Origin of the sequence: Hymenobacter perfusus, from assembly GCF_003944765.1 — a bacterium.
GTDB classification, from domain to species: domain Bacteria; phylum Bacteroidota; class Bacteroidia; order Cytophagales; family Hymenobacteraceae; genus Hymenobacter; species Hymenobacter perfusus.
The window spans coordinates 230687-461372 of the sequence record NZ_RWIU01000003.1 but is presented as its reverse complement, the minus strand read 5'-3'; the positions used below and the strand labels follow the sequence as shown (position 1 = coordinate 461372).

Annotated in this window: 180 protein-coding genes, 1 tRNA gene, 1 other RNA gene and 2 riboswitches (2 of these 184 cut by a window edge); of the genes, 109 read left to right on the top strand and 73 right to left on the bottom strand. The window is 61.7% G+C overall.

Annotated features, from left to right (window positions below; genetic code table 11):
* On the top strand, positions 1-92 hold the end of the coding sequence (locus EI293_RS11825; protein ID WP_125437848.1) for a glutamate synthase subunit beta. It extends 1384 nt beyond the left edge of the window; the window shows 92 of its 1476 coding nt (coding positions 1385-1476); its start codon lies off the left edge, out of view; the stop codon is at positions 90-92.
* A 206-nt stretch (positions 93-298) separates the two neighbouring features.
* Here EI293_RS11825 and dnaB read toward each other — a convergent pair whose 3' ends face one another.
* Complete coding sequence (dnaB, locus tag EI293_RS11820) at positions 299-2860, bottom strand: replicative DNA helicase (protein ID WP_125438066.1); 2562 nt, start codon at positions 2858-2860, stop codon at positions 299-301.
* A gap of 359 nt (positions 2861-3219) precedes the next feature.
* Between dnaB and EI293_RS11815 the strand changes: the two genes are divergently transcribed.
* Together EI293_RS11815 and EI293_RS11810 are read left to right on the top strand one after the other, a co-directional pair.
* A complete protein-coding gene (locus EI293_RS11815; RefSeq protein ID WP_125437846.1) occupies positions 3220-4605 on the top strand; it encodes a UDP-N-acetylmuramate--L-alanine ligase in 1386 nt (461 codons plus the stop codon).
* Positions 4606-4669: 64 nt separating this feature from the next.
* Entirely contained in the window at positions 4670-5377 is a 708-nt protein-coding gene (locus EI293_RS11810; RefSeq protein WP_125437844.1) for an alpha/beta fold hydrolase, read from the top strand.
* Between the two features lie 104 nt (positions 5378-5481).
* Here EI293_RS11810 and EI293_RS11805 read toward each other — a convergent pair whose 3' ends face one another.
* From EI293_RS11805 to EI293_RS11795, 3 genes are all read right to left on the bottom strand, one after another.
* Positions 5482-5733, bottom strand: coding sequence for a hypothetical protein (locus EI293_RS11805; RefSeq protein ID WP_125437842.1), 252 nt, complete (start codon positions 5731-5733; stop codon positions 5482-5484).
* A gap of 196 nt (positions 5734-5929) precedes the next feature.
* The gene (locus EI293_RS11800) at positions 5930-6493 is read right to left on the bottom strand and encodes a hypothetical protein (RefSeq protein WP_125437840.1); all 564 of its coding nucleotides are present in this window, start codon (positions 6491-6493) and stop codon (positions 5930-5932) included.
* A 24-nt stretch (positions 6494-6517) separates the two neighbouring features.
* Positions 6518-7312 carry a M48 family metallopeptidase gene (locus tag EI293_RS11795; protein ID WP_125437838.1) on the bottom strand — a complete coding sequence of 265 codons (795 nt, stop codon included), beginning with the start codon at positions 7310-7312 and terminating at the stop codon, positions 6518-6520.
* A gap of 253 nt (positions 7313-7565) precedes the next feature.
* On the opposite strand from EI293_RS11795, the gene EI293_RS11790 reads away from it, so the two are divergent.
* The 8 genes from EI293_RS11790 (at position 7566) to EI293_RS11755 (ending at position 16446) form a co-directional block, all read left to right on the top strand.
* The gene (locus EI293_RS11790) at positions 7566-8180 is read left to right on the top strand and encodes a fumarylacetoacetate hydrolase family protein (protein ID WP_125437836.1); all 615 of its coding nucleotides are present in this window, start codon (positions 7566-7568) and stop codon (positions 8178-8180) included.
* Between the two features lie 267 nt (positions 8181-8447).
* Positions 8448-10457: a M23 family metallopeptidase gene (locus EI293_RS11785; protein ID WP_125437834.1), complete on the top strand. Its 2010-nt coding sequence runs from the start codon at positions 8448-8450 to the stop codon at positions 10455-10457.
* Between the two features lie 209 nt (positions 10458-10666).
* Positions 10667-11032 (top strand): hypothetical protein, encoded by a 366-nt coding sequence (locus EI293_RS11780; RefSeq protein ID WP_125437832.1) that lies wholly within the window; start codon positions 10667-10669, stop codon positions 11030-11032.
* Between the two features lie 306 nt (positions 11033-11338).
* The gene (locus EI293_RS11775; RefSeq protein ID WP_170170352.1) at positions 11339-11917 is read left to right on the top strand and encodes a lipocalin family protein; all 579 of its coding nucleotides are present in this window, start codon (positions 11339-11341) and stop codon (positions 11915-11917) included.
* A gap of 163 nt (positions 11918-12080) precedes the next feature.
* The gene (gene bcp, locus EI293_RS11770; RefSeq protein WP_125437828.1) at positions 12081-12530 is read left to right on the top strand and encodes a thioredoxin-dependent thiol peroxidase; all 450 of its coding nucleotides are present in this window, start codon (positions 12081-12083) and stop codon (positions 12528-12530) included.
* A 246-nt stretch (positions 12531-12776) separates the two neighbouring features.
* Entirely contained in the window at positions 12777-13679 is a 903-nt protein-coding gene (locus tag EI293_RS11765; protein WP_125437826.1) for a transketolase, read from the top strand.
* 183 nt (positions 13680-13862) lie between these two features.
* On the top strand, positions 13863-15257 hold the full coding sequence (locus EI293_RS11760; RefSeq protein WP_125438064.1) for a vWA domain-containing protein: 1395 nt from the start codon (positions 13863-13865) through the stop codon (positions 15255-15257).
* 232 nt (positions 15258-15489) lie between these two features.
* Positions 15490-16446 carry a transketolase family protein gene (locus EI293_RS11755; RefSeq protein WP_125437824.1) on the top strand — a complete coding sequence of 319 codons (957 nt, stop codon included), beginning with the start codon at positions 15490-15492 and terminating at the stop codon, positions 16444-16446.
* Positions 16447-16508: 62 nt separating this feature from the next.
* Here the strand turns inward: EI293_RS11755 and EI293_RS11750 are convergent, their stop codons facing one another.
* From EI293_RS11750 to EI293_RS11740, 3 genes are all read right to left on the bottom strand, one after another.
* Complete coding sequence (locus tag EI293_RS11750; RefSeq protein ID WP_125437822.1) at positions 16509-17087, bottom strand: hypothetical protein; 579 nt, start codon at positions 17085-17087, stop codon at positions 16509-16511.
* Complete coding sequence (locus EI293_RS11745) at positions 17077-17376, bottom strand: hypothetical protein (protein ID WP_125437820.1); 300 nt, start codon at positions 17374-17376, stop codon at positions 17077-17079. Before EI293_RS11745 ends, EI293_RS11750 begins: the two co-directional genes overlap by 11 nt.
* Before the next feature lie 98 nt (positions 17377-17474).
* Entirely contained in the window at positions 17475-18842 is a 1368-nt protein-coding gene (locus tag EI293_RS11740) for a chloride channel protein (RefSeq protein ID WP_125437818.1), read from the bottom strand.
* 188 nt (positions 18843-19030) lie between these two features.
* On the opposite strand from EI293_RS11740, the gene EI293_RS11735 reads away from it, so the two are divergent.
* Complete coding sequence (locus EI293_RS11735) at positions 19031-19741, top strand: DUF481 domain-containing protein (RefSeq protein ID WP_170170351.1); 711 nt, start codon at positions 19031-19033, stop codon at positions 19739-19741.
* Between the two features lie 89 nt (positions 19742-19830).
* Here EI293_RS11735 and EI293_RS11730 read toward each other — a convergent pair whose 3' ends face one another.
* Positions 19831-20481 carry a zinc ribbon domain-containing protein gene (locus EI293_RS11730; protein ID WP_211339564.1) on the bottom strand — a complete coding sequence of 217 codons (651 nt, stop codon included), beginning with the start codon at positions 20479-20481 and terminating at the stop codon, positions 19831-19833.
* A 66-nt stretch (positions 20482-20547) separates the two neighbouring features.
* The gene (locus EI293_RS11725; protein WP_125437814.1) at positions 20548-21060 is read right to left on the bottom strand and encodes a DUF2628 domain-containing protein; all 513 of its coding nucleotides are present in this window, start codon (positions 21058-21060) and stop codon (positions 20548-20550) included.
* A 166-nt stretch (positions 21061-21226) separates the two neighbouring features.
* Here EI293_RS11725 and EI293_RS11720 point away from each other — a divergent pair, with 166 nt between their 5' ends.
* From EI293_RS11720 to EI293_RS11705, 4 genes are all read left to right on the top strand, one after another.
* On the top strand, positions 21227-21778 hold the full coding sequence (locus tag EI293_RS11720) for an RNA polymerase sigma factor (RefSeq protein ID WP_044001754.1): 552 nt from the start codon (positions 21227-21229) through the stop codon (positions 21776-21778).
* 30 nt (positions 21779-21808) lie between these two features.
* A complete protein-coding gene (locus tag EI293_RS11715) occupies positions 21809-22261 on the top strand; it encodes a hypothetical protein (RefSeq protein ID WP_125437812.1) in 453 nt (150 codons plus the stop codon).
* 35 nt (positions 22262-22296) lie between these two features.
* On the top strand, positions 22297-22782 hold the full coding sequence (locus EI293_RS11710; RefSeq protein ID WP_125437810.1) for a hypothetical protein: 486 nt from the start codon (positions 22297-22299) through the stop codon (positions 22780-22782).
* Between the two features lie 182 nt (positions 22783-22964).
* Positions 22965-24155, top strand: coding sequence for an aspartate aminotransferase family protein (locus EI293_RS11705; protein ID WP_125437808.1), 1191 nt, complete (start codon positions 22965-22967; stop codon positions 24153-24155).
* 135 nt (positions 24156-24290) lie between these two features.
* Here the strand turns inward: EI293_RS11705 and EI293_RS11700 are convergent, their stop codons facing one another.
* Positions 24291-24719 carry a tellurite resistance TerB family protein gene (locus EI293_RS11700; RefSeq protein WP_125437806.1) on the bottom strand — a complete coding sequence of 143 codons (429 nt, stop codon included), beginning with the start codon at positions 24717-24719 and terminating at the stop codon, positions 24291-24293.
* A gap of 264 nt (positions 24720-24983) precedes the next feature.
* Here EI293_RS11700 and pfkA point away from each other — a divergent pair, with 264 nt between their 5' ends.
* Together pfkA and EI293_RS11690 are read left to right on the top strand one after the other, a co-directional pair.
* Positions 24984-25955 carry a 6-phosphofructokinase gene (pfkA, locus tag EI293_RS11695; protein ID WP_125437804.1) on the top strand — a complete coding sequence of 324 codons (972 nt, stop codon included), beginning with the start codon at positions 24984-24986 and terminating at the stop codon, positions 25953-25955.
* A gap of 118 nt (positions 25956-26073) precedes the next feature.
* On the top strand, positions 26074-26682 hold the full coding sequence (locus tag EI293_RS11690) for a hypothetical protein (RefSeq protein WP_125437802.1): 609 nt from the start codon (positions 26074-26076) through the stop codon (positions 26680-26682).
* 4 nt (positions 26683-26686) lie between these two features.
* On the opposite strand, the gene miaA is transcribed toward EI293_RS11690, so the two are convergent.
* Entirely contained in the window at positions 26687-27598 is a 912-nt protein-coding gene (gene miaA, locus EI293_RS11685; RefSeq protein ID WP_125437800.1) for a tRNA (adenosine(37)-N6)-dimethylallyltransferase MiaA, read from the bottom strand.
* Positions 27595-28731: a glycosyltransferase gene (locus tag EI293_RS11680; RefSeq protein ID WP_125437798.1), complete on the bottom strand. Its 1137-nt coding sequence runs from the start codon at positions 28729-28731 to the stop codon at positions 27595-27597. Before EI293_RS11680 ends, miaA begins: the two co-directional genes overlap by 4 nt.
* A gap of 119 nt (positions 28732-28850) precedes the next feature.
* On the opposite strand from EI293_RS11680, the gene EI293_RS11675 reads away from it, so the two are divergent.
* From EI293_RS11675 to EI293_RS11665, 3 genes are all read left to right on the top strand, one after another.
* Complete coding sequence (locus EI293_RS11675; protein ID WP_125437796.1) at positions 28851-32936, top strand: PAS domain S-box protein; 4086 nt, start codon at positions 28851-28853, stop codon at positions 32934-32936.
* An 85-nt stretch (positions 32937-33021) separates the two neighbouring features.
* Positions 33022-33399, top strand: a complete 378-nt coding sequence (locus tag EI293_RS11670) for a response regulator (protein ID WP_044001748.1) — start codon at positions 33022-33024, stop codon at positions 33397-33399.
* A 106-nt stretch (positions 33400-33505) separates the two neighbouring features.
* Positions 33506-34273 carry an MBL fold metallo-hydrolase gene (locus EI293_RS11665; RefSeq protein WP_125437794.1) on the top strand — a complete coding sequence of 256 codons (768 nt, stop codon included), beginning with the start codon at positions 33506-33508 and terminating at the stop codon, positions 34271-34273.
* Positions 34274-34287: 14 nt separating this feature from the next.
* Here the strand turns inward: EI293_RS11665 and EI293_RS11660 are convergent, their stop codons facing one another.
* Positions 34288-34770: a hypothetical protein gene (locus tag EI293_RS11660; RefSeq protein ID WP_125437792.1), complete on the bottom strand. Its 483-nt coding sequence runs from the start codon at positions 34768-34770 to the stop codon at positions 34288-34290.
* 165 nt (positions 34771-34935) lie between these two features.
* Between EI293_RS11660 and EI293_RS11655 the strand changes: the two genes are divergently transcribed.
* The 3 genes from EI293_RS11655 to EI293_RS11645 all read left to right on the top strand — a co-directional run bounded on the left by EI293_RS11655 (position 34936) and on the right by EI293_RS11645 (position 42349).
* On the top strand, positions 34936-36501 hold the full coding sequence (locus EI293_RS11655; protein ID WP_125437790.1) for an NFACT RNA binding domain-containing protein: 1566 nt from the start codon (positions 34936-34938) through the stop codon (positions 36499-36501).
* A 540-nt stretch (positions 36502-37041) separates the two neighbouring features.
* Positions 37042-41175 carry a T9SS type A sorting domain-containing protein gene (locus EI293_RS11650; RefSeq protein ID WP_125437788.1) on the top strand — a complete coding sequence of 1378 codons (4134 nt, stop codon included), beginning with the start codon at positions 37042-37044 and terminating at the stop codon, positions 41173-41175.
* Between the two features lie 124 nt (positions 41176-41299).
* Positions 41300-42349 carry a cytidylyltransferase family protein gene (locus EI293_RS11645; protein ID WP_125437786.1) on the top strand — a complete coding sequence of 350 codons (1050 nt, stop codon included), beginning with the start codon at positions 41300-41302 and terminating at the stop codon, positions 42347-42349.
* A 114-nt stretch (positions 42350-42463) separates the two neighbouring features.
* On the opposite strand, the gene ffh is transcribed toward EI293_RS11645, so the two are convergent.
* Positions 42464-43813, bottom strand: a complete 1350-nt coding sequence (gene ffh / locus EI293_RS11640) for a signal recognition particle protein (protein WP_125437784.1) — start codon at positions 43811-43813, stop codon at positions 42464-42466.
* 326 nt (positions 43814-44139) lie between these two features.
* On the opposite strand from ffh, the gene EI293_RS11635 reads away from it, so the two are divergent.
* On the top strand, positions 44140-45456 hold the full coding sequence (locus tag EI293_RS11635) for a glycosyltransferase family 4 protein (protein WP_246010620.1): 1317 nt from the start codon (positions 44140-44142) through the stop codon (positions 45454-45456).
* Positions 45457-45606: 150 nt separating this feature from the next.
* Positions 45607-46047, top strand: coding sequence for a hypothetical protein (locus EI293_RS11630; protein ID WP_148103278.1), 441 nt, complete (start codon positions 45607-45609; stop codon positions 46045-46047).
* A 6-nt stretch (positions 46048-46053) separates the two neighbouring features.
* Here EI293_RS11630 and EI293_RS11625 read toward each other — a convergent pair whose 3' ends face one another.
* Positions 46054-47910: a hypothetical protein gene (locus tag EI293_RS11625; protein ID WP_125437780.1), complete on the bottom strand. Its 1857-nt coding sequence runs from the start codon at positions 47908-47910 to the stop codon at positions 46054-46056.
* A 198-nt stretch (positions 47911-48108) separates the two neighbouring features.
* On the opposite strand from EI293_RS11625, the gene pseB reads away from it, so the two are divergent.
* Complete coding sequence (pseB, locus tag EI293_RS11620) at positions 48109-49128, top strand: UDP-N-acetylglucosamine 4,6-dehydratase (inverting) (RefSeq protein ID WP_125437778.1); 1020 nt, start codon at positions 48109-48111, stop codon at positions 49126-49128.
* A 177-nt stretch (positions 49129-49305) separates the two neighbouring features.
* Here pseB and EI293_RS11615 read toward each other — a convergent pair whose 3' ends face one another.
* Positions 49306-50760 carry a T9SS type A sorting domain-containing protein gene (locus EI293_RS11615; RefSeq protein WP_125437776.1) on the bottom strand — a complete coding sequence of 485 codons (1455 nt, stop codon included), beginning with the start codon at positions 50758-50760 and terminating at the stop codon, positions 49306-49308.
* Positions 50761-50890: 130 nt separating this feature from the next.
* Between EI293_RS11615 and pseC the strand changes: the two genes are divergently transcribed.
* The 17 genes from pseC to EI293_RS22570 all read left to right on the top strand — a co-directional run bounded on the left by pseC (position 50891) and on the right by EI293_RS22570 (position 75214).
* Positions 50891-52042, top strand: a complete 1152-nt coding sequence (gene pseC / locus EI293_RS11610; protein WP_125437774.1) for a UDP-4-amino-4,6-dideoxy-N-acetyl-beta-L-altrosamine transaminase — start codon at positions 50891-50893, stop codon at positions 52040-52042.
* A 54-nt stretch (positions 52043-52096) separates the two neighbouring features.
* The gene (locus EI293_RS11605; protein WP_125437772.1) at positions 52097-52822 is read left to right on the top strand and encodes a cytidylyltransferase domain-containing protein; all 726 of its coding nucleotides are present in this window, start codon (positions 52097-52099) and stop codon (positions 52820-52822) included.
* A 4-nt stretch (positions 52823-52826) separates the two neighbouring features.
* On the top strand, positions 52827-54302 hold the full coding sequence (gene pseG / locus EI293_RS11600; protein WP_170170350.1) for a UDP-2,4-diacetamido-2,4,6-trideoxy-beta-L-altropyranose hydrolase: 1476 nt from the start codon (positions 52827-52829) through the stop codon (positions 54300-54302).
* A 16-nt stretch (positions 54303-54318) separates the two neighbouring features.
* Entirely contained in the window at positions 54319-55368 is a 1050-nt protein-coding gene (gene pseI, locus EI293_RS11595; RefSeq protein ID WP_125437768.1) for a pseudaminic acid synthase, read from the top strand.
* Positions 55369-55399: 31 nt separating this feature from the next.
* Positions 55400-56347, top strand: a complete 948-nt coding sequence (locus EI293_RS11590; RefSeq protein WP_170170349.1) for an acyltransferase — start codon at positions 55400-55402, stop codon at positions 56345-56347.
* Positions 56334-57038 carry a PIG-L deacetylase family protein gene (locus EI293_RS11585; protein WP_125437764.1) on the top strand — a complete coding sequence of 235 codons (705 nt, stop codon included), beginning with the start codon at positions 56334-56336 and terminating at the stop codon, positions 57036-57038. Before EI293_RS11590 ends, EI293_RS11585 begins: the two co-directional genes overlap by 14 nt.
* Positions 57039-57053: 15 nt before the next feature.
* Positions 57054-58358: a hypothetical protein gene (locus EI293_RS11580; RefSeq protein WP_125437762.1), complete on the top strand. Its 1305-nt coding sequence runs from the start codon at positions 57054-57056 to the stop codon at positions 58356-58358.
* Positions 58359-58421: 63 nt separating this feature from the next.
* Positions 58422-59810: a DUF7033 domain-containing protein gene (locus EI293_RS11575; protein WP_125437760.1), complete on the top strand. Its 1389-nt coding sequence runs from the start codon at positions 58422-58424 to the stop codon at positions 59808-59810.
* A 122-nt stretch (positions 59811-59932) separates the two neighbouring features.
* Complete coding sequence (locus EI293_RS11570; protein WP_170170348.1) at positions 59933-61411, top strand: lipopolysaccharide biosynthesis protein; 1479 nt, start codon at positions 59933-59935, stop codon at positions 61409-61411.
* Between the two features lie 182 nt (positions 61412-61593).
* Positions 61594-61685: riboswitch (SAM riboswitch) on the top strand.
* A gap of 317 nt (positions 61686-62002) precedes the next feature.
* On the top strand, positions 62003-62785 hold the full coding sequence (locus tag EI293_RS11565) for a phosphoadenylyl-sulfate reductase (protein WP_125437756.1): 783 nt from the start codon (positions 62003-62005) through the stop codon (positions 62783-62785).
* 134 nt (positions 62786-62919) lie between these two features.
* Positions 62920-63828, top strand: coding sequence for a sulfate adenylyltransferase subunit CysD (cysD, locus tag EI293_RS11560; RefSeq protein WP_125437754.1), 909 nt, complete (start codon positions 62920-62922; stop codon positions 63826-63828).
* Positions 63829-63967: 139 nt separating this feature from the next.
* Positions 63968-65257, top strand: coding sequence for a sulfate adenylyltransferase subunit 1 (locus EI293_RS11555; RefSeq protein ID WP_125437752.1), 1290 nt, complete (start codon positions 63968-63970; stop codon positions 65255-65257).
* 153 nt (positions 65258-65410) lie between these two features.
* Complete coding sequence (gene cobA, locus EI293_RS11550) at positions 65411-66214, top strand: uroporphyrinogen-III C-methyltransferase (protein WP_246010619.1); 804 nt, start codon at positions 65411-65413, stop codon at positions 66212-66214.
* Between the two features lie 201 nt (positions 66215-66415).
* The gene (locus tag EI293_RS11545) at positions 66416-68266 is read left to right on the top strand and encodes an assimilatory sulfite reductase (NADPH) flavoprotein subunit (protein ID WP_125437750.1); all 1851 of its coding nucleotides are present in this window, start codon (positions 66416-66418) and stop codon (positions 68264-68266) included.
* A 426-nt stretch (positions 68267-68692) separates the two neighbouring features.
* Complete coding sequence (locus tag EI293_RS11540; RefSeq protein ID WP_125437748.1) at positions 68693-71596, top strand: TonB-dependent receptor; 2904 nt, start codon at positions 68693-68695, stop codon at positions 71594-71596.
* A 191-nt stretch (positions 71597-71787) separates the two neighbouring features.
* On the top strand, positions 71788-73503 hold the full coding sequence (locus tag EI293_RS11535) for an NADPH-dependent assimilatory sulfite reductase hemoprotein subunit (RefSeq protein WP_125437746.1): 1716 nt from the start codon (positions 71788-71790) through the stop codon (positions 73501-73503).
* A 196-nt stretch (positions 73504-73699) separates the two neighbouring features.
* Positions 73700-75214: a TSUP family transporter gene (locus EI293_RS22570; RefSeq protein WP_125437744.1), complete on the top strand. Its 1515-nt coding sequence runs from the start codon at positions 73700-73702 to the stop codon at positions 75212-75214.
* Positions 75215-75377: 163 nt separating this feature from the next.
* On the opposite strand, the gene EI293_RS11525 is transcribed toward EI293_RS22570, so the two are convergent.
* Both EI293_RS11525 and EI293_RS11520 read right to left on the bottom strand, forming a co-directional pair.
* A complete protein-coding gene (locus EI293_RS11525) occupies positions 75378-76136 on the bottom strand; it encodes a haloacid dehalogenase type II (RefSeq protein WP_246010618.1) in 759 nt (252 codons plus the stop codon).
* Positions 76137-76264: 128 nt separating this feature from the next.
* Positions 76265-77716 carry an amino acid permease gene (locus EI293_RS11520; protein WP_125437742.1) on the bottom strand — a complete coding sequence of 484 codons (1452 nt, stop codon included), beginning with the start codon at positions 77714-77716 and terminating at the stop codon, positions 76265-76267.
* Between the two features lie 295 nt (positions 77717-78011).
* A riboswitch (SAM riboswitch) is annotated at positions 78012-78104 on the bottom strand.
* A 349-nt stretch (positions 78105-78453) separates the two neighbouring features.
* Between EI293_RS11520 and EI293_RS11515 the strand changes: the two genes are divergently transcribed.
* A complete protein-coding gene (locus EI293_RS11515) occupies positions 78454-78918 on the top strand; it encodes a guided entry of tail-anchored proteins factor 1 (protein ID WP_125437740.1) in 465 nt (154 codons plus the stop codon).
* Between the two features lie 67 nt (positions 78919-78985).
* Here the strand turns inward: EI293_RS11515 and EI293_RS11510 are convergent, their stop codons facing one another.
* Entirely contained in the window at positions 78986-79726 is a 741-nt protein-coding gene (locus EI293_RS11510) for an EcsC family protein (RefSeq protein ID WP_125437738.1), read from the bottom strand.
* 79 nt (positions 79727-79805) lie between these two features.
* Here EI293_RS11510 and EI293_RS11505 point away from each other — a divergent pair, with 79 nt between their 5' ends.
* On the top strand, positions 79806-80222 hold the full coding sequence (locus EI293_RS11505; RefSeq protein WP_125437736.1) for a nuclear transport factor 2 family protein: 417 nt from the start codon (positions 79806-79808) through the stop codon (positions 80220-80222).
* Here EI293_RS11505 and EI293_RS11500 read toward each other — a convergent pair.
* A complete protein-coding gene (locus EI293_RS11500) occupies positions 80219-81256 on the bottom strand; it encodes a Gfo/Idh/MocA family protein (protein ID WP_125437734.1) in 1038 nt (345 codons plus the stop codon). The genes EI293_RS11505 and EI293_RS11500 overlap by 4 nt on opposite strands.
* A gap of 241 nt (positions 81257-81497) precedes the next feature.
* Here EI293_RS11500 and EI293_RS11495 point away from each other — a divergent pair, with 241 nt between their 5' ends.
* The gene (locus EI293_RS11495) at positions 81498-82214 is read left to right on the top strand and encodes a M48 family metallopeptidase (RefSeq protein ID WP_125437732.1); all 717 of its coding nucleotides are present in this window, start codon (positions 81498-81500) and stop codon (positions 82212-82214) included.
* A 9-nt stretch (positions 82215-82223) separates the two neighbouring features.
* Here EI293_RS11495 and EI293_RS11490 read toward each other — a convergent pair whose 3' ends face one another.
* Together EI293_RS11490 and EI293_RS11485 are read right to left on the bottom strand one after the other, a co-directional pair.
* The gene (locus EI293_RS11490) at positions 82224-83033 is read right to left on the bottom strand and encodes a M48 family metalloprotease (RefSeq protein WP_125437730.1); all 810 of its coding nucleotides are present in this window, start codon (positions 83031-83033) and stop codon (positions 82224-82226) included.
* Between the two features lie 90 nt (positions 83034-83123).
* On the bottom strand, positions 83124-84281 hold the full coding sequence (locus EI293_RS11485) for a DegT/DnrJ/EryC1/StrS family aminotransferase (RefSeq protein ID WP_246010617.1): 1158 nt from the start codon (positions 84279-84281) through the stop codon (positions 83124-83126).
* 147 nt (positions 84282-84428) lie between these two features.
* Here EI293_RS11485 and EI293_RS11480 point away from each other — a divergent pair, with 147 nt between their 5' ends.
* The gene (locus tag EI293_RS11480) at positions 84429-85307 is read left to right on the top strand and encodes a hypothetical protein (RefSeq protein WP_125437726.1); all 879 of its coding nucleotides are present in this window, start codon (positions 84429-84431) and stop codon (positions 85305-85307) included.
* 67 nt (positions 85308-85374) lie between these two features.
* On the opposite strand, the gene EI293_RS11475 is transcribed toward EI293_RS11480, so the two are convergent.
* The 6 genes from EI293_RS11475 to EI293_RS11450 form a co-directional block, all read right to left on the bottom strand.
* Positions 85375-86265, bottom strand: coding sequence for a glycosyltransferase family 2 protein (locus EI293_RS11475; RefSeq protein WP_125437724.1), 891 nt, complete (start codon positions 86263-86265; stop codon positions 85375-85377).
* A 129-nt stretch (positions 86266-86394) separates the two neighbouring features.
* Positions 86395-87084: a cell division ATP-binding protein FtsE gene (locus EI293_RS11470; protein WP_125437722.1), complete on the bottom strand. Its 690-nt coding sequence runs from the start codon at positions 87082-87084 to the stop codon at positions 86395-86397.
* Positions 87085-87146: 62 nt separating this feature from the next.
* A complete protein-coding gene (locus EI293_RS11465) occupies positions 87147-87350 on the bottom strand; it encodes a fructose-6-phosphate aldolase (protein WP_125437720.1) in 204 nt (67 codons plus the stop codon).
* Positions 87351-87439: 89 nt separating this feature from the next.
* The gene (gene fsa / locus EI293_RS11460) at positions 87440-88096 is read right to left on the bottom strand and encodes a fructose-6-phosphate aldolase (RefSeq protein ID WP_044001720.1); all 657 of its coding nucleotides are present in this window, start codon (positions 88094-88096) and stop codon (positions 87440-87442) included.
* 215 nt (positions 88097-88311) lie between these two features.
* Positions 88312-88408: signal recognition particle sRNA small type (ffs, locus tag EI293_RS11455), an RNA gene on the bottom strand.
* 126 nt (positions 88409-88534) lie between these two features.
* Positions 88535-89011: a carboxypeptidase-like regulatory domain-containing protein gene (locus EI293_RS11450; protein ID WP_170170347.1), complete on the bottom strand. Its 477-nt coding sequence runs from the start codon at positions 89009-89011 to the stop codon at positions 88535-88537.
* 329 nt (positions 89012-89340) lie between these two features.
* Here EI293_RS11450 and guaA point away from each other — a divergent pair, with 329 nt between their 5' ends.
* Positions 89341-90873, top strand: coding sequence for a glutamine-hydrolyzing GMP synthase (gene guaA / locus EI293_RS11445; RefSeq protein ID WP_125437716.1), 1533 nt, complete (start codon positions 89341-89343; stop codon positions 90871-90873).
* Between the two features lie 81 nt (positions 90874-90954).
* On the opposite strand, the gene EI293_RS11440 is transcribed toward guaA, so the two are convergent.
* Positions 90955-92832, bottom strand: a complete 1878-nt coding sequence (locus tag EI293_RS11440; protein WP_125437714.1) for a DUF4153 domain-containing protein — start codon at positions 92830-92832, stop codon at positions 90955-90957.
* Positions 92833-92985: 153 nt separating this feature from the next.
* Positions 92986-93067, bottom strand: a tRNA-Leu gene (locus EI293_RS11435).
* Positions 93068-93327: 260 nt separating this feature from the next.
* Between EI293_RS11435 and EI293_RS11430 the strand changes: the two genes are divergently transcribed.
* A complete protein-coding gene (locus tag EI293_RS11430; RefSeq protein WP_125437712.1) occupies positions 93328-93798 on the top strand; it encodes a low affinity iron permease family protein in 471 nt (156 codons plus the stop codon).
* 122 nt (positions 93799-93920) lie between these two features.
* Here the strand turns inward: EI293_RS11430 and EI293_RS11425 are convergent, their stop codons facing one another.
* A complete protein-coding gene (locus EI293_RS11425) occupies positions 93921-94580 on the bottom strand; it encodes a Dps family protein (protein ID WP_125437711.1) in 660 nt (219 codons plus the stop codon).
* 115 nt (positions 94581-94695) lie between these two features.
* Here EI293_RS11425 and EI293_RS11420 point away from each other — a divergent pair, with 115 nt between their 5' ends.
* The 4 genes from EI293_RS11420 to EI293_RS11405 all read left to right on the top strand — a co-directional run bounded on the left by EI293_RS11420 (position 94696) and on the right by EI293_RS11405 (position 100946).
* Positions 94696-95394 carry a VIT1/CCC1 transporter family protein gene (locus tag EI293_RS11420; protein ID WP_125437709.1) on the top strand — a complete coding sequence of 233 codons (699 nt, stop codon included), beginning with the start codon at positions 94696-94698 and terminating at the stop codon, positions 95392-95394.
* 149 nt (positions 95395-95543) lie between these two features.
* Complete coding sequence (locus EI293_RS11415) at positions 95544-96095, top strand: MOSC domain-containing protein (RefSeq protein ID WP_125437707.1); 552 nt, start codon at positions 95544-95546, stop codon at positions 96093-96095.
* Between the two features lie 221 nt (positions 96096-96316).
* Positions 96317-100651 carry a DUF4394 domain-containing protein gene (locus EI293_RS11410; RefSeq protein ID WP_125437705.1) on the top strand — a complete coding sequence of 1445 codons (4335 nt, stop codon included), beginning with the start codon at positions 96317-96319 and terminating at the stop codon, positions 100649-100651.
* 79 nt (positions 100652-100730) lie between these two features.
* Positions 100731-100946, top strand: coding sequence for a PID-CTERM protein-sorting domain-containing protein (locus tag EI293_RS11405; protein WP_125437703.1), 216 nt, complete (start codon positions 100731-100733; stop codon positions 100944-100946).
* A 551-nt stretch (positions 100947-101497) separates the two neighbouring features.
* On the opposite strand, the gene EI293_RS11400 is transcribed toward EI293_RS11405, so the two are convergent.
* On the bottom strand, positions 101498-102901 hold the full coding sequence (locus EI293_RS11400; protein WP_125437701.1) for an RtcB family protein: 1404 nt from the start codon (positions 102899-102901) through the stop codon (positions 101498-101500).
* 1410 nt (positions 102902-104311) lie between these two features.
* Between EI293_RS11400 and EI293_RS11395 the strand changes: the two genes are divergently transcribed.
* The 3 genes from EI293_RS11395 (at position 104312) to EI293_RS11385 (ending at position 106652) form a co-directional block, all read left to right on the top strand.
* Positions 104312-104764 (top strand): hypothetical protein, encoded by a 453-nt coding sequence (locus EI293_RS11395; protein WP_125437699.1) that lies wholly within the window; start codon positions 104312-104314, stop codon positions 104762-104764.
* Positions 104765-104869: 105 nt separating this feature from the next.
* Positions 104870-105940 (top strand): sensor histidine kinase, encoded by a 1071-nt coding sequence (locus tag EI293_RS11390; protein ID WP_125437697.1) that lies wholly within the window; start codon positions 104870-104872, stop codon positions 105938-105940.
* Positions 105915-106652, top strand: a complete 738-nt coding sequence (locus EI293_RS11385; RefSeq protein WP_125437695.1) for a LytR/AlgR family response regulator transcription factor — start codon at positions 105915-105917, stop codon at positions 106650-106652. Before EI293_RS11390 ends, EI293_RS11385 begins: the two co-directional genes overlap by 26 nt.
* A 73-nt stretch (positions 106653-106725) precedes the next feature.
* Here the strand turns inward: EI293_RS11385 and EI293_RS11380 are convergent, their stop codons facing one another.
* The 4 genes from EI293_RS11380 to EI293_RS11365 form a co-directional block, all read right to left on the bottom strand.
* Positions 106726-107136, bottom strand: a complete 411-nt coding sequence (locus tag EI293_RS11380; RefSeq protein ID WP_125437693.1) for a response regulator — start codon at positions 107134-107136, stop codon at positions 106726-106728.
* A 24-nt stretch (positions 107137-107160) separates the two neighbouring features.
* Positions 107161-110151, bottom strand: a complete 2991-nt coding sequence (locus EI293_RS11375) for a PAS domain-containing protein (RefSeq protein ID WP_125437691.1) — start codon at positions 110149-110151, stop codon at positions 107161-107163.
* A 100-nt stretch (positions 110152-110251) separates the two neighbouring features.
* Complete coding sequence (locus tag EI293_RS11370) at positions 110252-111583, bottom strand: DUF4270 family protein (protein WP_170170346.1); 1332 nt, start codon at positions 111581-111583, stop codon at positions 110252-110254.
* The gene (locus tag EI293_RS11365; RefSeq protein WP_125437687.1) at positions 111573-112580 is read right to left on the bottom strand and encodes a Kelch repeat-containing protein; all 1008 of its coding nucleotides are present in this window, start codon (positions 112578-112580) and stop codon (positions 111573-111575) included. Before EI293_RS11365 ends, EI293_RS11370 begins: the two co-directional genes overlap by 11 nt.
* Before the next feature lie 361 nt (positions 112581-112941).
* Between EI293_RS11365 and EI293_RS11360 the strand changes: the two genes are divergently transcribed.
* On the top strand, positions 112942-113736 hold the full coding sequence (locus EI293_RS11360) for a histone deacetylase family protein (RefSeq protein ID WP_317127213.1): 795 nt from the start codon (positions 112942-112944) through the stop codon (positions 113734-113736).
* Between the two features lie 211 nt (positions 113737-113947).
* A complete protein-coding gene (locus EI293_RS11355) occupies positions 113948-114979 on the top strand; it encodes a J domain-containing protein (RefSeq protein ID WP_125437685.1) in 1032 nt (343 codons plus the stop codon).
* A 79-nt stretch (positions 114980-115058) separates the two neighbouring features.
* On the opposite strand, the gene EI293_RS11350 is transcribed toward EI293_RS11355, so the two are convergent.
* Both EI293_RS11350 and EI293_RS11345 read right to left on the bottom strand, forming a co-directional pair.
* Positions 115059-115427, bottom strand: coding sequence for a DoxX family protein (locus EI293_RS11350; RefSeq protein WP_125437683.1), 369 nt, complete (start codon positions 115425-115427; stop codon positions 115059-115061).
* A 96-nt stretch (positions 115428-115523) separates the two neighbouring features.
* Positions 115524-116402: an alpha/beta fold hydrolase gene (locus tag EI293_RS11345; RefSeq protein WP_125437681.1), complete on the bottom strand. Its 879-nt coding sequence runs from the start codon at positions 116400-116402 to the stop codon at positions 115524-115526.
* A 303-nt stretch (positions 116403-116705) separates the two neighbouring features.
* Here EI293_RS11345 and EI293_RS11340 point away from each other — a divergent pair, with 303 nt between their 5' ends.
* The 3 genes from EI293_RS11340 (at position 116706) to EI293_RS11330 (ending at position 120460) form a co-directional block, all read left to right on the top strand.
* A complete protein-coding gene (locus EI293_RS11340) occupies positions 116706-117179 on the top strand; it encodes a hypothetical protein (protein WP_125437679.1) in 474 nt (157 codons plus the stop codon).
* Between the two features lie 212 nt (positions 117180-117391).
* The gene (locus EI293_RS11335; protein ID WP_170170345.1) at positions 117392-119122 is read left to right on the top strand and encodes a glucose-6-phosphate isomerase; all 1731 of its coding nucleotides are present in this window, start codon (positions 117392-117394) and stop codon (positions 119120-119122) included.
* A 210-nt stretch (positions 119123-119332) separates the two neighbouring features.
* Positions 119333-120460, top strand: a complete 1128-nt coding sequence (locus EI293_RS11330) for an acyltransferase family protein (RefSeq protein ID WP_125437675.1) — start codon at positions 119333-119335, stop codon at positions 120458-120460.
* A gap of 65 nt (positions 120461-120525) precedes the next feature.
* Here EI293_RS11330 and EI293_RS11325 read toward each other — a convergent pair whose 3' ends face one another.
* Positions 120526-121029, bottom strand: a complete 504-nt coding sequence (locus EI293_RS11325; protein WP_125437673.1) for a cupin domain-containing protein — start codon at positions 121027-121029, stop codon at positions 120526-120528.
* Between the two features lie 172 nt (positions 121030-121201).
* On the opposite strand from EI293_RS11325, the gene EI293_RS11320 reads away from it, so the two are divergent.
* Positions 121202-122191 carry an MBL fold metallo-hydrolase gene (locus tag EI293_RS11320; protein ID WP_170170344.1) on the top strand — a complete coding sequence of 330 codons (990 nt, stop codon included), beginning with the start codon at positions 121202-121204 and terminating at the stop codon, positions 122189-122191.
* A 177-nt stretch (positions 122192-122368) separates the two neighbouring features.
* Here EI293_RS11320 and EI293_RS11315 read toward each other — a convergent pair whose 3' ends face one another.
* Both EI293_RS11315 and EI293_RS11310 read right to left on the bottom strand, forming a co-directional pair.
* Positions 122369-123250 carry a DUF4097 family beta strand repeat-containing protein gene (locus EI293_RS11315; RefSeq protein WP_125437669.1) on the bottom strand — a complete coding sequence of 294 codons (882 nt, stop codon included), beginning with the start codon at positions 123248-123250 and terminating at the stop codon, positions 122369-122371.
* A gap of 36 nt (positions 123251-123286) precedes the next feature.
* Entirely contained in the window at positions 123287-124198 is a 912-nt protein-coding gene (locus tag EI293_RS11310; protein ID WP_125437667.1) for an arginase family protein, read from the bottom strand.
* A 174-nt stretch (positions 124199-124372) separates the two neighbouring features.
* Here EI293_RS11310 and EI293_RS11305 point away from each other — a divergent pair, with 174 nt between their 5' ends.
* The 3 genes from EI293_RS11305 to EI293_RS11295 all read left to right on the top strand — a co-directional run bounded on the left by EI293_RS11305 (position 124373) and on the right by EI293_RS11295 (position 126145).
* Positions 124373-124798, top strand: a complete 426-nt coding sequence (locus EI293_RS11305; RefSeq protein WP_125437665.1) for a SpoIIAA family protein — start codon at positions 124373-124375, stop codon at positions 124796-124798.
* 59 nt (positions 124799-124857) lie between these two features.
* The gene (locus EI293_RS11300; RefSeq protein WP_125437663.1) at positions 124858-125301 is read left to right on the top strand and encodes a hypothetical protein; all 444 of its coding nucleotides are present in this window, start codon (positions 124858-124860) and stop codon (positions 125299-125301) included.
* Between the two features lie 109 nt (positions 125302-125410).
* On the top strand, positions 125411-126145 hold the full coding sequence (locus EI293_RS11295) for a YebC/PmpR family DNA-binding transcriptional regulator (protein WP_125437661.1): 735 nt from the start codon (positions 125411-125413) through the stop codon (positions 126143-126145).
* 142 nt (positions 126146-126287) lie between these two features.
* Here EI293_RS11295 and EI293_RS11290 read toward each other — a convergent pair whose 3' ends face one another.
* On the bottom strand, positions 126288-127241 hold the full coding sequence (locus EI293_RS11290; RefSeq protein ID WP_170170343.1) for a UbiA family prenyltransferase: 954 nt from the start codon (positions 127239-127241) through the stop codon (positions 126288-126290).
* Positions 127242-127414: 173 nt separating this feature from the next.
* Here EI293_RS11290 and EI293_RS11285 point away from each other — a divergent pair, with 173 nt between their 5' ends.
* A complete protein-coding gene (locus tag EI293_RS11285; protein WP_125437657.1) occupies positions 127415-128245 on the top strand; it encodes an ABC transporter permease in 831 nt (276 codons plus the stop codon).
* Between the two features lie 38 nt (positions 128246-128283).
* Positions 128284-129528 carry an ABC transporter ATP-binding protein gene (locus EI293_RS11280; protein WP_125437655.1) on the top strand — a complete coding sequence of 415 codons (1245 nt, stop codon included), beginning with the start codon at positions 128284-128286 and terminating at the stop codon, positions 129526-129528.
* Positions 129529-129555: 27 nt separating this feature from the next.
* Here the strand turns inward: EI293_RS11280 and EI293_RS11275 are convergent, their stop codons facing one another.
* Positions 129556-130428, bottom strand: coding sequence for a class I SAM-dependent methyltransferase (locus EI293_RS11275; protein ID WP_125437653.1), 873 nt, complete (start codon positions 130426-130428; stop codon positions 129556-129558).
* A 304-nt stretch (positions 130429-130732) separates the two neighbouring features.
* On the opposite strand from EI293_RS11275, the gene EI293_RS11270 reads away from it, so the two are divergent.
* The 29 genes from EI293_RS11270 to EI293_RS11125 all read left to right on the top strand — a co-directional run bounded on the left by EI293_RS11270 (position 130733) and on the right by EI293_RS11125 (position 166956).
* Positions 130733-131803 carry a proline iminopeptidase-family hydrolase gene (locus EI293_RS11270; RefSeq protein ID WP_125437651.1) on the top strand — a complete coding sequence of 357 codons (1071 nt, stop codon included), beginning with the start codon at positions 130733-130735 and terminating at the stop codon, positions 131801-131803.
* 58 nt (positions 131804-131861) lie between these two features.
* The gene (locus EI293_RS11265) at positions 131862-132458 is read left to right on the top strand and encodes a hypothetical protein (RefSeq protein WP_125437649.1); all 597 of its coding nucleotides are present in this window, start codon (positions 131862-131864) and stop codon (positions 132456-132458) included.
* A complete protein-coding gene (locus tag EI293_RS11260; protein ID WP_125437647.1) occupies positions 132455-132793 on the top strand; it encodes a hypothetical protein in 339 nt (112 codons plus the stop codon). The genes EI293_RS11265 and EI293_RS11260 overlap by 4 nt, the downstream gene beginning before the upstream one ends.
* 141 nt (positions 132794-132934) lie before the next feature.
* Positions 132935-134062: a 23S rRNA pseudouridine(2604) synthase RluF gene (rluF, locus tag EI293_RS11255; RefSeq protein WP_211339562.1), complete on the top strand. Its 1128-nt coding sequence runs from the start codon at positions 132935-132937 to the stop codon at positions 134060-134062.
* 392 nt (positions 134063-134454) lie between these two features.
* Positions 134455-134877 carry an inner membrane protein YiaA gene (gene yiaA, locus EI293_RS11245; RefSeq protein ID WP_125437643.1) on the top strand — a complete coding sequence of 141 codons (423 nt, stop codon included), beginning with the start codon at positions 134455-134457 and terminating at the stop codon, positions 134875-134877.
* A 96-nt stretch (positions 134878-134973) separates the two neighbouring features.
* Entirely contained in the window at positions 134974-135519 is a 546-nt protein-coding gene (locus EI293_RS11240) for a sugar O-acetyltransferase (protein ID WP_125437641.1), read from the top strand.
* A gap of 143 nt (positions 135520-135662) precedes the next feature.
* Positions 135663-136259 carry a hypothetical protein gene (locus EI293_RS11235; protein ID WP_170170342.1) on the top strand — a complete coding sequence of 199 codons (597 nt, stop codon included), beginning with the start codon at positions 135663-135665 and terminating at the stop codon, positions 136257-136259.
* Positions 136260-136378: 119 nt separating this feature from the next.
* On the top strand, positions 136379-137389 hold the full coding sequence (gene bioB, locus EI293_RS11230; RefSeq protein WP_125437637.1) for a biotin synthase BioB: 1011 nt from the start codon (positions 136379-136381) through the stop codon (positions 137387-137389).
* Between the two features lie 35 nt (positions 137390-137424).
* Positions 137425-137688, top strand: a complete 264-nt coding sequence (locus EI293_RS11225; RefSeq protein ID WP_125437635.1) for a hypothetical protein — start codon at positions 137425-137427, stop codon at positions 137686-137688.
* A gap of 77 nt (positions 137689-137765) precedes the next feature.
* The gene (locus EI293_RS11220; RefSeq protein WP_125437633.1) at positions 137766-138905 is read left to right on the top strand and encodes an aminotransferase class I/II-fold pyridoxal phosphate-dependent enzyme; all 1140 of its coding nucleotides are present in this window, start codon (positions 137766-137768) and stop codon (positions 138903-138905) included.
* A gap of 281 nt (positions 138906-139186) precedes the next feature.
* A complete protein-coding gene (locus EI293_RS11215) occupies positions 139187-139888 on the top strand; it encodes a class I SAM-dependent methyltransferase (protein WP_125437631.1) in 702 nt (233 codons plus the stop codon).
* 227 nt (positions 139889-140115) lie between these two features.
* On the top strand, positions 140116-140736 hold the full coding sequence (gene bioD, locus EI293_RS11210) for a dethiobiotin synthase (RefSeq protein WP_125437629.1): 621 nt from the start codon (positions 140116-140118) through the stop codon (positions 140734-140736).
* Between the two features lie 304 nt (positions 140737-141040).
* The gene (bioA, locus tag EI293_RS11205) at positions 141041-142372 is read left to right on the top strand and encodes an adenosylmethionine--8-amino-7-oxononanoate transaminase (RefSeq protein ID WP_125437627.1); all 1332 of its coding nucleotides are present in this window, start codon (positions 141041-141043) and stop codon (positions 142370-142372) included.
* Positions 142365-143618, top strand: coding sequence for a beta-ketoacyl synthase N-terminal-like domain-containing protein (locus EI293_RS11200; RefSeq protein ID WP_125437625.1), 1254 nt, complete (start codon positions 142365-142367; stop codon positions 143616-143618). The genes bioA and EI293_RS11200 overlap by 8 nt, the downstream gene beginning before the upstream one ends.
* 146 nt (positions 143619-143764) lie before the next feature.
* Positions 143765-145123, top strand: coding sequence for a M20/M25/M40 family metallo-hydrolase (locus EI293_RS11195; protein ID WP_125437623.1), 1359 nt, complete (start codon positions 143765-143767; stop codon positions 145121-145123).
* A 686-nt stretch (positions 145124-145809) separates the two neighbouring features.
* Entirely contained in the window at positions 145810-146391 is a 582-nt protein-coding gene (locus EI293_RS11190; protein WP_170170341.1) for a DUF4255 domain-containing protein, read from the top strand.
* A 2-nt stretch (positions 146392-146393) separates the two neighbouring features.
* Complete coding sequence (locus EI293_RS11185; RefSeq protein WP_125437619.1) at positions 146394-147479, top strand: hypothetical protein; 1086 nt, start codon at positions 146394-146396, stop codon at positions 147477-147479.
* 36 nt (positions 147480-147515) lie between these two features.
* On the top strand, positions 147516-149330 hold the full coding sequence (locus EI293_RS11180; protein WP_125437617.1) for a phage tail sheath family protein: 1815 nt from the start codon (positions 147516-147518) through the stop codon (positions 149328-149330).
* 50 nt (positions 149331-149380) lie between these two features.
* Positions 149381-149839, top strand: coding sequence for a phage tail protein (locus tag EI293_RS11175; protein ID WP_125437615.1), 459 nt, complete (start codon positions 149381-149383; stop codon positions 149837-149839).
* Between the two features lie 10 nt (positions 149840-149849).
* Positions 149850-150311 (top strand): phage tail protein, encoded by a 462-nt coding sequence (locus EI293_RS11170; protein ID WP_125437613.1) that lies wholly within the window; start codon positions 149850-149852, stop codon positions 150309-150311.
* Between the two features lie 35 nt (positions 150312-150346).
* Positions 150347-150526, top strand: a complete 180-nt coding sequence (locus EI293_RS11165) for a DUF5908 family protein (protein WP_125437612.1) — start codon at positions 150347-150349, stop codon at positions 150524-150526.
* 65 nt (positions 150527-150591) lie between these two features.
* Positions 150592-151248: a CIS tube protein gene (locus tag EI293_RS11160; RefSeq protein ID WP_125437610.1), complete on the top strand. Its 657-nt coding sequence runs from the start codon at positions 150592-150594 to the stop codon at positions 151246-151248.
* 39 nt (positions 151249-151287) lie between these two features.
* Positions 151288-153072: a type VI secretion system tip protein VgrG gene (gene vgrG, locus EI293_RS11155; RefSeq protein ID WP_125437608.1), complete on the top strand. Its 1785-nt coding sequence runs from the start codon at positions 151288-151290 to the stop codon at positions 153070-153072.
* A 194-nt stretch (positions 153073-153266) separates the two neighbouring features.
* Entirely contained in the window at positions 153267-153539 is a 273-nt protein-coding gene (locus tag EI293_RS11150; RefSeq protein WP_211339572.1) for a PAAR domain-containing protein, read from the top strand.
* Between the two features lie 2 nt (positions 153540-153541).
* Complete coding sequence (locus tag EI293_RS11145) at positions 153542-153991, top strand: GPW/gp25 family protein (RefSeq protein WP_125437604.1); 450 nt, start codon at positions 153542-153544, stop codon at positions 153989-153991.
* A gap of 3 nt (positions 153992-153994) precedes the next feature.
* Complete coding sequence (locus EI293_RS11140) at positions 153995-157831, top strand: baseplate J/gp47 family protein (protein WP_125437602.1); 3837 nt, start codon at positions 153995-153997, stop codon at positions 157829-157831.
* Between the two features lie 18 nt (positions 157832-157849).
* Positions 157850-158752, top strand: coding sequence for a hypothetical protein (locus tag EI293_RS11135; RefSeq protein WP_125437600.1), 903 nt, complete (start codon positions 157850-157852; stop codon positions 158750-158752).
* Positions 158753-158896: 144 nt separating this feature from the next.
* Complete coding sequence (locus EI293_RS11130; protein WP_125437598.1) at positions 158897-161479, top strand: hypothetical protein; 2583 nt, start codon at positions 158897-158899, stop codon at positions 161477-161479.
* Between the two features lie 5 nt (positions 161480-161484).
* Positions 161485-166956 carry a contractile injection system tape measure protein gene (locus EI293_RS11125; RefSeq protein WP_125437596.1) on the top strand — a complete coding sequence of 1824 codons (5472 nt, stop codon included), beginning with the start codon at positions 161485-161487 and terminating at the stop codon, positions 166954-166956.
* A 42-nt stretch (positions 166957-166998) separates the two neighbouring features.
* Here the strand turns inward: EI293_RS11125 and EI293_RS22375 are convergent, their stop codons facing one another.
* Entirely contained in the window at positions 166999-167388 is a 390-nt protein-coding gene (locus EI293_RS22375; protein ID WP_246010616.1) for a hypothetical protein, read from the bottom strand.
* On the opposite strand from EI293_RS22375, the gene EI293_RS22250 reads away from it, so the two are divergent.
* Positions 167269-168843 carry an eCIS core domain-containing protein gene (locus tag EI293_RS22250; protein WP_394343400.1) on the top strand — a complete coding sequence of 525 codons (1575 nt, stop codon included), beginning with the start codon at positions 167269-167271 and terminating at the stop codon, positions 168841-168843. The genes EI293_RS22375 and EI293_RS22250 overlap by 120 nt on opposite strands.
* 88 nt (positions 168844-168931) lie before the next feature.
* Here the strand turns inward: EI293_RS22250 and EI293_RS11115 are convergent, their stop codons facing one another.
* Positions 168932-170293: an ATP-binding protein gene (locus tag EI293_RS11115; protein WP_125437594.1), complete on the bottom strand. Its 1362-nt coding sequence runs from the start codon at positions 170291-170293 to the stop codon at positions 168932-168934.
* Between the two features lie 280 nt (positions 170294-170573).
* Here EI293_RS11115 and EI293_RS11110 point away from each other — a divergent pair, with 280 nt between their 5' ends.
* Complete coding sequence (locus EI293_RS11110; RefSeq protein WP_125437592.1) at positions 170574-172817, top strand: glycosyl hydrolase family 18 protein; 2244 nt, start codon at positions 170574-170576, stop codon at positions 172815-172817.
* Here the strand turns inward: EI293_RS11110 and EI293_RS11105 are convergent.
* Complete coding sequence (locus tag EI293_RS11105; protein WP_125437580.1) at positions 172814-173071, bottom strand: hypothetical protein; 258 nt, start codon at positions 173069-173071, stop codon at positions 172814-172816. The genes EI293_RS11110 and EI293_RS11105 overlap by 4 nt on opposite strands.
* Before the next feature lie 260 nt (positions 173072-173331).
* Between EI293_RS11105 and EI293_RS11100 the strand changes: the two genes are divergently transcribed.
* The 6 genes from EI293_RS11100 (at position 173332) to lysA (ending at position 180319) form a co-directional block, all read left to right on the top strand.
* Positions 173332-175266 carry an RICIN domain-containing protein gene (locus EI293_RS11100; protein WP_125437578.1) on the top strand — a complete coding sequence of 645 codons (1935 nt, stop codon included), beginning with the start codon at positions 173332-173334 and terminating at the stop codon, positions 175264-175266.
* A gap of 464 nt (positions 175267-175730) precedes the next feature.
* Positions 175731-176498 (top strand): slipin family protein, encoded by a 768-nt coding sequence (locus tag EI293_RS11095; protein WP_125437576.1) that lies wholly within the window; start codon positions 175731-175733, stop codon positions 176496-176498.
* Between the two features lie 155 nt (positions 176499-176653).
* A complete protein-coding gene (locus EI293_RS11090; RefSeq protein ID WP_125437574.1) occupies positions 176654-177157 on the top strand; it encodes a hypothetical protein in 504 nt (167 codons plus the stop codon).
* Between the two features lie 215 nt (positions 177158-177372).
* Positions 177373-177531, top strand: a complete 159-nt coding sequence (locus EI293_RS22100) for a hypothetical protein (RefSeq protein WP_170170340.1) — start codon at positions 177373-177375, stop codon at positions 177529-177531.
* A gap of 154 nt (positions 177532-177685) precedes the next feature.
* Complete coding sequence (locus EI293_RS11085) at positions 177686-179011, top strand: aspartate kinase (RefSeq protein ID WP_125437572.1); 1326 nt, start codon at positions 177686-177688, stop codon at positions 179009-179011.
* Between the two features lie 165 nt (positions 179012-179176).
* Entirely contained in the window at positions 179177-180319 is a 1143-nt protein-coding gene (lysA, locus tag EI293_RS11080; RefSeq protein WP_125437570.1) for a diaminopimelate decarboxylase, read from the top strand.
* 335 nt (positions 180320-180654) lie between these two features.
* Here lysA and EI293_RS11075 read toward each other — a convergent pair whose 3' ends face one another.
* The 6 genes from EI293_RS11075 to EI293_RS11050 form a co-directional block, all read right to left on the bottom strand.
* Complete coding sequence (locus EI293_RS11075; protein ID WP_125437568.1) at positions 180655-182097, bottom strand: T9SS type A sorting domain-containing protein; 1443 nt, start codon at positions 182095-182097, stop codon at positions 180655-180657.
* Positions 182098-182143: 46 nt separating this feature from the next.
* Positions 182144-183775 (bottom strand): tail fiber domain-containing protein, encoded by a 1632-nt coding sequence (locus EI293_RS11070; RefSeq protein WP_125437566.1) that lies wholly within the window; start codon positions 183773-183775, stop codon positions 182144-182146.
* A gap of 115 nt (positions 183776-183890) precedes the next feature.
* A complete protein-coding gene (locus EI293_RS11065) occupies positions 183891-185621 on the bottom strand; it encodes a tail fiber domain-containing protein (protein WP_125437564.1) in 1731 nt (576 codons plus the stop codon).
* Between the two features lie 580 nt (positions 185622-186201).
* Positions 186202-188049: a 7TM diverse intracellular signaling domain-containing protein gene (locus EI293_RS11060; protein ID WP_125437562.1), complete on the bottom strand. Its 1848-nt coding sequence runs from the start codon at positions 188047-188049 to the stop codon at positions 186202-186204.
* A gap of 111 nt (positions 188050-188160) precedes the next feature.
* Positions 188161-189813, bottom strand: a complete 1653-nt coding sequence (locus tag EI293_RS11055; RefSeq protein ID WP_125437560.1) for an ArnT family glycosyltransferase — start codon at positions 189811-189813, stop codon at positions 188161-188163.
* Positions 189814-189870: 57 nt separating this feature from the next.
* Positions 189871-190089, bottom strand: coding sequence for a hypothetical protein (locus EI293_RS11050; RefSeq protein ID WP_125437558.1), 219 nt, complete (start codon positions 190087-190089; stop codon positions 189871-189873).
* A gap of 80 nt (positions 190090-190169) precedes the next feature.
* Here EI293_RS11050 and EI293_RS11045 point away from each other — a divergent pair, with 80 nt between their 5' ends.
* From EI293_RS11045 to EI293_RS11035, 3 genes are all read left to right on the top strand, one after another.
* Positions 190170-190769, top strand: coding sequence for a sce7726 family protein (locus EI293_RS11045; protein WP_125437556.1), 600 nt, complete (start codon positions 190170-190172; stop codon positions 190767-190769).
* 149 nt (positions 190770-190918) lie between these two features.
* Positions 190919-192427: an SDR family oxidoreductase gene (locus EI293_RS11040; protein ID WP_125437554.1), complete on the top strand. Its 1509-nt coding sequence runs from the start codon at positions 190919-190921 to the stop codon at positions 192425-192427.
* Between the two features lie 481 nt (positions 192428-192908).
* Positions 192909-194771, top strand: a complete 1863-nt coding sequence (locus EI293_RS11035; RefSeq protein WP_125437552.1) for a prolipoprotein diacylglyceryl transferase family protein — start codon at positions 192909-192911, stop codon at positions 194769-194771.
* 114 nt (positions 194772-194885) lie between these two features.
* On the opposite strand, the gene EI293_RS11030 is transcribed toward EI293_RS11035, so the two are convergent.
* The 15 genes from EI293_RS11030 to kduD all read right to left on the bottom strand — a co-directional run bounded on the left by EI293_RS11030 (position 194886) and on the right by kduD (position 216112).
* A complete protein-coding gene (locus tag EI293_RS11030; protein WP_125437550.1) occupies positions 194886-196427 on the bottom strand; it encodes an aldehyde dehydrogenase family protein in 1542 nt (513 codons plus the stop codon).
* A 123-nt stretch (positions 196428-196550) separates the two neighbouring features.
* Positions 196551-197570: a class 1 fructose-bisphosphatase gene (gene fbp / locus EI293_RS11025; protein WP_125437548.1), complete on the bottom strand. Its 1020-nt coding sequence runs from the start codon at positions 197568-197570 to the stop codon at positions 196551-196553.
* Positions 197571-197719: 149 nt separating this feature from the next.
* Positions 197720-198196, bottom strand: coding sequence for a nuclear transport factor 2 family protein (locus tag EI293_RS11020; RefSeq protein ID WP_125437546.1), 477 nt, complete (start codon positions 198194-198196; stop codon positions 197720-197722).
* Positions 198197-198217: 21 nt separating this feature from the next.
* Positions 198218-199576, bottom strand: a complete 1359-nt coding sequence (locus EI293_RS11015) for an MFS transporter (RefSeq protein WP_125437544.1) — start codon at positions 199574-199576, stop codon at positions 198218-198220.
* Positions 199577-199656: 80 nt separating this feature from the next.
* Positions 199657-200325, bottom strand: a complete 669-nt coding sequence (locus tag EI293_RS11010) for a beta/alpha barrel domain-containing protein (RefSeq protein WP_125437542.1) — start codon at positions 200323-200325, stop codon at positions 199657-199659.
* A gap of 188 nt (positions 200326-200513) precedes the next feature.
* Positions 200514-201524, bottom strand: a complete 1011-nt coding sequence (locus EI293_RS11005) for a sugar kinase (RefSeq protein WP_125437540.1) — start codon at positions 201522-201524, stop codon at positions 200514-200516.
* Positions 201525-201678: 154 nt separating this feature from the next.
* Entirely contained in the window at positions 201679-203109 is a 1431-nt protein-coding gene (uxaC, locus tag EI293_RS11000; protein ID WP_125437538.1) for a glucuronate isomerase, read from the bottom strand.
* Between the two features lie 238 nt (positions 203110-203347).
* Complete coding sequence (locus tag EI293_RS10995) at positions 203348-205003, bottom strand: UxaA family hydrolase (protein ID WP_125437536.1); 1656 nt, start codon at positions 205001-205003, stop codon at positions 203348-203350.
* A 115-nt stretch (positions 205004-205118) separates the two neighbouring features.
* The gene (locus tag EI293_RS10990; protein WP_125437534.1) at positions 205119-206642 is read right to left on the bottom strand and encodes a tagaturonate reductase; all 1524 of its coding nucleotides are present in this window, start codon (positions 206640-206642) and stop codon (positions 205119-205121) included.
* 10 nt (positions 206643-206652) lie between these two features.
* A complete protein-coding gene (gene pelA / locus EI293_RS22370) occupies positions 206653-208821 on the bottom strand; it encodes a pectate lyase (protein WP_246010614.1) in 2169 nt (722 codons plus the stop codon).
* A 25-nt stretch (positions 208822-208846) separates the two neighbouring features.
* Positions 208847-209155 (bottom strand): cupin domain-containing protein, encoded by a 309-nt coding sequence (locus EI293_RS10975; protein ID WP_125437532.1) that lies wholly within the window; start codon positions 209153-209155, stop codon positions 208847-208849.
* 62 nt (positions 209156-209217) lie between these two features.
* Positions 209218-211062: a RagB/SusD family nutrient uptake outer membrane protein gene (locus EI293_RS10970; RefSeq protein ID WP_125437530.1), complete on the bottom strand. Its 1845-nt coding sequence runs from the start codon at positions 211060-211062 to the stop codon at positions 209218-209220.
* A 28-nt stretch (positions 211063-211090) separates the two neighbouring features.
* Positions 211091-214342 carry a SusC/RagA family TonB-linked outer membrane protein gene (locus tag EI293_RS10965; RefSeq protein ID WP_125437528.1) on the bottom strand — a complete coding sequence of 1084 codons (3252 nt, stop codon included), beginning with the start codon at positions 214340-214342 and terminating at the stop codon, positions 211091-211093.
* Between the two features lie 54 nt (positions 214343-214396).
* Complete coding sequence (gene kduI / locus EI293_RS10960; RefSeq protein ID WP_125437526.1) at positions 214397-215227, bottom strand: 5-dehydro-4-deoxy-D-glucuronate isomerase; 831 nt, start codon at positions 215225-215227, stop codon at positions 214397-214399.
* A 114-nt stretch (positions 215228-215341) separates the two neighbouring features.
* Positions 215342-216112 carry a 2-dehydro-3-deoxy-D-gluconate 5-dehydrogenase KduD gene (gene kduD / locus EI293_RS10955; protein ID WP_125437524.1) on the bottom strand — a complete coding sequence of 257 codons (771 nt, stop codon included), beginning with the start codon at positions 216110-216112 and terminating at the stop codon, positions 215342-215344.
* A 317-nt stretch (positions 216113-216429) separates the two neighbouring features.
* On the opposite strand from kduD, the gene EI293_RS10950 reads away from it, so the two are divergent.
* The gene (locus EI293_RS10950; protein WP_125437522.1) at positions 216430-217458 is read left to right on the top strand and encodes a LacI family DNA-binding transcriptional regulator; all 1029 of its coding nucleotides are present in this window, start codon (positions 216430-216432) and stop codon (positions 217456-217458) included.
* A 123-nt stretch (positions 217459-217581) separates the two neighbouring features.
* On the opposite strand, the gene EI293_RS10945 is transcribed toward EI293_RS10950, so the two are convergent.
* The 6 genes from EI293_RS10945 to EI293_RS10920 all read right to left on the bottom strand — a co-directional run.
* Positions 217582-219207 (bottom strand): glycoside hydrolase family 43 protein, encoded by a 1626-nt coding sequence (locus EI293_RS10945; RefSeq protein ID WP_125437520.1) that lies wholly within the window; start codon positions 219205-219207, stop codon positions 217582-217584.
* Positions 219208-219370: 163 nt separating this feature from the next.
* A complete protein-coding gene (locus EI293_RS10940; RefSeq protein WP_394343398.1) occupies positions 219371-221299 on the bottom strand; it encodes a glycoside hydrolase family 88 protein in 1929 nt (642 codons plus the stop codon).
* A 183-nt stretch (positions 221300-221482) separates the two neighbouring features.
* A complete protein-coding gene (locus EI293_RS10935) occupies positions 221483-223819 on the bottom strand; it encodes a glycosyl hydrolase family 28 protein (protein ID WP_125437518.1) in 2337 nt (778 codons plus the stop codon).
* Between the two features lie 62 nt (positions 223820-223881).
* Positions 223882-225537 carry a RagB/SusD family nutrient uptake outer membrane protein gene (locus tag EI293_RS10930; RefSeq protein ID WP_125437516.1) on the bottom strand — a complete coding sequence of 552 codons (1656 nt, stop codon included), beginning with the start codon at positions 225535-225537 and terminating at the stop codon, positions 223882-223884.
* Positions 225538-225570: 33 nt separating this feature from the next.
* Positions 225571-228537 carry a SusC/RagA family TonB-linked outer membrane protein gene (locus tag EI293_RS10925; RefSeq protein WP_125437514.1) on the bottom strand — a complete coding sequence of 989 codons (2967 nt, stop codon included), beginning with the start codon at positions 228535-228537 and terminating at the stop codon, positions 225571-225573.
* 822 nt (positions 228538-229359) lie between these two features.
* Positions 229360-230686: the 3' portion of a type IA DNA topoisomerase gene (locus EI293_RS10920; RefSeq protein ID WP_125437505.1), read on the bottom strand. 1217 nt of this gene lie beyond the right edge of the window; 1327 of the gene's 2544 nt are visible here — the last part of the coding sequence; its start codon lies beyond the right edge, outside the window; it ends in the stop codon at positions 229360-229362.

Genomic DNA, 230686 nt, shown 5'->3' with positions numbered 1-230686 from the left:
CCGAAGGCCGCGAAGCCGCCCGCCAGGTAGATCTGTTCCTGATGGGCAAAACCGCCCTGCCCAGCAAGGACGCCGTAGGCATGTTCGGGTAGGATCGTTTGAACTGAAGTAACAGACCGTCATGCTGAGCATGTGGCGCATCGAGCCAGGGTCCGGAGGCGTAGTCGAAGCATCTCTACCGTTTCATTGGGTCAGTATTACAACGAAGCGGTAGAGATGCTTCGGCAAGCTCAGCATGACGTTCTGGAAACCCGAACCGCCCGCTGTTTCCAGCGGGCGGTTCGGGTTTCTTGCCAGATTAAAACGGCGGCGGGCCGTCGTCGAAGTTGCTGCGGGGGAAGGGCTGCGCGGGTGGCGGGCCGTCGTTGTTGATGCGCGAGCCGAGGCGGATGGTGTTCGGGGCGAAGCCGGACTGGTCGTCGTCGAAGGTGCTGGTGGGGAAAGCGCCGGGGTTGAAGCCCGCGTCGCCGAAGCCGCCACCGGCCCCATCAAGGTCAGCAAACTTGGTGAACTTACCGATGAACTTGAGCTGCACGCTTTCCAGGGAGCCGTTCCGGTGCTTGGCAATGATGACCTCGCCGGTGCCCTGGGTCGGGTTGCCCATCTCGTCCTCCGTAATCTTGTAGTACTCGGGGCGATACAGGAAGATTACCATGTCGGCGTCCTGCTCGATGGAACCCGATTCCCGAAGGTCGCTCAGTTGCGGCTTCTTATCGCCACCGCGGGTTTCCACGGAACGACTTAGCTGCGACAGCGCCAGCACGGGCACGTTCAGCTCTTTGGCAATGCCTTTGAGGGCCCGCGAAATCGAGGCAATTTCCTGTTCGCGGTTACCGCCGCCCTTACCGTCGGTGTTGCCGGTCATCAACTGCAGGTAGTCGATGATGATCATCTGGATATCGTGGTGGGCCTTGAGGCGGCGGCACTTGGTGCGTAGCTCCCGGATGCTGAGGCCCGGCGTATCGTCGATGTAGATGGGGGCCGACGACAGACTGGAAATCTTGTGGTTGAGCTGCGCCCACTCGTAATCGGCCAGGTTGCCCTTCTTGATCTTCTCCGAATCCAGCTCTGCCTCCGCCGAAATCAGACGATTCACGAGCTGCAGCGACGACATTTCCAGGGAGAAAATGGCCACCGGCTTCTTGAACTCTACCGCCGCATTGCGCATGGCAGATACCACGAAAGCCGTGTTGTGCGTCACGGTCATGTCCTGGAGCAGAAACAGCCGGTTACCGTCGATACTGAAGCCGTAATAATCATCCTCGCCGTCGAATTCCACCGTAATGCCGGTCATGCGCCAGTCCACGGGGCTGCGCCAGGGCTGGGCCTGCTTGCGGGCCACGCGCACCGGCACTTGGTTGATGTCGCCGTAGATGCGCACCCGGTACACCTCGCTTTCGTAGCCGATGGCACTGATGGCGGCCCGCTTCTTCTTGAGCGAAGTGCGGAAGCCCAGCGAGTCGGCCAGAAACTTGATCTGGCGGGCCAGCCGATGGTTCTTCTGGGTGATTTCGTAGCCGTTGGACACCGGGTCAAGGTGGCCGTCGGAGTCAATCAGGCCCGCCAGCAGGCGCAGGCGGTTGTCGGCGCTGTTGCTCAGGTACTGCTGCGGAATATGCTTGTCGCCGAGCACGCCCAGCTGGCGCAGCTCGTCCTGCAACGAGTATTGCGCCACGCTGCCGCCCTGCCGGCCACGCGTGATGCCGTAGCTGTTGCAACGATTTTCCACTACGCCTACCGTGACCTGCATGTCCAGTTCGGCAGCGTACTGGTGCAAATACTCGATGATTTCCTGGTCCTGGCCCGTGATGCGGCAATTATCGGAAGCACCATCCCCGAGCCACACGCCCAGGAAATACGGATCAACCGATACTGGCTGCGCGGCAAACTCCACCGGCACTTTGTAGCCCTTGTAATTGGAACGGAACTTGGCCGACTTGCCGAGCCAGTCCTTTACCGTGATATTGAGTACGTCGCCGTGGCGGTGCAGGCCCTCGGTACGGCTGCGCTTGAGCGAGAGGATGTGGCTTTCGTTGACGCGGTATGCTTCGCCCTTATTCTGACGCACCCAGTACATGTTCTCGCGGCCCCGGGCAATATTAAGCACCCGGCGCGGCGTGGAGTCGTCGCCCATCAGCAGCTCGCCGGCCTGCACGTCTTCCACGTTGCGCAGTGTGCCATCGAACATCAGCACTTTGGTGCCTTTACCGAGACACTTACCCATGCCTGGCCGAGCTGCAATAATCACTAAGTCAGATGGCTGCCAGCCGGACGTGACGCGGTCCAGGGCCGAGAAGCCGGAGGGCACGCCAGTGAGGCCGTCCTTCTGGTCCTTCTTTTCTTCCAGCTCTTTGATGGCCTTGCCCATCAGGCTGCGCATGTCGTCAAAGTTCTTGCGGATGTTGGATTCCGACACCTCGAACAATGACTGCTCGGTGGTATCAAGCAGGTTAAACACGTCGGTGGTGTCCTCGAAGGCGTCGCGCTGGATATCGGAGGCAATGCGGATCAGCTCCCGCTTGATGGCGTTTTCGGTGATGATGCGGGCGTGATACTCGATGTTGGCCGCCGAGTTGACCTTGAACGTGAGGTTGGCCACGTAATGCGCGCCGCCGGCCACTTCCAGCTCGCCCATCTCCCGCAGTTCGTGCGTAACGGTCAGAATATCAATGGGCTCCGACTTGTCAAACAGGTTCAGGATGGCCTTGAAGATGCGCTGATGACCGTCCTTGTAAAAGCTCTGGGGCTTGAGAATGTCGATAACCGTGGTGAGGGCATCCTTTTCCAGCATGAGCGCGCCCAGCACAGCCGCCTCCAGCTCGGGGGCCTGGGGCGGCAGCTTGCCCGACGCGCCGCCCATGGGCAGCTGCGCGGGGCGGCTGTTCCAGGCCGCTTTGGCGCGGGTCCCAGCTTGTTTCAGGCGGTCATCCATCGAGTCGTTCATCACTTAGGTAAGCACTACAAGGTAAGCAGGTTGGGCCGGTTCCGGCCGGAATTTCTTCCGCCAGTCCGTGTTTTTGCCCAAAGGGGCACAAAGTTAACGGCTGGGCCTTACAATCCCGGGGCCGCGCAAAAGGTTTCTTTTCCGTGAAGACGCGGCAGGCTGAGAGGATTAAACCGCGTACTTTTTGCTGTTACACAGGATAGGATTACCAGGCCATTTTCCCACCCCAAAAAAACACCCCGTACCTTTGCGGCCCTATTCCTCTTTGTTACCGAATGGCTGCTACTCCTTCTTCCCTCCAACGCCTGCACCTGATTGCCACCGGGGGCAGTATCATGCACAACCTGGCCCTGGCCCTGCACCAGCGCGGCGCCCACGTCACCGGCTCCGACGACGAAATCTTTGAGCCGGCCAAGAGCCGCCTGGCCAAGGCCGGGCTGCTGCCGGCCCAGGAGGGCTGGTTTCCAGAGAAGATAACGGCCGACCTCGACGCGGTGATTGTGGGCATGCACGCCCGCCCTGATAACCCCGAGCTGTTGCGGGCCCAGGAGTTGGGTCTGCGGGTGTACTCCTTTCCCGAATTCATCTACGAAGCCTCCCGCGACAAGCAGCGCATCGTCATCGGCGGCTCGCACGGCAAAACCAGCATTACCTCCCTCATTCTGCACGTACTGCGCCACCACGGCCGTAAGTTCGATTACGCCGTGGGCGCGCAGCTGGAGGGTTTCGAGCTGATGGTGCAGCTGACCGACGACGCGCCCATCATCATCATTGAGGGCGACGAGTATCTCTCTTCGCCGATTGACCGGCGGCCCAAGTTTCACTTGTACCAGCACCACATCGGGGTTATTTCCGGCATCAGCTGGGACCACATCAACGTATTCCCGACCGAAGAAATCTACCGGGAGCAGTTCCGCATCTTCGCCGAGATGACGCCCAAGGCCGGCGTGCTCATCTACGACCAGGACGACGAGCAGGTGCAGCTGGTGACGGTGCCCAGCTCGCCCGCCGTGAAGTATATCGGCTACGGCCCGCACGAGCACGTCATCCGGGACGGTAAAACCTTCCTGCTCAATAAGAAAGATGAGGAAGTGCCCGTGCAGGTGTTCGGCGAGCATAACCTGCGCAACATTTCGGCGGCCAAGGAAGTGTGCAAGCAGCTGGGTATCAAGGGCAAGGAGTTCTACGAAGCCCTGGCCACTTTTAAAGGCGCGGCGCGCCGGCTAGAGCTGGTGAAGGAAGGTGCTACCTCAGTGGTGTACAAGGATTTCGCCCACGCACCCAGCAAGCTCAAGGCTACCGCCACGGCCTTCAAAAAGCAGTTTCCGCAGCGCAAACTGGTGGCCTGCCTGGAGCTGCACACCTTCAGCTCCCTCAACCCGGCCTTTTTGCCCCAGTACGCCCACACCTTCGACGCGCCCGACGTGGCGGTGGTGTACTTCAACCCGCAGGTGCTGGCCCACAAGCGCCTGCCCGCTTTGCCGCCCGAAGCGGTGCAGCAGGCTTTCCAGCGCCCCGACCTGCGCGTGTTTACCGATAGCCGGGAACTGGCAGCCTTCCTGCACGAGCAAAGTTGGCAGAACGCTAACCTGCTGATGATGACCTCGGGCACCTTCGACGGATTGGACCTGAACAAGCTGGCAGCCGAGGTGACCCACTAACTTACGCTTGGCTGCCGGCGGCCTTTCACCCAGAAACGCCGGCCGTCAGTTGAGCTGTCAACGCATGAAACACACTATTCTGCTCCTGCACGGAGCCCTCGGCTCGGAAGCGCAGCTGAAGTTTCTGAAGCGGGAGCTGCCGCCGTTCTACGATATCCACTCGTTTTCCTTTGCCGGGCACGGCGGCCGGCCGCTGGCGGCTGGCCTCTCCATGAAGGAGCTGGCCCAGGAAGTCCGGCAGTTCCTCCTAGATCAGAACCTGCCACCGGTGCACGTATTCGGGTACAGCATGGGCGGCTACGCGGCCCTGACGGCCGCCGTGGCGTGGCCGGAGCTGTTCAGCAGCATCACCACGCTGGGCACCAAGTTCGATTGGACGCCGGCCACCGCCGCTCAGGCGACGCGCTTTCTGGACGCGGATGGCATGCGGGAAAAAGTACCGCAGTTTGCCAGTCAGCTGGAGCAGCTGCACGCTCCCACCCCGCTACCCGAGTTGCTGACGGCCACTACTACCCTGCTGCGGGGCCTTGGCGACGCTCCGTTGCTGAACGCGCACAATCTGGCCGAGCTGGAGATTCCGGTGCAAGTACTGGTGGGCGAGCTGGATAAAACGGCCGGCGTAGATGCCTCCCGCTCCTACGCCGACCACATGCCCCGCGCCACGTTCGAAATCGTCATGAACACTCCCCACCCGCTGGATAAAATCAACCCCGATTTGCTGGTGAACCGTATTGCGCGGTTTGTGGAGTTGGTGGAAGAAGGCATGATGTAGCCACTCAGAAAGCATATAATCAGGTGCTAAATCACTAAAAACCTAACAGGCCCCGCCAGATTGGCGGAGCCTGTTAGGTTTTTGACTCATGTAATACGGTTCGTTTACCCGGCGGTGGTGATGTGGGCAATGGCACTGCCCAATTGTTGAAATCCTTCGCGTACGGGCTGCCAGTCGGGGTCAGTGCCCTGCGTAGAGGCTACTACTACTTCATCGGGCGTGAGTTGGTCTACCACGAAGCCGTGTTCGGTGAGCAGCGTGCGGGCCGCTATCAGGTGCGGCTCCTCTAACGCCGGCGACAGTTGCAACTGATAGCGAACTAACTGGGTGCTATTGGCGGTGGAATCGTTGTGCATGGCTGGGAGCAAAAATGGTATTCCGTGGTGTACGAAAGATTCAGGGTCGGTGCCGAAGTACGCACCCCGAAGTTCCCCGGGCGCTACGGATTATCCGGTTTGCCCACTGCTGGTTTTGGCCGCCGCTTATCCGTAGTCAGCAGCAGCGCCAGGGCTGTGAGCGAGAGGCGCAGAATCCATTTGCGGCTGAGCATGGCTATTTGCGCACGAAGAAGGTGTTATTGGACTCCACGCGCAGGTCGCAGCGGCTGCCGCCGGTATTTTCCTCGCAGGTGGTGCCCACAATTTCGTTTTTCTCGAAGTTGAAGAAGCAGAACGTGCAGCCCACGCCCGTAATGATGTAGCGGGCCGAGTTGGAAGGCAGGTACAAGCTGTTATCGGACGAGGTTTGCAGCGGCAGCGCCATGGCCCGGTACATGCCGTTGCGCAGGCCCATGCCCACAATGTAATACACCGCCTTATCCTTGGGCGTTTCCTGCACTTTGCGGATAACGGTTTTGTCGATGGCCGTGCCGTCGCCGAACTCCCGGGTAAAGGCGGCCGAAAGCTGCTCCCGGGGCATCAAATAGCGGATTTTCCCCTCAGCTACCTCGGCTATCTGCTTGCTGACTACTTCGCGCTTACGGCGCATTTCGTCGGTGTCGGTAGTGGGGGTGCTCATCTCCGGAAAGCCCCGTTTGGAGGTTTCGCAGGCACTCAGGCCCGCCAGCAACACCGTTACCGTTACAGGGGAAAGCGCAAAACGCAGAATACGATTCATCAGGATAGATTCAACCAGCCGCGCTTAGCGGGCTTTGTAGTAGGTACGGGCTTCCGGCAGCTCCTTCTGGATACCGGCAATGCGGGTGCCGTTGGATGGGTGCGTAGACAGGAACTCGGGGGGCGAGGCAGAATTTTCGCGGGCATCCATGCGCTGCCAGAACTGCACGGCGGTATCGGGGTTGTAGCCGGCCATAGCCATGAAAATCAGCCCCAGGTGGTCGGCCTCCGACTCCTGGCTGCGGCCGTATTTCAGCAAACCCAGCGAGGAACCCACGCCCACGGCCTGCAAAAACACGTTTTGGGTAACCGTTGGGGTTTGCCCTACGGCTGCCGAGGCAATGCCGCCAAGTCCCTGAGCGGCCATCTGCTGACTCATCCGCTCCGAGCTGTGGCGGGCCACGGCGTGGGCTATTTCATGGCCCATTACTACGGCCAGGCCGGTTTCATCTGCGGTGATGGGCAGAATGCCGGTGTACACGGCCACCTTGCCGCCAGGCATGCACCAGGCGTTTTCCTGCTTATCGTCGATGAGGTTGAACTCCCACTGGTAGCCTTCCAGCTGTGCCTGCTCGCCACGCTGGCTGAAATACTGCTCCACGGCCTGCTGAATGCGCAGGCCCACCCGCTTCACCATGGCCGCCTGCTCGCCGCTGCTAACTACCCGACTGCTGCTGAGCACCTTCTGGTATTCCGTGGCGGCCATCGTATTCATTTCGGTGTCGGAAACGAGGCTGAGCTGCCGGCGGCCGGTGATAGGAACCGTGGCGCAACCTGCGGCAACGAGCAGGCAGCTGGCGAGGGCAAATTTCTTGAGCATGAGAGTAGGCGGTTGAGAGAAAGGAAGGCAGTAGCTGAATCGGGCCGCAAACAGACACTTGCTCGCCCGGGCTACTATACGTGCGGCAGTGGGCAAAATGTTTACGCGGCGGCTTGCGGCCGGAAAAAGGAGCCCGGTTGAGGTTTCCAGCCCGCGAATTAAACGCTATTTTTGACCGTCTGCCCGCCTTTCCGGCCGGCCGCACGCTTTTTGGTCGTCTTCGGATGGCCGTTACGCTTCCAACTCCCTGAGCATGAAAATCCTCTGCATCGGCCGCAACTACGCCGACCATATTGCCGAACTCCAGAACGAAACGCCCGCTGACCCCGTCATCTTCGCCAAGCCAGATACGGCTTTGCTCCAGCGCAACCAGCCCTTCTTTCTGCCCGATTTCTCCCAGGACATCCACTACGAGGTTGAACTGGTGCTGCGCATCTGCAAGAATGGCAAGAACATCGAGGAGAAGTTTGCGCCCACTTATTTCGACGCCATCGGCTTGGGCATCGACTTCACGGCCCGCGACCTGCAGAGCCAGCTTAAAAGCAAGGGCCTGCCCTGGGAGCTGGCCAAGGGCTTCGACGGCTCGGCCCCGATTTCCCAGGAGTTCAAACCGGTTGCGGAGTTTGCCGACCTCAAAAACATCGACTTCCGCTTGGAAGTAAACGGCGAGGTGCGCCAGCAGGGCAACTCCAGCCTCATGCTGCACGATTTCTCGAAAATCATCAGCTACATCTCCCGGTTCATCACCCTCAAAATGGGCGACCTGATCTTCACCGGCACGCCCAGCGGCGTCGGCCCCGTCAAAATCGGGGACCAGCTGGTGGGCTTCATCGGCGAGGACAAGATGTTTGACCTGGCCGTGAAGTAGGCCGCTCTAGCTCGTGGTGGCCCGCATGCGGTGTAGAGACGCGTATCCGCGTCTCGTCGTTGCTGATGTTGCGACGCTGCCACCGTCTGGCACGGCACCGACCGTTCAACGATGAGACGCGTATCCGCGTCTCTACATTCGATGCCTTGCTTGCATCAACACGCTCCTATTTCTTGTTTTCCCGTCCGGCCGGGCACGATTGTGCCGGCCGGCGGCGTTGCTGCGGCACCGTTTTCCTTTCCTTCTGCTGCCGAATTCCTTTTCTGAATGCCCGATTCTTTGTTTACCCGGCCGCCACGTCTGCTGAGCGTGGCGTGGCCGTTTTTGCTGTTGCTGGGGTTGCAACCCGCTGCCTGCGGCGGCCAGGAGCCCGATTCGGCCGCCAAGCCTAAGCCGGCCCCGGTTGCCGCTCCTGGTCGGCCCGTAGTGCCCAAAGGCTATTTCCTGTTCCCGATTAAACCCGGCCAGCAGAACTTTCTGGCGGGCAGCATGGGTGAGCTGCGGCCCAACCATTTCCACGGCGGCCTCGACATCAAGACCGACGGCCGGGTGGACTTGCCCGTGTATGCCTCGGCCGACGGCTACATCTCGCGCATGAAGCAGAGCAGCTACGGCTACGGCAACGTGCTCTACATCACCCACCCCAACGGCCTGACCACCGTGTACGGTCACCTCAACCGCTTCAAAGGCCCCGTGGCCGAGGAGCTGCGCCGCCGCCAGTACGAAAAGCAGACCTACGACCTGGAGCTATTCTTCAAGCCCGACCAGTTTCCGGTGAAGCGCGGCGAGGTAGTGGCGCTTTCGGGCAATACCGGTGGCTCAGCCGGGCCACACCTGCACTGGGAGGTGCGCACGGCCCAGGATGAGCAGTTGAACCCGCTGCAATGGGGCGGCTTTTCCGAAATTCAGGACCACGTGGCTCCTACGCTGCTGGCGTTTGGAGTAGAGGCCCTGAGCATTGATGCCCGGGTGCAGGGCAAGTTTGGCAAGTCGATTTTCCTGCCCAAGGCCCCGCCCCTGCCCAACGGCGGCGGCTACGTGTGGGCCGATACCATTGCGGCCAACGGCACGGTGGGTCTGCTCATGCAGGGCTTCGATAGGTTCGACCAGGTGTGGAACAAGAACGGCATTCAGAAGGTGGAGGTGCTGGTGAACGGGCAGCCGCACTACCAGCACGTCATCGATGATATTCCGTTTCCGGAAGGCTCCCGGCAAATCAACCGCCACCTGGATTACGAGTGGCGCGCCACCCAGGGCCGGCAGCTGGAGCGCCTGTTCGTGGACGATGGCAACGACTTGAGCATGTACACCACCGGTCCCGGCAAAGGCCGTCTGCGAGTGGAACCGGGCCAGCTCTACGCTGTGGAAGTACGTCTGAGCGACTCCTACGGCAACCTCACGCCGCTACGGTTCGTGTTGCGCGGCGTGGCCGACAGCTACCACAAAACCCGTTCGGCGGCCGTGAAAACGCAGAATCTGCGCTACGACATCAGCCGCAACCTGCTGGTGGCCACCGCCCAGGACCCCGACACGGCCGCCGTGGGTGGCAACCTGACCTTGTTCAAAGGCAACCGCCGCCTCACCATCAGGCCCAGCTACACCGAGCAAAGCCAGAATGTGTATCTCTACGACCTGCGCGCCGGCCGCCCCGACTCCTTGCAGTTCGGCCGCATCACCAAGCGGTTCGACCGGCAGGCCCTGATTCCTTCGGGCCGGGAGTTTGGGTTCAGCACGGCCAACCTAGCCCTGGGTTTCGGGCCGAAAACGCTGTTCGACACGCTGTATGTGCAGACCAGCTACAAGCAGGGCCTCTGGACGGTGCATTTGCCCCGCACGCCGCTCTACGAAACCCTGGCCCTCACACTCAAGCCCGAAACCCCGGCCGCCGACCCGCGCCGCACGGCCATCTACGGCGTTACGGCCAAGGGCGGCCGGGCCTACGTGGGCGGCAAGTGGAGCCCCGACGGCCGCAGCATCACAGCCCCCATCAAAACCTTCGGCCAGTTCCGGCTGCTCACCGATACCATTCCGCCCTCGGCTCGCCTCATCAGCCGCGGCCCCGGCGGCGTGGTGTTCAAAGTCGGCGACGACCTCTCGGGCCTGGCCAGCTACAAGCTGGAAGTGAACGGGCAGTTCCGCCTGCTGCGCTTCGAGCACAAGAACGCCACCATCTACTCCGAGCGCGACGATACGTTGGGGCCGCCCCTGCGCGGCCCCGCCACTCTGCGCCTCACCGACCAAGCCGGCAACGAGAAGGTGATTAATCTGGTGCTGTAAAGCGGATTTTTGAGCAGTTTGCAGGAGCGTATTCGCGTTGCTGAGGTTGAGCGGAATCATAACCGCTCAACCTCAGCAACCACGAGGTTCCAACAATTGCATCTATACCTCTTAGAAAGCGGGAAATATCGCACGTTCAGGAATCCGACCCTTTGAATGAACGGCTACTTAGTAGATTGCCGGGCAGAATACTGCCCTTAAAGCGTCATATGGACTATTCAGTCGTATTCACCTCTGGTTATGACGACGACATCGAGTCGTTAACTCGTGGCATCAAAAGTGATGTGCTGTTAGGCACTTCCCAAGGGGATTTCTACCAGATGAACCTGCTGACCCTTGCGCGGATAAGCGGCGAGTTTGATGCCGATAAATCCTGCTTTCTCGAAGAAAACCTGGTTATCCTCCACGAGATAACGAAGGAACGCATCCTGCACTGCGTGGAGGCGTTGCACAAGTGGGGCTTTGAACAACAGTGGAAACCGTTGACCCGACAGCAGCTAGAAAAGTATTTCTACCCAAAGGAAGACTGGGTTGTGTTTACCGTTGAGGTTTCCGACGGACACAAAAAATCTTAACGCTCTTTCTCGTAAACCGCTCTAATAGGGCGCTGACATTAGCTACAAACCCGCGTTACGGGCCAGTTTGTGTTTAGTAAACTGGTTTAATGCGCTAAGTATAAGAAACCCTTTGGGGGGATGAGTTTCGTGAACTCCTTTGCAGACGTGGTTCTGCTAGCTTACCCGTTTGTTTCTGATTTTGCGGTTCAGGCAAAGTATGGTTTATGAACCTACTAGATGTCCCAGTTTCTGAACGCCCCTACAATTCCCCGGGCCGCAACCGTTGGCTTTGCGTATACGGCGGCGACTCCTAACCTCAACCCGATGTCCAAGAACCTGCTCAAGCGCCGCCAACCCGTACTGCTTGGGGCCGCCGCTGCCGCCATTGCTACCGGCGTAGCTGCCTATGCCTACGCCCGCCGCAAAGCCTACCCGGCCCTGCCCACCGTGGCCCACGTGGATCTGCACAAGTACGCCGGGCTCTGGTACGAGGTGGCCCGGCTGCCAACCCGCTTCGAGAAAGGCTGCCAGCACGTAACGGCCGAGTACAAGCTGCGGCCCGACGGCAAGGTGAGCGTGCGCAACACCTGCCACAAGGAAGGCCTCAACGGCCCCGTGGAAACCGCCACCGCCGTAGCCCGCGCCATGGATGCCACCAACGCCCGCCTCAAAGTGCAGTTCTTCTGGCCCTTCGAGGGCGACTACTGGATTCTGGACCTCGACCATTCCGACTACCAATATGCCCTGGTGGGTGAGCCGGAGCGCAAAAACCTCTGGATTCTGAGCCGCAAGCCTCACCTGGAACGCAACCTCCGCGACATGCTGGTAGCCAAAGGCCGCGAACTGGGCTTCCCGGTGGATGATTTGATCTACACGCCCCAGCCCATCGACGGCAAACCGTAGGGAGAATGTTAATAAAACGTCTGTCATCCTGAGCGCAGCGAAGGACCTTATCACGTTTGGGTGCGATGTTCGAGCGTAATAAGGTCCTTCGCTGCGCTCAGGATGACAGACAAATCGATATTTCATCCCTGTAATCACCAAAAAACCCTTCTATCTTCGCGGCATGGCAGTACCTCAAGCTGGCGAGCAGGCCCCGGCCTTCGAAGCCAAAGACCAGAACGGCACCCTCCACCGCCTCCAGGACTACGCGGGCCGCAAAGTGGCCCTCTACTTCTATCCCAAAGACGACACCTCGGGCTGCACCGCCCAGGCCTGCAACCTGCGTGACAACTACGCGCAGCTCCAGGCCGCCGGCGTGCAGGTACTGGGCGTGAGCATCGACTCGGAGAAGTCGCACCAGAAGTTTGCCACCAAGCACGAGCTGCCTTTCCCGCTGCTCGTGGATGAGGACAAGAAGCTGGTGCAGGACTACGGCGTGTGGCAGGAGAAGTCGATGTACGGCCGCAAGTACATGGGCACCATGCGCTACACCTTCCTCATTGATGCGCAGGGCCTGATCGAGAAAGTCATTACCAAAGTCGATACCAAGAACCACGCGGCTCAGCTGCTGTAGTTTTCCCCCGAAAGCCTCGCCCCTCCGGCGGGGCTTTTTACTTATGGCTTCATCTGTCATCCTACATCTGGCGTCCGCTTGCGAAGGACCTTATCACGCAGGAACGAGTCATTGTACAGCTGTCGTGCTGATGTAATAAGGTCCTTCGCAAGCGGACGCCAGATGTAGGATGACAGAAACCGCCACGCCGGTTCCTCTGCCAACTTCCTACCTTTGCCTCACCAAACCCATTCTCAACCCGAACCCATGTCGCAGGACACGTCATTCGCCGCCTCATCCGAAACCCACACGCCCGCAGCTACCAAATCGGTAGCCGAGCTGAAACAGATTGCCGCCCAGGTGCGGCGCGACATCGTGCGCATGGTACACGCCGTCAACTCGGGTCACCCCGGCGGCTCGCTGGGCTGCACCGATCTGCTGGTGGCCCTCTATTTCAAGGTGATGAAGCACACGCCCCAGCCCTTCGATATGGACGGCATCGGGCAGGATCTGTTTTTCCTTTCCAACGGCCACATTTCGCCGGTTTTCTACTCGGTGCTGGCCCGCTCGGGCTATTTCCCGGTAAGTGAGCTGGCCACGTTCCGCAAGCTGAACTCCCGCCTCCAGGGTCACCCCGCCACGCATGAGCACCTGCCCGGCATCCGGGTAGCCTCGGGCTCCTTGGGCCAGGGCCTGAGCGTGGCCACCGGGGCCGCCCAGGCCAAAAAGCTCAACGGCGACAACAGCACGGTGTATGTGCTGATGGGCGACGGCGAGTTGCAGGAAGGTCAGGTATGGGAAGCGGCCCTGTACGCCCCCCATCACAAAGTCAATAACCTCATTGCCTTCGTGGACCGCAACGGCCAGCAGATTGATGGTCCCACCGAGAAAATCGGTGGCCTCGGCGACCTACGCGCCAAGTTCGAATCCTTCAACTGGCAGGTTCTGGAAACCGATGGCAACGACCTGGAAAAGCTGCTGCCCACCATCGAGGAAGCGCAGGGCCTGCTCAGCAACGGCCGCCCCGTGATGGTGCTGATGGATACCCAGATGGGCTTCGGCGTGGACTTCATGATGGGCTCGCACAAGTGGCACGGCGTGGCTCCGAACAACGAGCAGCTGGAAATTGCCCTCCAGCAACTGGCCGTAGAAAAAGCCGGCGACTACTAAATCACCCGGTTCGGTCATGTTGAGCTTGCCGAAGCATCTCTCCCGCTGATTATCTCAAATTAGTCAACAGAAACTGCTGCTGAATAGCCCAGGGTTTAAACCCTGGGCTAAGGAGGGCTACCGAAGCGGTAGAGATGCTTCGGCAAGCTCAGCATGACGTTCTTTTTTCCGGCTATACCCGAGATGCGCCATCTGGTTTTGGTTACGTGCTTGCTTGCGGGGCTACTGGCCCCCGGGCTGAGTCGTGCCCAGAACGCAGCGCCTGCCCAGCCCAAAACCACGCGTATTCTGTTCGTGCTGGATGCGTCCGGCTCGATGCGGGCACCGTGGGAAGGCGAGCAACGCTGGGACGTAGCCAAGCGGCTGCTGTCGAAAATGGTGGACTCGCTCAACGCCTACCCCAACCTGGAGCTGGCGCTGCGGGCCTACGGGCACCAGCACGAAAACAAGGAGAACAACTGCGAGGATTCGAAGCTGGAAGTGGCCTTCGCGCCCAAAAACGCGGGGGCTATCAAGGCGCGGCTGAAGACGATTGAGCCCAAGGGCAACACGCCCATCACCTACTCCTTGCTGCAGTCGGCCCAGGACTTTCCGGTGGATAAATCGACCCGCAACGTGCTCATCCTGATTACCGACGGCCTGGAATCCTGCAAGGGCGACCCGTGCGCCACGGCCGTAGCCCTGCAACGGAAGCGGGTGTTTCTGAAGCCGTTTGTGATTGGCATTGGGGCCGAGCGGGAGTTTGGCAAGCAGCTGGAATGCCTGGGCCAGTACTACAACGCGGCCGATGTGAAGACCTTTCGCAGCATCCTCAACGACGTAGTGACCCAGACGCTGGCCAAAACCACCGTCAGCGTAAACCTCACCGACGAGCAGGGCCGCCCCGTGGAATCGAACGTGAATATGACGTTTGTGAATAACGTGACGGACCTGCCCGAGTACAACTACGTGCACTACCGCGACGCCCAAAGCAAGTCCGACGTACTCGACATCGACGCTTTGCAGAGCTACGACCTGGTGATTAACACGGTGCCCCCGGTGCGGCAAAGCAACCTGCCCATCCGGCCGGGCCGGGCCAACGTGCTGACCTACAAAACGCCCCAGGGCACGCTGTGGCTGCAAGGGCCGGGCATTTCGCCTAACCCTTACGGCACGGTGCAGGCCGTGGTGCGGGCGGCCGGCAACCCGGCTACGGTGGTGGCTTTGCCCTTCGGGGCGCGGCAGAAACTGCTGGCCGGCACCTACGAGGTGGAGTTGCTGACGCTGCCCCGGCAGCTGCGGCGCATCACGGTGAAGCAGGGCCAGGAAACCGCCGTAACCTACGAAGCGCCCGGCATCCTCAACATCGTGTCGGATCTGAAAGGCTACGGCAGCATCTACCGCCTCGGTCAGGACGAGCAGCAGCAGTGGGTGTACAACCTACCCGAAACCAGCAGCAAAGTCAACCTGCCGATGCAGCCCGGGGCCTACCGCCTCGTGTTCCGCACCAAAACCGCCACCGGCAGCCAGTTCACCGACGTGCGCACCTTCACCATCCGGCCGGGTCAAACCTCGTCGGTCAGCATTTTTGGCCGATGAGCAACATAGCAAACCAGAACGTCATGCTGAGCATGTGGCGAATCGAGCCAGGGCACGGAGCCGTAGTCGAAGCATCTCTACCGCTGGCTAACCCCAATCGTGAGGACAGCCCCCACTCCATAGCCCAGGGTTTAAACCCTGGGCTAGTGACCCAGACAGACGAAGCGGTTGAGATGCTTCGACTGCGCTCAGCATGACACCCGAATAAACTCCAAAACATACCCCCCCACGCATGAAAGACTTTCCCTACACCGAATCGAAGGATACCCGCAGTGGCTTTGGCGCTGGTTTGCAGGAGCTGGGCCGCACCAACCCCAACGTGGTAGCCCTCTGCGCCGACCTCATCGGCTCGCTCAAGATGGATGCCTTCATCAAGGACAACCCCGAGCGGTTTTTCCAGGTGGGCATTGCTGAGGCCAACATGATGGGCCTGGCCGCCGGCCTCACCATTGGCGGTAAGATTCCCTTCACGGGCACCTTCGCCAACTTCAGCACCGGCCGCGTGTACGACCAGATCCGTCAGAGCATTGCGTATTCCAACAAGAACGTGAAGATCTGTGCCTCCCACGCTGGCCTCACCCTGGGCGAAGACGGTGCCACCCACCAGATTCTGGAGGACATCGGGCTGATGAAAATGCTGCCCCACATGACCGTCATCAACCCCTGCGACTACAACCAGACCAAAGCCGCCACCATTGCCATTGCCGACTACGAGGGCCCCGTGTACCTGCGCTTCGGCCGGCCCGTGGTGCCCAACTTCACCCCCGCCGATCAGCCGTTTGAAGTTGGCAAGGGCATCGTGCTGAACGAGGGTGCCGACGTGAGCATCTTCGCCACCGGCCATTTGGTGTGGAAGGCCATCCTGGCCGGCAAGCTGCTGGCTGAGAAAGGCATCAACGCCGAAATCATCAACATCCACACCATCAAGCCCCTGGATGCCCGACTAATTCTGGAGTCGGCCCGCAAAACGCGCTGCGTGGTAACGGCTGAGGAGCACCAGATGAACGGCGGCCTCGGCGACTCCATCGCCCAGCTGCTGGCCCGCGAGGAGCCCCTGCCCCTGGAAATGGTAGCCGTCAACGACTCCTTCGGCGAATCCGGCACCCCCGACCAGCTGATGGAGAAATACGGCCTCAACGAGCAGGCTATTGTGGCCGCCGTGGAGAAAGTAATGGCCCGCCGGAAGTAGGGTTTGGGTTGATTTACCTATACAACGCCCCGGTTGCACTTGCTGCAACCGGGGCGTTGTGTTTACTCACTAGCCAAACGAATAACCTCTATCCTACGCAGCAAGATATTTTCGCCGGGCTGACGCTTGCCGACACTTCGAAAGCTGACGTTCGGGAATACGATGCTGGTCATCCACTGCTCACCATCATCGGAGGATTCCTCAAGCCTGGGTTCCTCGTTGTCCTTCTTGTCAAAATCAACAGGCCCGTAGTGAGCAATTACGTCAGCAAACGTATGGTGGCCGGGGGTAATACCTTGGGAGGACTGCACAGTAGCGCTGGAACTGAAGTCAATTCCTGCTAACCATTCTCGCTTAGGATTACTCCGGATGTAAAATATAACTCCCTGTTTACGGTAGTAGACCTTTTGTCCGATTACCCGCCTTATAATAACACACCTCCCATCCCGCAGCAGTGCGTTACTTTCCCCTATTATCTCTTCAGCTTTGTAGCCGCTGCCCATTACTCGCCTAATGTCATCAAAGGTTGACTTGCCTACCTGTAACCCTCGGTACAGCGAGTCACCCTGAAGGACCGTTTGGCCGTTAGCCGTTGTTGCAAAAGCAGTAAATAGAAGCAATAGTAGAATTTTACGCATCATATTCAGCATAATGGATAATCCGTTTTACCTGCTGATCTAATGTTTGATAATCGGCCATACCTCTCAGATCATCCACCATATCCTGTATAATAAACACTTCTAAAAAGTATTCGAGCCCGGGACAGTATTTGCTTGCCATTTGATCTGTTTTCCAGTCTTCCTCTTCTTCAGGCAGCTTTACCAGCACTACCTCAGAGTCAGGCAGAACCTTTCCATTCACCTTTTTAACGAATACAATTGCGGCTTCAGGTTGCTCGTCAATTGCAGCTATAACTTCACTCAGCTTCATATTCGTCTTGCTGATTTATCCTTAAAAATGGGCGCGGTAGTGCGCTAAACGAGCTTGAATATACCGATACCCATCCGCAATTATTTCTGAACGCACGGCTATCTACTTGTTTCCGCCTGCAACTCCGCGCGGTGGATTTCCTGGATGTATTGCACCTTGAGCTGGTCGTAAAAGGAGTGGCGGGTGACGAGGTTGGACACCAGGTTGGCCAGCAGCGCCGTGAGCATCAGGTAGAAGATGATGTTGTGGCTGTTGGTCATTTCAATCACCAGGATGGACGAGGTGAACGGGCTGCGCGTGACACCCGTCAGGAAGCCGGCCATGCCGCAGAGTACCAGTAGGTTGGTGGCCGTATCGGGCAGGTACATCCACTCGGCCACCACGGCCCCTATGCTGGCACCGGCACTCAGAGCGGGCGCGAAAATGCCGCCGGCCGCGCCCGTGGAGAAGGAAATAATCGGCCCGATGATGCGCAGCAGCGGCAGGTACCAGGCCACGTGCTTGTCGGCGGTAAACAGGGTGCTCACCATAATTTCCTTGCCCGAGCCGAACACCTGCTCCCCGAAGGCCACGCCCAGTCCGGCAATCAGCAGGCCGCAGGCTACCGGGTACAGGGCCCGCTGCACGGGGCTGGTCAGGCGGGCTTTCTGGCGCAGCAGCCACAGGATAGCCTCGGCCATGCTGCTGGCGGCAAACCCGGTGAGCACCGCCACCAGCATCACCACGAAGATAATCCAGATGGGCAGGTGGTCGAGCTTGGGGTAGCCCAGGTACAGGTAAGGCCCCAGCAGGTTGAGGGCCGTGAGGCCGGCAATGATAACGCCCGTGAGCAGGGCCGACTTGAAGTAGTTGAAGTGCGTTTTGGTCAGCTCCTCAATGGCAAACACGATACCACCCAGCGGCGTATTGAAGGCTGAAGCCAGTCCCGCCGCCGCCCCGGTGATGACCATGTTACGCCGCGACACCTTCGGGTACCAGGCCGGCAGCCAGTCGTTTATCTTCTTAAAGATGGAAGCCGCAATCTGGATGGTGGGTCCTTCGCGCCCGATAACGGCCCCGCCCACCACCATCACCAGACTCGACACGATTTTGACTACTACAATGCGCAGGCTGAGCAGACGGCTCACTTTGTAGCGGTGGCGCGGGTTGCTCAGGTCGATGGCGGCGCTGACCTGCGGGATGCCGCTGCCCCGGGAGTAGGGCGCGTACCGCTGCACCAGCCACCACCCCACCAGAAAGCACAGCGGCGTAATGGCCAGAAACAGCCACGGCGACAGGTGGTAGATATAGCGCGTACCGGCTTCGGCCCACCCGAACAGCTTGGCGTACAGCACCGCCACCAGCCCGGTCACCACGGCTCCTACCCAAAACGGCAACGCGTTCAGCAGGTCGCGCTTGATGTGGTGGTTGGCAATGGCATCGTAGCGGGCTTTTAGCTGACGGCGGAGCGAATCGGGTAGCTGCATGCAGGCGGGAACAGGTGGGGAAAAGCGGCTGACTGGCAGGCATGTTGAGCGCCCACGCCCCAAAGGTAGCCCGCTTTGATGAGGGCAACGTGAGGCACGGCGGCCGTTTACTCCCGGCCCCGAGGACTACCTTTGCCCGGTAGCAGCCTTTTTGCGGCCTAAGCCTTATGCGTTTTCTTCAGCTTCTCTTGCTCCTCCTACTACTCGGCGGCGCGGCCCTGCCGGCCCGGGCCCAAAAGTCCGATACCACCATCATCCGCTACTCGGGGCAGCTTTCCGGGCAGTACACGTCGGGCGGCGTCAACCGGACGCTGTTTGCCACCGCCCATTCGGTTACGCTGCTGCGGGGGCTGCACTTTGGGGCGCCGGTAACGGGCAGCTTCACGTTTGGCAAGCAGGACGGGCGGCTGCGGGAGCGGGAATGGCTGCTCAACGCCACGCCCTACTACTGGAAAGGCCACTTCCGCTTCTACGGCATCGGGGGCTACGAGCGGAGCAATTTGCGCGGCATCGATAACCGTTACCAAGTGGGCGCGGGGCCGGGCTGGGCGTTTTACCAGGACTCATTGGGGCGCGAGGTGGCCGTGAGCAACCTGTTGCTGCGGGAGGCCACGTATTTTCAGGATGGCAGCTCCCGCACCGTGGCCCGCAGCTCTGCCCGCCTCAAGGTGGCCTACTCCTACCGCGTGTTCACGTTCAACTCCATCACCTTCTACCAGCCTAACCTCCAGGATTTTTCGGATTACCGCGTTACGCATACTTCGTCGCTGGCCCTGCGCTTTACCCCGCGCTTCGCCATCACCAGCACCTACGCCTACACCTTCGAGAACCGCATTCCGGAAGGCAAGCCCCGCGACAATACCAACGTCACCATCGGGGTAACTTACAACACGAAGTAGGCGACGTGTCTATCTATCACGGACAGTCATTCCGAGCATGCGGCGCATAAGGCCACATGCTCGGAGTGACTGTCTGAGTTATCGGCTATTTACTGCTTGCTGCCGCACTCGGCGCAGAAGCGCTGCCCGGGCTTCACGGAGGCCCCACAGTCGCCGCAGAATTTCTCCTTGGGCTCAACGGCGGCGCTGGGCTGACCACACTCGGGGCAAAACTTCTGACCGGGGTTGAGTTTGGCCTGGCAACTGCCGCACTGGCTTATTTGGGCCTGCCCCAGAAAATCGAGGTTCTGGGTGTAGTCCTGGGCGCGGGTTTTCGTTTGGATCTGCTCCCGGGCGGCCTGGCGCTGCTGGGCTGCCAGTTCTTCGTGCTCATCGGGGGCGCAGTCTTCGCAGAGGCCGGCGGTGTGGTTCCAGCATACATCGGGGCACACCCAGTGGCCGCAGCGGGTGCACTGCTTGAAATAGGTTTTGCCTTCCTGCACGGCCGTTTCCAACGCATCATCGTGGGCCTTGCCCCCGATGGCGCGCTGCACGTGGTAGGCGGCCGTACCGGCATCGTAAAAATGCCCGCCGAACAGGCTACCAGCGGCCCGCATCAACTCCCCGGCAATACCGATTTTGTTGGGCAGAAAGCGTGACATGTGGCCGTTGCGGCATTTGTCGCAGTAAAACTTGAACTGGAAACCTTTGTCGGTGCTAAGGTCGTCGTGGTTAGCAACGAACTGGATCATGTTGCTCATAGCTGGTGGCGGGGATGGAACGAGGGTAAAAGTAGGAGTTTACACTATATAGGTTTCAACTGCTATTTATCGGCCGGCCAGTTCTGCGTGCTGACTCAGCCATAAGTTAGCCCATACTACAAGCAACGCGAAAAGCAACACGACCAGTATAGCCCACCAACTGTTGCCTCCAGCCCGGCGCAGCCGTGCCAGCAGTTCCTCCCGGGGCAGGCCCAAGGCCAGCAGTTTGCGCATCTTTCGCTCGGCGTGCCACAGGTATAGGCTATTAGCAAAAAAACCTAACAAGGATGCGTTGACAAGACTTATCAGTACCGTAGCCCCGATTCCTCGCTGAACCCCAGTAACCTGCTTCTCGATTTCCGCTTCCAATGTCAGTAAAGCAACAATGAGCACCGATACTAGGTACATACGGCGGTACAGAAACCAGAATAAACCCAGAAAAAAGGCAGCGGCATTGAAAGTTATGTACTTGCCCTGTTGCCGCAGCCGCCACGTTTGCAAGTAGTATTCAGCATTGCGTCCGAAGAAATTCCAGACATACTCCTCCTCAATTTCCTGCGGTGTAAAAGTGGAACTCATGTAATGGCGGATTAAGAACTATCTGGCCAAATTACCGGATAGTTTCATACGCCACATGTGGTGCAGGCTGAGCTGGCGCTTTTTTTAGACCGCTCGTTAAACCCTCACCCACCCGGCCGCTCTAACCACCCGCAACCCGCCGCCCTAACCCCCGCTCCCCTGCGCCTTGGAAGACCAGGAGATACTCGCCAAGTTCCGTGACCCCGCCGCCCGCAACGTGGCCTTCAACCAGCTCGTGCGCAAGTACCAGAGCAAGGTGTATTGGCACGTGCGCAAAATGGTAGTCGACCACGATGACGCCGACGACCTGACCCAGGACGTGTTCATCAAGGTGTGGAATCATCTGGAGAACTTCCGCCAGGATGCCTCTTTGTTCACCTGGATTTACCGCATTGCCACCAACGAGTGTCTGAGCTTCCTGGGCAGCAAGCGGCGCAAGTTCTTCCTACCCCTCAACGATGTAGGGGCCGAGCTGACCGCCAAAATCGAGGCCGATGAAAGCTTGGCCGGCGACGAGGTGGAGCTGAAGCTGCAGAAAGCCATCCTGCGCCTGCCCGATAAGCAACGGCTGGTATTCAACCTGCGCTATTACGACGAGATGCCCTACGAGCAGATGGCCGAGGTAACCGGCACCAGCGTGGGCGCCCTGAAGGCCTCCTACCACCACGCGGCCAAAAAAATTGAGCAATACATCAACGACCACGCCCAGAACGATTAAACCCGGCGGCTCCGGCCGCTTCTAACTGCCATGAACACTCCTTTTCGTCTGGATGAACACCGCCGCCGGCCCCAGCCGCCGCTGTCCTTACCCCCGGACCGATACTTTGAGCAGCTGCCTACCCGCATTATGCAGCGCGTACCAACTGCGGCCCCGAGCCCGTTGGCCGGCGGGTGGCTCACGGCCCTGTCGGCCCCGCTACGGACGGCCCTGGCCTCGGCGGCTGTGCTGGGGGGCTTCGCGGCCGCCTTCCTGCTGAGCCCCGGCGCCACCGTGCAGCCCCTGGCTACCGCCTCCCTGGCGCAGGTGCCCCGCGCAGAGCTGGTGCAGTACCTGCTGGCCAGTGAGCAGCGGGTAACGCTTGCCGATCTGGCCGAGCTGCCTGGGGCCGCGCAGAACGCCCCTACTGGCACCTTACAGGCCTCGCCCGAGGAGTTGCAGGAATTGCTGGACGCTCAATCCGCCGAAGAAGCCTATCTGTAAGCTGTACTTTCACCGCCTGCTTTATTTCGTTCCCGATGAACTATTTCCTCCGTACCCTATTACTGTTCTGCTGCTTAGCGGCGCTGCCGCTGGCTGAAACGCACGCCCAGGGCGGCCAGCGCCGACAGGAGCGCCTGAGTCAGCTCGAAAACGCCCGCATTGCCTACCTCACCGAGCAGGTTGCCCTCACCCCCGACCAGGCCCAGAAATTCTGGCCCCTCTACAACGAATTCACGGCCAAGCGCCGCGACCTGAGCCGCCGCCTCCGCCAGCTGCGCCCCGCCAATACCGACGGCCTCAGCGACCAGCAGATCCGGGAAAGTCTCAACCAGTCGTTTGTGCTGCGCCAGCAGGAAATAACGCTGGAGAAAGAGTACTTCGAGCGGTTCCAACGCGTAATCAGCGTGCGGCAGGTGGGCCGGCTGGCCCTGGCCGAACGACAGTTTACCAAGGAAGTACTCAAGCGCGTAGCCGGCCGCCCCGGTATGCCTGCCGGTGCCGCCGACGGCTTGGACGATTGACAACGGCTCCTGCTTCCTGAATCCGTAGAAAAAGGCTGCTTCGGCGGCCGTTTTTTTGTTGATAGGGCAGTAAGCAGACCAAGCACCCGTACCTTTGCGGCCCGTTTTTGTTGTTCCGGTACCGCCGCCGTTTCCTTCGTCTCAGCTCACCAACCGAACGGACCGGCCGAACCATTCTGCGTATGCTCACTCCCCGCCAGCTTTTCCTGCGCCATCAGGCCCAAACCTCCGATTTTCCCTTGCTGCTGGAAATTGAGCGGGCCGAAGGCGTCTACATGTACGGTCCCGAAGGCCAGCGTTACCTCGACTTGATTTCGGGCATCGGCGTGAGCAACGTGGGCCACCGCCACCCGCGCGTACTCCAGGCCATTCACGACCAGCTCGATAAATACCTGCACCTGATGGTGTACGGCGAGGTGGTGCAGGCCCCGCCGGCCCGACTGGCCCAGGCCCTCACCGCCACCCTGCCCGCCCACCTCGACAACGTATTCTTCACCAACTCCGGCACCGAGGCCGTGGAGGGCGCGCTTAAGCTGGCCAAGCGCCATACCGGCCGCACCAGATTGCTCAGCAGCTTCAACGCCTACCACGGCTCCACCCACGGCGCCCTCAGCATCACCGGCTCCGAAGGATTTAAGAATGCCTTCCGGCCGCTGCTGTCTGATGTCCACCACTTCCGCCACAACCACTTCGAGGATCTGCAACTCATTGACGAGCACACTGCCGCCGTAGTCATCGAGACGGTACAGGGCGAGGCCGGTGTGCGGCTGCCCGCCCCCGGCTACCTGCCGGCCTTGCGCCAGCGCTGCACCGAGGTGGGCGCCCTGCTGATTCTAGATGAAATTCAGTGCGGTTTCGGGCGCACGGGCACGTTCTGGGCCTTCGAACAATTTGGCATCGAGCCCGATATTCTGCTCACGGCCAAGGGCATGGGCGGCGGCATGCCCATCGGGGCCTTTATTGCGCCGCAGCACATCATGGCCGGCTTCAAAACCGACCCTATTCTGGGCCACTGCACTACGTTTGGGGGCCACCCGGTTTCCTGTGCAGCTTCTTTGGCCACGTTACAGGTTATTCAGGAGGAAAACCTGCTGGCCGGCGTAGCCGAAAAAGCCGCCCGCTTCCGGGAGCGGCTGGTACATCCGGCCATCCGGGACGTGCGCAACTGCGGGCTGCTGATGGCCGTGGAGTTCGACTCCTTCGAGGTGCTCAAGCCCATCATCGACCAGGCCCTCTGGCAGGAGCACGTACTCACCGACTGGTTCCTGTTCTGCGACAACTCCCTGCGCATCGCCCCACCCCTCACCATCACCTTCGAGCAGATTGACGACGCCTGCGCCGCTTTGTTGCGGGCGGTGGAAGCAGTAAGTTAGAAGTGAGATGTTAGAACTGAGAACCCAGAAAGCAATAACTGAGAAGTGAGTTGCCGAACACGCCCTTAAACGGACCTTTCAGCAACTCACTTCTCAGTTCTCACCTATCAGTTTTAGATTCTAGGTTCTAACTTATCAGCTCTCCAGAAACGCCTGGGTGTCTTCCTTGATCTGGTCGCGGGGGAAGCCATCTTTCACGCCTTGCGAGATGCGTCGTACCAACACCTGCACCACATCTTTGCGGAAACCGAGCTTTTCGGCCATATCGATGCAGAAATTCATTTCGGTATCGTCCACTACGCCGTCGGCCAGCATCATGTCCACGAGGTCGAATATCTGGTCGAACCGCTCCGAGTCGTTTTCGGGGATGATAAGCCGGATGGCCCCGGAATTGCCGATGATGGAGCGCACTTCGTCGGCCCGCATGCCATTTTTGCGACCTACGGCCACAATAAAACTCATTTCCCGCTCGTCGAGGTGGCCATCGGCTTTAGCCAGGGCGGCCAGGTTCATCAGGTGGCTTTTAACTTTTCTGGTTTGCTCGTTTTCAAAAAAACCAAACATACGGGCGGGCATTAGGCAGTTGCGGATGGGAGGAACGGGCCGGACAGCAGCACTGAGCACGCGAGGCGGCAGTGGCACTTAGTAAGGTAGCTTTTTGACAGAAGCAGTGCAATAGGAAGCATACGCAGCCCGGCAAAAAACAGCCGCCCACCGAGGCTATTTTATCTTTTACGGAGTCAGAGGCTGAACATTCCCCCGGGATTTGCCACCTTTGCCCGGCCCGGCTCCGTCGGGTATTTGTTTGAGTCCCCAAGAGGAAGTACAATGAAGCGTATTGCAGTTTTCACCAGTGGGGGCGACGCGCCCGGCATGAACGCCTGCATCCGGGCCGTGGTTCGCACGGCCGTGTATCACGGCATCGAAGTATATGGCATCATGCGCGGCTACAGCGGCATGATTAAAGGGGAGTTCGTGAAGCTGGACTCCGCTTCCGTTTCTAATACCATTCAGAAAGGCGGCACCATTCTGAAATCGGCCCGCAGCCAGAAATTCATGACCAAGGAAGGCCGTCAGCAGGCCTTCGACCAACTGGTAAACCACGGTATTGATGGACTGGTGGCCATTGGGGGCAACGGCACCTTCACGGGTGCTACCCTGTTTGAGCAGGAGTTTGGCATTCCGACCGTAGGCGCGCCCGGCACCATCGACAACGACCTGTATGGCACCGACTACACTATCGGCTACGACACGGCCGTAAACACGGCCCTCGAAGCCATTGACAAGATCCGGGATACGGCCGACTCGCATGACCGGTGCTTCTTCGTGGAGGTAATGGGCCGCGACTCGGGTTACATTGCCATTCCCTGCGCCATTGGCGGCGGGGCCGAAATTGTGATGATTCCGGAAACCCAGATGTCGACGGATGCTGTGATTGACAGCCTGAAATCCAGCTGGCAGCGTTCCAAAACCTCCTTTTTGGTAGTGGTAGCCGAGGGCGAGGAAGAAGGTAACGCCCACCAGGTGGCCCAGCGCGTGAAAGCCGCCATTCCGGAGCTGGACACGCGCGTGACCATCATCGGCCACATTCAGCGCGGGGGGGCACCGTCCGCTGCCGACCGGATGCTGGCCTCACAGATTGGTATTGCCGCCGTGGAAGGCCTGATGAACGGCATGCGCAACGTAATGGCCGGCATCGTGGACCGGAAACTGGTGTACACGCCCTTCTCCGATACTATTCACAAGAAGAAGCTCATCAACCAGAGCTTTATGCGAATGGTGGAAATCCTGAGCGTGTAAAAACTTATTGGCTCCGCCATTCAATTCCCTGCCGGATACGCTGTATCTGGCAGGGAATTTGTCTTTTACTGTATCTGTAAAAAAGTTCCTTTTCCTCTACTTATTTCTTTTCCTGATCATGCATAACCTCTATTCATGTTTCACAGCGCTGGCTACCTGCGCCCTGTTTCCTGTTACTGCCTACTCGCAGCAACCCGCCGCTGAGCAGCCTACTCACCGACCCGCGCTGCTGCGGGCAGGCGTGGGCCAGTCGCTTAATGGTACCGGTGACTATAAAGTACTAAAGGCCCATCTGGAATACGCGCCGCAGCTGGGCCAGCATTGGCGGCTGGGCTCCCGAGTGGCGTACATCGGGGGTAATGAGCCGTATGATTTCGGCGGTGGCTTCACCATTCCGCAATCTTACCGAGCCGTTAATCTGGAGCAGGAAATCTACTGGCTGCCGTTCGGTAATAATAAGACGGTAGAATTCAGCCTCGGGGCGGGCGTAACGGGCGGTTACGCTAAGCTCACGAGCTTTTCCTCAGCCTGGGTACATGATGGTGAATTTGGCTACTCGGCGCGCTACGAGCGAGGATTTCAGGTGGGCTACATCGTTTCTACCGGCCTGGACGTAGCCCTCAACCCAGACCGCACCTGGCGACTGGGCGGGCGCTTGGCTCTGCAAAACGATACGCGCGGCAACATTCTGCCCGGCGCACAGCTCCAGATCAGCCGGGCACTATAACCTACTACGCCTTTATCCATCCGCCTTCTTTATGCGCCAGCCACTGGTATTCCGCGTCGCGGCGGAGCCAGGTGAGCTGGCGCTTGGCGTAACGGCGGGAGTTGCGTTTGAGCAGGCGTACGGCCTCGGCGTACTCATACTGGCCCTCGAAGTAGGCGAACAGCTCTTGGTAGCCTACCGTCTGGAGGGCGTTGTGGTGGCGGTAGGGATAGAGGGCGCGGGCTTCGGCTTCGAGGCCCTGGGCCAGCATCTGGTCCATGCGCGCGTCAATACGCTGATACAATTCCTCCCGCTCCCGGGTCAGGGCAATTTTGATGATCCGGAAGGGCCGGTCGGCGGCTTTGGCGGCGTGGAAGGAGCTGAATGGCTGCCCCGTACCCCGGCAGATTTCTAGGGCCCGCACCACCCGTTGCGGATTCTGGCGGTCGATGCGGGCGTGGGTTACCGCATCAAGGTGAGCCAGCTCTGCCACCAGCGGCTCCAGGCCGTGGGCTTCCAGCTCGGCCTTGATTTGCTCCCGCACGGCCGGCTCCACGGCGGGCAAAGCGTCAAACCCCTCCGTCACGGCCTGCAGGTACAGTCCGGAACCGCCCGTGAGGATAACCACTTGGTGGCGCTGAAACAGGTCGGCCAGTACGGCCAGCGCGTCCTGCTCGAAGCGGCCGGCGTTATATTCCTCTGTAATGCTGTGGGAGTTGATAAAATGGTGCGGCACGCCCTGCATTTCCGCCACCGTCGGCTTGGCCGTACCAATGTTCAGTTCCCGAAAAAACTGCCGCGAGTCGGCCGACACGATTTCGGTACCGAGCTGCTGGGCCAGTTGTACGCACAGGTCGGTTTTGCCCACGGCAGTAGGGCCGGTAATGACCAGCAGCGTGGGACTGGTAATGGCGGCGAGGTCGGAAAACGGGTTCATAGGGAGGAATCAGAAGAAGAAAACAGGCCCGTGTACAGGCGCAGCAACTGCTGCTCTTCATGCTGCCAGCTGAGTAAGGCACGAGCCTGACGGCAGTTTTCGGCCAACTGGTGGTAGCGGGCCGCGTCGCCGCCGGGCAGCAGGCGGTTAAGGGCGGCGGCCAGCGTGGCCGGCAGCACATCGGGCACGAGGTCGGCTACATCGTACTGGTCGTTGAGGGCCCGGTACTCGGGGAAGTCGATAACTACCTGGGGCACGCCGGCGTGGAGGTAATCGAAAAATTTATTCGCCAGGGAGTAGTAGTAACTCAGACCCATATTTTCGAGCAGGTTGAGCCCTACGGTGGCGTGGCGCGTCAGTTCCCGCAGCTCCTTCGGCAGCACGTAACCCCGGAACTCCACCTGCCCGCTTTGCAGCAGCCCCAGCCGGGCGGCCTGCTCCCGCAATTCCTCTGACAGGTCGCCTTCGCCGCAGATAACCAGCCGGCCGCGCACCTGTGGCATGGCCTCCAGCAGCGGCTCCAGTCCCCGCCCGGCGTTCAGCGCCCCTTGGTACAGAATAAAGCCATCGGCCGGGGCAGCAGCCGGAGCCGGGGGCAGTGCATCGGCCATAAGCCAGCTGATGTTGCGTACCACGGCCACCGGCCGGCCGTGGCGCTGCTCAAATACCCGGGCCAGGGCCGGCCCTACGGTATATACCAGAGCAGCCCGAGGCACAATGAAATTTTCAATTTTGCGCCAGACGCGCTGCACGGCCGGGCGGGCTACCACTTCGGGCACTTCCGTGAATAGCTCGTGCGCATCGTAGATGAAGGGCTGCCGGGCCAGCCGGGCCCGCAGCCACACCGGCAAGGCCGTATCCAGGTCGATGGCGCACCAGGCGGCGGCGCGCTGCCCCAGCAGCCGCCCCAGCAGCCTCAGGTTGTATTCCAGGTAAAACAGCTTGCCTCGCGTGAAATGGCAGCGCAGCCGCTGCTGGCGGTATGGCTGCGGGGTGAGCGGCTGCGAGGCGGGCCACTCCCGGCCAATCAGCAGCACCTCATAGCCGGCCCGGGCCAGCGAGCCACAGATGCGCTGCATCCGCTGGTCGTAGTTAAGGTCGGTGGTGACGGTGAAAACCAGGCGTGGCGGCACAGTGAGCAGAGAAATTCCCGGAGCGGGAAAAGCGGTAGTTTCAGGAATTGTCGCAAATTTAAGAACTTCATTCGGTGCCTCTCTCAAAAAGAGCCGGCCCGGCGCAGCCCGCTATACCCATGTCTACCTTTCCGAGTACATCGGCCGCCGTGCCCTCCCACGGCTCCAGCCTGGCCCCCGAGGTGTACCGGGCCCTGTTCGAAGACTCGTTCGATGGCCTGTTACTCTACGATTCTACCGGCACGCTCATCGACTGTAACCACCGCGTGGTGCAATACCTGGGCACTACCCGCCCGATGCTGCTGGGTACGGGCCTGATGGCATTCGCCCTTGTTCCCGAACCCGCTTCCCCCATCCAAATTACTTCCGAGCTGCACCTGCGCGAGCAGCTGATGGAATGCAGCCGCATAGGCGACAAAAAATCCATGCGCTGGAGCGGGCACCGCTCCGACGGGCTGGGCCTGGAAGCCTGGGCCACCATCAACCGGCTCAGCACCGGCCACAGCCCCTTGATTCTGCTAACCCTGCGCGACATTGTGCAGTACGTTCCCGCCACCCCGGCTCCCAGCGCCTCGCTTCCGCCCGAAGTTTCCGCCAACCTGAGCAATTTTTCGCGTGGCCAGTTCCGCGACGTCCTCAGCCGGGCCGGCATGTGCTACCTGCTGCTGGACCGGAACGCCCGGATTCAGGACGTGAATGAGTATTTCAGCGAAGTAACCGGCCGGCCGGCCGCGACGCTTATCGGGCGCGATTATTTTACCCTGTTCGCCCCCCCGGCCGAGCAGGAGCCGCGCCGGTTTGCTTTTCACCACGCCATCGAGCAGGAGCAACTGCAGGATTTCTTTGAACGCTCCCTGCTCACGGTTTCCGGCCAGGGCCGCACCTTCTTCTGGCATTCGGAGTTTGAGCGTGACGCGGCGGGCCTCATCAACGGCATCCTGTTCGTGGGGCGCGACATCACCGATAAGCAGGTGGCCGTGCGGGCCCTCACCGACAACCGCAACCGCCTCCAGGACTTCCTCGACAACGCCCACGACCTGATTCAGAACCTGAGTGTGGACAACCGCTTTCTGTTCGTGAACAAGGCCTGGAAGGAAAAGCTGGGTTACGAGGACACCGACCTGCCCCACCTCACCCTCTCCGACGTGGTGCACCCGTACTACAAGGCCAAGCTGCTCTACCAGTTGCGCAACCTGTACAAGGGCGAGAAGGTGAATAAGCTGGAAACCGTATTCCTGACCAAATCGGGCAAGCCGATTCACCTGATCGGCTCCATTTCGTGCTCCTGGCAGGACAACGAACCGGTGAGCACCCGCGCCATTCTGCACGATATTACGGACCGCATCAAGGCGGAGCGGCTGCAGAAGGTATATTACAGCATTGCCAACTTGGCCATCAGCTCCAAGGACCTGCATTCCCTCTACGGGGCCATTCACCGGGAGCTGAGCAAAATCATTGAAACCAATAACTTCTACATTGCCCTCTGCGACGAGGCCCGCACCCAACTCCAGTTCGCCTACTTCGTGGACCAAAACTCCCAGGGCGACCAGAGCATCATGGCGCGGCCGTTTTCCTCGGGCGTGTCGGAGTACATTATCCGCACGGGCCGGCCGCAGTACCTACTGCGCGAGGAGTTGCAGGAGCTCATCGGCAACGGCACCATTACGGCTTACGGGCTGATGCCGGAGGTGATGCTCTGCTCGCCGCTGAGTATCGGGGAGCGGATTATCGGGGTTATTGCGGTGCAGGACTACCAGAAGGCCGATGCCTACGCGCCCACCGATATTGAGATTCTGCACTTCATCTCCAACCAGGTGGCCCTGGCCATTGAGCGCAAGCGCAACGAAGTGCAGATTCAGAAGCAGAACGCCCGCCTGAACGCCATTTTCGAGAGCGGCTCCCACCTGATGTGGTCCGTGGATACCCACTCCCGCCTCTCGTCGTTCAACCGCAACTACGCGGCGTACTTCCTGCGACGCAACGGCGTGTACCCGGCCCTCAACATCAACCTCTGGCAGGCCGATGTAGCCCTGATGGAAGAGGACGCCCGCGAGGCCTTCATCGACAATTACCGCAAAGCTTTCCAGGGCCACCCGCAGCGGTTTGAGGTGCGCCTGCGCGACGCTCGGGGCCTTGATACGTGGCGCGAAATTTACCTTAACCCCATTTACCTCGACGACGGCTCGTTCGAGGAAATTTCGGGCATTGCCCACGACATCACCGATCAGAAGCGCAGCCAGCTGGAACTGGTGGCACAGGAGGAGAAGTTCCGGGCCATTTTCGAGTCGTTCCAGGATGTGTACTACCGCACCGATGGGCGTGGCATCATCACGCTGCTCAGCCCCTCGGTGCTGGATATGCTCGGCTACGCGCCCGAAGAGGCCATTGGCCACTACATCGGCGACTACTACATGTACCCCTTAGAACGGGCTACGCTGCTGGAAGAAGTGCGTCAGAACGGGGAGGCCCGCAACTTCGAAATAGCCATGCGCCACAAGGACGGCCACTCGGTGAGCGTGCTGGTGAATGCCCGCCAGGTGCCCGGCAACGGCGAAGGCGGCACCGAAGGCATTGCCCGTGACATTACCGGCCTCAAGCAGATGCAAAGCGACCTGCGCCGGGCCAAGGAAGCCGCCGAGCAGGCGCTGGAGGCCAAAACGCTGTTCCTGGCCAATATGAGCCACGAGCTCCGCACGCCCATGAACGGTATCATCGGCATGATTGACCTGCTGCACCAGACGGTTTCCTCGGAGGAGCAGGAGGAGTACGTGGACACGCTACGCAAATCGTCGGATGCGCTGATGGCCATTCTGAACGATATTCTGGATCTGTCCAAAATTCAGGCCGGCAAGCTCCAGCTCAGCGAGTCGGGCATCGATCTGCACTACACGCTCGACAAGATTCACTCCCTGTTCGCCAACCGGGCCAACCAGAAGCACCTCACCTTCACCTACCACATTGCATCCCACACGCCACGCTTCATTATTACCGACGAAACCCGGCTGTTGCAGATTCTGAGCAACCTCACTTCCAACGCCATCAAATTCACAGCCCAGGGCACCGTCAGCATCGTGGTTTCGTCCACAGTGACGGATGGGGAGGAGCACTTGCTGCGTTTTGCCGTACAAGATTCGGGCATTGGCATCTCCGAAGACAACGAAAAACTGCTGTTCACCAACTTCACCCAGCTCGATACGACCCCCACCAAAGCCTTCGGCGGCACAGGGTTGGGCCTGGCCATCAGCAAGCAGTTGGCCGAGCTATTGGGCGGCGAAATCGGGGTGTATTCCAATGTGGGCGAAGGCTCCACGTTCTGGTTTACGATGCAGTGCCGGGTAGCACTCAACGAGGCCGAAATTGTACAGGAGCGCCTTACTGCCCGGGAGCGGCCGCAGGAGGTGGTCCGCTTCGAATCAATGCCCCGCATCCTACTCGTTGATGATAACCCTATCAACCAGAAGGTGGCCACCCGCCTGCTCGATAAGCTGGGCTGCGACATTGTTATTGCCTCCGATGGGTTTGAAGCCATCAGCCGGGCCACTGCTCCCGCGGCGCGCTATGACCTGATTTTCATGGATATCCAGATGCCGGAAATGGACGGCGTGACGGCCATGAAGGAAATCCGGCAGCGCCTCGGTTCGGCCTGTCCGCCCATCGTGGCCATGACGGCCTACTCCATGAAAGAGGATGCCGAGCGGTTTGTGCAGCAGGGCATGGATGACTACGTTTCGAAGCCCGTGAAGAGCCAGGACCTGTACACCATTCTGCGCCGCTGGATGGCCGGCCCGCCCCTCGCCGACTCACTCAAAAACACTGCCGGCGCCCCCGCTACCACCACCCCGGAACCGGCCCCCGCCCCGGCCGATTGCATTGACCTGGATGTGGTGGAGCAGTTGCGCCAGCTGGGCGGTGGCGAGTTTGCGGCCCAGCTCTATGCCGATTTCGAGCAGGAAGCCGCCGACGTGCTGGCCGAAGCCGCCGCGCTGGTGGCCGCTGGGCAGTACGAACAGATTTTACCACATTTGCACCAGCTAAAAGGCACCGGATTTACACTGGGCATTCGGAACGTGGCGGAAAGTGCGAAAGACCTGGAACATGAGTTGAAAAACGGCCGTACGGAAACTACTCCGGAATCATTTCAACAATTACTTGGTTTTTTTGCACAATTTAAGGCTGCATATCCCGTCCTTACGCAGGCTCCTTAACGTTACCAGTGCGTGAGCCCCGCATATTGCCTCTCTTCATCTACCCACAACCCTCACCTCCCCCTCCCCCATACTCTCCCTCCCCATGGCCGATTCTAAAACGATTCTGATTGCTGAGGACAGCTCCGTTATCCTGAACCTGACAAAGAAGATTCTTGAACTCCAGAAGTACCGCATCGTGTCGGCCAAAAATGGCGGCGAGGTTATCAAGCAGATTGAGAGCCAGCCCATTGACTGCGTACTAATGGATATCAATATTCCGGTGAAGGATGGCATGGAATGTACCCGCGAGATTCGCCGCAACGCCGATCCGCGCATTGCCAAAATTCCGGTTATTGCCATTACCGGCAATGCCAACAACTACTCTATGGAGCAGTTCCGCGAGGCCGGCGTAACCGATTACCTGCCCAAGCCGCTGGATTTCGACGCGTTGGTGCGCGTGGTAAAGCAGTACGTAGGCTAGTCTGGAAATGAGACTATGAGGGGTGAGAAGTGAGACTATATTCTGACGTTCGCGCCATACGAACATGGTCTCATTTCTCAGCTATCATAGTCTCCCTTCTCTTCATATGGAAGTTACTTTCCTCGGTACGGGCACGTCGCAGGGCGTGCCTGTGATTGGCTGTAGCTGTGTCGTGTGCCGCTCCGTGGACTACCGCGACAAGCGGCTGCGGGTGTCGGTGCATTTGCAGGTGCAGGGCAAGAGCATTATCATCGACTCGGGGCCCGATTTTCGCCAACAGGCCCTGCGGGAGCACATCAACCACCTTGATGCGCTGGTATTCACCCACGAGCACAAGGACCATACCGGCGGCCTCGACGACATTCGGGCCTATAATTTCCGCCAACAGCGCGATATGCCGGTGCATGCTGAGCCGCGCGTGCTGGAACAATTAAAGCGCGAGTACGAGTACATTTTTGCCGAGCGCAAATACCCGGGCATTCCGCAGGTAGAGCTGCACCCGATCCTCAGCGACACCGACAGTTTCCGGGTGGAAGGCGTGGAATTCCAGCCGATTCGGGCCCTGCACTACAAGCTACCGGTATTGGGCTTCCGGGTGGAAGGCTTTACGTACGTGACGGACGCGAATCACCTCGGTGCGGAGGCCCTGGAGCAGATGCGCGGCTCGGAGGTAATTGTGCTCAACGCCCTGCGCCACGAGAAGCACATTTCGCACTTTACGCTGCAGGAAGCCGTGGATATTCTGGAAGACTTAGCCCCGCGCCGCGCTTATCTCACCCACATCAGCCACCAGCTAGGCCGCCAGCGCGAAATAGAAGCTACCCTCCCGGACTTTATCCGGCTGGCTTACGATGGGCTGCGAGTAACAGTATAAGGCAGAACCGGACACTAATTCCCTGTGCGGTTGATGCGGAACCACAGCGTGAAATCCGATTTGCCCGGATACACGCCCCGGCCCAGCGGCTTCACAATTTCCCAACGTTGGTAGGTAAATACGTAGCGCCGGTTATTGGCTCGCACGCTCATGGTATCCAGCCAAGTCGGATTAGGTACCCGCTGGGCATTAAATGGGGGAAACACTACCCGTTGCTCCTGGCCCCGGGCATCGGTTACGTTGAGCTCCGGCCATGCGGAAGGACCTACGAAGCACATCATTCCTTCCGGGCAAAAAGTGTATTTCAACTCTTCCAGCCGCACCGTCAGTTCAGGCTGGGCCAGGCTGGGCAGGAATGCCTGTTGTTGATGTTGCAGCGAGAAATCGGCCTCAAAAGCCGCCTCAGTGTCAGCTAGAGCCAGTTCGGGCTCTACGCTTGCTTTCTGGCAGCCAGCCAGGTTTAGCACGGCCAGCATCGGGAGTACTACTTTTTTCATGCGTAATAAGGAATAAGGTGGTATAGATGCGCATAGATGATACCGAAGCAGAGTGCTACGGTTGCATGCGGGAGTGGTAGTTTTACCGCTTGCCGCTGGTAACGTATCCGACGGCAGGCTGCGCTGTTCCGGTTTATTTTTCTTTTCTGCTCTTTCCGCCTTCCCGTGCATACCAACCACTATTTCCTGCGCCAACTGGCTCCGGCGCTTACCCAACAGTTGCAGGGCTACCGCGTAGCCACCTGCTTTTCACAGGAAAAGGATGAGCTGGTAATTGGCCTGACGAACGGCCTCGCCGAGTGCTGGCTGAAACTAACGCTGGCGGCGGCCGGCACCCTGATTGCGTTGCCTGAATCGTTTCACCGCGCCCGGCAGAACTCGGTGGATCTGCTGCCGGAGCTGCTGGGCCAGCAAGTAAGCACCATAACGGCCTGGCCCCAGGACCGGGTGCTGCAGATTACGTTTCGGAGCGGAGCCACGCTGGTGCTGAAGCTGTATAGTACCCGGCCCAACGCCATTTTCCGGACGGCCCCCAACGCCCCGGCCCAGCTTTTCCACCAACGCTACCTGCCCGATGCAGAACTTGCCCCGGCGCCACCAATGTCTGGTTCCGAACTGCCAGCCAACCCGCTCAAAGCTTATCCCAGCCTCGGCGACCTGCCGGTGGCCTACCTGCGCAAGCAGGACTACGACGCAGCCCCACTCGAAACCAGGTGGGAACTGATGCGCCAGGTAGTTCGGGAACTGGAGCACCCCGCCGCATTCTATATTGTTCGGCTGGCCGGGCGCACCCGCCTGAGTTTGCTGCCGGTAGGTGATATTGAGCAGACGTTGCCCGCGACGGACCCTATCGGGGCACTGCGCAGCTTCGGGCCGCTGCTGCTGAACCGCCGTGCTTACGAAGCGGAGTTGCACCAAGTACGGCAGCTGCTGGAAAGGCGGGCCGACGAAGCCGCTACCGCCGCCCAACACGTGCGTCGGCGCTTGTACGCGCTGGAAAACACGGTGGGCTACCGCCAGACGGCCGATCTGATTATGGCCCACCTCAGCCAGATTCCAGCCGGGGCCGCGCAGGTGGAGGTGCTGGATTTTTACCAGAACGACCAGCCGCGCCTCATCAAGCTGAAGCCCACTGAAACGCCCCAGCGCACGGCCCAGAACCTGTACCGCAAAGCCAAGAACCAGCAGCGCGAAACCCAGGAGCTCAGTGCCCGGGCCGAGCGGCGCGAAACCGAAGCCTTGACGGCTCTGGAGCGCCTGGAAGAGCTGGCGGCCCTACCCGCCGGCGAGTTACGGCCGCTCCGGCAGTGGCGCAAGCAGCACGCCCTCGACCCCGCCACGGCCGCCAAAGCCAATCCGCAGGAGTTACCTTTCAAGGTATTCGAGGACAGTGGCTTCACGATTCTGGTGGGCCGCAACGCCGAAAATAACGACCTGCTCACGCAACGCTACGCCCACAAAGACGACCTGTGGCTGCACGCCAAGGACGTGACCGGCTCCCACGTTGTTATCCGGCAGCGGGCCGGCCAAACTATTCCAACCCCGGTGCTGGAACGGGCTGCCCAGCTGGCCGCTTGGTACTCACGCCGCAAAAATGATTCACTCTGTCCCGTTACCTACACGCCCAAAAAGTTTGTGCGCAAGCCCCGCGGAGCCAAGCCCGGACAGGTGCTGGTAGAGCGCGAAAAGGTAGTGCTCGTCGTGCCCGCCAATCCTTTTGAGCGAGAGTAGCAGGCTCCACTATGCCAGGCTGCCAAAGGCCAAACTTTATTCAGAAGATAAAGGCGGCAGCAACTCTCTAACAGCATAAAGGCCGGCCCCGAAACTGACTATTGATAGTCAGTTTCGGGGCCGGCCTTTATGCTGTTATTGGCTCGTTTTCTTCCCGCAGCAGGTTACAGCCTGCGACCTACCTATGTAGCTACCTTTATTTATTGCTATTACGCATCTCCTTATTGTTATAGCTAATTCGATATAGGGAACAATCCTATTTGATAGTGAAATAGCAGAAAGCAGGCTAAACCGTATGGTCATTCACAATTTACCTTTGTAAATCAAGCAATTACTCAACACTACTAGACTTTTTGGAAGCAGTGACGAGCTTAACGCAAAATCGTTTTTACTATTTATATAGAATATATAACTTATATAAGAAATGTCCAAATTATTAGAAACGTTCTATATCATTGCACTGAATCGGCTTACTGTCTGGTTCATTCTTCTGCTTCGGCTGAACCTGTTCTTCTGCTTCACCATCCTCTTCCAAACGCTATGTTAACACCTTTCCCCTCCTCGTTGCCACCCCGACAACGCGGCCGGTCTTTGCGCCGGCTGCTCACCTGCTGGGGCATTTTTCTGGCCTGTTCTACCACCGCGCTGGCACAGTTTCCCCGGGTAGAGTCGTTTAAAAATACCGCTACCTCTGGCTCCGGCTTTCGGCTGGGTGGCAACCCCAACACGGCCGTGCTGACGGCCGCCAGTGGCCTCGACGCCAACGGCTCCGGCTACCTGCGCCTGACCAGCGACGCTGACAATCAGGCAGGCTTTGCCATTGATAACGCCTCCTTTCCGGCCCCATCGGGTTTCAGCATTTCGTTCGAGTTCTTCTCGTACGGAGGCACCGGGGCCGATGGCTTTTCGGTATTCCTGATTGATGCCGATAAAACCTCGGCCGCCGCGTTTACCAGCGGCGCCTCGGGCGGCTCCCTGGGCTACGCCCAGAAAACGGAGTCACCCATCAGCGACGGGGTGCCCAACGGTTACGTGGGCATCGGCATTGATGAATTCGGCAATTTTGCCAACCCCACCGAAGGCCGCGTGGGCGGCCCCGGCTCCCGGCCCGATGCCGTGTCGCTGCGCGGCGCGGGCAACGGCCGCAGCGCCACCGATTATCCCTACCTGGCCGGGAGCGGCAGCCTGCCGTTCAGCCTCGACGTAGCCACCGTGCGCGCCCAGCAGGGTACGGCCGATTTCCGGCGGGCCTACATTGATGTAATTCCGCAATCCAACGGCACCTACCAGATTACGGTGCGTATTCAGCACGGCAACGCCGTAGCTACGGCCGTCAACCGCGTCACGATTTCGACGCCACCTTCCAACCTGCGGATTGGGTTTTCGGGCTCGACGGGCGGCAGCAACAACTTCCACGAAATCCGGAACCTGGCCATCGTGCGCGCCCCGTTTGCCAACGACGATGTGGCCGGCACCGTGTTCAACGTGCCGGTTTCGCTGAACATCCTCAGCAACGACGTGGCCCAGGGCAGCAACCTCAACACCAGCTCGGTTGACCTTGACCCCAGCACCACCACCCTCGACAACACCTTCACGGTAGCGGGCCAGGGCACGTTCACAATGGGCACCAACGGAGTAGTAACGTTTACACCCGTTGCTACCTTTGCCGGCGTGGTAACGGTACCCTACACCGTAGCCTCCGTGCTGGGCGACCGGTCGAGCCCGGCTAACATCACCATCATTGTGAAGGGAGCCGACCTGATTTCCAGCATCAGCGGACCCACCTCGGCCAGCCCAGGCGCGCAGATTACGTACAGCGTTAACACCAGTAACCTGGGCACCGAAACGGCCACTAACGTGGTACCCACCGTGCAACTGCCCACCGGCCTGACGGGCGTGACTGTATCCAGCGGTAGCTACAATGGTACCAGCGGTCTGGTTACGTTTGCCACCACGGCCAGCCTGCCCAGCGGCGCGGCTCCGGTAGTCAACACCGTTCGGTTTACGGCTCCCGCCTCGGGCTCCGTCACGGCCACTACCGGCGTCAGCTCCCCCACCCCCGATCCGGTCACGACCAACAACACGGCCACCATCACAACCGTGATAGAAGGCGTTACGAATGCTGCTACGGCCTGCGCCACGCCCGGCAAGGATGGCCCCGGCGCCCTCACCGGCAGCACGGTGCCCAACACGTATTTCCCGGGCGGGGCTACCACCGCCGCCAATGCCACCAGCCTGACGCTGGGCGCAGCCGTGGGCGGCACCACGCCCATCAGTGCCGGCGACCTGGTGATGATTCTGCAAACCCAGGGCGCTGACCTCAACACCGACAATGCCGATACCTACGGCAACGGTACGGCCGGTGGCAACGCAAGCGGCAACGTGGGCGGCAACACGTTCACGGCCGGCTATTACGAGTACGCCATTGCCACGAACTCGGTACCGCTTTCGGGGGGTACGCTCACGCTGGCAAAGGCCCTGGGCCGGGTGTACCAGCGGGTTGATTACAACGATGCCTCCAACCCCACCGGGCAGCGACGCTTCCAGGTGGTGCGGGTGCCGCAGTATTCATCCCTGACGGTAACTGGCACCGTAACCGGTACGGCCTGGAACGGCGAAGCCGGGGGCCTGCTGGTGCTGGATGTAGCCGGGCAAACCACGTTTGCCGGCACCGGCAGCCGCCTCGACATGAGCGGCAAAGGATTCCGGGGCGGAGCCTCCCGCCAGTACACCGGCAGCGCCGGCTACGCCGATGCGGACTTCCGCAACCTGGCCGGCACCACCACCGCCGGGGCGCATGGCTCGAAGGGGGAAGGCCGGGCCGGTACCCCACGCTACGTATTCAATGGCACCTCCGTGGTTGATACGGGCGTGGAAGGCTACCGCGGCGGCAGCGTGGGGCGCGGAGCTCCCGGCAACGCCGGCGGCGGCGCGGCCGACCTGCTGGCTACTACCACCAACGCCGGCGGAGCCGGGGGCGGCGGCGGCAGCAACGACGCGGCCGGTGGCCTCGGGGGCCGTAACAACGGCTCGGCCGACGGCACCATCCGGGCGGCGGGCGGAGCGAACTTCGCAGGTAGCCTGGGCCGGTGGTTTCTGGGCGGCGGCGGCGGGGCCGGCTCTATGGAAGAAGCCGGCACCCTCAGCAGCGGCGGCAACGGCGGCGGCGTGGTTGTGCTGCGCACCGGCTACCTCAGCGGTAGCGGCGAGCTGCGGGCCAACGGCGGCAACGCGCCTACCGCTGGTCTGACCACCAACTACACCAACGGCGGCGGCGGCGGCGGCGCGGGCGGCACTGTGGTGCTGCTGGCCACTAACACCGGCGGCGTACCCAATATCACCCTCACGGCCACGGGCGGTAGCGGCGGCAACGCCATTACCGGTTCCAATACCAACTACGGCCCCGGCGGCGGCGGCAGCGGCGGCTTTATCTTCAGCAACAGCAGCCTGGGCACCGAGGTAAATACCGGCGGCGCCCGGGGTAACACCGGCACCGGCACGGCGGCCTTCGGGGCTACCAGTGGCGGCGACGGTGCTCCCGTACTCAACGTCACCGATGCGGGCTCTACCATCATTGGCGGGTCCGGGCCTTGTCTGCCTTCGCTGTCGGTGGCCATGGCTACTTCTACTCCCAGCGTGCAGCGCACGGGCGGCGCGGGTAGCAGCGTACAGCCGGCCACGTTCACCATCACGGTTTCCAACACGGGTGGTCAGGCTACCGGGGTAAGTGTACTGGCCGCGCTGGCCAACAACATTGTCCGCTATGATGGCGGCTTCACCCCGGTTATTACCCTGCGCGACGCCAACGGCACCATTACGCCGGTAACCGGAGCCACGCTACCCAACAACAACGTGAGCCAGGCCGAGTTTGGCAACCTCACTATTCCGGGCGGGGCCACCCTTACCCTCACGTTCCGGGCCACGCTGGTGGCATCGGCCCAGGATAACTTTGCGTACCAGGCCAACGCCACGGTAACGTATGCCGACCCGTTCCGTACCACTGCCCCCGCCACGGTAACGCCCGGCGCCAACTACGCCGGCACCACCGATGGCAGCCTGGGCGCGGCCGGCGGCAGCAACTACTCGGCCTCTACCTCCACCAACGAGGACGTCACCATCAGCCGCCCCCTGCCCGTTACGCTGACCAGCTTCGAGGCCAAAGCTGCCGGCCAGGATGCCCTTCTGACCTGGACCACGGCCCAGGAGCTGAACAACGACCGGTTTGAAATAGAGCGCAGCCTCAACGGGGTTGACTTCGAGAAGGTAGGCACTGTGCAGGGCAAAGGCACTACCACCGTGGCCTCCACCTACCGCTTCCTCGATGCCGGGGCGGGTCGTCGGACCAGCAAGCTCCTCTACTACCGTTTGCGGCAGGTAGATCTGGACGGTCCCGGCACGTACTCCATGGTGCGCACCCTCCGCTTCGAGCGGGCGCAGGGTTCGGTTACGCTGTACCCTAACCCCCACCAGGGCCGCTTCACGCTGGACCTGCAGGCTTTGCCCGCTGGCACCTATCAGGTTGACGTGCTGGATCTGGCGGGCCGCCGCGTGTACCAGACGCAGCTGGGCGGCGGTCAGGAGCATCCGCTGCTGCCCGCGCTGCCGATGGGCTCATACATCGTGCGCGTGACCGGGCAGGCGGTGAACATCAACCTGCCGATGGTGAAGAACTAAAATTTTTCACCTTTCAGATAAAAACGGCCACTGCTCCCGGAGCGGTGGCCGTTTTTGTCTGCGGAATATTCTTGCATTAACCCGTTCCTCCTACCTTGGCGAGCCTATCCGTTTTCCACTGCACATGTCCGCTCTCAGTCCTTCCGCCCCCACTTATCTGACGCAGGAAATCCGGGCGGCTTTGCAGGAGCCGGAACCGGTGCTGGCCAACCTGAAAATCACACGTTGCCACTACTTACTGGCTCAGGAACTGGAACAGGTTTTGGGGCCAGAGGCCGGAGCAAACTTTCATTCCTGGGCCGTATGGGGCTCGCGCAAGGCCGGGGTCACGATCCGGCAGGAAGACCTGGACCAGGCCCGGCGCGACGGCACGGTGGTGGGCGGAATTGTCGGGAGCCTGGTGGGATTAGGGTGCGGCTGGCTGCTGAATTTTCCGTTGGTATGGCAACCCGCCGCCGCACTGCTGGGAGCCGTGTGCGGGGCCGCTGTGGGCCGCTTCATCATCCGACGCAGCCGCCGGGTATCGGCCCGGCTGATTCTGGCCGGCAACCGCACAGTGCTTGAGGATATCGGGCTGCAGTCGGCCCGCTTTATTGAGCTACTCCAGCGCGATGCTCCGGCCGGACCAACGGAAATAGAGGCGTTTCTACAGACGCTGCAGCCCGCGCCAGGCTCCACTCACAATCTGTTGCAACAAGCGTTTAGCCACTATTATCAGGCTCACCAAACGCCTGATACGGCCCGGAAACAGGAGGCAACGTACCTGGGCAATTGCTTTGCCGTGTGGCACGAGCACGTCCGGCTGGAACCGTACATTCAGGGAGCTATACCGCTCATTATTCGCCGGTGCGTGACGCAGCGGCTGCTACAGTTTACTATTGGTGATACTCACCTGGCAGTGGCGCATGACGTACCCTCACAGGTGCATCTACCGCTGACCGCCGCTACGCCGGCCCTGGTACTGCTGGCAACCGTCGGCGGCTCCTCGGTAGCACCCGGGCCGGCCTCTGCTGGCACCGCCGCCCACGACTGGACCCGGATTCAGCAGCGGATGCGCTACGTTTTTGCGCTGTTTCGCGCTTTTCACACCGATGTTCAGGTGCGTACCGCTCCGTACTCGGCTCCGCAGTTAGCCGCCATCAACGCTGGCCATTATCCAACCGGAGCGTTATAAGCAGGAGTGTATCCCTCCCCTAAACGCCAACGCGCCCGGCAGCTGTAGCTACCGGGCGCGTTGGCGTTGGGGCCCATACCGAATCCGTGTAACGAATCCGGTTACATTCGGGGGTTAGCGGAGCGGACCTTTCATGCCCATCATGCGGGCCATTTGCTGCATACCGCCTTTGGTCTGGCTCATTTTGTTCATGGTGCGCATCACTTTGCGCATGTCCTCGAACTGCTTCATCAGGTTGTTCACCTGCTGAATATCGGTGCCGGAACCCTTGGCGAGGCGGCGGCGGCGGGAGCCGTTCAGCAGCTCGGGCTGGGCACGCTCTTTGGCAGTCATACTTTTGATGATGGCCTCAATCGGCTTAAACGCGTCGTCGTCGATTTCCACGTCCTTCATGGCCTTGCCCATGCCGGGAATCATACCCACCAGGTCCTTCAGGTTGCCCATCTTCTTGATCTGCTCCAGCTGGGAGAGGAAGTCATCGAAGTTGAACTGGTTTTTGCGGATCTTCTGGTTGATGCGCTTGGCTTCTTCCTCATCGAACTGCTGCTGGGCGCGCTCAACCAGGGAAATCACGTCGCCCATGCCCAGGATGCGCTGGGCCATCCGGTCGGGGTAGAACATGTCCAGGGCCTCCATCTTCTCGCCCGTGGAGATGAACTTGATGGGTTTCTCCACCACGGCCCGGATGCTGAGGGCCGCCCCGCCGCGCGAGTCGCCGTCGAGCTTGGTGAGTACCACGCCGTCAAAGTTCAGCCGGTCGTTGAAGGTTTTGGCCGTATTCACGGCGTCCTGGCCCGTCATCGAGTCCACCACGAACAGCGTTTCGCTCGGGTTGATGGCGCGTTTCACGGCCTCAATCTCACTCATCATCTGCTCGTCCACGGCCAAACGGCCGGCGGTGTCGATGATGACGACTTTCTTGTTGTTTTTCTTCGCGTACTCGATGGCATTGCGCGAAATGTCCACCGGGTTCTTGTTCTCCTCCTCCGAGTACACTTCCACGCCCACCTGTTCGCCCAGCACTTTCAGCTGGTTGATGGCGGCCGGGCGGTACACGTCGCAGGCCACCAGCAGCACCGTGCGATTCTGCTTTTTGAGGTAGGCGGCCAGCTTACCGGCGAAGGTGGTTTTACCCGAACCCTGCAGACCCGACAGCAGAATCACGGCCGGCTCGCCTTTGATGACGATGTCCTGCTTTTCGCCGCCCATGAGCTCGGTGAGCTCATCGTACACGATTTTGGTCATCAGCTGGCCCGGCGACACGCTGATGAGCACGTCGCGGCCCATGGCCTCCTCCTTTATTTTGTCGGTTACTTCCTTGGCAACCTTGTAGTTCACGTCGGCATCCACCAGGGCCCGGCGGATTTCCTTGACGGTGGCCGCAACGTTGATTTCGGTGATGGAGCCCTGGCCCTTGAGGGTTTTAAAGGCGCGGTCGAGCTTGGTACTGAGGTTATCGAACATGAATCACAGATGGTGCAGATGGTACAGATTTCGCTGATTTCGGTTAGGCTGTCTTTGGCAGTACGATTTCCTCCAACCCCCGCAGCCGCCGATCCACATCGACCCAGAAAGCTGTTGCCTCCTGTAGCTGTTGAGGTAATAGCGCCGCCAAATTGTTTACGACCGGTTGCTGTGCCGGACCAGTGGCCGCCGCCGAAGTAGAAAGTACAACAGATTCCATAGTCTGACGGGAAACAAGAAACCGGGTTCAGCCTCCAAAAGTAACCAGAAAACCCCGAAAGGCCACGGGTGCGTACCTTCGCGGCTTCACTGATGCCTTTTCTGCCGTGCCCGAGTCTGCTGCCCGCCCGTTACGTTTGCTGGTGATTACCTACTACTGGCCGCCCTCAGGTGGGGCCGGGGTGCAGCGCTGCCTCAAGTGGGTGAAGCACTTGCCGGCCCTGGGTGTGCAGCCTACCGTCATCACCGTGGACCCCGCCCAGGCCGCTTACCCCGTGCTGGATGCCTCCCTGGAAGCCGACGTACCACCGGGCGTACGGGTGCTGCGCACGGGCACGCTGGAGCCTTTCGGCACCTATCAGAAACTCACCAGCCGCCCTATTCCGCACGGCGGATTTGCCAACGAAGGCCGGGTATCGGTGGCCCAGCGAGTGGCCCGCTTCGTGCGCGGCAACCTGTTTCTGCCCGACCCGCGCCGGGGCTGGAACAGCTTCGCCCTGCGGCAGGTGGCCGCTCTGGTGGCCGCCGGCGAGCAGTTTGATGCGGTGCTGACTTCTTCCCCGCCCCACTCTACCCAGCTGATCGGGCTGGCGCTGAAGCGGCGCTACGGCTGGCGCTGGCTGGCCGATCTGCGCGACCCATGGACCGATATCTATTACACCCAGACGCTGATGCGCACCGCCGTGGCCCGTTGGCTCGATGCGCGCTACGAGCGGCAAGTGTTGCAAGCCGCCGACGTGGTTATTACCACCAGTGCCGATACCGGCCGGCTGCTGCAGAGCAAAGTTCCCGGGCTGCCCGCCGGCAAGTTCGCGGTATTACCTAACGGCTACGATGAGTCGGATTTTCAGCAGATAGAGGCCGCCCCGGCCGATAAGCTGCTGCTCACGTATGTGGGCACCATCACGGGGCAGTACCACGTGGAGCCGTTTTTTGAGGAGATGGCGGCCTGCGCGGCCCGGCACCCGCAGGTGCCGCTGCGCCTGCGTTTCGTGGGGCGGGTGGCCAAAGAAGTGGAGCAGCAGCTGGCCGCGGCGGGCCTCACGGCGCGCACCGAGCTGGTGGAGTTTGTGCCGCACGATGAGGCCGTGGTGTACATGCAGCGGTGCACGGTCCTGCTGCTGGGCATCCCCGACGTGGCCCACAACCGGGGCATCCTGCCGGGCAAAGTATTCGAATACCTGGCCGCCGGTCGCCCGGTCATCTGCATCGGCCCCGCCGGTTCCGACGCGGCCCAGGTGCTGGAAGAGTGCCAGGCCGGCCGCAGCTTCGAGTACGAAGACCGCGCCGCCATGCGCATGTATCTGGAGGAGCTGGTAACGGCCTGGCAGCAGAACCCCACCATCCCAGTGCCCGCCGCCGGCCGCCGCCGCTACTCCCGCCGCAGCCTGACGGAGCAACTGGTGGAGCTGATTCGGCAGTAGACTTACCAATCAGTGAAGCTGTTTAGGAAGTATGCAACATCGACAAGCTCAGCATAACCGTCGAACGACTTCCTAAACAGCTTCCTTCGGTATTGCTCACCCACTAGTGCTGATGCCATGCGTTTTTACTCCGGTTGTTATAGGCTCCTCTTGTGCATTCTTGCCACAGCTTGTGGCTCCCAAAAGCAGGATTTGCAGGAGCATCGCCTGCGGGAGTTTGTGGATGTGCGGTCAATTGAATCGGTAGAAGCGCACAACTACTCCGGCCACCACTGGCTGACAGCTGCGGAGCTGCAGGATTTTAAAAGTCGATTGGGAAGCATGCAATACGCTCCTGGTGGCAGTGGTCAGGTTAAGTCGGTGGATATGGGCACTACGGTTTTTGTGCTCCATACCCACGGCCATGCTTATCAGTTGATCGGGCGACCAACCAGTCAATACCTGGGCGTGCCCAACAAACTAGTGACGCAAACCCGGGACGGGCTGGCAGCGGAAGACCAGCAAGCGGATGCGTTACTGCTCTTCAAATTCGCCCGACCAACCAACCTCAATAACTACCGTAAAGGCCCCAGCATACCTGATCTACCCTGACAAGCGCTACTGCGTGAGCCGGTCCCACACTTTGCGCACGGGCTTCGGCAGAGCATCCAGCAGCACAGCACGTACCTGGCCCAGAGTGGAGCGTTTCAACGCTCCGCCCTGGGCCAGCTCGACGGCCAGCTGATCGGCCAGGGCTTTATAGAGGGGGCGCTGATAGTGGCGCAGATTGTTGGTCACGTCGGCGCGGGTGCGCACAATGTCGCGCACGTCCACCACGGCCACGTTCGGGGTGCGGGCGGCGAAATCGAGTAGGGCCGCATTCATCTGCTGGTGGCGCGCTACGGCCCCTACTTCCGCCGAGCCGGGCACTTCGACTTCGGCCCCGGTGAGCAGGATGAGCGGCACGGTGGCCGGTAGCTGCTGGCGCAGCCACGCCAGGTTTTCCTGGAATCGGGCGGGCGTGAGCGGGCCGGCGTAGGTGTATTCCTGCCGAAAGCGGCGTAGAAAGGCCTCATCCATGCCCCGGAATTTGCGCCGGGCGTAGTGTTGGGCCTGCTCGGCGGGGTCGGCCTGCGTCAGGTCGTGGTAGCCGCCGAAGGGAATCAGAAGGCCGGTGGCGTTTTCCCGGTACAGGTCCTGGGTGTAATCCATCAGCGGGCTGTACACCAGCGCATCATAGCCGGGCTGCCAGAGGCGGGGCCGGAAAGCTTCGGCATCCAGAAACGGCAGGCGGGCGGCCAGGCGCTGCTGCTCCTCGGGCGGCAGCGTGCGGCTCAGGCGCAGCAGCTCGGTGTGCTCGGTGTGCACGGGCACCTGGTTGTCGTTCACGTAGTTGAAATCCTCCACTACCTCCACCTGGTACGTTTGCAGGTAGGGCGTGAGCTGGCCCAGGTCGCAGCCGCCCTTGAGCAGGATGCGCAGGCGCTTGGTTGGGTCTGTGGGTGCAGCAGCAGCTTTCGTTGCGGCCTCGGCGGGAGTTTCCAGCTGAATCCAGTCTGGAATTTCGGTCTGATTAAGCTCGGTAGCCACGTCGCCCTGTACCTGTAACTTCGGGAAGTCGAGGTGGGCGTAGATGAACTGCTCCACGCCCAGGTGCAGGATGCGGCAGCTGAAAGTAAACTGTTCCAGCTCGTTGGTGAAGGTATTCAGGGCGTACACGCCCACCAGGCCATAGTCGCCGAATCGGTCCCGCACGCGCACGGTGCCCCAGCGCAGGCGCGTGGCCTCCAGCCGGGCTTCCAGCTCCTGCAGCACCACGCGCTTCTTGGTGTAGTTGAGCTGGTTAGAGCGGTTAATCAGCTCCTCGATGCGTTTGAAGTCGGGCCACACGGCGTCTTTGCCCTCGCGCAGCTCCACGCGCACCTGGGCGTCACGCAGGAAGGCCAAGTTGTCGTCGTACTGGGTGCGGGCCTGCTGCTGACGCTCCAGCAGGCGGTACTGTTCCAGGCGCGAAAACGTGGGGTCAGGCTTGCCGCTGGCGCGCAGCAGCGGGGCCAGTTGGGGCAGTTCCCGGGGGTCGGCGGTTTGCAGGCCGGGGTTGTAGTACTGGGCCTCGGCCAAGTTGATGGGGTTATCGTCGAGAAACAGGGCGTTGGGGGCACGCAGCTGCATCTGTTCCAGCAGCTGTTTGATAATCGGTCCTTTGGGCTGCCAGCTGATCTGCGGAAACACGAACAGGTCGCGGATGCCTAGCTCCTGCAATTTAGCCTCCGCCGGCGCGAAGTCGTTTTTGCTCACGATGGTGTGCACAATGCCCCGGGCGGCCGTGTCGCGCACCAATTGCAGATTTTCTTCCAGCGCCTCCACCGCACCCTCCGAGAGCGTGCCCCGCCAGAACGTATCATCCAGGTCCCAGATGAGGAGTTTGACGGGTTGAGGAAAAGCGGGAGCAGATGGGGCTGAAATGGTCGTCATGCTGAGCGAAGTCGAAGCATCTCTACCGCTTCGGTGGGGTACGGCTGCAACGAAGCGGTAGAGATGCTTCGACTTCGCTCAGCATGACAGCAAGCAGGCTTTCTGTCTGTACGACAAAACTACGGAAGCTCCGGCCGGAATGTCTACTTTTGCCCTCCTTACCCCGGCCGGCCTAGTGGCCGGCCCTGTTCCCATAGCATGGCCCTCGACCTCAACCATAAATCCATCCTGGTAACCGGCGGCACCGGTTCGTTCGGCAAAAAGTTCGTGCAAACGGTATTTGAGCTGTTTCCCGACGTAAAACGCTTGGTGGTGTACTCCCGCGACGAGCTGAAGCAGTACGAAATGTCGCAGCAGTTTCCGCACGCCAAATACCCCGCCATCCGCTACTTCATCGGCGACGTGCGCGACGGGGAGCGGCTGAAACGGGCCTGCGAGGGCATCGACATCATTGTGCACGCCGCCGCCCTCAAGCAGGTACCCGCCGCCGAGTACAACCCGATGGAGTGCATCAAAACCAACATTTTCGGGGCCGAAAACGTGATTAACGCCGCCCTCGACTGCGGGGTGAAGGACGTGGTAGCGCTGAGTACCGACAAGGCTGCCGCCCCTATCAACCTCTACGGGGCCACCAAGCTCTGCTCCGATAAGCTGTTCGTGGCTGCCAACAACATGAAGGGCAGCCGGGATTTACGTTTCTCGGTGGTGCGCTACGGCAACGTAATTGGCTCCCGGGGCTCGGTGGTGCCGTTTTTCCTGCAACGCCGCGAGTCCGGCGTGCTGCCCATCACCCACCCCGACATGACGCGCTTCCACATTTCGCTGGAGCAAGGCGTGGACCTGGTACTGTACGCGCTGGAGCACAGCTGGGGCGGTGAAATCTTCGTGCCCAAGATTCCGAGCTACGTGATTACCGAAGTGGCCAAGGCCATCGCCCCCGACTGTCGCCAGGAAATTGTGGGCATCCGGCCGGGTGAGAAGCTGCACGAGGAAATGATTACCGAAACCGACGCCCTGAGCACGGTGGAGCTGGCTAAATACTACGTGATTCTGCCCTTCACCCCGCGCTGGGACGTGGATGACTTTATTCGCCACTTCGGGGGCCGCCGTGTAGAGCCTGGCTTCCATTACAACTCCAGCAACAACACCGAGTGGCTGAACGCGGAGCAGATTCGCGAAGAAATCCGGTTGCATGTGGATGCGGATTTTGCCATTTGATATAGCTGTTTCGTAAACGCTGTACGTGTGCTGTAGAGATGCGACACTTCGCGTCTCTACACCGTTCGCGAAACTGCTATAAGTGGCAGGCAAAAAGCAACGGCCGACATACTAGTGGTATGTCGGCCGTTGCTTTTTGCCTGCCACTTATCAAATGTACTTATTCAAGCACTACACTTATTCAAGCACTACTAGTTTGGTGACACTCTCATTAGGACTAATAGCTTTAACAATATATTCTCCTCGAGCTATTGCATTTACCGGAATAATAAATTCACCTTTTATAACCGTAAGCTCAGCTACTTTATACTCTGCAACTGTTTTCCCTGCCATGTCTATGAGAGATATTTTATCCATATTCCTTATCTCACTATCAGAAATAGATAGCACTATAAACTCTTTAGTAGGATTTGGATAAATTTTTAAACGACTCATAGCAGATGGTGCTATGTTTTTCATAATTACACTTGCAACATTTGGCTGATTTGGCAAACCGTTCTGTCCAAGTTTAATCCCCAGCGCTACAGAATTTTGTTGAAATCCACACGCATTACCCAAGTTATTGGGATACTCAATGGAATTCAAGTAAGACTTATTGAGGGCTGATAAATACAACTTGCCATCAGAAGCCGCTTGTATTGCGCTTGACAAACCCGGGATACTAGCTACTATCTGCCGGGAATTTTGTATGGCAGTTCCAGAACCAGCTTGCAGATTATACTGATACACATTGGTATCAAATCCGCCGTCTGAGTACATAGTTGTGTACAAGCGAGAGTTATCGGGAGAAAACTCTACCCCATAATGAAAGCTGCTCGTTCCACGCAAACTGAGGTAGTTTGATACCTGTCCGGAATTGTTATTGTAGTCATAGAGTTCAAATTGACTATCACGCTGAGCTAATGCCAGTTTAGCACCGTTAGGAGATATCTTCATATAGCCAACGGCATTTGCTGCCCCAAAGAAACTTCCTCCACCCTGATGAACTGGCCCTACTGCACTAACTACCGGAACAGAATTAATTCCGGTTGACGTTAGAAGAAAACTGAAAAAATTATTGCTTTCCCATCCGTGCACTACAACCCAATAGTCCCGGCCATTCGCATGTAGTGCTGCTGTAAGCTTTTCTGTCACTTTACCAGTAGTTGTAGGTGTAGGAAGCCGAACTGCTTTGGTAGCTGTTACGTCACCTAGGCCGCCTCGCAACGACATATCTACCACTGAATACCGCAACCCTCCAGCTAAATTATTATCAATAGCATCAACTGTAAAAACATAATATATCGTGCTACTACCGGGAGCACGCAGAATTACAACTCCTTGGGAGGCAGAATTATGCGAACCTAAGGAATTACCATTAGGCATCACCTGATGGTTTGCATCCCATATAGCTTCCCCATTGCTATACATTAAAAGCTGGCCTTGAGGATTAGATATGGAAGAACAGCCCTCGTAGGTAGTCATAGCACTACCTGTAATAGTCTGTGGGTTTCCGGATGTGAAGGAAACGCCAGCTTGGTTGCCGAAATACCAGTTACTATACTCCTTTTGAGCTTGAGCATCTGTAATTGACATCACACCGCAAAACAATTGTCCTGCAAAGAATAAAGTTGTTTTGAAAAATTTCTTCATAAAAAGAAAAAAGAAGGTACCAAGAATAAAGGGCTTGATTCTGTTGAGACGAAGCTACTACTTTCCTTCCTGATGTTTGTTCATCATTAATCATTTCTAACCTTTGCATTCTTTGACTCAGCAAGCGTATATGGAACCTATTCCTTACGGCCGCCAGCATATCACCTCCGAGGATATTCAGGCTGTTACCGAAACCTTACTCTCTGACTACCTGACCCAAGGGCCTAAAGTAGCCGAGTTTGAGCAGCAGTTTGCTGCTTATACAGGAGCCAAATACGCCGTGGCCGTCAGCAACGGTACAGCAGCCTTGCATCTGTGTGCCTTGGCGTTACATGTACAGCCGGGGCAGCGCGTCATCACTACGCCCATTACGTTTGCGGCTTCGGCCAACTGCGTGCGTTACTGTGGCGGCGAAGTATATTTTGCTGATATAGACCCTGCTACCGCTCTGCTGGATTTGAGAGCCGTACGCCGGTTGCTGGAAAGTTACCCTAAAGGCCATTTTCACGGCCTGATTCCGGTAGACTTTGCCGGATTGGCCGTGGACCTGGAGGAAGCCCGCAAGCTGGCCAATGAGTTTGGCCTCTGGATTATTGAAGATGCGTGTCATGCGCCGGGTGGCTCTTTTGTCGATTCGCAGAACCGGGAACAGCGTTGTGGCAACGGGCAGTTAGCAGATCTGGCCATTTTCAGTTTCCACCCGGTAAAGCATATTGCCACCGGTGAAGGCGGCATGATTACGACTAATCGGCATGACCTGTATGAGCGGCTCCTGAAGTTACGTACGCACGGCATTACCAAGGACCCTGTCCAAATGGCCCGAAACGATGGTGGCTGGTATATGGAAATGCAGGAGCTAGGCTACAATTACCGCATGCCGGATATGCTTTGCGCCCTCGGTATCAGCCAGCTACGTCGCGCCGATGAAGGACTGATGCGCCGCCGTGTATTGGCAGCGCGCTATGATGCCGCCTTTGCTAACGTGGCTGCCGTGCGCCCCCTGGCAGGTGCACCGGGCCATGCATATCATCTTTACGTTATTCAAGTGCCTGACCGCAAACGACTCTATGATGCGCTCCGTGAAAGGCAGATTTTTGCACAGGTACATTATATTCCGGTGCATACCATGCCGTATTACCAGCGTTTAGGTTGGAACCCCGGCGACTTCCCGCTGGCTGAAGCGTACTACGCGCACTGCCTGAGCATTCCACTGTTTCCAAGCCTTACCGACGAAGAGCAGCAGTATGTGATTGATAGTATTCTGGAAATAGTGCGAACGTAGCATCGGTCAATCGGATTTCTAATTCCCTTAATTCCGCTCCAACTTACTCCGCTTTTGAAAAACGTTGGCATCATTTCGCAGGCCCGCATGACGAGTACCCGCCTACCGGGTAAGGTGCTGCGTCCTATTGCCGGCCGCCCCATGCTACACTATCATGTGCAGCGTCTACAGGCCAGCCACTTGCCTATATACATGGCCATCACTACAAACCAGACTGATGACGTGCTGGCCGATTTTGCCCAGGCACACAAGTTGCCTTACCTGCGAGGCAGCGAAGACAATGTACTGAGTCGCTATTGGCACTGTGCCGAAGCCAATGAGCTTGATGTGATAGTACGTGTTACGTCTGATTGCCCGCTACTGGATGGGGAACTCATTGCGAGGAGCGTACAAGAATATCTGCGGGCAGATGACAATCGGCTGTACCTTTCCAATGTGCTGGAACGCACTTTCCCCAGGGGTCTGGACTTCGAGATTTTTTCCCGGGAACTATTAGCCGAAGCAATGCAGCACGCTACGTTAGCCCCCGATCTGGAGCATGTAACACCCTACATGCATCAGAACCGATCCGGTACCGTTCGGTTCTGGCACATCGGCCGCCAGCCTGACCGCAGCAGTTACCGACTAACCGTAGATACCGCCGACGATTTCACCCTTATTAGCACCCTTATTGAAGAGTACAACGCCCATCAGCTGACAACTAACGAGCTTATCGCCCTACTGGATGCACATCCAGAACTGGTAGCACTTAATGCGCACATCGAGCAGAAAAAGGTCTAGAGGCATGACAGCTTCCCGTATTCTATTTCGCACGGATGGCAATTCCCTCATTGGCTTAGGGCATCTGACCCGCTGCCTGGCTCTGGCAGATATGCTGGCGTCGGATTTTGTCTGCACGTTTGCTTTGCGTGAACCGTCAGCAACGGTGGAAGCCCAGGTGCAGCAGGCTGGCTTTACCGTCTTACACGTGCCTCTTGGGCTTACTCTGACTGATGAACCTGACTGGCTGCGCGCGCAAATTTCTACCCCCGACATACTGGTGCTGGATGGCTATCATTTCACGCCCTCCTATCAGCAGCAGTTGAAGCAACACCGCCAGGCCGTAGTCTACCTTGATGATCTGGTCAGTCATTATATGTGGGCCGATGTGGTTCTGAATCAGGCAGGCGGCATCTCAGCCAGCAGTTATCGGCACGAACCTGGTACGCAGCTTTGCCTGGGGCCTGCATACGCTCTACTTCGGCGGCCCTTTCGCGAGTCTGCTACCCTGCCCCGTAATGCTCCCGATACCAACCGGGTGTTCCTGAATATGGGCGGCGCCGACCCCGAAAACCATACCCTGGCAGCACTGAAGCAGGTACTTCAATGGTTGCCGCAGCACCGGTTTGAGGTAGTTACTGGTAGTGCCTACCCTCACCAAGCAACCTTGCAGGCAGCCACGCAGGACTGGCCGAATGTGCAGCTCCACCACAACCTGACGGCTGAGCAGATGGCTGTTATGTTGCAGCGTTGCGGCATATATATCTGCCCACCCAGTGGTATTGCATATGAATGTTGCGCAGTTGGTGGCCTCGTACTGCTGCATCTCATTGCCGACAACCAGCAGCACCTATTTACCTACCTGACGGAAAACGGGCTGGCCCTGCCTGTTTCACAACTGGCTACTCTGCCGACAGCGGAGTTGCCCGCTACCGCTCACCGTTTACAGCAGCGTCAACAGGCCGTTTTCGATGGGCTGGCGGCGGAACGTCTGCGTCAGGTATTTCGAACATTAGCCCTCTCCTACGCTTTAACAGCCCGGCGCGCTACTGCTGCCGATAGCAAGCAATATTTGCTGTGGGCCAATGATCCGGCTGTACGCAGCAATGCTATCAGGCAGGAAACTATTGCGTGGGAGCAGCATCAAAGGTGGTTTTCCCGTCGCTTGGACGATGCTGAAACCTATCTGTACTACTTTGAACAGCAAGGCCAACCCGTAGGACAAGTGCGGTTGGAATTTACCGGTTCAGAAGCACTCATCGACTATTCGGTGGCGGCAACGGCACGAGGCCAGGGACTGGGGCTGGCGGTATTGCTACGAGCTATTCTGGAACTGCGCCGTGAGCGGCCTGGGCCCTGGACGCTGGTAGCCCAGGTAAAAGCCGGTAACTTGCCGTCCCGTCGGGTGTTTGAGCGGGTAGGCTTTGCGCTACAACCGGCCGTGCAACTGCATGGCAGCACCTTTGACGTATTTCGGCTGCCCTTTTTGCCTCCGAACTAGCTTCTATCTCCACAGCATGCAAGACATCCTTCTGGGCACCCACCGCATTGGTACCGGCCACGCCCCTTTTATCATTGCCGAAATGTCGGGCAACCACGGCCAGTCGCTGGAAAAAGCCCTGGAGATTGTGGATGCCGCCGCCGCCGCTGGCTGCCAGGGCCTGAAAATTCAGACCAGCACACCCGATATGCTCACGCTGGACAGCCGGGAACCGGATTTTGTAGTGCGAGGGGCCAACTCTGACTGGGAAGGTCAGTCGCTTTATGAACTCTACACCACTAATCATACTCCCTTCGAGTGGCACGCGCCCATTTTTGAGCGGGCCGCTGCGCATGGAATGATTGGCTTCAGCTCTCCGTTTTCGGTGGAGGCCATTAACTTCCTGGAAACCCTTAACTGCCCGGCGTATAAGATTGCCTCTTTCGAAAACAACTGGCCTGATTTGATTCGCCGGGCAGCCCGCACGGGCAAGCCGGTTATTATTTCCACTGGCATGGCTGATCTGGCCGACCTGGAACGGATGGTGCAGATTATGCGGGAAGAAGGTAACGAGCAAGTCGTTCTGCTTAAATGCACCAGCACGTATCCGGCCTTACCACTTAACACCAACCTGCGCACCATCCCGCACATGCGTGATATGCTAGGCTGCCACGTAGGACTCTCTGACCACACTATGGGCACGGGGGTAAGCGTAGCAGCCACCGTACTGGGGGCCGCCGTCATTGAAAAACATCTGACAATTCGGCGCGCCGATGGAGGACCGGACTCCTCGTTTTCAATGGAACCTGACGAGATGCGCCGCTTGGTGGAAGAATGCACGCAGGCGCAACAGGCGTTGGGCAACGTGTTTTACGGGCCTACCGCCGCCGAGCAGAAGTCGTTAGGCTTCCGCCGCTCTTTGTACGTGGTGCAGGATATTGCCGCTGGCGAAGTGCTGACCACAGACAATATCCGAGTAATTCGGCCTGGTCACGGCTTAGCGCCGGCCCACCTGCCGGAGTTGCTAGGCCGGCAGGTGCGCAAGCCGCTCCGGCGTGGTACGGCGCTTACCTGGGATGCCCTCTAGGCCCCACCCTCCAACCCAGAATTCTAGCGCAATGGAAATCCGGAAATTTGACAACGGCAGCTTTATCATTGCCGAACGCCTCAGCATCGGCCGTAACTTCCGCATCGGCCCGAATACAACCATTCGGGCCACTGAGTGTGTGATTGGCGACGACGTGACACTGGGAGCTGATAACACCTTTCTAGTTGGACAACAACTGACTATTGGCGACTTAACCATCTTCGGCAGCCAGAATAATATCACGGCCCGCACGGTGCGGGTGGGCCGGTACGTGTACTGGGATTCGAACGTAGTGGTGGGCCACGGCGGCAAGTTCAGCGAGGATGCCCATTTAGAGGTTGGCTCCTATTCCATGATTTGTGCGCGCATCACCCTGAATGTTAACCACGCCATTACCATTGGTGAGTATGTAGGCATTGGCGAAGACGTAGCTGTGTGGACCCACGGCTCGTATTTGCCCATTCTGGAAGGTTTCCCGGCCGATTTTGGGCCAGTACACATTGGTGATAAAGTGTGGCTGCCGGCCAAGTCCACCGTACTTCCCAACCGCCGTATCGGCAACAATGTAGTCATTGGCACCAATTCCCTGATCAACAAGGACCTGCCCGACGGCTGCTTGGCCGGTGGTATTCCCGTACGCATCATCAGGGAGAATGTGTACCCTCGCCCCGATACTGGCCGCAACGAGGCCGCCGTACACGGCATCCTGACCGATTATAACAAGTTGGCGGCCTACAAAGAGTTGGACGTGCGCGTATCATACGATGCCGCAACTCAGCGCATTCATTGCAACGGTGTGGTTTTCGACTTAAGCACTATGCAGGCTAGCGGCAGCTTCTCGGCTCCGGAAGAGGATTTCCGGGATTTTCTGCGCCGCCGCGGCATCAAGTTTTACACCGGCCAGCCCTTTTCTTCTGTGCTGCCCCCCGAATATCAGCGCCTGCTGGCTATATCTCCTGACACCGATGGAATTGCATAACAAGCGCATATTGGTGGTAGTAGCCCACCCCGACGACGAACTTCTGGGCCTAGGTGCTACTATTCACCGGCTGGTCCACCAACAGGGCTGCACTGCCCGAGCCGTTATCCTGGGTGAAGGCCTGACGTCGCGCGCTGACATGCGCAAGCCCGAGCAATGGACTACCGAACTAGCCGTACACCGGGCTAATATTGCCCGGGCGGCGGCAGCCATCGGTTACCACTCTACCGGCATCTACGATTTTGCCGACAACCGCTTCGATTCAGTTGACTTACTGGACCTAGTAAAGGTGGTAGAGCAGGAAAAAGAGTCCTTTCAGCCCGACGTCATTTTTACTCACCACGGCGGCGACACGAACATCGACCACCGCCGTACCTTTGAGGCGGTAGTTACGGGTACGCGCCCAGTTCCGGGAGAACCGATGCTCACTATTCTAGCCTGCGAAACCCCTTCCAGCACAGAGTGGCAAGCGGCTAACTATCCTAACCCCTTTCTGCCTAATTTTTTCCTGGCGATACGTGAAGAGGATATAGCCGCCAAAATTGCGGGTATGGAGGCTTATGAGTTCGAGAAGCGCGCATATCCTCACCCCCGCTCTCCGGAAGCTCTCCGGATTCTGGCCCAGCGTTGGGGTATTGTTATTGGCCAGCCGCTGGCGGAAGCGTTCATGCTGATCCGGCACATTGGATAATGGTCACCGGAGCATATGAATGAGCAGGCCACCCGCCTCTACGACATCCTGTACGTTCGTTTTACGGACCATTTTCTGTCGTTCCCAGACCACACCCTAGAGCCAATTTCGCCGCGCAGCCCCTGGAAACGGCTGCTGAAGGTAGCCGGCTACGCGGCTTTGCGGCTGGTGGGCAATATGTTCCGGAAAGTGCGCAACCCCGAGGATCTGCGCGGTAAGGTGTGGCTATACGTGGTCAGTCAGAACAACTACGACTCACTCCACTTTCTGCGCGACGCCCGCCCCGATGCCGTGCTGGTGGCTGGTCAGAGCAAGCAGATTGGCCGCTACAACCGGCAAGTGAACCGGCTTTCCCTGCGCCGCAAGCTGTTGTACTACGGTCAGCTGCCAAGCGTATACCGTGCCCTGCGCCGCACGGAAGGCGGGCGGGCCTGGCGGTTTTTCGACCTGGTTTTCAACGCCATCGGATACTACGAGGTATACCGGCGCGCCCTGCGCCACTATCGGCCCCGGGCGATAGTATTTGCCAACGACCACAACGACGACGCCCGAGCCCTGCTGCTGGCCTGCCAGGCCGAAGGCGTACCCACGGCCTACATCCAGCACGCCAGCGTGAGCACCAACTTCCCGCCGCTGGGCTTCGACCTAAGCCTGTTGGAAGGCCAGGACGCGCTGGACAAATACCGACAGTGCGGGCCGGTACGGGGCCGTGTGGAACTGGTGGGCATGCCCAAGGCCGATGCATTTCTGGCGCAGCGCAATCTGCAGCCTACTGTGCAGCGGGTGGCCATAGCCTGCAACACGCTCGACGACCTGCCCGTTCTTGCCGAGACGCTGGCTTACCTGCTACGGGAGTTTCCGCACCTCACGTTCACTTTTCGCCCCCACCCCGGCGATACGCGCGACTTTCGCTTCCTGCAGCAACTGCACCCTACCCTGCAATTTTCCGACGCCCGGCAGCAGGGTATTTTCGAGTTTCTGGCCGCCCATGATGCCCTCATTGCCGCCGATACCAGCTCCCATCTGGAGGCTACATTGCTCAACCTAGCGAGCCTATACTATCGTTTCGGCACGCATGCTATAGCCGACGATTATTACGGCTATGTGGCCCACGGCCTCATCGAGCGGGCTTCCACTTTGCCGGAGCTGGGGGCCTGGCTCCAGCGTTACCAGCAGCACAAGCCGCTGGACCTCTACCAACGTGCGGCCTACTACAATGCCACCCTGGGCACTGCCGATGAAGGCCACAGCCAGGCCCGGGCCGCGCGGTTGCTGGATGAGTGGCTGCCAGCTGAAGGGCAGCAGCCCAAACGAGATTAGCCCGCAGAAGACGCCGAGGATTGCGCGGAGGGCGCAGAGCTGTTCTGAATAGTACCTTGCGGCATGTTACCGCCGCTGCCTTCCGTGCCCGCCACCACTGCCGATACCCGACTGTTCTACGTACTGCAACACTTTTGGCAGGCATTTGACATGGTCCCGAAGGTCAGCATCGGGTACGCTGATGTGCAGCCGCAGGTGGAAGTGGCAGCCCTGGGCCACGACTTTTTTGCGGGTACGAACCCCTACCCGACCGCACCCACCTACCGTGAGTGGCAGGGGCAACAGCTACCGTTCTTTTTCGACGACCAGCCCGCCCAGCCTCTGCTGGAACTGCTGCCCGGAGGCCAGGCGCGCATCAACGCCGATGTAATTTCGGCAGCCTTCTATCTGCTCAGCGGCTGGCAGGAATTCTACTCCGACGAGCGGGACCAGCACGGGCGCTTCCCCTACGCGGCCAGTGTGCAGAAGCGCTACGGCTTTGTAACAGTGCCGGTAGTGAATTACTACTTCGAGGTGCTGCGGGTGGCCGTGGAACACGCAGGCGGCCAGCCCCTGCATCCGCGCCGCTGGGCCGATGGCCGCGCCTGGGCCGCCTTCATCACCCACGACATCGACAACCTCTACAGTGCCTGGAAAGAGCCCGTTAAAGCGGCTTTGCGGCGGGGCAAAGCACTAGAAGTCGGCCGGCTGTTGTGGCAGCACTTCACTCAGAAAGACGCCTGGGACAATCTAGCCCAAGTACAGCAAGTTGTGGCCGAATACGACGCCAAAAGCACATTCTTCTTCCTGCCCGAGCACCGAAAAGCTGCTAACGGCACGCCCAACGCGGATTATTCTCTGTCTGCTATAAGAAAGGATTGGCCGCTTCTGCACAGCAGGGAAGCAGCAATAGGATTACACGGAAGCATTGGTACAGCAGCTTGTATTCAACAGCTTACCGAGGAAAGGCAACGTCTAATGTCTGCTATCAGCCGCTCTAGTGAATATGTGGCCGGGCTCCGGTATCACTATCTCTACTGGGAGTCACGCATGACGCCTCAACTCCTCGATAATAGCCCGTTTGCATACGACACAACGCTGGGTTTTGCCGAGCGTTATGGTTTCCGCAACAGTTACTGTTTGCCATTCCAACCGTTTCTATTCCAACGTGGCGAAGCAGTTGACTTCCTCGAAATACCGCTCAACGTAATGGACGCCACGCTCCACCACCCGCGCTACCTGCAGCTGGCTCCCGAGGAAATCCTACCGGCCCTACTACCCATGTTCCGGGAAATTGAGCGGTTCGGGGGCGTGTGCACGGTGCTCTGGCACAACGAGAACTTCGACCCCGCCAACACTCGTAACGGCCCCCGCGAGTTCCGTGCTATCATGGAGTACCTTCGCAGCCGTCATGTAGCATTTGTCAACGGTCAGGATATTTGCCAGTGGATTTACTTCCGCCCGGACTTTTGAGCGGAGCAAAGCCCCCCTATTACGCAAGAACAAAATCGTTCTGACGTGATAAGGTCCTTCGCAAGCTCAGGATGACAGGCAGGCCGCCAACCCACTTATTCACTAAATCACCACTTCACCTCTTGGGCATCGTTCAGCGGCAGGGGCTGCGTAACACCATCATTTCCTACCTGGGGCTGGCGCTGGGGTTTGTGAGTACCACACTGGTGCTGCCCCGGTTCCTGGAGCCGCAGCAGCTGGGGCTGACCACTACCCTCTCGGCGGTGGCGACGCTGTTTGCACAGGTAGCCGCATTTGGGTTTGCCAGCGTGGGCATCCGGTTTTTTCCCTACTTCCGCAACCGAGAGAACGGTCACCACGGGTTTCTGCCGCTGCTGGTGGGCGTGCCGCTGCTGGGCTTTGTGGTGGTGCTGGCTCTGTACCTCATGGGCCGGCCGGTGCTGATGGCCGTGTACGAAAAGGAGGCCGCTGTACTGGCACCCTACTACCTCTGGGCGGCCGTTTTTGCACTGTTCACGCTACTGTATTCCCTGCTCGATGCGTATCTGAAGGCACTCTACCACACGGCGTTTTCCTCGTTTCTGCAGGATATTCTGCTGCGCCTGCTCATTTTGGGCGGGGCAGTGCTGTTTGCCCAGGGCTGGCTGTCGTTTCACGGGTACGTGCTGTGGTATGTGAGCGTTAATGCGGTGCTAGTGCTGCTGCTAACTGGTTATCTGCTGCATATCGGGGAGCTGCACTGGCGGCCCCGGCGAGCGGTGCTGGCGGTTCGGCCGGTGCAGGAGTTGCTAAGCGTGGGCGCCTTTACGCTCCTGAGCTCCCTGGCCGGCAGCATCATCATGTACATCGATAACCTGATGGTTGGGGCGCAGGTGAACCTGGCGGCGGCCGGCATTTATGGCATTGCCTTCAACATCAGTACGGCCCTGGCTATTCCGGCCCGCTCCCTCAACAAGATTGCCTTCCCGCTGCTGGCTGACTACTGGAAGCAGCAGAACTTAGTGGGCATGGCCGATTTTTACCGGCGCACCACCCGTCTCAACACCCTCATCGGCTGCTTCCTGGCCCTGGGCATCGGGCTGAACCTGGACTTTATCTACTCCCTGATGCGCGCCGACTACGCGCAGGGCACCGTGGTAGTGCTGCTGCTGCTAAGCAGTCGCCTGTTCGATGGCATTACCGGCGTGAACGGCCTCATCCTAATCACCTCCCCCCGCTACCGCTCCGACCTGATTTTCAACAGTTCCCTGGCCCTACTCACCATCGGCCTCAACGTAGTGCTGATTCCGCGCCTGGGGATACGAGGAGCAGCCCTGGCCGCAGTGGTCGCCCAGATGAGCATTAACCTGGCCCGCACCTGGTTTGTGTGGCATAGCTTTGGCATGCAGCCGTTTACGTGGCGCATTCCGCTGATTCTGTTCATCACGGCGGTGGCGGGTGGGTTGGCGTGGCTGGTGCCAGCGCTTGGCTCGCCGCTGCTTACTATGCTGCTCCGTTCAACGGTAATAACCGCTGTGTACGGCGGCCTGATTCTGGTTACCGGCACCGCCCCCGAGGTAATAACACTGTTCCGGAGCCTGAAAAAGCGGCTTGATGCCTAATCTATTTCCGAAGGCTCTCCGCCCTCGTTAACGCTTGATTTACCTGGTATTTGCACAGACCAGATGTTGGCTTTTGCGGGCTATCAACTGCTACAATTTCTTTCTCAGAAAAGAAAAATTTGCAAGTGTAAAATTTCGTCCCTTACCTTTGGGACATCAATTCTTTACCCCACAAAGGATTGTTTTTATACAGAGGCGTGGAGAGACAGGCTCGACGAAACGCCGGCAACCAGCGGAACTTCCGAAACGGTGCCAAGTCCTGACCATATAAAAACAACAAGCCGTGAAATCCTTGTTCAACCCCGCCGCCGTTTCCGCTACCTTCTGTGCCGTACAGCATGGATGTTGTGGTATGCGAGGCATGGGCTGTTGTCGGGGCTAGGCACGCTTTCGTTTTCCTGGTTTGTGCACAGTCCGCTACTGAGCTGATTTGCGCGTTTGTGCTGTCGGCCAGGAGAGTTGCACACCCGTTTTTGTTTTGGCAAAAACCGCGCTGCGCCGCTGCGTAGGCCGTTTTTATCGAAGCCATCTGCTGGCCGGAACGCCTTTGCCCTTCGTGGCGGGCTGCTTCCTCCTCCCCTCTTCCTGCTCATGCCTGTAGCTGATGCTGCGCCGGCCGCCCACGCCTTGCTGGACCGCCTGCGCCCTCACCTGGTGGCCGCCTCCGCTGCGGAGCGCCTGCGTCTGGTAGCCGAAACCTTTCCCGGTCAGGCCGTTTTTTCCACCTCCTTCGGGCTGGAAGACCAGATCCTCAGTCACCTGATTTTCGCCCACGACCTGCCCATTGAGGTGTTCACCCTCGATACGGGCCGCAACTTCCAGGAAACCTATTCCACCTGGAACAAGACGCTGATCAAGTATCAGAAGCCCATTGCGGTATACGCCCCACATCGGGAGGCCCTGGAAAACCTGCTCCTGCAGAAAGGCCCCAACTCCTTCTACGAGAGCGTGGACAACCGCAAGGAGTGCTGCCACCTCCGCAAAGTGGAGCCCCTGAACCGGGCCCTGGCCGGCCGCGGGGCCTGGGTGACCGGCATCCGGGCCGAACAATCCCAGAACCGCCAAACCATGGACCCGGTGGAGTGGGACGCGGCGCATAACCTGGTCAAGATCCACCCGCTCTTCGACTGGACCTGGGAGCAGGCGCTGGCTTTCGTGCAGCAGGAGGGCATTCCGGTGAACCCGCTGCATCAGCAGGGCTTCGTGAGCATCGGCTGCGCGCCCTGCACCCGCGCCATCAGGCCCGGCGAGGATTTCCGGGCCGGCCGCTGGTGGTGGGAAGACCTCGCGGCCAAGGAATGTGGCCTCCACGCCACCGCCGCCCCGCATCACGACGGGCCCGACCCGGTGGTGGAGCCGGTACCGGCTGGATAGCACGAGGTAGAGACGCAACATTTTGCGTCTCGTCGTTGAACGGCCGGCACCGCGCCGCCTATCCAACATCAGCACGAGGGAGACGCGAAGTGTCTCTACAACCGCCCTACATCGAACTGAAATCCAGACCTCATATGAGTACCACTTTCGATTACCTCGACCGGCTGGAAGCCGAAGCCATCCACATCCTGCGGGAGGTGGCGGGGCAGTTTGAGCGGCCGGCCCTGCTGTTTTCGGGCGGCAAGGATTCCATTGTGCTCACGCGCCTGGCCGAAAAAGCCTTCCGCCCCGGCCGCTTCCCCTTCCCGCTGGTGCACGTGGATACCGGCCACAACTTCCCCGAAGTGCTGGCCTACCGCGACCTGCTGGCCGCCCAGCTGGGCGAAAAGCTCATCGTGCGCAAAGTGGAGGACACCATCAAGCGGCAGCGCCTGCGCGAGCCGGGTGGCAAGTTCCCCAGCCGCAACCCGCTGCAGACCTACACGCTGCTGGAGGTGATTGAGGAGTTCGAGTTCGACGCCTGCATCGGCGGGGCGCGGCGCGACGAGGAGAAGGCCCGGGCCAAGGAGCGCATCTTCTCGGTGCGCGACGAGTTTGGCCAGTGGGACCCCAAGCGCCAGCGCCCCGAGCTCTGGAACATCTACAACGGCCGCATCCAGAAGGGCGAAAACGTGCGCGTCTTCCCCATTTCCAACTGGACGGAACTGGACGTGTGGCGCTACATCCAGCGCGAAAACATTCCGCTGCCCGACATCTACTTCGGCCACGAGCGCACTTGCGTGGTGCTGCCTTCGGGCCAGCTGCTGGGCCTCTCCGAGCACCTGCAGCTCGATGCCGAAGACGAAATCGTGACCCGGCAGGTGCGCTTCCGCACCGTGGGCGACTCCACCTGCACGGCCGCCGTGGAAAGCGACGCGGCCACCGTGGAGGACATCATCCAGGACCTGCTGCTGGCCAAAGTGAGCGAGCGGGGCGCCACTCGCCTCGACGACAACATCTCCGAAGCCGGCATGGAAGACCGCAAACGCAACGGGTATTTCTGAGTGGTGAAATAGTGAGTTGGTGAAATGGTGAGTTTGATGTTCGCACGGCGCGGATTGCGCCAATAAATCAATCAACCCAGCTTCCCCCAACTCGCTAAAACGTCAAACTCACCATTTCACCATTTCACCAACTCACCTCATGGACCTTCTTCGATTTATTACCTGCGGCAGCGTGGATGACGGCAAGAGCACCCTGATCGGGCGGCTGCTGTACGATTCGGAATCCGTGTCGCTGGACGTGCTGGCGGCGCTGGAGAAGCGGCAGGCCTCGGGCGGCGTGGTGGACCTGGCGTTGCTGACCGACGGCCTGCGGGCCGAGCGCGAGCAGGGCATCACCATCGACGTGGCCTACAAGTACTTCACCACCCCGCGCCGCAAGTTCATCATTACGGATGCGCCCGGCCACGTGCAGTACACCCGCAACATGGTGACGGGCGCCAGCAACGCTGACCTGGCCATTGTGCTGGTGGATGCCCGCCAGGGTGTGATTGAGCAGACCCGCCGCCATACCCTCATTGCCGCGCTGCTGGGCATCCGGCACTTCGTGCTGGCCGTGAACAAGATGGACTTGGTGAATTACGACGAGGCCGTTTTCGCCCGCATTGCCACTGATTACGCCGAGCTCACCAACCACTTCCACCTGCCCGCCGCCACGGCCATTCCGCTCAGCGCGTTGCAGGGCGACAACGTGGTGAAGCCCAGCCAGCACCTGCCTTGGTACACCGGCCCCAGCCTGCTGGAACACCTGGAAAGCGTGCCCGGCGCGGTAGAAACGGCCGCCGCACCCCGCTTTCAGGTGCAGTACGTGATTCGCCCCCAGACGCCCGAGCTGCCCGACTACCGCGGCTATGCCGGCCAGGTGCTGAGCGGCAGCTACCGCCGCGGCCAGCGCGTGCGGGTGCTGCCTTCGGGCCTGGAATCGGAAATCGAGGCTATTGAGGTGAATCAGCAGGAGGTGGAAACGGCTACCGCCCCGCAGGCCGTGGTCATCCGGCTGCGCGACGACGTGGACGTGAGCCGCGGCGACGCCCTGGTGCCCGCCGGCCCCGAGGAGCCCACCCTCACCCGCGAGCTGGAAGCCACCCTGTGCTGGATGAGCGAGCAGCCCCTGTGGCCCGGCCGCAAGCTGCTGATCCAGCACCACTCGGCCCTGACGAAGGCGGCGGTGCCCAGCATCCTCTACAAGGTGAACGTGCAAACCTTCGGCCGCATCCACACCGAGCAGGCCCAGCTCAACGACATCGTGCGGGTGCGCCTCAAAACCGCCCTGCCCCTGGCCCTCGACCTCTACCAGGAAAACCACGCCACCGGCTCCTTCATCCTAGTCGACGAGCTGACCGGCGACACTCTAGCCGCCGGCCTCGTGGAAGCCGCCAACTCCTACTACTTCACCGCCCCAATAGCGCCGCCAGTAGCGTTTTCGATTTAGGCTGCTGACGAACGTCATGCCGAGCTTACCGAAGCATCTTTACCTCTGGCTGATCAGATGGCAGCACCGATAACCGCTCCATAGCCCAGGGTTTAAACCCTGGGCTACTGAACCGCCACAACGAAGCGGTAGAGATGCTTCGACAGGCTCAGCATGACGGACAATTCACTCATTCACCACTTCACCATTCCACCGATGCAAACGCCCCGCCTTACGGTACTCGGTGCCGGCCCCGGCGACCCGGAGCTGCTCACGCTCAAAGGGGCGCGGGTGCTGTCGGAAGCCGATGTAATTTTGTACGACGCGCTGGCCAACCGCGCCCTGCTCGGGCACGCCCGCCCCGAGACCGTGCTGGTGCCGGTGGGCAAGCGGCGCGGCATGCGCAGCCACTCGCAGGACGACATCAATGCCCTGATTGTGGACTACGCCCGCCGCTACGGCCACGTGGTGCGCCTCAAGGGCGGCGACCCGTTCGTGTTCGGGCGCGGCCGGGAGGAAATGCTCTACGCCGAAGCCCACGGCCTGCTCACGGACTACGTGCCCGGCATCAGCAGCGCGGTGGCTGCGGCCGGGGCCGCCGGGATTCCCGTCACGCACCGGGGCCTGAGCGAAGGATTTCGGGTGATTACGGCCACCACTGCCACCGGCGAGCTGGCCGGCAGCATTCGGGAAGCCGCCCGCGACGCCCGTGGCACCACTGTCATTCTGATGGGCCTGGGCGAGCTGCCGCGCATCGTGCAGGCCTTCTGCGAGCAGGGCCACGCCGGAATGCCGGCTGCCATCATCCAGAATGGCACCCTCCCCCACGCCCGCCTGGTCACCGGCCCGGTAGCCGAGCTGCCCGCCCGCGCCGCCGCCGCCGAAATCGGCGCGCCGGCCATCATCATCATCGGCGAAGTCACCCGCCTGGCCACCCCGGAGAAGCTGGCGCTGCTGCCGGAACTGTACGCGGCATAGTTGCCTGATCAGAACGCCACAATCAGCGCGTCATGCTGAGCTTGCCGAAGCATCTCTACCGCTGGCTAATCAGATGACAGCACCACTAGCCGCTTCATAGCCTGAACCGCCACAACGAAGCGGTAGAGATGCTTCGGCAAGCTCAGCATGACTTCTTACTTCTCTGACGCGCCTAACCCACTGCCCCAACCACCACGTCCTATGTCTCTTCTTTCAGCTTCCCCCACGCTTCCCATCGGCCTCGACGACCAGGCGCTGCAGCAGTTGGCGGCGGGCCTCACTTCCCAGCAGCTCGTGTGGCTGAGCGGCTACCTCTACGGCCGCGCCGGGGCTGCAGCCCCCATTGCGGCCGTAGCCCCGGCTCCGGCCGCAACGGGGGCTGCAGCCAGTCAGCTCACCATCCTGTTTGGCTCCCAGACCGGTAACAGCAAGAAAGCCGCCGGCTTGGTGGCCGAAGCGGCCCGCCGCCTTGGTCTGCAGCCGCAGGTGCGCGACATGAACGACTACCCCACCAAAGACCTCAAAACCGAGCAGTTGCTACTGGTGATGGTGAGCACCCAGGGGGAAGGCGACCCGCCCATTGCGGCCGAGGAGCTGCACCAGTTCCTGCTCAGCAGCCGCGCCCCCAAGCTGCCCGACTTGCAGTACGCCGTGCTGGCCCTGGGCGACAAAAGCTACCTGCAATTCTGCCAGACCGGCTTCGAGTTCGACCAGCGCCTAGCCGAGTTGGGTGGCCGCCGCCTGGCTGAACGGCTTGACTGCGACGTAACCTTCGAAGACGAAACCCGCCAGTGGGCCGAACAGGTGCTCAGCCGCATTGCCGAATTGCAGCCTGCCCCGGCCCCCGTAATGGCGGGCGCAGCCGTGGCCGCGCCGGTGGTAGCCTCAGTAGGTGCGGACTACGCGCCGGAAGTGGCCCCACTGCCCGCCGCCGTGGAGTACAACGCCCGCAACCCCTTCGGGACGGAGCTGCTGGAAAAGATTCAGCTCAACGGCCGGGGCTCCACCAAGGAAACCTACCACCTGGAGTTTTCTTTGGCTGACTCGGGCCTGACCTATGAGCCCGGCGACGCCCTGATGGTACAGCCCCGCAACCGCCCCGCGCTGGTGCAGGAGGTGCTGCAGGCCGCCCGCCTGCCCGAAGCTGCCCCGGTACGCCTCGAAGCCGAGGAGCTGGATCTGACTACCGCCCTGACCGAGCGCCTGGAACTGTCGGTGCTCACGCGCGACGTGCTGGAGCGCTACGCCGCCGTGGCCCCGCAGCACGCCGGAATCCGCGAAATCCTGGCCGACAAGCCGAACCTGGGGGCCTACCTCTACGGCCGCGACGTGGCCGATTTGCTGACCGAGTTTCCGGTGGATCTGTCGGGGCAGCAGCTGGCGGCGGTGCTGCGGCCGTTGCCGGCCCGGGCGTATTCCATTTCGTCATCGTTGCTGGCGCACCCCGAGGAAGTGCATCTGACGGTGGGGGCCGTGCGCTACGAAACGAACGGCCGCGCTAAACACGGCGCCTGCTCCGGCTACCAGGCCGACCACCTCAGCCTCGGCGACACGGCCCGGGTGTGGGTGGACCGCAACGAGTACTTCAAGCTGCCACAGGATACCGCTACCGATATTATCATGGTCGGCCCCGGCACCGGCGTGGCGCCCTTCCGGGCCTTTGTGGAGGAGCGGGCCGAAACCGGCGCTACCGGCCGCAACTGGCTGCTGTTCGGCAACCCCCACTTCACCACCGACTTCCTGTACCAGACCGAGTGGCAGCAGCACCTCAAGCGCGGCACCCTCGACCGCCTCGACCTGGCCTTCTCCCGCGACCAGGCCCAGAAGCTCTACGTGCAGCACCGCCTCCTGGAACAAAGCCGCCGCGTGTATGAGCAGCTCGAAAACGGCGCCTACTTCTACGTGTGCGGCGACAAATCCCGCATGGCCCACGACGTGCAGCAGGCCCTGCGCCAGATCATCCAGCAGGAAAGCGGCCACGACGCCGACTACGCCGCCGAGTACCTGCGCCAGCTCAAGAAGGCCCGCCGGTTTTTGGAGGATGTGTATTAGGCGCCTCACCCCCCGGCCCCCTCTCCAGGGGGAGAGGGGGAGCCAGACGGCTTTGGCGGTTGTAGAGACGCAACATCTTGCGTCTCCCGCCAGAACGGCCGGCACTGCACGAATCACCGACCACTGTAGAGACGCGGCACTTCGCGTCTCCCGCCAGAACGGCTGGTACCGGGACAGTCAAAACAACCTCAGCAACCACAAGACGCGAAGTGTCGCGTCTCTACAACCCTGCCCAGCCCGTCAGGCTCCCCCTCTCCCCCTGGAGAGGGGGCCGGGGGGGTGAGGCAAACCGCCAGAACGACCCATGCCTGCAGTTTTTCCAAGACGATGTTGTAGCCGGTAACGGCCGCTGCGCCCCGGGCGCGGGGGCTGCGCCGGCCTGCCGTCTGCCCCGCCCCGGGTCCTTTCTTCTCTTGCAAAAACTTGATGAAACATCTTCTTTCCTCTTCCTTACTAATACCGGCGTTGGTTGCAGCCAGCGCCACCGGCCTGCACGCCCAGGAGGCCCTGATTTCGGTGAGCGGCACCGTGCGCGAAAAAGCCACCGGCGAGCCGCTGCCGGGCGTGAGCATCATTGTGAAGGGCGGCACCACCGGCACGCTCAGCGACGGTAACGGCCAGTTTGCCCTGAAAGCCAAGCTGCGGTTTCCGTTTACGCTGGTGTTCAATACGCTGGGCTACGAGTCGCGGGAGCTGGAAATTGCCAGCGGCAGCCAGCCCATCAGCGTGCAACTGGAGTCGAAGGCCGTGTCGATGAACGAGGTGGTGGTGTCGGCGTCGCGGGTGGAGGAAAGCCGGCTGACCTCGCCGGTGGCCATTGAAAAGCTCGACATCCGGGCCATCAAGGAAACGCCTGCCCCCAGCTTTTATGATGCGCTGGAGAACGTGAAGGGCGTGCAGATGACTACCTCCTCGCTCACGTTCAAAGTGCCCAACACCCGCGGCTTCAACATCCCCAACAACTTCCGCTTTATGCAACTAGTGGACGGCGTGGACATGCAGGCGGCCACTTTGGGCGTGCCGCTGGGCAACGCCATCGGGCCGACGGAACTGGACGTGGCCTCGGTGGAAATTACGCCCGGCGCGGCCTCGGCCCTCTACGGCATGAACGCCATCAACGGCATGGCCAACCTCACCACCAAGAGCCCCTTCAGCTACCAAGGCCTGAGCGTGTACCAAAAGGTGGGCGTCAACCACGTGGACGGCACCGACCGCAACCCGAGCGTGCTCACCGAAACGGCCGTGCGCTGGGCGCAAGGCCTGGGCGCTTCGGGCCGCTGGGCCTACAAGGTGAACGGCAGCTTTCTGCGCGGCACCGACTGGCTCTCGAACACTCAGAACGACCAGAACCCCCAGAACCTGGCGTCGGCCAACCCGCGCTTCCCGGAGCTGAACGGCGCCAGCAACCCCGCCGCCGACCTCTGGAACCGCTACGGCGACGACAACGCCGGCAACGTGAGCATCACCATCCCTTACCAGGGCCGCAACGAAACCTTCAACGTGCGCCGCACGGGCTACTACGAGCGGGACCTCACCAACCCCATCGTGCGCAACATCAAGGCCGATGCCAGCCTGCACTACAAGCTCACCGATAAGCTGGAGCTGAGCTACGGCTACCGGTTCGGGCTGATGGACGGCGTATTTCAGCGCGGCAACAAGATTCAGCTCGACGGCGTGACGGTGCAGAACCACAAGGTGGAGCTGAAGGGCGAGAACTTCACGGCCCGCGCCTACATGCTGGTGGAAAACACCGGCAACTCCTACAACCTCAACCCGCTGGCCCTCAACCTGGACCTGCAAAACGGCTCCAACGCCGCCTGGGGCACGAAGTTCCGGACGGAGCTGCAAAGCCAGCTGAGCGGCGGGGCCACCCTGGCCCAGGCCATGCAGCAGGCCCGCACCGTGGCCGATGCCGGCCGCGCCGTGCCCGGTACACCAGAATTTGAGGCCCTCAAAAACCAGATTACCCGCACCAACAACTGGGACAGCGGCGTGAACGTGCCCGGCGCGCCCATCCCCGGCGGGGCCGCCCTCACCCAGCGCAGTCGCACCTACCACTCCGACGCCATCTGGAACCTGGGCCAACGGGTGAAATTTGCCGATGTGCTGCTGGGCGCCGATGCCCGCCTCTACGAGGTGATTCCGGACGGCAACAACTTCGTGGATTTCAGCCGCCCGCTCACCGAGCGCACCCAGCCCGGCGGCCAGAACCAGTACTACAAGAAAATCGGGGGCTTCGGGCAGGCCACCAAACGCCTGCTCCAGGACCGCCTGAAGCTCACCGCTTCGTTGCGCTTGGACTACAACCCTGAGTTTTCGCCCAAGCTGAACCCGCGGGTGGCGGCGGTGTACACAGCCGGCGGCCTGCACAACTTCCGGGCTTCGTACCAGAACGGCTGGCGCTTCCCGTCGCTGTTTGAGGCGCTGTCGTTCGTAAACAACGGCAACGTGCGCCGGGTGGGCGGGCTGGCCCGCGTGAACGAGGGCCTGAATTACCTCGACAACTCCTACACGCTGGCGTCCATTTCGCAGTTCAACGCCGCCGTGAATGCCTATGTGGCCGCCAACGCCGGCACCACCGCCAGTCAGGCCGCTTTGCGCCCCGAAATCCGGGGCGTGCTGCAGGTGGGCAACCTACCCACCGAGCAGCCCGAGCAGATCAACGCCTACGAGGTGGGCTACCGCAGCGTGTTGCTCGATAACCGCCTCTCCCTCGACGCCGACGCCTACGTGAACATCTACTCCGGCTTCCTGGGCCAGGTGGAGGTGAGCGTGCCCAAAAACGCCGCCGGCCAGCAGGTGCAGGTGGGCTCCGACGATGCCGTGCTGGCCGCCCTCAACAGCAACCGTGCCGCCCGCCAGGACCGGTACCGGGTGTACACCAATGCCCGCAATAACTACCGCAGCTACGGCTCCACGCTGGGCGTCACCTACAACTTCTACCAAAAATACACCCTGGGCGGCAACGTCAGCTACAATGCCCTGTCGGCCAACAACGCCCCCGACATCTTCGTGACCGGCTTCAACACCCCGCACTGGGTAACCAACGTGAGCTTCGGCAACCGCGAAATTGTGCGCAATGTGGGCTTCAACCTAGTGTGGCGGCACCAGAGTTCCTTCGTCTGGGAAAGCCCCCTGGCCAACGGCCGCGTGCCCGCCTACCAGAACCTCGATGCCCAAGTGAACGTGCGCGTGCCCGCCCTCAAATCGACGATAAAAGTGGGCGGCACCAACCTGCTCAACAACCGCTACATCCAGTACGCCGCCGGCCCCACCATCGGCGGCCTGTACTACGTGGCTTTGACGTTTGATAATACCGTGTTGCGGTAGTTCGCCTCACCCCCTAACCCCCTCTCCGAAAAGGAGAGGAGGAACTAGCCTAAAATAAAAACCTTCTAGAAACTACAACTAGAGCCCCTCTCCCCCTGGAGAGGGGTTGGGGTGAGGCAACCAGCACTCCGCAACCCGCTACCACGCCCAGGGCTTCCGCCCTGGGACCACCGAAACCCAGCACCACCACCATGTCCGATACCCGCAAACTTTCCGAAGTCGAGCACGTCAAGCAGGCCAGCAACTACCTGCGCGGCACCCTGGCCGAAAGCCTCGTCAACCCGCTCACCGGCGCCCTCTATCCCGACGATACCCACCTGATCAAGTTCCACGGCTCCTACCAGCAAACCGACCGGGACCTGGACTCGGAGCGCAAGCGCCAGAAGCTAGAGCCGCTCTACTCGCTCATGATTCGGGTGCGGGTGCCGGGCGGCATTGCCTCGCCCGCGCAGTGGCTGCGCATGGATGAGCTGGCCGACGAGTACGGCAACCACACGCTCAAGCTCACCACACGCCAGGCATTCCAACTGCACGGCGTGCTCAAGCGCGACCTGAAAAAGACCATCCGGGGCTTCAATGAGGCTTTGCTGGACAGCATTGCGGGCTGCGGCGACGTGAACCGCAACGTGATGTGCAACCCCAACCCGCACGAAAGCCCCCTACACGCGGCGGTGTACGAGGTGTCGAAGCAGATCAGCGCCCACCTCACACCCCATACCTCGGCGTATTGGGAACTGTGGCTCGACGGGGAGTCGCAATTCACCAGCGAGCCTAATGAAGGCGAAGAGGATTTCGAGCCCATCTACGGCAAAACCTACCTGCCCCGCAAGTTCAAGATTGCCCTGGCTATTCCGCCCTACAACGATACCGACCTCTTCGCCAACGACCTGGGCCTCATTGCCATTGAGGAGCGGGGCCAGCTGGTGGGCTTCAACGTGGCCGTGGGCGGCGGCATGGGCATGACGTTTGGCATGCCCGACACCTACCCGCGCCTGGCCGACGTCATCGGCTTCGTGCCCACCGACAAGGTGGTAGACGCCTGCGAGAAAATCGTGACGATTCAGCGCGACTGGGGCAACCGTGAAAACCGCAAGTTCTCCCGCCTCAAGTACACCCTGGACCGCGTGGGCCTCGACGTGTTCAAAGCCGAGCTGGACCAGCGCCTGGGCTACCCGCTGGAGCCCGCCCGCCCCTACCAGTTCCGCAGCTCCGGCGACGCCTACGGCTGGTCCATCCAGGCCGATGGCCGGGCCCACCTCACGCTGTTCGTGGAAGGCGGCCGCATCCTTGACCGGGACGGCTACACGCTCAAAACCGCCCTGCGCGAAATTGCCGGCTTCCACACCGGCGACTTCCGCCTCACTGGCAACCAGAACCTCATCATCGCCAACATTGCCCCCGAGCACCGGCTGAGCGTGCAGGCTACCTTGCAGCAGCACGGCGTGGCGGTGGAAGCCGGCAAAGAATACACGGCCCTGCGGCGCGGGGCGCTGGCCTGCGTGGCCCTGCCCACCTGCACGCTGGCCTTCGCGGAGGCCGAGCGGTATCTTCCGGAATTATTGGATAGATTGGACCGGGTGATTCGCCAACAGGGTCTGGCTCAGGACGATATTCTGCTGCGGATGACGGGCTGCCCCAACGGCTGCGCCCGCCCCTACCTCGGCGAAATCGGGCTGGTGGGCCGGGCCGTGGGCCGCTACAACCTCTACCTCGGTGCCGCTTTCAACGGGGAGCGGATGAACAAGCTCTACAAGGAAATGTTGGACGAAGACGGCATCGTGCGGGAACTCACGCCCCTGCTCGCCGATTACGCCCAGAACCGCCAGCCCCAGGAGCGGTTCGGTGATTTCGCCATCCGCCAGGGCTACGTGCAACCCACCCAAAGCGGCCTGACGTTTCACGAGTAACCGATAGAACGTCATGCTGAGCGAAGCCGGAGGCGTAGTCGAAGCATCTCGCGTGCTGACTTTGCCAGAGTAATCATAACGACAGGATTACCATTGCACGCGAGATTCCTCGACTTCGCTCCGCTGCGCTCGGAATGACGTTCTGTTAGTGCTGTTCTACCTTGCTTCCATCCGACCCCAACCAACACCGCCAACCATGTCCCTTTCCTCCAACAAAGCCCTGCCCCAGCCTGAGCCGCCCCCGGCGGTACCCGATGGCAACCGGCTGTTTCCGGTGTTTCTGAAGCTGGAGCAGCTGCACGTGCTGCTGGTGGGCGGCGGGGCCGTGGGCCATGAAAAGCTCTCGGCCATGCTGGCCAACAGCCCCAACGCGGCCATTACGGTAGTGGCCACCTGGTTTGGGGCCGAGTTGCGGGCACTGGCCGCCCGCCACCCCGCCGTGCAGCTCCGCGAGCATCCCTACGACCCCACCACCCTGGTCGGCCACGACCTGGTGATTGTGGCCACCGACGACAAGGCCCTCAACCTCCAGATCAAGGCCGATGCCAACCGTCAGCGTCTGCTCTGCAACGTGGCCGACACACCCGCCGCCTGCGACTTCTACCTGGGCTCCATCGTGCAGAAGGGCGACCTGAAAATTGCCATCAGCACCAACGGCAAGTCGCCCACCATTGCCAAGCGCCTGCGCGAAATGCTTACTCACAGTCTCCCCGATGAGCTGCACGACGTGCTCCAGCGCATGGCCCAAATTCGGGAGAAGGTAGGCGGCGACTTCGCCCACAAAGTAAAATCCCTGAACGCCGTGACGGCCGAGCTGACCGGCGGGCCAGCCTACGAATCACCAGCCGCGGCGCGGTGGCGCAAAATTGCCACCGGGGCGCTGCTGGCGTTTGCGGCCATGCTGGTGTTCAACATCCTGAGCTATTACTTCACCCTGGAGCAAGTCTGGAACGCGGCTTCCAACGCCGAAACGTTCTGGTTGTTCGTGGCCATCGGCTTCGGCGCGCAGCTCATTGACGGGCTGCTGGGCATGGGCTACGGTGTGGTGACAGCCATCAGTCTGATGAGCCTGAACATTGCCCCGGCGGCCGTGAGTGCCAGCATCCACACCGCCGAAATGTTTGCCAGCGGCGCCTCGGGCTACCACCACTACCGCTTCGGCAACGTAAACAAGCGCCTGTTCAAAGCCCTGCTGATTCCGGGCGTGCTGGGCGCCATTGCGGGGGCCTACCTGCTGTCGAAATTCGGGGAGACGTATGCCGGCTACGTGAAGCCGTTTCTGGCGGCTTACCTGCTGCTGCTGGGTATCCGCATCATTTCCAAAGCATTTGCCAAGCCCGGCCCGCGCAAAAAGCACAAGAAGCTGGGCATCCTGGCCGCGGCCGGTGGCTTCCTAGATTCGTTTGGCGGGGGCGGCTGGGGGCCGCTAGTGACTAGCACGCTCATTGCCGGGGGCCGCACGCCGCAGTACGTTATCGGCTCGGTGAGCGTCACGGAGTTCTTTGTCACGTTTGCCAGCGCCGTCACGTTCTTCGCCACGCTGGGCATCTCGCACTGGCAGATTATCCTGGGCCTCATCATCGGGGGCGTGGCCGCCGCGCCGCTGGCCGCCCGCCTAGCCGGCCGCCTGCCCGTGCGCTGGATGTTCGTGGGCGTGGGCCTGATGGTGATTGTGTGGAGCCTGTGGGCGCTGCGCAAGGTGTTTATGTAGCACACGCTTTAGCTTGTAATTTAACGCAAAACTGCCCCACCGGAACATACTGGTGGGGCAGTTTTCGTTTTCACGTGCCAGCCAATCTAACCTGACCATATCTTTCCAGCATCGGCCCATAAGGTATAGCCCACACGTCCTGACTGGCAGTTTCTATGATATTTTACGCACCCAGCTGCCGAGCAATATCGGTGATGGTGGGGCCAGTGTAGACGGGGGCAGCGGCTAGCGGGTATAGGGCCTGACCGGAGCGCGCCACAAAAGCCGCCTGCAGGCCGGCTCGCACGGCACCGGCCGTATCCCAGCCGTGGGCCGCAATCAGCAGCGTATCGGCGGGGGCGGTTTGCAGCTTCTGGCAGGCCATGCGGTAGGTATCGGGGTGGGGCTTGTAGCGCTGCACGGCATCCACGCTCAGCAGCTGCTCGAAGAAGCTGCCAAGGCCGGCGTAGGCTATCTGCTTCTGCACGGCCGGGCCCGAGGAATTGGTGAGCGTAGCCATCCGAAACCCGGCTTTCTGCAGCCGCGTGAGGGCCGGCACCACGTCGGGGTGCGGCGGCAGCTCGGTGATGAGGGCTAGCATCTCCTTTTTGCGCGCCTCGGGACGGGCAGACTGGCCCAGTGACTGCGCCAGCATATCGAGGGCGGCGGCCCCAATCTGCCCAAAATCATGGTAAGCGGCCGTGGTGGTGTCCACCAACGAGTATTGCAGCAACAACGAAAACCACTGCTTGAAGGCGAATTCTGACTTGAACTCCTGGTTGATGACCGTCTGGAGCTTGCTCAGATCCAGCAGGGTTTCGTTGACGTCGAACAGCAGCAATTTGGGGCGGGCAGCAAGGGGAGTGGCCATAAGCGAGGAAGGCAGCGCCGCCGCCGTGGCAGCCAGCGCGAGTGAGGAAAGAAACGTGCGACGATTAGACATGACTGGGGTATACGAAAAAACCCGGCACCGACCAGGTTTTCCTGGCCCCCCCCGCAACGCAAACAGCCGGAACCTCCCGGCCCCGGCTGCTACAGTGGGCCACACGCCCGACTTTTACTTCTTAATTCTCAACTCTCAATTTTTACTTGATTCCCCAGCTTGCTGTGCTTGCGGCCGTAGCCGAAGTAGATGGCCAGGCCGATGGCCAGCCACACGGCCAGCCGCAGCCACGTTTCCCAGGGAAGGGCCAGCATCATCACCACGCAGGTCAGGATGCCGAGGATGGGCACCAGCGGCACCCAGGGCGTGCGAAAACCGCGCGGCGCATCCGGCTCCCGCTTGCGCATAATCAGGATGCCCACGCACACCATCACGAAGGCCAGCAGCGTGCCGATGCTCGTCATCTCGCCCACCACCGAAATCGGTACGAAGCCCGCAAACAGCGCAATGAACAGCCCCAGCAGCAGGTTCGACTGCAGCGGCGTGCGGAACCGCTCGTGAATCCGGGCGAAAACCGGGGGCAGCAGGCCATCCTTGGCCATGCTGAAAAACACCCGGCTCTGGCCCAGCAAATCCACCAGAATCACGGAAGTGTAGCCGATGATGATGGCCAGAATCACGGCCGACGACAGCCAGGCGTAGGGCGTTTTTTCGATGGCAATGGCTACCGGCGCGGCACTGTTTTTGAACTCGGTATAGTTGGCCAGCCCGGTCATCACGTGCCCGAACAGCACGAACAGCACGGTGCAGATCAGCAAAGAGCCGATGATACCGATGGGCATGTTGCGCTGCGGGTTCTTGGTTTCCTGGGCCATGGTGGCCACAATATCAAACCCGATAAACACGAAGAACACCACGCCCGCTCCGCGCAGAATACCGCTCCACCCAAACTCGCCGAAGGTGCCGGTATTAGTGGGGATGTAGGGATGATAGTTAGCCGGGTCGATGTACTGCCAGCCCAGGGCAATGAACACCAGCACCACGGCCACTTTCAGCGTGACGACCAGCGCGTTAAACCACGCCGAGCCCGACGTACCGCGAATGATAATCATGGTGATGGCCAGCACGATGAGCATGGCCGGTACATTCACGAAGCCGTGCACCACGCTGCCATCGGCCAGCGTGGCCGTTTCAAACGGCGACATCACCAACTGCGGCGGCACGATGATGCCGTATTTACTCAGGAACTTGAGCAGGTACTGCGACCAGCTGATGGCCACCGTGGCGGCACCCACCGAGTATTCCAGCACCAAGTCCCAGCCGATAATCCAGGCGAAAAGCTCGCCCATAGTGGCGTAGGCGTAGGTGTAGGCCGAGCCGGCCACGGGCACCATGGAGGCAAACTCGGCGTAGCACAGCGCCGAAAAGGCACAGCCCACCGCCGCCACCACAAACGAAAGCGTAACGGCCGGGCCGGCGTTGTTGGCGGCGGCAATGCCGGTGAGCGAGAACAAACCCGCCCCGATAATTACGCCGATGCCGATGGTGATGAGATTGAAGCCGTTCAGACTTCGTTTGAGCGTTCCGGCGCCGGTTTCGGCCGCCTCCTGCCGCAGCAGTTCCAGTGATTTTCTGAGCATAAAAAGGTACGCCGGACCCCAGCCCGGCAAATCGTAAAAAGAGGGAAGCAAACAGATGAACCCGTCGGAAACCCATCGGGCCCGACGCGGCAACAGGCCCGGCAGCCGACGAGGCTACCAAATGGCAAAAGCAAAAAAATGGCCGGGCGGCCCGGACGGGCTCACTCCGGGCGGTTACCGGTTAGCTACAACAACCCGGGCTACAACAGGCCGCGGCCGTGCCCAACGAGCACAAAGCGGCGGCAGAAACGGTAACACGGGCTGGTAAGCAGGGCAGGAAGCGCACGGCAACTTGTTTTTATATGGTCAGGAATTGGCACCGTTCCGCAGCTTGCGGGTGGTTGCCGACGCTTCATCGAGCCTGTCTCTCAGCGCCTCTGTATAAAAACAATCCTTTGGCTAGAAAGAATTGATGGGGCAAAGGTAAAGCCGGATTGCTGCCCCCGCAACCGGGCGCGGCCGTAACCGCGCGGATTCGTTTTCAAGTCCGGCTGAAGGCAGACAGTTGGCGCGTTTTTCGAGGCCCTTGCCTGGACGCGCCCGGCGCTACTTCACTCTTTAAAATCCCACGACGCAGGCCGTAAACGAAGGTTTAATCGAAAAATTTAAATTTTTCCGAAGGCCAGTTTTGGTCCTTCAATGCCAAAACTGGCACCGGTCTTGCAAATACCCTTGCAACCGCCCCGCAACACCCGGCGGCTTTCACCGAGCTTACAACAACTCACTGACATAGCAACATGAAAAAGCTCCTCGTTCTCCTCGCCGCCTTTTCCCTTTCTGCCGCTGCCGCCTCGGCCCAGACGACTCAGACCACGCCCGTGAAAGCCGCCCACGGCCAGCACACGAAAGGCGGAAAAATGCACGGCGATAAAGCCGCTAAAACGCCCGAGCAGCGTGCCGACCACGCCGCCCAGGCCCTCACCAAGCAGCTCGGTCTGTCATCTGCCCAAACCGCCCAGGTTCGCCAGCTCCACCTCGACCGCGCCCGCCAGATGCAGGCCCACAAGGCCCAGGCCGGCACTGCCACCGCCGCCGATAAAAAGCAGCACCACGAGGCCATGAAGGCCGAAAAAGCGCAGTATGAAGCCCAGCTCAAGCAAATCCTGAGCGCCGACCAATACGCCAAATACGCGCAGCTGCGGTCCGATAAAATGGCCAAGCACAAAAACCAGCGCCAGGGCATGAAACAAAGCAAAAGCTAAGCATCTCTCCCACTTACCAAAAAGCCCCGACGAACTTCGTCGGGGCTTTTTTAGTGCTGATTTATGGCTACTGTGGTTCAGGAAGCGGCGGGTTTTCAGCAAACCACCGCAGACGGTAGCACATAATGGCCGTTTCGCCGAGTTGGGCCAGCAGGCGGTAGTTGGCTACGGCCCCCACCGCCGCCCCGATAACCGGCACCAGCTGGGCCAGCTTGGCCAGATCAATGTAGTCGCGGTACTCCTGCTGGAAGGTGCGCCAGTCGAAGGTTTCTGCCGTGACGGTGGTGGCAGTGGTGGGCCAGTCGGCGAGCTGGTGGTAGGTTTCGCGGCGGGTGTGCTGGCTGCTGAAGGCCAGCTGGAAGATGTGCAACAGGTAAAGCCGCTCCGGAAAGCTGCGTACATCGTGGCCGTAGAGGGCGGCAATATCAAACAGCAGTTTGAGCTTGATGCCCAGCAGCAGCGGAAAATCGGCAAGGCCCAGCAGGAAGCCGCCGGCCCCGGTCACGCCGCCTTCCAGGGCCGCCGTGTTGCGGTACGCCCGGATGCGGGCCCGCACTCTTTCTTCCCGCTCGTGCAGCGTGCCCTCCGAAACCGGCCGCTGAGTACTGTGCGTGGAGCCGAACAGTACGCCCTGCACCATTTTCTGAATGGCCGTGGTAATGGCCACGTGCACTTTCTCGGGCAGCAACGCATTCAGCCGCGCCTGCACCCGTCGCGTGACGCGGTTCAGCAGCGTAGGCTTCTGCTGCATCCGGCGCTGCCAGTCGCGCAGCTCGGTCAGGGCTTGTTGGTCGGAGGTGTTGGTCATAAAAACTATCTTTCCCTGGCAAATATCCGCACGGCGCAAAACGCCTTCTACCGCTTTACGTCCCTCTGGTTTGAAAAATATGAAGAAGCTGTTACTCCTCACCTCACTAACCGTTATGGGCTACACCGCGCAGGCCCAAACGCCCGCTGCCACGCCTGCTCCCGAAACACCAACGCAGCTGGTGCAGCGCCAGCTCGAAGCCTACAACGCCCACGATGTTACGCGTTTCGCAGCCACTTACGCCGAAAACGCAGAGGTGCTGCAGTTTCCAGCCAAGGTGCAGCTTACGGGCCGGACCAAGCTACAGGAAGTATACGGACGCATGTTCAGCGCCACTCCTGCATTGCACTGTGAGCTGGTGCACCGCACGGTGCTGGGCAACCGGATTCTCGACCACGAGCGGATAACGGGGCTACCGAATGGGAAAGTACTGGAAGCCGTGGTTATTTACGAGGTAGAAAACGGACTGATCCGCCGGGCGACGGTTATCCCTTAGAAAGTCTGAAGCGCATAAATCCGCTCAATCATCTCCACCACTTTCAGGCCTTCCAGGGCATTGGTGGTGGCTTGGCCGCGCTGGTGGAGAGTGTCCACCACGTTATCGATGACGTGGACGTGGTTGGCGGCGGAGCCCTGGTAGGTGCCGTACTGGTTGGCGGGGTTGGTGGGCGCGAGTTCGGGCAGCTGATAATTGCGCAGGTGGCAGTATTCCACTTTGTCCATGTATTGGCCGCCGAGGCGCAGGCTGCCGTGCTCGGCCACCACGGTGAGGGAGCTTTCCAGGTTCTGGTCCCAGACGGCGGTGCTGTATTGCAGGGTGCCGCTGCCGCCGCGTACCAGGTCGAACGTAACGAGGCCGCTGTCCTCAAATTCGGTGAGGTGCTGGTGGTTGAAGTCGCGGAAGCGGGCCGAGATGTTGGCAATGTCGCCGAACACCCAGTACAGCAAATCCACGAAATGGCTGAACTGGGTGAAGAGCGTGCCGCCGTCGAGGGTGTGGGTACCGTGCCAGCTGCCGGGCGTGTAGTACCGCTCGTCGCGGTTCCAGAAGCAGTTGAGCTGCACCAGATGCACCTGCCCCAACCGGCCCTCATCCACTATCTGCTTGAGCCAGGCGGCCGGGGGCGAGTAGCGGTTCTGCATCACCCCGAACACCAACCGGCCGGTCTGCCGGGCCACCTCCACTACCGCCTGCGCATCGGCGGTGCGCAAGGCCATGGGCTTTTCAATAACGACGTGCAAACCCGCCCGGAGCCCCTGCTGGGCCTGGGCCGCGTGCAGACCGTTGGGCGTGGCCACCGTCAGCACCTCGGCGGCGGGGCCGTGGGCGAGGTAGTCATCGAGAGAAGCGTAAAACGGCACCGCCGGAAACTCCCGGGCCAGCTCGGCGGCCAGCTCGGGCCGGTTATCTACCAGGGCCACCAGCTGCGCCTCCGGGTGCTGGGCTACCAGCGCGGCGTGGCGGCGGCCGATGTGGCCCACTCCACAAATAACAAAACGGACCGGAAAAGAAGCAGCAGAAACGGGCACTGGAAGCGGATTGGACAATTCAGCCCGCAAACTGCGAAAAAACGGCCGGTTCTGCGCCCGTAAGCTTATTGATCGGTCATCCTGAAGCAGCGCGAATGATCTGCTGCCAACAGAACGGCAACCGCATTAACGACTTGCTGAAACGGGGTAAGGTCCTTCGCGATGCTCAGGATGACAGGGCAACACCCCAGTCGGTAAACAAGCCGACAGGCGCAGAACCGGCCGTATCTTTGACGCCGTTATGCCCCTTACTACCATTGCCGGCCTCGAAATCGACCTTGTGCGCAAACGCATGCGCAGCCTGCGCCTGACGGTGTACGCCGGCGGCCGGATTCGGGTAGCCGTACCGCTGAACACGCCAGTGGCAGCCGTAGAACAGTTTATAGCCGCCCGCCACGCCTGGATTGAGAAGCACCAGCAGCAGTTTGCCACCCGGGAGCCCCAGCCCAGCCTGCAATACACCTCCGGCGAGCAGCACCCGTACCAGAGCCGCAGCTATGAACTAGTAGTGGAAACCGGCCGTGCCCACGTAACGCTGGACGAAGCCGCCCGCCAGATCCGCTTGCGCGTGCCCACCGACAGTACCCTAGCGCAACGGGAAGCAGTAATGGCGGCCTTCTACCGACAACAGCTGAAACAGCTGGTGCCAGAATTACTGCTGAAATGGGAACCGGTAGTGGGCCGGCAGGCCGCCACCTGGGGCGTGAAGCAGATGCGCACCCGCTGGGGCACCTGCAACATCGGGGCGCGGCGCATCTGGCTGAATCTGGAGCTGATGAAACGCCCGCTGCCCTGCCTGGAATACGTGGTGGTCCACGAGTTGACGCACCTGCACGAGCGGCTGCACAACGCCCGCTTCTGGAGCCTGATGGACCAATTTATGCCCGACTGGCGCACGCACAAGGCCGAGTTGAACCGCATCCACCTCGCCCCCGGCACCCCAGCAGATGCAGACTGAAAACGCGGATTACAGGATTCGCTTCAGCTCGGTGAAGTTGGTGTTGCTAACGTTGCGGTTGGTGCAGCCCAGTTGCTGGGCGCTTTTCTGGATGCTGCTGATGCGGGAGCCGGGGTTAGGGTGGGTGCTCAGGAACTCCGGCGTACCGCCGCTGCCCTGCTTTTCGGCTTTGATAAAGAAGCCCGCTGCCCCGTCGCAAGCGTAGTAGCGGGTGCCGTTGAGGTAGATGGTGGAGTACTTATCGGCTTCCACTTCATAAGCGCGGCTGAACTTGAGCTGACCCAGGCCGGACGCAATCTGCACCAGCTGGCCCGAGGAGCGGTTGCCCAGCAGCAACCCCAGCAACAGACTGGTACCGTATTGCTTTTGCAGCATCTGGGTGCTGTGCCGACGGTCGGCGTGGGCAATTTCGTGGCCCAGAATGCCGGCCAACTGGCTTTCATTATCCAGGAACTTTACCAGGCCCGTAAACACGTAAATGTGGCCGCCAGGCGTGGCAAAAGCGTTTTGGGTGGCGTCGTCCTTGATGAGCTTTACGTCCCACGGGAACTGGGTGCGGTACTTCACGTTGCCATTGTCCAGCACGCGTTTTACCACGCCATCCAGCAGCTGGTAGGCACGAGCGTTGCCGGCGCGGGTCATCAGCTGGCCCTTGGCTTGATACAAGGAGTCGGTCTGGCGCGCTACCTGCGCCCCCAGGGCAATATCCTGGTCGATGGAAAACAGGCTGAAGCCCTGAGCCGGCTTGTTGATGGCAGCGGTGGTCAGGGCCGCTACACCGGCCAGCGGTAACAGCAGCGCGAGAGAAGAACGGCGCATGAGGGAGGAAACTAAGGTCAGAAATGAAGTATGCATACGGGCAAAAGAAAAAACGGTGCCAATTCCGGCCCCGGGGTCGGTCCAACCGGCTTACTGTCCCCCAGCCCAGCCGCCAATTACCTCCCCGATGTACTGCACCTGCGCCTCAGTCAGCGTAGGATGAATGGGCAACGACAGCACCGTGCGGCACAGCTGCTCCGCCACCGGAAACTGCCCCTCCCGGTATCCCAGATACGCATAGGCCGGCTGCAGGTGGTTAGGCAACGGGTAGTATACCGCACTAGGCACGCCATGCCGGGCCAGGTGCTGCTGCAGCGCGTCGCGGCGGCCGGGCACATCATCTACCGTGAGCGTGTACTGATGGAAAACGTGGGTGCTGCGCAAGTCCCGAGCGGGCACCTGCAGGCCCGGCACTTCGGCCAGCAGCGCATCGTAGCGGGCGGCTACGTGCTGGCGGGCGGCCGTCCAGGCGGGCAGGTGGGGCAGCTTCACCCGGAGTAGGGCGGCCTGCACGGTATCGAGGCGGGAGTTGAGGCCGATGTGCTGGTGATGGTACTTGCGCGTCTGGCCGTGGTTGGCCAGTTGGCGCAGGTAGGCGGCGCGTTCCGTATCCCGCGTAAACAAGGCCCCACCGTCGCCGAAACCGCCCAGATTTTTGCTGGGAAAAAACGAGGTAGTACCCACCTCCCCCACCGTACCGGCCTGCCAGACATCGCCGGAACCGGTCGTAAACGTGGCCCCGATAGCCTGCGCGTTATCCTCGATGAGGGCCACGCCCCGCTGGTCGGCCAACAGGCATAAAGCTTCCAGATCGGCGCATTGTCCGAACAGGTGCACCGCCACGATGGCGCCGGTGCGGGGCGTTATGGCAGCCGCCACGGCGACGGGGTCGAGGTTGAAGGTATCGGGCCGCACCTCCACGGGCACCGGCACCAGCCCCAGCACAGCCGCCGCTTCCAGCGTAGCTACGTAGGTGAAGGCCGGCACAATCACCTCCGAGCCGGCCGGCAGCTGCAGGCTCATCAGGGCCAGTTGCAGCGCATCGGTACCATTGGCGCAGGGAATAACGTGCGGGCCGCCCAGAAACCGGCTCAGCTCCTGCGCAAACTCTCCCACCGCCGGCCCCTGAATAAAAGCTCCTTCGGCCAGCGTGGCGCGCAGGGCGGCTTCCAGCTCCGCCTGCAAAGGCGCGTGCTGAGCCGCCAAATCGAGCAGCTGAATAGGCAAGGGCGGAATGGAGGTAAGCACGGCAGTAGCGGTAAGTTGAAGCAGGCAACAGGAACTCAAAGATAGGCCTCCGGCCCGGCCGTAACCGCAGAGGCCGGGCTTTCGTTAAGCGCAACAGGCTGCCGCAATGGCCGCCGCAGTTTCTCTCTCCCATTCTACCCCGCTACCATGCTCCGCAAAACCCTCACCCTCCAGGCACTTGCCGCGGCCCTGCTCCTGGGCGGCGCTACCTTCACCAGCTGCAACCAAGCCCAAAAGCAGGAAGTATCTGCCGAAAGTGACCAGGCGTACAACGACTTCAAAACCTTCGTAGCCGATACTGAAACCAAAGTGGATGCCGTAGCCAACGAGGCAGAGGCCGATTACGAGCAGGAAACCACCCAGCTCAAATCTGACTTCGATGCTAAAGTAGCCGCCGTTGACCGCTACGCCGACCAGTACGACGACGCCCGCCGCCAGGAAATTGAATTGCTGCGTACTCGCTACACTACCGCTTACGATAAGCGTGAAATGGCTTGGCAGAACCGCCCCGGCGCTACCGCCGCCATGAGTGGCAGCGCTGCTACCGGCGCCACCACCATGGGCAAATACTATAAGCCCAGCTCCCCGGCCAGCCGCATCACGGCCGCCAATGCCCGCCAGACCTACGAGTCCTTCGTGAACGACATCAAGGTGAACGAGGACAAGTACGATATCAATGACTGGCGCAACATCAACGCCGAGTGGCGCGCGTTGGATGAAGCCTATGACAAAGTAAAGAAGGATATTCCAGCCCGCGACCTGGCTGAAATCCAGAAGGAAAAGCTGAAATACGCCGCCTTCAAATCCTACGACAAGGCCGAAGCCCGCGCCGCTCAGGGCGCCGACGCCACGGAGCGCACTGCGGAAAACGTAGCCGCCGAAACCCAGGATGAGCGCTCGGCCGTGGGCCGCGCCGCCAGCAACACTGCTTCCGATGTGAAGGATGCAGGCAAGAAAGTGGGCGGTGCCGTAAAAGGCGCGTTCAAGGAAGCGAAGTCGGAAGTAAAGAACACCGACAACGACTAACCTCAATTGCCACCGCCTAAAAAAGCGGGTGCCTTTCGGCACCCGCTTTTTTTGTTTCGGGCTACTGCTACCGCAGCTCGTCCAGCAGCCAGTACAGCTTCAGGGCATCCAGTTGGCGCAGGCTGGGCCGGCTGGAAAGCAGGTTGCGACGTACCTGCTCCCGGCGCAGGCCAAAGGCCGTGCGAACCGCCTCGCTCAGGCCCCACCGCTTTAGGCGCAGGGCCGCCTGCAACAGCTTGGTATCGGCTCCCAGCCCTTCGGCGCGGTAGAGCTGCACCAGGTTGCGCACGGCGTCGTGGGTCTTTTGCAGGAATACCGGAGCCGGCTCCAGACCGTCGTGCAGCACAGGGTTATCAAGGTGAAAAACTTTGGTGCCCGAGTGGCGCAGCAGCCAGCCAAACTTGGTGTCCTCGTGACCGTAGCGCGTCAGGTTTTCATCCAGTCCCAGTCGTCGGAACACCTCCGCCTTAATCAGCAGGTTATTGAGCGTGAGCTGACCGTGAGGGCTTTGCTGGCGCACGGCGGCAGGACGAGCCTCGCGGTGGCGGCCATACAGCCACCGCAGCCGTAAATCTGCCTCCCTCGGTGGTGCCGACTCATACGCAGTGCCGCCCGATAGTACCGGCGCCTGGTGGCAGGCCGCCGCGTACCGGGCCAGAAACTTGTCATCGGGCAGTAGACTGTCGTTATCCAGCAGCAGCAGCCACTCGTGGCGGGCAGCAGCGGCCAACTGGTTGCGGATGGCGGCCCGCCCAACGTTCAGGGCCAGTTCTTGGTAGGTGACGCCGGGCAACCGGCCCAGCTCCTGGTTCTGCAGCCGGAACTCCGCGCGGGAACCGTCGTCCAGACACCGGATTTCTACGGGCCCGGGCCAGTCCTGCGCCTGTGCCAGCAAGGTGCACACCAACGGCCGCACATCACAATTAAACACCGGAATCAGTACTGAAAGCCCTGTCATGTGTAACCAGAAAGGATGTTTTGTCGACGACAACCTGCCGTCTGGCTTTCAGCCAGGAGCCTGATACGAGCCGAAAGGTTGTCAAGAGGCCGAATTTTATCGTACCCTGCTGCGCCGGCGAGGCCCGGGTTAGCTTAGCGTGAAGGGCGTCACGGCGGAATCGATCAGCTGGCCCTGCTCGCACTTGAGCACCCGGCGCGGATATTGCTGAATCAGCTGGTAGTTATGGGTGGCCATGAGCACGGCCGTGCCGGCGTTATTGATTTCCACGAACAGGCGCATGATGCTGTCGGCCACATCGGGGTCGAGGTTGCCGGTGGGCTCGTCGGCCAGCAGCAGCAGCGGCTCGTTGAGCAGCGCCCGGGCAATAACCACGCGCTGCTGCTCGCCCCCGGAAAGCTGGTGGGGCATCTTGCTGGCTACGTTGGCCAGCCCCACGCGCATGAGCACCTCCGAAATGCGCTGCTGCTTGCGGGCCTTGCCTTTCCAGCCGGTAGCATTGAGCACAAACAGCAGGTTGTCGGCCACCGACCGATCAAAGAGCAGCTGGAAATCCTGGAAGATGATGCCCAGCTTCCGGCGCAGGAACGGCACTTTATCGGTCACGCCCTTCTTGGGCAGCGCGAAACCGGCCACGGCACCGGTACCGGCCGGCAGGGGCAAATCGGCGTACAGTGTTTTCAGCAACGAGCTTTTGCCCGAGCCTGTACGCCCCACCAAGTAGACAAATTCGCCCTTTTCCAGTGCAAACGTCACCTTCTGCAGCACCGTATTCACGTCCTGCATAATGTAGGCGTCGTGCAGCTCTAATACGGTCATGGCTCAGGGAACTTGGGAAAACAGCAAAAAAACGGGCGCGCCGCAAGGCCGCCAGATACAACCTACACCTCCAGTTTCTGCAGCTTCCCGAACGCCAGGTCGGCAATGACGGCCGCCAGTGGCTCCTCTTTGCCTTCCAGCCCGTAGCGGTGCAGATCCTTCAGGGGCCGGTCGGCGCGGAAGTAGGCAATGAGTACGAACTGCTCGTCCCGAAGTTGGATGTAGTCCGGAATCTTGGCCTTGCCTTTTACTTTGATGATGTACATCGGCGTAATATGGGAAATGTGAAAATGTGAAAAATGTGAAGACGGCCGAAGCACATTCAACACATTTTTCACATCTCACACATTATAAATTACCCGTTTACCTTCTTGTGGTCGGCCAGGAAGGTGGCGAGGCCTTTGTCGGTGAGGGGGTGGTTGAGCAGGCCGGTAATGACGTTCAGCGGGCAGGTAACCACGTCGGCACCCAGCTCGGCGCACTGAATCAGGTGGGGTACGTGGCGCACCGAGGCGGCCAGCACCTGCGTGGGGTAGCCGTAGTTCGAGAAGATGTCCACAATCTGCTGCACCAGCTGCAAACCGTCGTGTCCAATATCATCGAGGCGGCCCACGAAAGGCGATACGTAGGTAGCCCCGGCTTTGGCAGCCAGCAGGGCCTGACCGGCCGAGAAAATCAGCGTGCAGTTGGTTTTGATGCCTTTATCGGAGAAGTAGCGGATGGCTTTCACCCCGTCCCGGATCATGGGCACCTTCACCACGATATTAGGGTGCAGATCGGCCAGCGCCTCCCCTTCCCGGATCATGCCCTCAAAATCGGTGGCAATTACTTCGGCCGACACGTCGCCGTCCACGATTTCGCAGATCTGGCGGTAGTGCGACAGCACGGCATCGGTGCCTTTGATGCCTTCTTTAGCCATCAGCGAAGGATTGGTGGTCACGCCGTCGAGCACACCAAGCTCTACGGCTTCCTGAATTTCCTTCAGGTTGGCGGTATCAATGAAAAATTTCATGCGGGTAGGTTGGGAAACAACAATGCGCGCAAAGCTACTCACTGATTGCACGGATTACACGGATTTTGTGAACGGCGCAGTTTCAACTCAGCTGTTGCACGGCTGGATAAACGCAAAAAGCGGCCCAGAAGGCCGCTTTTCTATCGATGTTGCCGGAGGCTGATCATCCACAAAATCTGTGGAATCCGCGAAAAACCCGTGCAATTAATGGTCAAAAAAAAGCGAGCCAAAATCGCACCGCTCAACCGTCTACCCTTGCTACCTTCCGGTCCTGGGGGAGTTCAACAGGAGCTGGTCGTTCTGACTCGCCGAGTGCAAAGATACGCACGCCCCGTACCCGTTTGGTGCGCCGCGCCCAATCTTTTTTCCGGCTAGGCGGGTATCAGCAAGAGTATCAGCGGCTTTTTTTTCACGCAGCCCCGTTTCACCACGTTCCAGCTACCGTTTCCAGGCTTTGGTGGCGGCTTTGCTGCGCTTTTTCAGGTTGCGCTTATAGTCTTCGATGGGCTCCAGCTTGAATAGTAAGTCGGCTGGGCCACGGGCCACGCGCTCCGCATCCTGGTAGCCGGCGAAGCTTACCCGCACTACCGGCGCGGCTCCGGTAGTCGGCAGCAAGTAGTCGCCGGCCGAGTTGGTACTGACGGAGTGCAGCTGGTCGCCGAGCACCATCACGGTAGCGCCCATCAGCGGTTTGCCCCATTCGTCCACCACGTTGCCAGCCAGCGTTTTTTTGACGGGCTTGGCGGTTGTTTCAACGGGCGCAGGTACTGGCACTGCCTCGGCCAGCAGCTCGGTGGTTTTGGCCGTTGGGGCCATTGGCTCCGGGGTAGCAGCCGTTTGTTGGGCCTGGGCTGGAACCGGCAGCGCCAATGCTCCTAACAACGACAAAGCGAGTAGCGGTAGATATGAACGCATGGGAGGAGAACAGGTAAAAGTCACGTACACTAAGCATTCCAAAGTTCCTATGTTTGCCGGCCATATGAAAGGCAATTTGCCCGCCATTTGTGACTAGCACTAACCTTAGAAATCAGTAGGATAATAGAGCAGCAGGTTCGCCGCTGAGCCCTGCTCCTCCCATGTAGTCTGTGTATCAGCTCTGCCTTTTTTGCACTTTGTGTGACTTTCACAAGAGCGTCTTTTTGCTTGTCTCTATTCCCTACTGCCAGACACCGACAAAGAGCAGTTAGCACGAGAAAAAACCAGTTTGGTGCTTCAGGTCTGAAATCTGCGCGCTACTTTTGCCCATGCCACAACAAATTCTGATTCTCGATTTTGGGTCGCAGTACACCCAACTCATTGCCCGGCGCATCCGGGAACTGAATGTTTACTGCGAAATTCATCCGTATACCCACGCCCCGGCCCTCACTGAGGATATCCGGGGCGTTGTGCTTTCGGGCTCCCCGTGCTCCGTGCGCGAAGCCGATTCGCCCAACCCCGACCTGAGCGCTTACCTGGGCCAAGTGCCGGTGCTGGGCGTGTGCTACGGCGCGCAGCTGCTGGCCCACCAGCAGGGCGGCGAGGTGCTGCCCGCCACCATCCGGGAGTACGGCCGCGCCCGCCTCAGCCGCGTCCACCACGAAAGCCCGCTGCTGCACGGTGTGCCCACCGAGTCGCAGGTCTGGATGTCGCACGGTGACACCATCAAGACGCTGCCCCAGGGCTTTGACATTGTGGCCAGCACGCCGGAAGTGGCCGTGGCCGCCTTCAAAATCCAGGGCCAGGAAACCTACGGCATCCAATTTCACCCCGAAGTCACGCACTCGACAGACGGCAAAACGCTGCTCCAGAACTTTGTGGTGAACATCTGCGGCCTCGACCAGAGCTGGACGCCGGAGCACTTCGTGGACTCAATGGTGGAAACCCTGCAGCGTACCATCGGCGAGCAGGACCAAGTGATTCTGGGCCTTTCGGGCGGCGTGGATTCGTCGGTGGCGGCGCTGCTGCTGCACAAGGCCATCGGCACGCGCCTGCACGGCATCTTCGTGAACAACGGGCTGCTGCGCAAGGATGAGTACGAGCAGGTGCTCCACTCCTACCAGGGCCTGGGCCTGAACGTGCAGGGCGTGGATGCTTCCCAGGAGTTCTACGACGCTCTGGCGGGCCTGACGGACCCGGAATTGAAGCGCAAAGCCATCGGCCGCACCTTTATTGAGGTGTTCGACCGGGAAGCGCAGAAGGTGGAAGGTGCCCGTTGGCTGGCCCAGGGCACCATCTACCCCGACGTGATTGAGTCGGTATCGGTGCATGGCTCATCCGTGACCATCAAGAGCCATCACAACGTGGGCGGTTTGCCCGAGAAGATGAACCTGCGGATTGTGGAGCCGCTGCGGGCCTTATTCAAGGATGAAGTGCGCGAAGTGGGCCACACCCTGGAGCTACCCGCGCACATTCTGCACCGCCACCCCTTCCCCGGTCCCGGCCTGGGCATCCGCATCCTCGGCGACATTACGCCCGAGAAAGTGGATTTGCTGCAACGCGCCGACGCCATCTTCATCAACGGCCTGAAAGAGCACGGTCTCTACGAGAAAGTATGGCAGGCCGGCGTGATGCTGCTGCCGGTGCAAAGCGTGGGCGTGATGGGCGACGAGCGGACCTACGAGCGGGTAGTAGCCCTGCGCGCCGTAACCAGCGTGGACGGCATGACGGCCGACTGGGCCCACCTGCCCTACGAGTTCCTGGCCGACGTCAGCAACAAAATTATCAACCAAGTGCGCGGCATCAACCGCGTGGTGTACGACATCAGCTCGAAGCCACCAGCAACCATTGAGTGGGAATAACTTCTGCTGCACTATCTGTTTCCAACAAACAAGGGTTCTAGGTTACTGGAACCCTTGTTTGCTGGTAAATGGTGTCTGAGTTTACTTCTTTATTTCTAGCATAGCTTGACCGGAATAAATATACTCTACAGTATCCTTCCGATCCTCTCTGTAAAGGCGATTCAGAAAAAATTGCAACTGCATGTTGCGGTCAATTGCTCGAAGGGTCATATGGGAAGCAGGAATTGCTACATTCCTGTTGGGATCTTCACCGTGTATTTTCACTAATGAATCAGCTAACACACTCGTGTGTAAAGTGAGCCGAGTTTGCCAAGTATTATCCGTCTGCTGCTGTAAATAGAGTTGCCGGCCGTGTTTTGCTGCTTGAATCCGAAAGGAGCCCTCGGGTATTATAAACTCAAGTATATTTTCCTCAGATGATCTATTGTAGCGGGCTATTTCAATTTCACCTAAAAAGTAGCAGCCTAGCCCGCAAGGGCGAATCTGAGGATTCTCAGGCTGGAAACTGGCCGTTTTCACCTGCGCTATTTCATCGGCGTATCGATTGCGTTCTGCAATACCGGTAACCTCTTCCAGGCGGTTGCGCAACCAGTCCCGCTGTACCCAGTTCGATGTATGCCGGATGGAGTCTGGCGGTTGAATACTGGCCATGAAAAATGGTTGCAGCTTATCCAGCGTCTGCCGCTCGGAGAAGAAGTCGAAGATGGAGCTGATGCGCTTGCGGGCCTCTTCGGGCAGCTTCTGCACACGCTTCCCAGCCCCGTCCAGCTTGCCAGCCTTCAGCAGCCCGTACTGCACACTGATTTCGCGGAGCTGGTTGAGTTGGCTGCGCTGGGCCACGGCAAAGGCGCCCCAGGGCCCACCGGCCGCCACAAAGGCCACCACCGCCAGCGAAGCCGGAATCCAGATGAGGCCCTGCCCGCGCCGCGCCAGGAAGTAGAGGGCAATACCGAACAGCCAAGCGGCCAGCACCAGCACGAAATACCGCTCCTCGGTGATGCCGTAGGCCCGAATGCGGGTGCCAATGGCTACGGCCAACAGCCCCAGTAACGGAAACAGCGCCCGGTAAAACCACCGCCCAAACGTGCGAATCCAGGTGTTTTCGGCGGCGTGGCGGATGGGGTGAATCAGGAGCAGCGCGAAGATGCCGGCCACTGAAAAGGCCAGAATCAGGATGGACACCCACCCTTCGGGCAGCTCCCAGGTCACCATAATCCGGGCCAGGTAGGCGTACAGAATGCCCAGGTACAGCACCACCAGCGGCAGCAGCACAAACTGGGTAAACACTTTCAGCCCTTTGGGGTAGCTGGTTTCCTGCTCCAGCGCCGCGAAGTTGTGCGGTATGCCGGCCAGGAAAAACCACGTGTTGAAAATGGAGCCGAGCACCACAAACAAATCGGCGTAAATCCGCGGCTTGATATCCACGAAAAACAGGTTTTCGACGGCTACCAAAGCCAGCGCGCAGCCCGCAAACAGCACCCCGGAATACAGGGCAGCGGAAAGAATCCGCAGAAACAGCGTTTCGTTGTAGCGCCAGAAGCCCGGCGTATCGGCTTGGCGGCGCAGCTCGGAAAGATAGGGGCCAGCGGCTACGGCCAGGTGCGTACCTAGCAGCAGTAGTGCCAGTCGCGCGCCCCACTCCGGGGTGGGCTCGGCGGGAGCTACGGCGTACCACACTGCCAGCAGCCCCAGCATCGCCGCCAACGCCCCCCACCGCAGCACTGGCCGCCAGCGGTACCTCTCAGCCGTGAGGGCCACCGCCAATGTGCCCGACAAGCCTAGCCCCGCCCCCGACAGCAGCGGAAACAGCCACTCTAGGTGCTCCCGCTGCTGGTAGCTGAGATGATTGTAGTACAGGCCAGCTCCGCACAACACAAGGGCGCATAGCAACGTGAGGGGAAAGCGCCGCACCACGCGGGCCGTTTCGGCAGCTAGCTGCTGCAAAGAGGGTAGTTTCATGAAAGCACCGGAATAGGCCTCCAAGAAACGAAAAGCACGGCAGCTTCCCCATACTTCGGCCGGACGGGCAGCGGCTCTTTCGGGGCGGGGTGACGGGGAAAACGGACACAAAAAAGCCGCTTCGGATATCCGAAGCGGCTTTTTCAGTTGGAGTGCGCGCGGGGAGATTCGAACTCCCACACCCGAAGGCACCACCCCCTCAAGATGGCGTGTCTACCAGTTTCACCACGTGCGCAGATGCTGATGGCACTCCTGTTACTCTGGCGGAAGCCGTTGCTTCCGGATTCACTGAGGCGGCGAATCGATGACAAAAGTAGAGGGTTGCCGGCAAGGGTGCAAGGCCGGGGCTCTTTTTCACCGTAGATTTTATGTTTCGCAGTGGTTTCACGCTCAGTGTCAGCCCGAAAAATTTCATCTACTCCTCACCTGTCAGCCGTAATTTTCACCTTTCTCACCTACACAGGCGGCTCCGGCCTGCTTTTTTCTGCGCTGTTTATGGCTGTTGATTTCACTCCCCCCACCGCTGCCCGGTCCAACTTCTTTGCCCGCTTTGCCGGGGCAGTTACGGCCTGGTCGGGCACCACGCAGGCGTTTTGCTTGGCGTTGGGCACAGTACTGGTGTGGGCCGTCACGGGGCCGTTGTTTCACTACTCGGAAACCTGGCAGCTGGTCATCAACACCGGCACCACCATCATCACCTTTTTGATGGTATTCCTCATTCAGCGGGCCCAGAACAAGGATTCACTGGTATTGCACCTGAAGCTGAACGAGCTGATTGCCGCCCACAAAGGAGCCAGCAACCGCCTCATCAACGCCCAGGACTTCTCGGAGCAGGAAATCAACCTGCTGCACGGCTACTTCAGCCTCCTAGCCGAGAAGGCCCGGCAGGACCACGACCTGGGCCGCACGCATTCGGTGGAGGAAGCCGAGGAAAATCACCAGGAAAAACAGAAGGCGCACCGGTAAACAGCGCAGTAGCTTCCGGTCAATGATTGCGGGCTGGAATTGAATCCGCTCAAAAGTCAGCAACCAAAAACGGCTTCCTTCCGCAATGGAAGGAAGCCGTTTTTGGTTGCTGACTTTTGAGCTTACTCGGCGCGGGCCAGCGGCGTATCCACCACGTGCTCCGACACGAACCACACCTGCAGCTCGTTGAGGCGCATTACGTCGCTCACCGCCAGGTCGTTGGTGCCATCGTCGCCGGCTTCATCGGCCTGCTTGGCGAAGTCGTGGCAGTTTTTGAGGATAATCTGGTGGGCTTCCAGCAGACGACCTACCTGGATAGGAGCTTCTTCCCGGTCTTTGGGCGGGCGCGGAATACTGGTCAGCTCGGCCACGTCGTGGGCCATAGCCACGGCCACGCCGCCCAGAATCTGGATACGCTCGGCAATGGTATCTACTAGGGCGCTTTGCTCCTCGTAGTGCTTATCGTAGAGCAGATGCAGTTGGTAGAACGTGGGGCCTACTACCTGCCAGTGGTGTTTTTTGTACAGGTCGCGCAGCGTGATGGTGTCGGCCAGCAGCTGGTTGAGGTTGGTTACGCTCTGCTGACGGGTTTTCTCATCGAGGCCGATGGGCAGGCGCTGCGACACGGTGCCGTACTTCTGGAGCGGCGCGGGGGCGTTGAACTGCTGGTTCAGGATGGGCTGCACGCTGGGCGCGGCCTGACCGTTGGAAGCGGATTTGGCAGCCGAAGCTTTAGAGGCAGCTTTGGGGGCAGCCGCTGGTTTGGCGGTGGTTTTGGCCATGATTCTAGGGAGGGAAAAGATATCGGTTGGAAGGAAAGCAGCCGTAATGGCTACCATCTGGCCTACATACGCGTAAAAGCTCATCAGGTTAACCATACGCGTACATTTAGCCACCATGCAGCACCAGCATCCGCACCCCGAAAATCACCTGACCAGCTCGGCCATGCTGCAGGACATTGTAATCGGCTTATCGGATGGGCTGACGGTGCCGTTTGCACTGGCAGCCGGGCTGAGCGGAGCCGTGCAATCCTCGGGGCTGGTGATTACGGCCGGGCTGGCCGAAGTAGTGGCCGGTTCCATTGCCATGGGCCTGGGCGGCTACCTGGCCGGGCGCACCGAAGTAGAGCATTACGCGGCCGAATTGCAGCGCGAATACCAGGAAATTGAGGAGGTGCCGCACGTAGAACGGGCCGAAGTAGACGAATTGCTCCAGGAAATGGGCCTTTCGGCGGCTACCCGGGAGCAGGCCGTGCGGGAACTCACCGCCGACCCCGACCAGTGGGTGCGCTTCATGATGAAATACGAGCTGGGCCTGGAAAAACCCGACCCTCGCCAAGCACCTAAAAGTGCTTTCACCATCAGCGCGGCCTACGCCGTGGGCGGCCTTATTCCGCTTAGTGCCTATTTCCTGACCGAAACGCCTACCGAAGGTCTGCTGCTTTCGGCCGTGATGACGCTGGTGTGCCTGCTCATTTTCGGCTACCTCAAAAGCCGCATGACCGGCCAGCCGCCCGTGTGGGGAGCCCTTAAAATGGCCGGAACCGGGGCCTTGGCCGCCGGCGCGGCCTTCCTAGTGGCCCGGCAGTTCACCTAATAGGAGCTGAAGCACTGGCCCAAAGGCAGGCAGCCATCGGGCCGATAACTGCCTGCCGACTTTGTGCTGACGAATCATACGACAACCGGCCCGACGGTTTGCAGCCACCGGACCGGAAATACTACCTCACTTTTCCACCGAAATTTCCTATGCCTTTCCCCTTTTTCGGCGACGACAAATCAACTATTGCCCGCCTGCTCAGCACGTTGCCCCAAGAGGGCCGGGTGGAGTGGATTGGTCTGCGCCCGGCCCGCCGCCAACCACTGCTGAGCGTGCCCGAAGCCGAGGCCGAAACCGACCGGCACCTGGTAGGTGACCACGCCCGGCCCAAAGCCGGCGGCAAGCGGCAGATCACGCTCATTCAGCACGAGCATTTGGGGGCAGTGGCCGGATTTCTGGGGATGCCGGAGCCGGTGGCGCCGGAGCGGCTGCGCCGCAACCTGGTAATAAGTGGCCTGAACCTGCTTGCCCTGAAAAACAGACAGGTACGCATCGGTCCTGAAGTGATACTGGAAATAACAGGTGAGTGTCACCCCTGCTCCCGCATGGAAGAGGAACTGGGCCACGGCGGCTACAACGCCATGCGCGGCCACGGCGGCCTCACGGCTCGCATTGTACAGGGTGGCCAGTTTGCCGTAGGCGACGCAGTACGGGTAGTGCAATCAGAACAGAAACCAGCTGCGCCCCCGATTACAGGGTGATCCGACTGAACAGAACGGCTGAAACCGTAATGCTACCCAGGTTGTTTACACTGAAACACAATTATATACACCAAATATTTTTAATGAAAGTCATCAATCCATAATAGTTCCTCCTGGCGTAAGCTTTTTAGTCAAAGCTCAGCGTGAGGCAGCTATAGTGCAATAGAAAGCTGAGGTTGACGGACGTGTATTTTTCCATCCTTACCCCCCTTTCTATCCGCATGAAGACACCCATACTGCCCACCTTCAACCGTCGTTTGATGGGGCTCACGCTGGGCATTTCGCTGCTGGCCGCACCGGCAGCCTTTGCCCAAACTACCACGGTGTACGGCCTCGCACAGGGCGGCACTACCCTCGTTGCCCTGCCTTCCAACGGTACGGGCACGCCCGCTTTTTTACCAATTTCGGGTATTGCCGGCGGCCAGACGCTGGTCGGGCTCGACTCGCGGCCGGCCACCGGCCAGCTATTTGCCCTAGGCTACAACGGCGCGGGCACGGCCCAACTCTACAGCATTAATGCCGCTAACGGCGCGGCTACGGCCGTAGGCAGCACCGTTGCCCTGGCCCTGGGTGCCAGCACAGAGCGGATCGGGTTTGATTTCAACCCGACCGTGGACCGCATTCGGGTGACGAGCAGCAACCTCGCTAACTTCCGCCTCAACCCTAACAACGGGGCTCTGGCTGCCACCGATACCAACCTGAATGGCGCTCCGGGCGCGGTAATCGATGCCGTGGCCTACACCAACAGCTTCATCGGGGCCGCCACTACGGTGCTCTACGATGTGGACGTGGCCAACTCCCAGCTTTACATCCAGACCAACCCCAACGGCGGCGTGCTGGGCTCCCCGGTCCCGATTACCCGCAACAGCATGCCCTTGCTGACCGGCACCGAAGTCACCGACCTCGACATTTACACCGACCCCGCCAGCGGTACGCAGCAGGCCGTGCTGTCGGTTATTTCCGGGACCAGCACGACCTTCTATAACCTCGATTTGATTACCGGCAACGCTTCGCTGCTGGTGAATGGCACGCCCGGCGTCCTGGTGTCGGATATTGCGTTTGGCATTGACCGCACCGCGCCCGCCGTGAGCGGCCAGTTGCTGTACGCGGTGAGCACCAACGCCAACCTGCTTTCCTTCTACTCGGGCACGCCGGGCTTCATCAACTCGGCGGTGGCAATTACCGGTATTACGGCCGGCCAGACGCTGGTGGGTACCGACTTCCGGCCCAACACCGGGGAGCTGTTCGGCATGGGCTACAACCCCGCCAATGGCGAGGCACGGCTTTACGTCATCAACCTGAGTACGGCCGTAGCCACGCCCGTAGGCCCCGGCCCGGTAACCCTGGACCTGGGCAACTCGGCGGAGGCGGTGAACGGGGTTGGATTTGATTTCAACCCGACCGTGGACCGCATCCGGGTGACGGGCCTGAACGCGCGTAACTACCGCCTCAACCCCAACAACGGCGCCATTGCGGCCCCCGATGGCAACCTCAATTTCGTGAGCGGAGCTACCGGTACGCCCACCATCGGCTCGGTGGCCTACACCAACTCCTTCCCCGGCAGCACCAGCACCGTGCTGTATGACGTGGACGACGTGCGCAACCAGCTTTTCATCCAGAGCAACCCCAACGCCGGCCAGCTGACCTCGGCCAGCGGCACCACGCTGCTACCTGGCACCGGCGGCGTCAGCGACCTGGACTTTTACTATGATGCCGCCGCCCAGCTGAACCGAGGCTTCCTGGTATCGAATGCCGAAAGCAACACCACCACGGCCACTTTCAGCTCCCTGTACGCGCTGGACGTAACGGCCGGCACCACGACGGCCGTGGGCCGCATCGGGCTGGGCATTCCGGTGCGTGACGTGGCAGCGGTGCTGAACGGGGCTAATGCTTCGGCGGCACTTACCGGGCAGTTGCTCTACGGCGTAGCCGGTGGCAACCTGGTTTCCTTCGATTCGGGCAACCCCGGCGTTATCCGCACGGCCGTGAACATTACGGGTCTGGCGGCGACGCAGGTGCTGGTGGGCACCGATTTCCGGCCCGCTACCGGCGAGCTATTTGCACTGGGCTACGATGCGGCCAACCAGCAGGGCCAGCTCTACACATTAAACCTGAGCACCGGTGCCCTCACGGCCGTGGGCAACGCGGGCAGCTTGCCGCTGGGTACTACGGCGTCGGCCATTGGGTTTGATTTCAACCCGACCGTGGACCGCATCCGCATCACCTCGGCCACCAACCAGGCCAACCTGCGCATGAACCCGGCCGATGGCACCTACCTCACCGACACGGCCCTGACCAACCCCAGCGGTACCCCGGCCATGTCGGGCGCGGCCTATACCAACAACGACAACAACGCCAACACCGGCACCACGCTCTACGGCTACGACCAGGTACGCAACCAGCTGCTGCGCTCCACCAACGCCAACGCCGGCACCTACGTGGACCAGGGCAGCACCGGCCTCACGGTGAACCCGGGGGTTGATTTCGACGTGTTTTCGGACTTGAGTAACCCTTCGGCTCCGGTGAACTCAGCATTCCTGGTGGCTTCGCCCACGGGCTCGACGGCCGATAACCTGTACACCGTGGACCTGACCAGCGGCAGTGCCACATTGGTCGGCCGCATCGGCAACGGCTCGAACCTGACCGGCCTGGCGGCTTTCCTGACGCCCGCGCCAGTTATTGCGGCCGGCCTCACCTGGACCGGCGCCGTGAGCACCGACTGGGGCGTACCCGGCAACTGGAGCCCGGCCCAGGTGCCCACCGCCACCGATAACGTGACCATCCCGAACGTGGCCAACGACCCGGTGGTAGGATTCAGCTTTGCCAACAACGTTACGCTGCTGAGCGGGGCTCAACTGACGTTTGGCCAAAGCTCTTTCCTGCAGATCAACGGCGACTTTACCAACAACGGCGGCACTACCACTGGCACCGGGTTCGGTGAAATCCGCTTTGTAAGCAGCTCGGCTACGCAGCGCGTTAGTGGCACTACCTCCGTCTTCAACATTCTAACTACCAACAACAGCACCCTGCAGCTGGATGCGCCCGTGCAGGTGCAGCGCAGCCTCAACGTGACCGGAGCCGTCGTATCGAACGGCAACCTGACGCTGCTCTCCACTGCTGACCGCACTGCGCAGGTGCTCAACACGGGTAGCAACGTCATCTTCGGTAACGTAACGGTGCAACGCTACATCGACCCGAGCCTGAATGCCGGCGCGGGCTACCGCCACTTCTCGGCTCCTGTCAGCAACACTACGGTGGCTGATCTGACTACCACCAATTTCACCCCGGTGGTGAACCCGGCCTATAACTCGGCCCCGAACCCAGGAGCCGTGACGCCTTTCCCCACGGTGTTTGGCTACGATGAAACCCGGGTGAATACCAGCGGGAATCCCGCACCGCAAGATTTCGACAAGGGCTTCTTCTCGCCCAACGCCTTGTCGGATGGCATGACAGTTGGCCGGGGCTACACCGTAAATATTCCGGCTTCGCAGACGGTAGATTTCGTAGGCATTCTGAATAACGGGACCATTAACGTAGGGGGGCTGAGCCGCGGCATCCAAGCAGAATCGGGCTGGCAGCTGCTGGGCAACCCCTACCCTTCGCCTATTGACTGGGACCTGGTAGGCCGCACCAACGTGGATAATGCGGTGTACGTATCCCGTTCTTCGGGCCAGTACAGCGGCTCTTACTCCAGCTACGTAAACGGCGTGGGCAACAACGGTGGCACGAATGTTATCGGGTTGGGCCAGGGCTTCTTTACCCGGGTGAGTACCCCCGGCACCACCAACGGCCAGGTGGCATTCACCAACGCCGCCCGCCTGTTGACGGTGGACAGCCCCGTATTCCAGCGCACCCAGGAAACCCGGCCGCTGGCCCAGTTGGAGCTGCGCGCCGCCGCCGGTGGCCCGGGCGACCAGACCACGGTGTACTTTGAAAACGGCGCTACCGCCGCCTTCGATGTAGCCTTCGACGCCGCCAAGCTGCAAACGGCCACGGCCACGCTGGCCTCGCAGGCCGGCAATGAGAAACTGGCCATCAACGGCCTGCCGGCCCTGGGTACTACCGAGGTAGCCGTGCCGCTGCTGGTAACGGCCCCGACGGCCGGCACCTACACGCTGCGGGCCGCGCAGCTGCTGAACTTGCCCGCCGGCATGCTGGTGTACCTGCGCGATGCGCAGACCGGCGCGGTGGTGGATCTGGCGGCTCAGGCCAGCTACTCGTTTGCGCTGACGCTGGGCGCAGGCACGGGCCGCTTCAGTCTGCTCTTTACTCAGCAGCGCGTACTAGCCAATGCTCCGGCCGCCCTCAGCCGGCAGGTAGACGTATTCCCCAACCCGGCCCGCGACGTTGCTTCGGTAAGCCTCACGGCTGCTTTCACCCGGCAGGCCGTAGAGGCTTCGGTGGTGAACTCCTTAGGCCAGGTGGTACGCCACATGGTGCTGCCCGCCGGCAACGAGGTACGCACGTTGCCTCTCACCGGCGTGACGCCGGGCGTATACATGGTGCGGCTGCAAACCAGCCAGGGTACCATCAACAAGCGCCTCGTTATCGAATAGCCTGATGTTTCGGTCTGCTCCCCGGCCCGCATTGGCGGGGAGCAGCCTGATTTTCTCCCTGCTTTTGCTTTTCCTTCTTATGAAAAACCTTGCTACTGCGTGCCGGCTGGCCTTTGCCGCCGGGAGCCTACTGTTACTTACCGGTGCTTTCTCCTCCGCCCAGGCTCAGGGGCCGGGTTCTACCGGCCCCGTTCCTGACCCCACGGCCGTACCCATTGATGGGGGGGCCTCCCTGCTGCTGGCGGCTGGCGTAGGTTTCGGCCTGAAGAAGCTACGAGACCGACGCCGGGCATAATCCTATTCTGTTTTTGTTGTAAAACAGCCCGCTCCGGCAGTGTCCGGGACGGGCTGTTGCCGTTTTCAACGAGCCCAATGCCCTGTTCGTCGGCCTGTAGCCTACCATTGACCTAGAAAAAAGTTTCCGACGCTAAATCCGACTCTATCTTTACTGCCGTAAGTACCACCAACTCGCCACTGTCCGGGTATTTCTTTTTTGCAACAACGACAGTATTGCCCCGCCTCTATCCTATTGCCTCGTACCCACACACCGGTTGCAGGCCCTGAACAGTTCCTCGTGTATGTTTTATTCCGCTCAGCATGGACACCTCTGTTTCCACCCCCAATCTGGCAGCAACTGCTTTAGCTCTGTTGCTATTCGCTGATCTGCTCCCCACGTACCCCATTGATAACGGAAGCGTTTTCCGGCACAACCAGTCCATTTCAGCAGCAGCCCCCTGCCGCCACCGGCGGCACCGGCCGTAGCCAGCTGTTCTGGCCGTAAAAACAGCAACCCTGCCCCACTGCTACATGGGACGGGGTTGCTGTTTTTTTCATGAATGGCCGGAGCTATACGCCGCCTTCCATCCGCACAATGCGCGGGGTGAAGGAACCCAGTACGTCTACCAGTTCCGTCTGACTCTGCATTACTTGGCGGATGTCTTTGTAGGCCTGCGGGGCCTCGTCAAGCCCACCACCAATAAGCACTACGCCGTGCTGCTGCAGGTAGCGACGCATTTCGGCTTCGCCCAATTCCTGCTTGGCGCGGGTACGCGACATTTGCCGACCTGCGCCGTGCGAAGCCGAACTCAGGGAACTGGCCTCGCCCCGACCGCGCACAATGAAGCCGGGAGCCGTCATGGAGCCGGGAATAATACCCAGTACGCCCGCGCCGGCCGGCGTAGCCCCTTTGCGGTGTACTACCACTTCCTGCCCCGTGGCAAGGTGTTCCTTCCAGGCGAAATTATGGTGGTTTTCCACCTTCCCCAACGGCCGTTCACCCAGAGCCTTGGCCAAACGATGATGAATCTGGTGGTGGCAGGCCGAGGCGTAGTCACCGGCCAAGTTCATAGCGGCCCAGTATTCCTGCCCTGCTTCAGTATCGAGGTCCAGCCAGGCCAGGTGACGGGCTTCGGCGGGCAGCTGGCAGGTATCCTGGGCGAGTTTGGTGTAATGGTTGGCAATACTGGCCCCCAGTCCCCGGGAACCGGAGTGTGAAAGCAGGCCCAGGTATTGCCCAACCGGTACGCCCAGTTCGTTGGTAGGGTCGGTGATATCGACCACGCCCCACTCCACGAAGTGGTTGCCACCGCCCGAAGAGCCGATTTGGGAAGCAGCCGTATCCAGCTTGTTGCGCAGAAACGGAATGTCCCGGAACTCGTCCCGGCTCAATACCGCGTGGTCCAGGTGTTGCCCGCGGCGGAACACGTCACGGCCGCCAAATTTGGTGTACTCCAGCAACAGTTTGCGGAACTCCTGCACCCGCTGCTCCAGGTGCCTGGGTGGCAGCGCGAATACCGACAGAGCCATCCGACAGCCGATATCCACGCCCACGGCGTAGGGAATCACAGCATTATCAGTAGCCAACACCCCACCGATGGGCAGGCCGTAGCCGTGGTGAGCATCGGGCATGAGGGCGCCGGCAACAGTTACGGGCAGTTTCATGGCGGTTTCCATTTGGTGGATAGCCCCCTGCTCAATGTGCTCGGCCCCAAAAACGCTGTACTCTTTACGCTCGGCCAGGGCAATGTGGCGGCTGGGCGCGGGCAGCAGCGCGGCGGCCGTGTGGCTCCAGTCGAGGTGCGTGAGGTAGGTTTGGGGGTTGGCCAGCAGGTCCTTCAACAAAGTCAGCTGGTGGGTTTGGGAAAGCTTTTTGAGATGTTTGCGCTGGAGCTGGGCCAGTGCCAGCCCAATGGCCCGACCTTCCGGGAAACCCAGTTGACGAAGGTCGTTGCCGCGTAGTTGAGAGGCCATAATACGGGTTGTTACACAAAGCGAGGGCCGGTTTCGGCACCTAGCTGCGAGGAAATGAAGACAGAAGAAAACGCCGGGAAGATGGAACAGCTGGCCGCCCCGGCGGGGCGGCCGGGCTGCTCCGGCGGGCGGCAGCCCTGGTGGGTCAGCCGCCTTCCCAATGCGAGTTAGATGACAGGTAGGCAAAAAGCAGTTTGGCCGGTACTAAACCAGACCGCAACTCGGGAGTGGCGGAGCGTGTGAAGGATTTCAAAAAGCCACTCCCGGGGTTTCATATGGTCACGTAGAATAGGGCGGAAAGGGATAAAACACGTACTATATACACTTGGCGCGGCGCATCAACAAGCCCGCAGAAACGGCTGGTTATATAGGGTTACGAATGGTATTTCGGGCATGTATCAAAGCCGTGTGTTCATGTCTGGTTAGCCGCGTCGGCCACAGCAATGCTGTTCAACGACGAGACACAAATTCACGTCTTTACCCCATTCAAAAACCCACTACATTGTTAACTAAGCACCCGAATAGCGCATAAGTATTTCGACCAATCATTTAAATAAACAATCTATTTTCTTCAGTGATAAAAATCAAAATATTGAAGCAATATTCTTCCCTTAACACTCTTTCAAGCATCTTAAATCGGGGCGCAATATATTTCCAGCTTGTCTACTGCGAAATCAAACGAGCGAAGACAGAAGTTTTTCTCGTGCTACTTACCGCGCGGGAATTTGAGCTTAGCTAGTGAATTTCTGTGCGTATAGTCTGAAGCACTATGGACGGGCAGACTAAACAGGGAAGAGTGAAAGCATGGTAATTGATCAGGAATAACTAACGGATGAAGACAAAAGAAAAACGCCCGAATCTGGCTGGATTCGGGCGTTTGCAGTAAGATGATGTCAGGAGTAGAACCTCATCTGCGAGCTTGCGCGCCGAACCCCGGCTGAATCTTCCGATCCAGGCCGCTGAGCATTGGCTGATACTGAGTAAAGTGGCGACGCATGGCAGTGATGGATAAAGTCGTTGAGCGGCTTGGTGCTTTTGAACGTGACAAAGGTAGAGCATTTATTTTCTCATGCCAATACCAGGTAATTATTTTTTAAAAATTTAATAATTATTTATTTTCAACAGTAAAGCAACCAGCCAACACGCGCATATGGCTAATCAACGCACCCTATTGAATACCCCCAAAACACCCGACCTGAACAACACAATTACTATGCAGGCGGGTCGTGGCAGAATGCGCCGGAGCGTAATAACACCAACGGCTGCTGGCGTACCTAATCGGCAGGAGCGTCGAGAAAAATGAGAGGTTGGCAGATGTTTTTCGTGCGCCGCAGTGCGGGTTGCTAGGTTTGGGAACTGCTTTGAACGCGTGAAGCGGCTATGTTTCCTTCCTCTCAATTCCTGTTTCCTATGAAAAAGCTACTGGTGGCTCCCCTGCTGCTGGGCCTGTTGGCTGGCGCCGCTACTCCCGCGGCCCACGCCCAGACTACCCCTACTAAGGTGAAAGCCAAAAAAGATAAAGTAAAAGCCAAAACCGACGGCGACGAAAAGCCCGGCGCTGGACGGGGAGGCCGCGGCCCGGGTAACCGCATGGCCGAAATGACCAAAGACCTCAACCTCACCGCCGACCAGCAAACCAGAATAGCCGCCATTCAGCAGGAGCAACTGCAGCAGATGCAGGCGCAACGCGGTACCGGCGGCCCCGAGGACCGCACGGCCCGGATGCAGCAGATGCGGGTGCAGGAAGAAAGCACCGATGCCAAGCTCAAAGGCATCCTCACGCCGGAGCAGTACCAGCAATACCAGGCCAAAAAACAGGAGCGCATGAAACGGCAGGGGCCGCCATCGGGCACCAACCGCTAACGGCGCCGAACAGGCTTTCTTTGCGGTGCGAGGAATCTGGGCTCTTCCTGGCGGTGCGCCCGGGTTCCTCGTACTGCTTTTCCATCTGCTTCCCACCCTGCGCTTATGCTACTGCCCCGAATAACCCGTCAGCAAGTGTTGCGCGTGATTGTACACGTAGCCGCGTGGATGGCCGTGGCCACGCTGCCGCGCCTGCTCTCGGAGAATCCACCGCCGTTCCAGCTCCGGAACGTGCTGCTGCCCCTGACGCTGGCGGGGTATTTCTACCTGAATTACTATGTACTGATTCCACGGCTTTTTGCCCGGAAGAAGTTTTTCCTGTACTTCCTGCTGGCTGCCGGGCTGTTGGCCCTGGTGTATCTGCCCATGCTGCTACGCATCACGGGGCTGCTGCCGCACCACCCGCCGCACCCGCACTATCTGTTACCGCCGGGTGCCATTCACTACTCTCGCCCACCCCAGGGCCTGTGGCTGATGGGGGTGCTGGCCTGGATTATCAGCAGCGGCATGCGCATTACAAGCGAGTGGTTTGAGACGGAACGCGCCCGGCAGGACCTGGCCAACAAGCAGCTCACGGCCGAGCTGGCGTTTCTGAAGTCCCAGGTGAGCCCGCATTTTCTGTTCAATACGCTCAACAACATCTACTCGCTGGCTCACCTGAAATCCGACGATACGCCGGAGGCCATTCTTAAACTTTCCCAGCTCATGCGGTATATGCTGTACGAGTCAGAGGCGGCGCGGGTACCGCTGGGGCGCGAGGTGGAATACCTGCGCAACTACATGGATCTGCAGCGGCTGCGCCTCGATCCGGAGCAGGTGGACATCCGCTTTACGGTGGACGGGCAGCTGGACGGGGCGCTGATTGAACCCATGCTACTGATTCCGTTCGTGGAAAATGCCTTTAAGCATGGCGTCAGTGCCCGGCATTCTTCCCGGATTGCCGTAGACCTGATTATGCGGCAGGACCAACTGTTGTTTACGGTGCAGAACTCGCGCTTTCCGGCCGTGGGCGGCCACGACCCGAACTCGGGCATCGGGCTGCCCAACGTGCGCCAGCGCCTCAGCCTGCTGTATCCCAACGGCCGCCACCAGCTGCTGTTGGAAGAAACCAGCGACGAATTTATTGTGGAACTAACCCTGACCCTTGCCCATGCTCCGTTGCCTGCTCGTGGATGATGAACCCCTGGCCCTGCGCCTGCTGACCTCCTATGTGGAACGCGTACCCTTTCTGGAGCTGGTGGGCACCTGCCGGAGTGCGCTGGAAGCCATGACGGTACTTCAGCGGGAAGCCGTGGATGTGCTGTTCTTGGATGTGCAGATGCCGGACCTTACGGGGGTGGAATTTGTGCGCAGCATGCAGCCCCAGGCCCTGGTAATTTTCACTACCGCTTACGAGGCCTACGCCCTGGAAGGCTTCAACCTGAATGCCGTGGATTACCTGGTGAAGCCCATTGCCTTCGAGCGGTTTGTGCAGGCGGCCCAGAAGGCCCAGGACCGCCTGGCCCCGCGCCCGGCCGAACCCGCTCCGGCTCCCGTGCCGGCCCTGCCCCCGCCCGCCGGCCCCACCGACGACTACATCTTCGTGAAGGCCGATTACCACACCCAGCGGCTTAACCTGCGGGATATCCGCTACCTGGAGGGCTTGAAAGACTACATCAAGATTTACGCCGGAGCCAAGCCGATTCTGACGCTCAACTCGCTCAAGGCCTTCGAGGACCGCCTTCCCAGCCCCGATTTTGTGCGCGTACACCGCTCCTACATCGTGGCCCTGGCCCACATTGATTCCATTCGAAAAAACCGCATTTACATGGGCCCCGATATCATTCCCATCGGCGAGTCCTACGCGGAGGCGTTTTTCAAGCTTATTGAGGAGCGCAACATGCACTAGCGGCCAGCACATGACCAACAAAAAAAGGCCTTCCGCTACGTGCGAAAGGCCTTTTGCGTAAACTGTTTTGTGGTTACTCGCCGGGCAGCTGGCGCTGGAAATGCAGCTGAAGCAAGGTATCTATTTTCTCCCGGCTGAGCGGCTTGCTGACTAGGCCTTTGATGGGCAATTCGTCGATGCGGGCCAGATCGGAGGAATCCATGGAGGTAGTGAGCATCACGATGACGGTGGCATCCTGCTGGGCTTGGGGCAGGCGCAGGTAGGCTTCCAGAAACTCAATGCCATCCATGCCGGGCATGCTCACGTCCAGCAGCATCAGGGTGGGCATGTACGGTGGCGGCTGGGTGAGCAGGGCCAGCGCCTCGCGGCCGTCGCGGGCTATCTGCACCTGGTCGGTCACGTTGAGTTTGCGGAGCATGTGCTCGTTGAGAAAATTCGTCGTGTCGTCGTCGTCAACCAGCAGGATATGGGGAAGCTTTTCCATGTACCGAAAAAAATAAGAAGAGAATTATGAGCGGGGCAGCGTTACCAGAAAGCTGGAACCCCTGCCGGCCTGGCTTTGCACCGTAACAGTGCCGCCGGCGTTTTCCACGATGCGCTTTACCATGTACAGACCTACGCCCGAGCCCTCGACGTGGTTATGCAGCCGCCGGAACAGCATAAACAGCTTGCGTTGCTGCTGCTCATCCAGCCCCAGTCCGTTGTCGGTTACTTCCAGGAACACCTGGCTATCCGAGCAGTGGGCTCGTACCTGCACAATGGGCTCCCGCTCGGGTGCATGGTATTTGAGCGCATTACTGAGCAGGTTGTACACAATGCTGCGCAGATCTTTCGGGGTAAAGTAGACGGTTGGACAGGTTTCAAGATCGAGCAGCACTCGGGCGCGGGTAGCGGCTACCAGTGGGGCCAGGTCCAGGCGCACATCCTCTATCATAGCCCTCAGGTCCACGGCTTCGATGGGCTGCGAGTTGCCGTATTGCAGGCGCGATACATCGGTGAGGTGACCTACGGTTTGCTGGAAGCGGGCCACGGCCCCCTGCATCATCTCCAGCAGGCGCGGTATCATGGGCTCGGAGCTGCCGGCGGGCAGATAGTCGCGCAGGGTATCGAGCAGGCCCTCAATGTTGGCAATGGGCGCTTTTAAATCGTGCGAGGCCGTGTACACGAACGTATCCAGATCGGTATTGGTACGGACAAGGCGGGCGTTGGTGGTGTTGAGTTCTTCGTTGGTGGCCTGCATTTCCGCGTTGATGGCGGCCAGTTCCTCATTGAGAGTCTGCACCTGCTGGCGGGCCGCAACTTTATCGGTCACATCCACAATAAAGGCCAGAATGCCCTGAGGCTGCCCCGCTTTATCAAACAACGGCTGGTACACGAAATCCACGTACCGCTGCTGCGGCTGACCGGTTTCGGGGTTGAAGAGCAGGAGTGGCGCATCTGAGCCGACGAATGGTTCGCCCGTGTTGTACACCTTATCCAGCAGCCCAACAAAGCCCTGCTCCACTACCTCCGGAAATACTTCCGCCACAGTGTTTCCCAGCACCGTGCGCCCGCCGGATAGCTCCTGGTACGGCTCGTTGAAGAAGGTGTAGCGGTGGTCGGGGCCGGTGAGCGTGGCAATGGAAGCCGGCACCTGGCCCAGAATCTGGCGCAGCAGCCCCTGCTGCTGCTGCAACTGCCGGGTGCGTTCCTGCACGCGGGTTTCCAGCTGCTGGTTCAGCTGCTCTACTTCCCGGCGCGCCCGCACCTGTTCGGTTACCTCAGTGGCCACTACCATAGCCCCGTAAATGCTGCCATCGGCCTCATACATGGGCACGTACACGAAGTCCCAGTACACGGTGTCGCGGCGGCCTTCCCGCTCGTGCACGGCCTCCATGGCGTGCGCCACGTAGGGCACGCCGGTGGCCATTACGCCGTCCAGCAGCTCCTCGTAGCCCATGCCGGCCACTTCGGGCAGCGCCTCAAACAGGCCCCGGCCCACAATCTGCTCCTGGGTGCGGCCCCACAGCCGACACACGGTGGGGTTGGCCAGCTCGATAATGTAGTTGGGACCACGGTATACGGCAATGGCGGTGGGGGCCTGTTCAAACACCCGCTGCAACTCGCCGCGCTGCCGCTCGGCCTCGGTGCGGGCAGCCTGGGCCTCACGAGTGCGTTCCTGCACCCGGGCTTCCAGCTCCTCATTCAGCTGCTGCACCTGCTGGCGGGCTACCACCTGGTCGGTTACGTCCACGGCAAACACCAGCATGCTCGCCTCGTCGGCAGGAGTGCCGTGTAGAGGCTGGTACACGAAATTCACGTACCGCTGCCGCAGCTCGCCTACCGTATCGTCGTAGAGCTGGAGGGCAATTTCCTGGCCGATAAACGGCTGGCCCGTAACGTACACCTTATCCAGCAGTTCAATGATGCCCTGGGCCACCACTTCCGGCAACGATTCGGCTACCGTCTGGCCCAGCACGGCCCGCTGCCCAATTAAGCTTTGGTACAAGTCGTTGGCGAAGGAGAACCGATGGTCGGGGCCGGTGAGCGTGGCAATGGCGGCCGGCACCTGGCCCAGAATCTGGCTGAGCAGCAGCTGCTGCTGCTGCAACTGCCGAGTACGCTCCTGCACGCGGGTTTCCAGCTGCTGGTTCAGCTGCTCTACTTCCCGGCGTGCCCGCACCTGCTCGGTCACTTCCACCGAGACGTTGATAACGCCCAGCACCTCGCCCCGGGTATCGTAGAGGGGCTGGTACACAAAGTTGTAGTAGGTGGTCTGCAACTGCCCGTCGCGCAGCATGGTAGCCGGGGTTTCGGTGCCCTCCACCGGCACATGGGTCTGCAATACCTGGCGCAGCAGATCGTCGAACCCCTGTCCCTGCAACTCGGGCAGCGCTTCCAATAGCGGCAGCCCCACCGTTTGCTCCGGTACGCGGCCCCACATGCTGGCCAAATGGGCATTGGCGGCCGTAATGCGTAGTTCCTCTCCCTGAAACAGGCCAATAGCTACCGGAGCCTGCGAGAGCAGGGCCTGCAGCAGCTGCCGCTCCTGCTCCACCTCGGCGCGGGCCGCCTGTTCGCGGGCCTGGCTTTCGCGCAAGGCCTGCTCCACAGCGCTCCGGTCTTGGTCGGCGGTATCGGTGAAGCTCACCAACAGCAGCTCTCCACTCCGCCGGGCCGAGAGGTGGAAGTAGTTATCCAGGCCGTCGTGCTGGTAATAGAATTGGTCCTGACGCGGCTCATTGGCCAGAAACGCGTCATGGTAAAAGGTGAAGATACCGGCCTCAACAGCGTGCGGATAGCGCGTCAGAAACGTTTCGGGAGGGTGGGCCGGCAGATTCAGCATCCGCTGAGCGGCCAGGTTCAGCTCCAGGTAGGCAAAGTCGACCAGCTCGGAAGTAGTAGGCGCGTATACCGGCTGGAACAGGATAATCCCCGTCAATGATACGTCCAGCAGCTTCTGCAGCAGATCATGACTGGCCGCCAGCGTAGGCGCGAGTGAGGAAACCGAGGAAGTCATGCGGGCACAGGAAGTAAGGCGGAAAGCGAAGGTAAGCACTTTGCTCTCCGCCTTACGCAACCCGGCCGGAAGCAGCTAACGCCATTAAAGGGGCGGGCCGCTACCGCACCCGCGTCAGATAGATGCCCAGCCGGGGCGGGTTGGAGCTGCCAGCAGCCCCCAGCACTACCCGTTCCGGGGTATCGGGAGAGGCAGGAGCCAGCAGGATGCCCGTATTGGAAACGGTATGTTTCAGCACTGCCTCAGCGTACTGCTGCAGCAGCAACGTGTAGCTCCCCTGCTCCAGATTGGTGTGCGCCGATACGCCGGTCTGGTAGGTACCCAGCAGCTGCGTGCCAGCCACAGACGCCAGAAACGCCCCGGATTGGTTGCCCCGGTTAGTGGCCTGGGCCGTGAGGGTAGCTGGAGCCGGCAGAAGCCGGTTTTCGCTGCCCGCTACCGTTTCCAGCGTAAGCGTGGCCGCGTTCAGCACCCAGGTTCCCCCCAGCTCATTCAGGTTGAGCAGATACGGAATTTCCAGCTTGGTCTGCAGGCCCAGGGCGCCTTCGATATAGGTTTCGGCGGCGGTACGGGTGCTGGAAAGGGCCTGCCGGGTAGTGGTAAGGGTGCTGAGCAGCGTACTTCGCCGATCAGCCTGTACCTGGTAGAAATGCCGGCTGCCGGCCACGGCCGTAAAGTCGAACACCTGTCCGTTATCGGGAGCGGAGGGATAATGGTAGAACAGCTGCAGCACCATGCTTTCGGAGGTGGCGGCCAGCCGGAGCAGGGCTCCGTTGTCGGCGGCGGCCGGCGTAAGGGCCAGCCCCGGCAGGCGCTCCGCCAGCTCATCCGTGGAAGACAGCTGCCGACTCAAACCGGCCTGCAGCAGCTCTTGGCCCAGCGCATCGGCGAGCCGGAGCCGGATGGAGCGGAGGTTGGGCCGGGCCCGGAACGTACGCGTTGCCAGCGGCACGGCCTCATAGGCCCGGGAATTGAAGGCGTAGTACGTAGTAGTGGGCCGCAACGCTTCCGTGAGCCGATGGACCTGCAGATGCTGCACCTGCGTGGTGTCGCCGTAGCAGTAACTGTCGGTGGGCAGCACCAGCACCAAGGAGTCGAACTGCGCGCCGGCCTCGGGCGTGAACCCGCCGGCCAGCCCCAGACGCAGGTAGCTGCGGGCCGTGATGGTGCCCAGGCGCGCATCCTGGTACTGGCCCACCAGCAGGTAGCTGCTGGAGGAAGTCGGCACCGAATCGATGAGTACCGTGGACATGCGCACCGTGAGCGTGTCGATATACACCGTGCCTGTTACGGTTGCGGTGGGTACGTCGCCCACCACATCTTCGGTCAACTCACAGCCGCTGAGCAGCACGGGCAGCCCAATCAGCAGGGCCAGCCGGCGGGCAGCTCCCCGGAGCCACCCGCCTGATGAATACGGCCGCTTAGTCTGCATCTTCCGTGTCGGGAGCCAGCTGCCAGAAATCATCCAGGCGGGTAGTGCCGGTGGTGCCCAGGCCCAGGTAGCCATAGTCGCCCAGCCCGAAACCCACGGCCTGAATCCGGGCCGAGCCCTCGAATACCGTTTTCACCTTCCACGTATCCTCATCGGGGTTGTATTCCCAGCAGGAAGTCAGGTAGCCGCCATTGGTGCCTAGGGCCACAAAGCCCCGGTTGTTCACCACAAACGCCGAGGCCGAGCTGCGCGGCACGTTGCTGTAATCGTAGTCTTCATCGGTATTGCTGACGAGGGCGCGGCGTTCCGTCCATTGCTCGGTGGCAGGGCTGTACGACCACATATCCGTCAGCATGAGGTCATTATCGGTACCGGCCAGAATGTAGCCGCTTTCGTGCAGCGTAAAGGCCACCGCGCCCACCCGCTTGTTGCCCCCGAAGCTGGGCTTCTGCGTCCATTGGTCGGCCGTGGGGTCGTACTGCCAGAAGTCCTTCTTGAAGTTACCATCGTAGCCGGTGCCCACGTAGCCTTTATCCTCCATGCTGAGAGCCACCGCGCCGTAGCGGGCCGTGCCGCCGAAATCGGCCTTCCGGGTCCAGCTGTTGGTAGTGGGGTCGTACTGCCAGAAGTCGCGCAGCTTGTTTACGCCATCGTAGCCGGTACCCACGTAGCCTTTGCCGCCGGCCGCAAACGCCACGGCCTGAATACGGCCCACGCCGGGAAAATCGGCCAGCTGCCGCCAGGTGTTGGTAGCGGGCGTGTATTCCCAGAAGTCTTTGAACCGGTCCACGCCATCGGTGCCGAGGCCCACGTAGGCCTTTCCGTTGAGCGTGAAGCTGACGGCCGCGTTCCGGGCCAGGCCCTCGAACTGGGAGCGGGTAGTCCAGTCGCCCAGCACTTCCTCCGTGGTGTCGTCGTCGTCGTTGGAGCAGGAAGTCAGGGCGAAATTGCAAGTGAGCAGCAGCAGCAGCCAGAGTAGTACCCGAGTGTGTTTCATGGGGAAAGAATAGGTTGGTTTTGCCAGGGAGAGCCCGCGCCGGCTGCAGTAGGTTGCAATCGAAAAAGGCCTGTGTGCGCGGCAGAAGTGGTTTTACTCACTCCCAAACCCGACTTATACTCTACCAACGGCCCGATACCACAGACCACTTCCGGCTTTTTATCGGCAGTTTGCCCACGTGTTTATTTTCGCGGGGGGGCTGAAAAAAAACAAAAAAACTTCCGGCCCCGGCCCTGCGTTCTGCCTCTGTTCTATGCCCTGCCTCGCCTCCTCCGCCCGTTACAGCATCAGCCTGCCCAACGGCCACCGCTTCCCCATTGCCAAGTACGCCCTCATCCAGGAGCAGCTGCTGTAGCAGGGTATTGCCGATCCCGAGGATTTCTACGACCCCGGCTTTGCGGTGGAAGAGGATATTCTGCGCGTACATTCCGCCGAATATTGGCAGCGGGTGCGCGACCTGCAGCTCTCGGCCGCCGAGGTGCGCCGCCTGGGGTTGCCCCAAAGTCCCGAGCTGGTGCGCCGCTCCCTGAGCAGCGTGGCCGGCACCGTGGAATCGGCCCGGCGGGCGCTGCGGGACGGTATCGGGCTGAGCCTGGCCGGGGGCACCCACCACGCCTTCCGGGACCGGGGCGAAGAATTCTGCGTGCTCAACGACATTGCCGTGGCCGCCGCCCACCTGCTCCACCACGACTTAGTCCGGCAGGTGCTGGTAGTGGACCTTGATGTACACCAAGGCGACGGTACGGCCAGCATTTTCCGGCAAGAGCCCCGCGTGTTCACCTTCAGCATGCACGCCGGGGCCAACTACCCGCTGCGGAAGGAGCAGTCGGACCTGGATGTGCCGCTGGAGCTGGCCACCGACGACGCAACGTATCTGCAGATTCTGCGCGATACGCTGCCCCGGCTGCTGGCGCAGGTACGACCCGATTTCATCTTCTACCAAGCCGGCGTGGATGTATTGGCTACCGATAAGCTCGGCAAGCTGGCCCTCACCCAAACCGGCTGCCGCCAGCGCGACGAGTACGTGCTGAACCTGTGCCGCACGGCCGGCCTACCCGTGGCCGTGAGCATGGGCGGCGGCTACTCCGAAAAGCTCCGCGACATTGTGGATGCGCACTGCAACACGTTCCGGGTGGCCTATGAGCTGTTTGGGTGAAGTAACAGCCTGTTATTGCGAGCCGGAAGCGAAGCAATTTATCCTTCCCATAGGCCAAAGCGCTGACCTACTTTAAAAGCCTTCGGCATTCTCGCGGTACAAGGTTTGCGCGTACCAGAACTCAGAGCCGCGTGAAGGACAGATTGCTTCGCCTCCGGCTCGCAACGACGTGCTGCTTATCCACCCATCCAACCCTCCTACCTTTGTGCCCATGAACCTGCACAACCCGCTCACCGACCTGCCCGCCGCCAACCAACTCCCCACGCCGGCCCCGGCCGAAGCCCCGGGCACGCCGGCCCAGCAGGCGTTTCGGGAGGCGGTGGCGCAGGTGGAAGGGCTGCGGCAGCGGCTGCGGGAACTGCGCCAGGAGCAGGCCGAGGCGCGCCGCCGCTACTGGCAGCAGGTGGGCCCCGCCGCCGAAACCGTGGTACGCGCCCGGCAGGCCCTGTTTCCGCCGCTGGAAGAAGCCTTGCTGCTGGGCTATTTCAGTCGGCTGGAGGAACAGCAGATTACCGCCCTCATCGTGGGCAATGCCCATTCCCTGCAAAACCGCTTCGGGGAAGATGCGGCCGAGGTGCTGCGTAAGTACGCGCCCCGCCGCCGGGCCGCCGACGACGACGAGCCCGCGGTGACGGCCGCCGAACCTGCCGCCGCTGCTGAGCCTCTCGACCCCACGTTGCCGCCCCACGAACAGGCGGCCCAGGCGGCCCAGGCGGCCCGGGCCCGGCGCAAAACCAAGCAGCAAAAAGCCGAGGAAGCCACCGCCCAGGCCGCCCGCGACCAGGAACAGCAGCTGCTCAGCAACACCAAAACCCTTTACCGCCAGCTGGCCCGCGCCCATCACCCCGACCTGGTGCAGGATGAAACCACCCAACAGCACCGCACCCAGCTGATGCAGCGCATCACGGAGGCCTACGAAACCAACGACCTCTACACGCTGCTCCAGCTACTCTCCGAAACCGCCCCCACCTCCGCCGCCGATGATACCGTGCTCATTCGCTACACCCAGGCGTTGCAGCAACAGCAACAGGAGCTCAAGCAGCAGCTCAACGAGCTGAAATACGGCGAGAACGGCTTCAGCGGCAGCACCGGCAAAAAGCGCGAGCAGGAAATCCGCCAGCTCAAGCGCCACCTCCGCGCCGAGGCCGAGTACCTGCTGCACGTTACCCAACTGGTGCAGGAGCCGGCCGACCTTCGGCAGCTGCTGCGGGAACTGGCCGCCGAAGGGCACGTTACGGTGTAAATTGTGAATAGAGTACAGCAGAAAGGCCGGAAAGCACGCTGCTTTCCGGCCTTTCTGGTACCGCAATTCTGACCGGACGCTACGCCACCATCGGGCCCGGACGACGCAGCCACAGTACCATCAGCAAGAGCACCAGCAATACAATGGCGGGCAGGCCACCAGCCAGGCCGCCCGGAATTTTGGTGGTGTGCATTACCACGGCTCCAAGCATAATAATGATCAGGCCCAGCGCGGCCGGGCGCACGAAGCGCGGCACCAGCAGCCCGATACCGCCCAGCACTTCACCGGCAGCTACCACGTAGGCCAGCGCGCCGGGCAGGCCCAGCTGTTCGAACATGCCCACGGTGCCGGGTAAGTCCAGAAGTTTTTTACCGCCAGAGGCAATGAACGCCAAGGCCAGCAGCCCTTGCAGAATCCAGGCAATGATGTTGCGGGTAGAGGTTGACATACGCAGCAAGTAAGGGAGTGAGGTGAGCCGGTGAATGTACGATTCCTCCCGAAATAGTCCCACCTCAGTACTCAACCGGCCCCACACGGGCACCCCTTACCCCAGAAATGCCACCAACTGCCGCAGCACGGCCGGGTCGCGCATGATCTGGTTGTGGCCCAGGCCGGTGGTGGCCCGAAAATCGAGGCCGGGCCAATTGGCGGCAATTTCGGCGGCTTCGGCGAAGGGAATACTCGCGTCCTCGTGGTCGTGGAGCAGCAGGGCGCGGTCGGCCGGAAACTGGTGGCCCACCTGAATCAGGCTGAAGCTCTCGGCGTCGCGGCCATGCTGCTCCCGCACGTAGCGGTTGAGGCGCGCCACCACGGCCGGCGGCAGCTGCAGCAGCTCGGCAAAGCGCTGCGCCACGGCGGCCGTGCTGCCCGGCACCGCCAGCAGCACCAGTCGCGGCAGCCGGCCGGTGCGAGTCTGGTTGAACTGCACTGGCACGCCCACCGTGGCCGCTCCGCCCAGGGAGTGGGCCACCACGGCGTAAACCTCGCCCAGCGCATCGGCCACGGCCTGCACGGCCCGGGCGAAGTTGGGCAGCGTGGTGCGGCGGCCCTCGGAAGCCCCGTGCGCCGGCCCGTCCAGGGCCACCACCCGGAAGCCCGCCGCCACCAGTTCCCGGGCCAGCACGCCCCAGAAACTGGCCCGGTGCTCCCAGCCGTGTACCAGCAGCACCGTGCGCGCGCCGGCCGGGTTCCACTCGTAGGCGGTTACCGCGCCGGTTTTGGTAACGACAGTGAACGGCCGGGCCGAGGCCAGCGCGGCGGCTTCCCATTGCTTTTCGGGCAGCTGCCGGGGCGTGGTAAACAGCCTCCAGGCCGCCCCGAAGGCCCATTCCGTGGAAACCGCCGCCAGCAGCCGGAACTTGAGCCGCAGCAGCGTAATAGCCGGGGGCAACGTGAAAACCGGAGGCGAAGAAACAGTAGGCATGCCGCAAATATCCGTCGCCACGCGGGAAATCCGGCGGCGCGGCGGCCAGCCGGCCCCGGTCAGACAATAACGCAGTTGCTTACGGAGCCGTGCAGAAAACTACCGGAACAGCGAACCTCACCCCCCGGCTGGGTCTTCACAGCAACAAGTCAATCTTATAAATACACTACCTATCAATGCGTTAATACTACAAATACGTGCTTCTTCCTTCGTTTTACACATTTTTTATCGGCATGAAAATCCGCCCAAACATGGCCGCCGTACGTGGGTCCCGCCCCTGCCCCACGCCGGCCAGCAATACGCATGCTTCTTACTCTTTGCAACATCCGGGCTCAGTTTGCGCCGGAGCTTGGCTTACTTCGTTTTCAGTGGTCGGCGGCCCCCACGGGCCGGCCCCGGTTTCAGCGCAGCATGAGCAGCGTGGCCCAGTTGGTGGAACAGGGCGACGTTGCGGCCGTAATTCTGGACTTGCACGGCCTGCCAAGCCTGGGGCTCGATGAGCAGCTGTGGCTGGCCGCCAACTGGCTGAGCCGCGTTTCGGTGCGCGCCATTGAGCAGGTGGCCCTGGTGATTCCTACCGACAACATGTACAACCAGATGGTAGTGGAAAGCCTCATTCGGGCCGGCCGCCACTTCATACACTACGAAATCCAGTTTTTCAGCAATGCCGCCGGCGCCCTCGACTGGCTGGTGGGCGAGCAGAACCCGGCCGCCCAGCTGGCCCTGGAGCAGGAGTGGCAGCCGTGCCCCGCCGCCCTGCCGCAGCTGCACGACTGACCCGCCACGGCCGCCGCCGGCCCGGCGGGGCCACGGAAAAACGAACAATGTGCGGGATAGGGCGCGTATGTGCCTACTTCTCTACCTTTGCCCGGCCGCCCGGCGTTGGCCGGCTCAGGCACAGCGCGGCTTTCCGCGGAGCGCTCCTGCGGGAGTACTCCGCGGAAAGCCGCCTGTTCAACCGCCATTCTTCTGACTTCTTAAGAACCCGTATGGACGCTTCTTCCTTCTCTATTCCCGCCATGACCGTGCAGCTGGGCCAGTACCAGGCTGCCGTAGCGGCTAAACTCCAGAATTTCAACGCCCGCAACTTCACCGCCGGTTTCTGGCAGAAACAGGCCGACCTGTGGGTGCAGGACGCCGAGGCCCAGCAGAGCCTGCGCAGCTTTATGGGCTGGCTGCGCGTGGCCGAAACCATGCTGCCCCGCGTGGGCGAGATTGAAGAATTTGCCCGCGAAATCAAGGCCGCCGGCTTCCAGCACGTGGTGGTGATGGGCATGGGCGGCAGCACCATGACGCCCATCGTGTTCCGGCAGGCGTTCGAGAAGAGTGCCGACGGCCTGCCCCTGCTGGTACTCGACACTACCAACCCCGGCTCGGTGCGCGAGATTGAGGAAGCCGTTTCTCTGCCCGAAACCCTGTTTGTGGTAGCCAGCAAATCGGGCACTACGGCCGAGCCCCTGGCTTTCGGCGACTATTTCTACGCCCGCCTCAAGGAGCTGAAGGGCGATAAGGCCGGCGAGAACTTCGTGGCCATTACCGACCCTGGCTCCAAATTCGTGACCCAGGCCACCAAAGAAGGCTACCGCCGCATCTTCCTGAACTTTGCCGAGGTGGGCGGCCGTTTTTCGGCCCTCTCCTACTTCGGGCTGGTACCCGCCGCGCTGTACGGCATCGATATCAAGACTCTGCTGGAACGCGCTCTTGAGATGATGCGCGCCACCGGCTCAGCAGGCGACGTGGCCGACAACCCCGGCTTGGAGCTGGGCGTGGCCCTGGGCGTACTGGCCCAGCAGGGCCGCGACAAGCTCACGCTGGTAGTACCCGAGAACCTCACCGACCTGGGCCTGTGGCTGGAGCAGCTTATTGCTGAAAGCACCGGCAAAGAAGACAAAGGAATCCTGCCCGTGGCCGGCGACCCGCTGGGCACGCCCGAGGTGTACGGCCCGGACCGCGTGTTCGTGTACGTGGGCTTCGAAAACCAGCCCGACGAGGAAAACCGCCGCAAAGTAGCCGCCCTGGAAGCCGCCGGCCACCCCGTGGTAACCATTCTGCTGCGCGACGCGCTGGATCTGGGGGCCGAGTTTTTCCGCTGGGAAGTAGCCACGGCCGTAGCCAGCGCCGTGCTCGAAATTAATCCCTTCGACCAGCCCAACGTGCAGGCCGCCAAAACCGCCACCGACCAGCTGATGAAGGTGGTGGTGGAGCGCGGCTCTTTGCCCCAGACCAGCGCCCCGGTGCTGGAGGAAAACGGTCTGAGCTACTACACCAGCGTAGCCGGCTCTACGGCCACGGCCGCCGAGGTGCTGAAAGCCTTCTTCGGGCAGGCCGGCGCCGATAACTTCCTGTGCATTCAGGCCTACCTGATGGAGACGCCGGCCCTGAACACCGAGCTGGACGAGCTGCGCCAGCTGGTGCAGCAGCGCCTGCACATTGCCACGGCCTCGGGCTACGGCCCGCGCTTTTTGCACTCCACCGGCCAGTACCACAAAGGCGGCCCCAACACCGGCCTGTTCCTGCAGCTCACCACCGACCACGCCCAGGACCTGCCCCTGCCCGGCCGCCCCTACACCTTCGGCACGTTTCAGAACGCCCAGGCCGCCGGCGACTTGGAAGCTCTGCACAACTACAACCGCCGTACCCTGCGCTTGCACCTCGGCTCCGTGGGCGAAGAAGCGGGCGTGGCTCAGCTGCTGAAAGACCTGAAAAAGGCTCTGGCGTAACTGGCTGGCCTCACATAAAAACAGCTCTGCCGTGTAGGGCTTGTTCCTGCTCAAAACCAAAACGCCCCTCCGGTCACATAACCGGAAGGGCGTTTTTGTGTGGTGACCTACTCACTTATGCATTTCACAGACAAAATAGGCCGGCCCGGGAGGATATGAGCCTTGTCTCAGGCAAGGCGGGCAGGCGGGATATCTATATTTGTTTAATCCATGAATCTACCTTCTATCCTTCGCCTGCCCGAAAGCGGTAACCGCGTCTTCGGCCTGGATGCGTTGCGGGCAACTGCTATTTGCTCAGTTGTCCTGGTACACGGCTCGAACTGGATTTCACCCCGTTTCACCTTCTTCCATCAGCACATCCTGCGCGTTGACGGCGTAACCATTTTTTTCGTTTTGTCGGGGTTCCTGATTGGGGGTATCCTGATTAAGACGATGGAAAGCAAGACCGCCGGTTTTCGCACGCTGTGGGACTTTTGGCTGCGGCGCTGGATCCGGACGGTGCCGCCCTATTACCTGGCGCTGCTCATTGCCATTCCCCTGGAAATCCGCTTCGCTATTTATCCGATTCAGGCGTATCCGGCCTATTTTGTTTTTCTGCAGAATTTCAACTGGGTACACCCGCTTAATTATCGGGAAGCATGGTCGCTGGCCGTGGAGGAATGGTTTTACCTGTTGTCGGCCCCGGCTATTATAGGGCTGTGTGCGGCGCGGGTTTCCCCCAAAGCCGCCGTTATGGCAACCGCCATTACATTGCTGGTGGCAACTACCCTGTACCGCTATAGCTACTACACGCATTTCCAGCCTACCACTTTAGCGGAGTGGGCAGACCATTTTCGCACAATTGTGTTGCTCCGGCTGGATTCGCTGATGTACGGGGTGCTGGCTGCGTGGTGGGCCCACTACCATCCGGCGAGCTGGCGCAAGGGGCGTCTGGCCAAGTTTATTGTAGCCGTTGGGGCACTGTCCCTGCTTACAGGCCCTTCCTCCGCTGCTGATTTCAACCTGTTTCATTGCGTTATCTACTTCGGCTGCTACCCTTTGGCCGTTGCATGCAGCCTGCCGCTGTTAAGCACATGGAGACGGGCCAATGGCGTAGTGGCAGCAGCTACAACGCACGTCAGCTTGATTTCCTACTCCATGTATCTGCTGCATAGCTCGCTGATCCATAACCAGCTGGTTACCCCGCTCGTGCAATCCCTGGCACTACCATCACCGATAAAATCCCTCCTGGGCATGGGCCTGCTTTGGGTGCTCACATTGTTGCTGGCTACCCTGATGTACAAATACGTGGAGGTGCCGGTGATGAATCTACGCAGACGGCTCAAGCACGACCGTTGAGTGTTCCTCCAGCTTCTATATGGAGGTTTTCTGACGCGTTAAGTCAGGCGGCTGCTGTACCCAGCCTAGCGGCCAAAATCATCCTGTACGCGTACAATGTCGTCTTCGTCGGAGGGATGAGCGGCGTTGGTGTGCTGCCAGATTTCGGCAATCTGGCCCCAACCGTCGAGGCCGATGAGGCGGTGCCGCTCACCTTGTTGCAGCGTGATTTGCTCGCCGGGGGCATAGGTTTTCAGGGAGCCTTCTTCGTCGGTGGGGCTGGTGATGACGCCCACGGTGCCGCTCACCACGCGCCAGATTTCGGCGCGGCGGTGGTGGTACTGCCAGCTCAGGCGCTGGTGCGGAGCCACCAGCAGAATCTTAGGGCTGAGCTTGCCCGAAATCCGCAAAGCATCCACCGCCAGCCCATCGAAATACTGGTTGGCGAATTGCTGGGCCTGGGTTTCATCGAGCACGAAAAAGCCGCCCCAGGGCCGGGCATCGTCCTTGCGCTCCAGGCGAAACCCCTGCTGCTGCAATTGCTGCTCAGTGTGGGCGAAGATGGCCGATTTGGTAAGGTCAACGGGCATGGAGAGAGGGGAAATAAGTGCGGGACAGGAACGAGTAGCTTTCTTCGGACAACGGCAAAATAGTAATTCATCTCATTGCAGCGGCATTTCTGAAAGAAAATCTGGACCCCTCCAATATCTAAGTCCGGTTGGTTCGCGTACTGACAATATCCGTTCACCTACTCCCGAACCCATGGAACAAGTAGCCGCTGGGGTCCACCAGCTCTCAATTCAGCGCTTTGTTAATGTATATTTCGTAGAAACCGGCACGCCCGGCGAGTGGGTACTAGTCGATACCGGCCTACCCGGCTCCGAAAAGGCCATCATTGCCGCCGCCGATAAGCTGTTCTACCCCGGCACTCATCCGGAGGCCATCATCCTGACCCACGGCCACATGGACCACTCGGGCTCGGCCCAGGCCCTGGCCGAGCACTGGAAGGTGCCCGTGCTGGCGCACCCACTGGAACTGCCGTTTCTCACCGCCAAAGCTGTATATCCGCCCGCCGACCCCACGGTAGCCGGGGGCGGCTCGCTGGCTTTTGTGGCCCGGTTCTTCCCGCCCCAGTCGTTTCAGCTCAGCGACTACGTGCAGCAGCTGCCGGCCAATGACGTGGACCCGCCCTTCCTGCCCGACTGGCAGTGGATTCACGTACCCGGCCACGCGCCCGGCCAGGTAGCCCTGTTCCGCGAGAAAGACCGGACGCTGCTGGGGGCCGATGCGTTTGCCACCGCCAACCACGAATCGGTACCAGAATTGCTGCTGCAACTCCCGAAAATCAGCGTGGCGGGCGCGCCGTTCAACTACAACTGGCAGCAGGTGGGCGAGTCCATCCGGACGCTGGCGGCGTTGCGGCCCGAGGCCATCGGCTGCGGCCATGGCCCGGTTATTCGCGGGGCGCAAGCGGCCGAGGGCCTGCAGAAACTGGCCGACGAGTTCCAGGTTCCGGCCCGGGGCCGCTACGTGCAGCACCCCGCCCGTACTGATGAAAACGGCGTGGCCTACCTGCCCCCGGCCCCGCACGACCCCATCCGCACCAAGTTTGCCATCACCGCCGCCGGCCTCGGGGCCTTGGTGGGAGCGGCCCTGTTGGTGAAGCGGTACCAGAAGCACAAGCAGAACGAATACCCGCGCCCCGTGGCCGCCGAACCCAAGCGGGAACGGACCGAAGAAGTAGTGCGGTAAATCAACCACTCAGATCAATAAAAAGCCTCCCAACTAGCAATTGAGAGGCTTTTTTTGCATGTATTCAGTCCATCTTCCGATCAACAGGCAGCAGCACAGACATTACTTATCACGCTTTAGAGCTGATTGCATTGGCGCAGGACCGCTCCCCCCAGAAGCGCGTGACTGCCTGTTGAGCTACTCCGTATCTGTTGAGTCGGTAGCAACGACGGGGACGATTTCAGCTGGTTGCGTAACGGTTATGCTGCCGTGTACGGTGTTGGCTTTCAACTGGGCGCCGCCTTTGCCCAGCGTGGCGACCAGGCTATGGGGCAGCACGCTTTTACGCTTGGTATTCAGCGCGGCCGATACTTTGCCGTGGGTGGTTCGGGCCAGCACCGTGGCGGCATACGTGGCGGGCAGTTGCCAGCTTACGCTGCCGTTAACGGTATTTACCTCAAGCCCTGGCCCCACCCAGGCCGGGCCGGTCAAGACAATGGTTACGCTGCCGTTGGTGGTCTGGCCGCGGGCTTCACCGTTGATGCCGGTGAGCACCAGCCCGCCGTTGGTCGTATCGAAACGCAGCTTTCCTTCCACGTTTTCCAGCGTGATGCCGCCATTCACCGCCTTCAGCACCAGATCGGTCCGAAAGGGTACGAACACCTCATAATCCACTGCCCACCCATCCAGCGACTCATTGGCCCGGCCGGCGCGCACGAGGCTGTTCTCCGACGTGATGCGCACGGCGGCGGCCAGGGCTTTGGCCGATTCGGGCGTAGCCGCCCGGCCCGTTATCCGGGCCCGCACGCGCACGGTGTTGCCCGCGTAGCCGCGCACCGTAAGGCCGCCATTCACGCGGGCATCCACCATGAGGGCCGTGCCGACGGGTGGGGCCGGCAGCGTCAGCTCCCGGGTTTCACAGTGCAGCTTTTGCAGCGCGCTGGCTGGCTGCTGGTCGGCGCAGGTGATGGTAAAGGCGGGGCCGGCGGTGGTTTTGGGCGGGGCCGAACGAACGGGCGTTTTCTGGGCGGCAACTGGCAAGGTCCCGATCAGCAGCAAAAACAGTAGGGGTGTTTTCATAAAATGAAAGCCAGGGCAGGCGCTGATGCCCCGTTATCAGGTATCGAGGGAAGCGGCCACGCCGGTGAAGTAGGCCGTAAGGATGGTGGCGGCCAGACGCGCCGTTTGGTTATCCCGGTCGAACAGCGGGTTCAGCTCCATCAGCTCAAACAGCAGAATTTCGGGCTCTTTGCCAGCCATAAAGGCAGCCTGGGTGGCCTGGCGCGGCGTCAGGCCGTCGGCGCTGGGCGCACTCACGCCGGGCGCGTAGGCTTCGGCGCAGCTGTCAATATCAAAGCTCACGAAAGCCGGCCCGGCGGCCGTGGCGTGGCGCAGGGCCCGGGCCATATACTCGGGCAGGCCGTCCTGCTGCACATGGGCCAGCGGCACCAGCCGGGCTTGCTGCTGGTGCAGAAAGTCGATATCCTCCCAGGTATTGAGGTTGGAGTGCAGCCCTATTTCGGTGAACCGTTCTCCGGCCAGCACTCCCTCGCGTAGCAGCCGCCCAAACGGCGTACCGCTGCTGATAACGGCGCGGTCCTTCACGTCGGCGTGGGCATCGAGGTTGATGCCGCCCACGCTGGGGCTGCCGGTGGCGTCGCGCAGGCCGCGCACGGTGCTGTAGGTGCCATCGTGGGAGCCGCCCAGCACCACCACGCGCGGATACTGGTTGAGCAGGCGCGTCAGCTCACTCCGAATGGTCTGGTGGTTGGTAGCGTGGTCAGGATGGCGCAGGTCCAGGTTGCCGGCATCAGCAACGCGCAGGCCGTCGAGGCGCACGTTGTGCTCCAGATTGTAGGTTTTATGGTAGCGGCGCAGCTCCCGGCGGATGGCCTCGGGGGCAGTGGCGGCCCCGGCCCGGCCACCTTCCAGCACCGTCCCGAAATCCAGCGGCAGACCCACCAGACACACGTCAGCTTCGGGCAGCGCGGCGGCGGGTCGGATCAGGTCACGAATGAAAGTGGGCATGCCCAAATGTAGGATGAAATCCGACTAGGCCGGTCAGGCACTTACCGGCCTAGTCGGCCAACAGCCATACTATAGTTTATTCAGGCATTCCAAATACATTTATAGTCGAGCCTCGACAACTTTCCACAGTGCAACCAGTACTTAAGATACTGCAGTTACACTTTACTCATTACTATGCCGGTTTTTGATACAGTTCTGCTTGACACCCCCACTCTGACTGTCCTCCACGAACCCTCAATTCAGCTGCTGCGGGTCGTCTGGCGGGGCCAGTATGACGCTGAATTGGCAAAAGCCGGCTGCGAGCAAATCCTGGATCATATCTGCCACACCCGCTGCTCCCTGATGCTCAATGACAGCAGCGAAGTGTATGGTGACTGGTGGAAAGCCAGCGAATGGGTAGGGCAGGTTTTTGTTGCCGAACTAGGCAAGCGTGGCATCCGGGCGGCGGCCTGGATCAACGCCATGGATTGGCCCTCGCGGCACTCCGTAGCCTCTACCCTGCCGCACGTACAGGGCGTGGAAGTCCGGATATTTGATTTCGATGAGCAGGAGGCTGCCCACGCCTGGCTGCTGTCGAAAGTGCCGCCCGCCACTGCTTAGTACCGGGCCGATTGCCGGGCCAGGACGCGGCAAGTGGCAGCAGTGATTTACCTTTCGGCATGAAACGACTTTTCCCGGTACTGCTGGCGCTAACAGCTGCGGCAGTTACGCCCGCCCCCGGTTCGGCCCAAAACCGCCAGACGCAAACGCAGCCAGCCGGGGCCGTGTACACCACCTATACGTACCTGACCTACGCTATTCTCGATAAAGGCACCAGCCCTAAGCCGTTAGCGGCCAAAGGAGTAGGCGGCACCCTCACGCTTCGTCCCGATGGCACCTACCAGAAACGCCTGCTACTGGCCGCTAACGGCACCACCCAGCATTTCGACCAGGAGGGCCGCTTCAGCCTTACGCCCGGCCGCATCACCTTAACCCACTCTGACCCAAACGGCACCAACCGCACCGATGCGGGTACGTTTCGCCTCACCGGTAAGCTGCTCACCATTACGCTGGAAGGCTATCCGGCCGGCAATCAGAGCATCTACACGCTACGGGCGCAATAACCCGGGCGCGTTGCGCCCCGCCGGCCTTTCTGCTAACTTGCGGCCCCTCTCGGCCCCACCCGCGCCGTAGGGCCACTCACTCATTCACTCAATCACCAATTCACTATAGATGGGACGCGCGTTTGAATTCCGTAAAGGCCGCAAAATGAAGCGCTGGGACCGGATGTCCAAAGACTTTACCCGCATCGGCCGGGAAATTGTAATGGCCGTGAAAGAATCGGGAGCTAACCCCGACACCAACTCCCGCCTGCGCACCGCCATGCAGAACGCCAAGGGCGTGAACATGCCCAAGGATCGGGTGGAGGCCGCCATCAAGCGCGCCAGCAGCAAGGAGGAGAAGGACTATACCGAGGTGGTATACGAGGGCTACGCGCCCCACGGCGTGGCCATCGTCATCGAAACTGCCACCGACAACCCCACCCGCACCGTAGCCAACGTACGCATGTACTTCAACCGGGGCAACGGCGCCCTGGGCACCGCGGGCTCTTCTGACTACACCTTCACCCGCAAGGGCGTGTTCAAGCTGGCCGCCGAAGGCCTGGACCTGGACGAGCTGGAGCTGGAGCTGATTGACGCCGGGGCCGAGGAAGTGTACGCCGACCAGGAGGAAGACGAGCATGGCGCCGTGAAAGACTACATTGTGGTGGAAACCGCCTTCACCGATTTTGGGCAGATGCAGAAGGCCCTGGAAGAGAAAGGCCTTAACGTGGTATCGGCCCAGCTGCAGCGCGTGGCCAACACCACCGTGCACTTGGAAGGCGACGAGCTGGAAGAGGTAATGAACCTGATTGAGAAGTTCGAAGAGGACGACGACGTGCAGGCCGTATATCACACGCTAGGCTAAATCACAGGTCACCCTGAACTCCTCGCGGATTTCGTGGATAACTCATACTAGTGGCGGGCTGCTCCGGTTGGGGCGGCCCGCTTTTCGTTGGGTGGTGAAACCAGCTTCTACTACGCATTGCCAACCCGTTACGCCTGATGGGTCATCTAGCGGGTAGCATCCGCTGGGTGAGCCACCAGGCCGCCAGACCAAACAGGCGCACGGTGCGCCAAAGGGTGGGTCCAAACAGTACGCCAAATCCCAGCAGTACTAGTGCATCGGCAGGCTGGTGCCACCAGGCAGCAAGCAGCAAGGACAGCGGCAGAAATACTTCATAATACTCATTGAGGAGCACATGAGAATACGGCTGGGGTTGTACTATCGTCAGCGTCATCTTCAAGCGGTAGCGACGAATCAAAACCAGCCCCACATACAGCAGCAGGGCCACCAGTGGAGCCACACGACCACTCACGCCCAACAGCACTACCAGTGCAGCTACTTCCACTGGAAACACTGCCCACTCAACCACTCGACGGACGGTTGAGGCCCCAAAACGCGTTACAAAGGTTCGCATTCCGGCTTCCGCGTCGTTGGTGGCGTCGCTGAGCTGGTGCCAGATGATATTACGCATACCACAGGCTAATGCCCACACGCTCACGCCCACCAACCACAGCAGCGGCAGGTGCTGATGGAGGCTGGCAGCTATCAGTGCGACGCCTGTAAGCTGCGGAAAAAAATGCGCGCCGGCAGCATCGGCCAGTACACCAGCTAACGCCCGACCTTTCAGGCGCACAGGTGGCAGCGAGTAGGCAGTGAATACGACCCAGGTGCCAAAGTAAAGCCATGCTACAACCGGGCTGATGTGCCAGAAATACCACCCAAACCCTACGCCGGCAAGCAGGCACCCCCCAAGTAGCAGCGCAACACGCCCACCCGAGGTGTGGGCTAAGCCGTTGGACTTTCCTGCCAGGGCATCGTCGGCGCGGTCGGTCCAGTCGTTGAGCAGGCTCACGTAGGTAGCGGCCGTCGTAAGAGCCAGCAGCAGCAGCAGCAACTGGCCGCTCAATAGCCAAATCGGGTTATTTGTTAGCAGCACTGAGGCAAAACAAATAGCCATAATAGGTGCAAATTTGTATCCCCACCATTCCGTAACGCGGGCAACGGTAGCTAATCGGCGAATAAATAGAGATGCGGTCATCTGAAAATAGGGCCGAAACCCTGCATCCCCAGTCGATATGGCTTAGGAAACAGCCTCGACTGTGAAGGAAGACTTGTATTTTGCGAACAAAAATGAGGGAAATAATCTACAATTCATCATCACCGCTGGCTGATCCGCGTGCTTTCGGGCAGGGCGTCGGTGACGACGTGAGGGCAGTACTGCGGGTTGGCCGCCAATTATTCGTGCGCAACCTGCGGGTGCAGTACCGGCAAAGTGTGTTGGGCTACCTCTGGCTGCTGGCCCCGCCCCTGTTTCTGGCCCTGACCTGGACGTTGTTGAGCAAAGCTAACCTGCTCCAGGGCAAGCAGCCCCCGGTTCCCTTGCCCCTGTTTGTCCTGACGGGCATCTTCCTCTGGCAGGGGTTTGTGGAAATGCTCAACAGCCCACTGCAACAGCTCACCGCCGTGCGCGCTACCCTGGCTAAGGTGCGGGTACCGCACGAGGCGTTTGTGGCGGCGGGCATGGGGGTGGTAGTGTTCAACCTGCTGGTACGGCTGCTAGTGCTGGGGTCCGTCATGTGGTGGTACAACATCGACTGGCATATGACGCTGCTGTGGGTACCGCTGGGCCTGGCGGGCCTGCTGGGACTGGGCCTGGGCCTGGGTTGGATTATTGCCCTGCTCGGGCTGTTGTACAGCGACGTGGCCAACGCCCTGGGCCTGATAATTAACATGTGGTTTCTGGTGACACCGGTCGTGTACGTAGTGCCTACACGCTATGCGTCTGTGCTCAGTCTGAATCCGGTGACGCCTTTGCTGACTACTACCCGCAACTGGCTGCTGACCGGCCAGGTTGAACCCACGCCCAGCTTCTGGCCAGTGATAGGTTTGGCCGGAGCCGGCGTGCTCCTGGGCTGGCTGGCCTACCGCCTCGCCCAACCGCACCTGATAGCCCGCCTCTAAAGCCCAGGCTGCTTACTTTCCTTCGTTTATCCTGCCCCTTGCATCCCGTTAGCCCAGCCCCCGATTCTCCCCTGCTGGAGGTACGCCACCTCTCCAAAAAGTTTTGCACCCGGCTTCGCCTCTCCATGTGGTACGCCTTGCGCGACATCCTGGCCGAAGCCTGGCCCCGGTATCGGACACGCACCGCGCGGCTGCGGGCGCACGAGTTCTGGGGGGTGCAGGACATGTCCTTTCAGCTGCGCCGGGGCGAGGCGCTGGCTATTGTAGGCGCCAACGGAGCCGGCAAGAGCACTCTGCTCAAGCTGCTCAACGGCCTGATTAAGCCCGATGGCGGCAGTATTCACATTCGTGGCCAGGTAGGGGCGCTCATCGAGTTGGGCGTGGGGCTTGACCCCGTACTCAGCGGCCGTGAAAACGTGTTTATCCGGGCTGCCCTGCTGGGGTTCTCCCGGGCGCAGGTGCTGCCGCTGTTTGCCCAGATCGAAGAATTTGCCGGCCTGGGCACCGCCCTCGACATGCCCGTGCAGTTCTACAGCTCAGGCATGGTAGCGCGCCTAGCCTACGCCGTGGCCGTGCACCTGCGGCCCGATATTCTGCTGGTGGACGAGGTATTGGCCGTCGGCGACATGGAATTCCAGCGCAAGTGCGTGAATCATATGCTGGCTTACCTGGCAACCGGCGGCTCGGTGGTACTCGTCTCGCATAACCCCTACCATGTGCAGGCGGTATGCCAGCGGGGTGTGCTTTTGGAAAAAGGACGCCTGACGTTTGCGGGCACTGGCCTGGAAACTCTCGACCGGTATTACGCCCTGCAACAGCAACAGCTGGCGGAGCGAAGCGCTCAGTCGGGAGGCAGTGCTCCCCTGATTATTGAAAATCTGGTCTTTGAGAGCGTAACGGCTCCCACCATCATCACCGACGGCGCGGTGCGCGTGCGGCTCACGTACCAGGCCCAAACACCGCACGCCAATGTTGCCTGGGCCTTTTACATCTGGACCAACGATGGCCTCACTTGCATTACCGGAGGCGTGAACCTAGCACCGAGCCACTTACTTGCGGGCCGGCACGAGTTGAGCTGCACGGTAGCACGCCTGCCCCTCACGGCGGGGCAGTACTTGGTGAAAGTCGCCATTTTCGAGTTGCAGTCGCAGCAGCCCCTGGCCCTGCTGGGCTGGGAGGACGCCCCGGTGCCACTGGTTGTACAAGGGGAGCTCAGCCTCGAAAAAAGCTTCCAGTCAATGATCCAGCAGTTGGTTACGCTTCCCATCGACTGGCACAACTGACGCCGGGCAGCGGCCACCTGCCGCAGTTCAGCGGCCCAGCCGATGGCGCACAGCCCGCCATACGTGCCCCGGTTTCAGGCGCGCTGCCACTTCCTCCAGCAACACCGCTAAGGGAAGCGTAGCAGCCAGCGAAGCCTTGGGCACGGGCGCGGGCCACGCAACCACGGCGGGCCGCGCTACCTCAGGCTTGGCGTGCCGCCCCGTAGCCAGCACGGCCCGCCGTGCCGGACCACCGGGCGTTACCGGCGAGTGACTCACTACCTCCACATGTTCGAAGTGCGGGGCCAGGAGTCGGATAAAGTGCTCCAAATGGGGAGCAATGAGGTGGTGATGCGTTTTGCCCGTTTCGCTCTCGGCCCATGACCACGTGATGCCGGTTATCCAGAAGTCGCCGGGATAGATACCGGCGGAGTCGGTGTGGTAGAGCACCGATGTACCGCGCATTTCCTCCAAGTCAAGTACCGGAATGAAGATAGAGCCGCCAGGTCGAGTCCATTCTACCATGTTGGCAACCATCTGCTCTACCTCCTTCACGGTTTCGCAGTAAGAATACGCCGACCACATGCACGTTACCAACGACCATTGCGCCCGCCATTCCGGAACTGGGTCCCGGAAGTCACCTTCCCGAAAGAAAAGGGCATCGGGGCTGGCAGTACGGGCCTGGGCCAGCATAGCCGCCGACAAATCATACCCTGCCCGGGCTACCCCGGGAAATTTACTCAGGAAGTACCCGGTCCCACAGCCGATGTCCAGCCACCGGGCGTCGGGTCCCAAGAGTCCCCGCAACAGTGTCAGGTCGGCTTCGGTATTGCTTTGGATATCGGGTAGCAGCAAGAAACGGTTATCATAGTCGGCCGCGTAGGCAGCATCATACACCTGCAGAACGTCAGTGGTCTTCATAGCCGCAAGTTCAGGAAAAACTACCAGTTGCGGAGCCCAGCGCGGGCTTCGGTTTGCTCACCACAGCCGCAACGAAATGTTGCTTTTCCTGACCCGACAGCGGCAACGAGCCGAAACTGGCTTACGACGTGCTGCCGCTGTTTTATGGCCCCGACGACTACAACGCCCTGCAGTGGCGGGCAGAGGAACAGGTTGCAGATGGACTATCATTCGCCACGAGTAGATTCTCGTCGGGTTTGTCGGAAAAACGCAGCAACTTGAGCCGTCTCCATCTGACGCGCCTCAACTTATACTCTTTCCGGCTATGCTAAAAACCCTACGCAACGTGCTGCTGGCTGGTGCGCTGGCTTCCTGCTCCTCCCCTGCTCTCACCGAAACCAATTCCTCAAAAACAACCGAAGTGCCCAGCCTCGCCAGCTACTTTCCGGCCCCCGACAGCACGCAGCTGCAAACCGGCGGCGTACAGATGGTGCCCATCAGCACACCCAAGGGTAGGTTCAACGTGTGGACTAAGCGTATTGGCAACAACCCGCGCCTGAAGCTGCTGCTGCTCAATGGCGGACCGGGGGCCACGCACGAGTATTTCGAGTGCATGGAGAGCTTCCTGCCCCGCGAGGGCGTGGAAATCATCTACTACGACCAGCTCGGCTGCGGCAACTCCGACAACCCCAAGGATACCAGCATGTGGAGCCTGCCCCGCTACGTGGAGGAAGTGGAGCAGGTGCGCCAGGCCCTGCGCCTGGATAGCAGCAACTTTGTGCTGCTGGGCCACAGCTGGGGCGGCATCCTGGCCGCCGAATATGCCCTCAAGTACCAGCAGCACCTCAAGGGCCTCGTCATCAGCAATATGATGATGAGCATCCCCGACTACGGCCGGTACGCCGAGCAGGTGCTGGCCCCGCAGTTTAAGCCCGAGGTGCTGAAGGAAATCCGGGCCATTGAGGCGCGCAAGGACTTTCAGAACCCGCGCTACATGGAGCTGCTGCTGCCCAACTTCTACGCCGAGCATATCCTGCGCCGCCCGCCCGCCGAGTGGCCCGAGCCCGTGAACCGCTCCTTCGCCAAAATGAACCAGTCGCTCTACGTGACCATGCAGGGGCCCAGCGAGTTTGGCGTGTCGGGCAAGCTGCTGAACTGGAACCGCGTGCCCGACCTGCCCAAGCTGCGCGTACCGGTGCTCAGCATCGGTGGCCGGTACGATACTATGGACCCCGAGCACATGCGCATGGTGGCCCAGAAGGTGCAACACGGCACCGCCCTCATCTGCCCCAACGGCTCCCACATGAGCTTCTACGACGACCAGCCCACCTACATGCGCGGCCTCATTACCTGGCTCAAAGGTGTGGGCCGGGGCGAGAAAACGGTGGAATTGTAATTTGATCTTGTCATCCCTGCATCTGGCGTCCGCTTGCGAAGGACCTCATGAACACAGTATGAAAGTAGAGCTAATCCCGGTTATTGAAGTTGATCTTCGGCACCAAGATTTAGTGAAGTCATTGGCGTCGGTAGTTCCACTCTCCTCGGAAGCTTTTCTATACCGAGCCAGTGATTTGGCTGTCGAATCGTTGAAAATTCTGTCTCGAATACATTTGCAGGGCTACTTCGATGGTGAGTGGACGCTTGATGAGCAATGCACTTTTTTTGGAGGCTACGTTTTGCGACTCGCCGGACACGACACATTATTTCCACAGTGTTGCGGTGAGCTTTCGGACATCATCTATTGGAAGAATGTAGCCAAGTACGGCCGCTCGGTGTATTATCATGGTCATCCACATCCTGAAATTTACTTTACCGATGATTCCGTCGTCTTCAACTGCCAGAATGACTACGAGGAGTTTCGCCCTTCCGCTCCACTTGAAGTATCAGTTCCGAAAATTCCCCTCTCAGCTGCCTACGACACCGCCGTACTGGAACTGGCGCTAGTAGCGCATCGACTACGCTCCATTGCCGATGAGGCATGCCTGCCAGCGGATGACATAGCGCACCTCCTGATCTATCGGAACACAGAATTGCCGACCTTTGCGCCATGACCTTCCCCTACCGCCCTCTGTTCCTGTTTGAAGCCGATACGGCCACCATCTTTGAAATCAAGCGCCTCGATATCCAAAGCACCAACCCCGGCCACCTGTATTTCTGGCTGTATGTCGATAACGCCAGCGGCCAGCTCAGCCAGTTGGATTTTGAATCAATGAGCACGGAGGACGGGGAGCACCTGCGCGAATTCAGCCAGGGCCAGCTGCGGTTTACGCCGGCCGGAGGCAGCTTTACACCCACTGACGGCGCCCCGGCCCTGACGCTGCGTACCGTTATGCCGCCCGTGCTGCCCGCCGCGCTGGAAACGGCGCTGTTTGCGTTTTTTGCCTAAACCCCGGACCGGGCGCACGGCCGGCCGCCGCTTATGCCGTATCTTTGCAGGCTGCCGACCCTCCAGGGGGCCGGCAGCCCGTTTTTTTACCCGTTTGCCCAGGTGCTTCGGCACCTGGCACTAAGCATTAAGCAGCACCTCATGGCAACCCGACTCAATAAATACATCAGCGAAAGTGGCATCTGCTCCCGCCGGGAAGCCGACCGCCACATCGAGCAGGGCAACGTGTTCGTGAACGGCAAGCGAGGCAACATCGGCGACCAAGTGACGCGCAAGGACCGGGTGGTGGTGAATGGCAACCTTATTGAGCCCCGGGCCGAGGAAGATGCCGTGTACATTGCCTACAACAAGCCCCCCGGCATCATTGCCACCACCGATACCAGCATCAAGGACAACATTGTGCGGGCCATCAAGCACTCGGTGCGCATCTTCCCCATCGGCCGCCTGGATAAGGAGTCGCAGGGCCTGATTCTGCTGACCAGCAACGGCGACATCGTCAACAAGATTCTGCGTGCCGGCAACCAGCACGAGAAGGAGTACATCGTGATGCTCGATAAGCCCATCAACGAGCAGTTCATTGAGTCGATGGCCAACGGCGTACCGCTGGGCGGCGTGATGACCAAGCCCTGCAAGGTGTCGAAGGAAACGCCCTACATCTTCCGCATCACGCTGGTGCAGGGCCTCAACCGCCAGATTCGCCGCATGTGCGAGTATTTCGGCTACGAGGTAGTGCAGCTGGAGCGCATCCGGGTAATGAACATCAACGTGAAAGGCTTGGGCGTGGGCGAGTGGCGGGAGCTGCGCGAAAAGGAGCTGAAGGTGCTGTTTGAGATGATCAAAGACTCCAGCGGCACCGACGACGGCTCCGGTTCGCGTCGTCGCAAGCGTCCCTCCACCGCCGCCTTCTGGACCGACCGGCCCGCCCGCCAGGGCCCGTCGCGTGCCCCTGAGGCCGGCCCCGACCAGAGCCGCCCCGCCGGCGCTTGGGTAGAGAAGCCCACGCGCAAAAAAGTGGCCGCCGCCCGCGCCGGTAAGGCCGCCGCCAAAACGGCGCCTGCCGCCCCGGAAACTCCGCAGTGGCCCACCGGCCCCGGCCGGGATGCCGGCGCCATGGTTCGCCCCGACGGGCCCGGTTTAGGGAAAGCCAGCCGCCCGGCTGGTCCTCGTTCGCGTAGCACCGGCCCCGGCAAAGCGCCGGCCGCGCCGCCCAAAGGCAACAAAACCAGCACCCGCGGCTCCCGTGGGGCCAGCCGGCCCGGCAAGCGCTAAAACGGTGGCCTGCTGAACCTCACGGTTCAGGCAGACCCGTTACTTTCTGGTTCCTAACAGCTGCGGGCTGCTTCAGATGAGGCAGCCCGCAGCTGTTATCGGGGCAGTCCACAGCTTTTTTGAGCCTGTTGAAATGTCTGATACTGACGTACCACACAAGGCAATAACGATTAGTTGATCTGGCATAAAACCGCTTTATTCCCGTTAAAAAACCACCTTCAATCAATTCAGCTAACGCAAATCATTTACCCGTTTTCTTTACTGGACCGCTCGTTAAAAGTCTGAATGCAGAAGATGGTGGTGTACGGAGTAGTATCAATTGACCGCTATGTTTGAGCTGTCGGACGAGGAAACGTCCAGGTTGTTTTTTCACTGCTGTCTTTTTCTGCCCCATGAACACCGCCAAACCCTCCAATGCCTTTATTGCCGCTTCCTGGTTTGCCTTGCTGGCCGGTATGGCCGCCTTTATCATCGGCCTCTGGAACGCCCAGATTGCCCTCAACGAGAAAGGCTACTACTTCACGGTGCTGATGTACGGGCTGTTTTCGGGCATCTCGCTGCAAAAATCGGTGCGCGACCAGCTGGAAGGCATTCCCGTGACGGGCATTTACTACGGCCTGAGCTGGTTTTCCACGATTCTGGCCATTGCCCTGCTGACGGTGGGCCTATGGAACGCCACGCTGCTGCTGAGTGAAAAAGGCTTCTACGCCATGGCATTTCTGCTGAGCCTGTTCGGTGCCATTGCCGTGCAGAAAAACACCCGTGACGCTAAAACCACCGCCACCCCGGAGCCGGAATCGACGTTTCATAACTAGCTGACTACTTACGTAAAAGAGCAGTTGGAAACTTAACTGAACGTCATGCCTGATCAGGCATGACGTTCAGTTAAGTAAATTCCACTTCTACTAGCCATGAACCCGACCCCGAAACAACAGATGCTGACCGGCGAACTGTACCTCGCCAACGACCCGGAGCTGGTAGCGGAACGCCTGCGCGCCAAGCAGCTTTGCCACCGCTACAACCAGGAGCCCGTGCACCTCAACCGGCAGGTGCTGGCCGAGTTACTGGGCCGGGAAACCGACGCCCACATCGAGGCCCCCTTCCGTTGCGACTATGGCTACAACATCCAATTGGGCCGGAATTTCTACGCCAACTACAACTTCACGGTGCTCGACTGCGCCCCAGTCACTATCGGCGACAACGTGTTTGTGGCCCCCAACGTGGTGCTGAGCACGGCCGGCCACCCGGTGGAGGTGGAGCCGCGCATTGCCGGCTGGGAATTCGCACGGCCCATCTACATCGGCGACAACGTGTGGCTGGGCGCGGGCGTGCTGGTGCTGCCGGGCGTGACCATTGGGGCGGGTACGACCATTGGGGCCGGCAGCGTGGTTACGCGCGACATTCCGGCCGGCGTGGTGGCCGTGGGCAACCCCTGCCGCGTGATTCGGACGCTGTAAGCATGGCAGGAAACTCCGCAAACAGCCCGTTGGCAGTGGCGTTGGCCGCGTTGTACACAGGTTTCTCTCGTTACCGCCTGCAGCAACTACCTGACGCCTGCCCATGCTGTATTACGGCAGCCGAAAACCGGGTACTGCTTGCGGTGCCCCTAGCCGACCTGACAAAAGCGCAATTGCAACGCTACGCGTTCAAAGCCATGACGACATGGGGAGATGCAGCCGACTTTCGCTACTTCCTGCCCCGACTGCTGGAGCTGTCGTTGCGGCCGGATGCGGACATTGAGAAAGAAACCCTATTCGGCAAGATGGAGCTTGCCAACTGGACCTCCTGGCCGGCAGCGGAACAGGCAGCGGTACGGGACATGCTGGTGGCTTGGTGGGCCCATCACATTCAGCAGGAGTGCTTTTTTGAGGAAGAGTTGCTGGGCTGGTTGATTCGACTGACCGGCTCAATAGAACCCTTACTGCAAGCGTGGCAGCCGGCTGAAACCGATTGGGCCTTCGAAAATCTGGTGCGCACTGTACCGGCCCTTGACAACCTGGAGCAGCATATCCGCACACGTAATCCGAAGGATGCGCCCCGTCACATTGCTGCGTTACGGCAATGGATGGGGCAGCAGCTCCCGATTCTGGAAGTCGGTTTCTTTCGGAAAGAAACTAACATTGGGGAATTTGCTCAGGCTATTTCCCTGGCCCATACCCTGGTTGGTGCTCTGCCTACCACCACAATGCCGCTATAACTGCCCGACAAATCCGCTTCTCCTGTATCTTGCGGGCCGCTGGCAGCTTTAGCTGCGGCGGCCCGCCCCGTTTGGCCCCGTTGCCCGACGACAATCAACCACCGAAACTCTTCCCACCCATGACGCTCCGTACCGACTGGACCCTCGACGAAGTACACGCCATTTATAACCAGCCCGTGCTGGAACTGGTCACGCAGGCCGCCGCCATCCACGCCGAAACCCAGGCCACCGGCGAAGTGCAGGTGTGTACCCTGCTGAGCGTGAAAACCGGCGGCTGCCCCGAGGACTGCGCCTATTGCCCCCAGGCCGCCCGCTACCACACCGGCGTGCAGGCCCACAAGCTCCTGCCCGACGCCGAAGTGCTGGCCTCGGCCCAACGCGCCAAAGACTCGGGCTCGACCCGCTTCTGCATGGGTGCCGCCTGGCGTGAAATCCGCGACAACAAGGACTTTGACCGGGTGCTGGGCATGGTGGAACAGGTGAACGGCCTGGGCCTGGAAGTATGCTGCACCCTGGGCATGCTGAACGAGTACCAGGCCGAACGCCTCAAGCAGGCCGGCCTCTACGCCTACAACCACAACCTCGACACCAGCCGCGAGAAGTACGACGATATCATCACGACCCGCACCTACGATGACCGGCTGAACACGCTGGAGCACGTGCGCAAGGCCGGTATTTCGGTCTGCTCGGGCGGCATCATTGGCCTGGGCGAAACCGACGAGGACCGCATTGCCATGCTGCACACCCTGGCCACCCTGCCCGCCCACCCCGAGAGCGTGCCCGTAAACGCCCTGGTGCCCGTAGCCGGCACGCCTTTGGCCGACCAGCCCCGCGTGAGCGTGTGGGAAATGCTGCGCATGATTGCCACGGCCCGCATCCTGATGCCCCACACGATGGTGCGCCTCTCGGCCGGCCGCCAGGAAATGCCCGTGACGGAGCAGGCTTTGTGCTTCCTGGCCGGTGCCAACTCCATCTTCTCGGGCGAGAAGCTGCTGACCACGCCCAACCCCGATTTCGACGCCGACAAGCAGATGTTCGCCCTGCTCGGCCTCAAGCCCCGCAAGTCGTTCAAGGACGTGCCCGAGGGTGCCGTCCTCATGGGCCGCGGCAAGGCTCCTGTTGAGGCATAGCATATCAAAATCAGACGGTTTTACAGACTTCCCGCATGGATATTGCCTTTGACCTTAACCTCGACCACGCCTACGCCGAAACCTTCCGCCAGCAGCACGAATCCCGCGAAGCCCACGAGCTGATTTCCGAGCTGGAAGACAAAATCGGGGCCGCTATCAGCCTCATCATGCAGCGGCACGGCGTGCTGCCCGGCATCGGCGACCGGGTGGAAGTGGATTCGGAGTGGATGGTCATCAACGCCCGCACTTTCGGGCAGAACGGCAGCGTCTGGCTTTCGGTGAAGCGTTTCGAGGTGTAGCCTTTCCCATTTATGCTAAACGAAGTGTCATCCTGTGCAACCGGCGCGGGATGACACTGCTTTTTACTGGCTCTCCAATGTCCTCCCCTCTCCACCAACGCCTGCAGGCAGAACTAGCCAAGCGCGAGGCTGCCGGCACCCGCCGCCGCCTGCCCGCCCCGCCCGTGCCCGGCCTCGTCGATTTCAGCTCCAACGACTACCTGGGCCTGAGCCGGCACCCACGGGTGCAAGCGGCGGTGCAGCAGGCAGCCCACGCGCCTACAGGCAGCACCGGCTCGCGCCTGCTCACCGGCAACTCCGCCGCTACCGAAGCTCTGGAAACCACACTGGCGCAGTTCCACGGGGCCGAGGCGGCGTTGCTGTTCAACTCCGGCTACGCGGCCAATATGGGCTTCTTCGCGGCCGTGCCCAAGCGTGGCGACACAATTCTCTACGACGACGCTTCCCACGCATCCGTGAAAGACGGTATCCGTGGCTCCTTCGCCACCGCCTGGAGTTTCCGCCATAATGATGTGGCCGACCTGCGCCGCAAACTGGTCCGCGCCACCGGCAGCGTTTTCGTGGCCGTGGAAGCGTTGTATTCCATGGATGGCGACGTGGCCCCGCTGACCGAGCTGGCCGCCCTGTGCCGGGAGCAGAGCCTATATCTGGTGGTGGATGAAGCCCACACCAACGGCCTCTACGGCCCCCGGGGCGAAGGTTTGGTAGTGGAGTTGGGACTGGAAGACGCGGTATTTGCCCGCATCCTCACCTTCGGCAAGGCGCTGGGCAGCCAAGGCGCGGCGGTGGCTGGCCCGGCCGTACTGCGCGACTATCTGCTGAGCTTCAGCCGGCCCTTCATCTACACCACCGCCCTGCCCCCGCTCACGGTAGCCGCCCTCACGGCCGCCTACGCGGTGCTGACCGACCTCAGCCAGGAGCGCGCCCGACTGTTCGCCCTGTCCGACTACCTGAAAGCCCGGCTGAACGCGGTGCCGGGCCTGCACGTGCCGGCCGAAAGCCACGTCATTCACCCGCTCTTCTTTACCTGTAACCCTGGCCCGGCCCACGTCCGGGCCGTGGCCGCCGCCGCTCAGGCCGCTGGCTTCGACGTGCGCGCCATCGTCTCGCCGACGGTACACGTGGGTACGGAGCGGCTGCGGCTCATCATCCATTCGTATAATTCGGAAGCTGAAATTGATGGATTGGCAGCGGTGCTGGCCGCCGGCACGGTGTAGAGACGCATAGCATCTCGTCGTTGTTTAACCGCTCCGTTGAATGTAGTGCGAACTTTGCAGTTCGCGTCCCCGCGCCGTTCGGAAGGTTGTCGTTCTGGGGCGCGAACTATAAAGTTCGCGCTACATTCCGCTCCGCAACTTCATTCAATGCCGTGCCAACGACACCTGTTCCGTAGCCCAGGGCTTTAATCCTGAGCCAGTAAACCGAACGAAGCAGGAGAAATGCTAACGACTCGCCCCCAATCGTTCAACACTCCATTCATCACCATCTCAAACCGCTTATGAACGATCAGGAATTAGGCGAATATTGGAACCGCAACGCCCCGGCCTGGACTACCCTGGCCCGCGCCGGCTACGACGTGTACCGCAACCACCTGAACACGCCCGCCTTCTTCGCCTGGCTGCCCCCGGTAACCGGTCTGGCGGGCCTCGACATCGGCTGCGGCGAAGGATACAACACGCGCCTGCTGGCCCAACAAGGCGCTAGCGTCACGGCCCTCGACATTGCACCGGCCTTTGTGGAGGCGGCGCAGCAAACCGAAGCCGCCGAGCCGCTGGGCATCCGGTACTTGGTGGGCAGCGCCGCCGCCTTCCGGGTGCTGCGGCCGGGCGGGTTTCTGCAGTTTTCCATCAGCCACCCCTGCTTCACCACGCCCCACCGCCAGAACCTGCGCGACGCCCAAGGCCAGCCCTACGCCGTGGAAGTGGGCGGCTACTTCGACTACCAGCACGGCCAGCCCGAGGAGTGGATGTTTCACGCCGCCCCGGCCCAGGAACAGGCCCGCCACGCCCCGTTCCGGGTGCCGGTATTCAACCTGACGATGAGCCAGTGGGTTGCGGCCGTGGTAGCAGCGGGCTTCGTGCTGGAAGGCTTGCAGGAGCCCTGCCCTACTGAGGAGCAGATGGCTGCTCACCCGTTTTTGCGCAAGGCCCGGGTGGTACCATATTTTCTGCACTTTCGCTGCCGCAAGCCGGCGGCTTAAACCCCAAAGCTGTTCAGAAAGTCGCTGACTGCTACAAGAACGTCATGCTGAGCTTGTCGAAGCATCTCTACCGCTTCGTTGTGATACTGACCCGACGAAACGGTAGAGATGCTTCGACAAGCTTAGCATGACCGTCGGAGGACTTTCTAAACAGCTTCCCCATCTGTCATTCCTAGCGCAGCGAGGAATGACAATTCGCCCTAACGTCCCTTAATCCTTCTCTTCCTTTGGAACGACTCTTCATCACCGGCATTGGCACCGACGTAGGCAAGACCCTCGTCTCGGCCATTCTCACCGAAGCCCTACAGGCCGACTACTGGAAGCCCGTGCAGGCCGGCCTCACCCCCACCACCGACGCGGCCACCGTGCGCGAGTTGGTGCAGAACACCGTCAGCCACTTCTGGCCCGAGCGGCACCGGCTGCAGCTGCCGGCCTCACCCCACGCCGCCGCCGCCGTCGAGGGCATCACCCTGCGCCCCGCCGACTTCCAGCTGCCCACCACCGACAACCACCTGCTGGTAGAAGGTGCGGGCGGCTTACTGGTGCCCCTGGCCCCCGGCTTTCTGCTGGCCGATCTGGCCCAGCAATTCGACCTCGATGTGGTGGTGGTGTCGCGCAACTACCTGGGCAGCATCAACCACACCCTGCTCACGCTGGAAGCCCTGCAGGCCCGCGGGCTGCGCGTGCGGGGCCTCGTGTTCAACGGGGAGCCCACGCCCGCCACCGAGGATTTCATTGCCCAGCACACCGGTGTGCCCATCATGCCCCGGGTGCTATTCGAGCCGGAAGTAACACCGACCGTGGTGAGCCGTTACGCCGCCGAGTTCCGGGCGTGGTTTGGGTTGTAAATCTGTCCTACTAAGCGGAGCGAAGGACTTTATCACGTTAGCGCAAGTCGTTCCGACGTGCGCCTCACCCCCTGACCCCCTCTCCGAAAAGGAGAGGGGGAGCCCAGCCTATCTGGTCCGACCTGTACCCTTCTCCTAGAAAGGCAAAGAAGAGCACCCACGCCCAGGCATAACCGGTGCCCCCTCTCCTTTTCGGAGAGGGGGTCAGGGGGTGAGGCGCCCCCAGCACGATACGTACGCCAAACCACCACCAGCGCGGGCGGTTGTAGCTTTGCAGCGGCCGATACCCCCGACCCCACCCGCAATGCCCCATTCTACCTCCCTTGCCCAGCGCGACCACGCCGTACTGTGGCACCCCTATACCCAGATGCAGACCGCCCCACTGCCCATCCCCATTGTGAGGGGCGAAGGCAGCTGGCTGATTGCCGAAGACGGCACCCGCTACCTCGACGCCATTTCCTCGTGGTGGGTGAACCTGCACGGCCACAGTCACCCCGCCATTGCTGAGCGCGTGAGCGAGCAGCTACGCACCCTGGAGCACGTGCTGTTTGCCGGCTTCACCCACCCCACGGCCGTGGAGCTGGCCGAGCAGCTCCTAGCCCTGCTGCCCGCCAACCAGGCCCGCGTATTCTACTCCGACAACGGCTCGACGGCCGTGGAAGTGGCCCTGAAAATGGTGCTGCAGTACTTCCACAACCTCGGCCAGCCCGCGCGCCGCACCTTCCTCTGCTTCCAGAACTCCTACCACGGCGACACCTTCGGGGCCATGGCCGTGAGTGCCCGCGGCGCCTTCACCGAGCCGTTCTGGCCGCTGCTGTTCGACGTGGAGTTCCTCGACGTGCCGGTGCCGGGCCACGAGGCCGAAACCCTGGCCCAGCTGGATGCCCTGCTGCTCCGCCCCGACGTGGCCGGCTTCATCTTCGAGCCGCTGGTGCTGGGCACGGCCGGCATGGTGATGTACGAGCCCGAAGTGCTAAGTGAAATGCTGCGCCGCTGCCACCAGGCCGACGTGCTGTGCATTTCGGATGAGGTGATGACCGGCTTCGGCCGCACCGGGCCACTGTTTGCCTCCGGGCTACTGACGGAGCATCCCGACATCATGTGCTTCTCCAAGGGCCTCACCGGCGGCACCCTGGCCATGGGCCTGACCACCTGCGCCGCCCCGATCTACGAAGCTTTCTTAAGCCACGACAAGATGCGGGCTTTGTTCCACGGCCACTCCTACACGGCCAACCCTGTGGCCTGCGCCGCCGCGTTGGCCAGTCTGGAACTAACGCGCGCCGACGAATGCACCCAACAACGCCAGCGCATAGAGGCCGCCCACGCTGCGTTCCGGCAGGAAATTGAAGGCCAGCCGGGCGTGCGGGCGGTGCGGCACCGGGGCACCATCCTGGCCGTGGAGTACGACCCCGGCGAGGGCACCAGCTACTTCAGCCGCCTCCGCGACGCCTTTTACCAGCTCGCCCTCGACCACCACGTAGTCCTGCGCCCCCTCGGCAACGTAGTGTACCTGCTGCCGCCCTACTGCACCACCGACGAGGAACTGGGCCTGCTCTACGACGTGCTGCACCGCATGCGCCACCTAGTGCTCAACTTCACCCCCGCCCCCAACCTGCCCGAAATCCTGCATGACTAACTCCCTGACCGGGGCCGAAGCCGTTACCGTTATCCGGGGCCGGGGCCGGGTATCGGCGCTGGGCCTAGCCCTTCCAACGTCCGGCGACACCTTTGCTTCTCCCTTCAACACGCACCCTACCGGCGTACCCGTAGCCGCCCTCCCGCCGGCTGCCGAAGCGGCCGTGGCCGCCCTGCGCCGCAGCCAGCCCGCTTACCGCCAGCTCGACCGTACCGTGCTCCTGGCGCTGCTGGCCGCCCGCCAAGCCACTGCCCAAGCTGGGTGGGGAAACGGTGAGGTAGTGAATGATGGACAAGAACGCCACCCCACCAACTCACCAACTCACCAACTCACCACCTCACCGCTTGCCGTCAGCATCGGCAGCAGCCGGGGCGCTACGGGGCGGCTGGAGGAGTTTCACGCGGAGTTTCTGGCCGAAGGCAGCGTGCCGGTGGCCGCTTCGCCGCTAACGACGCTGGGCAACGTGGCCAGTTGGGTGGCCTTTGATGCCGGCCAGACCGGCGGGGCAGCCCTAAGCCACTCCAGCACTTGCAGCAGCGCTTTTCAGGCGTTGGGCAACGCCCTAGCCTGGCTGAAAGCCGGCATGGCCACTCGGTTTCTGGCCGGCGGCACCGAGGCTCCGCTCACCGATTTCACCCTGGCCCAGATGCGCGCCATCGGCATCTACTCGCCCCTGGCCGCCACCGACTGGCCCTGCCGGCCGGGCGCGGGCCGGCCCTCCACGTTTGTGCTGGGCGAAGGCGCGGCCGTGTTTGCCCTGGAGCAGCTTTCCGCCGAACAGGTAGCCGCCGCCACCCAGCCGCTGCTGGTGCTGGCCGGGGTGGGCTTCGGCTTCGAGGCCATCGGCAGCAAAACCGGCCTCTCGCCCGAAGGCTGGCACTTCCAGCAGGCCATCCGCCAAGCGCTGGCGCAGTCTGGTGTAGGTCCGGCCGACATCGACGCCGTGGTGCTGCACAGCCCCGGCACCCCCGCCGGCGACGCGGCCGAGCGGGCCGCCCTGCGCGCCATCTTCGGCCCGACGCTGCCGCCGCTGTTGTCCAATAAGTGGCTGCTGGGCCACACGTTGGGCGCGTCAGCCGCGCTGAGTCTGGATTTCGCCTGCCACGTCTTGGAAACCCAACAGTGGCCGACGCCTCCGTTTGCTACTGATCTGGCTTCTCCCGGCGGCCAGCTCATCCGGCGCATCCTGGTGAATGCCGCCGGCTTCGGCGGTAACGCGGCCAGCGTGGTTGTGGAGCTGCGATAGTGCAGTAGCGCGAACTTTGTAGTTCGCGTCCCGCGCCGTTAAAGCCACCCGAACGGCGTGGGGGGCGAACTACAAAGTTCGCGCTACTGCTCCGCAACGCCGGCCGAAATCCTGCGTCTATTGCCTTCCACACTCAACCACCGTCTATGCGCCGCTTTACGCCACTGCTTTTCTCCCTCGGTTTCACTGTTCCGGCGCTGGCCCAAACCCAGCCCACCACCACGCCCAATCCGCTTATCACCCGCATGGTGGAGGAAGTATCCGAAAAGAACCTGCGCGACGACATCAACAAGCTCGTGAGCTTTGGCACGCGGCATACGCTCAGCGACACCAAAAGCAAGAAGCGCGGCATCGGGGCGGCCCGCAACTGGGTGGAAGGCGAGTTTCGCAAGTACAGTAAGGCCAGCGGCGGCCGGCTCAAGGTGGAGCAGGACACGTTCACCATCAAGCCCGACGGCCGCCGCATCGACCGGCCCGTGCTGATGGCCAACGTCATGGCCACCCTGCCCGGCACCGACCCCACCGATAAGCGCGTGTTCATCGTGAGCGGCCACATCGACTCGCGGGTGTCGGACGTGATGAACGCCACCGCCGACGCGCCCGGTGCCAACGACGACGGCTCGGGCACGGTGGCCGTGATGGAGCTGGCCCGCGTGATGAGCAAGCAGCAGTTCCCGGCCACCATCATCTTCGTGGCGGTGCAGGGCGAAGAACAGGGTCTCTACGGCTCGACCTACCTGGCCAAACGCGCCAAGAAAGAAGGCTGGAATCTGGTGGCCATGCTCAACAACGACATCATGGGCAACTCCACCGGCCACGACCCCGAAATCAAGAATACTACCCAGCTGCGCGTGTTCAGCGAAGGCGTGCCCGCCACCGAAACCGCCGACGAAGCCAAAGTGCGCCGCACGCTGAGCAGTGAAAACGACTCGCCCAGCCGCAACTTGGCCCGCTACACCCGCACCGCCACCAAGCAGTACGTGCCCGGCCACGAGGTGGTGCTGGAGTACCGCCCCGACCGGTTCCTGCGCGGCGGCGACCATACGCCGTTCAATCAGCAGGGTTTTACGGCGGTGCGTTTCTCGGAAGTAAACGAGGACTTCCGCCACCAGCACCAGGACCTACGCACCGAAAATGGCGAAGAATACGGTGACCACGCCAAGTTCATGGATTTCGCCTACCTGCGCAAAAACACCGGCGTAAACCTGGCTACGCTGGCCTCGCTGGCCCTGGCCCCCGCTGCCCCCGAAAACGTGGGCGTGCTCACGGCCAACCTCACCAACCGCACCGAGCTGAAGTGGGAAGCCCCCAAAGCCGGCGAGAAGCCGGCCGGCTACTACGTGCTCATGCGCGAAACCAGCGCCCCCGAGTGGCAGCAGAAGTTCTTCGTAACCGACACCAAAGCTGACCTGCCCCACAGCAAGGACAACTTCATCTTCGGGGTGGTGAGCGTGGATGCCGAGGGCCACGAGAGCCTGCCGGCACTGCCCAAACCGATGCGGTAAGCTGCCACCCCACAAGGTGCCATCAGCTTCTCTTTTTCCATTTCAGGAGCCCGACTATGCTTTGCATGGTTGGGCTTTTTTGCGGGCTGGCGAAGCGTTGATTCAGGGCGGGCGTAGTGCTACCTGGCTACTGCTCCGCCTGGTTTTGCCTGCCTCGTCCGCCTCTTACGCCAATATTTTTTGTCTAAACCAGGGTTACTTATAAACAAAGCACAACACTATATATAGAATGCAATTTTATTACGCACGGTTATTTTCGCAAAACCTCTATTATTGGCAGCGCATTGGTCGATACTAACGCGCACCGCCGCCAACCGCTCCTCCTTATTCTCCTATTGCATCCAGGGTAGCTTTTCCGCTACGCCTTCCACTCCCACTGCCTGCGCAGTGGCGGGGAAGTACGTCCTTCCACTGGCCTGCCGGTTTCCAACCACCCGGCGTCCGCAATAGTCCTGTTATGCTTGTTGCCCGTTACCTTTTTTGCCCTGTCCGGGGCAAAAAAACAGCTATTTCACCCGATTTCGGGCCTCTGACCGCAGCCTTTAGCCGGCCGCTTACAACCGGCCGGCCCTAGCGGGCACTCCCCTTCTTTCCTGCATTCTACCCCGGGCTTCTCCGGCTGGTGGCTGACGCGTATGCGTGGACCACAGGCGCGGAGTCAGGGAGCCCCGCATCCTCCTTCTCTCATGATTCAGCAGGCATTACAGGCCCTCACCGACGAGCTGAACGCCTACCTCAAGCAAGTATTCGACCTGACGGATAATCAGGCGCGGGCCTTGCTGACGCCCTACACCGGCCCCGATGGCAACCCGCTGCCGGATGCGCTTAACCGACTGTGCCTCACGCTGGTGAATCTGGAGCAGGAAACCACGCTGCGCAACGGCGCGGCCAACCGAACCACTGCGGGCACCAACGGCCCTGAGTACGCCCGCGCCAACCCGGCCATCCGGCTGAACCTGCGGGTGCTGCTGGCGGCCAACTTCAGCGACTACGCCGAAGCCCTGAAGTTTCTGGGGGCCGGCATAACCTTCTTCCAGCGCAAAAACGTGCTTACACCCCAGAACACCCCCACCCTGGACCGCCGCCTGGAAAAGGTGTTGGTGGAGCTGGAAACCGTGACGACTCACGAGTGGAGCCAGCTCTGGGGGATGCTGGGCAGCAAATACCTGCCGGGCGTGCTCTATAAAGTCCGGATGCTGACGCTCCAGGAAGGCCCCGACGGGCCGACCCTGCCGGGCATCGGCTCTATTGACCAACACGCCGGGTAGCCATGCGTCAGACCTCCCAGCTGCTGTGCGTGGTAGAGCAACGGCACAGCTACTTCCAGGACCCATTGACGCCGGCCGTCAGGATTACGCCCACGGCGGCCACTGTGCGCAACCTGCAACGCGCCGGCCTCTGGGTGAAGCCCACCGCTAACGGCCTGGCCGTACTGCGCGACCTGAACGACGCGGCGGCGGCTCGGCCCCTGCCCGATTTCCTGTTTCCGCTGCGGTTTCAACTGGAGCCGCTCAGCCCCTACTTCGCCAATTTCACGGTGCTGCCGCCGCCCAAGCCCCAGCCCGCCCACGGCCGCCGGGCCATTCACTACTTCCACGTGCGCGCCGCCAAAGGCCCGTTGGTGAAGCTGAAGGCGGAAAAAGCCCTACTACTGCCGCTTACCCCCTTCACCCTCACGGCCGATACCGGGCAACTGCCCGCTGCCCGGCCGGCGGTGCGGGTGCTGGCGGTGGCCCAGGGTACCACCGTAGCCACGGCCCTGCCTTTGGATAAGAACGACCAGGTAATTCTGGATGAAACGGGGCAGGTGGCCGTGGATGTGCGCCGGGGCGGCGGGGGCCGCTACCAGCTGCGGGTGGCCGGCACCCGGCACCTTGATTTCTACGCCGACGAGCAGCTGTACGCGGCCCAGACTTGGGGCATACTCGAAATCAGCCAAACGGCCCTGCTGGCGCCTCCTTTGACGGTACAGCTGGCTTTTACCGCCCGGTCTACCTATTGGTGCTACCAGCTCCGCTACCGGGTGCCCGCCGAAAAGCTCTGGCAGCAACCCGCCCGGGAACTGTCGGTAACGGCTACGGCCCGGCCCGATACCAAGCTACCGGCCGTGGACTTCGAGCGGCTGCTGCCGCCTCCGGCCGGGGCCGGGGCCGCCTTTATTTCCACCCACGCTATTCCGCTGCGGGAACGGCCCGACTACGCCTGCGCCCTGCGCTGTACCCAGCCGGCTTTGCTGGTAGCCCTGCTGCCCACACCCGGCGCGGAGGTGGTGCGCCCCCTGCCGGCCGACTGGCCCCGCGCGGCAGCTGATACCGAGGCTCAGTCGGCCTATTCTGAAATCCTGGTTCACCTCTGATTCTTTTCTTTTCATTCCTAACCCCAACGTCCCTCTATGGAACAGCAAACCCCCGGCGTTTACATCAACGAGATAAACGCCTTTCCCAACTCGGTGGTGGAGGTGGCCACGGCCATTCCGGTGTTTATCGGGTACACGGCCAAGGCCAACTACAACGGCGAAGACCTGGGCAGCCGGCCGCAGCGCGTTACGTCGCTGAAGGAGTACGAAACCTACTTCGGCCAGGGCAACACGCCGCTCTTCGACCTGACCAAGCTGGAAGGTGCCACCACGGTAGCCTCGCTGGGGGCCGACCTGGCCGTGCAGCCCATGCCGCTCCAGATCAGTAACCTGGAGGAGTATAATGCTACCACGGCCGTGCTGACCAAGTATGCCCTCACGCCGGAGCAGGATGAGGTGTACTACCTCTACAACAATATCCGGCTGTTCTACCAGAACGGCGGCGCGACCTGCTACATCATCTCCATCGGCGAGTACGCGGGCACGACCATCGGGGGGCAGGATAAAGAGGACATAAAGACCGATGCCAACCCCAAGGCGGAGGACGACGCGAAAGGCGGTGCCAAGAAGACAGGAACCGACCCGGATGCCACGCCGGCCGCCGCACCCAAAGCCCCCAAGGACCTATTTCTGGACGCCATTGCCTCCCTGGTATATGAGCAGGAACCCACGATGGTGGTCTGCCCCGACGCGCTGCGTCTGACCTCAGAGGAGTACTACACCGTGGCCCAGGCCATGCTGGGCCACTGCAACGCCACCCAGCGGTGCGTAGCGCTGCTGGACGTGTACAAAGGCGCGGTAACCGACCCGCTGGTACTCAATAGCGACGATAAAGAGAAGAACCCTATCGTGGCCTTCCGCAACGGGGTTTCGACCAACTACCTGAAGTACGGCGTAGGCTATTTCCCCTGGGTGGTTACCACGGTGGTCAATGCCATCGAAACGTCCTTCCTGAACCTGAAAAAGGAGCTGCTGGACAAGTTTGTTGCCATGGCCGACGCCGCCGTAACGTCGACCCAAGCCAGTCTGGACGAAGAACCGGCCGAGGGCCAGCCGCCTATCAGTCCGGCCGAGCGGGCCAAGCGCACCGATATGCTGCGCTTCTTCACTAACTACGCCGGGGTGGTAAAGGAGGCCCAGACGCTGTACGCCGTGGAGGAGCTGAAGCGCGACCTGACGTTCGAGCTGAACGTGATTCGGGTGCATAACGCCCTGCTGGCCTCCAGCCTCGACTACAAGCGCCTCATCGACAACATTACCCGCTACCGCAACACGCTGCCCGTGGCGGCGGCCATGGCCGGCGTGTACACGGCCGTGGATGCCAATCGGGGCGTGTGGAAAGCCCCCGCCAACGTGGGCCTCAACAGCGTGGTGGCGCCCACCGTGAACCTGAGCGACAACGACCAGGCCCGCCTGAACGTGGATGCCGCCACCGGCAAATCCGTTAACGCCATCCGGCCGTTTCCTGGGCTGGGCGTGCTGGTGTGGGGTGCCCGCACCCTCGATGGCAACAGCCAGGACTGGCGCTACGTGAACGTGCGCCGCACCATGATTATGCTGGAGCAGTCCATTAAGCTGGCTTCCCGCGCCTACGTGTTCGAGCCCAACGACAACAACACCTGGGTGAAGGTGCAGAGCATGATCAGCAGCTTCCTGTTCAACCAGTGGAAGCAGGGCGCCCTGGCCGGCTCCAAGCCCGAGGATGCCTACAGCGTGGCCGTGGGCCTGGGCACCACCATGACCGGCGACGACGTGCTCAACGGCTACATGAACGTGTTCATCAAAGTGGCCATTTCGCGCCCCGCCGAATTCATCGTGCTCAGCTTCCAGCAGCAGATGCAGAAGTCGTAGCGCTCCGCTAGTTCCTTTTCTGATTTCCTCACTTTTACGACTGCAAGCTCATGGCTGGTGAAGCACAGGATGCCGTTTGGCCCCTACCCAAGTTTTATTTCAAAGTTGACCTCGGCGACGGCAAAGGCGACGTGCCTTTTCAGGAAGTAAGCGGCCTCGAAACCGAAACCCAGGTAATTGAGTACCGCGCCGGCAACAGCCCCACCTTCTCAACCATCAAGATGCCCGGCCTGAAAAAGGTGGGCAACGTGACCCTGAAAAAGGGCATTTTCGTGAAGGATAACCACTTCTGGGACTGGTACTCCACCATCAACCTCAACCTCATCAAGCGCACCACCGTGGTGATTATGCTCTGCGACGAGGGCGGCAACGCCACCATGACCTGGACGCTGAATAACGCCTGGCCCACCAAAATTCAGGGCACCGACCTGAAGGCCGACGGCAACGAAGTGGCCGTGGAAACCCTGGAGGTGGCCTACGAAACCCTGGAAATCAAAAACGGCGGCTAACCCCTGATCTATGCCTGACAAAGGGTATCCGCCCGTCAGTTTCTACTTCACGCTCTCGTTCGAGGCCATCAAAACCACCGCCGATGCGGCGTTTCAGGAAGTCTCGGGCCTGGCCGTGGAGCGCGAAACCGAAACCATTGGCGAAGGCGGCCAGAACCTGTACAAGTACACGGTGCCCACCGTGGCCAAGTACAGCAACCTGGTCCTGAAACGCGGCCTGCTGATTGAAGGCTCGGCCCTGGCGGCCTGGGTACGCACCACGATAGGCTCGGACTTGTCCGAGCCTATCGTGCCCAAGCAGGTGTTTCTGAGCTTGCTGAACCCCGAGGGCGATACGCTGGCTTTCTGGTCGTTTGACAACGCTTGGCCCGTGAAGTGGAGCGTCTCGGATTTCAAGGCCGAGGAAAACGCCCTGGCCATTGAAACCCTGGAGCTGACCTACACCCGCTTCCAGCAGCAGCGCGTGCGCTGAGCTGTTCTTTTTCCATCCAGATTCCTATCCGCGCTATGCCCATTGAAATTCGGGAGCTGATTATCAAAGTAACCGTGCACGATGAAGGCCGCCTCCCCGCCGCCCGCCCGGAGGCGGCCGTCAGCACCGAAGCCCGCGAGCAGCTCCGCCGCGAAATCACCGAGAGCTGCGTGCGGCAGGTGCTGGCTCAGCTGCGCCGCCGGCAGGAGCGCTAAAGCTGCCGCCCCAACCGCTCAACCGCCCTTTTTCCGCTATTCCCGCCTTTCAGTTTTAGCCGCGCATGACCCTGGTTAAAATGGTACTTCAGAGCTACGAGAACGAGCAGTTCACCACCAAGGGGGCGGACAGCTACACCGTATTTCTGAACCCCGAATCGTTTTCCCACACCTACTCCATTGCTTATTCCAAAACCGAAACCCTGGGCCAGAACGGCCAGGCCCCCAAATTCAAGGCCATTGGGGATGAGGAAGTCAGCTTTGATTTGCTGCTGGACGGGACGGGTGCCGTGGAGGGCAAGGTGCTGGACGTGGGCAAGGACATCAAGAAGCTGCGCAACGTGGTGCTGGAGTACCAGGGCAAGCTGCACTCTCCCTACTATGTGCAACTGAGCTGGAGCAACCTGCTCTTCAACTGCCGCCTCACCAAGTTCGATATCAGCTACACCCTGTTCAAGCCCGATGGCTCCCCGCTGCGGGCCAAAGTGAGCCTGACCTTCGTGGGCTTCACCGACCCCGCCACCCTGGCCAAGCAGGCCGATAAGCAGTCCTCGGACCTCACCCACCACCACCGGGTGCAGGCCGGCGACACGCTGCCCACGCTCTGCCACCGCATCTACGGCAAGCCCGACTACTACATTCAGGTGGCCCGCCGCAACGACCTGATTAACTTCCGCCGCCTGGAACCCGGCTCCGTGCTGGTATTTCCGCCTTTGGTGTAAGCGTCTGGCCGCCGCTACTTCATTTTTTTCGCTTTTCCTATGTCCGCTCCCAGTCCCGTTTCCAGCACCACCGACCTCGTAACGTTCCGTATTCTGGCGGGCGGCACCGAAATCAACAGCGCCTATCAGGTGCGCTCCATTACGGTGCAGAAGGGCGTGAACCGCATCAGCCACGCCCGCCTGGAGCTGCACGACGGCAGCCCATCTTCCGAGGACTTTCCCATCAGTGACTCAGCCGATTTTCTGCCCGGCACGGAGCTGACCATTCAGGCCGGCTACCACACCGAGGACGCCACTATTTTCAAGGGAATCATTGTGAAGCACGGGCTGGAAGCCGGGGCCGAAGCTCCGTTGCTTGTGCTGGAGTGTCAGGATAAAGCCGCCAATATGGCCGTGGGCCGCAAAAGCGCCGTATTTGCCGACAGCACCGACAGCGACGCCATCAGCAAAGTCATTGGCACGCACGGCCTGAGCAAGGCGGTGGATGACACCTCCGTTTCCCACCCCGAGCTGGTGCAGTACTACTGCACCGACTGGGATTTTGTGGTGGCGCGGGCCGAGGCCAATGGGCTGGTGGTGCTCAGCGAGCAGGGCAAGCTCACGGTGACGGCCCCCGATACCTCGGCCGGCCCGGTGCTGACGCTGACTTACGGGGCCAACATCCTGGATTTCTCCCTGGAAATGGATGCCCGCTCGCAATATCAGGCCGTGAAAAGTCAGGCCTGGGACTACAAAACGCAGGCCGTGCTGGAAGCGGAAGCCCAGCAGCCCGGCGTTTCCACGGCCGGCAACGTCACCTCCGATACGCTGGCCCAGGTGCTGGCCGAAACCTCCTACGATTTGCAGCTGGCCTCGGCCGTGACGCAGGAAAGCCTGCAGGCCCGGGCCGATGCGCTGTGGCTGAAATCAACGCTGGCTAAAATCAAGGGCACCGTGCGTTTCCAGGGCAGCGCGCTGGCGGTACCGGGCTGCATGATAACCCTCGCCGGGATGGGCACGCGCTTCAACGGCAACGCCTACGTGGCCGGCGTGACGCACACTCTGGCCGAAGGCAACTGGACAACCGAAGTGACCCTGGGCCTGGACGAGCGGTGGTTTACGGAGCAGCACCCCGAGGTGGCCGCGCCCTCCATTCTGGGGCCGCTGCCGGGCATTCAGGGACTGTACAACGCGGTGGTGAAGCAGATTCACGAGGACCCGGCCAATGAGTTCCGGGTGGAGGTGACGGTGCCGGCGCTGCAAAGCAAAACGCTGTGGGCGCGCCTGGGCCACCCCTACGCCTCCTCGGGCAGCGGGGCCTACTTCTACCCCGAGGTGAACGACGAGGTGATTCTGGGCTTTTTCAACAACGACCCGCAGCAGCCCGTGGTGCTGGGCGCACTGTACAGCAGCGGCCGGGCCCCAGCCTACACGCCCGCCGAAAAGAACAACCTCAAGGGCTGGGTCACGCCCAATAAGCTCACCGTGGAGTTCGACGACGACAAGAAAATCATTACCATCAAAACGCCCGGCGACAACAAGTTCGTGCTCGACGACAACGCCAAAACCATCACCCTCACCGATGCCAAAAACAACAAGGTGCAGCTCTCGGAAAGCGGTATTCTGCTGGATAGCGCCTCCAACCTGCAGCTCAAGGCCCAGCAGAACATCGAACTGACGGCCACCAACGGCATCACCCTCAAAGCCACCGCCGACCTGAAGCTGCAAGGCCTGAACGTGGACGCTACCGCCCAGATGCAGCTGAAGCTGGCCGGCACCGCCGCCGCCGAGCTAACTGCCTCCGGGCAGGTGAAGGTGCAGGGCGCCATGGTGATGATCAACTAGCATCAGTAAACAGCCGAGCAAAGCAAGCCACCTGCCCGTCATGCTGAGCATTCTGCGCATCAAGCAGAGACGGAGGCGCAATCGAAGCATCTCTACCGCTTCGTTGCAATAAGTAACCTCACTGAAAAACCCAACCACGCTTTCATCCACCTATCCTCTTCCTTCCCGTGCCCTTCGCCGCCCGCCTCACTGATATGCATACCTGCCCCATGCAGACGCCCGCCGTGCCCCCGATTCCGCACGTCGGCGGCCCCATTATCGGCCCGGGCTGCCCCACCGTGCTCATTGGCAAGCTCCCGGCGGCCCGCGTCGGCGACTCGGCCGTGTGCGTGGGGCCGCCGGACAGCATCGTGCAGGGCTCGGCCACGGTGCTGATTGGCGGGATGCCCGCCGCCCGCATGGGCGACGCCACGGCCCACGGCGGCAGCATTGTGCTGGGTTGTTTCACGGTATTGATTGGCGGATAGCTATGGCTGATTTTTCCCTAAGTTCCTTCGGTGAGGAGCCGGCCAACTCGTTTCTGGGTCGGGGCTGGAGCTTTCCCCCGGCCTTCGAGCCCAGCACGTTGCAGCTGACCATGGTGGCCGAGCAGGAGGACATCCGCCAGAGCCTCTACATTCTGTTCAATACTCACCCGGGCGAGCGAATCATGAACCCGGAGTACGGCTGCGCGCTCCGCCAGTTCCTGTTCGAGCAGATTGACAGCTCGGTAATTACCCGCATCAAGGCCACCGTGGACAAGGCCGTGCTGCTGTTTGAGCCCCGCGTGAGCGTGCTGGGCATTGAGGTGAACACGCAGAGCATCAACGACGGAATTCTGCTGCTGGAAGTTGATTACCGGGTGCGTACGCTCAACAGCCGCCACAACGTGGTGTACCCCTTCATGCGCGAAGCCACCTTGCTGGCCGGGCAGCTGTAACGTATGGGGCCGGCTTCCACTCCGTCGTTTCAGGACAGCGGCTCCTCGCAGCAGGGGCGCCGCCAACCGCTCCTGCACGACACCCAGGTGGAGCTGGCCGATTACACCACGGAGGAGCTGCTGGCCTACGTGAGCTACTTCTCGAAGCTGGTGCGCTACTACGAGGTGGTGGACGGGCAGGTGAAAACCCGCCGCACCTGGCGGCTGGGCGAGAAACGCAGCCTGCTCATCATTGCCCAGATTGCCACCCAACGCCTCCCCTCGCAGTACGACTATTTCGCCCGGCTGATCCGGCAGGTGCAGGACCCGATGGCCACCACGGCGCAGCAGCAGCTGGCCCGCCGCAACCTGCTGGGGCGCATTTATAAAATGGCCACGCAGTTTGACCGGTGGTGCGAGTCGCACCTGCGCAGCCATGTGCGGCGCACGTTTCAGGCCGAGCTGCACGCCGTGGTGGATGAGCTGACCGGCCCGTTGCGCCGCGTGGCCGCCCTGGAGCAGGCCCTGCTGGCCGACCACGGCCTGCCGCCCCGCCCGCCCCAGGAACGCGGCCCGGAGCAGCTGCGGCACCTGTGGCCGAAAGCCGCCGCCAGCCCGGAACCCGCAGTACCGCCCACCCTGCGGGCCGTTGATGAGGAGCTGACCGATTTGCTCTGGACGTTTCACAAGGCCCAGAACTCCCTGGCCAGTCTGGCCCAGCGGGTGCTGCGCAACAGCCTGCGGGAGCAGAATCCGGAAAACGATATGCTGCCGGAAATGGCCCTGCTCATCACCTTCCTGGAGCTCTACAAGCACGCCCAGCGGGCCCTCAACGACATTCCGCGCCGCCACCTTAACTACTATTACCGGCAGGTGCTGCGCGTGGCCGCCCGCCCCGCCCGCCCCGACCACGCCTTCCTGTCGCTCCGGCTGGTGAAGGGCGTGACGGATACCGTGGTGCCGGCCGGCCTGGAGGTGGAAGGCGGCAAGGATGCCCACGGCCAGCGGGTGGTGTTCAAAACCACCGAGGCCGTGCGCCTCACGCCCTGGCGCGTGCAGCAGCTCAGCTCGGTATTCGTGAGCGGGCACGGCTCGAAGGCCATCCGGGGCATTTACGTGGCCCCCCGGGCCGACTCGGCCGACGGCCTGGGCCGGCCCCTGCCCGACCCTGCCACCGGCTGGACGCCATTTGGCCGCAACCAGGAGCTGCTGAGCCCCGCCGCCCGCACCATGACCGACGCGGCGGTGGGCTTTGCCGTTTCGGCGGCGGTGCTGCTGTTGCAGGAGGGCCGCCGCACCGTGGAGCTGAGCCTGCGGTGCGAGCCGGGCAGCTTCGGCCGCTTTGCCGATGCGCTTACCACCGATGACGCGCCGCTGCAACGCGCCTTCGATGCGCTGGGCCTGAACGCCTTCCGGGTGGATGTGACCGGGGCCGAGGGCTGGCTGCCGCTGCGGGTGCAGGAGGTGCGCCTGCTGCCCGAGGCCCACACCATTTGCTGGCACCTGGCCCTGGGCCGCGAGCAGCCCGCCGTGGTGGCCCACCAGCCGGCTTTGCACGCGGGTCAGTTCCGTACGGAGTGGCCGGTGCTGCGGCTGCGGCTCAACGAGCAGGCCCCGGAGTACGCCTATTCCAGCTTCAGCGCCCTGCAGCCGCTCAGTATTGGCCTGCGCGTGCAGGCCCAGGATGTGCAGCGCGTGCAGCTGGCCAACCAGCTGGGGCCGCTGGCGCCGGGGCTGCCGTTTGCGCCGTTCGGCCCGCAGGCCCAGCCGGGAGCCTACCTGCTGGTGGGGTTTCCGGAGGTATTTCGCAAGCGCCTTACCCAACTGATTCTGACCCTGGACTGGGCCCAGTTGCCCCCAGAGCCCAACGGCTTCGCCGACTACTATCAGGGCTACGAGCCCCCGCTGCACAATGCCTCCTTTCAGGTGGCGGCCAGCTACCGGCGCGACTGGCAGTGGGTGCCCCAAACTGCCCCGGCCGCCCCGTTTCCGCTTTTCCAGACGATTCCCGACTCCAGCCGGCCCGCCGGTACGGTGCTGCTGCCCAGCAGCCACCTGGTGCTTACCACCCACGCCGCCGACTTCCGCCGGCAACCCGCCGTGGCGGCCGGGCCGCTGCAGGCCGAGGCCGCTACCGGGGCCGTGCGGCTGGAGCTGGTGGCCCCGGTCGGCGGCTTCGGCACCGACCAGTACCCGCCGCTGCTGGTCGAAACGTTGCAGCACAACGCCCGCAACCCCTCACGCCTCCGGCCGCTGCCCCGCCCGCCCTTCGTGCCGATGGTGAAGAGCGTGTGGCTCAGCTACTCGGCGGAGGAGGAAATAGACGTGCCGGCTTTGCACGGCCCGCCGCTGGCCGGCCAGGCACAGTTCTATTACGTGCATCCGCTGGGCGAATACCAGCCCGCCCGCCGCCTGACGGCCACTTCTCCCACCGGGGAGCCCAGCCGGGCGGCGCGCTCCGGGTATCACCTTAACCTGCTGCCCGGGTTTGCCGATGAGGGCACGCTCTACATCGGACTGGCCGGCCTCACCCCGCCCCTCGATATCAACTTACTGTTTGAGCTGGCTCCGTTCACCAGTTTGCCCCGGCAGCAGGAGGTTACGCTGGCCGGCTACCGCAGCCTCCAGCCCAGCGTGCAATGGTCGTATCTGGTGCTGGATGAGTGGCGGCCATTTACGCCCGGCACTACCCTCCGCGACGACGTAGTACACGACCAGAGCCTGGGCCTGACGGAGCAGCAGCCCGTGCGCCTGAGTCTGCCCGCCACCCTCAATACCCACCACACCATCATGCCCGAGGGGCTGTACTGGCTGCGGGCTACCGTGCGCCAGGGGGCCGAATTTGTGCAGCAGGTGCGCCAGATTCATACCCAGGTGGTGCCGGCCGTGCGCCTGGCTACCAGCCCCGAGCAGCGCCTTACGTTTGACGCCCACGTTCCCGCCCACAGCCTCACGCGGCTGCTGAAGCCGGTACCCGAGCTGGCCAAAGTGGAGCAACCCCTCGGCTCGTTCGGGGGACGCTCGGCCGAAACCCACGAGGAATACAACACCCGCGTGAGTGAGCGGCTGCGCCACCGGGGCCGGGCCGTGACGCCTTGGGACTACGAGCACATCGTGCTGGACCACTTTCCGGAGGTGTTTCGGGTGAAGTGCCTGCGGGCCAACCAGGTACCCCGGGCTCAGCACCGGCCGGGGCTGGTAATGGTGATGGTGGTACCCCACCAGCCGGCCACGCCCGGCTACCGCCTGCCCATCTTCAGCCCCGACCAGCTGGCCCACATTCGGAACGTGCTGCGCCGGGTGGTTTCGGCCCACGTGCAGCTGGAGGTGTGCAACCCGCTCTACGAGATGATTCAGGTGCGGGCGGGGGTGCATTTCACGAAGGCCGCCCGCCGCCTGCACCCGCAGTCGGGCCTGCTGATGCAGCAGGTACAGCAGGAGCTCAACGAGTTTCTCTCGCCCTGGAACGCCCGCAACCCCGCTCGCCACGGCCTGCATTACAGCCTCACCAGCAGCATGATCCTGTCGTTTCTGAACCAGCTGCCCTACGTGGAGTCCGTAACGGGCTTCTCGGTGGTAAAAATGGCCCTCGAAGACGACCAGTACCTGTTCTACGACACCCAGGGGCCTACGCCCGCCGGTGCTACCGCCGCTGCCGCCGCCCAGCCCCAGCCGCTGGAAGACGCCACCAACCGCCCCTGGAGCGTGTACGTGCCCGCCGAGCAGCACCAGCTCACGGAGATGACGGGTATCTCGGTGCCCGACCCCGTGCCCGAGGCCCGGGCCACCGGCATCGGCAGCCTCGTTATCGGCACCGATTTCGTGATTCCCCGCAGTTTTGAGGCCCCGCCCAGCCGCTAACTTTATTGACCGCCGCGCATGGAAAAATATCCGGAAGACCTGAAACGCCGCAGTACGCTCCGGCAGTACTTTAAGGAGGGCACCATGCCCACCGAGGAAAGCTTTGCCCACCTGATCGACTCCTCGGTAAACCGCCTCGACGACGGGTTCTACAAGCACCCGCAGCTGGGCCTGCAGATGGGAGCCGCCGAGGGCCGGGCCGGGGCTGGCGTGGGGCTGCGGCTGCTCTCGTTCTACCGCAACCTGCAGCAGCTCCAGAACCAGTGCGCCACCTGGGTAATGAGCCTGCTGACCCCGGCCCCAGAGGATGGCGCGCCCCTGGGGCTGGGCTTTTCCGAGCCTCAAGAACGGCATGAGCCCGATGGTACGCCCACCGGCGAAGCGCCCCCGGTACGGCTGTTTCTGGCTCCCGGCGGGAATGTGGGCATCGGCACCACCCAGCCCACAGAGCGGCTGAGCGTAGCCGGTTTCGTGGGCAGCACCGGCCGCATGGGCACCTTCCAGCACGAGCCGGCCGGTACCACCGCCGCCCCCAATACCGGCCAGACCCAGGCCGCCCCGGCCGAGGTAGCCGCCGACGGGGAATGGCACGACATCATCAGCGGGCTACAAGGGCTGTGGGCGTTTGAGATTGTGGCCGCCGCCTACGGGCCTCACCGCAGCGGTACCTACGCCATGGCCCACACCATTGCGCTGGGCGTGCACGGGCAGCGGCAGCGCATTGTGCCCCACCGGGCCGCTTACCGAGGCTGGCGGCAGCAGCTACAGTTCTGCTGGCACATTGAGCGGGCCGCCACCGCCGAGGAGCCGGTGCCGGTGTACGGCCTAAAGATGCGCACCCGCAAATCGTTCGGCCCGGAAGCCACCATCGTGTACCACATCACCTGCCTGTTCAACAACTGCCAGCCCCAGGGGTGGTGAAATGGTGAGTTAGTGAAGTGGCGATTTAGTGAGGTTGACGTTCTACCTGCGCACGTGGCGCAGCCAGTCCGTTGTCTTTTTACTCTTCACTAAATCACCACTTCACTAAATCACCACCTCACCACCTTACCACTTGCTCTTATGATGGAAAAGGACCTAGACCAGGATAAATCCGCTACGATTCGTAAAGACCTGGTGCTGCCGGTGGGGCTCGACTATGCCCGCCTGCGGACCGAGGGAATTAACCTGCTGCAGAAGCACAGCGGCACCATCTGGACCGACTACAACGACCACGACCCCGGCGTCACGATTCTGGAGTCCCTGTGCTACGCCCTCACCGACCTGACCAACCGCGCCAGTCAGCCCATCGTGGATTTGCTGGCCCCACCGCCGGGCACCCCGGCCCGGCCCGGCTCCACGCTGCTGCCGGCGCACCAGGCCTTTTCCAACCACCCCGTCACCCTCCACGACTACAAGAAGATTCTTCTGGACCAGGAGCAGTTCAGCGGGCAAGTGCAAAACGTGTGGGTTGAGCCGCGCCGGGGGCCGCAGGCCATGGCGGGCGAGTACGTGGTGCGGGTGGGTCTGCACCGTAACCACCGTTTCCCGGAGCTGCTGCGCGAGGCCCTGGCGCAGGACCAACCTGCCCCCAACTACCTGCCTGCCAACCACCAGCAGCTGGCACACCAGATTCTGCATGCGCTCAACAAGCATCGGGGCCTGGGCGAACAGTTTGTGGAGGTCATTTTCCTGGCGCCTTACATCCTTAGCATCGGGGCCCACTTGGAAGTAGCCGAAACCCAGTTGCACGAAGACCTGCTCGCCGATGTGCTCTGGCATATCGACAGCTTTATTGAACCCACGTTCGTGTCCAGGGGGCTTACCTCCCTGCAAGCCCAAAAAATACCCTCCGAGGAAATATTTGCCGGGCCGCTGCTGGAAAACCAGCTGCTGCAGGAAAGCGAGTTTGAGCCGTTGCTGACGACCCTGGCCCCGGCCCGCCTCCACTCCCTGCTCACCCACCGGCCCGGCATCCGGAGCGTGAGCGAGCTGCACCTGTACGAGCCCGGCCGCCACCTGCCCTCCGCCCTGGTGCGGGTACCCGAAGACCACGAGCTGGTGTTCGATGCCGCCGCCAGCCTCGCCCGGCTCACCATCAGTCACCACGGCGTGCCCATCAAGTTCAACCCCGGGCAGGTGCTGCATAAGTTTGCGCAGCTGCACGCGGCCCGCAACCGCAGCCTGCGCAGCCCCGTGCCCAAAGACAAACTGCAGTTTCAGCTGCCGGAGGGCCGTTACCTGGGCCTGGGCCACTACGATTCCATTCAGCATTCCTTTCCGGCCGTGTACGGGCTGGGGGAAGGCGGCCCGCCGCCCACGGCCTCGCCCGCCCACCAAGCCCAGAGTCTGCAGCTGAAGGGCTACCTGCTGTTTTTCGAGCAGATTATGGCCAACTTCTGCGCCCAGCTGGAAAACGTGGAGCCGCTGCTTTCCGCCCGGCATCAGCCCCAGGGCTTTTTTGCCCAGCCGCTCAGCGACGTACCGGGTCTGCACGAAGTCCTCAACGATATTGGCTTTGAGCAACCCGACCCCGAGCAGCCCGACGATGCCGACCCGGACGACCTGCAGGAGCAGCCCGCCGAAGAAGCTACCGATGATGCCGGCCGCCCCCTCTCGCGCCACTACCTGCGCAAGCTGGGCAAGCTGGCCGAAGACCCCAATGAGTTCATGCACCGCCGCGACACGATGCTGAGCCATCTGCTGGCGCGCTTCGGCTACACCATTTCCTCCTACCAGCCCACCCTCACCGACCCGGCCGAAATCCGGGAGCACCGCATTCGGGTGCGGGAGCGGCTGCTGCTGCACCTGAACACGGCCACCTACCACCGAGGTGCCGCCCGCGTAGCCCCCGACGACGACACGCCCGACGTATCGGGGCTGGAAATATTCGTGCATTTGCTCACCGGCATGAAGTATTTTCAGCTGGTGCGCACCCTGGGCCAGCAGCTCCGCACCCTGGAGCAGGAAGTGCAGCTTGGCCCCCCGGCCGAAGGCCGCCAGAACCCGGCCCCGCGCCTGGCGGTGCGCAAGGCCGCCCTTTCCTTCCCCGATTTCCTGAGCGTGCTCAGCCGCCAGCTGACCACGCCCACTCTGCAACTGGCCGACCCCGAGACGGGCGTAGTGCTGGTACCGGGCGGCGGCGGGCTGCCCCGCCTGGAACTGCAGCTGCTGACGCCCGCCGCCCCCGCCGAAGCGTTCCTGAGTCCGCAGCAGCGGATTCTGGCGTACCTGGAGCGGCTGGATGAGCGGCTCAACCATTTTATTCTGATAGACCACCGCACCCTGCATCCCGCCGACTTCGACCCGCAGCTGGAAACAAAGCCGCATGAGCCCGACCGCGCATTCTACGAGTTTCAGGTGAGCATTTGCCTGCCCGATTTCACTCACCAGTTCCGGCAGGAGGTCAACACCCAGTACGGCCCCCAACACGTGTACCGGGAGTACGTGCAGAACCTGATTACGACCTACGCCCCGGCCCACCTGCTCACGAACGTGCTCTGGCTCAGCTACCCGCAGATGCGCAAGCTGGAAGATCTGTACGAGGACTTTGTGGCCGCCAGTGGCCTGCTGGCCAACCAGGACGGCCACCCCCGCCCCGATTTGCCGCAGCGGCAGCAGCAGCTGACACGCTTTCTACTGGACTTACTGAACCATTTGCCCGCGTAGCGCCCATGCCTTCCTCCCACGCCATTCAGGCTTTGCGGCTCGATGTGCAGGCCGGCCCCGGTGCCCAGGCGCGGCAGCTGCCCGAGCGCCTCAGTGCCGGGGCCGGCCAGTGGCTGCCCCGGCTGCTGGCGGAGGAACTCACGCGCCACTGCCCGCCGGAGCTACACGTGCACCTGCCACAACTCACGCTGCACTTGCCGCCCGTTGCCGACCACCGGCTGGAAACCGAGCTGCCGGATCTGATTCGGGCGGCGTTGCGGGAAGCCCTGCGGCAACTACCCCCGGCTCCCACTACCACGCAGTCAACTGGCAGCCCGGCTTCGGCGGTGCAGGTGCTGGCGTATTTTCTGCTGCACGGCCGCTTGCCCTGGCAGGTGAACCGGGCGGGGTTTTCGTTGCAAACGGTTTTCCAGGAAGCCATTACCCGGCACGCGGCGGCGTTCCGGCAGCTGGTATTGCGGCTGGGCCGGGCCGCCAACGTGCGGCAGCGGCTGGTGTGGCAGCTTGCCACGGGGCAGCTGGAACAGTTGATTGCGCTGCTGGAACCCACTCAGGCTCCTTTCCTGCGCGAGTACCTGCTCACGACCCTGACCGCACACCGCCGCCAGCGACTGGTACCGGTTACCGAGCCAGTGCTGCGGACAGTGGTACAGGAGCTGATCCTGACTGATTTGCTGTTGCATTCCGGGGCGGCCTTCAACCGGCGCGATTTTGTCGAGCGCCAGATCCGGCAACTGGCGGCGCGCTACAACGCGGCGTTTGCGCAACTGCTCCAGCAGTTGGCGGCGGTACAGGTGACGCTGCCCTTCTCCGCCCAATCGGCCCTGCCCGGCCTGATTCGGTCTTTGCACGAAGCGGCTACCAGCGGCTTAGGCGCGGGAGCAGCTCGCCCCAGAAGCTCTTCCGCTGAATTACTGAGGAAGCCGGTACCGCCCACCGCTTTTTCGGCGGAGCCAACGACTAGTCACTTCCCGGATTCACAAGCTACGGGAGAAGCGGGTGGGCGACGCCAGGCACTCAAGCAGGCCGTTTTTTCTCCTGACTCCGCACAAACCGGACGAGGATTCGGCCAACCAAACAGGTCCGATATAACTGCCGGAAGCTACCAAACAGCCGGGCTTTCAGGCCGGAGAACTTCGCCGGGAACAGCTGCCGCCACTTTAGCCGTACCGGATATTCGGGAGGCCTTGCGGTATTTTCTGCAACACGCGGCCCTGCCACCGGCGCAGGCGGCCCTAACCCAGGCTGACCTGGAAACTGAGCTGGCCGGGCTGATGCGCCAGGGCTGGGGGGCCGTGTGGCCGCTGGTGCGGCAGGCCGGACCGCGCGCCGCCAACTCCCTGGCCTACCACTTTTCGGAGGCCCTGTTGCGGCAGCTGCTACACCAGGCCACGGCCGGGCAAGCCCGCGCCTTTGCGGGTATTCTGGCAGAAGCCAGCCGGGCACAACCGGCAGCGGGCGGCCCGGCTAGTGCGCCTCGACTGCTGTGGGAGCTCACGCTCACCTACGTGCTATCCGAACAGTTTCGCCCGCTGAGCAGCCCGGCTTTCCGGCAGTGGCTTTTCGCGCAGCTCCCGGCCCGGCCGGCCTCCTTGCAGGCGCAGCTTCGGCCGGCGTTTGCGGAGGGAGTATCGTCCCCGTCGGCGGCGTTAGCGGTGAGTGGCTTGTCCCCGCAACAGCAACAGGAGGCGCTGCTGCACCTGCTGGGAGGTGGGCGCGGGCCTGGCTGGTGGCCGGCTTCCTCCCCGCTGACGCCTGCACAGCTGCTTTACCAGCTTCTGCGTAACAACCCGCCGCTGGCCTGGCAATGGCTGCGCCGGCAGCCCCTCACCGCCACCCTCTTGGCACGGTTGGTGCAAGTAGCGGATGATGACCTGCTGGCGGTGCTAACGGCTCCGCAACGCCCCGGCAAGCGCGCCACCCCAGGCAACCGGACGGCATCTGCATTGCCAGAACTACTCCTTCCGTTTACTGCTTCGGATGCAGTCCATCCCCTCCGAAGTTTTTGGCGGGCCGCCCACGCGGCAGTCTGCCTGACGCGTAACCAGGCTTCCGCTGGCGGATTACTGGAACAGCTGGCCCGGCAGTACCAGCTACCGTGGCGGGCGCTGCTCCGGAAAATTGACGGCCTGGTTTGGCAGCAGCCCGGGCTTCGGCAGGGGCCGGTGGTGGCGGCGCTGCTGAGGGCGCACCGGCAGCTTTTTCCTTCTGCCTACACTCAGTCGGAGAAAGGCTCGTATGCGGCGGCGCGGGAGTTTCGCACCGGCAGCACGCGGGAGCTTGTCACCGACTCTCGTAGCCGCTCAGAAGCACGTGCCGCTTCCGCGCCGGCCGCTGCGGGCCGGGACTCAGCACACTTCGGACAGCTTAAATCCGACGCGGCATCCTCCGCCGTAAGTGCCGGTTCTGCCTTTTCAGCGGCGGCAGGCGCTGCTTCTTTGGGAGGTGTGCCCGCGCCCACCTACCCGTCTGCCCACAGCTCGCCGCCTTCCGCAAATAGTTCAGCACCGCCAGCAGCGCGCGCGCGCCGGCAGCCTGGAACCACCCCTTACCAGAGCAGAGTACAGCCACAAAGCGAATCCGGTGAGATATTCTCGCCGCGAACCGGCGTAGCATTAAACCCAACGAACAAAGCGGATTCTCTCACACCGACTACAAAACCCCAGCAGACGGAAGGGTGGGCCGGCTTTACGACTTCCCCGGCTTCCTCAGCAGCTTCCCATACCGGCCCGCACAGAGTTGATTGGCGCGTGTTTTCACTGGCCTCCACTCCGCCCGCTGGTATTCCAGAGGCATTGGCGGCGTGTTGGCCCGCTCAGCTTTTCCCGCCACTGGGCGGCGCGGAGGCGTTGGCCGGCCAACCGGCTCTTACTCGCCTGCCGCCCACGCAGCTGCGGCAGCTACAAGCCGCCGCCGGCCGCCGCGAGGTGGTACTGCACTATTTGCGCGCCGGGGCGCGCCCCTCGTGGTGGTCGGCAGCGGTGTCAGTTAAAGAGTTGAGTCGGTGGCTGGAACAGCTGAGCCGGCAGAATCCGCAGGCCGTACGCGGCTTTTTGCACCGGGAAAGCACTCCGGCAGTGTGGCAGCGGGTGGCCGTGCTGGCGGATCTGAGCCTGCTGGCCCGGCTGCTGGTGCAGCGGCCCGGCCAGCCCTTCCGGGCGGCACCGGCCCTGGCGGCCCTCGACCGTGGGGCAGCCAATGGCGGCCCCACGCCTCCGGCCCGGTGGCTGCTGTTTCTGCGGGCGGCTTATCTGGCGTTTTACCTGCAGGCCCGCCACCAGTCGGCCGCCAACCGCCGGCGTAGCGTGCAGCGGCTGGCGGCCACGTACGGGCTGCCCTGGCAGGCCACCCGGGCAAAGCTGCGCCGACTGCTGACCCGCCACCCGCTGCTGCTCACCGATACATTTTTTGCCGGTTTCGCCACCTCCGATACACTGGCTAACAAAGGTTCTTCGCCCTCAACCCAAACCCAGGCCACGGCCCAAACCCAGGCCACGGCCCATAACCAGGTACAGCGGCCGGCCCAGGGTACGGGCACGGGCACGGGCACGGGCACGGGCAGTACGGCCGCTTCTGGTGGCCGGATCATTTCAGACAACGCATCCTCCCCTTCGTTTGCGGGAGCTGGATTATCCTACGATACTCCCGTACATTCCGAAGTGTCAGGCGCGCTGGCCACCGCCCGCCTGACGCAGCTGCCCACCGGCATGGCAGCGCGGGACCTGGTGTTTCATCTGCTGCTGCACCAACAGCTACCCTGGTGGGCTCCGGCCGGAGTTTCGGAAAGTCAGCGCCGACTGCTGCTGCACCAAGTGGCCCACTATTACCGCCGCGAGCTGCAGGCGCTGGTACGAGCTCACGGGCAGTCCACCGGCTTCCGAAAAACGCTGGCTCACTTAGCCGGCTTCGCAGTACTGGCGCAGCTGGGGCCGGCCGCCGGTAGTCAGGGTTCCGCCAGCCTTTCCCAGCCTACTCTGAAACGCCTGGATCAGCGGCTGAGCAGCGCGCCACTGGTCGGGGCAGCCATCCTGTTATTCATAAAAGAGGTATTTCTGGCGCAGGCAACGAAAGCCGGTACGTTTTCCTCGGAGGCGGTATTTCGCGAGACCCGCCGGGCCGCCGCTGCCGCAGGAGTGGCGTGGGGAGCCGTGCTGGCGGGCGTGGCCATGCTCTGGCGGCAGGTGCCGGGTTTGGCGCAGGTGCCGTTTTTTGCGGCGCTGCTTGGCAACTACACCACCCGGAAACTCCTGGCTCGGCAGCCGCCGGTGAGCGTCCGCCGCCAGCGGGCTGCCGTGCCGGCCCCGGCCGATACGGCGGCGCTGGTTGTCTACCAGCGGCTTGAGCAGTACCTGCACACCGGCCAGCTTCCGGCCCTCAACGCGCGCCCTGACCAGTTACCTGGAACGGTTCAGCCACTATCTGCCCCCAGCGCGCTTCATCCCACCGCTTCCTTCACCGACAGCCTGCTGGAAACGCTTTTCCGGGCCAATAACCGGGTATTGCTCCGGCAGTTCCGGCCTTTGCTGGGGCTGGCTACCGTCCGGGACCGGCTGCTGGCCGGCATCTCCGAAAGAACGTTCTGGCAGCTGCTGCGCCACATGTACCCGGAGCATTACCGGCTGGCCGCCCCGCTGGTGGCCGACTGGCAGCTGCTGGCCCGCCAGGGCATCGTGCGGTTGAGCGCCCCGGCCTTGTTTGAGGTACTGCTGGCTTTGGTGCAAGCCACGCCGGCGGCCTCCTGGCGGCCGGGCCGGCTGCTCCAGGGCTTATTGGCCGCCGAGGAACGGCTCTGGCCCCGGCAGCCCGCCGCCGCTACCCGATCTACTTTGATAGTGCGCGAAATAGCCCGGCGCGGCCTGGTGCTGCGCAGCCCGCTGGCGGCTTTCCTTACCGCGCAGACGCTAACGGCAGCCGGGCGCAAAACGCCCGCGCCCTCCGCGCCCATTCCCTTCCTCACCGCCGAAGAACGCCCTTTGGAAACCGTGTATATTCAGAATGCCGGCTTGGTGCTGCTGTGGCCCTTTCTCACGATGCTGTTTGAGCGCCTCGGCTACCTGGAAAACCAGGCGTTCCGGAGTGAGGCCACCCGGCAGCAGGCGGCCCTGCTGCTCCAGTTTATGGCGGCCGGCACCCCCGAGGTACCCGAGTATGAGCTGCCCCTGAACAAGCTGCTCTGCGGCGCTCCTCAACCCCAGCCCATCCCCCGCGAGCTGCACCTGACAACAGCCGAAAAGGAGCTGACCGAAAGCCTGCTGCAAGCCGTTATTGCCCGCTGGGAAATCCTGAAAACCACCAGTATAGCCGGCCTGCGCGAAACGTTTCTGCGGCGCCCCGGCAAGCTGGAGTGGCTGCCCGAGCGCATCACGCTCACCGTGGAAACCAAAACCCTCGATATTCTGCTGGACAGCCGGCCCTGGTCCATTTCCATCATCAAGCTCCCCTGGATGCCGGACCCGCTCTACGTAAACTGGCGCTGACAGCCCCCCTTAACTTGTATTATCACCCTCATTCACTTACTCTTACAAACTATTCCCTCGTTCTCCCTGCTGATGAAAACAACCGCTACCCAGCCCAAAACCGAAGTCGAGGATAAGGCCGCCCGCGCCGCCGCCCAACCCGACCACCGGCCCGCCGCCGTCGCCCAGCGCCAGCAGCAGGCCACCATTGCCGCCAGCCCCCGCCAGCAAACCCAGACGGTGCCGGCCAGCCTCCCCGCCCCCAACCGCACCGGCCTCCCCGATGCGCTCAAAACCGGCGTAGAAAACCTCTCCGGCTATTCCCTGGACGATGTGCGGGTGCATTACAACTCCGCGCAGCCCGCCCAGCTCCAGGCCCACGCCTACGCCCAGGGCACCGATATTCACGTTGCGCCGGGCCAGGAACAGCATCTGCCCCACGAGGCCTGGCACGTGGTACAGCAGAAGCAGGGCCGCGTGCAGGCCACCCGCCAGCTGAAAGGTGCGGTACCCGTAAACGATGACGCCGGGCTGGAGAAAGAAGCTGACAAAATGGGAGAGCGAGCCGACTTCCTACCTTCTCAGCTGCGTTCAAAACCACGGCCTGTTTTAGCAAGCCCGTCTAACCAGACAGCTGTTGTACAAGGGGCATTCTGGCCACAAGGAGCATTTAAGTGGCGAGACGATGAGACGAAAAAGGTCTATGACCAAGACCAGATACAAGTTGATAATAGAATTCGAGTCTCTGGCTTTGGAGAAACGTTTTACATCGAATCTATCAACGGGCGTTGGAATAGAGTGGGAGTAATGGAGCAGGAATATATACTTAGTGAATCCGACCAGGAAGAGGAAGATGAGGAAGTAGACCCGGTTGCACAGTATTACCCGGCGAGTTTTGCCGTAGCTGTGAAGGCAACCGATATTGATTATAGCAACCATAATTCCTTCGTGAAGCAGAAAATTGTATCGGTACAGATTCCAGATTCCCGGCCCGAAGGAACTTCCGGCGAGAAGGAAGGCGGCCACTTAACCGCGTGGGTCGTGATGCGCTCAGAAGTAGCCCAGAAAGTACGCGCAACGATGACCATGCCAGCCGCTATTGCTGGTATGAAAGAGCTGGCTGCCACCTACTTTTCCTTGCCTGGTAATAGTCGGGGGCAGTATCTGGACCTCAAGCAACAGCAGATTTATAAGCAAACGCATGATGCGCTACGCAAGCTGGTAGGGCAGGCAGACCACATTCCGCCAATGGCGTGGTTAAGCTATCTACAAAAGCTGATTGAAGCCTACCTAATGGCGCGTAATGCTCTGCCCCTAACGGCAGTTGCAACCACAGAAAATATTGGTAAGGGCGAGGCAGCCGTCAACAGTCGACTTTGGGATTTTGAAAAGGACCAAAGTATTCACAAAGACGCTACTACCGAGAATGCGCAGGAATATACCAGCACTTTGCTCTGGGGAGTATTCGACGCGACTTCGGCTCATGCGTGGGCCAGCGCACAAGATAAGAGCGAAGGAAATTTCCAGGCGATGTCGCCGCGCCGGGACGAAGAAGAGGAAAAAGCCCCGTTCGACGCAAATGATCCAGTAAACTGGCTATCCTACGAACGGCGTATGCTGGAAGCCATTGCTCAGCACGTTGTCACTGTCAGCCAGGCATATCCTGCAGCTTACCAAGCGGCTAAGCTCACGTCAAACGCGGGAGTCAAGCAGCTTATAAAATGGACGGAAGATCCTAAGAAAATGAAAAAGCTAATAGGGGTAAAACCTAAGAAAGAGGCAGTAGAGGGGGAAGCAATAGATATTAACGAGGCAACTATAGTTAAAAGGCTGCCTATAGTTCTGGAGCGAATTAAGACAGGCCATTACGTAAGACCTGACGATGCTATTGAGGAAGAAGAGCGATAAAACAGCCCGTAAACAAGCTCATGAATGTAAGCAGGATATTTTTTGCCGTTGGCACATACACCGACCCAGAGTTTTGCGCTTCCCCAGCTCACCCCGTCTTGCCATCCTTGGCCAGTTCCCGCTGCACGCCACGGGCTATATCGGCGGCGGTGATGGGGCGGAGTTTGCCCTCCTGCCGGGTGGCCAGCACGCAATAGCGCAGCACGTTGATGATGGTGCCGCCGGCCATTTTGTGTTGCCCGGCCAGGGCCGGAAAATTCACGTCTTTGGCTACTTTAAGGGTGCCGCCGAAGGCCTGCCGCCACAGCAGTTCCCGCTCCTCAGGGCCGGGCAGCGGAAAGTGGATCATGGCCTGAAAGCGGCGGGCAAAGGCCTCATCCAGATTGCCCTTGAGGTTGGAGGCCAGCACGATGACGCCGGCGAAATCCTCGATGCGCTGGAGCAGGTAGGCTATTTCCTGGTTGGCGTGCCGGTCGTTGCTAGAGCTGGTGGCAATGCGCTTGCCGAACAACGCGTCGGCCTCATCAAAGAACAGAATCCAGCGCCGCCGCTCGGCCGTGTCGAACACCCGGGCCAGGTTCTTTTCCGTCTCGCCGATGTACTTGGACACAATCATCGACAGATCCACGCGGTAGACCTCATGGCCGGTGGTCTGGCCCAGCAGGCAGGCGGTGAGGGTTTTGCCGGTGCCCGGCGGGCCGTAGAACAGGGCGCGGTAGCCGGGCTTGAGGTGGCGGCGCAGGTGGGCGTCGCCCAGAATGGCGTCCTGCTGCGCCAGCCAGGTCTGCATTTCCTCCAGCTGCTCCAGCACGTGGTGGTCGAGCACCAGATCATCCCAGGTTAGCGGCGTGGTGATGCGCTGGGCCGGAAAATCGGGGCTGTAGTGCGGGCGGGGGCGCTGGCCGGTGGTGATGAGGGCCAACGCCTCGGGCGGCACCAGCAAGGCTCCGCTCAAGGGCGGCTCCCCGGCCTCGGCAGTGCCCAGCTGCACCAGCTGCCCCGCCGCCAGCCCCGAGTCGGTCCAGAGACTGACCTGGTAGTGGAGGCGGCGGCCCAGGTCGTCGCCGGCCAGCAGAAACAGGGCCGTTTCGCCGGTGGGCAGAAAGCCCGCGTGGTGCTTGCCCTTCAACCCGCCAAACTCGGTGAAGTTCCGGTCGTAGGTGCTGTTGCGGGCAAACAGGCTGTCCAGGGCCTGAGGGCGCAGGTGCGGGGCCAACGCCAACGCCAGTACGAGGCGTTCGGCCCATCCCAGCTGATGCTGCTGAATCAGCTGCGCGTACGCATCGGGGGGGGCGGCGGGCAGCGGCGGGGCCGCCACGTCTTCCACGGCCGCCACGCTGCTTTCCATTCCGAAATACTGCTTGATGCGGGCGTCGAGCACGGCCACCAGCCAGTGTAGCTCCTGCGTAAGGGTGTCGCCGGGGTGGGCGGAAGATGCTGACGCGGACATGCGGATCGGGCAGAAGTAGAGCGGTAAAGAAGAGGCCGTTTGCCGACGCCAAAATCCAGCAAGGCACCACCCGTAACGAGGCGTAACTACCCGTCACAAAAGCAGACAAACCGGGCACGGCCGGCGGCAAGATAATGGATATCTTACCGCCACTGAACTGCCGCTGGCCTCCCGGGCCGCCGGTTCCCCAGCCTGTGTTACCTTCTACTTATCCATTGTTTGCCCGGTGAAGCCCTTCCGTACTCTATCGTGCCGTACCGCGTCCCGGCAACTTTGCCAGTTGCTGCTGCCGGGCCTGCTACTTACCGGTTTCCCCGGTTCCAGCCAGAGCCGGCCGGCCAGGACGAAGCCGAAAACCACCGCCCGGCCGGCCGCCAGCCGGCTCCAGGGTGTCTTCACCGACCCCGCGCTACCCATTCCGCCGCCCAGCGTGCAGAACCGGCAGCGGTACAGCCGCGCCGACCAATACGACTTCAGCAGCGGCATAAGCTACCAGCTGCCCCCCAAAGCACCGGCTGCTGATGCCCCGCCCCGCCGACTCAGGCCCGGCGCGGTGGTGTTTGGCTGGCACCCGTACTGGCTGGGCAACGCCAGCGCAACTTACACTTTCGGTCTGTTGAGCCACGTGGCCTACTACGGCTATCAGGCCAACGACCTGGGCCAACTGTTGGACGTGCCGGCCGGCTACGGCCCCGACAGCCTGCTGGCCCAGGTGCGGCGGCAAAAATCGGCCTGCAAAGTGCTGCTGACCATCTCCTACCCCGCCGCCGAAGGCCGCAACTCTTTGCTGAACGAAAGTCGGCAGCCGGCCCAGAACCGGTTACTGGCGGCCATTGTGGCGCGGGTGGTAGCTACCGGCGCGCACGGCGTAAACCTGGATTTTGCCCCGCCCGACCAGAAGCCGCAGGTATTCCGGCAGCTTAACCGCCAGCTGACAAAGCAAACCGCCGACCTCCGGAAGCAGGAAAATGCCCTGGCCGCCGAAGCCGCCGCCCTCCGGCAGCAGCTCACCCCGGCGGCCCCCGATTCGCTGCTGCTATTAGCCGACGACAAAGACAACCTCACGGCCGCCCTGCTCACTACCACCCAACAGCAGCAAAACCTGGAAGTAACCATTACCGCCCACCAGAAAAAGGCCCCGCAGCCGCTGCCCAAGCACGGGCTCATCTGGGGCACGGTGGTTGGCTGGTTTGATCTGGATAAGAAGGCCAAGGAGCAGCTGGCCATTGACCAGGCCCAGTTTACGAAGGAGCAGCAGGACCTGGACAAGCAAAAAAGCCAGCTGGCCAACGAGGAAAGCAGTCTGCGGAAGAAGCTGCGGCTGAACGCCCAGCTCACCCGCAACTACGCGGCCCGGCAACAGGCCCGTCTGCCGCAGCAGGCTGCCACCGCGCAGCAGCAGGCTCTTACTACCGAGCAACAGGCCGCCACTCAGGCCCAGCTAACCCGCAAGCAGCAGGCCCAGCTGGACGTGCGGCGCCGGGCCGCGTCGTACCAGGACGTGGTGCCGCCGGCCATGCGCCCGCTCACCGACCACTCGCAGGAGTTGCAGGACTTTATTGCCCGCCTGGCCGTGCGCCTGTGGGCTCAGGATTCCTCGTACCAGCTGACCCTGAACGTACCAGCCGTGGACAGCACCGGCACCTACCGCAACCTGCGGGCCGTGCAGCACCTGGTGAGCCTGTTCATCGTGAAGGCCTTCGATTACACGCCCTACAACCAGATAGTACCCGGCCCTCTGGCCCCGCTAAAACCCGGCGAAGTCTGGGGGCCGCACAGCATTACTACCTCGGTGGCGTACTACCTGCAGCAGGGTAGCGTACCGCGCCGGCAGCTGGTGGTGGGCTTCCCGCACCTGGCCAAAGTGTGGCAGGTAGACAGCCTGGGCGGCCAGCGGGTGGGCGACTTGCAGGCCCCGCAGTACTGGACCAACCGCCAGCTCCGGCCGTTTCTGCCCGTTTCCGATGGCAAGCTGGACCTCACCAGCCTGAGCCAGAATTCCAGCAGCCTCGCCCCCACCCAGTTCGGGCAGCCCGCCCCGCAGGCCTGGTGGGAAGATTCCGTTAGCCTGGCTCCCAAGTACGCCTGGCTGCTCGAAGAGAAGTTGGGCGGCGTGGGCATCTGGGCGTTGGGCTACGATGCCAAACCAGCCCAGACCTGGAACCTGATTCAGGCCAATTTCACCGAGCCCATTCCGGCGGCGGCCAAGCCGAAGGATGTGGCGGGGCGGCTGTCGGCGGTCCGGCAGCTGGTGCTGTTCGGGGCGGTGGTGCTCATCGGCTTTCTGCTGCTGGGGCTGCTGATTGCCACCTACCGCCGCGCCGCCGAGTTGCTGGACGCGCCGCCGCTGCTGGTGAGCGTAAGCCTGCTCATCGGTTTGTGCAGTCTGTGCGTGGTCGGCTACGCTTTCTGGGCGGGGCTGCTCACGCTTTCCGGCTGGCTGTTCGTGGCCCTGGGCCTGGGGCTGCTGCTGCTGAACGTGCTGCTTTACCGCCGCTACTGGCGGCAGCAGATTCTGCCCTAGTGCTGGCTTTTCAGCAGCGAGTCGACGGCCGCCACGGCCAGCCGGCTCACGTACACGCCCACCAGACACAAAGCAAAAAACAGCAGGCCCAAGTGAAACGGGGCCGCGGAAGGCACCTCCGCCAGCAGCTGCCGGTACAACGTGCCTTGGGCCTGCAACCCGGCGTGCAGCATGGTGGCCAGAATAGCCGCTATCAGCAGGGCCGCAAACAGCCACAGCAATTCCCGCAAAACAATGGGTAGGATCTTAGTCATCGGCTTTCTATAAAACTCCGCACTATTCGGGCTTTAAGATACGCGGCGGCGCGGTGCCGCCTTTGCCCGGCGCCATATTTGTTTTCCTGAATTACCGGCCGGGCGGCCGGGCAAACGAGCGGGACAACCAATTTTAACCGGCTTATCTGTACATCCTTACGCACTCTGTACACACTTTGTCTACGGCCTGTTTTTGGAAAAAGTATGGGTTGCGGTGAAGGTTTGGACTCTAGTTCCTCTTCACCTAATTTCCTTTCCACATGGGATTCAGACCCGCCCCCGACACAAGCTATTTTCTGATAGCCAAGAACAGCAACATGCCCCTGGGCGTCCGCGACAACTCCGGCAAAGCCTGGGCCGAAATCGAGCAGCAGACCTGGAACCCGGATGCGCCCCAGCCCCAGCAGCACTTCCGCTTCGATACCGCCCCCAACTTCCTGTTCTGGATCAAGCCCGGGGGCCGCGACCTGTACCTGGAACCCCTGGGCTCCCGCCAGGGCCAGGGCCGGGACGACGGGACGCCTATTGCCCAGGCCGATTGGAAGCCGGGGGTTGAATTTCAGAAGTTCCGGCTGGTACCGGCTGGCAACGGCTACTACCGCATCATCAGCCAGTACACGGGCAAGTTGCTGGATGTGTACGGCAACACCACGGCGGCCGGGGCCCGGCTGGTGCAGCACAGCCCCAGCACCACCGAAAACCAGCTGTTCCGGCTGGTGGCCGTGCCCAACAGAAACCTGCCCCTGAACACCACCTCCTTCCAGACCTACACCAACTACGCGCGCATGCTGGTGCTGGGCCTGGCCGGGGTGATTCCGAAGGTGGGCGGCGCTTTATCGGGCGTGATTGGCTTCCTCTGGCCCACCGACGGCGACCAGCGCTTCTGGCAGCAGATGAAAACCTACGTGGACGTGCGCGTGCGGGAAATGCTGCAACACCAGCAACTGGGGATTCTGGAAGGCCACCTCTCCGCCCTGATTGAGAACCTGCGCCTGGCCAACGACCCGGACCTGCCCCACCCCAACCGCTACGTGCACCTGGTAGCCATTACCACGGGCACCACCGACGCCGCCTGGAACTTCACCAAACAGGAATATCTCGAGAGTCACCGCATCCTCTCCCATTTGTCGGCCTGGGGCACGCTGGTACTGGGGGCCTACGCCCAGATTGTGCGGGACTACGACCTGATGCACCCCGATATGAAGGCCGACGAGCGGGCCAAGGCCAAGGGCGTGTACAAAACCAAGCTCAAAACCAGCATTCAGGAATACACCCGCACCATAACCGCGGCCCGGGCCAAGGCCCTGAAATGGCGGCTGGACAAAATAGGCACCACCCACCCCTACTACGCCTGGGATGAGGGGGCGGGCTGGCGCAAGCGCTTCAGTGAAATTGTGCGCCAGGGCCGCGACCGGGGCCTGATGTACGATTACACGCACACGCAGCAGGCGTACAAGGCCCGGCTGGCGCAGGTGACGGAGCAGTTCAACGCCGAGATGGACGCGGTGCTGTCACCCACCCGCCTCTGGCGCTTCCTGGACCCCGACGTAACCGAGCGGCCCGCGCAGGAAACCATCCGCCGGGCGGTGGGGCCGTTTCCGTGCCGCCGCACCGAGGACGCGCCCCCACTGGTAACCGGCACCATCACGCACCTGAGCATTAGCAGTACCAACGGTCATTTTTCGGGCTTGACGGTACGCTACGCCGATGGCCGCAAGCGGGTAACGGGGCAGGAAGGCACCACCGTCAAGAACTTCCCGCTCCAGCCCGATGAGTACATCATCAACGCCTACGGCCTGGAGCGCAACGTGTACCTGGTGGCCCTCACCTTCGAAACCAACCTGGGCAACGTATTCACCACCGGCAACCCCACCGACGCGCCCGACCCCTCCGTGTACGGCGACTCCCTGTTTGACAGGGTGCTGCTGGAGTTCCGGGCCGGCCTGGACGATGCGCTCAGCCCCCGCCTCACGGGTTTCTCCAACGGCGGCGGCGGCCTGTGCTTTCACTGGGAATACAGCTGGCAGTACGACTGGACGGGCAACCTCTCGCCCGCCGAGCCTCAACTGGCCGAGCCTTCGCGCCCCCGCTTGGTCCGCGCCCCCCAACCCCAGGAGTTGGAGGAGCAGGTTTTGGCTGAAGCCGAGCTGGAGCAGGATTTTACTACCCGGGAGTTTGCCCCCGGGCAGTGGTAAGCGGCTTCTGACTACCGCTTTCTACGCACATTCGGCCCCACTCGCCCCGGCAGGTGGGGCCGAATGTGCGTAGGGGCCGGCTATTTTCTTCCGGCGCACCCAACCCTCCACCTGCCTTTTCATCGGCGCTAAGTACTCGGTGATAAGTAAGCCCACAAACGTATCGCCTGGCTCCCCCTCTCCTTTTTCGGAGAGGGGGCCGGGGGGTGAGGCGAACAGCCAGAACACTACGCTTGCTTCTGGCTGAGCACTTAAACCACCCGGACCGGGGGCGGCCCTACCAGAGTGGCAGGCCCACCCTACCAAAACGGTAAGGTGGAGTACGCTCCCGGCTTACCGGTGGCGGGCTGAAAGTTCGTTTTCAGCGTTTTAGTTGGGTTTTTGCAGCTGGTACGCGTAGCTGGCACGGTGCCTGTACCCGGTAGTCTATCTTTCTCATTTTTGGCCGTTGGCCACCGTTGGATATGACCGGATTACTTATTTTTCTGGGTGTAGGCGTGATTTTGCTCTTTATGGGCCTGTGCATTGCCCAGGAGTACGAGCGGGCCATTGTGTTTCGACTGGGCCGGTTTGTGGGCCAGCGCGGGCCGGGGCTGTACTGGATTATCCCGTTCATTGAGCGCCGCATCACGGTGGATATGCGCACCAAAACCGTAGAACTGGAGCAGCAGGAAACCATCACCAAAGACTCGGTAACCATCAAGGTAAACGCCGTGCTCTGGTTCCGGGTGCTCAGCCCCGAGAAGGCCATCATCAAGGTGGCCAACTTCAACCAGGCCGTGTACCAGCTCTCAGTCACGGCCCTGCGCAACGTCATCGGCCAGCACCAGTTGGATGAAGTGCTCAAGTCGCGCCAGGAAATCAACGCCACGCTGCAGCGGCTGGTGGATGCTGCCACCGAGCCCTGGGGCGTGCAGATTGAGATGGTGGAAATCAAGGACGTGGAAATTCCCGAATCCATGCAGCGCGCCATGGCCCGCGAGGCCGAGGCCATCCGCGAAAAACGGGCCCGCATCATCAAGGCCGAAGCCGAGCTGGAAGCCTCCCTCAAGCTCACCCAGGGCGCCAAGCAGATGGAAAGCAGCCCCATGGCCCTGGAGCTGCGCCGCATGCAGATGCTCTCGGAAATCGGCATCGATAACAACACGACTACCGTGGTGCTCATCCCCTCCGAGTTCACCAATCTGGCCCGGGGTTTCGCGCAAAATCAGTCGGGCACCACGGTTTCGTAGGCGGCCCCTTTCGCTGCACTGGCCGCGCCCGGCACCGCCGGCACAACCATTCGTTGTGCCGGCGTTTTTTATGCGTGGTGCCACCACCAACCAGCCCGATTTTTCGATAGGTTTAACGGTACGTTTTCTCCCGCTACTCTATTCCTTTTCGCCTTATGAAAATTGTTACTCTTTGCCTCCTGGCAAGCCTGCTAGCCACGGCAGCCCAGGCCCAAACCAGCTACCAGGCACCCACCGGCTACTCGCTGCAAACCGCCGACGACTATATCGAATATGAGCCCCAGGTAGTAGCCACCGTGAACTGGCTGGAGAAAACCCCGCTGGGCCAGCAGCCCGAGCTCCGCAAGCAGGCCGACCAGTTCCTGTTCCAGTGGATCAGCGGCAGCTCTTCGGTGTCGGTGCAGCTGCAGAAGTACGTGGCCGACCTCGCGGGCCAGGATTCGGAGCTGCTGATGCTGTTTATGGGCGGCTGGGCGCGCTACCAGCTCCAGCACCCCGAGGTGAAAGATCCGGCCGTGCTCAACACCGAAGGCATCCGGACGATGCTGCGCGCCTACCGGGCCGGCGGCTTCCGCAAAAACAAGCAGCTGGACGAGCTGACGAAGCTGGACTCGAAAGGTACGTTGGTCGAGTGGGTAAGAAAGCAGCTGGCGGGGTAGTAGCGTGCAGCCGTTGCTGCGCATTTCGCTATGAAACAATGATCTGCTAAACGGAACGCGAAACAACGGCTCCGTACTACTGCCGCGCTAGTATTCTGATCGGCTGGCAAACAGTTTTTACGCTTCCGATTTGGAAGTTACCGTGCCCACAGCCGTACTTGCGGCCACAAAACGGCGCAGAACCTGCTATCCGGCCCTGCTCCTGACCTTCTGTTATGCTCGTTTCCGTTGTTTCGTACGCTTCCTTTGCCTCCCCGGCTGCTGCTGGTGCGGGCGTGGCGTGTACAACGCCGAAGCGCGGCAAGCGGGTAGCCGGCGGCCTAGCCGTGGGCCTCATGATGGTCAAAAAATCGAAGAAACGTAACCCGACCTGACCGTCGCAACCGTTCGTCGTACCTCACCGCTACCACTGAACTTTCCAGCGCCGGTCCTGCCAAGGGCCGGCGCTTCTTTTTTGACCCGATGTTTCACCTTGCCCGCAACCTAGCGGGCACTTTTGCCGACTCTCCGATTCGGTTTCCTGCTAGTATGAAAATTCTGAAGTTTGGCGGCACGTCCGTTGGGTCGGCGCAGCGGATGCGCGAGGTGGCAGAGCTGATTCACGCCCCGCATCTGCAGCGGCGCATCGTGGTGCTGTCGGCCATGAGCGGTACCACCAACGCCCTGGTCGAAATCGGGCAGCTGCTCTACGCCGGTGATGCCAGCACCGCCACCGCCCGCATTGAGGCCCTGCGCCAGCGCTACCACGAGGTGGCCCGCGAGCTGCTGCCCGAGGCCGCCGTGGCCGAGCAAGCCATTCAAGACCTCGACCACCACTTTGATACGCTGCTGGGCCTCACGGCCGCGCCGCTTTCGGCTGATGGCGAGCGGGTGATTCTGGCCCAGGGCGAGCTGCTGAGTACGTTGCTGGTGCATCGGTACGTGACGCAGGTGCTGGGCCGCCCGGCCGTGCTGCTGCCCGCCCTCGACTTCATGCGCCTCGATGTGGACGAGGAGCCCGACGCGCCCGCCATCCGGGAGCTGCTGGCCACCACGCTGGCCCCGCACGCTGCGCAGGCGCTGTTCATCACCCAGGGCTACATCTGCCGCAGCGCCCAGGGCTCCATCGACAACCTCAAGCGCGGCGGCTCCGACTACTCCGCTTCCCTGATTGGGGCCGCCGTGGGGGCCGAGGAAATCCAGATCTGGACCGACATCGACGGGCTGCACAACAACGACCCGCGCATTGTGCAGGGCACCTACCCTATCCGGGAGCTGTCGTTTGACGAGGCGGCGGAGCTGGCCTACTTCGGGGCCAAGATTCTGCACCCCAGCTCCATTCTGCCGGCGGCCAAGCACGGCATTCCGGTGCGCCTGCTCAATACTATGCAGCCCGAGGCCCCCGGCACCATCATTTCCAGCCGCACCGGTGCTGAAGCCATCAAGGCCGTGGCCGCCAAGGACGGCATTACGGCCATCAACGTGAAATCGAGCCGGATGCTGCTGGCCCACGGTTTCCTACGCAGCCTGTTCGAGATTTTCGAGCGGTACCGCACCTCCATCGACATGATTACGACCTCCGAGGTAGCCGTGTCCCTGACCATCGACGACGCCACCCGCCTGCCCCAGATCCTGGAGGAGCTGCGTCGCTTCGGCTCGGTGGTGGTGGATGAAAACCAGAGCATCATCTGTCTGGTAGGTAATCTGGAGCAGGACGCCCACGGCTCGGCTAACCGCGCCTTCGCGGCCCTCAAGGATATTCCAGTGCGCATGATCAGCTACGGCGGCTCGCCCAACAACATCAGCATTCTGGTGAGCACCACCGACAAAACCCGCGCGTTGCAGGCCCTGAATGCGGGGTTGTTTCGGGGGTAACCATAGGAAAAACAGACCGTCATGCTGAGCGAAGCGTAGTCGAAGCATCTCTACCGCTTCGTTGCAATGCTATTGATTAGTCAGAGGTAGAGATGCTTCGACTACGCTTCGCTCAGCATGACGGGCATATTATCCCAGTCCTTCAGACTCTCAGCTTACCAACCCATGCCTTTTCACCTTCCGGCGGAGCTTGCCCAACAGCCGACTCCCTTCTACTATTACGACCTGCCGCTGCTCGACCAGACGCTAGCGGCCCTCACGGCGGCGGCCCGGCCCGGCAACTTTCAGGTGCATTACGCCCTCAAGGCCAACTCCAACCTGCCGATTCTGCAGCGCATCCGGGCCGCTGGCCTGGGGGCCGACTGCGTGAGCGGCGGCGAGGTGCAGCGGGCTCTGGAAGCCGGCTTCGCCCCCGACCACGTGGTGTTTGCCGGCGTGGGCAAGTCGGATGCGGAAATCAACCGGGCTTTGGCCGCCGATATTTTCTGCTTCAATGCCGAGTCGGTGCCGGAGCTGCGGGTGCTGAATGAGCTGGCCGCCGCCCAGGGCCGCGTGGCCCGGGTGGCCCTGCGCATCAACCCCAACGTGGACGCCCACACCCACGCCTACATCACCACCGGCCTGGAGGCCAATAAGTTCGGCATCAGCCTCCAGGATCTGGCGGGCGTAATCGACAGCCTGGACGGCCTGCCCCACGTGGAATTGATTGGCCTGCACGCCCATATCGGCTCCCAGATTACCAACCTGACGGTATTTGCCGCCCTCAGCCGCAAGCTCAACGAGCTGCAAACCTGGCTGGAAGGTCGGGGCCACCAGCTCCCCCACCTCAACGTGGGCGGCGGCCTGGGCATCGACTACCACACCCCCGACGAGCAGTTGATTCCGGATTTCGCGGCCTACTTCGGCATGTTCGAGCAGCACTTGCAGCGGCGGCCGGGCCAGCAGGTACACGTGGAGCTGGGCCGGGCCGTGGTGGCGCAATGCGGCACTTTGGTGAGCCGGGTGCTGTACGTGAAGGAGAGCCAGCAGGTGCGCTTCGCCATTCTCGACGCGGGCATGACCGAGCTGATCCGGCCGGCCCTCTACGGCAGCCACCACCACATCCAGAACCTGAGCAGCCAGGGCCCGGAACTGCCCTACGACGTGGTAGGGCCCATCTGTGAGTCGTCGGATACGTTTGCCAAAGGCGTGCTGCTGCCCGAAACCCGGCGCGGCGACTTGGTGGCCATCCGCTCGGCAGGGGCCTACGGTGAGGTTATGGCCTCGGGCTACAACCTGCGTGAGAAAGCCCCGGCCGTGTACCGATAGGGTCCGCCCGCCGACCCTTTACCGGCCGAAACCACGCGTTGGCTTGGCAGAAATCCTTGTTGATCAAAACTTTCCCCGCACCCGCTAGGCCGGCCTCTATCTTTGTTTCAATAACAAGCGGCGCTGGTGAGGTGTATTGGAAAGGAACACCTCTCGCAGCGGAGTGTTATGGTCGGTACGTAGGGTGGATATAGGAATGGCCGACCACAGCCCCGTCAGGAAAAAGCCGCTGCCTTTGGCAGCGGCTTTTCTTTTTGCCCCCTGGTGGTCAGGCTGAGTAGCCAGTAAAACAACCGGATATACAAGAAACGTCTACTTATCCATCAGTAGCCTGCTTACTCCACCGTCAGGCGCAAAGCCGTGGCTCCCACCCGCACCACGTACACCCCGGTGGCGCGGCCGGCTGGCAGGGCCAGCGCGGCCGTCCCGGCGGCATCGGCCGTGGCGCGCAGTACCTGGCGGCCCACGGCATCAAATACCGTTACCACGGTGCCGGGCTGCGCCCCGGTGAGGGTGGCGGCTTGGGTAGTCGGGTTCGGAAACAAGGCCAGGCCGGGCTGGGCGCTGACGGCTACCATACGCACGGCCGAGTAGCTGGCCGTCCCGTCCCGGTCGACCTGGCGCAGGCGGTAGTACACGAGGCTGGTGGCGTACCGGGCCACGGCCGGGTCCAGCAGCTGGTACGCGTGCGGCTGGCTGCTGCTGCCCTGGCCCGCTACCTGCCCGATGCGCCGGAACGCGCGCCCGTCGGGACTGACTTCCACCTCAAACCGGTCGTTATTGACTTCCGAGGCTGTGGTCCAGCGCAGCAGCACGTCGGGGCCCTGGGCGGCGGCAGTGAAGCTCGTCAGCGTCACGGGTAGCGGGGTGCTGCCCAGCGGCGAGTCGGCGGTGCTGACCGTAAAAAAGGAGAAGCTCGCATTCGACGGGATGGTGCCCGTGACCGTGCGGGTGCCGGTGGCATCCTGACTCGGGCTGATGCGCGACCAGTCGGAGCCAGCTACGGGCGCGGCGGCGCGGGCCCAGGCCTGGCTCTGGCGGAAATCGGTCAGGCCGTTGTCGTTGTCCGACAGCCAGCTTAGCTGCACCGTGCCGCTCACGGCCGCAGAGGTGGCCCAGATCCGGTCGATGCCCTTGTACAGCCCGTTGCCACTGGTGCCATAGCTGATCTGGGCCGCGCCCAGGCCGGCCCGGCGGGTAACAGTCAGGTTGCTGAGGCCGATGGCGGGCGTAAGCACGAAACCGTTGGCGAAGCTGGTGGCGGCACCGGCCGGCACCGAGGCCCGCACGGCTGCCAGGCTGCCCCATACGTACCGGCCGCTCTGCTCTCCCGCCAGGGTGGCTCCATCCAGCAGGCGCAGCACGGAGCCGGGGCTCACCGCCACCATCCCGCTGCTGAGCGTGAGGCCGCCGGCCACGTCGGCGTTGCTGGCGGCGGGCAGGGTCACGCCGCCGCCGGTGTTGCTCACCGTCAGGTTATATAGGCGGGCCCCGGCCAGGTCCAGCTGCTGGGTGGCCGCGCCGTTCAGGGTTACGGTGCTGGCAGTGCCGGCTTGCAGGGTGGCCCCGGCCGCGCTGTTCAGGTTGCCGCCCACGTACAGCTGGTTGCTACCGCTGCTCAGGTCCAGGGTGCCGCTGGCGTTTTGCAGCGTGCCGCCCACCCACAGCACGGCCCCGTTGGTGAGGCTGATGGTCGCGCCGTTATTGGTCAGGTCCTGGGCCAGACCAGGCAAAGCTGAGCCAAGCAGCAGCAGCCCCAGGGAGAAGAAGTGTTTCATATAGTACAGACGGTAAGCACCGGGCTACCCCGGCGCAGGAAAGGACCTAGCGGCGGGCCTGCTGGCCAGCTGCTTCCAGCCGCCGCAGCCGGGCCTCGAAGTTTTCCAGCGTGGCCGTGGCCCGGGCGGCCTGGGCCTGGGCCGAGCCGGCGGCGCTGGTGGCCTGGGCAGCGGCAGCCTCCGCCGTGGCGGCGCGGGCCTGCAGGGCCGTAATCTGGGCCTGCTGCTCTTTCAGAGCCTCAATAAGCACGGGCGTCAGCTGGGCATAGTTCACGGCTTTATAGCCTTCGGCATCGGTGCTTACCAGCTCGGGGTAGATTTTCTCCACCTCCTGGGCCAGCAGGCCTACCTGCCGGGCACCGGCCGTGCCGCCGTGGCGGACGCCCAGCGCGTTCCACTCGTAGCGGACCCCGCGCAGGGCCAGCACCGAGGCCAGGGCGCTGCTGATGGGCTGTATGTTGGTCTTGAAGCGCTGGTCGGAAGTGACGGCTACGTTGTTGGCGCGTATCTGCCCATTCACGTCCAGTTTGTAGTTGGCCGTAGCCACGCCGATGCCCACGTTGCCGTTGCCCTGCACCCGCAGCAGGGTAGCCCCCGCCGCGTCCTGGGCGGTGCTCTGGCTCACGTCGAGGGCGGCGGTAGTACCCGTGGCGGCTATCTTGACGGCCAGGCCGGTTGCGTTGGCGGCTGTATTGGCGTTGTAGAACATCCCGGCGTAGCCCGACTGGTTGGCGGCCCAGGCCAGGGAGCCGGGGTTGCCGCCGATGCCTTCACTGCCGATGATGTTGGTGGCCGTGTTGGCCAGCTGCGAGTAGGGGGCGGCTTCGTTGATGCCCACCCGACCCGCGTTGGTAATGGCCAGGCCCGTGCTGCCGCCGTTGCCCACCAAGAAGAAGCTGCCCAGGTTGAAGTTGCCCCCGGCCGCCGTAATAGCCTGCCACTTGCCATAGCCGAGACCATCCGACATCAGCACCTTGCCCGCGCCCTGGGTGCCATCGACGATGCGGATGGCCGAGCCGGTGCCGTTGTAGCCAGGGTGCTGGCAGATGCCCACCCAGCGCAAAGGCTCTTTGCCCGGAGCCGACCCACCGGCCGAGAAGAAGCCCGCCCAGCCGCCACCCCGGTAGGCCGTGGCCCAGATGCCGTAGTCGTTGGCCGTGGTGGTGCCCTCGGGCAGCTTACCGTAACCGGAGAGGATGGCGCGGGAGTAGCGGGCCCCGAAGTTGCTACGCGTCATCAGGGCGGCGCTCTGGGTGCCCACGCTGGCGTTCAGCTCCACCTGGGCCGTGGAGTCGCCCAGGGAGGTGGTTGCGGTGCCCAGCAGGCGCTGGGCGTTCAGGTTCAGGGTTTGGGTGGCGGAGTGGTTGCCCAGGTTGTCGGCCCCCAGGCGCACCCAGGTCGTGCCGTCGTAGGCATACAGGCCGGGGGTGCTGTCGGTGAGGTAGATGAGCAGGCCCGGCACGGGCGGGGCAGTGGTGCTGGCCGTGAGGGCGTCGCGCTGGGCCAGGGTGAGGCGGGGCAGCAGCAGCCCCTGGCTGGTACTGCGCACTTCCAGCGCCGCCGAAGCAGCGGGGGTGGTGGTGCCGATGCCCACCGAGCCGGTCTGGGCCTGGGCGAGGCGGGGGGCGACCAGCAAAAGCGTGGCGGCCAAAGGAGCAAGTAGGTAACGTTGTGACATCAGGCGGAGGAAGAGGAAAAGGAAGTATGAAGATCGGCCCAAACCAGGGTGCTTTCCTAATTGCACCCGGGCGTAGCGGGCAGACAAGGGCGGCAGGTAGCCGACGTGGGACCCGCTACCTGCGGGCCTGCGCGTCTGGTTCGGGCGCGCCGCCGGTAGCCGCTTCCAGTCGCCGCAGCCGGGCCTCGAAGGCACCCAGCGTGGCCGTGGCCCGGGCGGCCGTGGTTTCGGCGGCGGCGGCGCGGGCTTGCAGCGCGGCATTCTGGCGGCGCAGCTCCTCCACTTCCGTAACCGGCAACTGGACTGGCGCGGGCGCGGCCGTGGTGGCGGTTACCTGGAGCTGGCGGATAAGCTGCTGCTGCTGGGCGTTTTCGGCTTCCAGCAGCAGTACTCGGCGGTACAAAGCCTGAATGGCAATCAGGTTCACCCCATCGAAGTCGGCTTGGTTGATGGTGGTGGTGTTGCCGATGGTGCCCAGCGCATCGTGGCCGAAGGCCTGGTAGAAATCCTGGGCCATGGGGCCGTAGTGGCGCATGGTATCGGGGCTCTGACCTTTGTAGTTCCAGGAGCCCAGGCGCATCCGCCCGATGGATTCCAGGAAGCGGTTGCCATCGGCCAGCACCCGACGCTCTTTCTTGGTTGAGTCGGAGAGGATGGTCCAGGCGTTGCTTCCGCTGGTGAGCTGTACCCCCACGGGCGTCTGCATCGTGCCGTTATTGGTGCCGTTGGTGGCCACGGTGGTAAACAGCCGATACCCGCCCTCGAAGCGGGCCGAGAACTGGTTGCGGGTGGTGCTCACTAACGAGTCGTCCACGTAGGAGGTGCGGTAGGGCGAGAAGTCGGCCAGTACGAAGCTGCCCTCGAAGCCGCCGGTACGGGCGTAGTAGCCCAGGGCGTAGCAGTTGCTGTTGCTGCTGCGCGCCTGGCAGCGGTAGCCGAAGGCCAATGACGGCACGTTCATATTGATGGAGGTCTGCGTTTTGCTCTGGTAGCCGCCTACTATGCCGTGGTAGCCCCGGTAGGCGTTTTCGCGGCCCATCAGCAGCCCATAGTAGCCCAGCACAGCTTGGTTCTGGTAGCCCGTGGCCAGGGTATAATCGCTGGCCCGCAGGCGGTTGTTGTAGCCAAAGGCCACGGTATAGTCGCTGCTGGCCTGGTTATCGAGGCCGAAAGCCACCGAGTAGGCCCCCACGTTGGGATAGTCCCAGCGGTTGCCCGTGACGCCGCCGGCCCGGAAGGCGCTGTAGTACGAGAGCCACATCACCCGGTCGCCGGCCCCGGAGATGTTCAGCGGATTGCTCCGGCCCTTGAACCGCTGGCTGGTCAGAATAAAGTCCTGGTCGAGGTCGGTCAGGCGCACGCCGTAGGTGGTGGTCGAGTCGGGATGCACGCGGGTGGCGCCCACGGTAAGCAGGCCATTGCCGTCGAGGCCAAGGCCGCCGCGGGTGGCGCGGGCCGTGGTGCCGCCCACCAGCTTGTTGCCGTTCAGGTTGATGTTCTGGGTGGCGGTGTGGTCGCCCAGGTTGTCACTGTCCGTATTGCTGTTGCCCAGGCGCACCCAGGTCGTGCCGTCGTAGGCATAGAGCCCCGGCGTGCTGTCGGTCTGATAGATGACCAAACCGGCCACGGGCGGCGCGGTAGCACTAGCGGTAAGCACGTCGCGCTGGGCCAGCGTGAGGCGGGGCAGCAGCAGGCCCTTCGTGGTGCTGCTCACCTCAAGCGCGGCGGCGGCGTTGGGGGTGGTGGTGCCGATGCCCACCGAGCCCGCCTGGGCCTGGGCGAGGTGGGGGGCAGCCAGCAGCAGCAGCAGGGCGGTGAGCGGTGCGAGAAGGTAACGGTTCAGCATAGGGAGCAAAAGGAAGGAGCAGCCAAAGCCCTACTCCGGCCAGTCCGGCCGGAGTAGGGCTGGACAAAACTACCCCCTTCCAACCCGGTCATCTATAAAAGGGGCGTAGACAAAGTGTAGACACCTTCTATAACTATCTGATTTTCAATCGAATTATCTTACCCCCTTTCTTCCCCGACTCCAACCCAACCCCCGGTCCGCACCGGGGCAGGCTAGTCGGGTACATTCCTCCAAAAATAAAAACGAATGTACCCGTAGCGCCGGGTGGGCCGGGGAAGCGGGTAACGCATGCGTACTACGGATAAGAAGAGTACGGCGGTAGAGCAGCCGGCGCCCTCGGCTCCCCGGTAGCCACCCCGCAGCCGAGGGCCGACCTCAGACTACGGGGTGCCAGTAGCGCCGACCGCACGGGGCAGCTGGCGGCGGCAACGGTCCTGGCAAGCCTGGCTCATTCCCACGGGGCAAAAGTCCATCGGGCCCGGGCAGCTTCCCTAATCGGGGGCATAGACAAAGTGTAGACAGCCACGGTCATACCCGGTTTTTCCGGCCGTTTCTCCTCGTTTCGGGCTGGGTGTGGGGGTTACTCCCCGGCGGGCAGCTCCGGCTCCGGGGCTTCCGGGGCCAAGGGCTCCTGGCCGTTGCCGGCGGCGGCTATCTTCTTATAGAGCCGGGTTTTGGCCCGCCGTACGCTGGCCGGGTCAATGTTCAGGAGGGCGGCAATTTCCTTGGTGGAAAGGTTGATGTGAAAGTAGCAGTACAGCCGCTGCTCGTGCTTGGTGAGGGCCGGATAGCGGGCCTGCAAGTCCTCGAAAAAGCGCGGGTGTACCTGCTCGAAGTGGAGCTTAAACCGGCCCCAGTCCTCATCCAGGTACAGGTTGGTCTGCAGAATGGATTTGATACCCGACAGCTCGTTTTGCGTGGCGGGGCTCTGGGCATTCAGCTCCCTGATCTGCTGCTTCAGCTCGGCCAGCAAGGCGTTTTTCTGCTGTACGTAGAGAGAGGTAGAGGCCAGCTCGCGCTGGTTGGCTTCCAGCTGCTCCTGCAGCTCCTGGTTGGTGGCCTGCTGCTGTTGGTGGTCGGCGTGGAGTTGGTGGGCGTGCTCGTCGCGGACCTGCTGCCGCCGCTGCATCTCCAGCAGGGCCGTCTGGATGTGGCTGTTCTTGAGCACAATTTCCCGGTTGCGCAGCTCCTTTTCCTGAATATCCAGGGCCAGAAACTGGGCTTCCCGCTCGGTGGTGAGCAAGGTGCGCTGCAACTGCTGCAGGCGGATGCTGAGGGCGGCGGCAAAGCACAGCGCGTGGGCCACCACCGCCAGATTGGGCAGCAGCCACAGGTTGCCGGCGGCGGCATCGGAGCCGAACACCACGTTGTAGCCCGCCACGAGCAGGATGGCCAGCAGCGGCAGTACGTTGGCCAGCAGGTAAATCCGGGCCGCGGGCAGCCGGCGGCGGGTTGCCACCAGGGTAATAGTCAGCAGCAGCCCCACCACCCCCAGCGCCAGCAGGTTGTGGAACGGCAGGGTGTAGTACTCCAGGTAAAAGCCGCTGCAATTAACCACCAGTACCACCACCGTAAACGCGCAGTAAATCCTCAGCGCGTAGCGCAGCGCCGCATCCAGGCGGGGCAGCCGCCGGGGCGTGCTGAAGTAGACGCGGGTCATCTGCCCGATGCCCACCAGCAGCACCACCACGCTCAGGTGCATGGCCACGTTGTTGAGAGTGTAGGCGTAGCTGAAGCCGTCGGGCCGCACCAATCGGCTAATAACCAGGATCGGAAACAACCCTTTGAAATAGCCCTGAAGCGCCGTGACATACAGCGCCGCCCCCACCTGCACCCACAGGTAGTACCAGGTGGCTTGGTCGCGCCAGCGGCCATACGCGTGCAGACTGGCCAGCCCCAGCAGCAGCAGCAGCACCAGCGAGGCGGCCCAGACCGTGGTGTGCAGCCGGTCGGTGGCCTGGGCGGCTTCGGCCGGTTCCAGCAGCACCCGCAACCCGATGGCCCGGGGCAGCGCGGCCCCCGCCGGCAGATCTACCCGCACGTAGCAGGTGGTAACGGCGGCTCCTGGCAACCGCAGCGGCTGCCACTTCACCCGGGTCACGCTCAGGGGCCGGGTCTGCCAGGCGCGGGCGTCCTCGTCGAAGTAGAAGAGCGTGTTGGCGAGGTTGGGCAGGACCGTGAGCCGGGTGGCGGCGGGGTAACGGCTGGGGTTGCGCAGCCGCAGCCGCAGCCAGAAGCGGCGGGCCTGCGCCGTCCGCAGCGAGTCGGCGGGCCGGAACGCCAGGGTGGTATCGGTGCGGATCTGGGACCAGGAGTAGTTGCGGTCGGGCAGCACGCCCACGGCTACCACCGCCGGCGCGGGCGCGGCACCCCGGGCCGGTAGCGCCAGCAGGGAAAGTAGAGCGGTGAGGGCGAAAAGCAGAGGCATAGGCGTGGTTGTTCGGGCCGCAGCAGGGCTTACGGGCGCGGGAGGGCAGCGGTAGTCAGGGCCCGCAAATATCCCATTTATCCGGCGGGTTTGCTGCCCGGACGCGGATGCTTACCAGCGCACCGTCCACTTGCCCAGCTGTTGGGCGTGGGTGAAGTAGCGCAGCATCCACTGGCGCTCGGGGCGCAGCTCGCCTTTGGTGAGCAACACCGGCCGCTGGAGCAGCAGCGCGCCCAGGGCCGGCTCCTGCTGCGGGTCCTGGAGGTTGAGCAACTGCCGCCGCCAGGCGTCGTTGGTCTGGAACTGGGTTTCACGCTGGAGGCTGGCGTTGCCATCGAACAAAGAAACCGGAATCTGCCCCAGCTCGAAGGCCAGGGAAGGCAGCAGCTCGTTGTACACCAGCAGCGGCCGGCCCGTGAGCTGCTGCTCCCGGATAAACCCGGCCAGCGGGCGGCTGCCGTTGAAGGTCAGCTCGTTCTGCTGCATGATGGGCTTGGCCGCCAGCAGCAGAAACGCCGTGAACAATGTGGTAGCTACCAGCAGGCGGGGCGCAATACGCACCTGATTCCAGAGGGTGAGGGTGAGCACCAGCGTCACCACGCCGGCCGCCGGCCACGCGGCCGTGAGCGGCTTCACCTCCAGGCCCAGTGGCAGCACCGTGCTCAGGATGGGCAGCAAACACAACGCCCCCAGCAGCAGCCCGAAAAACGCCACGATGCCCACGTACCAGCGCAGCAGCACGGCCTCGGTGCAGCGACCCAGGTAGTACACCGTCAGCAGTACCACGCCGGGGAAGATGGGCAGCACGTAGAGCAGCAGCTTGGATTTGGACAGGGAGAAGAACAGCAGCGGCACAATCACCCAGAAGATGAGCACGTTGCGCCACTCCCGGGGCACCGTGCTCCAGGGCGTACGCACGGCGCGCACCACCAGCGCCACCGCCCAGGGCAGACTGGTAGCCGGAGCCAGCACCAGGTAAAACCACCACGGCTTGCTGCGGTTGAAGGTGGCCGCGTTGGCAAACCGCTCCACGGTGTGCTCCACCAGAAAATACCGCACGAAAGCCGGATTCTCGGCCATCAGGTACAGGTACCAGCTCAGGCCCACCAGCACAAACAGCCCGAAGCCCACCGCATGGTGCAGTGTGAACGGCCGCTTGGCCTGGCCCTGGCGGAAGTAGTGCCCAATCACCACCATCAGCGGCAGAATGAAACCCACCGGGCCTTTGGTAAGAAAGGCCAGCCCCAACCCTATCCAAAACAGATACAGCCAACGCGTTCCGCCCTGGTGGTAGTAGCGCAGAATACCGTAGGCCGCCGCCAGCTCCAGCGTAGCCAGGTAGGCATCGGTGGTCACGTTGAGGGCCGAAATGAGCACCACGGGCAAGGTGCCGTAGATAACGGCCGCCGCCAGCGCCCGGGCCCTATCTTGGCGAAAGAGCAGCAGCCCCAGCCCGTACACCAGCACCACCTGTAACAGCACGGCCAGCACCGGCAGCAGGCGCACGCCCAGCGTATTCTCGCCGAACAGGCCCAGGCCGGCGGCCGTGAGCCAGTAGGTGAGCGGGGGCTTGTGAAAGTGGTAGATGCCCAGCAGCTGGGGGTGCAGCCAATCCTGGCCGGTGAGCATCTCCCGCCCGATTTCCGAGTAGCGGGCCTCGCTGCTTTCCAGCGGCCCCCAGCTGCCCAGCTGCGCGCCGAAGGCCGCGCCCAGCACCAGTACAAAAATCCAGAGCCAGCGGCGCGAAGTCATCGGGAAGGGCATGCGGCAGATATCAGCGGCGAAGAAAAAAACCGCCGCGAAGGTAGCCACAAAGGCCCGCTAGTCGCTCTCCGGTTTGCCTTCTGGTTTACCCTCGGGGCTGTCGGCGGGCGTTGGTTCCGGCGCGGGGTCCGGCACCCGCTTCAGGCCCAGAACCATAAACAGCAGCCCCAGAATGAGAAAAGTGGTGTGATGCTTACCAAACAGGCCAATGGCCAGCCACACGAAACCCGCGTAAAAAATAGGATTCAGCTGATAACGCCCGATTCTGTTGCTCATTCCCGAATATAAAGAAAACGGTGGCGTTGTCAGCTGGCTTCTATCGAACTTTACGGCCGTCGCCGCGACTTATTGCCCCCATGAACGACCCCGAAATCCGCGCCCTACTGTACCCGCTGCTGCTGGGTGGCGTGTACGTGGACGAGCTGCCCACCGGCACCACCCGCGCCGACGTGGTGCACATCACGGAGCAGTTCATGCACGGCTATGAGCTCAAGGGTGACCAGGACACGCTGCAACGAGTGGCCCGGCAGCTACCCTGCTACGCCGGCTGCTACGACTTTGTGACCTTCGTTATTACCGAAAAGCACCTGCCCAAACTGCTGCCCCAGCTGCCCGAATGGGTGGGCGTACTGGTGGCCTCCGAGGCCGGCATAACGCTGCACCGGCCGGCGCTCTACAATGCCACCGTGGAGCGGCCCGCCGTGGCGGGCCTGCTCCGGGTGGAGGAAATCAAACAGTACCTGCTGGCCCGGGGCCTGCCCAGCGTGAGCACCCTGCGCCGCCGCGACATTCTCAGCTTCCTGCGCACTACCCGCCTCGTGTCCCTCGCCGATCTGGCCCAGTTCGTGCGCCGCCAGCTCATGGGCCGCATGGAGGAACGCCTGCTGATGCGGGCCGAGCGCAAAGCCGAGCGGGAACGACTGGCCCGCATCCGCCGCAAGCGCCCGAAGCGGTAGGCGGGGCAGTAGCGCGAACTTTGTAGTTCGCGCCTCCGCGCCGTTCGGCCGATTTCGTTCCGGGGCGCGAACTACAAAGTTCGCGCTACTACTCAACTTCCCTTCCGCAAAGCAGTTACACAAGAAGAAATCCTTCTAACGCTGCTGCCATGAACATTCTGCTCACCGGGGCCACGGGCTACATTGGCCAGCGCCTGCTGCCGCTGCTGGTGGCGGCCGGCCACCACGTTACCTGCCTCGTGCGCGACGCCCGCCGCTTCGAGTTGCCGGCCGGGCTGCGCGACCAGATTGTGGTAGCTGAGGGCGACCTGCTCAAGCCCGATTCCCTGGCTGATCTGCCCCTGGACATTGACGCCGCTTACTACTTGGTGCATTCCATGAGCGGCCACGATAAGGACTTCTTCCGGCTGGAGCAGGAGTCGGCCCGGCACTTTGCGCATTACCTCAACCGCACCCGCTGCCGGCAGGTCATCTATCTTTCGGGCATTGCTAACGACCGGGCCCTGAGCGTGCATCTTCGCTCCCGCAAGGCCGTGGAGAAGATCCTGCGCAAAACCTCGAAGGCCCAGTTGACGGTACTCCGGGCCAGTATCATCATCGGGTCGGGCTCGGCTTCCTTTGAGATAATCCGGGATTTGGTAGAGAAGCTGCCCGTGATGGTGACGCCGCGCTGGCTGAACTCGCGCTGCCAGCCCATCGGTATTCGGGACGTGATGCACTACCTCACCACGGTGCTCGACAACCCGGCCTGCCTGGGCCAGTCGTTTGATATTGGCGGGCCCGACGTGCTGACCTACCGCGAAATGCTGCTGGAGCTGGCCGCCGCGCGGGGCCTCAAGCGCTACATTATCACGGTGCCGGTGCTCACGCCCCGGCTGTCGTCGTGGTGGCTGTATTTGGTTACCAGCACCACGTTTTCCCTGGCCCAAAGCTTGGTGGAAAGTCTGCGCAACGATACCGTGGCCGACCCGCGCCGCAGCATTTCGGGGGCCGTGCCGCATGCCTGCATGCCCTACCGCGCCGCCGTGGACCTGGCCTTCCAACGCATCGAGCAGAACGAGGTGGTCAGCAGTTGGAGCGACGCGCTAAGCAGCGGCGTGATGCCGCGCAACTACATGGACCACATCCAGATTCCGCAGCACGGCCTGCTCACCGACCGCCAGACGTTGCGCTTCACCCGTCCACCCCGGGAGGTGCTCCAGAACGTGTGGAGCATCGGGGGCGAGCGGGGCTGGTACAAGGTCGATTGGCTCTGGCGCATCCGGGGGCTGCTCGATAAGCTGGTGGGCGGCGTGGGTTTGCGCCGGGGCCGCCGCTCCCCCACCGACCTGCGCGCCGGCGACCCGCTCGACTTCTGGCGGGTGCTGGTGGCCGACCGCGCCGGCCGCCGCCTGCTACTCTACGCCGAAATGAAGCTCCCCGGCGAGGCCTGGCTGCAGTTCCGCATCCTGCCTCACGACGACGGCTCGCACACCCTGGAGCAGCTGGCCGCCTTCCGGCCCCACGGCCTGCTGGGTCGCCTGTACTGGTACTCGCTGGTGCCTTTCCACTTCATCATTTTCAAGGGCATGATTGAGAACATCGTGCAGTACGGCGAAGCCGTGCCCCTGCCCGCGCCCGGTCCCCGCGCTGCTTCGGAAGCTCTTGGGCCACAGTAACGCAACCGTTCGGTGCCGGTCCGACGGGCTGCGCCCGACGGACCGGTTGCCGCTAGCTGATACCCGAACGACGACGCAGCAACGGCCGCAGGTGACAACCGGCCCGGCAGACAAAGTCCATATACCAGACGACCTGCCGGATTGCCGCAGATGCTGCGCGGAGCAAAGACTATGCGGTTCCGTAAAATCCTTTTTATATCATCTTACACCATTCACTATCAGCCACATAAAATCACCTTCACTTACTCACAAAGTCTAAGAAAACGATAAAGTGGTTCGCGCAATGGCGTGGGGTACTTCTACCTTTTCAGCAGTTATTCATCCTCCTATTCCTCCGTGTCGGGTCACACCGCCCCCGCTTAGCTGACTGGTTATTATTGGCGCATCCGGGCCGCTTTCTGTCACCTTGTTTTGAGGAAGCAGAGGCGGCCTTTTTAGTGCCTTCCGGCCCGGCAGGAACTGGTTTTTACCTCTCGTGCGTATGGGTTACCCGTTACTTACCGTGCCACTTACATGGGCCATTCCGGCCGATGCCGGCTATGATTTCTACTCGATTTTCTACGTACTGGCCTTTGCCCTGAACCTGGGGCTGCTGGTGTGGGAAGGTCACCGCCGGGGCTATGCCATGCGGCCCTGGCTGGTACTACTGGCCTGCACTACGCTGGCGTTTATCCTGGGCACCAAGCTGCTGGCCCTCAGCGGCCCGGAATGGCGCAGCCTGCTCACCACCGGCCACTGGCCCGACTCGGGAGGCCGGACGGTGCTGGGCGGGGCGCTGGCGGGCACGCTCACGCTGCTGGCGCTGCGGCGGCCGTTCGGGTTCAGCTGGCACGTGTTCGATGCGTTTACGCTGCCCATGTGCGCGGCCCTGGTGGTGCAGTGCGTGGGCTGCGTGCTCACGGGCTGCTGCTTCGGCGAGGCCACGGCCGGGGGCTGGGGCCTCACCTACCCACCCGATACGCTGCCTTACTTGGTGCAGGCCCTGCGCGGCACTATTCCGGTTGGGGCGGCGCACTCGTTGCCGGTGCATCCTACGCAGCTGTACTCCTTGCTGCTGTGCGCGGGCGTGGCCCTGGTGCTGGTGCTCACGCGCCACAAGTCCTGGCCCGGTGGCAGCCGGCGGCTGCTGCACCTGGGGCTGCTGCTCACGGGCCGCCTGCTGATTGAGTTCTGGCGCGACCCGGCTGGCGAGCAGGTGGGTGCGACTACGCACATACACCTAGGCGTGGCCATGAAGCAGGTGCAGTGGGCGCTGTTGCTGGGGCCGGCCGTGCTGGGCCTGTGGGCTTGGCGGCTGCGACGGGCCCGTTACCACGCCCCGGCTCCCGAGCGTCTGCCCACCCAAAACCCGGTGCGCAATCTGCTGGCCGTGGCGGCGTTGCTGAGCCTCACGGCCTGGCTGGGCCAGCAGGCCCTTACCCTACCCGAAGTGCTGGTGGTCAAAGCCCTGCTGCTGGCCGTACTGGTGCTGGAAGGCGGTGCGCTGCTGCTGGGTGCTGCCGGCCAACTACAGCCCTTGCGGGTAGCCCTGCCGCTGGGTTTGGCTACCGTGGTATTCATACTGACGAGCCAAGTACCGGCCGATTCGGTGCGGCGGGGGCTCGAATCCTACAACACCCTGAGTGGCGGCGTTAGCATGGGCTCGTTTCAGCGCCAGCAGAATACTGGCGGGGGCTGCGGTGGTTCCTCGCCACTGGTGGAATACCGCCACCGCTACGCCACCGGCACGTTCGACTACGCCCACACCCGGCTCCCAGGCACCGATGTGGATGGTCGCATTCACAAGGCCGAGGCCACCTGGGGCGTTCGGCTGCATGCCGGCTCCGACCACCTGAAACCTACTTCCGACAGCTCCTTTTATCAAGTTTACAACCAGCCGGACAACTTACTCATAGCCATTAACCCCTACGTGCAGCTGGACCGCAAATGGCTGGGCGTGGGCGTGGGCCTGATGACTGGCAACCTGGGGTTTCACCGGATTTATTATGGCGACAAGCAAAGTGTTCTGGATGGCCAGGCGTCGTTGCGAGTAGGGCCCCGTCCCCAGCTGTTTGCCATTGCCGATTACAACTTCCTGGGCTACGGATCGGCTAACCCCCAACACCGGTTAGGACTGGGCACCGGCTTCGGCGGTACGCGCTGGCAGGTACTAGGCGGTGCGGCCCGGGCCAAGGACTACGACATTGCCGAGGGCCAGAGCCGGTGGTCGGGGTTTGTGGAAGCGCGGGGCACCATCACGCCGCAGTGGCAGGCCAGCAGCTTCCTCACGCTGGGCAACCCCAACCAGCGGCAGATCGGTCTCCGGTTCGGTTACCGGTTGCCCGGCAAATCTACCCGTCGCTGATAGGCACAGAGTGACCTGTCTGTAAACACGAAGTGAGACTTTCGTTCCGGCAGCGTGCCTCAAGAACGAAAGTCTCACTTTGTGTTTACCGCTTTAATGTGCGGAACGCTACGCCTAGATTTTCTCCGGCAGCAGCGTGGCTTCCTCGAAGTTGCCCAGAATCGGCTTTTCGCCTTCTGTCACGGCTTCTACCAGCAGCGCACCGCCCACGAACGCGCCTTTCCAGGATTCGCCGAGGCCGCCGAATACTTCCTCCCTGTCGCCGCGGCTGCGGAGCTTGTTGATGCCCATTTTGAAGGCGCGCACTTCCTTGGCGGTGCGGGCGGCCCACTTCTCATCGTCGGAAGCCAGGGCGCCTACCAGGGCACCGTTGCTGATGTTCATTTCGCCCACCAGTTCCTCCACGCGGTCCACCAGCACGATGCTGTCGATGGGGCCGAAGGGTTCCTTGAAGTACAGCTCGCTCTGGCGCGGCAGGTTCACGAGGGCGCGGGGGGCGCGGTAGGCGCTCATGTCCTGGCCGGGCAGGAACAGGCTGTCGTCGAGCTTGCCTTCGTAGATGGGCGTGGCGCCGGTTTTCAGCGCGTCGGCGTAGAGGCGGTCCAGGTCCTCGGCCTGGGCACGGTTGATGACGGGACCGAAAGCCAGATCGGGCAGCTTGTCATCGGCCGAATCGACCAGCGTGGGGTTGCCCACTTTCAAGCCCTTGATGGTGTTCCAGTAGGTTTCCACGAACTGCGGGAACAGGCGGCGCTCCACCACGAAGCGCACGTAGGCCGTGCAGCGCTGCTTGCCGTAGTCGTAGCCCTTCTTGAGCTGGTCGGAAAGGCCATCCCAGTCCGAGAAGTTCCAGATGCCGTAGGTGTTCACGCCTTCCATCTCCAGCATGTAGCGCTTGTGCTCCGAGCTGAGGGCATCGGCAATGTTGCGGCCGTTGTAGCGGCCACCCACGAAGCTGAGGCAGTCCACGGCGTCGTTTTTCACCAGCACGTCGCTTAGCTCCCCACCCGAGCCGCTCACCAGCGTGACAGGCAAGCCGCAGCGGCGGGCAATGGCGAAGGTCAGGCTCAGGGAAATAAAGCCGCCATCGGTCGGGGTTTTGGCAATGACAGCATTACCGCACAGCGCCTGCACCAGCACCGCGTGCAGCAGCACCGACATGGGGTAGTTCCAGGAGGCAATGTTGCTCACCAGGCCCAGCGGCTTGCGCGTGCCCAGCATGCTTTCGATGTTATCCACGTACCACTGCACGCCCTCAATGGCACGGTCGATGTCAGTGAAGCCCAGCTTGTAGGTTTTGCCGATTTCCCACATCAGCAGCTTGCCCACCAGGTCCACGTTGTCGCGCAGCTGGTTGAGGCAGTCCTGTACGCGGCGCTTCCGCTCGTCTAGGTCCACGCGGGCCCAGTCGGCGGCTTCTTTTTTGGCGGCCGTCACGGCGCGCAGGGCGGTGGCGTGGTCGAGCATGGGCAGCCAGCCGAGTTGGGTGCCGTCGATGGGCGAGATGAATTCGCGGGGCTTGCCCGGCTCCTGCCAGCGGCCTTCCATCAGGTTGAGGAACCCGTGGCCATCGGCGGCGAAGATTTCAGGGGTTACGCTTTTGGTTTGTTGCAGCAGGAAGTTAAACTCGACCTGCGGGGAAATCAGTTTTGCCATGAGGGGGAAAGTGTAGGGTTGCAGTGCGCGCCGGCGGCGGGAGGCCCCGGCCGGCGCGTTGTGCTTCAAGGTACACGGTTCGGACAAATTGCCTAAACCACAGGTATAAACCAGCGGGAGTTTCTACGGGTTTACCTCTGCCTCGGCCGCGCCGGCCAACAGCTTGTCTACCAGCTCGGGAGAGCCCACAAATAACGGACTGCGCTGGTGGAAGCTGGTAGGCGTCACGTCGAGCACCGGCCCGGTGCCGGTTTCGGCCCGGCCGCCGGCCTGCTCGATGAGGAAAGCCAGCGGGAAGCCCTCATAGAGCAGGCGCAGCTTGCCCTCGGGGTTCTTGCGGGTGGGCGGATACAGGTAAATGCCTCCCATGAGCAGGTTGCGGTGGTAATCGGCCACCAGGGAGCCCACGTACCGCCCGCTCTGGCCCTGGCGCTTGCACTCCATCAGGTACTGGCGCACATACTCGGGGTAGTCGAACCAGTAGCCCTCGTTGCAGCTGAACACGGTGCCAGTGGCCGGAATCAGCATATCGGGGTGCGAGAGGAAGAATTCGCCCAAAGAGTTTTCGTAGGTGAAGCCCGCCACCCCGTGGCCGGTGGTGTACACCAGCATGGTGCTGGAGCCGTACAGGATGTAGCCCGCCGCTACCTGGGTACGCCCGCCCTGCAAAAAGTCCTCGGGGCCGGCCTCCTGCCCCACCGCCGACACGCGCCGGTAGATGCTGAAAATGGTGCCGATGCTGATGTTCACATCAATGTTGCTGGAGCCGTCGAGCGGGTCGATGGCCACCACGTACTTGCCCTGGCAGTTGCCGGTGTGGATGATGTCGTCCTCCTCCTCGCTGAGCACGGCGCAGGCCTCGCCCCCGTTGGTCAGGGCCCGGATGAAGCGGATGTTGGCTTCCACATCAAGCCGCTGCTGGGCCTCGCCCTGCACGTTCTGCTGGCCCATGCTCCCAATGATGCTGGTGAGGCCGGCGCGGTTCACCTCCCGGTTCACAATTTTCCCGGCCAAAGCAATGTCGCGCAGCAGCTGGCTCAGCTCGCCGGTAGCAAACTGAAACTCGGCCTGCTTGCGCATGATATAGCGCTCCAGCGTGGTGCCAACGGGCTGGGCAATGGTGTTTTCGGTAGAAATATTCATGCAGAAAGGGAATGCAAAAAAGGCGGCTCCGGTCCGGCGGCTGCAAGCCGTCGGGCCGGTCGTCGTTCGGGCCATCGGCACGAGGCCGGGGCAACATCAGCTAGCGGCAACCGGCCCGACGGCTTGCAGCTGCCGGACCGGGCAATTCGTCAGCTTTTGGCGTCGGGCTGTTTCTGGCTTTGCCAGAGCACCACCTGCCAGCCTTTTTTCGGGTCTTTGATCTGCACCACCACGTACTTGAGGTGGGCCAGGTTGGGCGTACCGTCGGACTTGTTGGGCAGCGTGATGGTAATGGTGCCGTTGACCACGGCCGTGCGGCCGTCGTGGTAGGCGCGCACGTTCAGGGCTTCCACGTCAATCTTCTCGTACTGGCTTTTGCCGTCGCGGATGCTCTGGATGTACTCCTGCTTGTTGTTCTGCTTGCCGTTGGAGTGGGTGTACACCAGGTCGTCGGCAAACACCTTTTCCAGCACGGCGTAGTCCTTTTTCACCTGGGCCTCAAAGCGCTGGCGCTCCAGCAGCTCCACTTCTTTGGCGGCGGCCTGATCTTTTTTGGTGGCCTGGGCGAAGGCATGGAACGGCCCGGCCAGCCCCAGCAGGGCCAGCAACAGCAGTAGCTTTTTCATAGCTTGAGAAAGAAGGAAGGGTTAGGCCGCGGGGGCCGCGTCGAGGTCGATGCGCTTCATACGAGGGGCCAGGAAGTGCATCAGCACCCAGGCCAGCAGGTAGGCCCCGCCGCAAATCCAGAACATGATGAAATAGGCCTTATCGAGCTGCCCGATGCTTTCGTAGTACACGAACATGCGCTTCTGCACCAGTGCCGACAGCACAATGCCGCCGAAGCCGCCGGCCATGCCCCCGATGCCCGTCACCGAGGCCACGGCTTTCTTGGGGAACATATCCGACACGGTGGTGAAGATATTGGCGCTCCAGGCCTGGTGCGCCGCCGCCGCAATACCAATCACCAGCACCGCCAGCCACATATTCACCTGCCCCAGCTGCTGGGCAAACACAATCGGAAACACGCACAAAGCAATGAGCAGCATGCTGGTTTTGCGGGCCCGGAACGGCGCCCAGCCGCGCTTGATGAAGTTGAGCGGAATCCAGCCGCCACCCACGCTGCCCACGCTCGACAGCATGTACACCATGGCCACGGGCAAAGCAATATCGGTGCCCTTGAGGCCGTACTGCTTGCTCAGGAAATCGGGGAGCCAGAACAGGTAAAACCACCACACCGGGTCGGTCAGGAACTTGCCCAGCACGAAGGCCCAGGTCTGGCGGAACGTGAGCAGCTTAAACCACGATACCTTGGGCTCGGTGGTAATAGCAGCGGCAGCCTGATCGTCCACGTCGCTGTGGATGTAGTCGAACTCAGCCTTGGTCAGGCGGGCGTGGCGGGCGGGCACCTCGTAGAGCCAGAACCACAAGGCCAGCCACACGAAACCCAGCGCTCCGGTAATCACGAAGGCCCATTTCCAGCCGATGGTTTCGGCAATGAGCGGCACCGTGAGCGGGGCGATAATGGCCCCCACGTTAGAGCCCGAGTTGAAGATACCGGTAGCCAGGGCCCGCTCCTTCTGCGGAAACCACTCGGCCGTGGTTTTGATGGCGGCCGGGAAATTGCCGGCCTCTGTAACGCCCAGAAACGCCCGCGCCACCGAAAAACCGATGGTGCTGGTCACAAACGCGTGCCCAATGGCGGCCAGACTCCACAGAAAAGTTGACAGCGCGTAGCCGATTTTGGTCCCGAGCTTGTCGATAACCCGCCCCACGCCCAGCATACCCAGCGAGTAGGCCAGCTTAAAGGCAATTTCGATGTTGGCGTAGTCGCCCGCGTTCCACTTGAACTCGGTTTCGAGGTAGGGCTTGAGCAGGGAAATAACGGCCCGGTCGAGGTAATTGACGGTGGTGGCGAAAAACACCAGCCCGCAAATCGTCCAACGGTACCGGCTGAGGCCGGTAGTCGGCGCGGTGGCCGGGGGCGCGGCGGCGGAAGTCTGTATCATGGCGCTCATGGGAATTCGGGGGCTGATACTGGAAAGGAAAATTAGAACGGCCAGTTGTTGGGGCAACCGACCGGCGCTACTCAGGATGACGGCGGTGAGGTAGCAGTTTGGGCGAAGGCCAGCAGGTCGGCAATCTGCCGGCTCAGCGCCTCGGTATCATCGGGGTTTTTAAAGAGTTGGGAGCCCATGCCTACCACGTTCACGCCGGCCCCAAACCACTCGCGCAGGCTGGTTTCGGTGGGTTCCACGCCACCCGTTACCATCAGCGGCACGCTCGGCATCGGCCCGCGCAGACTCCGGATGAAGCCCGGCCCGAGCACGTTGCCGGGGAAGATTTTCACGATGGCCGCGCCTAAGCGAGTGGCCTGGAAAACTTCCGAAACCGTCATGGTGCCGGGCAGCCAGGGCGTACCGCTGCGGCGGCAAGCATCGGCCACGTCGGCCGTGAGGCAGGGCTGCACCACGAAGTCGGCCCCGGCCTGGATAAAGCGGTTGGCCTCCTCCGCCGTGTAAATGGTCCCGATGCCCAGCAGCATATCGGGGCAGTGGGCGTGCGCGTAGGCCACCAGCTGCTCAAATACGTCGAAGGCATTGCTGCCCCGGTTGGTGAACTCAAACACACGCAACCCGCCCGCGTAGCAGGCCGCCAAAATCCGCTGGGCAAATGCCGCGTCGGCATGGTAAAACACCGGCACCACCGGGTAGCGCAGCACGATTTCGAGGATATGTTCGGGGGAGAAGCGGGGCATGTGTTGTGTATTTCTGTTTGCTGATTTTGTCATGCTGAGTGAAGCGGAGCGCAGTCGAAGCATCTCTACCGCTTCGCTTGGTTCATTAGCCCAGGGTTTAAACCCTGGGCTATGGAGCGGTTCACGCCCAGTAACGAAGCGGTAGAGATGCTTCGACAAGCTCAGCATGACGTTCTTCGCCGCCACCCCTACCGCAGCAAGCGGCCGGTGGTATTGCCGGCCACGATGTGCTCGACTTCGGCGGCGGTTACCAGGTTGATGTCGCCGGGGATGGTGTGCTTGAGGGCGGAGGTAGCCACGGCAAACGTGAGGGCCTGCTGCACCGTGGGGTAAGTCAGTTGGCCGTAGATGAAGCCGGAAATGAAGGAGTCGCCCCCCCCGATGCGGTCCACCACGGGGTTGATGTCGAAGAACTCCGTTTCGTAGTAGTTGCCGCCGCTGAAGGCCAGGCCCTGGATGCGCTCATGCGAGGCGCTACGGGTGTCGCGGCGGGTGGCAATAACCTGCCGGATCTGCGGAAACCGCGCTATCAGCTGCTCGCTCATCGACACGAAGCTGTTGTCGGTATCGGGGGCGGCTTTGATGCCGAACAGGTCCTCAGCGTCGCCTTCGGTGCAGACCACCAGGTCGCAGCCGGCTACCAGCTCGGGCATTACCTCCTGGGCGCGCTGGCCGTACTGCCACAGGTTGCGGCGGTAGTTCACGTCGGCCGATACAGTGAGGCCGAGGCGGCGGGCGGCGGCAATAGCCTCACGGGTGGCCTGGGCCGCCGTAGCCGAAATGGCGGGCGTGATGCCCGTCCAGTGCAGCCACTGGGCGTTCCGGAACACCTCGTCCCAGTTAAACCACTCGGGCTGCAGGTTGGCGAAGGCCGAGTCGTACCGGTCGTACACGATGCGACTAGCTCGCAGCGACGCGCCTACTTCCAGGAAGTACAAACCCAGCCGCTGCCCCCGAAACACGCAGTGCTGCATGTCCACACCGTGGCCGCGGAAGTGCTGGGCGGCAGCCTGGCCCACAGCGTTATCGGGGAAGCAGCCGACGTGGGCGGCCGGCACGCCCAGGTAGGCCAGCCCGGCAGCCACGTTGGCGTCGCCGCCGCCGTAGGTGATATCCAGCGAGCTGGCCTGCGACAAGCGGTTCTGCAACGGCGGCGACAACCGCATCATGATTTCACCAAAGGTGACAACTTGCTTCATGTGTGGGGGATGCTGGGGATTTGGTGACGTTGCGCCGGTCCGGCGGCTGAAAGCCGTCGGGCCGGTCGTCGTGGGCTGACGTTGTTAAGTCCTCGTGCGGGTGGCTCAGGAGGTAACCGGCCCGACGGCTTGCAGCCGCCGGACCGGGACGTTGTTATACCGCGGCCGATTCGGCGGGCACTTTCTCGAAGCCGAAGTATGCTTTGGCGTTGTGGTAGCAGATGTTCTGCACGATGCTGCCGAGCAGCTCCAGGTCGTCGGGCAGCTCGCCGTTTTCCACGTCCTGACCCAGCAGGTTGCAGAGCACGCGGCGGAAATACTCATGGCGCGGGTACGAAAGGAAGCTGCGCGAGTCGGTGAGCATGCCCACGAAACGGCTTAGCAGGCCCATGTTACTCAGGGCGTTGAGCTGCTTTTCCATGCCGTCCTTCTGATCCAGGAACCACCAGCCCGAGCCGAACTGCACCTTGCCGGCCACCGAGCCGTCGTTGAAGTTACCCACCATCGTGGCCATCAGCTCGTTGTCGGCAGGGTTGAGGTTGTAGAGAATGGTTTTGGCCAGCTTATCCTGCCCGTCGAGGCGGTCAAGGAAGGTGGACAGCGCGCGGCCCTGCGAGAAGTCGCCGATGGAGTCCCAGCCGGTATCGGGGCCGAGTTGGCGCAGCATGCGGGCGTTGTTGTTGCGCAGCGCACCCAGATGGAACTGCTGGGTCCAGCCCTTTTCCCAGTCCATTTCAGCCAGCAAAATCAGCATTGCCGACTTGAACTGCACCACTTCAGCGGCGGTCAGCTCCTGCCCGCCCCGAATCTTGAGGAAGATGTCGTTGATTTCCGCGTCGGTGTAGTCGGCGGCGTAAAGCTGCTCCAGACCGTGGTCGGAAAGGCGGCAGCCCAGGGCCGCGAAGTAGTCGTGGCGCAGGCGCAGGGCCGTTTGCAGGTCGTGGTAGGTGTGGATATCCACGGCCGCCGACTGGCCCAGCTTATCCAGGTAGGCATTGTAAGTGGCGGAGTCTTCCACGGCCATGGCCTTATCGGGGCGGAACGTGGGCAGCACCTGAATTTCAAAGTCGCTGCTTTGCAGGGCGCGGTGGTGCTCCAGGGAGTCAGATGGGTCGTCGGTGGTGCAGAGGGCCTCCACGTTCATCTTGCGCAGCAGGTTGCGCACCGAGTACTCGGGGGTTTGCAGCAGGGCGTTGCACTGGTCGTAGATGCGGCGGGCCGAGGCCGGGCTCAGCAGCTCCGTGATGCCGAAGTAGCGCTGCAGCTCCAGGTGCGTCCAGTGGTAGAGCGGGTTGCGCACGGTCTGGGGCACGGTTTCGGCCCATTTCTCGAACTTCTCCCAGTCGGAGGCGTCGCCGGTGATGTAGCGCTCGGGCACGCCGTTGGTGCGCATGGCCCGCCACTTGTAATGGTCGCCGTAGAGCCACACCTGCGTGATGGTGTCAAACTGCCGATCCTCGGCAATCTGGTCGGGCAGCAGGTGGTTGTGGTAATCAATGATGGGCATCTGCTGGGCATACTCGTGGTAGAGCGTGCGGGCCGTAGCGGTCCGGAGCAGGAAATCCTCGTTGAGAAAGGGCTTCATAAGCGGCAAAAACTAGCGGGTGGTTCCTGGTGGGTGGGAAGGATGGGTCGGTTAAAGATACCGGGTTCCCTCCCCGATAAGTGCCGTTTTCGGCGTCGAAACGCATATTTATCTACGCAAACGTTCCCGGTAGCCGGGGGCGGTGGGTCATCAGTTGTCAGTTATTCGTTATCGGTTGTCAGGCCTCGGAATGACACGCCGGATACTGACAACTGACAACCAGTAACTGACAACTCCCTTACAGCGACACCCCGCGCTTCCAGGGGATGAAATCGGTTTGGTCGTGGCGGACGGCGGCTACTTCCTCGCCGCTGGCCACGCGCACCACGTAGTCGAGGATGCGGGCGCCAGCCTGTTCAATGGTTTCCTCCCCATCGATGACGGTGCCGGTGTTCAGGTCGATGATATCGGGCATGCGGCGGGCAAGGGCCGTGTTGCTGCTGATTTTGACCACCGGGGCAATGGGGTTGCCGGTAGGCGTGCCCAGACCGGTGGTAAACAGCACCACCGTGGCCCCCGAGCCCACCTCCGCCGTGGTCGATTCCACGTCGTTACCGGGGGTGCAGAGCAGATTCAGGCCGGGCTGCGTCACCAGCTCGGGATAATCGAGCACGGCCACTACCGGCGAGGAACCGCCCTTGCGGGCCGCCCCGGCCGATTTCATGGCGTCGGTAATCAGCCCGTCGCGGATGTTGCCCGGCGACGGGTTCATGTCGAAGCCCGAGCCCACGGCCACGGCCGAGTCGCCGTAGGCTTTCATCAGGGAGCTGAACCGCTCGGCCGTGGCCGTATCCACGCTACGGTCTACCAACTCCTGCTCCACCCCGCACAGCTCCGGGAATTCGGCCAGAATCACGGAGCCGCCCAGGGCCACCAGCAAATCGGAAACGTGGCCCACGGCGGGGTTGGCCGAGATGCCCGAGAAGCCATCGGAGCCGCCGCACTCCAGCCCGATGCAGAGCTTGCTGAGCGGGGCGGGCTGGCGGGTGGCCTGGTTGGCCAGCATGAGGCCGGCAAACGTCTGGCGCAAAGCCGTGCTGATGAGGGCTTCCTCAGTCCCGATTTTCTGCTGTTCCAGAATATACAGCGGCTTCTGCAGCCCACCCGGACTGCGTCGGTCAATTTCGGCCTGCAACATGCTCACCTGCGCGTTCTGGCAGCCCAGACTGAGTACGGTAGCGCCCGCCACGTTGGGATGAGTGATGTAGCCGGCCAGCAGCCCACACAGCGTCTGGGCATCCTGCCGAATGCCGCCGCAGCCGCCCTCGTGGGTCAGAAACCGCACACCGTCCACGTTCGGAAACAGGCGGGGCCGGGCTTGGCCGTCCTCGGCCGAGTGCAGGTCGGTGGCCAGGATTTCCTCCACGGTTTTGCCGGCCCGTAGCAACGAAATCAGCTCCTGGGTCTGGGGCTGGTAGCTTTTGCGGCGGGCGTAGCCCAGGTCGTTCACCAGGGCTTCTTCCAGCACCTGAATGTTGCGGTTCTCGCAGAACACCAGCGGAATTACCAGCCAGTAGTTGGCGGTACCCACGCGGCCATCGGGGCGGTGAAAGCCCTGAAAGGTGCGCTCCTGCCACTGGCTCACCTCGGGGGCGGGCCATTCCGGGCGGTGTTGGCGGTGCTCGTCGTAGCTGTCGGTGGCGTGGCGCATGTTGCTGGTGGTGAGCAGGCCGCCCACGCCAATGGCCTGCGCCGCTTTGCCCACCAGCACGCCGTACATGTGTACCGGGTCGCCGGGGGCTAGGAACTGTAAGGCCAGCTTGTGCTTGGCGGGTATCTTTTCGGTGGTGGTTACGGTGGTGCCGTCCCACGTCACGGGCGTGCCCACCGGCAGGTCCTGCAGGGCCACCAGCACGTTATCGTCGGGGTGAATTTTGGCTACCAGGTGTTTCATTTTCGGGGGTAAGTAAGAACGTCGTAGAGACGCGACATTTCGCGTCTCGTCAGCCGCGCCGTTCGGGGGTATTTAGCTATTGCCGTTCAACGAGGAGACGCGAAGTGTCGCGTCTCTACACTGCCACCGGCTTGCGGTTGAGGGCGTGGGCGACGGTGGCGGGGGCACCCAGCTCCAGTAGCTGTTCCAGATAGCGGGTTACGCAGTCGGCGAAGCCGGGGAGCAGCAGCAGGTCGTGGCCCCAGAGGGGTTGGTTGTGCAGCACGGTGCGGGTCAGCTCGGCGGGCTCCAGGCGCTGCCAGAGGTCGGCGAAGTAGCTGGCCTTTTCGTCCTGAATCGGGTAGGACTGGCCGTTGGCCTCGCCGTACCATACGCCTCCCTCCTGCCGGGTGGCGCGCATGAAGCGCAGGTAGGCGGCAAAGCCCAGGGCCATGTAGTGCGGCACGGCGTGCAGCTTGCGGTGGTAGTGCAGCAGCGTGGGCACGCAGCGCATCTGCAGCTTGGCCGTGTAGTTCATCGAAATGGAGAGCCAGCGGTGCTCGATGGCGGGGTTGCGGAACCGGTCGAGGACCTGCATCCCGAAGCGCTGACCTACTTTCTCATCCACGGCGTACGGGATGCCGGGCAGTAAATCCCCCAGCATCAGGTTGTGAATGAAGCCGGCCAAATCGGCGTCTTCCATGGCTTCGCGCACGGTGGGCAGACCGGCCAGGAAGGCCAGACCGCAGCTGAGCGTGTGGGTGCCGTTGAGCAGGCGCAGCTTCAGCTCCCGGAACAGGTTGATATCGGGCTGCACCACCACGCCGGCGTCGGCCTGCTCGAAGCTGAGCACCTGCTTCACCCGGGCGTCGCCCTCAATGGCCCACAGCGTGTACACCTCCGACATGGTCAGCAGCTCGTCGTGGTAGCCCAGCTCGGTTTCCAGGGCCGTTTGGGTGGCCGCGTCGGGGCGGCCGGGCACGATGCGGTCCACCAGCGAGTTGCACACCTGGTTGGCCGTTTCCAGCCAGTCGATGAACTCAGCGTCGAGGTTGTTGCGGTGGGCCTGCTCCAGCAGAATGCTTTCCAGCTTACTGCCGTTGTCCGGAATCAGCTCGGTGGGCACAATCACCAGCCCCCGGGCTTTGTCGCCCTGAAACGCGTGGTAGCGGGCCAGCAGAAACGCCAGCAGCTTGCCCGGAAACGACTGGGGCGGGCTCTGGGTAATGTCGTCGGAAACGAGCTGAATGCCGACTTCGGTAGTGTTGGAGATGACAACCGTCAGCTCGGGGTTGGCGGCGCAGGCCAGGATATCGGCCCACTGGCTTTTGGCCGACAGCACCCGGCTGATGGCGCCGCACACCACGTTTTCCACTATTTCTCGGCCGTCCTCAATGCCCCGGATGCCGAGGGTGTAGAGGCCGTCCTGGCGGCGGAAGGCGTCGATGTCGCCGCCGTCGGTGCTTTTCACCACCACAATGCGGCCGTTGAAGATGCCTTGGCGGTTGGCTTTGTCGATGAGGTAATCGGGCAGGCCGCGCAGCAGCACGCCGGTGCCGAATTGCAGCACTTTTTCGGGCAGGTTCAGCAGGTCAGCCGACGGCAGGGCCACGGGGCCGGCGGCGGCCGGCGAGAGAAGTTGACGGGAAAGTTGCGGCATGATAAAACCGTTAGTTGTTGCGGCCCTGCGGGGCATTGCTGTTCCATTTTTGCTGCCAGCGCGGGTAGTCGCGACTCAGCAGCTTGGCGGGCCACACGCCGGCATAGGCGTAGCCGGTGCGGCGCTCATACTCGATGTCGGCCAGGGCCGGGCGGGGCTGCGAATCGCGCCCTACGTAGATGGGCCGGTTAGCTTTCAGGTCGTAGAAGCGGGCCCAGATAACGGAGCCGGCCTCGGGCACCATCACCCGGTCAAAGCCTTTCGGCTGTTTGGGGTCGGGCTGGTCTTTCACGGCGAAGCCCGACAGCTTCACCGCCTCCAGCCAGGCCACCGCCGCTTCAATCGACTTTTTGATGGCGGGCGTGGGGTTTTCGGTGTCCATCAGAAACCGCACGATGTTCACGGTTTCCATGCCGCTCAGGGAGGCCAGCTCAAAGGCGCGGGCCTTCACCGGCAGCAGGGTTTTCTCGTCGTGCTGGGCGCACCAGGCCGTGAGCGTGCCGTTCTGTACATACTGGGTTTTCAGGATGCACTCGATGCCGCGGTTCACGGCCTGCTGGGCGGGCTCCGCCAGCGTGGCGTCCAACACCTCCAGGCCGTTGGCGCGGCGACTCACGTCGCGCAGCACCTGCAAAGCCCGGATCATGGCGTCGTCGTTGTAGGTAATCTGGTGACGGTAGCTGCTCAGGTCAGGGTAGTACTGCGGGAAGCCGCCGTTGGGGTACTGCATCTGCAGCAGGTAGCGGACGCCTTTCTCGGCGGCAGCCAGATAGGCGGGGTTGCGGGTAGTGGCAAAAGCCCCGGCCAGGTAGCGAATTTCGCGGGTGGTGGCGTCGTTGTCGATGGTGGCGTCGGGCTTGCTGGTGACGGCGCGGGCGGCGGCGCGCTCAGCAGCCGTCAGCGGGTGGTCGTATTTCACTTTCACCTCGTTCACCGCCTTGGGCCAGCCGCCCACCGCGCGCTGGTACACCAGCATGCGGTCGGCCACCGAGTCGCGCAGGGGGGCGGCCAGCGCAGCGGCCGTGGCGTTGGGCAGCGCGGCCGTGCCGGTTTCGGCGGCTACCAGCGTCTGTCGGGGCAGGCCGGCGTACTTATCTGGGCCGGGTGCGGCGGCCTTTAGCGGCACCGTAGCCGGCCGTTTCGATTTTGGGTACCAGCGGCCCCCAAAGGTCCAGTCGGCCGAAACCTGGCGGGCGGTGGGGCTGCCTTTGGCGGTGCTCAGGTTGTCCTGGAACCAGGCGTAGTCGCCGCCCTCCCGGTGGCAGCCGGCATAGTACACGCGGCGGCCCCACTGCTTGGCCCCAGGGCCAGATTCGGCCCAGTAGATGTCGGCATCGGCCATTTCCTTGGCGAAGCGGCAGTTGATGAGGTAGAACTGCGCCTCCCGGTGGAAGCGGCCGAGCTTGAAGTTTGGGTCGCCCTCGAAGCGGCAGTTTTTCAGCACCGTTTTCTGGTCTTCCTCCCCCGAGCCATCGTGCCAGATGGCGGCGTTGGGGTTGTGGCAGATGAACAGGCAGTTTTCGGCGTAGGCCCAGCCCCGGGGGCAGTAGAAATCCACGCCGCCTTCCATGGTGCAGTCCTGAAAGTAGTACAGGCCGGCGTCCACGTCCCAGGGGCTCACGGTGTCGCCGCCCAGGGCCCGGAAGGTGCAGTGCTTCACGGTGAGGCGGGTGGTGCCGGGCATGGTGCGCAAAGCCATCTGGTGGCCGGTTTTGCCCACTTTACGCTGCCCGCCGGGCTCCTGGGGGCAGGGAATCAGCACGTCGCCGGCGGCCTCGAAGCCGTAGGGGTTCAGCACCGTGAGGTTTTCCAGCGTGATGTCGGGCGAGTTGCGCAGGTTCAGGGTGGCGGCCCCGAAGTCGTCGGGTCCGCCGGCCGGGTCGCAGCGCCAGGCGTCGCGGGCCTGGCTGTAGGTCAGCACCACGCCCTTTTCGCTCTGGCCTTTGATAATGATGTTCTGCTTGCCATCGAGCAGCACTTTCTCGCGGTAGGTGCCATTCTTGATGTACACCGTGCGCGGCTTGGCGGCCTCGTTGGGCAAGCTATTGAGAGCGGCCTGGATGGTCCGGAACTCGCCCGAACCATCCGCTGCCACCGTTACCTGCTGGGCTCGGGCCGTTAAGATTCCCATTTCCCCAACCCCCACCAGCAGGAACAGCAAGGTCAATACTCGTTTCATAGACAGTTGGCGTCAGCCGCCGCGTTTACACAAAATCTTCCCGCATCGGGCTGAACGAATCGAGCAGCACGCCGGCTTCCAGGCACTCCACGCCGTGCCACACGTTGGGCGCGGCATAGAACGTTCCGCCGGCGTGCAGCACCACTTTCTCCTCCCCCACCTCGCACCGGAACACCCCGCTTTCCACGTAGGTAATCTGGGTGTGCACGTGCTGGTGCCGTGCCCCGATGCCGCCGGTTTCAAAGCGTACTTTCACCAGCATCAGCTCAGGCCCGTGGGCCAGTACCTGCCGTTGCACGCCGTCGGCCACGGTCAGCCAGGTTTCGTTGTTCATGGTGGTTGCGGTGAGTTTAGAACGTCATTCCTCGCGATACTCGGAATGACGTTCTGGTTTACCTAGTAGCCGAAATTCTGCTTCAGAGCCGGGTCGGCGGAGAGAGTGCTCTGCGGGATAGGCAGCAGTTCTTTGCCCTGGCCGGGCACGTACTCAGCGGCGAGGCCGGAGCCGATGCTGGTGGCCGTGGTGGTGCCGACGGTGGCGGTAGTACCGGTGGGTCGGGTGTTGGCAATGTAGGCCGCATCAATGGCCTGACGCCAGTTCACACGGAAGGTGGTGCCAGTAGGAGGCGTAGCCGGGGCTGGGCGGTAAAAGGAACGTACCCACTGCACGTTGCCGGCGGCTGGTGTGCGGTAGTACATATACTGGGGCACGTTCTGGTAGGGCGCCTGGTTAAGGGCCAGCTTGAGCAGATTGGCTTTGGTTTCAGCCAGCTTGGCCTCAAACAGGTTCCAGCGCAGCAAATCATACTTGCGGATGCCTTCACTGCCGAACTCCAGGTACCGCTCATCCACCAGAGCGGTGAAGAAGCTGGCTTTGGAAGTCAGGTTCAGGCCGGCCAAAGCGCGGGTGCGGTTGCCACCGAAGCCACGGGTGCGCACTTCCAGCAGTGCGTTCTGGGCGGCAGCGGTGGGGCCGTTCAGTTCGTTCTCGGTTTCGGCAAACATCAGCAGCACATCGGCAAAGCGGATGATGGGCCAGTTGTAGCCCAGGTAGTTGCCGGTGCCCGGAATGGCGGGCGAGTGCCAGTCACGGCGGAACTTGCCGTCGGTAATGGCACCCAAAGCCACCCCGGCCTGGAAGTTGTTGGCCGGGATAGTGTAGGTGGTGATGGTTACGTCGCGGCGGGCGTCCAGCGAGTCGAAGGCGTAGAAGTAGGTCGGCACCACGTTCACCGCGCCCTGAGTAGAGCCGTAGATGGGCGAGGCATTCAAGCGCGGGCCGTTGTAGTAGCCCAGCTTGCTGTCCGACACGGCGGTGGAGCCGCCCATGCCTACCTGGAACATGATTTCGTTGGCGGCCTCGGGGCGCTGCTCATTGATGCTCTTGAACAGCTCCAGGAAGCTGGCGTTGAGCGTATGCTCGCCCCGGTTGGCCAGCAGGCCAGCGCACTCCTCGCGGGCAATGCGGTAGTAGTCGAGGTAGTCGGCGGGGCGCGTCATCTGCGCGTCCTTCAGCGAGTAGCCACCGCGGTACAAAGCCAGGCGGGCCCGCAGAGCCTTCACGGCACCCTTGGTGATTCGCTCGCCGTTGGCGCCGGCTTTGGAGCGCCAGGGCACCAGCTTTTCGGCCTGTAGCAAATCGGCAATCAGCGTGGTAAGCGTGGCGTTGCGGTCGGCGTTGGGCAGGTTGAAATCCTGGCCCGAAACCGAGGGCGTGAACTGCGCGGGCACGTCGCCCCAGTTGCGGATCAGCTCAAAGTAATACTGGGCCCGCAGCGTGAGCACCTCGCCGTGCAGGCGGTGCAGCGCGGCCGTATCGGCGGCGGTACCACCGTTGTAGAGGGCCATCTGCGGAATCTGCTGAATGCAGATGTTCGTGCGCTCCACGCCCTGGTAGAGCGTGTTCCAGGGGTTGGTGATTTCGGTATTGGTGGCCAGCGACTTGTAGCGGGCAATGCTGCGCCGCGCGCCATCAGATGCCCCCGACGACCCGATCATCTCGTCGGAATCATAGGGGAAATAGGTGCTGATGCGGGTGCCATAGGTCTGGTCGCCGGAGAGCGGGTCGTAGGCCCCGATAACGGCGGCCGTAGCGCCGGCCACGGTGCTGAAGGTAGAGGCCGTGGTGTTCAGGGCCAGCGCCTCCACATCGAGGAAGTCTTTGCAGGAGGTGATTACCCCGGCGCTGCCCGCCAAGGCCAGCCCGGCCAGTGCGGCCCGAACGGAAATAAACGATTTCATAGTGCGGTGAGCAAAAAGCGGGTGGGAATTACAGGGACAGGTTCAGGCCGAACAGGAAGGCGCGGCTGCGGGGGTAGGCCGCGTAATCAACGCCGGGCGTGAGCGGCGACGAGCGGCGGGTGTTCACCTCCGGGTCGTAGCCGGTGTATTTGGTGAAGGTGTACAGGTTGTTGAGCGTCACGTAGAAGCGTAGCTGCTGCACTTTGGCCCGGGTGGTCAGAGCCTTGGGCAAGGTGTAGCCCAGCGTCACGTTGTTCACGCGCAGGAAGGAACCGTCCTCCACGGCCCAGGAGTGCAGGAAGTAGTTGCGCGTCGGCGTCCAGATGTTGGCGTTCTGGTTTACCTGGCGCAGCGTGGCCAGATCGGTAATGGGCGTGCCATCGGCGTTGATGGTGCGGTAGCGGTCCTCCATCACATCCAGCACGTTGCTGAACACGGTGTTGGCCGTGTTGGAGGTAAACTCCAGCTTGTTGGCGTTGTAGATGTCGTTGCCCAGCACAAAGTTCAGGAACACGCTGGCGTCGAAGTTGTGGAAGGTGAACTGCTGGTTGAGGCCGCCCGTCACCTTGGCGTTGGCGTTGCCGATAACCGTCTGGTCCTGGTCATTGATCAGGCCGTCGTTGTTCAGATCCTTGAGCTTGATGATACCGGGGCGGAAGGCGGTTTCGCCAATCAGGCCCAGGTTGTTTACCAGGCCGGCCTTGGGCGTCCAGGTCTGGGTGGTGGTGTTGTAGGTTTCGAAGTCGTCGGCGGTCAGGTAGCCGTCGGTTACGAAGCCGAACATCTGGCCCACCGGCTGGCCCACGCGGGCCACGTAGTCGCGGTTGAGGGCGGTGCCGGCCCAGCCCGAGGCAATGCCCGGAATTTCCGACAGGCCCGAGCCCAGGCTTTCAATCTTGCCCCGGTTCATGGAGGCGTTGGCCGTGGCCGTCCAGGTGAAGTTGGGCTTGTTGACGATGTTGCCCGTCAGCTGCAACTCAATGCCTTTGTTGGAGGTTTCACCGATGTTCTGGAGCTGGCTGGTGTAGCCCAGGAACGGCGGAATGGGCCGGTTGATGAGCAGGTCGGTGGTGGTGTTGTAGTAGATGTCGCCGGTGAACTGCAACCGGTTTTCCCACAGCGCCAGGTCCACCCCGAAGTCGCGGGAGGTGGTTACTTCCCACTTCAGCTCCGGGTTAGGCAGCGTGGTGGCCGAGGAGCCCAGCACCTGCAAATGGTTGAGATAATACGGCGCGTTGCCTGCCCCGAACAGCTGATCGTAGAGGAAGTCGTTGATGCGGTTGTTACCGGCCTGGCCGTAGCTGAGGCGGAATTTCAAATCCGACACGGCCGGTACGGCCTTGAAGAACTCCTCCTTGGAAATGCGCCAGGCCACCGAAGCGCCCGGGAAGTAGCCCCAGCGGTTCCCGTCGCGGAACTTCGACGAGCCATCGGCCCGGAACGTACCCGTGAACAGGTACTTGTCGTCGAACGAGTAGGTCAGCCGGCCGAAGCCCGAGAGCAGGCGGTAATCGTTCGGGATGCTGGTGCTCGGCAGTACGGGCTGGGCCGTCTGGCCGGCCGGCAGCACGCCCTGGTTGATGTTGGCCAACGCCCGCTCGGCGGTAATATCCAGCGGGAGGTAGTTGGTCTGGATGTACTGCTGCTTGGTTTGCTGCTGGTAGGTTTCCTCGCCCAGCAGCACGCCAATCTGGTGCTTACCGGTAGTCAGCGCGTAATCCAGCACGTTGTTGTTGTTAAACGTGAGCTGGTTGGCCGTGGTGATGGTGGCAAACGGCAGGTTCAGGTATCCGCCGGCCGCCTGCCGGATGGTGGGCGAAAACCGGCCGTTGAACGTGCTCAGGTCGAAATTAGTAATGTCGATACCGGCCGTGGAGCGGAAGGTGAGGCCTTTCATCAGCTCCAAACCCACGTTACCCCCAATGTTGAAGGTGCGGCGCTTGTCGCGGCGGTACTCGCTGTCGATGGTGATGAGCGGGTTGACCAGCGAGGAGTTGGTGAAGAAGTCGTCGTCGAAGGTATTGGGGTCCACCACCACGCCCGAGGAGTTAGGTACCGACAGCGGCATGTACTGCACCGTGTTACGCAGGCGGGAGGTCACGCTGGAGCCCGAGGTAGAAGTACCCGCGCCGTTGGTAATCTGGTCGTTAAAGCGCAGGTTCAGGCCCACGCGCAGCTTCTCAGTGGCTTTGGTATCGAAGCGGAAGTTAACCAGGTTGCGGGTGTAATCGGAGCCGCGCTGGATGCCGTCCTCATCGTTGTGGGTCAGGCTCAGCGAGTAGGTGGTGCCCTTCACCCCGCCGGCTACCGACAGGTTATGCGTCTGCTGGAAAGCGTCGCGCCCGAAAATTTCGTCCTGCCAATCGATGAACGGGGCTTGGCGGGCGCGGGTGAGCGTGTCGCTCATGAAGTTGCGCGAGCCGAACAGCTTGGCAAACGTGCTCAGGCCGCCCTGGCCCGTTGCGCCGGCCTGCTGGGCGCGCTCAAACTGGTAGTTCAGGTAGTCATCGGGCTTAAGTACGCCCAGCTTCTTGCTGATGCGGCGGAAGCCGGCGAAGCCGTTGTAGCTGATAACGGTTTTGCCCTCGATGCCCTTTTTGGTGGTGATAATCACCACACCGTTGGCCCCGCGTGCCCCGTAAATGGCCGTGGCCGAAGCGTCCTTGAGCACATCCACGGAGGCAATGTCCTGGGGCGCAATCACGCTCAGCGCGTTTTCAATCTGAATACCGTCCACGATGTAGAGCGGCGAGTTGTCCTGGGTGATGGAGCCCCCGCCCCGCACCCGCACCCGCACGTCCTGGTTGCCGGGCGTACCTTCCGACGAGGTCAGCTGCACGCCCGCCAGCCGGCCGGTGAGGGCCTCAGCGGCGGAGTTCACCGGAATGTCCTTGATCTGCTGGGCACTCACCGAGGATACCGAGCCCGTCACGTCGCGGCGCTGCACGGCCTGGTAGCCGATGACCACCACGTCGTCCAGCGTCTTGCTGTCCTCCTTCAGCGTCACGCTGAAGTCGGTTTTGTCGCCTACTGCTACCTCAAACGGCAGGAAGCCGATGTAGCTGAAACGCAGGGTGGCGTTGGCGGGCACGGTCAGGCTGAAGCGGCCTTCGCCGTCGGTACTAGCGCCAACGGTGGTGCCTTTCACCACCACCGTCACGCCGGGCAGGGCCTCGCCCTTGTCCGACTTCACAACGCCTTGTACACGACGTTCCTGGGCCCAGGCGGGAGCTGCAACGGCCGCCAGTAGCGGGGCCAGCAACAGTAGATTTTTTTTCATGACGAACTGGTGTGGGAATTAGAGTGGGAACTAGTGCTGCGCGGGCCTGGGGAGCTAGCGCAGTTCCGCAATTGGCGCGGGGTCCATGTCGGTGTACTCCTGGTTTTCGCCGCCCATCCCCCAGATGAAGGTGTAGCCGGCCGTGCCGCAGCCCGAGTGAATGGACCACGGCGGGGAAAGAATGGCCTGCCCCTCGCCTACCCACAAGTGGCGGGTTTCCTGGGGCTGGCCCATGAGGTGCAGCACGCGCTGGCCCTCGGGCAAATCGAAGTAGAGGTAGGCTTCCATGCGCCGGTCGTGGGTGTGGGCGGGCATGGTGTTCCAGACGCTGCCGGCGTGCAGCTGCGTGAGGCCCATCACCAGCTGGCTGCTCCGGATGCCTTCAGCGTAGATGTACTTGTAGATGGTGCGCTGATTAGCCGTTTCCAGCGCGCCCATGGTTACGGGCGTAGCCTCGGCCTGCGTCAGGCGGGTGGTAGGGTAGCTGGCGTGGGCCGGCGTGGAAAGCAGGTAGAACTTCGCCGGCGCGGCCGCGTCAGCGCTGGCGAAAACCACTTCCCGGGCACCGCGGCCCACGTACAGGCAATCCTGGCGGCCCAGCTCGTAGGTGGTGCCGTCTACCGTCACGGTACCGGCCGCCCCAATGTTGAGGATGCCCAGCTCGCGGCGCTGCAAAAAGAAGTCGGCTTTCAGATTGGCGGGGTTCGGCAGCGCAATGGGCGCGGCCGTGGGCACCGCGCCGCCCACCATCATCCGGTCGTAGTGCGTGTACACCAGCTGAATATCACCGGCCACGAACAGGTTTTCGAGCAGGAAATTCTCCCGCAGCTCGGCAGTGTTCATTGCCGCTGTTTCGCGCGGACCGATGGCGTATCGTTGGGTCATCTTGTGAGGAAAGGTGAAATGGTGAAAGGTTAAGTTGTGAGCTGGATGAGGCGGCGGTGCTGTGATGGTGTCTTACCCAGACATTTCACCATTTCACCTTTCACAACTTCACCGCTACCGCCCCATCCAGCCGCCATCCACGGTGAGGATGGTGCCGTGGACATAGTCGGCGGCTTTGGAGGCGAGGAAGACCGTCGGGCCTTTGAAGTCGTCGGGCTGGCCCCAGCGGCCGGCCGGAATGCGGCCCAGGATGCTGCTGCTGCGCTCGGGGTCCTGGCGCAGGGCCTCGGTGTTATCAGTGGCGATGTAGCCGGGTGCAATGGCATTCACGTTCACGCCCCGGCCGGCCCACTCGTTGGCCAGCGCCTTCACCAACGAGCCAATGGCCCCCTTGCTGGCCGCGTAGCCTGGCACGTTGATGCCGCCCTGAAACGTGAGCAGCGAGGCCGTGAAGATAATCTTGCCCGAGCCCTGCGCCAGCATGCGCCCCCCAATGGAGCGGGCCAAACGAAACGGCGCGTCAAGATTGATAGCCAGCACGTTGTCCCAGTCGGCGTCGGCGTGCTCGGCGGCGGGGGCGCGCCGGATGGTGCCGGCGTTGTTGATCAGAATGTCGATGCGGGGGAAATCCTGCTGCACCTGTTCCAGGAAGGCATCCACGGCGGCGCGGCTGCTGAAATCGGCCTGATACGCGTGAAACTGCCGGCCCAGGGCCTGCACCTGCTGCGCCGTCTCGGAGCCTTCCAGCGCCAGCGTGGCCGACACCCCGATGATGTCGGCCCCGGCTTCGGCCAGCCCCAGCGCCATGGCCTGCCCGATGCCCCGGTTGCATCCGGTTACCAGGGCCAGTTTACCCGTTAAATCGAAGGCGGCGGCAAGCGACATGAGCAGAGAGGGTTATAAACTTTTCGAAGAAGACCCGTGTAGTTGTAGAACCGCCGGAGGTCAGTCGGCATGATTAAGGTTACAGGAAGCCTTTTCCATTCGGAAGAATATGATCCTAATAATTTGCGCAAACGATGTCGGGAACGTTGCCAACGCCCCGCCAAGGCAGTTTTTCCGGGGCTTATTTCCATAAATCCGCCCGGTATCACTACTTTTCCGGACTGGAGCCGGTGGGTAATCACTAGCTTCGTTCTTGCACTTTAGTAAGTACCCACTCGCTCGCCTCCTTTCGTATCACCTTTAGCCCTGCCGTACCCGTGGAAGTTTACACCATCAAAGACATTGCCCGCGAGTTGGGCATTTCCACTTCCACGGTGTCGCGGGCGCTGCGGGGCAGCTACGAAATCAACCCCGAAACCAAGCGGCTGGTGATGGAGTGCGCCGAGCGGCTCAACTACCGCCCCAACCCCATTGCGCTCAGCCTAAAAGGCAGCGCCAGCCGCGCCATCGGCGTGATTTTGCCCCAGATTGCCAACTACTTTTTCTCGCAGGCCATCAACGGTATCGAGGCCATTGCCTACAACCGGGGCTACCACGTTATCATCTTTCAGAGCCAGGAAAGCTACGAACGGGAAATGGCCAACGTGCAGCAGGCCATGTCGCGCAAGGTAGACGGGCTGCTGATGTCCTTGTCGAGCGAAACCTCCGACGTGACGCATTTGCAGGACGTACTCGACAAAAACGTGCCGCTGGTGCTGTTCGACCGGGTTTCCAGCGAGCTGAACGTGACCAAAGTGGTAGCCGATAACTTCGGCGGGGCCTTCGCCGCCACCGAGCACCTGATCCGGAGCGGACGGCGGCGCATTGCCCACCTCACTATTCAGCCCTGGCTCAGCATCACGCAGGAGCGGTTGGCGGGTTACCGCGCCGCCCTGGAGCAAAACGGCCTAGAATTCGATGAAGCGCTGATTCGCTACGGCACGTTCGGCCCCGACGAAGTAGGCCCGATGGTGGACGAGCTCATGCACCTCGATTCGCCGCCCGATGCCTTTTTCACGGCCTCCGACCGCCTGGCCGTGGGCTGCCTGCAAGCGTTGCGCCAGCGCAACCTGCACATCCCCGACGACGTGTCGCTCATCGGCTTTACCAACCTCAACGTGGCCGATCTGCTGGACCCACCGCTGAGCACCGTGGTGCAGCCCGCCCAGGAAATCGGCCAGATAGCCGCCGAGCGCCTCATAGACCAGATTGAGCGCAAGCTCCGGGCCCTTCCGATCGAAACGGTGAGGATTCCGACCGAACTGATTGTGCGCCGCTCTACGCGCTTGGAAGCGGTAAAGCTGTAGAGCTATATTGCTGTAGAGACGCAATACTTTGCGTCTCGTCGTTGAACGGCCGGAACTAGGTGGGTCAGCTACACAACGTCAGCAACGAAGAGACGCAAAGTATTGCGTCTCTACACATGCTTCTTACTGCACCGCCTCCACCCGAAACCAATCTACGTCGGCGGTACCGGCGTCGTTGGTCTGGCCGGGACGGGTGCTGAACAGGCCCATTTTTGCACCGATCCACTTGCCTTCCCGGGCCTGAAACTCCGCGCCTACGGACGTAAATAGCTGGCCGTCGAGGCTATAGCTGAAGCGGCATTTAGCGTCAGGTAGCACCGTTACGCGCAGGTAAATGGGCTGGCGCGCGGGAACGGCTACGGACGGGGCGGTGGTGGTTTCGGGGCTGAGCTTATCGGCGTTGCGGCACACCGTCTGGCTTAACTGCAGCTGGCCGCCGGTGTTGGTGAGGATGAGGGTAGCGTAGTCGAGGCCCATTATCACCAGGCCCACTTTTTCGCCTTCAAAACGGGGCGTGACGGTAAGTTTGGCGGTGGCCGTGAACTGCTCGGCGGGCAGCTTCTGCAGCAGCAGGTTGGGCACTTGCCACAGGTTTCTGGACCCGTCCGGCAGCGGCACCGAGTACAGGCGCAGCGTGCCCGCACTCTGGTTCAGAAACGCCCAGCCCGGCTGCGGATTGGCGTGCCACTGCCACTGCAGCCCCAGCGCGGCGCTGCTGAACTCGTCGGACGTGGCGGGCGTGGCCGGGGGCTGCGGACCGCGTACGGCAGGTTTGCGGTGGATAAGCACGGGGTGGCCCACGCCATCACCATCCGGGTCCTCGCCGATGATGGGCCAGTCGTCGCGCCACTGCATGGGCTGCAGGTATACCACGCGGCCGTAGGGTCCCTGGTCCTGGAAGTGCAGAAACCAGTCTTCTTTCCCGTCGGGCGTGTCCACCCAGGCACCCTGGTGGGGGCCGTTGACGGGCGTTTTGCCTTGGTTCATCACAATCCGGTCTTCGTAGGGGCCGAACACGTTTTTGGCGCGCAGCACCACCTGCCAGCCGGTGCTCACACCCCCGCCCGGCGCAAAAATATAGTAGTAGCCGTGGCGCTTGTAGAATTTGGGGCCTTCGATAGTGGGGTGCTTCTCGTGGCCGTCGAACACCAGCACTTCGTCGCCCAGCAGGCGCAGGCCGTCGGGGCTCATGCGGCTCACGGCCAGCACGCTTTTGAAGCCCGCCCGCGAGCCGGCGAAACCGTGCACCAGGTAGGCTTGGCCATCCTCATCCCAGAGCGGGCAGGGGTCAATCCATCCTTTGGCTTCCTTGATGCACACCGGCGTGCTCCAAGGTCCGGCCGGGTTTGTCGCCTTGGTCACGAAAATACCCAGATCGGGGTCGGGGTAATAGAGGTAGAACTCCTTTTTGTGGTAGCGGATGGCCGGAGCCCAGACGCCGTTGCCGTGCTGCGGCAAGTTGTAGCGTGCCAGCGGTGGTTGCTGGCTAAACGCGGCTCCGATGATTGTCCAATTGACTAGGTCGCGGGAGTGCAGGATTTGCAGGCCTGGGGCGCTGTTGAAACTAGACGACGTGAGGTAATAATCGGAGCCCACCCGCACCACGTCGGGGTCAGAATAATCGGCGTACAGAACCGGGTTTTTGTAGCTACCATTGCCCAAATCAGGCACCCACACTTTCGACAATGACGTTTGGGCATCGGCTAGAAAAGGCAGCAGGAAAAGCAGCAAAAAGAGGCGAAACTTCATTCGATTCAGAAAAGCAGAAAGGATAAAAACCAGTATTCCGGCCAGCGGGAGGAATCTGAGAAAATCGGACTTCCGAACTTCAGATTCCTTCCGCTGGCCGGAATGGCACGTAGCTGTTATCCACCAGCAGCTCACTCACAAAACCACTGGCAGATAGCAGCTACTACTTAAGGCCGGGCTGTTGCAGCAGCCAGGTCGCAAGGTCTTGGGCGGCGTTGTAGTTCTCAAACGAGGCGGGAATCTTGCGGCCGTCCACGTACTCGTTGTATAGCCACGGGTCACCCACGGCCAGCACGGTGCCCTTGCCCACTTTGGCGGTGGCAATGACGGTATGTTCGCCCATTTTCACCAAGGGCGTAGCAGGATTCTTCACGTCCAGCGGCGCCAGTTCCTTGATGTAAGCCGATTTCGAGGTTTTGAATACGGCATTGCCAGCCGGAATATTCACCCGACCCTGCTCAAATTCGCTGCCTTTCACCATGTTCAGGCTCAAGGATTTGAACTGCATTCCGAAAGCAGCCGCCAGGATGTTGAAGCGGGGGATTTCGCAGTTGCTGGTGTCGTTGGCCATCAGCACCAGCGTGCCACCGTCCTTTACCCATTTAGTGAGCACCTGCACGTCGGCGGGCTGCACAAAGTTGGGCTGCGGGGTTTCCTTTTTGATATCGGGGTCCACGATGATGAACACGTCCACGCCTTTGAGCGCGGCGGCCGTAGGCGCAGTGCTGATGGTGGCGGTTTTCGCGCCCAGGTCGCGGAACTGCTGGCCCCAGAAGTAGAAGCCGCCGTGCGTGCGGTCGTCCCAGGTGTAGTGCCAGGTTTCAGGCTGGCCGCTCAGCGCGTTTTTGCGCAACTCGTGGTTGAAGTAGTTGTCTACGGCCACGGTTTTGCCGGTTCCCACGGCGCTGGCAGCGGTTTCCATCTCCACGCTGGCCAGAATGAACGGGCCCACGCCTTTCAGGTCGTTTTTGCGCAGCGGTTCGGTGAGGTAATATTCGAAGCTCCCGTCGCGGTAGGGCTTGCCGCCGAGGCCGCCCACGCTCACGGTGCCATTGAAGGCCAGCGCGCCGTTTTCCTCGGCCACAAACTGCTTCAGCAGGCCGTCGTAGCCTTTGCGGGCGGCGGCGGCGTACTTTTTATCGAGGTAGCCCAAGCGGGCGCCTTTTTGCAGGAAATACACGAACATGCTGCTGCCTGATGCCTCCTGGTAGTTACCCTTGCGGGCCGCCTGGTCCATCACCAGCGACCAGGTGCCGGCGGTGGCATCCTGGTACTTCACCAGCACCGGCGCGAGGCGCTGCACGTTCTTGATAAGTTGAGCACGCTGCGGGTGGTTTACAGGGAAATAATCCAGCACATCTACCAGCGCCATGGCGTACCAGCCCAGGCCCCGGTCCCAGAAATTGGGCGACTGGCCGGTGGTTTTGTTGGCCCACTGCTGCTCCCGGCTTTCGTCGTAGCCGTGGTACATGAGGCCGGTTTTGGGGTCCGTGAGATTCTTTTCAATCAGGGCAAACTGCTTGGCCACGTCATCAAAACCGGAGGGCTGGTTGAAGGCCTGGCTGTACTCGGCGTAGAACGGCTCGGCCATGTACAGGCCATCCAGCCACATCTGGTTGGGGTAGATTTTCTTGTGCCAGAAGCCGCCGGCCTTGGTGCGCGGCTGCCCGTCCAGCTGCTTGCGCAGCTGCTGGGCCGCCAGCCGGTACTTCTCGGCCTGGGGCACCGACATCTGCCCGAGCGTGAGCAACGCGTGGCCGGTGGTGAGGTTGTCGAGGTTGTAGTCTTCCAGCTTATAGGTGCGGATGCTGCCGTCGGGGCGCACAAACTGGTCGAGGTCTTTCTGGATGTAGGTGAAGTAGCGCGGGTCGCCGGTGCGCTGCCACACGCGTTCCAGCGCCTTCAGCATCAGGCCCTGCTCATAGTCCCAGCGGGCGGTTTTGCGGCTGCCGATAAGGATGGAATCAGGATGCCAGCTGATAAACGCATCAGCCATGCGCTGCGACATTGGCCGCGCCGCAGGAGCGGTCTGGGCCTGGGTGGACAGCGAAGCGAGCAGGAAACCGGAAAGCAGGAAAGGACGGAAGGACATGGATGGGAAGCTAGAGCTAGAAAACTAGTTCCCCTCCTTGAAAAGGAGGGGCTAGGGGTGGTTGATTCGTTGACCGATTCGGGGTTAGGTCATTCGGGTAAACAACATCAGCACGCGGGCCAACCACCCCGGCGTCGGCTGCGCCGCCGCGTCCCCTCCTTTCCAAGGAGGGGAGCTTCGTGCTTACAGCTTGCTTACCGTCACCGTTTTCTTGGCCACCTTCTCCCCCATTTCCACGCCTTTTTTGGCGGGTTTGGTATCGGTGTTGCGCAGAACCACGGCTTTGCTGCGGGCGCCGGTTACGCGTAGCAGCAGCTCGGCACCGGGGGCATAAGTCAGGTTGTCGAAGCTGATGTTGCGGCTGTTCTGGACTTCCAGCACGGGCTTGGTTTCTTTGGATAGCAACGTCAGGTTTTTGAAGCGGATACCGTCGGCTTCCTGGCACACGAGGCCCTTGTTGCACTCCAGCACGGTGTTTTCAATTTCCACGTTCTGCACCGCCATTTCGGGCAGGCCGCGCACCAGAATGCCGGTGTTGGCGCCCTTGCAGGTGACGTTGGTGATGCGGAAGTTGCGGAACTGCGGCGTGCCCTCGTTCAGCGGCTCAGCCTTGATTTCAGGAATACCAAATGCCTCGCCGTTCACCTGCACGGGGTCTTTAGCCGCGTAGTACATATCGAACAGGATGGCCTCGCCGGCAATATCGGTCATGTCCACGCCGTCCACGAAGATGTTTTCCACCACGCCGCCCCGGCCGCGGGCCGTTTTGAAGCGCAGGCCCACGTCGGTGCCCATGAAGGTGCAGTTGCTCACGTACAGGTTGCGCGCCCCGCCCGACATTTCCGAGCCAATCACGAAGCCGCCGTGGGCGTGGTACACTTTGGTATCCCGAATGATGAAGTTCTCAGTGGGCACGCCGCGCTTGCGGCCTTCCGCGTCGCGGCCGCTCTTGATGCAGATACCGTCGTCGCCCACGTCAAACGTGCAGCCTTCCACTAGCCCGTTGCGGCAGGATTCCAGGTCCAGGGCATCGGTGTTCTGGCCGTACCAGGGGTTGCGGGCCGTCACGTTACGCAGCGTGATGTTGTCGCAGAGCAGCGGGTGAATCGTCCAGGCCGGGGAGTTCTGGATGGTGAAGTCTTCGAGCAGAATCTGCTTGCACCGCTGCAGGCTGAGCATGTTGGGCCGCAGGAAATCCTTGAACTCGGCAAACTTGCTGAAGTCGGGCTCCTGGCCGGCCGCATACGTCCAGGGCTTGTTGAGGGTGGAGCCTTTCAGCGAGTTGGCCGAAGGGTACCAAGTGGTGCCCTTCTCGTCCACCACGCCGCTCGATTTCACGAGGCGCTGCCACTGGCCGGCGTTGAGCTTTTCCTTTTTCACCATGCGCCAGGCGTCGCCGGCCCCGTCGAAGGTACCTTCGCCGGTAATGGCAATGTTTTCGAGGTCGTAGCCGGAAATAGGTGACTGGTTGCGCACGGCGTCCTCCCCTTCCCAGTTGGTTTTGATGAGCTGATAGTCGGAAAGCTTGCTGCTGAACTGCACCAGCGCGCCTTTGGCTACGTGCAGGTTTACGTTGCTTTTCAGCTGAATGGGGCCGGTGAGCCAGAGGCCGCGCGGCACCAGCACCACGCCGCCCTGCTGGCTGCAGGCGTCAATGGCCTTGCGGAAAGCCTCGGTGTTGAGTTTCTGCCCGTCGGCTACAGCGCCGTATTTGGTGATGTTAAAAGTATCCTTGCGAAAATACGGCTGCAGCGCGATGGGCAGCTCGTAGGCGTACTTACCGGCGAAGGCCAGCGGCTTGAGGTGCGCGGCAATTCCCAGATTCTGCTTTTTCACTTCCTGGGCTACCAGCTGGGCCACCCGCTCGGCGCCGTAGGCCGAGAAGTGCGTGTTATCGAGCTTGGTGTTGTTGGCGCCGTTCTGGTAGCTCCAGAACAGCGGCTTGGTGCCCGCGTCGCCGAGCTGGGAGTACATCGTCCAGCTCAACTCGTGCAAGTCAATCATTGGCACTTTCTGGGCTTTGGCAACTTCCTTCACCACGCCGGGATATTCGCCGTGGTCGTCCTTGCGTTTGCCGGCCTCATCAAAATAGCGGCGGCCGACGGGCGTGAGCAGCACCGGGTTGGCACCCTTGGCGCGGGCTTCCTGCACGTAGCGGATCAGGTTCTGGCGGTAGGCCGTCTGGGGGGCGGCGTAGCGGGCGGTGTCTTCCTGCTTGCTGTCGTTGTGGCCGAACTGGATGAACACCCAGTCGCCGGGCTTGAGCTGCTCCAGCACCTTGGACCAGCGGCCCTCGTGGCGGAAGTTGCGGGTGCTGCGGCCGTTCATGGCGTGGTTCTGCAGGGCCACATTCGCATCGAAATACTGGCGGAAGTACATACCCCAGCCCCGCTCGGCCTTATCCAGCGGTTTGTCCGACATGGTGGAATCCCCGACGAGGAAAATAGTGGGATTCCGGTCGTCCGCCGGGCGGAAGGCCAGCAGCAGCACGGCGAAAAACAGGATGGCAAGTCGTTTCATAGAAAGGAAAAAAGAGCCGGTTCAGCCCGGCCCGGGGGCCGGACTGAACCGGGGGCAAAAGGTTATCTGTAGCCTGCGTTCTGGGTGAATTCGGCTTTGTTGGACACGGCATCGAGCTGGCGCTGCGGAATGGGCCGCACCAAGTGGAACTCCTGAATGGTGTTGGCCGCGTCGGGGTTGTACTTCTTCACCCGCTCCAGCAGCTTGCCGGTGCGCTTGAGGTCGAACCAGCGCATCTGCTCGCCGCCCAGCTCCCGGCCCCGCTCATCCAGAATAAAATTCAGGGTCACGTCGGCGGGGGTGATGAGCATGTCGGCTTCCTTACCCGGAATAGCGGCCCGACGGCGCACCACGTTAATCAGCTCGGCGGCCTTGGTGGCGTTGCCGGCCTTAAACTCGGCCTCGGCCGCCGTCAGGTACACATCGGCCAGCCGAATCACGTAGGCGTCGCGGGCACTCTGCTCCTCGGCAATGGTGGGGCGTGTGGGGTCCATGAACTTACGCATGGTCACGTAGTGAATCCGGTCCCCGGTCACGGCCCCGGTGGGGCTGTACACGGCGCTCTGGTCCCAGATGCGGTACTTTTTCTTGGCCTTGGTAGCGGCCGGGATGATGTATTTGCTGGCCACAATGGCTGTATCGCCCACGGCAATGTTGGTGACGGCGCGGTTGGCAAACCACACCGTCTGGAAGGTGGCAGCGTAGCGGGAATCGACCTTCTCGTTGAACAGGTTCAGGTAGAAGAGCGAGGGCAGGAAGCGGTTGAACGGCCGGCCGTAGGGAATATCCCGGATGACGCCGGGCTGGTCGTCGTACTTCATCAGGAAGAGCAGGTGGCCGTTGTTGGCCCCGCGCGGGTGGCCTTCGGGGTAGAGCGTGGCATCTACCCGGTCGTTCAGGCTCAGGTCGCGGGAGTAGTTCACGGCCCACACGATTTCCTTGTTCTCCAGGTTGGTCATCGACCACAGGTCGGCAAAGCGGGGCTGCAGCGCGTAGCCGTAGCCACTGATGACTTTCTGGGCTAGGTCGGCGGCCTGGCGGTTCTGGCCGCGGGTGAGGTACATTTTGGCCAGAAAGGCCTCGGCGGCGGGCTTGGTCACGCGGCCGTAGTCGGTGGTGGTAGCAGGCAGGTTGGCCACGGCCACAGCCAGGTCATCGAAAATCTGCTTGTAAAAGGTATCTACCGGGGTGCGGTTGGCAGTGTTCTGCACACTGGTGGCTTCCTCGGTGGTGAAGTGTACGCCGCCCCAGGTTTCCACAATCTGCCAGTAGTAGAAGGCCCGCAGAAAGCGCAGCTCCCCTTCCCGGGTTTTCTTCAGCGCGTCGGTCATGCCCGAGTTGCCGATGCGGCCGATACCGGCGTTGCACACGTTCACGGCGGCGTAAAGCTTGTTCCAGAGTTCCGTGAGGGCCGTGGAGCTGCCCTGCAACGTGGTATACTCCGTGAGGTCGGGGTTCACGTCGCCGGCCCCGCGCAGCCAGAGGTCGGTGCCCATTTCGGAGGCGCTGTAGCCATTTTCCTTGCCGTACCACCAGCGGTTATACGAGTAGGCGGCGTTGACCAGCGTCTCGAAGCCGGCCGGGGTTTGGTACACGCCTTCGGCCGTCAGGCCCGAGGGGTTATATTCTTCCAACTGATTTTCGCAGGCCGGCAGCGTGAGCGTGAGGGCTCCGGCGACCAGCAGCAGTCTGAGCGGACGGTGAGTCGGGAATTTCATCTTCTTATGCAGCGTTAAACTAGCCCTGACTTCTTAAAAACCCAGATTGAGACCCGCCGTGAGCACCCGGGGAATGGGCGTGTTGATGGCCCCGCCCCGCTCGGGGTCGTAGTTATCGATGTGGCTCCACGTGTAGAGGTTCTTGCCCTGCACGTACACCCTGAGCGACGACATGTGCAGGCGCGAGGCCAGTGCCGCCGGGAATGTGTAGCCGAAGGTAGCGGCCCGCAGCTTGGCGTAGGAGCCGTCTTCGTACAGCAGCGTGGTGCCGTAGAGGGCGTTTTGCAGTGTGGTTTTCGAGAGGCTCGCGTCGGGGCGCGGGAAGTCGTTGGACGGGTTTTCGGGCGTCCAGTAGTTCTGGCGCGAGCTGTTCTCGATGCCCTGCGGATCAAAGAAGCCGTTGTACTCGTAATTGAGCATCTGGCCAATGCGGGCAAACAGCTGCACCGACAGATCGAAGCCTTTGTAACTGAAATCGGTGTTGAAGGAGCCGCTCCACTTGGGTACCGTGGTACCCAGCACCTTGCGGTCGTCGGTGGCCGTGATGCGGCCGTCGCCGTTCAGGTCGCGCACCTTAATCTGACCGGGCTTTTGGCCGAACTTCTTGGCTTCGTCGGCTTCCGAAGTCTGCCAGATGCCCAGCTTTTCGTAATCGTAGAACACGTTCACCGGCGAGCCGATAAACCACCGGTTGCTCACGTCGTTGCCCGAAATGGTGAGGGCGGTAATTTCTTCCTTGTTCTTGAACCAGGTGAGGCCGGCGTTCCAGCGGAAGCTCTCCTTTTCCATCACCAACGCGTTCAGGCCCACCTCAATGCCCCGGTTGCGGGTTTTGCCGGCGTTTTCGGTCACCACCGAGTAGCCCGAAGTAGCGGGCAGCACGCGGTTGAGCAGCAGGTTGGTGGTGCGCGTGTCGTACACGTCCACGGTGCCGGTCAGGCGGTTTTGCAGCAGTCCGAAATCGAGGCCGAAGTTGAGCGTGTTCGACAGCTCCCAGCCCAGCGCCTTGTTGCCGATGCGGTTGGCGAAGGTGTAGGCCGGCGAGGACGTTTCGCCGAAGCCAAACGGAATTCGCACCAGCAGCGACTGGGTGGAGTAAGCCGGAATATCGTAGTTGCCGGCTCGGCCGTAGCTCACCCGCAGCTTCAAATCCGTAACGGGCGTCACGCCTTTCATGAAATCTTCCTCAATAATGCGCCAGGCGGCGGCCACCGAGGGAAAAAACGCCCACTTGTTGCCGGGGGCTAGCACCGAGGAACCATCGGAGCGGCCCGTGAGCGTGAGCAGGTAGCGGCTCTTGAAGTTGTATTGCACCCGGCCGGTGAAGGAAATCAGCTTGCTGTTCACGTAGCCGCTGTTGATGCCCACCTGCTGATTAGCATTGGCCAGCGCGTAGTAGCCCTGGTAATCGAGCAGCTGGTTGCGGCCCTGGGCGTTGGCGCTTTCGTTGTTGAACGTGAGCAGGGAAGTGATGCCGGTGGCCGTCACGGTATGGTCGCCGAAGGTCTTGTTGAAGTTCAGGATGTTCTCCCAGCTCCAGTTGGTGAGAAAGTCCGTCCCGTAGGACGACTGCGCCACCGAGCCGTTGCGGTCCAGGGTGTTGGAGCCCTGGTAGATGCCGGTGCGGGTGTTGGAAAGCGTGAGGCCCAGGTTGGAGCGCAGACTCAGGCTGGGCAGAATCTGGTAGCTGGCGTAGGCCGTGGTGAAGGTGCGGGTGGTGCGCTGGTTGTTCTGGTAGTTGCCCGGCTGCTCATCAATAAGCGGGTTGATGAAGTTGCCCGCGTTGGGGAAAATGGCCAGGTTGCCGTTCTCCTCGTAGGGCGTGAGCAGCGGGTTGATTTTGTTGGCCTGGTTAGTAGGGTCGCGCCGCCGGTCAAGGTTGAAGTACGTGAGCTGACTTTGCAGCCCCACTTTCACCTTAGCGTTAATTTCCTGATCCAGATTGAAGCGGATGGAGTAGCGGTTCAAATCGTCCATCCGAAACAGCCCCTGCTCGTTGAAGTAGTCGAACGAAGTGTAGAACTTAGTCTTATCGGAGCCGCCGGCCAAGCCAATCTGGTGTTCCTGCTGCACGCCCTGGCGTAGCAGCATATCCATCCAGTTGGTGCTCACACCGTTGTTGATATTCTGGATTTCGAGCGGCGTGAAAATCTTACCGTCGTCGGCAGCACCGATCCAGGTGCCGGTGGTGCGGTTGGCTTCGCGCTTCTGGGCCACGTAGGCCGCCCCGTCGTTCACGCGCGGGTAGTACACGGCGTCGGTGATGCCGTAGTAGGAGTTCACCGTTACGCGCGGCTCCCCCGAAAGGCCCTTCTTGGTGGTCACGATAATCACCCCGTTGGCACCCCGCGAGCCATAGATGGCCGTGGAGGCAGCATCCTTGAGCACTTCCATGCTCTGGATGTCGTTGGGGTTAATGTCCTGAATGGAATTGTACTGCACGCCATCCACGATAAACAGCGGGCCGTTCTGGGCCGTGATGGAGCGGTTGCCGCGCACGGCAATATTCACGCCCGAGCCGGCCGAGCCGCTGCTGCGGGTAATATCCACGCCGGGCAGGCGGCCCTGGAGTGTTTCCATCACGTTGGCCGAGGGCACCTTCTTCAAATCCTCCTCCTTCACCGAGATGATGGCCCCGGTTACGTCGCTCTTCTTCACCTGCCCGTAGCCAATCACCACTACTTCGTCGAGGGCCTTCTGGTCGGGCTTGAGCGCCACCTTGAGCTTGTCGGCGCTGCCGGCCACCACGGTCTGGGGCACGTAGCCGATGTAGCTGAAAGTGAGCACCGCTTCTGTGCCGGCGGGCACGCTCAGCGAGAAGCTGCCGTCGTTGTCGGTAGTGGCCCCGATGGTGGTGTTTTTGATAATGACCGTGACGCCGGGCAGGGCTTCGCCCGTAGCCGCATCCAGCACTCGGCCCTGCACCGGGCGGGTCTGCTGGGCCAGCGCCGTTCCCGCCGTCAGCAGCACCAGTGAGCTCAACAGTAGGCTTTTTTTCATAGCGGGTAATTTTGACTGGTCGAAGAAAGAGCTGTGAGCCTGCAGAAGTAAGCCCTCACTAATGTTAGGCCTATCTCCGAGAGTTCTCGCCTTCCAACCCGCTGATTATTTGCGCAATCGTTATCGGGAACGTTGCCAGTAGCCGAATTACGCCTTTTCTATTCGCCCGCGCTTGACACACAGCACCACCTGGCCGCTACCGCAAGCACGGGAGCGGCCAGGTGGTGCTGGTCGATAAATTGCATTTAGCGCATATTCCGGCTAGTTGCGGCCGGTCTTTTGCTACTTATTCAGCCGCTGCCCAGGCCCGGCAGTATCAGGTCCAAACCGCGTGGAAACAACGTTTTACCGGGTTGCAGGAGCTACTGATTTTCAATATCGGGCACATGGGCCGCCAGAATACCCCATCCATGAGCATCTTCCGGCATGAATGAAGCAAAGCTGTTTTTTTCACCTCGTTGTAGTAAAATTCGGCCGCAGTTTTCGCATTGATACATTCTTCTGCTACGCGAAGCATATACTCAACTAACCCGGCCTGCTATACTCTCCGTTGAGTTTTCATCAATGATGGCAGGTTCCAAATCGGTAAAAATTTCTCCCTCCAGTTGGGCGGGTATAAACCCTGCCTTGTAGGGCAAATCGTCCGTTTGATCTACGATAACGTGACCACAATCACAAAGAAGCTTGCTCATCCGCTATTCCTTACACTACCTGCTTGATAGGTTATTGGACATCGGCCGGGTTTAGCAGAACCGACCCGGCAAAAAACCCGGCCGATGTCCTGAAAACTCAGCCTGATGCACCTGAGATACTCGATATTTATCACCCCTTATTATCAAACACCGGCTCAATACGCCCATCAGCCCCTACCTGCAAAGCCGCTTCGTACCGCGCGCCGGATTTCGAGGAAATGAAGCCGCGGATGACGCCGGTTTTGCCTTTGCGCAGGAGCTGGTTCATCTGAGCGTCGGTGAGGGTTTTGCCGCCCCACTCGAACGGAGCGCGGAACTGGCAGTCCTCGCGGAAGCGGGAGCAGCCCCAGGCACTTTTACCCTTCAGCATCTGGCCCAGGCGGCACACCGGGCACGGTATCTGGCCGGGGTCTTGGGTGGTAGTAGGCTTGCTTTCGGCGGCGCGTACCAGCTCCAGCGCCCGTTCGGGCGTGAGCCGGATGGCGGCCCCGAACTTGTTGCCGGCGTCGTCCAGAAAGCCCTGCATTACCTGCGTACGGCCTTTCTTGAGCAGGTCGCCCACCTGCTTATCGGTGAACTTCTTGCCTTCAAATTCCACCGGCAGCCGGAACTGACAACCCTCTTTCCAGCGCGAGCAGCCAAACGCCGACTTCCCACGCAGAATATGGCCACTGCCGCAGGCGGGGCACGGACCTAAGCCCAGGCTGGTTGTTGGTTGTTGGTTGTTGGTTGTTGGGCGCGTAGCAGCAGGTTTGCCTGCGGCTGGCGCGGCCTGAGTGGCCCCGGCTACCGTCACGGCGCGGCCGGAGCCGTCGTGCTTCACCTCGTGCACCATCTCGCGCACCAGTTGCTTGAGCTCCCCCAGAAACTGTTCCTGGTCGAGCTGGCCGCCTTCAATCTGGCGCAGCTTCCGTTCCCATTGGCCCGTCAGCTCCGCCGACTTCAGCGTGGGGTTGCGGATGAGGCCGATGAGCTCCACGCCGGTGGGCGTGGGCACAATTTTCTTCCGGTCGCGGCGGATGTAGCCGCGCTTGAACAGGGTTTCGATGATGGCGGCGCGGGTGGAAGGCCGGCCGATGCCGTTTTCCTTCATGGCCTGGCGCAGCTCGTCATCATCCACGTTGCGGCCGGCGGTTTCCATACCGCGCAGCAGCATGGCCTCGGTGTACTCGCGCGCGGGCTGGGTTTGCTTGGCGTCGAGGCGAGGGTTGTGGGGGCCGGTTTCGTCCTTCTGGAAGCTGGGCAGCACGGTGCTCACCACGTCGTCGTCGCCCTCGCCGGCGGCTTTGGGTGCCGAGGGGGCCTGCTGCTTTTCCGGGTCGCCGTACACCTCGCGCCAGCCGGGACTCAGAATCTGCCGGCCCCGCACCCGGAAGGTGCGCCCGGCCACGTCGGCCGTTACCGTGGTATTCGAGACCTCGCAATCGGGGTAAAACGCGGCCAGGAAGCGGCGGGTG

Excerpts from the sequence above, each read along its gene's own strand:
- dnaB (WP_125438066.1), bottom strand. The coding sequence starts at position 2,860 with ATGGGCGGCGCGTCGGGCAAGCTGCCGCCCCAGGCCCCCGAGCTGGAG.
- EI293_RS11815 (WP_125437846.1), top strand. The coding sequence starts at position 3,220 with ATGGCTGCTACTCCTTCTTCCCTCCAACGCCTGCACCTGATTGCCACC.
- EI293_RS11810 (WP_125437844.1), top strand. The coding sequence starts at position 4,670 with ATGAAACACACTATTCTGCTCCTGCACGGAGCCCTCGGCTCGGAAGCG.
- EI293_RS11805 (WP_125437842.1), bottom strand. The coding sequence starts at position 5,733 with ATGCACAACGATTCCACCGCCAATAGCACCCAGTTAGTTCGCTATCAG.
- EI293_RS11800 (WP_125437840.1), bottom strand. The coding sequence starts at position 6,493 with ATGAATCGTATTCTGCGTTTTGCGCTTTCCCCTGTAACGGTAACGGTG.
- EI293_RS11795 (WP_125437838.1), bottom strand. The coding sequence starts at position 7,312 with ATGCTCAAGAAATTTGCCCTCGCCAGCTGCCTGCTCGTTGCCGCAGGT.
- EI293_RS11790 (WP_125437836.1), top strand. The coding sequence starts at position 7,566 with ATGAAAATCCTCTGCATCGGCCGCAACTACGCCGACCATATTGCCGAA.
- EI293_RS11785 (WP_125437834.1), top strand. The coding sequence starts at position 8,448 with ATGCCCGATTCTTTGTTTACCCGGCCGCCACGTCTGCTGAGCGTGGCG.
- EI293_RS11780 (WP_125437832.1), top strand. The coding sequence starts at position 10,667 with ATGGACTATTCAGTCGTATTCACCTCTGGTTATGACGACGACATCGAG.
- EI293_RS11775 (WP_170170352.1), top strand. The coding sequence starts at position 11,339 with ATGTCCAAGAACCTGCTCAAGCGCCGCCAACCCGTACTGCTTGGGGCC.
- bcp (WP_125437828.1), top strand. The coding sequence starts at position 12,081 with ATGGCAGTACCTCAAGCTGGCGAGCAGGCCCCGGCCTTCGAAGCCAAA.
- EI293_RS11765 (WP_125437826.1), top strand. The coding sequence starts at position 12,777 with ATGTCGCAGGACACGTCATTCGCCGCCTCATCCGAAACCCACACGCCC.
- EI293_RS11760 (WP_125438064.1), top strand. The coding sequence starts at position 13,863 with ATGCGCCATCTGGTTTTGGTTACGTGCTTGCTTGCGGGGCTACTGGCC.
- EI293_RS11755 (WP_125437824.1), top strand. The coding sequence starts at position 15,490 with ATGAAAGACTTTCCCTACACCGAATCGAAGGATACCCGCAGTGGCTTT.
- EI293_RS11750 (WP_125437822.1), bottom strand. The coding sequence starts at position 17,087 with ATGATGCGTAAAATTCTACTATTGCTTCTATTTACTGCTTTTGCAACA.
- EI293_RS11745 (WP_125437820.1), bottom strand. The coding sequence starts at position 17,376 with ATGAAGCTGAGTGAAGTTATAGCTGCAATTGACGAGCAACCTGAAGCC.
- EI293_RS11740 (WP_125437818.1), bottom strand. The coding sequence starts at position 18,842 with ATGCAGCTACCCGATTCGCTCCGCCGTCAGCTAAAAGCCCGCTACGAT.
- EI293_RS11730 (WP_211339564.1), bottom strand. The coding sequence starts at position 20,481 with ATGAGCAACATGATCCAGTTCGTTGCTAACCACGACGACCTTAGCACC.
- EI293_RS11725 (WP_125437814.1), bottom strand. The coding sequence starts at position 21,060 with ATGAGTTCCACTTTTACACCGCAGGAAATTGAGGAGGAGTATGTCTGG.
- EI293_RS11715 (WP_125437812.1), top strand. The coding sequence starts at position 21,809 with ATGAACACTCCTTTTCGTCTGGATGAACACCGCCGCCGGCCCCAGCCG.
- EI293_RS11710 (WP_125437810.1), top strand. The coding sequence starts at position 22,297 with ATGAACTATTTCCTCCGTACCCTATTACTGTTCTGCTGCTTAGCGGCG.
- EI293_RS11705 (WP_125437808.1), top strand. The coding sequence starts at position 22,965 with ATGCTCACTCCCCGCCAGCTTTTCCTGCGCCATCAGGCCCAAACCTCC.
- EI293_RS11700 (WP_125437806.1), bottom strand. The coding sequence starts at position 24,719 with ATGTTTGGTTTTTTTGAAAACGAGCAAACCAGAAAAGTTAAAAGCCAC.
- pfkA (WP_125437804.1), top strand. The coding sequence starts at position 24,984 with ATGAAGCGTATTGCAGTTTTCACCAGTGGGGGCGACGCGCCCGGCATG.
- EI293_RS11690 (WP_125437802.1), top strand. The coding sequence starts at position 26,074 with ATGCATAACCTCTATTCATGTTTCACAGCGCTGGCTACCTGCGCCCTG.
- miaA (WP_125437800.1), bottom strand. The coding sequence starts at position 27,598 with ATGAACCCGTTTTCCGACCTCGCCGCCATTACCAGTCCCACGCTGCTG.
- EI293_RS11675 (WP_125437796.1), top strand. The coding sequence starts at position 28,851 with ATGTCTACCTTTCCGAGTACATCGGCCGCCGTGCCCTCCCACGGCTCC.
- EI293_RS11670 (WP_044001748.1), top strand. The coding sequence starts at position 33,022 with ATGGCCGATTCTAAAACGATTCTGATTGCTGAGGACAGCTCCGTTATC.
- EI293_RS11665 (WP_125437794.1), top strand. The coding sequence starts at position 33,506 with ATGGAAGTTACTTTCCTCGGTACGGGCACGTCGCAGGGCGTGCCTGTG.
- EI293_RS11660 (WP_125437792.1), bottom strand. The coding sequence starts at position 34,770 with ATGAAAAAAGTAGTACTCCCGATGCTGGCCGTGCTAAACCTGGCTGGC.
- EI293_RS11650 (WP_125437788.1), top strand. The coding sequence starts at position 37,042 with ATGTTAACACCTTTCCCCTCCTCGTTGCCACCCCGACAACGCGGCCGG.
- EI293_RS11645 (WP_125437786.1), top strand. The coding sequence starts at position 41,300 with ATGTCCGCTCTCAGTCCTTCCGCCCCCACTTATCTGACGCAGGAAATC.
- ffh (WP_125437784.1), bottom strand. The coding sequence starts at position 43,813 with ATGTTCGATAACCTCAGTACCAAGCTCGACCGCGCCTTTAAAACCCTC.
- EI293_RS11625 (WP_125437780.1), bottom strand. The coding sequence starts at position 47,910 with ATGACGACCATTTCAGCCCCATCTGCTCCCGCTTTTCCTCAACCCGTC.
- pseB (WP_125437778.1), top strand. The coding sequence starts at position 48,109 with ATGGCCCTCGACCTCAACCATAAATCCATCCTGGTAACCGGCGGCACC.
- EI293_RS11615 (WP_125437776.1), bottom strand. The coding sequence starts at position 50,760 with ATGAAGAAATTTTTCAAAACAACTTTATTCTTTGCAGGACAATTGTTT.
- pseC (WP_125437774.1), top strand. The coding sequence starts at position 50,891 with ATGGAACCTATTCCTTACGGCCGCCAGCATATCACCTCCGAGGATATT.
- pseG (WP_170170350.1), top strand. The coding sequence starts at position 52,827 with ATGACAGCTTCCCGTATTCTATTTCGCACGGATGGCAATTCCCTCATT.
- pseI (WP_125437768.1), top strand. The coding sequence starts at position 54,319 with ATGCAAGACATCCTTCTGGGCACCCACCGCATTGGTACCGGCCACGCC.
- EI293_RS11590 (WP_170170349.1), top strand. The coding sequence starts at position 55,400 with ATGGAAATCCGGAAATTTGACAACGGCAGCTTTATCATTGCCGAACGC.
- EI293_RS11585 (WP_125437764.1), top strand. The coding sequence starts at position 56,334 with ATGGAATTGCATAACAAGCGCATATTGGTGGTAGTAGCCCACCCCGAC.
- EI293_RS11580 (WP_125437762.1), top strand. The coding sequence starts at position 57,054 with ATGAATGAGCAGGCCACCCGCCTCTACGACATCCTGTACGTTCGTTTT.
- EI293_RS11575 (WP_125437760.1), top strand. The coding sequence starts at position 58,422 with ATGTTACCGCCGCTGCCTTCCGTGCCCGCCACCACTGCCGATACCCGA.
- EI293_RS11565 (WP_125437756.1), top strand. The coding sequence starts at position 62,003 with ATGCCTGTAGCTGATGCTGCGCCGGCCGCCCACGCCTTGCTGGACCGC.
- cysD (WP_125437754.1), top strand. The coding sequence starts at position 62,920 with ATGAGTACCACTTTCGATTACCTCGACCGGCTGGAAGCCGAAGCCATC.
- EI293_RS11555 (WP_125437752.1), top strand. The coding sequence starts at position 63,968 with ATGGACCTTCTTCGATTTATTACCTGCGGCAGCGTGGATGACGGCAAG.
- cobA (WP_246010619.1), top strand. The coding sequence starts at position 65,411 with ATGACGGACAATTCACTCATTCACCACTTCACCATTCCACCGATGCAA.
- EI293_RS11545 (WP_125437750.1), top strand. The coding sequence starts at position 66,416 with ATGTCTCTTCTTTCAGCTTCCCCCACGCTTCCCATCGGCCTCGACGAC.
- EI293_RS11540 (WP_125437748.1), top strand. The coding sequence starts at position 68,693 with ATGAAACATCTTCTTTCCTCTTCCTTACTAATACCGGCGTTGGTTGCA.
- EI293_RS11535 (WP_125437746.1), top strand. The coding sequence starts at position 71,788 with ATGTCCGATACCCGCAAACTTTCCGAAGTCGAGCACGTCAAGCAGGCC.
- EI293_RS22570 (WP_125437744.1), top strand. The coding sequence starts at position 73,700 with ATGTCCCTTTCCTCCAACAAAGCCCTGCCCCAGCCTGAGCCGCCCCCG.
- EI293_RS11525 (WP_246010618.1), bottom strand. The coding sequence starts at position 76,136 with ATGTCTAATCGTCGCACGTTTCTTTCCTCACTCGCGCTGGCTGCCACG.
- EI293_RS11520 (WP_125437742.1), bottom strand. The coding sequence starts at position 77,716 with ATGCTCAGAAAATCACTGGAACTGCTGCGGCAGGAGGCGGCCGAAACC.
- EI293_RS11515 (WP_125437740.1), top strand. The coding sequence starts at position 78,454 with ATGAAAAAGCTCCTCGTTCTCCTCGCCGCCTTTTCCCTTTCTGCCGCT.
- EI293_RS11510 (WP_125437738.1), bottom strand. The coding sequence starts at position 79,726 with ATGACCAACACCTCCGACCAACAAGCCCTGACCGAGCTGCGCGACTGG.
- EI293_RS11505 (WP_125437736.1), top strand. The coding sequence starts at position 79,806 with ATGAAGAAGCTGTTACTCCTCACCTCACTAACCGTTATGGGCTACACC.
- EI293_RS11495 (WP_125437732.1), top strand. The coding sequence starts at position 81,498 with ATGCCCCTTACTACCATTGCCGGCCTCGAAATCGACCTTGTGCGCAAA.
- EI293_RS11490 (WP_125437730.1), bottom strand. The coding sequence starts at position 83,033 with ATGCGCCGTTCTTCTCTCGCGCTGCTGTTACCGCTGGCCGGTGTAGCG.
- EI293_RS11480 (WP_125437726.1), top strand. The coding sequence starts at position 84,429 with ATGCTCCGCAAAACCCTCACCCTCCAGGCACTTGCCGCGGCCCTGCTC.
- EI293_RS11475 (WP_125437724.1), bottom strand. The coding sequence starts at position 86,265 with ATGACAGGGCTTTCAGTACTGATTCCGGTGTTTAATTGTGATGTGCGG.
- EI293_RS11470 (WP_125437722.1), bottom strand. The coding sequence starts at position 87,084 with ATGACCGTATTAGAGCTGCACGACGCCTACATTATGCAGGACGTGAAT.
- EI293_RS11465 (WP_125437720.1), bottom strand. The coding sequence starts at position 87,350 with ATGTACATCATCAAAGTAAAAGGCAAGGCCAAGATTCCGGACTACATC.
- fsa (WP_044001720.1), bottom strand. The coding sequence starts at position 88,096 with ATGAAATTTTTCATTGATACCGCCAACCTGAAGGAAATTCAGGAAGCC.
- EI293_RS11450 (WP_170170347.1), bottom strand. The coding sequence starts at position 89,011 with ATGCGTTCATATCTACCGCTACTCGCTTTGTCGTTGTTAGGAGCATTG.
- guaA (WP_125437716.1), top strand. The coding sequence starts at position 89,341 with ATGCCACAACAAATTCTGATTCTCGATTTTGGGTCGCAGTACACCCAA.
- EI293_RS11440 (WP_125437714.1), bottom strand. The coding sequence starts at position 92,832 with ATGAAACTACCCTCTTTGCAGCAGCTAGCTGCCGAAACGGCCCGCGTG.
- EI293_RS11430 (WP_125437712.1), top strand. The coding sequence starts at position 93,328 with ATGGCTGTTGATTTCACTCCCCCCACCGCTGCCCGGTCCAACTTCTTT.
- EI293_RS11425 (WP_125437711.1), bottom strand. The coding sequence starts at position 94,580 with ATGGCCAAAACCACCGCCAAACCAGCGGCTGCCCCCAAAGCTGCCTCT.
- EI293_RS11420 (WP_125437709.1), top strand. The coding sequence starts at position 94,696 with ATGCAGCACCAGCATCCGCACCCCGAAAATCACCTGACCAGCTCGGCC.
- EI293_RS11415 (WP_125437707.1), top strand. The coding sequence starts at position 95,544 with ATGCCTTTCCCCTTTTTCGGCGACGACAAATCAACTATTGCCCGCCTG.
- EI293_RS11410 (WP_125437705.1), top strand. The coding sequence starts at position 96,317 with ATGAAGACACCCATACTGCCCACCTTCAACCGTCGTTTGATGGGGCTC.
- EI293_RS11405 (WP_125437703.1), top strand. The coding sequence starts at position 100,731 with ATGAAAAACCTTGCTACTGCGTGCCGGCTGGCCTTTGCCGCCGGGAGC.
- EI293_RS11400 (WP_125437701.1), bottom strand. The coding sequence starts at position 102,901 with ATGGCCTCTCAACTACGCGGCAACGACCTTCGTCAACTGGGTTTCCCG.
- EI293_RS11395 (WP_125437699.1), top strand. The coding sequence starts at position 104,312 with ATGAAAAAGCTACTGGTGGCTCCCCTGCTGCTGGGCCTGTTGGCTGGC.
- EI293_RS11390 (WP_125437697.1), top strand. The coding sequence starts at position 104,870 with ATGCTACTGCCCCGAATAACCCGTCAGCAAGTGTTGCGCGTGATTGTA.
- EI293_RS11385 (WP_125437695.1), top strand. The coding sequence starts at position 105,915 with ATGCTCCGTTGCCTGCTCGTGGATGATGAACCCCTGGCCCTGCGCCTG.
- EI293_RS11380 (WP_125437693.1), bottom strand. The coding sequence starts at position 107,136 with ATGGAAAAGCTTCCCCATATCCTGCTGGTTGACGACGACGACACGACG.
- EI293_RS11375 (WP_125437691.1), bottom strand. The coding sequence starts at position 110,151 with ATGACTTCCTCGGTTTCCTCACTCGCGCCTACGCTGGCGGCCAGTCAT.
- EI293_RS11370 (WP_170170346.1), bottom strand. The coding sequence starts at position 111,583 with ATGCAGACTAAGCGGCCGTATTCATCAGGCGGGTGGCTCCGGGGAGCT.
- EI293_RS11365 (WP_125437687.1), bottom strand. The coding sequence starts at position 112,580 with ATGAAACACACTCGGGTACTACTCTGGCTGCTGCTGCTGCTCACTTGC.
- EI293_RS11355 (WP_125437685.1), top strand. The coding sequence starts at position 113,948 with ATGAACCTGCACAACCCGCTCACCGACCTGCCCGCCGCCAACCAACTC.
- EI293_RS11350 (WP_125437683.1), bottom strand. The coding sequence starts at position 115,427 with ATGTCAACCTCTACCCGCAACATCATTGCCTGGATTCTGCAAGGGCTG.
- EI293_RS11345 (WP_125437681.1), bottom strand. The coding sequence starts at position 116,402 with ATGCCTACTGTTTCTTCGCCTCCGGTTTTCACGTTGCCCCCGGCTATT.
- EI293_RS11340 (WP_125437679.1), top strand. The coding sequence starts at position 116,706 with ATGCTTCTTACTCTTTGCAACATCCGGGCTCAGTTTGCGCCGGAGCTT.
- EI293_RS11335 (WP_170170345.1), top strand. The coding sequence starts at position 117,392 with ATGGACGCTTCTTCCTTCTCTATTCCCGCCATGACCGTGCAGCTGGGC.
- EI293_RS11330 (WP_125437675.1), top strand. The coding sequence starts at position 119,333 with ATGAATCTACCTTCTATCCTTCGCCTGCCCGAAAGCGGTAACCGCGTC.
- EI293_RS11325 (WP_125437673.1), bottom strand. The coding sequence starts at position 121,029 with ATGCCCGTTGACCTTACCAAATCGGCCATCTTCGCCCACACTGAGCAG.
- EI293_RS11320 (WP_170170344.1), top strand. The coding sequence starts at position 121,202 with ATGGAACAAGTAGCCGCTGGGGTCCACCAGCTCTCAATTCAGCGCTTT.
- EI293_RS11315 (WP_125437669.1), bottom strand. The coding sequence starts at position 123,250 with ATGAAAACACCCCTACTGTTTTTGCTGCTGATCGGGACCTTGCCAGTT.
- EI293_RS11310 (WP_125437667.1), bottom strand. The coding sequence starts at position 124,198 with ATGCCCACTTTCATTCGTGACCTGATCCGACCCGCCGCCGCGCTGCCC.
- EI293_RS11305 (WP_125437665.1), top strand. The coding sequence starts at position 124,373 with ATGCCGGTTTTTGATACAGTTCTGCTTGACACCCCCACTCTGACTGTC.
- EI293_RS11300 (WP_125437663.1), top strand. The coding sequence starts at position 124,858 with ATGAAACGACTTTTCCCGGTACTGCTGGCGCTAACAGCTGCGGCAGTT.
- EI293_RS11295 (WP_125437661.1), top strand. The coding sequence starts at position 125,411 with ATGGGACGCGCGTTTGAATTCCGTAAAGGCCGCAAAATGAAGCGCTGG.
- EI293_RS11290 (WP_170170343.1), bottom strand. The coding sequence starts at position 127,241 with ATGGCTATTTGTTTTGCCTCAGTGCTGCTAACAAATAACCCGATTTGG.
- EI293_RS11285 (WP_125437657.1), top strand. The coding sequence starts at position 127,415 with ATGAGGGAAATAATCTACAATTCATCATCACCGCTGGCTGATCCGCGT.
- EI293_RS11275 (WP_125437653.1), bottom strand. The coding sequence starts at position 130,428 with ATGAAGACCACTGACGTTCTGCAGGTGTATGATGCTGCCTACGCGGCC.
- EI293_RS11270 (WP_125437651.1), top strand. The coding sequence starts at position 130,733 with ATGCTAAAAACCCTACGCAACGTGCTGCTGGCTGGTGCGCTGGCTTCC.
- EI293_RS11265 (WP_125437649.1), top strand. The coding sequence starts at position 131,862 with ATGAAAGTAGAGCTAATCCCGGTTATTGAAGTTGATCTTCGGCACCAA.
- EI293_RS11260 (WP_125437647.1), top strand. The coding sequence starts at position 132,455 with ATGACCTTCCCCTACCGCCCTCTGTTCCTGTTTGAAGCCGATACGGCC.
- rluF (WP_211339562.1), top strand. The coding sequence starts at position 132,935 with ATGGCAACCCGACTCAATAAATACATCAGCGAAAGTGGCATCTGCTCC.
- yiaA (WP_125437643.1), top strand. The coding sequence starts at position 134,455 with ATGAACACCGCCAAACCCTCCAATGCCTTTATTGCCGCTTCCTGGTTT.
- EI293_RS11240 (WP_125437641.1), top strand. The coding sequence starts at position 134,974 with ATGAACCCGACCCCGAAACAACAGATGCTGACCGGCGAACTGTACCTC.
- bioB (WP_125437637.1), top strand. The coding sequence starts at position 136,379 with ATGACGCTCCGTACCGACTGGACCCTCGACGAAGTACACGCCATTTAT.
- EI293_RS11225 (WP_125437635.1), top strand. The coding sequence starts at position 137,425 with ATGGATATTGCCTTTGACCTTAACCTCGACCACGCCTACGCCGAAACC.
- EI293_RS11220 (WP_125437633.1), top strand. The coding sequence starts at position 137,766 with ATGTCCTCCCCTCTCCACCAACGCCTGCAGGCAGAACTAGCCAAGCGC.
- EI293_RS11215 (WP_125437631.1), top strand. The coding sequence starts at position 139,187 with ATGAACGATCAGGAATTAGGCGAATATTGGAACCGCAACGCCCCGGCC.
- bioA (WP_125437627.1), top strand. The coding sequence starts at position 141,041 with ATGCCCCATTCTACCTCCCTTGCCCAGCGCGACCACGCCGTACTGTGG.
- EI293_RS11200 (WP_125437625.1), top strand. The coding sequence starts at position 142,365 with ATGACTAACTCCCTGACCGGGGCCGAAGCCGTTACCGTTATCCGGGGC.
- EI293_RS11195 (WP_125437623.1), top strand. The coding sequence starts at position 143,765 with ATGCGCCGCTTTACGCCACTGCTTTTCTCCCTCGGTTTCACTGTTCCG.
- EI293_RS11190 (WP_170170341.1), top strand. The coding sequence starts at position 145,810 with ATGATTCAGCAGGCATTACAGGCCCTCACCGACGAGCTGAACGCCTAC.
- EI293_RS11185 (WP_125437619.1), top strand. The coding sequence starts at position 146,394 with ATGCGTCAGACCTCCCAGCTGCTGTGCGTGGTAGAGCAACGGCACAGC.
- EI293_RS11180 (WP_125437617.1), top strand. The coding sequence starts at position 147,516 with ATGGAACAGCAAACCCCCGGCGTTTACATCAACGAGATAAACGCCTTT.
- EI293_RS11175 (WP_125437615.1), top strand. The coding sequence starts at position 149,381 with ATGGCTGGTGAAGCACAGGATGCCGTTTGGCCCCTACCCAAGTTTTAT.
- EI293_RS11170 (WP_125437613.1), top strand. The coding sequence starts at position 149,850 with ATGCCTGACAAAGGGTATCCGCCCGTCAGTTTCTACTTCACGCTCTCG.
- EI293_RS11165 (WP_125437612.1), top strand. The coding sequence starts at position 150,347 with ATGCCCATTGAAATTCGGGAGCTGATTATCAAAGTAACCGTGCACGAT.
- EI293_RS11160 (WP_125437610.1), top strand. The coding sequence starts at position 150,592 with ATGACCCTGGTTAAAATGGTACTTCAGAGCTACGAGAACGAGCAGTTC.
- vgrG (WP_125437608.1), top strand. The coding sequence starts at position 151,288 with ATGTCCGCTCCCAGTCCCGTTTCCAGCACCACCGACCTCGTAACGTTC.
- EI293_RS11150 (WP_211339572.1), top strand. The coding sequence starts at position 153,267 with ATGCATACCTGCCCCATGCAGACGCCCGCCGTGCCCCCGATTCCGCAC.
- EI293_RS11145 (WP_125437604.1), top strand. The coding sequence starts at position 153,542 with ATGGCTGATTTTTCCCTAAGTTCCTTCGGTGAGGAGCCGGCCAACTCG.
- EI293_RS11140 (WP_125437602.1), top strand. The coding sequence starts at position 153,995 with ATGGGGCCGGCTTCCACTCCGTCGTTTCAGGACAGCGGCTCCTCGCAG.
- EI293_RS11135 (WP_125437600.1), top strand. The coding sequence starts at position 157,850 with ATGGAAAAATATCCGGAAGACCTGAAACGCCGCAGTACGCTCCGGCAG.
- EI293_RS11130 (WP_125437598.1), top strand. The coding sequence starts at position 158,897 with ATGGAAAAGGACCTAGACCAGGATAAATCCGCTACGATTCGTAAAGAC.
- EI293_RS11125 (WP_125437596.1), top strand. The coding sequence starts at position 161,485 with ATGCCTTCCTCCCACGCCATTCAGGCTTTGCGGCTCGATGTGCAGGCC.
- EI293_RS11115 (WP_125437594.1), bottom strand. The coding sequence starts at position 170,293 with ATGTCCGCGTCAGCATCTTCCGCCCACCCCGGCGACACCCTTACGCAG.
- EI293_RS11105 (WP_125437580.1), bottom strand. The coding sequence starts at position 173,071 with ATGACTAAGATCCTACCCATTGTTTTGCGGGAATTGCTGTGGCTGTTT.
- EI293_RS11100 (WP_125437578.1), top strand. The coding sequence starts at position 173,332 with ATGGGATTCAGACCCGCCCCCGACACAAGCTATTTTCTGATAGCCAAG.
- EI293_RS11095 (WP_125437576.1), top strand. The coding sequence starts at position 175,731 with ATGACCGGATTACTTATTTTTCTGGGTGTAGGCGTGATTTTGCTCTTT.
- EI293_RS11090 (WP_125437574.1), top strand. The coding sequence starts at position 176,654 with ATGAAAATTGTTACTCTTTGCCTCCTGGCAAGCCTGCTAGCCACGGCA.
- EI293_RS22100 (WP_170170340.1), top strand. The coding sequence starts at position 177,373 with ATGCTCGTTTCCGTTGTTTCGTACGCTTCCTTTGCCTCCCCGGCTGCT.
- EI293_RS11085 (WP_125437572.1), top strand. The coding sequence starts at position 177,686 with ATGAAAATTCTGAAGTTTGGCGGCACGTCCGTTGGGTCGGCGCAGCGG.
- lysA (WP_125437570.1), top strand. The coding sequence starts at position 179,177 with ATGCCTTTTCACCTTCCGGCGGAGCTTGCCCAACAGCCGACTCCCTTC.
- EI293_RS11075 (WP_125437568.1), bottom strand. The coding sequence starts at position 182,097 with ATGAAACACTTCTTCTCCCTGGGGCTGCTGCTGCTTGGCTCAGCTTTG.
- EI293_RS11070 (WP_125437566.1), bottom strand. The coding sequence starts at position 183,775 with ATGTCACAACGTTACCTACTTGCTCCTTTGGCCGCCACGCTTTTGCTG.
- EI293_RS11065 (WP_125437564.1), bottom strand. The coding sequence starts at position 185,621 with ATGCTGAACCGTTACCTTCTCGCACCGCTCACCGCCCTGCTGCTGCTG.
- EI293_RS11060 (WP_125437562.1), bottom strand. The coding sequence starts at position 188,049 with ATGCCTCTGCTTTTCGCCCTCACCGCTCTACTTTCCCTGCTGGCGCTA.
- EI293_RS11055 (WP_125437560.1), bottom strand. The coding sequence starts at position 189,813 with ATGCCCTTCCCGATGACTTCGCGCCGCTGGCTCTGGATTTTTGTACTG.
- EI293_RS11050 (WP_125437558.1), bottom strand. The coding sequence starts at position 190,089 with ATGAGCAACAGAATCGGGCGTTATCAGCTGAATCCTATTTTTTACGCG.
- EI293_RS11045 (WP_125437556.1), top strand. The coding sequence starts at position 190,170 with ATGAACGACCCCGAAATCCGCGCCCTACTGTACCCGCTGCTGCTGGGT.
- EI293_RS11040 (WP_125437554.1), top strand. The coding sequence starts at position 190,919 with ATGAACATTCTGCTCACCGGGGCCACGGGCTACATTGGCCAGCGCCTG.
- EI293_RS11035 (WP_125437552.1), top strand. The coding sequence starts at position 192,909 with ATGGGTTACCCGTTACTTACCGTGCCACTTACATGGGCCATTCCGGCC.
- EI293_RS11030 (WP_125437550.1), bottom strand. The coding sequence starts at position 196,427 with ATGGCAAAACTGATTTCCCCGCAGGTCGAGTTTAACTTCCTGCTGCAA.
- fbp (WP_125437548.1), bottom strand. The coding sequence starts at position 197,570 with ATGAATATTTCTACCGAAAACACCATTGCCCAGCCCGTTGGCACCACG.
- EI293_RS11020 (WP_125437546.1), bottom strand. The coding sequence starts at position 198,196 with ATGAAAAAGCTACTGCTGTTGCTGGCCCTGCTGGGGCTGGCCGGGCCG.
- EI293_RS11015 (WP_125437544.1), bottom strand. The coding sequence starts at position 199,576 with ATGATACAGACTTCCGCCGCCGCGCCCCCGGCCACCGCGCCGACTACC.
- EI293_RS11010 (WP_125437542.1), bottom strand. The coding sequence starts at position 200,325 with ATGCCCCGCTTCTCCCCCGAACATATCCTCGAAATCGTGCTGCGCTAC.
- EI293_RS11005 (WP_125437540.1), bottom strand. The coding sequence starts at position 201,524 with ATGAAGCAAGTTGTCACCTTTGGTGAAATCATGATGCGGTTGTCGCCG.
- uxaC (WP_125437538.1), bottom strand. The coding sequence starts at position 203,109 with ATGAAGCCCTTTCTCAACGAGGATTTCCTGCTCCGGACCGCTACGGCC.
- EI293_RS10995 (WP_125437536.1), bottom strand. The coding sequence starts at position 205,003 with ATGAAACACCTGGTAGCCAAAATTCACCCCGACGATAACGTGCTGGTG.
- EI293_RS10990 (WP_125437534.1), bottom strand. The coding sequence starts at position 206,642 with ATGCCGCAACTTTCCCGTCAACTTCTCTCGCCGGCCGCCGCCGGCCCC.
- pelA (WP_246010614.1), bottom strand. The coding sequence starts at position 208,821 with ATGAAACGAGTATTGACCTTGCTGTTCCTGCTGGTGGGGGTTGGGGAA.
- EI293_RS10975 (WP_125437532.1), bottom strand. The coding sequence starts at position 209,155 with ATGAACAACGAAACCTGGCTGACCGTGGCCGACGGCGTGCAACGGCAG.
- EI293_RS10970 (WP_125437530.1), bottom strand. The coding sequence starts at position 211,062 with ATGAAATCGTTTATTTCCGTTCGGGCCGCACTGGCCGGGCTGGCCTTG.
- EI293_RS10965 (WP_125437528.1), bottom strand. The coding sequence starts at position 214,342 with ATGAAAAAAAATCTACTGTTGCTGGCCCCGCTACTGGCGGCCGTTGCA.
- kduI (WP_125437526.1), bottom strand. The coding sequence starts at position 215,227 with ATGACCCAACGATACGCCATCGGTCCGCGCGAAACAGCGGCAATGAAC.
- kduD (WP_125437524.1), bottom strand. The coding sequence starts at position 216,112 with ATGTCGCTTGCCGCCGCCTTCGATTTAACGGGTAAACTGGCCCTGGTA.
- EI293_RS10945 (WP_125437520.1), bottom strand. The coding sequence starts at position 219,207 with ATGAAGTTTCGCCTCTTTTTGCTGCTTTTCCTGCTGCCTTTTCTAGCC.
- EI293_RS10940 (WP_394343398.1), bottom strand. The coding sequence starts at position 221,299 with ATGTCCTTCCGTCCTTTCCTGCTTTCCGGTTTCCTGCTCGCTTCGCTG.
- EI293_RS10935 (WP_125437518.1), bottom strand. The coding sequence starts at position 223,819 with ATGAAACGACTTGCCATCCTGTTTTTCGCCGTGCTGCTGCTGGCCTTC.
- EI293_RS10930 (WP_125437516.1), bottom strand. The coding sequence starts at position 225,537 with ATGAAATTCCCGACTCACCGTCCGCTCAGACTGCTGCTGGTCGCCGGA.
- EI293_RS10925 (WP_125437514.1), bottom strand. The coding sequence starts at position 228,537 with ATGAAAAAAAGCCTACTGTTGAGCTCACTGGTGCTGCTGACGGCGGGA.